Here is a 226006-nt window from a genome sequence, read left to right as displayed (position 1 = left end):
CGCGCCGGCGCCACCGCCGCCGGAGCCGTCGCCGCTGGAGCCGCACCCGGCCAGGACGACGGCGAGGGCCGCCGCGGCCAGCGCGGCGGGGATGGTTCGGTTTCGGGCGGACACGCCGGCACCTCCTCTTCGGTCCGCGCGGGTGGCGCGGTCGTCGGGATGCTGCCACCTGGCTGCCGGAAGGACATCCCGGAACGATCGTCCGTTACCCGACGGACACATGGTTGGCCGCCGCGGATCGCGGGAACCAGGACATATCACCGGGCGTTGACGGTGTGGAACGGACGGTGGACGACACCGGACACGACGGGAGGAAGCGCATGGCGGGCTTGTTCAAGAAGCTCGGCGCGCTGGCGGGTGCCGCGGAGGCGGCGCGCCGCTACGCGAAGAAGAACCCGGACAAGGCCGGGAAGTTCGTCGACCAGGCCGCCCAGTTCGTCGACAAGCAGACGAAGGGCAAGTACTCGGGCCAGATCCACGGCGCCGCGCAGAAGGCCAAGGGTGCCGCCGGCATCCACGGCCAGCAGGGCCGGGGCCCTCAGCAGGGCTACGGCCAGCAGGGGCAGCCGGGCTACGGCCAGCAGGGCCACGGGCAGCAGGGTCCGACCGACCCGCCCACCGCCCCCTACCGCGGCTGACACCCGCGACGCGCACGCGCGGCCCGGTCACCTCGTCGAGGTGGCCGGGCCGTCGTCGTTCCCGGCGGTGATCGTTCCGAGGCCCGAGGATCGGACGCCGAACGGAGCCGTGGCCCCACGCACGCCCCGCCGCCCGATCCTGTGGGATCTCGCGGTCCCCCTGCCGGCGCGAGCCGTGCCACTATCACCTCAGAGGACGTCCGGCGCGGGGCGGCCCACACACCCGAGTGGTCCGCCGCCGGCCGTCCGTCGGCCCGCGGGCGGTGTGCCACAGCACGGACCCCGCGTGTCGTGAGCACGAGGAGGAACGCGTGTCCCGTCCACAGAGCTGGGTCCCGACCGATCCCCGATCCGCACCGACCCGCGAGCACGTCCTGTCCGGACTGCACGGCACCGACGAGGGCGGCGCCGAGCTCGTCCAGCTGCTGACCCCCGAGGGGCAGCGGGTGTCCGACGACCGGTTCGGTTCCTGGGCCGACGACGTCGGCGCCGAGGAGCTCAAGGGCTACTACCGCGACATGGTCCTGGTCCGCCGCGTCGACCGCGAGGGCAACGCCCTGCAGCGCCAGGGCCAGCTGGGCATCTGGGTGCCGCTGCTCGGCCAGGAGGCCGCCCAGGTGGGCGCCGGCCGCGCCGCCACCCCGCGCGACATGATCTTCCCCAGTTACCGCGAGCACGGCGTGGCGTGGTGTCGTGGGATCGACCCGACGGACCTGCTGGGCATCTTCCGCGGCACCGACCACGGCTCGTGGGACCCCATCGAGGCCCGGTTCCACCTGTACACGATCGTCATCGGCAACCAGTGCCTCAACGCCACCGGCTACGCCATGGGCCAGAAGTTCGAGGGCAAGGTCGGCGACGGGCCGGACGCCGAGGCCACGATGTGCTTCTTCGGCGACGGCGCCACCAGCCAGGGGGACGTCCACGAGGGGTTCGTGTGGGCGGCCGCCTACGACGCCCCGGTCGTCTTCTACTGCCAGAACAACCAGTGGGCGATCTCGGTGCCGCTCGAACGCCAGACCCGGGTGCCGCTCTTCCAGCGGGCGCGGGGCTACGGCTTCCCGGGCGTGCGGGTCGACGGCAACGACGTCCTCGCCTGCCTTGCCGTCACCCGCTGGGCCCTGGAGGAGTGCCGCACCGGCAACGGGCCCGTCCTGATCGAGGCGTTCACCTACCGCATGGACGCGCACACGACGTCGGACGATCCCTCGCGCTACCGGCTCGCCGACGAGCTCGAGCTGTGGAAGCTCAAGGACCCGATCGAGCGGGTGCGGGTGAACCTGGTGCGCGAGCACGGCGTGGGGCAGGACTTCTTCGACGAGGTGCAGGCCGAGTCGGACGAGCTCGCCGTCCGCTTCCGTGCCTTCTGCGTCGCCATGCCGGACCCCGGTCCGGACCGGATGTTCTCCGAGGTCTACGCCGAGCTGTCGCCGCAGCTGGCGGCGGAGAAGGCGGCGTACCTGGAGTACCACGCGTCGTTCGAGGGGGCGTGAGACGGATGACCACGATGACGCTCGCCAAGGCGCTCAACTCCGGGCTGCGCGCGGCGATGGAACTCGACCCGAAGGTCCTGGTGATGGGCGAGGACGTCGGCAAGCTCGGCGGCGTCTTCCGGGTGACGGACGGGCTGGCCAAGGACTTCGGCGAGCAGCGCGTGCTCGACACCCCGCTGTCGGAGAGCGGGATCATCGGCACCGCGGTGGGCCTCGCGATCCGCGGCTTCCGCCCGGTGTGCGAGATCCAGTTCGACGGGTTCGTGTTCCCCGGCTTCGACCAGATCGTCTCCCAGCTTGCCAAGGTGCGGTTCCGGTCGCAGGGCAAGGTGCCGATGCCCGTCGTCGTGCGGATCCCGTTCGGCGGCGGGATCGGCGCCGTGGAGCACCACAGCGAGTCGCCCGAGTCGCTGTTCGCGCACGTCGCGGGGCTCAAGGTGGTCGCCTGCTCGAACCCGGACGACGCCCACTGGATGATCCGCCAGGCCATCGCCAGCGACGACCCGGTGATCTTCTTCGAGCCCAAGCGGCGGTACTGGGAGAAGGGCGAGGTCTCGGAGACCGAGCCCGCCCCGCTGTTCTCCTCGAGGGTCGTCCGGTCCGGCGCCGACGTGACGGTCGCCTGCTACGGCCCGCTGGTGAAGACCTGCCTGGAGGCCGCGGCGGCCGCGGAGGCGGAGGGCACGGACATCGAGGTGATCGACCTGCGCTCGCTGTCCCCGCTGGACCTCGGGCCGGTGTTCGCGTCAGTACGCCGTACCGGCCGGCTCGTGGTGGTGTCCGAGGCGCCGTCGGAGGCGTCGGTGACCTCGGAGGTCGCGGCCCGGGTGCAGGAGGAGTGCTTCCACTCGCTGGAGGCGCCCGTGCTGCGGGTGACCGGCTTCGACACCCCCTACCCGCCCTCCAAGTGCGAGGACGACTACCTGCCCGATCTCGACCGCGTGCTCGACGGCGTCGACCGCGCGCTGGGGTGGTGAGCGTGCCCGAGATCTTCCGGATGCCCGACGTCGGCGAGGGGCTGACCGAGGCCGAGATCGTGGCCTGGCAGGTCGCCCCCGGCGATCCGGTGGCGGTCAACCAGATCCTGGTCGAGATCGAGACGGCCAAGGCCGTGGTCGAGCTGCCGTCGCCGTTCGCGGGGACGGTCCACGAGCTGCTGGCCGAGCCCGGCGCGACCGTGCAGGTCGGCGAGCCGATCATCGCCATCCGGACGTCCGCGGGCGGCACACCCGAGCCGGCTCCCGCCGTCGAGAGCCCGGCGGAGAGCAAGGGTGCGCTGATCGGCGAGGCCGGCGCCGACGGCCGGATCGCCACGCTCGTCGGCTACGGCCCCCGGCAGGGCACCGCGCGGCGGCGCCCGCGGAAGGGCGTGCCCGGCGCGGCGGCCGCGGTGGCGGAGCCCGAGGTCGCCCCGGTCGTCGCCGGGGAGGAGGCGGCCGCGCAGGTCGGTCCGGCCGCCGCGGCGGCGGCCGCACCGGACCTCGACGACGGGCGGCCGGCGGGCCCGGAGTCCCTGGTCCCGCTGGCCAAGCCGCCGGTGCGCAAGCTGGCGAAGGACCTCGGCGTCGACCTGCGGGCGCTGGCCGGGTCCGGCCCGGGCGGGGTCATCACGCGGGACGACGTCCGCGCGGCGGCCTCGGCGCAGGCCACCGGTGCCACCGGTGCCACCGGTGCCACCGCGGCCCCGGCGACCCAACCCGTGACCGCACCGGCCGCAGCTGCACCCGAGTCCGTCGGCGGGGTGCGGCGCGAGCCGATCCGCGGGGTGCGCAAGGCGACGGCGGCGGCCATGGTGCAGTCCGCGTTCACGGCCCCGCACGTCACCGAGTTCCTGTCGGTCGACGTCACGGAGACCATGGCGCTGCGGGACCGGCTGCGGGCGTCGCGGCGGTTCGCCGACGTCAAGCTCACGCCGCTCGCGTTCGTCGCCAAGGCGGTGTGCCTGGCCGCGCGCCGGACCCCGGCGGTCAACGCGAGCTGGGACGAGCCGGCCGGCGAGATCGTGTACTACGACCACGTCCAGCTCGGGATCGCCGCTGCGACCCCGCGCGGCCTGCTCGTGCCGAAGATCCGGGACGCCGACCGGCTCGACCTGCACGACCTGGCCGTCGCGCTCGGCGAGCTCACCGAGACCGCGCGGGCGGGGAAGACGGCCCCGTCGGACCTGGTCGGTGGCACGATCACGATCACGAACGTCGGGGTGTTCGGCGTCGACACCGGCACGCCGATCCTCAACCCGGGCGAGGCGGCGATCCTGGCCGTCGGGTCGATCAAGCCCGCGCCGTGGGTCGTCGACGGTGAGCTCACGGTGCGGACGGTGTGCCAGCTGGCGCTGTCCTTCGACCACCGGCTGGTCGACGGCGAGCAGGGCTCCCGCTTCCTCGCCGACGTCGGCGCCCTGCTCGAGGACCCCGCGACGGCGATGCTCTGGTGATGACCCGGTGAACGGCGCTCTCGCTCGGTAGGTGTGAACGAGAGCGCCGTTCACTCCATGATCGGGAGAAAAACGCCGGTCCCGTGCGTTGCAGGGGTATGCCGTTCGTGCTGCTGTACCTGGTGGTCGAGATCGTCGCCGTGGTCGCGCTGGGCTCCTGGATCGGCGCCCTGCCGACCCTGCTGGTGCTGCTCGCGGGCTCCGTGCTGGGCCTGTGGCTCGCCCGCCGGGAGGGGCTGCGGGCCGCGCAGGCCCTCGCCGAGGCGGCCCGGAACCGGCGCGTCGCCACCTCGGAGACCACGGACGGGATGCTCGTCGCCGTCGGCGGCCTGCTGCTGTTCGTGCCCGGCCTGGTCACGGACGTGCTGGGGCTGCTGCTGGTGCTGCCGCCCACCCGGGCGCTGGTGCGGCGCCGGCTCGTCGCGTCGACCGAGCGCCGGCACCCCGGCCTGCGCACCGCGCGGATCCGCAGCGAGGGTCAGGTGATCGACGCCGAGGTCGTCGACGTCCAGCCCGGGGCGCGCACGGAGTCGCCGCACCGCCCCGGCGGTCCTATGGTGATCGAGGGGACCGTGGTCGACGAGCGCTGAGCGCTCGCCGGCGCGCCCCCGGTGTTCGTGGCTACTCGGCCTCGGAGGTCAGGAAGGCGACCGTCACGGGGCCGCCGTGGTTGTGCAGCACGGCCGCGCTGCTGCCGGTGAGCAGCAGGCCGACGGCCGCGGTGAGCATGGCCCGGGCGGTCGCCCGCAGCCCGATCCGGCGCTGTCGTCCGGGGCGCATCCGCAATTCCTGCCGGGTGCGTCGCGTCAGGCGGTGCCGTCCCCCTCGAGAACCCACGCTGTCCTCCCGTCACGAACCGAGTGACTACTCCGAACGAGTGTCGGACCCACGGCAGGAACTGCGCTACCCGGACGCTCCGATTCACCCGATGGAACAGCAATTCGGCGGGAAAAGCGCCGATATCACGAGCCGATCAACGTCCACGTCGTCGTGCATCGCGCGGTGACGCGCACCGGCTCCGGTTCGAGCCCCAGATCGGCGACGTCCGGCCCGCCCTCGGCCCGGGCCGCCCGCATCGCCATCATCGGCGCGGCCCCGTGCTCCGGCCCCTCGCTCAGCCGCACCAGCCGGCCCAGGCTGCCGCCCAGCGCCGCCGCGTAGCCCTCGGCCCGGCGGCGGGCGTCGGCCACCGCGCGTCGCTGCGCCTCCGCCAGCACCGCGTCCGGGTCGGCGAGCGACCAGGCCGGCCCGGACAGCGCCGCCGGTTCCGCCCCGAGCAGCAGCGACAACGCCTCCTCGAGCACGCCCGGGTCGTCGACGCGCACCTGGATCGCCTCGCTCGCCCGGCAGCCCGACGGCTTCGACCCCTTGTACTCGGTGTGCACCGACACCCGCCGGCCGCGGACCGTGAGCCCGGGCAGCCCGAGCGCCTTCTCGGCGCCGGCGACGCGACGACCCAGCTCCTCGACGGCGGCGGTGCGGCTGCGCCCACGCGCGTCGAACACCACGGAGAGCTCGGCGCGGTCGGCCGTGTGCTCGACCCACCCGTTGCCCTCGGTCACGATCTCCGGTGCGTTCTCGGTCACGCCCCGAGCCTCCCAGATCCCGGCCGATCGCGGCGTATCCCCGAGTATCGGTCGGGCGCTAGACGGGCGCAGACGCGGCGATGGTTACCGTGATGAGGTGCTCGCCCCCCTCCGGCGTCTGCGCCGGTCGGTCCGCCGCGGTCGCTCCGACGCGCCCGGCCGTGTCATCGACCTCCTCGGCCGCGGCGGCCTCGTCGCCTACGGCGTCGTCCATCTCGTGGTGGCCTGGCTCGCCGTGCGGATCGCGATCGGCCTGCCGAAGGGCTCGGCAGACGCCCAGGGCGCGGTCGCGGAGATCGCGACCGGTGCCGGGGCGGTCGGCCTGGTGGTGGCGGTCGTCGGGCTCGTCGCGTTCGCGGTCTGGCAGCTCACCGCCGCCGCGCTCGGCTTCCGCTGGGTCTCGGGCGGCGAGCGGGTGCGCAAGCGGGCGGGCGCCGTCGCCAAGGCGGTGACGATGCTCGGGCTGGCCGTGATCGCCGTCGCGTTCCTGCGGTCGGGCCCCCGGTCCGGCGACGCGGGCGCACGCGACGTCGTCGCGGACCTCCTGCTGCTGCCCGGCGGCCGGCTGCTGGTGGCGGCGGTGGCCGTGACGATCGGGGTGATGGGCGTGACCATGACCTACACCGGGGTCAAGCGGACGTTCATGGGCGATCTCGACGTCCGGCGGCTGACCCCCGCGATCCGGCGCACGATCGAGGCGGTCGGCGTGGTGGGGCACCTCGCCCGGGCGCTCGCGCTCGGCGTGGTCGGGGTGCTGGTCCTCACCGCGGCCGTGGCCTCGGACGCGCGACGGGCCGGCGGGCTCGACGCCGCGCTGCGGGCCCTCGGCGAGACGCCGCTGGGGATGTCCCTGCTCGTCGTCGTCGCGCTGGGGTTCGGGGCCTTCGGGCTGTACTGCCTGGCCGACGCGGCCTTCCGTCGAGCCTGAGCTACCGCTGTCTAGTCACTGCGCTAGACGAGTGCAGACGGACCGATCGACGACACGCCATCGCCCCGGATAGCGAAATCTAGGGTCGGCGCGAGACGCGCGGATACCGTGCGATCCATGGATCCGGTGCGCAACCCGTTCGCTCCCGGCGCAGGTCAGCGACCCCCGGAGCTGGCGGGCCGGGACCGCGAGGTCGACGCGTTCGAGATCGTGCTGGAACGGGTCGCGCGCGGCCGCCCGGAGCGCAGCCTCGTGCTCACCGGGCTGCGCGGCGTCGGGAAGACGGTGCTGCTCGGCGAGCTGCGGTCGATGGCCGTCCGGGCCGGCTGGGGGTCCGGGAAGATCGAGGCCCGGCCCGACGCCGACCTCCGCCGCCCGCTCTCGGCGGCCTTGCACCGGGCGATCCGGGACCTGGCGGTGCAACACCCGCGGCAGGAGCGCGTCGACGAGGTGCTGGGCGTGCTCAAGGCCTTCGCCCTGCGTGCCTCGCCCGACGGCGCGCGGATGCGGGAGCGCTGGCAGCCCGGTATCGACGTGCCCGTGCGCAACGGCCGCGCCGACTCCGGCGACATCGAGATCGACCTGGTCGAGCTGTTCACCGAGGTCGCGGAGCTGGCCAGCGAGGTCGCCACCGGGATCGCGATCCTCATCGACGAGATGCAGGACCTGCGGCCCGACGACGTCTCCGCCCTCTGCGCCGCCTGCCACGAGCTCTCGCAGTCCCGGATGCCCCTGGTGGTGGTCGGCGCCGGCCTGCCGCACCTGCCGGCCGTGCTGTCGGCGTCGAAGTCCTACTCGGAGCGGCTGTTCAAGTACGCCCGGATCGACAAGCTGGACCGCAAGGACGCCGACTTCGCCCTCATCGCGCCGGCCGAGCGCGAGGAGGCGGCCTTCGACGCCGAGGCCCTCGACCAGCTCTACGAGCGCTCCGGCGGCTACCCCTACTTCGTGCAGGCCTACGGTAAGGCCGCCTGGGACGCCGCGCCGACCAGCCCGATCCGGGCCGACGACGTCGCCCTGGCCGCGCCGGAGGCGGAGGCCGAGCTGGCGGTCGGGTTCTTCGGGTCGCGGTACGAACGGGCCACGCCGGCGGAGCGCGAGTACCTGCGCGCGATGGCCGAGCTGGCGGAGGGGACGGACGAGCCCGTCGTCACCTCGACGATCGCGCAGCACCTCGAGCGCAAGCCCTCGTCGCTGTCACCGGCACGGGACAGCCTGCTGAAGAAGGGCCTCGTCTTCTCGGCCCAACGCGGCCAGATCGCCTTCACCGTGCCGCACTTCGGCCGGTACCTGCTCGCTTCCACCTGACCCAACCACTGCCCCGAACGAGTGAAGAACGTATTTCGGGGACGCAGGCGTAACGACCCGGCCGGACCGGACGAATCCTGGGGTAGCCCCGTGGCGCTGTCGGACCCCCGACCTGGCAGCTCCGCGGGGCATCTTCGTTCCCGGCGGCGCCGTCCGGTCCGTCCGCGCCGTCCGTCACCTGCCCGAGGCGACACCGCCGGGTGACGGTGTCCGCGCTGCCCGTAGCATCACCCCGGTGCCGGACCCGAAGTTCGAGATCCAGATGCTGCACGACCGCGTCATGATCAAGATCGTGGAGTCGGCGGGCGAGCGGCGGAGCTCCTCGGGGATCGTCATCCCGGCCACGGCCCAGGTCGCCAAGCGGCTGATCTGGGGCGAGGTCTTCGGCATCGGCCAGCACGTGCGCAGTGTCAAGGTGGGCGACCGGGTCCTCTTCGCTCCCGAGGACCAGTACGAGGTGGAGGTCCAGGGCTCCAGCTACATCGTGATGCGCGAGCGCGACCTGCACGCCGTCGCGACGGAGCGCACCGAGCACGGGACCGGCCTGTACCTGTAGGGCGCGCGGCGCAGCACGGAACCGCCCCGGGGCACGCGGGACGGGTGGACATCGGTGGGGAAGGAACACGGCCTGATGCCCGAGCGGCAGCCCTCGCCCGGCGAGGTGGACGAGCAGCGCACCGGCGGCGGGGGGAACGGCGCCGGCCCGACCACGGACGGCCCACGGCCGGCACCGGGCCCGCGCACGGACAGCCCGCGCGGCGACGCGCTGTTCTCCCCGTCCCCGCGGCCCACGCCGCAGCCCCGTGAGCAGGGCGCGAACGGGAACGGTACGAACGGCACGGCTGCCGCGAACGGCGCTGCCGCGACGAACGGCGAGGCCGCCACCCGGCCCTCCCCGACCACCCGGCCCTCACCGGGCCCGCGGCCGGCGGCCGCGGCTCCGGGGGCCGGTACGAACGGCGCCGCTCCCGGGACCAACGGTGCCGCTGCCGAGGTCGTGACCGGGAAGGATGCCGCCGAGAGCGGTGCCGCCCCGGGATCCGGTAAGGACGCGGCCGCGCCGACAGTGGACGTCCCAGGCGCAGGATCGGACGGATCCGCCGCGCCCGAGGCCGGGAACACCTCGGGCGAGACCACGCCCACCCCGGCCAGGTCGCAGGCTCCCGGCGTGAGCGCTCCCGCCGCTCCGATCGCCACGGCCGACGGGTCGACCGCGAACGCTCCGGCCGAGGCGCCGGGCGCGGACGGTGCTGCCGCTGTGTGCGCGAACGGTCCCGCCGATGCGGCGGGCCCGAATGCCGCCGCCGCATCGGCCCGGCCGGCGGGCGAGCAACAGCCCTCCGCCCCCGACACCGCCGTGGCCGACACACCCGCAGCCGGCACCCCGGTCGCCGGCACGGCCGAGCCCGGCACCTCCACCCCGGGTGCTCCGGCAGCCGGCGCCTCGCCCGCCGGCAACCCGGCCGCGGGCAACCCGACCGCCGGCGCCCCGAACCCAGGCTCGGCCGCCGGCACCTCGGCCACCGGCACGGCCGCCGGGACCCCGACCACCGGCACGCCGGCAGGCACCCCGGCTGCCGGAACCGCCGCCGTCGGCACCCCCGCGTCGTCCTCTCCCTCCGACGAGACCGACGACCGCCCCACCGCAGTGCATTCCGCCGCGCCCGTCTGGGGCTCGGAGGACACCCAGGTCCTCCCGCGAACCGGTGCGGCGTCGGCGAGCGTCGACCAGCCGACCCAGCGCCTCGGCGCCCCGGCCCGCCCGGTCGACCCGCCGACCGAGCAGTTCCGCATGCCCACGGGTGGCGCGGTCCCGCCGGCGCAGAGCTCCGGCACCCCGCCGACCGGGGACCGCCCCGGCGGCTCCGGCACCGGCGGCGGCCGCAAGAAGCCGCTGCTGATCGTCGCCGGCGTGGTGGCGGTGCTCGGCCTGCTCTACGTCGCCGACCTCGTCGTGTCCGCGGGCAACGTGCCCCGCGGCGTCACCGTCGCCGGGCTGGAGCTCGGCGGGCTCTCCAAGGCCGACGCCCGGCAGCGCCTGCAGGAGGCGATCGAGCCCCGGTCGTCGCTCCCGGTCCAGATCACCGCGGGCCCGGTGCAGAGCCAGATCGACCCGAAGGCCGCCGGCCTCGAGGTGGACTACCAGGCCACCATCGACCAGGCCGGCGCGCAGCCGCTGAACCCGGTCACCCGGATCACGTCGTTCTTCTCCGAGCGCGAGGTCGGCGTGATCAACAAGGCCGACGAGCGGTCGGTCACCACCGCGCTGGAGCAGCTCAAGCCGGTCGTCGACCAGGCCCCCGTCGAGGGCAACGTCCGGTTCGAGGGCACCACCCCGGTCGCCGTCCCGCCGGTCCCGGGCCAGACGCTCGACCTGTCCGCCGCCGTCGGCGTGCTGGAGCGGGAGTGGGCGTCGGGTGCCCCGGTCGCGCTGCCGCTGATCCCGCAACCGACCGCCACCACGAACGACGACGTGCAGGAGGCCATCGAGAAGGTCGCGACGCCGGCCGTCTCCGCGCCCCTGACGATCAAGGGCGAGGGCGCCGACGCCGTCCTGCAGCCCGCGGACATCGCGAGCGCCCTGACCTTCCGCGCCGACGCCGCGGCGAGCCCCAAGCTCGTCCCGGAGATCAACAACGAGGCGCTGAAGGAGGTCGCGTCGCCGCAGCTCGCCGCGACCGAGAAGCCCGCCCGGGACGCGAGCCTGGACTTCTCCTCCGGCACCCCGACCGTCGTCCCCTCGCAGGACGGCCGCGGGATCGACTACGACAAGACCTTCGAGAACGTCGTCGCGGTGCTGACCGGGACCGGCGAGCGCAGCGTGGTCGCGGTGTACGCCGACCAGAAGGCCGAGCTGACCACCGAGAAGCTGTCGTCGCTCGGCATCACCGGCGAGATCAGCTCGTTCACCACCGGCGGGTTCGCGGCCGACTCGGGCCAGAACATCAAGCGGGCGGCCCAGCAGGTCAACGGCACGATCGTGCAGCCCGGCGAGACCTTCAGCCTCAACGCGCTGACCAACCCGCGGAACGCGGCGAACGGCTACGTCGAGGCCGGCATCATCGAGAACGGCCACTCGGCGCGCGGCGTCGGCGGCGGCGTCTCGCAGGTCGCGACCACGCTCTACAACGCGGCGTACTTCGCCGGCATGGTCGACGTGGCGCACAAGGAGCACAGCTTCTACATCAGCCGCTACCCGGTGGCCCGCGAGGCCACGGTGTTCGACGACATCATCGACCTGAAGTTCCGCAACGACGGGCCCACGGGCGTGCTCATCCAGACGTTCTGGACGCCGTCGAACCTCACGGTCAAGATGTTCGGCACCAAGCGCTACGAGGTCACCTCGGAGACCGGGCCGCGGACCAACCCGACCGAGCCGCAGACGATCACCATCCCGCCGGGCCAGGCGTGCACCCCGTCGAAGGGGTCGCAGGGCTTCACGGCCACGGACACGCGGGTGATGCGCAACCTGGAGACCGGCGAGGTCACCCGGAAGACCCGCACGGTGAAGTACAACCCGTCACCCAACGTGATCTGCGGCTGATCCGCCGTCGGACGATCGGGGCGAGCCGCCGTTCAGCCCTCGCGTGACACCTGTCACGGTTCGTACCCTCCTCCTCGGACAACGACGTCGAGGATCGGGGGCACGGATGCGCATCGCGGACATCCTGCGGAGCAAGGGGCACGCCGTCGCGACGATCGAGCCCGAGGCCACGGTGTCGGCCCTGCTCGCCCGTCTGGCCGAGGGGAACTACGGCGCGCTGCCGGTCGTGCAGGACGGCCGGCTCGTGGGAATGGTGTCCGAGCGCGACGTCGTCCGGAAGCTGCACGAGCGAGGCGCGGACCTGCTCGGGATCGCCGTCTCGGAGATCATGACGACCGTGGTGGCCACCTGCACGCCCGACGACGGCGTGAGCCACCTCGCCCAGGTCATGACCAACCGCCGGGTCCGGCACCTCCCGGTGGTGGTCGACGAGGAGCTGCTCGGCATCGTGTCGATCGGCGACCTCGTCAAGGCCCGGATCGACTCCCTGGAGCGCGAGCGCCAGCAGCTGGAGTCCTACATCGCCCAGTGAGCGAACGGCGCTCCCGCTCACAAGGAACGAGCGGGAGCGCCGTTCGAGCTGACTAGAACGAGGCCTCGTCCAGCTCCATCAGCGAGTTGTCCGCCGCCTCGACGATCGCCCTCTCGGCGGTGAGCTTCGGCAGGGCGGTCCGGGCGAAGAACCGGGCGACGCCGATCTTGCCCTCGTAGAACGCCTTGTCCTTGGCGCTGACGTCACCGGCCAGCGCGTTCTGTGCGACGTCCGCCTGGCGCAGCAGCAGCCACCCGACGAGCAGGTCGCCGACGGCCATCAGGAACCGCACGCTGTGCTGGCCGACCTTGTACAGCTCGGCGACGTCCTTCTGCGAGGCGAACAGGTAGCCGGTCAGCGAGCCGAGCATGCCCTGCACGTCGGCCAGCGCGGTGGCCAGCAGCGCCCGCTCCTCCTTGAGCCGGCCGTTGCCGGTCTCGTTCTCGAGGAACGCCTGGATCTCGCCGGCGACGTGCAGCAGCGCGGCGCCGTTGTTCTTGACGATCTTGCGGAAGAGGAGGTCGAGCGACTGGATCGCCGTCGTGCCCTCGTACAGCGAGTCGATCTTCGCGTCGCGGATGTACTGCTCGAGCGGGTAGTCCTGCAGGAAGCCCGAGCCGCCCAGCGTCTGCAGGGACTGCAGCAGCTGCTCCGACGCCCGCTCCGAGCCGACGCCCTTGACGATCGGCAGCAGCAGGTCGTTGACCTTCTCGGCGAGGTCGACATCGCCGCCCTGGCGGATCGTGTCCTGGAAGGTGCCGGTGTAGAGGTAGAGCGCCCGCAGGCCCTCGGCGTACGCCTTCTGCGTCATCAGTGAGCGGCGCACGTCCGGGTGGTGCGTGATCGTGACGCGCGGGGCGGTCTTGTCGGTCTGCCGGGTGAGGTCCGGGCCCTGCACGCGCTCCCTGGCGTACTCCAGCGCGTTGAGGTAACCGGTCGACAGGGTCGCGATGGCCTTGGTGCCGACCATCATCCGGGCGTACTCGATGACCTGGAACATCTGCGCGATGCCGTCGTGCACCTCGCCGAGCAGCCAGCCCTTGGCGGGGACGCCGTGCTGGCCGAACGTGAGCTCGCAGGTCGTGGAGACCTTGAGGCCCATCTTGTGCTCGACGTTCGTGACGAAGGCGCCGTTGCGCTCGCCCAGCTCGCCGGTCTGCGAGTCGAAGTGGAACTTCGGCACGAGGAACAGCGAGAGACCCTTAGTGCCGGGCTTCGGGTCGAGGCCGGGCGCCTCGGGACGAGCCAGCACCAGGTGCATGATGTTCTCGGTCATGTCCTGGTCGCCGGACGTGATGAACCGCTTCACGCCGTCGAGGTGCCACGAGCCGTCCTCCTGCAGCACGGCCCTGGTGCGGCCGGCGCCCACGTCGGACCCGGCGTCGGGCTCGGTGAGCACCATGGTGGCGCCCCAGCCCTTCTCGATCATGATCTCGGCCCAGTGCTGCTGCTCCCCGGTGCCGTTGGCGTGCACCACGGAGGCGAAGTTCGGGCCGGCCATGTACATGTACAGCGCCGGGTTGGCGCCGAGGATCAGCTCCGAGGCCGCCCACTGCACCGACGGGGGCACGCCGAAGCCGCCCAGCTCGACGGGCAGCGACAGCCGGTACCACTCGCCGTCCCACAAGGCCTTGTAGGAGTCCTTGAAGGACTGCGGCAGCCTCGCGGTGTGGGTCTTCGGGTCGAAGACCGGCGGGTTGCGGTCCGCGTCGGCGAAGGACGCGGCGAGCGGGCCGGTGGCCAGCGTGTTCAGCTCGCTCAGGATGCCCTTGGCGGTGTCGGTGTCGACGCCCTCGAACGCGCCCGTGCCGAGCTGCTCCTGAACCCGGAACACCTCGAACAGGTTGAACTCGAGATCGCGCACGTTGCTCTTGTAGTGGCCCATCGCGGTGCTCCTTCCTACCGACGGGTAACCCCCGCCGCCCAGCTTATTACCGACGAGTAACCAAGGCAACCGTCGTCCGGGCCGGCAGTGGTCGTCACACCTTCGGGTCGACCGGTTGTGCACGGAGCGTGCGTGATCCAAGGTTCTCGCGGGGCGGATGTGACTCGTGTGACCACACGAGTCATCCGGACGGGCAGGGGGCCACGATGGGTCGTCAGCGTGGGGTGACGGGAACGGGGCGCGGGGATCTGACCCGCCGCGGTTTCGTCCTGGGTGGACTCGCGGCCGGGGCGCTTGTCGCCGCGCCGGGGCCGGCGCAGGCCGGCGAGCGACCGCCCGGGAGCGCCCTGACCGACGGCGCGGCCTCACCGGACATCGTGGACTGTGCGGGCTGGGGGGCCCGGCCGAACAGCGCGATCGTGCCGATCTGGAACCAGCGCCCGGTGAAGATCCTCGTGCACCACACGGCGTCGGCCAACGTCGCCGACATGAGCCGCGGGGCCGCGGACCGGGTCGCCCGCGCGATCCAGAACTTCCACATGGACAGCCGCGGCTGGCTCGACACCGGCCAGCACTTCACGATCAGCCGCGGCGGCTTCGTGCTCGAGGGCCGGCACCGCTCGCTCGAGGTGCTGCGGATCGGCCAGCGCCAGGTCGAGGGCGCGCACTGCACGGGGCAGAACGTCGTGGCGGTCGGGATCGAGAACGAGGGCACCTACATCGACCAGGACCCGCCCGGCGCGCTCTGGGACTCGCTGCGCACCACCTGCGCGTACATCTGCAGCCAGTACGGCATCGCCCCGACCGAGCTGTACGGGCACCGCGACTTCAAGAACACGATCTGCCCCGGCGACCGGCTCTACGGCATGCTCCCGCGGCTGCGCAGCGAGGTGGCCGAGGTGCTGGGCCGGCGCGTCGAGGAGGCGGACACGCAGAAGGCGAGCTGGCCGCTGCTGCGCGTGGGCGACGTCGGCGACACCGTCCTGGCCGCCCAGTACCTCCTGCGCGACGCCGGCGTCCGCACCAACGTCGACGGCCGCTACACCCCGGTCACCGTCGCCGCCGTCACGGAGTTCCAGCAGGCCACGCGCGCCGAGGAGCCCAACGGGATCCTCGGCGGCGAGTCCTGGCCGGTGCTCGCCCGCACGATGGACCGCGCGACGGAGTCGGGCTCGGACGCCGCGCGGGCGGTCGAAATCCTCGCCGACGGGCGCTCCTCCGAGGCCGTCCCGGACACGGTCGACCGGCCGGTCTGGCAGGACCTCCTCGGCACCTCCGGCGCCCCCACGGACGCCTCCGTGGACCCGGCCGGGCCGCCGCAGTAGCGGCTCCCGCGAGTCTGAGAACCGCCCTCACCCGATCGGGGGTTCGTGGCTACGCCGATGCGGCGGCGGAGCGCTGCACCGCCCCGGATCGATACGCTCGGTCGTCGCACGGTCGGGGGGCCGTTAGGGGGTGGAACGGTGTCCGAACCGGACCCGGGAGAAGCGCTGGCCGGGGCGCCCGCGGCGCGCCGGCTCGTCCGCGCCGTCGCCGCGGATCCCGGCGCGGCCCTGGTGTGCGACGTCGTCGGGCCGGCCGGGGCCGGCAAGACCACGACCCTGCGCGCCGTCGCGGCGGCGTGGTCCACATCGGTCACCGACACGGTCGAGGGCGCGGAGGAGGGTCCCCTCGTCGTCGACGACGCCCACGACCTGGCCGCGCAGGCACTCGACCTGCTGTGCGAGCGCGCGGCCCTGCCCGGGGCGCGGCTCGTCGTCGCCCGCCGGACGTGGCCCCGCACCCCTCAGCTGGCCGCCCTCGGCGCCGCGCTCAGCACCCACCGGCCCCCGCTGGTCCTCGGCACCCTCGACCGCACCGGCGTCGCGGCCCGGGCCGCGCGCCTGCTCGGCGGCCCGGCCGCGGACCCGCTGGTGGAGCACGTCCACACGAAGACCGCGGGCCTGCCCGCGCTGGTGGACCGCATGCTCGCCGAGATCGTCGAGCGGATCGGGCCGCAGAACCGCTCCCGGCTGCTGCGCGACGCCCCGCCCGGATCGCTGCGGGTGCCCGTGCCGACCGGGTTGCTCGACCAGCTCGGGCACCGGCTCTGGGCGCTCGACGCCCGGGTCCGGGAGCTGGCCGTCGCCGTCGCCCTGGGCGCCCCGCTCGACGCCGAGGTGCTGGTCCCCCTGCTCGGCCTGCTCGACTCCGCGGGCGGCGGGATCGACGAGGTCGACGAGCTCGTCGAGGAGGCGCGCGCAGCGGCCGTCCTCACGCCGTCCGGCGGACCCGCTCCCCTCGTGGCCGGCGCGATCCTGCGCGCCGTCCCCGAGGCGCGGCGGCTGGAGATCCGCCGCACGCTCGCCGAGATCGAGCTCGACCGCGGCGGCAGCGTGCTCACCGCGGCCCGCGGGATGCTCGGCACCGGCGCCACCGGCACCCGGTCGGCGGAGGTCTTCACCGCCGCGGGGGACGAGCTCACCCGCACCGACGCGGACGAGGACGCCGGACCCTTCTACGCCGCCGCCGTCGCCGCCGGGGCGCCCGCCCTGCCGCTGGCCGCGCGCCGCGCCGAAGCCGCGATCCGCGCCGGGCGGCTGGACGACGCCCTCGCCGAGGCCGACCAGGTCCTGTCCTCATTGGACCGGGTCGACGTCGACGACGCCCTGCGCGCGGGAACCGTCGCCGCCGCGGTCCTCGCCCACCGCGGGATGCTCGCCCGCAGCGCCGAGCTCTACCGCTGGATGGCCGGGGCCGGGGCGCCGACGGCGCTGGCGATCCCCGCGCTCGTCGGCACGGGGGCCCTCGACGAGGCCCAGGCCGCCCTCCACGTCCCGGCACCGCCGCCGGTCCCCAGCGGCACCGCGACGTCGGCCGGTGCCGTGCTCGGTGCCCCGCCCGGCTTCGGCGGCGGCCCGGCCACCGGCGGCCCCGCGCGGCCGCCGACGCTGCTCGCCGGCGCCGAGGAGCTCACCGCGCAGGGCGTGCTCGACTCGGTCACCGGCTCGCCGACCCGCGCGCTGTCCCAGCTCGCCCGGGCCGCCGCGCTGCTCGAGTCCTCCACCCGCGCCGCCCTGTTGCCGGACACCCCGGCCGCCCTCGCCGCCCTCGTCGCGGTCCAGACCGGGGAGCTCGACGTCGCGAAGTCGCTGCTGGAGCGGGCGGTCACCGTCCGGCTCGGCGGGCCCGCCGCCGCGGCCCGGCACCGGCTCCTGCTCGGTTGGATCGCGCTGAACCGCGGCGCGTTCGGGTCCGCCCGGGCGCACCTCGACGCCATCGGCCGGGACGCCCTCGAACCCCGTGACGAGCTGCTCGCCTCCGCACTGGAGGTCGCGCTCGCCCGCCGCGCCGGCGACCTCGCCTCCCTGATGCCGCTCTGGGGCCGCGCGCGCGAGGCGATCGTGCGCCACCCCGTCGACCTGTTCGTGCTGCAGCCGCTGGGCGAGCTGGCCATCGCGGCGACCCGGCTGCGCGAGCCGAGCTGGGTCCGCCCGCACCTCGACGAGGCCGAGGCCCTGCTCGACCGCCTCGGCAGCCCGCCGCTCTGGGCCGCGCCGCTGCACTGGGCGCGGCTGCACGCGGCGATCCTGGCCGAGGACCGCGAGGAGGCCACCGGGCACGCCGCGGCCCTGCAGGGCGCGGCGGGCGGCAGCCGGTTCGCCGAGGCCATGGCGGTCGCGGCGCCGCACTGGGTGGCGCTGCTCGACTCGCACGTGGACGCCGGCGCGGTCGAGGCGGCCGCGCGCGGCCTGCACGCCGTCGGCCTGTCGTGGGACGGGGGCAAGCTGGCCGGTCAGGCCGCGATCCGCACGGACGACCGCCGGGCGATGAGCGCGCTGCTGACCTGCGCCCGCGCGCTGCAGGGCCAGCAGTCGCCGCCGGCCCCGGCCCGGCCGCAGGAACCCGCTCCGGAAGCGGCCGGCCTGCCCGCCGAGGAGGAGCCCGCCGACGGCCAGCTCTCCGACCGCGAGCGCGAGGTCGCCGCGCTGGTGCTGGAGGGCCTGACCTACAAGCAGATCGGCGAGAAGCTGTTCATCTCGGCCAAGACCGTGGAGCACCACGTGGCCCGGATGCGCCAGCGGCTCGGGTCGACGAGCCGAGGCGAGCTGTTCGCGCAGCTCAAGCGGATCGTCGGCTGAGCGTCGCCGGTCACCGGAGCCGGGCGAGCATTCCCTCGCAGCTGCGCACCACGACCCGCGCGGCGTCCGCGGTCGCCCGGCTCGCCAGCGGGCTCTCCGCCCGCCGCTGCCACCGGACGACGGCGTCGAGCGCGGCGGCGCGCAGCTCGTCCGGCCCGGAGGCGGGGTCGACGCCGAGCCGGGCGGCCACGCCGCTGCCGTCGCCGCCGAGGAGGCGTTCGGCGTCGTCGAGCGCGTCGGCCGGGAAGGTGACGGCCCCGGCCCGCAGCGCGGACAGCATCCGCAGCTCGACGAACTCGTGGGCGCCGGCGAGGATCCGCTCCATCTCCGCGGCGATCGGCTGCGCAGTCGGCCGCGGCTCGCGCTGCAGGACGAGCTCGACGGCGAGCAGCGCCGACCGTGCCTTGAGCAGCTCGCGGCGCTCGGCGAACTGCGTGGCGAGCACCGTGCGCAGCTCCTCCAGCCCGCTGCGCCGCACCAGCTCGGAGGCCAGCGCGGACGGGTCGGTCACGCCCTGGCGGATGAGCGTGGTGCCGAGCCGGACGCCGAAGAGCCCGAACCGCTCCACCAGGCGCGCGCGCACCTCGGGCGCGGGCGCGCCCTCCAGCTCGCGGGTGGCGAACCGGTCCGCGGAGAGGAGCAGGGCGTCGAGCTCGGCGCGCGGCATCCCGGCGAGGGTCGCGAGCGCCCCGTACTCGTCCTGCCGCATGGTGCGCCCGGTCTGGGCGAGCAGCCCGGCCACCGCGACGACGGTCTGGCAGAGCCCTCGGATCTTCGCGTCCGCCCGGTACCGGCGGGCGATGCGGCGGGCCGACGTGAGCGCGTCGAGCCGCCCGACGCCGATCTCGTCCGCCCGGGACAGCACCGCGATCGTGTTCACCGGGGTGGCCCGGGCGACCCCGCGGTCCAGGAAGGACTCGAGGAACCGCACGTCCGTGCTGTGCAGGTGCCGCATCAGGTAGACGACGGCGTCGGCCTGGGAGGGCGAGTCGTCCGGCGCGAGGAAGGCCCCGGCCCGCGCCGCGGCGTCGGCCGACAGCGAGGCGATGCCCGGCGTGTCGACGAGCGTGGTGGACCGCAGGTACTGCGACGGCCAGTCGACGACGAGCCGGTCCACCTGCTCGGCCGGGAGCCCGCCGAGGTCGAGCTGCAGGGCGCCCTGCGACCGGGCGATCGTGAGCTGCCGCGGCGCCCCCGCACGCGGGAACATCTGCACCCGCGGGGCCGGCGCGTCCTGGTACCAGGTGACGACCCTGGTGCACTCCCCGGCGTCCGTCGGCGCGATCTCCTCGCCGACCAGGGCGTTGAGCAGCGTCGACTTGCCCGCCTTGACCTTGCCGGCGATGGCCACGCGCAGCGGCTCCTCGAACCGGGCGAGGTGGTGGCGCAGCCAGCCGACGGCCTGCGGGCTGTCGGCGTAGACGTCGATCGTGCGGCGGAGCAGGGTGCGGACCTCGGCACCCAGGCCGACCGGCTGCGCCGGGGGCCGGAGGGTGGAGTGCTCGGTCACTTCTCGTCCACCAGCGCCCGGGCCCGCTTCGCCAGGGACTCGACCCGGGCGATCTCGGCCTTCAGGTCCTCGATCCGCTTCTGCCGCTTCGAGACGTCCGTGTTCACCGCGCTCTGTGCCGCGGACACCGATGTCGCCAGCGACACCGACAGCTCCTCGGCCAGCACGGTGAAGTGGTCGCGGAGCTGGCGCTGGGCGCGGCGCAGGGTGTCCCGGGAGTCCTTGCCGACCTGGAAGGTCACCTCGTCGATGTGCCGGCGGACGGCCGTCTTCGCCTCGGCCCGGCGCCGCTCGCGCAGCCGTTTGCGCTCGTCCCGCACGGTCTTGCCGCCGAACAGCAGGCCGGCGGCGATGGAGAACGGGTTGAGCAGGGCGAGGCCGGCGAAGCTCGTGGCGAGCCCGATCATCAGCAGGCCGCCGTAGCCGCCGCGCATGCCGACGAACAGCTTCTGGCCCATCCCGAACTTCTCGCCCTCCGGCTGCTCGAGGGCCTGGACCGCGCCGCCCAGCCGGCTTCCGTCGATGTGGATCTCGGGGAGGGCGGCGTCGGCACCCTCGGCGAAATGCTCGGAGACCTGCTCGGCCAGCCAGCGGGCGCGCTGCGCGGTCCACACGTAGTTGGCCGAGGTCGCCTGGCTCACCTGCTGGTGGAACCACTGGGCGAACTGGTCCCAGATGTCGGCCGGGTCGGCGTCGTCGAGCAGCTGCTCGGCCTCGCGGGTGACCGAGCGGAGCCGGTCCCGCAGGTCGTACTCGATGTCCGAGATCAGGTCGGCGACGCCGTCGTTCAGGGTGATCTGCCAACGCGCCGAGCGCTGCCGCAGGTCGTCCGCCCGCGCCTTGGCCCGGGTCAGCTCCTCGACCAGCGCCTCGGCCCTGCCCGGGTCCTCCAGGGCGGCGAGCTCGGCGGTGAACTGCGCGGACAGCTGCTCGGCGACGGCCCGGACGTCCTGGCTGGTCGAGCGGCGGTCCAGGTCGTCCGCCCGGGCGACGACCTTGCGCAGCAGGAAGCCGACCAGCGGCGCGAACCCGGACTCGCTCATCAGCTCGGCGTCGCCGGTCTCGGCGCCCGCGAGCCGCAGCGCCGACGAGACGGGGTAGATCTCCGCCTCGACGCCGGCCTTCCGCAGGTGCCCCTTGTCGAGCTCGACGATCTTGCGCCAGTGCGGGTACAGGTCGGTCTTGGTGACCACGCACCCGACGTTGGGGCACAGGCCCATCGCCGAGCGCAGGAAGTCGATCTCCGGCGCGGTGTACTCCTGCGCGGCGTCGGACACGAGGACGACGGCGTCGGCGGTCGGCAGCGCGGCCATGGTTGCGGCGCCGTGCGCGGAGCCGAGCCCGCCGACGCCGGGGGTGTCGACGAGCACCAGGCCGCTCTGCAGCAGCTTGCGCGGCAGGGTGACCTCGGCGTGGTGCAGGCCGGCGCGGTTCTCCGGGTTGCCGGCCTCGGAGACGAAGTCGGCCAGCCGGGAGGTCTCGACGACGGTCCGCTCCTCGACGGGCTCGGCGTCCTCCGTCGCGCCCGGCGGCACCTTCACCAGGGTCACCGTGGTGGTCTCGGCGAACCGGACCTCGGTGGGCACGGCGGTGGAGATGTCGTCGTCGACGGGGCAGACCGGGGCGTTGACCAGCGCGTTCACCAGCTGACTCTTGCCCTGCTTGAACTCCCCGACGATCAGCACCCGGACGTTCGGGTCGGCCAGCCGGGCCCGGGTCGCCTGCAGCCGGACGGCGAGGTCCGGACGCTCGTAGGCCGACGTGGCCTTGAGCGCCAGGTCGACCAGCTGGACCGCTGCCGGTACCGCCACCGAATCGTCGTCCTCCCCGGTCCCGACCGTCGGGACACCTGTCCGTCACATTCTGCCTACACGAGGACCGCGTCCACGACGAAGGCCCCGACACCCTCGGGTGAGGGTGCCGGGGCGTTCGTCACGCGGGAGGCGTGTCAGGCGTCGACGGTCACGTCGTTACCGCTGCCGATGTTCGTCTCGGTGTCGACGTCGGTGTTGCTGATCGTGGTGTCCTCGTCCGAGACGCTCGACTCGAAGTCGTTGTCCTGGTTGTACGAGTCGTCGATCGAGGTCGAGTTGTTGGTCTCGGTCGAGTACTCGTTGCCCGAGTTGTCGACGTCGTAGTTGCCGGAGGCCGTGCCGCCGACGGAGAGCGCGCCGCCGTCGTCCACCGAGACGTCCTCGAAGGACGCGCTGTTGGCGTCGCCGGAGCCGAAGGCGGTGGTGTTGTCGTCGCCGTCGACCACGTTGTTGCCGTCGCCCACGACGTTGCCGTTGCCGGTCGTGATTGTGGAGTCCTCGATGTCGCCGCCGGCGGCCACGGCACCGTCACCGGACGCCGTGACGGCGTCGATGTCGATCTCCTGGTCGAAGTCGCCGCCGCCGGTGTCGATGTCCTGGTTGATCGAGTTGTCCACGATGGTGTCGCGGTCGTCGATCCAGTTGTTGGTGACGTACGTGTTGAGGTACTTGACCGCGTGCTCGTGGTCGGACTCGTGCGGCTCCTTGTGCGGGGGCGGCGGCGGGGTGTGGTGGTGGTTGCCGCCGGTGTTGTGGTTCCGCTCGAAGTCCGAGTCGTCGTTGTCCTGGATGAGGAGCGCGGCGTCGTGCACGTCCTCGGCGGTGAACTCGGTGAGGCCGCAGCCCTCGATGTAGGCGGCCGGGTCGGCCTTGAAGGCCTCGGCGGCCTCCGGGTCGTTGAGCAGGCTCAGCAGCAGCTCGATCAGGGTCTGGGGGGAAGCCATGTCGTTCGTCTCCGTGAAGGTCGTGAAGTCGTGAGGGAGGGCGGAGCGGAGGTCAGCTGACCTCGACGTCGACCTCGTTGCCGCTCAGCACGTTGGTCTCGCTGTCGACGGTGCTGTTGGTCTCCGAGTAGGAGTCCGACTCCTGCGAGAAGGAGACGTCGTTGTCCTGGTTGTAGGAGTCCTCGACCTCGACGCTGGTGTTGGTCTCGTTGCTGACCGAGTTGTACGAGTCCGAGACGTCGTAGTCGCCGGTCGCGGAGCCGCCGACGGAGAGCGCGCCGCCCTCGTCCACCGACACGTCCTCGAAGGAGGCGCTGTTGGCGTTGCCCGTGCCGAAGGCGGTGGTGTTGCCGTCGCCCTCGACCACGTTGTTGTTGTCCCCCACGATGTTGTCGTCGCCGGTGGTGACGACCGAGTCCTCGATGTCGCCGCCGGCGGCCACGGCGCCGTCGCCCGAGGCGGTCACGGCGTCGATGTCGATGTCCTGGCGGAAGTCGCCGCCGTCCGTGTCGATCTTCTGGTTCACGGAGTTGTCGACGATGGTGTCGCGGTCGTCGACGTGGTTGTTGGTGACGTACTTGTTGATGTACTCGACCGCGCCCTTGTGGCCGTCGTGGTCACCCTCGTGGTGCCCGCCGCCGTGGTGCGGGGCCGCCGCGGCCGCGACCAGGTGGTTGCTGCCGGTGTCGTAGTTGCGGTCGAAGGACGCGGTGTCGTTGTCCTGGATCAGGACCAGCGCGTCGTGGACGTCCTCGGCGGTCAGGTCCTCGAGGCCGGCGTCGCGGAGCGTCTCGTACGGGTTGTCGCGGAAGTCCTGCTGGAGCTCAAGGGACTCCTCGTCGTTGCCGATGAGCTTGAGGAGGAACTCGAGAAGCGTCATGGGGATCGTCTCCAGGTGCGGATCGTGTGTGTCGGCGTCGCGCCGGGCGACCCCGGCTGGCGTTGATCCGAAAGGTAGGAGCGTGGGGCGGCCCCGCCATCGGGGATCGGGCACGGTTCCCCACCGGGTGGCATAGGGGATCGGGGCGGGGCCGTTAGGGGCTTCCGGGGCCCGGCACCCCCGGCGTCACCCGATCGTGTCAGGAGGGGGTCGGGGACGATAACGGCGCAGCTCCGCCACGCGATGGCGACACAGGGCGCGGGGGCGCGCCGGGGGCAGAGCTGCCGGTTCGGCGGGGGGAACGACGATGGGCTACCAGCTCGGCATCGACCTGGGGACGACGTACAGCGCGGCGGCCGTGTGCCGGCCCGCGGGCGAGCACTGGGTCGCCCCGGAGATGGTCGCGCTCTCGGGCCGCCGCACGGACGTCCCCTCGGTGCTGTTCGTGGGGCCGGACGGCGAGGTGCTGGTCGGCGACGCCGCCGAGCGCCGCGCGGTCACCGACCCGGACCGGGTGGTCCGCGAGTTCAAGCGGCGCGTGGGGGACTCGACGCCGATCGTCGTCGCCGGGCGGGCCTGGGCGCCGGAGGAGCTGTGCGCCCGGCTGGTCCGCTGGATCGTCGACCAGGTCGCCGACCGCGAGGGCGGCCCCGCCGAGCGGATCGCCGTCACCCACCCCGCCTCGTGGGGCGGGCACAAGCTGGAGCTGATGGCCGAGGCGCTCGACGAGCAGGGCCTCACCGTGACCTTCCTGGCCGAGCCGCAGGCCGCCGCCCTGCACTACGCCGCGGGCGAGCGGGTGGCCGCGGGCTCGACCATCGCCGTCTACGACCTGGGCGGCGGCACCTTCGACGCCGCCGTCGTGCGCAAGACCGACCGCTCCCACTTCGCGCTGCAGGGCCGGCCCGAGGGGATCGAGCGGCTGGGCGGGGTCGACTTCGACCAGGTGGTGTTCGACCACGTCGTCACCGGGCTGCCCGAGGCCTTCGAAGGGCTCGACGAGGCCGATCCGGCCGTGCTCGCGGCCGTCGCCCGGCTGCGGCGCGAGTGCACCGAGGCCAAGGAGGCGCTGTCGGCCGACACCGAGGCGGCGATCCCCGTCCTGCTGCCCGGCCACCGCGGCTCGGTCCGGCTGCACCGCAGCGAGTTCGAGGACGCCATCCGGGACCGGGTCGAGGAGACCGTCGAGGCGCTGCGCCGGGCCGTCGCCTCCGCCGGGCTGCAGCCCGCGGCGCTCGACGCCGTGCTGCTGGTCGGCGGGTCCTCGCGGGTGCCGCTGGTCGGGCAGCTGGTGTCGCAGGAGCTCGGGCGGCCCGTCGCCGTCGACACCGACCCGAAGAACGCGATCGCGAAGGGCGCGGCGCTCGCCGTCTCCCCGCGCCCCACGGCGTCCTGGCCCGCGGTGGCGCTGGCCCCCATCCCCGGGGGGCCCGCGACCCCCACCGGCGGGACGGCCTTCGTGGCCCCTCCACCGAACCCGCTCACGGACTCCGGCCCGGGCTCGCTGCCCGCGCTCATCGGTGCGACGGTGGCGATCGGCACGCCGCCCGCCGGCGCGACCGGCCCGATCGGCGTCGTCGGATCCACCGGTGGCTGGGCGCCCGCCGGCCCGCCGCCCCGTCCCGGGCTGCCCGCCGCCGCACCCGCGGGCCCGGACTGGGAGTACGACCCCGAGCCCGACGGCCGTCGACGCATGCCGGTCGGCCTGCTGGTCGGCCTCGGCGGGGCGCTGGCGGCCGCGGGCATCGTGGCCGCGGCGGTCTTCTGGCCGTCGGCCGCGCCGGCCGTGAGCACGGGCGTCGGCGGGATGAGCGTGCCCACCTCGGGTGCGCCGGCCGCGGACCCCACGACCGCTCCCGTCGACCCGACGACTGTGAACCAGGCTCCCGCCGGGCAGGCCGGCTCATCCGGATCGGCCGGGAGCGCGAACACCGGCCGGGCCACCACGCCTGCCACGGGCGGGGCACGCACCCCGGCCGCGGGAGGTGCGGCCCCGGCCGCTCCTGCGGCCCCCGCTCCCGGCCCTGTCGCCCCGGGCCCCGCGGCGCCCGCCCCCGGCTCGTCCGCGCCGCCGCCGGCGGGCCCGTCGAACCCCCCGCCGTCCTCGGGTACCGACCCCGGCACCGGGACCGGGACCGGCACGGGCAACGACACGGGCAGCGGGTCCGGATCGGGCACCGGTACGGGCTCGGGCAGCGGGACGGGTACCGGCACGGGAACGGGTACCGGGACCGGCACCGGAGCGGCCCCCGGCCCCTCCACGCCCCCCGCGACCGACGGCGCCCAGACCAGCAGTGCCGCCCCCGCCCCGCCGAGCAGCGCCACCCCGGTCGAGCCCCCGGTCTGACCCTTCCGAGGACAGCCCCACAGCAGCGTCATGGCTCCATAACGCTCCCACCTCGCGCCCCTGCTCCTGCCGGTCCGCGTCGGTGTCCTCCGAGTGGCCGGGAGGAGGCCTCCGGGTGTCCCGTCACCCGTTCCGGGTCTCGGTTGCGTCTCGGCTCCCGTACTCGGCGTGACGTCCCCGGCTCCCCGGCCGATAGTCGGGTGCGGCGCCGCACGAGGGCGCCGGGTGGAGATCGAGTTGTGGGGAGGGACCCGCGGTGGGTCGGCTGGCAGGAGTGGTGATCGGTCTCGAGGCCGCGGCGGTCGTCGTCGCGTATCTCGCCTTCGGGTGGCCGGTGCTGCTGATCGGGATCCCCGCGCTGATCGGTACGGCGTTCGTGCTGCTGTTCGTGCACCTCTCCGAGAAGCCCCGGGCCCGGCTGCAGGAGGCCCGCGCCGCCCGCTACGAGGACGCGCCGGTCCCCGGCGGGCTCATGAGCGGGTTCTTCGAGGTCCCGGCCCCGCGAGCGGTCGTCGAGGTGGATCACACCCGGGCGTGAGCTGCCGGCGGGCCGCCGCCGTGCCACGGTGGTGAGGTGGCCCGAGGCGTGCACCCGTGCTGACCGGCCTGCTGTTCGCCCTCTGCGCGACCGTGCTCAACAGCGGGGCGGGGCTGCTGCAGTCGGCGGCGGCGCAGCAGACCTCGTCGCGCACGCACCTGGCCCTGCGCCCGATGTACCTGGCCGGCCTGCTGGTGGACGGCCTCGGCTGGATCTGCACCGTGGTCGCGCTGCGGCACCTGCCGGTGTTCGCAGTGCAGGCGGCGCTCGGCCTGTCGATCGCCCTGACGGCCGTCGCGACGTGGGGGCTCTATGGCGTCCGGCTGCGGGTGGTGGACCGGGTGGGCGTCGGGGCCTGCGTCCTCGGGCTCGGGGTGGTCGCGGGGAGTGCGGGCGGTGAGGCCCCGGCGGACTTCTCCGGCACCGCGATCGTCGTGCTGGCCTCGGGGGTGGCGGCGCTCGCCGTCGCCGCGATCGCGGTCTGGCGGCTCTCCGCCGCGTGGCCGCTGTCGTTCATCGCGGGCCTGGGCTTCGGCGGGACCTCGCTCGCGGTCCGCGCCGTGCACGTCGCGCCCGACGCCGGGTTCGACGTCGGCCAGCTCGCCGGCCAGCCGGCGACGTACCTGATCGGGCTGTACTGGGTCATCGGGATCACCTGCTACTCGCGGGCGCTGGCGATCGGCAGCCTCGCCGGCGTCACGGCGGTGTTCTCGGTGACCGAGGTGATCGCGCCCGGCCTCGTGGGCATCGTGCTGCTCGGCGACCCGATCCGGAGCGGGTGGATCGTCCCGTTCGCGGCGGGCCTCGTCGTGGCGGTCGCGGGTGTGGTGGCCCTCGCGAATGCGCCGACGCCCCCGACCGTGCATCGTCGGCGCCGGCACGTCCGCTGAGAGCCGAGGGAGCACGGAGGAGCATCGATGCCGACCTTCACCCGCGACGGGGTGACCCTGCACTACGAGGAGCACGGTTCCGGGTTCCCGGTCCTCCTGCTGGCCCCCGGCGGGCTGCGGTCCACGATCGACGCCTGGCAGCGCGCCCCGTGGAACCCGATCGACGAGCTCGCCCCGCTCTACCGCGTGATCGCGATGGACCAGCGCAACGCCGGCGGCGGCTCCGCCGGCCCGGTCTCCGCCGCGGACGGCTGGGACACCTACACCGCCGACCAGCTCGCGGTGCTCGACCACGCGGGCGTCGAGCGGGCGCACGTGCTGGGGATGTGCATCGGCGGCGCGTTCATCGCCAACCTGCTGCGCACGGCGCCGGAGCGGATCACGGCGGCCGTGGCGCTGCAGCCCATCGGCCTGTCCGACAACCGCGGGCGGTTCCACGAGATGGTGCAGGGCTGGGGCGAGGAGCGCGGGATCCCCGCCGAGGACCTCGCCGGCTTCCGGGACAACCTCTACGGGGGCGACGACGTGCTGTGGAGCGTCTCCGACGCCGACGTCGAGCGCTTCGACACCCCGATCCTCGTGCTCATGGGCAACGACGAGTTCCACCCGCCGGCCGCCTCGCGCACCCTGGCGCGGCTGGCGCCGAACGCGTCGCTCCTGGAGACCTGGAAGGACCCGGACAGCATCCCGATGGCGCAGAAGGCCGTCGCGGAGTTCCTGGCCGCGAACACCCCGGCCTGAGATCCGTTTTCTCCACGACGGCAGGTGCCCCGGTCCGTCAGGATCGCCCCATGACCTGGGACGACGTCGTGGCGATCGCGACCGCCTTGCCGGAGGTCGAGGTGTCGACCTCCTACCGCACACCCGCGCTGAGGGTCCGCGGCAAGGGGTTCGCCCGGCTGCGCACCGAGGCCGAGGGCGGGTTGATGCTGGTCTGCGGGTTGGACGAGAAGGAGGCCCTGCTCGGCTCGGGCGACCCGGCCTTCTTCACCACCCCGCACTACGACGGGTACGGCTCGATCCTCGTCGACCTGACGACGGTCGAGCCGGCCCAGCTCGCCGACCTCGTCGAGGAGGCGTGGCGGCGGAAGGCGCCCGCCCGGCTGGTGCGCGACCGCGACGGTCAGGCGCGGTAGGTCTGGGCCACGACGTCGCCGAAGCAGGTGACGTCGGCCAGGTGCAGCGACACCTTGACCCGGTCCTCGGGCCAGAACCGCAGCCCGCCGCCGATCGCGACCGGGAAGACCTGCAGCCGCAGCTCGTCGACCAGCCCGGCCTCGAGCAGGGTCCGGACCAGCGTGGCGCTGCCGTTGACCAGCAGCGGTTCGCCGTCGCCCTTCCTCAGCTCGGTCACCGCGTCGACGACGTCGCCCACCAGCGGCCGCGCGTTCCACGTCAGCTCCTCCGGGCGCGAGGTGGCCACGTACTTGGGGAGCACCGTCATCCGCTCGGCGAACTCACCCTCGCGCTGCGGCCACGCGCCCACGAAGCTCTCGTAGGTGGTGCGGCCGAGCAGCAGCCCGCCCGCCTCGACGACCTCCCGGTACTTGAACTCGAAGAGCTCGGGCGTGGCGTACCCGGGGACCCAGTTGGTGTGCGGGTGCGTCGGCTCGCCGCCGGGCGCCTCCATCACGGCATCGAGCGTCATGAACTCGCTCACCACGATCTCGCGCATGGGTGCCGTCCTCTCCTGCCTCGGATGTCCCCCTGTCGACCGCCCGACGCCCGGGAACTCATCGGCCTACCGTGGCGGCATGACGAGCTGGGTCCCCGACGCGTGCACGCTCCCCACCGAGGAGCGTCCGCTGCGGGTCGCGGAGTTCGACACGCTCCTGTCCACCGGGGTCACCGAGATGGTCCGCGTCGACGCCGGGCACGTTCGGCTCACGCTGCGCCCCGAGCGGGTCGCCGAGGCCGCGGACCTGGTCGCGCGGGAGAGCGCCTGTTGCTCGTTCTTCGACTTCACCCTCGCCGGGACGGTGCTCGACGTCCGGGTGCCCACGGGGCACGTCGCCGTGCTCGACGGGCTGGTCGCGCGGGTGAGCTGATCACGGCTCCAGGAACGCGTGGAGCAGGGCTGCCGCGCGGAGCATGGCGCGGGCCCGGGTGTCGTGGGCGGCCCGGCGCTCCGCCACGGCAGCCCGCAGCGCCTCGGGACTCCCCGTGCGATGCAGCCCGTCGAGCACCGGGCGGATCCGCGCGAAGGGGTAGTGACCCTGCCGGAGGAGGAGGACGATCTGGGCGTCCCGGATGTCGGCGGCCCCGTACCGGCGGGCGCGGCCGATCCGCTCGCGCTGCGGCGCGAGCAGCCCCGCGGCCTCCCACACCCGCAGCGCCGACGGCCGCACCCCGAGCCGCCGGGCGAGCTCGCCGACGGACAGGGGCGGGCCGGGTGGCGCCTGCGGCTCGGCCCCGGCGAGCACCTCGAGCGCGGCGGCGGCCTCGTCGGTGGCCAGGCGTTGGGCGTGCAGGCCGGCGTGGCTCTCGTCGAGCAGTCGGAAGGCCCGGGCGGTGTCGCCCGCGTGCACGGCGTGCATCACCGCCGTCGCGGTGGGACAGCCGTGGCCGACGGCCAGTGCGCGGTACGCCAGCAGCGCGCGCAGGTGCGCCGCGTCGTAGGCCCGGTAGCCCGACGGCGTCCGCGGGACCGGCGGCAGCACGCCGGCGTCCTCGTGGTTGCGGACCTGCTGCGTCGAGATGCCCGCGGCGCGCGCCAGGTCCACGGGACGCATGCGGGTGGGGGTCGACTGCCTCACAGGGTGCGGAAGTACCGCACCGAGGGCAGCGCCGTGTAGCCGCAGTGCTCGTACAGCCCCCGGGCCGCCGCGTGCCCCGGGTCCCCACCGGTCTCGACCATCGCGACCGTGCTGCCGCGCTCGCGCAGCCGGGCCGTCGCGTGCTCGGTGAGGGCCCGCCCGACCCCGAGCCGGTGGTGGGCCGGGTCCACGGCGACCATGTGGATCTCCCCGGTCGTGTCGTCGAGCGAGTGCAGGGCGACGAACCCGGCCACCCGCCCGTCGACCTCGGCCACCCAGGCCTCCATGTCGGCGCAGGCCTGCGCGGCCGCCCCGGCCTGCGCCGTCCGCCAGTCCGGGTAGTAGGCCTCGTACACCCCCGACCCGGCCAGCACCCGCTCCATCGAGGCGAACACGGGTTCCCACGCCCGCAACGACAGCGCGACCACGGCCTCGCGGTCCCCGGCGGTGAACGGACGCAGCTGCACCATCCGGGCATCGTGCCCGGGCGCGTGCCGGCCGCAAAGCGACTTCAGGCGGCGCGGTCCGGCGCGACCGGCAGGGTGAGCCAGGCGCGGCGCTCGAGCAACCGGTCGAGGTCGGCCTGCCACGTCGCGACGGCGGCGGGGTCCCGGCCGGCGTCGCGGGCGATGCGGCCGCGCAGCCGGGCGAGATGCCGGTCGAGGCTGACGAGGTCGGGGCAGTGGTAGCGGTCCCTCGAGCCCTGCACGCTGAGCAGCGGGTCGAGGTGCCGGGCGGGGGCGAACGGGGCGGCGGTGAGCACGGTGTCCTCCGGGTGTCGGTGCTGACCGTGCGAGGGTCGCGAACAGCGAGGGGCGCCGGCGTCGGCGAGCGCTGCCCACACCGGACCGCGAGGTGCCCAGCCGACCGCGGCGACGATGCCCACGCGGGGGGTGCCGAGTGCGTGGAACCCCCGAGAACGACGAAAGCCCAGGCCTGTGACCTGGGCTTTCGGGGTGAGAGCGGATGACGGGAATCGAACCCGCGTATTCAGCTTGGGAAGCTGATGTTCTACCATTGAACTACATCCGCAGTGCGTGAGAGCGACTCTAGCATCCCCGCTGCGGCCCTCGATCCACCTCCCCGGATAGGCTGCGGGCGTGTTGCTCTCGGACCGCGACCTGCGCAAGGAGCTCGAGTCCGGGCGCCTCGGGCTCGACCCGTGGGACGAGGCGATGCTGCAGCCGTCGAGCATCGACGTGCGGCTGGACCGCTTCTTCCGGGTCTTCCAGAACTCCCGCTACACCCACATCGACCCGTCGATCCAGCAGGACGAGCTCACCACGCCGGTCGAGACCGCCGACGGGGACAACTTCGTGCTGCACCCCGGGGAGTTCGTCCTCGGGTCGACGTTCGAGCAGGTCAGCCTGCCGGACGACCTGGCGGGGCGGCTCGAGGGCAAGTCCAGCCTCGGCCGGCTGGGCCTGCTCACCCACTCCACGGCGGGGTTCATCGACCCGGGCTTCACCGGCCACATCACGCTCGAGCTGTCCAACGTCGCGAACCTGCCGATCACGCTGTGGCCGGGCATGAAGATCGGGCAGCTGTGCCTGTTCCGGCTCTCCAGCCCGGCCGAGCGGCCCTACGGCAGCGAGGGCGTCGGCTCCCGCTACCAGGGGCAGCGGGGCCCGACGCCCTCGCGCGCGTGGCGGAACTTCCACAAGGTCGACACCCGGCGCTGAGTCGACCCGCAGGATCAGACCGCGGCCACCCGCGCGTCCCAGCGGAAGTTCCGTGTGGCCAGCCAGCCGAACAGCACCGGCCACGCGACCAGCGAGACCAGGGCGTACGGCGTCCACGGCGCGCCGTAGGCCACCCGGCTCAGCGCGCCGATCGCCCCGCCCGGCAGCAGCGCGAGGATGTCGGGCCAGCCGCCCGCCGGGATCACGGCGATGATCACCGCGGAACCGACCACCACGAAGAACAGCGGCAGCGTGGTGATCTGCGCCCGCTCCGCCGAGGGCGTCACGATCGCGGTGGCGAGCGCCGCCGTCGTCACCAGCGCGAGCCCGCCCAGCACGGCGAGCAGCAGCGCGAGCGGCGCGCTCGGTGCCGGCAGGCCGGCCACGACGTCGAACACCCCGAACAGGATCAGCTGCGCCAGGGCGAGCACGGCCGCGGGCCCGACGGTCCCGACCAGCAGCCCGCCGTCGGAGATCCCGCTGGTCCGGAAGCGCTTCAGCACGCGGGACTGCCGGCGCGCGACCAGCGTCTGCGTCCCGCCGACGTACACTCCCATGCCGAGCGCGAACACGATCTGCATGGCGACGACGTAGGTCGGCGCGTCGATCTGGCTGAAGGTCAGGAAGACGCCGAGGGCGAGCGGCACGACCAGCACGGACGTCAGCATCGTCCGGTTGCGCAGGATCAGCTTCAGCTCGGACCAGACCAGTGCGGTGATGCGGTCCATCACGCCTCCTCGGGTGCCGACACGGTGTCCGAGTCGGTGCGGATCGAGTGGTAGATGTCGGCGAGCGACGCCGGGGCGGCCCGCAGGTCGGACAGCCGGACCCCGTGGTCGGCCGCCCAGGCCAGGAACGCGGTGAGGTCGCGCTGCAGGTCCGTGGTGCTGACCCGGACCGTCCGGCCCTCCAGCACCGCGCCGTCGGGCGGCGTGACGCCCTCGGGGAGCGTCGCCGAGAACCCGGCCGGGCGGCTCGCGAGGATCTGCTCGAGCGTACCGGACACGGCCAGCCGCCCCTCGTGCATGATCGCGACCCGGTCGGCCAGCGCCTCCGCCTCCTCCAGGTAGTGCGTGGTGAGGACGACCGTGCGGCCGGCCTCCTGCAGCTCCTGGATCGCGTCCCAGGTGCGGCGCCGGGACCCCGGGTCGAGGCCGGTCGTCGGCTCGTCGAGGACGACCAGCTCGGGCGATCCCCACACCGCCGTCGCCAGGTCGAGGCGCCGCTTTTCCCCGCCGGACAGGGCGCCGACGCGCACGTCGCGGCGGTGCACCAGGTCGAAGCGCTCCAGCAGCCGGTCCGGCCGGTCCGGCCGGACCGCCAGCTTCCCCCACAGCTCGAGCGTCTCCCCGACCGTCAGCTCCTCGACGAACCCGCCCTCCTGCAGCTGGATCCCCATCCGCGCCCGCAGCTCGTCGCGCTGGGTGCCCGGGTCGAAGCCGAGCACCGAGACCTCGCCCCCGCTGCGCCGCTGGAACCCCTCGAGCACCTCCAGCGTGGTCGTCTTCCCCGCGCCGTTGGTGCCCAGCAGCGAGAACACCTCTCCGCGCAGGACCTCGAGGTCGACCCCCCGGACGGCCTCGAACGTCCCGTACCGCACCTGCAGCCCCCGTACCCGGATGGCCGTGTCGCGTCCCCCCGCACCGGCCACCGCCGGCTCGCTCACCGTCTCCGTCATGACCACCACGGTGCCCGGCGGCCGGGGTGCCGCGGTAGGTGCGCGCATCACACGTCCTGCTGACGCCGTGCACGGCTGGCGATGACAGCTGTCATCGGTCCCGTCGCAGGTCGGGACCGGGCCGGACGGCTCGGATACCGTCGTCGGCGTGACGACCGACCGCCCGCCGACCGCCGAGCCGAAGGGGCGGCTCGCCGCCGAGGAGCGGCAGGTCCGCGCGGCGCGCCGGTTCAGCCGGATCGGGCTGCTCATGACCGTCGGCTGGCTGCTGCTCGTGCCTGCGTTCGTGCTGTGGACGGGGCTGCCGGAGCCCGTCTGGCTGGCCGCGCTCGTGCCGCTCTACCTGGCGGCGATGGTGCTGCACCTGATCCGGATCCGGCGCTACGTCCGGTCCCTCGGCACTCCCGCCCCGCCCGTGTTCGTGGTCGCCGCGTGCGCGGTGGGCCTGGCGATCACGCTCGTCGGGGTCGCCTCGTCGTGGGCCGGGTGGACCTGGGCGCTGGTGGCCGGGATCCTCCTGGGCGACGTCGTCGCGGGCCGGCGGGCGCGGGTGATCGCCCTGTGGGTGGTCGCGTCGGCCGCGGTGGTGGTCGCGCTGACCTACGTCCTCGGCGCGCTCGTGCGGCCCACCGTCGAGGGAGTCCCGATCTCGCCGTGGTTCGCGGCGGGGATCGCCGGGTTCTACGTGGCGAGCATGTGGTGCCTCGACGTCGAGCGGCTGTGGTGGTTCAAGGCCGTCACCGACCTCGACGACTCGCGCCGTACCGCCGCCGAGCTCGCCACCGCACGCGAACGGCTGCGGCTCGCCGACGACCTGCACGACATCCTCGGGCACGCGCTCGAGGTCGTCGCCTTCAAGAGCGAGCTCGCCGCCCGCCTGCTGGAGGCCGACCCCGACCGGGCGCGAGCCGAGATGGACGAGGTGCAACGGGTGGCGCGCGAGTCGTTGACCGAGGTCCGGGCCCTGGTCCGGAGCACCCGGGACACCGATCTCGCCGTCGAGCTCGCGGGGGCGCGGGCGGTCCTCGGCTCCGCAGGGGTGGCGCTGGAGGTGCGCGGCGACCCCGGGGCCGTCGCGCCGGCCGCCCGCAACGTCCTCGGTCGCGTGCTGCGCGAGGCCATGACCAACGTCCTGCGGCACGCCGAACCGAGCCGCTGCACCATCGAGATCGGCGCGGACCGGCTGGTCGTGTGCAACGACGGCGTGTCCGGTCCCGGCGACGGCGCCGGTACCGGGCTCGCGGGGCTGGAGCGCTACCTGGAGGACCACGCCGGGCGGCTCGCCGCCGGCTGCGACGGGCGGGGCGGGTACCGGCTCGAGGCGGTTCTCGGGAGCGGCCGGTGATCCGGCTGGTCCTCGCGGACGACGAGTCGCTCACCCGCGGAGCCGTCGGCGCCCTGCTGAACCTCGAAGCCGACCTGACCGTGGTCGCCGAGGCGTCCTCGGGCGACGAGGCGGTGGCGGCGATCGCCGCGCAGGAGCCGGACGTCGCGGTCCTCGACGTCGAGATGCCCGGCCTCGACGGCGCCGAGGTCGCCCAGTGGGTGCAGGCCAACGCGCCGGGGGTCCGGTGCATCGTGCTGACCCGGCACGCCCGGCCCGGGGTGCTGCGGCGCGCGCTGGCGGCCGGGGCGGCGGGCTTCGTGACGAAGAGTGCGCCCGCCTCGCTGCTCGCCGACGTGATCCGACGGGTGCACGGCGGCGGCCGCTACGTCGACCCCGACCTGGCCATGACCGCCCTGACCACGGAGGACTGCCCGCTCACCGAGCGGGAGCTGCAGGTTCTGCGCAGCGTCGGGCAGGTGGGGCCGGCGGGCACGGCGGGCGACATCGCCGCGCGCGTGCACCTCTCCGCCGGCACCGTCCGCAACTACCTGTCCTCGGCGATGCAGAAGCTCGGCGTCGCGACGCGGGTGGAGGCGCTGGAGCGGGCCCGCGACCACGGCTGGTTGTGAGGCCGCTACCGGGCGCTGCGGGTCGCTAGGCTGGGCGTCGATGGAGCGCCGCGACCCTGCATCCCGCCCCGACCCCTCCACCGGGACGGGGGCGTGGCGCAGTGGGCGGCACGCCCCGGCGCGACGCCCGGCCGAGGAGCCGAGCGACGCCGCCGCTCCGGAGGCGGCGGAGGAGCGTCGAGCTCGCGAGGCCCAGGTCGTCCGGGGGGACGTGGGCGGCTTCGTTGCGCCGCGGGACGGGGCCGAGCGGGACCGGGGCGAGCTGGTCCCGATCGAGCGGGTCCGGGGTGAGCGCGCCCAGGCCGGACGGGACCGGGCCGGTTCGGAGCGGGACGAGCGCGGCGCTCCGCGGGGCCGGGGCGGGCCGGGGCGTTCGTCGGACTCCGCCGGAGGATCCGACCCGAGCGGGCGGGAGCCGCGCGGGGACCGGGCGCCTGCGGCGCAGGCGTTGCGGAGGTTCCGCCCTCGGAGCTGGCGCGGGGCGATCGGGCTCGGGATCCTGGGCGCGGCGGCGCTGCTGTTCCTCTTCGTGGCGTTCGACGACCAGGCCCGCTGGTGGGTGCCGGTCGCGGCCGGGCTCGTGGTGCTCGTGCTCCTGTCGCTGCTGCGGCTGGACCGGCTGCTCAAGGGCTGGACCTGGCACGTCGCCGGGCTCGCGATGCTGGCCGGGCTCGTGCACGAGACCGCCGGGAACCCGTGGTCCTGGGCCTTCGCCGCGAGCATCGGCGTGCTGATCGCGGGGTTGCTGCGGTTGCCGCGGTGGCAGCTGGCAGCCGTCGGGGCGGCATTGTGTCTGGTGTCGTTCGTGGGCTACCAGTTCCGCGCCGCCGAGGTCCGCGACCAGGAGGCGCAGATCGCGCAGCAGGCCGGGACGCAGATGCGGGCGGGCTTCGGCTACGACCGCCCCGACCTCGTGGTGACCAAGCTCGGCGAGGGCCTGACCCCGGCCGATTCGGAGGCGGTGTGCCGGCTCCTCGACCCCGCCGCGCAGACCCAGCTGGCGCAGGCCACCGGCACCGCCGACTGCACCGCCGGGGTCGGCGTGGCCGCGAGCCGGGTGCCTGCGGGCAGCCCGACCTCCGCGCCCCGCACCTCCACCTCACCCACCCCGGTCCCGCCGCCGGGCACCGTCCTCACCCTCGACGGCTGCTCCACCGCCTGGGGCCTCGCCGTCCCCGCGCTGGGCACCGTCGACGTGGTGCGCACGGAGAACACCGCCAAGGCCACCTGGCGGGTCGCGAGCTTCCGCCCCTGCCCCTGACACCGCGACCGGTCAGCAGCACTCCCGCGAGTCGCGCCGTCGCCTCCGCGAGTCGCGCCTCGACCCGGTGTCGGCGGCGCCACCGAGCGCCGCCCCCCGAGCCGTGGACGACCCTCCGAGCTGTCGGAGCGCGACTCGCGGGAGCGCCCAGCCCGCGTCCCACCCACGCGCCATCCCCGAGAACGCCACCGGCCCCGCGATCCGGGGACCGCGGGGCCGGTGAGTGGACTGCGTCAGGAGGTGGAGTCGCCCTTGTCGCCGGTGCCCGAGGAGGCGTCGGTGCGGGCGTGGCCGTTGGTCTCCGGCTTGGGGCCGGAGCCGTTGCTGCCCGTGGACTCCTCCGACGCCTCGGTCGACCCGGTCGGGGGCTCCGACGGCCCGGCCGTCTCGGCCTCGGTCTCCGCGGTCGGCTCCTTGCCCGAGCCTTCGACCGCGGCGTCGTTCATCCCGGTGGTGACCTCGGACCTGTCCGCGTCAGGCCCCGTGGTGTCCGCGGCCGCCGCCTTCTCCGCGACCGCGTCCCCGGGCGCCCCGGCCGGCTTGACCGTCTCCGCCGCGGCGTCGGCGGAGGTCGAGGCAGTGGCGGCGCCGGAGTCGGCGGCACCGGCCGGGGTGTTCTCGGTGAGCGGGGCCGAGGTGGTCTGCTCGACGTCGCCCTCGGTCGCCTCGACGTCGGCCGGGGTCGCGACGGCGGAGTCGCCGCGCTGGACCGACGCGAGCAGCATCTGCGCGACGTCCTGGACCTGGACCTGCTCGCCCTCGCCGCCGGCCTGCTTCTGGGTCAGGCCGTCGCCGATCATCGTGCGGCAGAACGGACAGCCGACGGCGATCGTGCCGGCCGCGGCGGCCGCGCCGTCGCCCCCGGCGGGGGAGAGGGTCTCGAGCGCCTCGGTGGTGCGGGTGACGTTGATCCGCTGCCCGATCCGCTCCTCCATCCACATCCGGGCACCACCTGCGCCGCAGCACATGGAGCGGTCGCCGTGGCGGGGCATCTCGGTCAGCGTGCCGACGGCGGAGACCAGCTCGCGCGGCTCGGAGTAGACCTCGTTGTGCCGGCCGAGGTAGCACGGGTCGTGGTAGGTGACCTTCTTCGAGGCGTCCGGGTCGGCGACCGGGACGAGCTTGCCGGTGCGGACCAGCTTGTTGAGCAGCTGGGTGTGGTGGATGACCTCGTAGTGCCCGTCGAGCTGCGGGTACTCCCGCGAGAGCGAGTTGAGGCAGTGCGGGCAGGTGGTGACCATCTTCCGGGTGCCCGGCTCGCGGCCCTCGAACACGGCGTTGAGCATCTCGGCGGTCTGCTGGGCCATCATCTGGAACAGGAACTCGTTGCCCGCGCGTCGCGCCGGGTCGCCGGTGCAGGTCTCCTCGGTGCCCAGGACCACGTAGTTCACCCCGGCCCGGTGCAGCAGCTCGGCGGTGGCGCGGGTGGTCTTCTTGGCGTTGTCGTCGAAGGCGCCGGCGCAGCCGACCCAGAAGATGTACTCGGTGTCGGCGGAGAGCTCGCCGTCGAACACCGGCACCTCGAAGGGCAGGTCCTGGGTCCAGGCCAGGCGGTCCTTCTGGTTGGAGCCCCAGGGGTTGCCCTTGTTCTCCAGGTTCTTGAACAGCCCGGACAGCTCCGTGGGGAACTCGGTCTCGATCATGACCTGGTAGCGGCGCATGTCGACGATGTGGTCGACGTGCTCGATGTCGACCGGGCACTGCTCCACACACGCCCCGCAGGTGGTGCAGGACCACAGGATGTCCGGGTCGATGACGCCGAGGACGTCCTCGCCGCCGACCAGCGGGCGCTCGGCCTCCTTCACCGCGGCCTCCGGGATGGCGGCCAGGCGGGCCTCGGCGTCGTCGCCGGTGAGCCCGACCTCGTCGCCGGTCATGTCCTTGCGGCCGCCGGCGAGCAGGTACGGGGCCTTGGCGTAGGCGTGGTCGCGCAGCGCGTTGACCAGCAGCTTCGGCGAGAGCGGCTTCTCGGTGTTCCACGCCGGGCACTGCGACTGGCAGCGGCCGCACTCGGTGCAGGTGGTGAAGTCGAGCAGGCCCTTCCAGGTGAAGTCCTCGACCCGCCCGGCGCCGAAGGTGTCGGTGTCCGGGTCGGCCTCCTCCAGGTCGAGCACCTTGCCCTGGCTGGTCATCGGCTTGACGTTGCCGAGCGCCTTGCGCCCGTCGTCCTCGCGCTTGAAGTAGATGTTCGGGAACGCGGTGAACCGGTGCCAGGCCACGCCCATCGTGGGCTTGGCGGCGATCACGATCAGCCACAGCGTGGCCGAGAGCACCTTCACCGCGGCGAACACCGAGACCAGGGTCGCGCTGCCGGGCAGGATCGTGGACAGCGGGCCGGAGACGAAGGTCGACCAGTCCGGGGCGTCGAACGCGCCCATCGCCATCTTCCCGGCCCGCACGACCAGGATGCCCACGCCCTCGAGGAACACGATGGCCTCGACGAAGTAGGCCCGCCCCATGTACGAGCCGTAGAACCGCGACGCCCGCCCGAGCCGGCGCGGGTTCTTCACCTGCCGGTAGACGATCAGCGGGAGGATGCCGACCACGGTGCCGACGCCGAGGATCTCCACCCACAGCGAGTACGGGCCCCACTCGCCGATGATCGGCAGGTGGAAGGTCGGGTTCCACACCTCGACGAACGCCTCGATCAGCGCCAGGAACAGCCCGCCGAAGCCGACCATCACCAGCCAGTGGAACACCCCGACGTGGCTCCACTTCAGCATCCGGGTGTGGCCGAGGGTCTCCTTGAGCATGGTGGCGAACCGCGGCCCGAACGGGCCGTTGCGCGTGGCGTCGGCCTGGCCCAGGCGGATGATGCTCACCATGCTCGCCACCGTGCGCCACACCAGCGCCACGGCCACCACGGCGGACAACACCGTGACGATGCCGAGCACGTACTGCACCCAGGTCATGTGGACGAACCTCCCTGTCGTGGTCCCGGCAAGAAGGCTATACGCGTGGTTACTGACGAGTAGCAACACGAAACGGCCTCGTTGCGGTTCGCGACGACAATCGCGTGAGCGGGAGAATAGGTCACCGGGGCGTCCCCGTGCCCTGTGACGGGCGCGGCACGCTGCGCAGACGGGGGGTGCCGGACGCGCTCCGCAGCCGCTGCTCCCCCGGTCAGGGCGACGAGGTCAGGGTACCCTTCTGAGAGCGGAATCACCAATGTCCGGGTCGTGCGGCCCACCGGGCGGGACGACCGGTCACCGGAGCCGCGCGCCTCTAGCCCGATCGGCGGGCCCCGCTTCACGGTCGGTGGGAGATCTGGGACGAACGGGTGCCACCGGGAGCCGGGAACGCGTGCGAACGGGTGGCTCTGGCATGGTCACACCAGGTCTTCAAGTCGTCGTGGCTACCCTGGTCCGCTGGCGGCCCGTGCTCCCCCCTTTCCCGCAGGGTGCCCGCCCGACCACGGCAGGAGAACACCGATGACCGGACCAGGGGCCCGCACCCTCTGGTACGCCCAGAACCTCACGACGAACGGCCTGCAGGGGTGGATCCAGGACAACATCGTCCCGCTCATCCTGCTGGGCATCGCCATCATCCTGCTGTGGATCGGCGGCAAGGGTGACAACGCCGGCGTCGCCCGCCGGAGCGTCGGACTCCTCGTCGGCCTGGTCGCGCTGGGTATCGCGGTGTCGGGCAACGGGCCGCAGGTCGGTGCCTTCCTCGCCAGCCTGATCACCGGTTAGCCCGTGCTGGTCCGCACCGACGACGAGGTGTACCGGGTCGACTCCGTCTGGCTGGGTCCGCCGCGCGCGACCTTCCCCTGGCGCGCGCGGTACGTCTCCTACGGTGTCGGCCTGCTCGTCATGATCGTGATCATGTTCCTGCAGCGCCGGATCGGCATCGGGCTGGACTTCTTCTCCGTGGCCTGGGCGCTGGTGCTGACCGTGGTCGCCACCCGGTTCCTGGGCAAGAAGATCGACTACGAGCGCCCGCTGAGCCAGGTCGCGGAGCACTTCCGGCACGAGGTCACGGGCCCGCGGCGCCGCCGGCGCGGAGCGGGCGGGCCGGTGCGGTTCGCGCACGTCCGGACCCGACGGGCCCTCCCGCGCCCGGGCCGCCCGGCCGTCCCGGAGCCGCGGCCGGCCGAGCGGACCGCACCGGAACCCGAGCTCGAGCCCGTCCCGCAGGTCGTCGAGGCCGCCCCCGTGCTGCGGGACGTCACCCCGGTCGAGGCCGCCCCGGACGCAGCACCGGACACCGCGCCGAGGACCGCTCCGGAGCCCGCTCCGAGAGCCGCCCCGCGTCGCGTCGGGCGCAGGCCCGCCGCGCCGCAGCCCTGGGCGACCTCGGCGCAGCGCCGCGAGACCGCCGCGAACAATGGGTGGAAGGGGTCCGGCCGTGGCCGCGCGTGAGAAGCGCGATCCCTTCCGCGACGGCCGCCGCCCCGCCGGTCGCTCCCTGCAGGGCGATGCCAAGCTCCCCAAGTTCAGCCCCACGATCGCATTGCGCAGCATCGACGGGCACGTCACCCGCACATCCAGCCAGGTCATGGCCTGGTACCGGCTGTCCCCCCAGGCGTGGAGCTTCCGCAGCGACAGCCAGCGCGAGATCCTCATCCGCCAGATCGCGGCGCAGCTCGGCGAGCTGCAGGGCCGGTGGCTGCACCTGCGCGTGACCACCCGCCCGTACCCGGTGCACATGTGGGCGGAGTCGTTCGACAAGAACGCCCTCGGCCGGATGCCCGACGTCCCGGGCGCCCTGGGCTGGGACGGCTTCCTGGAGGGCGAGCAGCGCCACCTCATGGGACTGTCCATGAGCGACAAGGAGGTCTTCCTCGGCGTCGAGGTGTCCGGCCGCAGCATGCTCGACCGCTGGGTCGAGCGGGCGGCGCCGGTGCTGGGCCGGGTCGTGCCGGCGGCGGTGCGGGCCGAGCTGTCCGCGCTGGAGTCCGAGCTCAACCACCTCGACGCGCTCGTGGCGGGCTCGGGGCTCGACGGCGTGCCCGCCTCGGCGTCGGACATGGCCTGGCTGATGCACCGCTCGGTCGCGCTCGGCCTGCCCGCGCCGCGCAGCCTGTCGTCGGTCCCGGTGGGCGTGACCCGCTGGGAGGAGGAGGACCTCGCGGCCTTCACGGACGGCGTCGAGCTGCACCAGGAGCCCTACGCCCCCACGGTGAAGGTGACCGGCCGGGTCCGCGGCCAGGCCGTCACCCGGGACGTCGCGGTCCTCTCCCTCGGCCTGATGGAGGGCCTGCGCATCCCCGAGGTCGACGACCCGTGGATGCAGCACTCCGACCGGCTCCCCTTCCCGGTGGAGTGGTCGGCGCGGATGTACATCCGCAAGCCGGAGGAGGTGACCGGGGAGCTGCAGCGCCAGATGGGCAAGGTGCGCAGCCAGATCCGGCACTACACCCACGACCACGACCTCGAGCCGCCGATGTCGCTGGCCCGGCAGGCCGACCGCGTGCTCGAGGTCGAGGACGAGCTCACCAGCGGGCTGACCCGGCTCAACACGCGGCTCTACGGCTGGTGGCGGATCGCCGTCTCCGGGCCGGACGAGGGCGAGGCCATCCAGCGCGCCCAGCAGGTGCTGGACCTGTACTCGCCGAAGGTGCAGATCGAGCACCCGGAGGCGCAGTACCGCTACGCCCGCGAGTTCATCCCCGGCGAGGCGATGGCCTCCACCGCGTACCGCCGGCGCGGGTCGGTGACCTGGGCGGCGGCCGCGGTCCCGGCCGCCACGGCCAGCGTGGGCGACCGGCGCGGGATCATGCTCGGCGAGACCTGCACCGCGACCCGACGACCGGTGGCCTGGGACCCCTGGCTCGCGCAGGAGGTCCGGCGGGCCTCCGGCCTCACCGCCGTCGTCGGCGGGCTGGGGTCCGGCAAGTCCTTCCTCACCGGCCTGATCGTCTACAAGACACTCCGGGCGGGTGCACGGTGGACGGTGCTCGACCCGTCGGGCCCGCTGGCCGAGCTGACCCGGCTGCCGGAGCTGGCCTCCTTCTCGCGGCACATCAACCTGCTGCGCGCCGACCCGGGCATCCTCAACCCGTACCGGGTGGTCGCCGAGCCGCGGCCCGAGCACTTCGCCGACGACGAGGACCCCGAGCGGTCCTGGCGCCGCGAGCGGTCCCTGGCCGCCGCCACCCGCCGCCGCCTGGTGCTCGACGTGCTCACCGGCCTGCTGCCCTACGACGTCGCCCGGCTCCCGCACACCCGGATCGTGCTGCTCCGCGCGGTGCGCGAGGTCGGCGGCGCCCCGGACCGGCACCCCGGCCTGGTCATCGACGCGCTGCGCCGGCACCAGCGCGAGGGCGAGGAGCACGCCGGGGTGGTCGCGGACTTCCTCGAGGAGCGCCGCGAGCTCCCGCAGGCCGCGCTGCTGTTCCCGGACACCAGCCGGGACGACCCGTGGGCCGCCGACCGGGACTACCGGCTGACCGTGCTCACCATGCAGGGCATGACGCTGCCGCGTCCGGGCAGCCCGCGCGAGGAGTGGACGGACAACGAGGCGCTGGCCGTCGAGCTGCTCAACCTGGCGTCCTGGCTGACCCAGCGCACGATCTACGACGCCGACCGCAACCTGCGCAAGGGCGTCGCGCTCGACGAGACGCACTTCCTGTCCCAGGTGCCCACCGGCAAGGTGCTGATCGACCGGCTCGCCCGCGACTCCCGCAAGTTCAACGTCCGGGCGCTGTTCGCCTCCCAGCTGGCCGGCGACCTGCTGCGGGTCTCCGGGTTCGCGTCGCTGGTCAACGCCGTGTTCGTCGGGCGCACGGACGACGAGGAGGCCCAGACGGACGCGCTGCGCCTGCTCCGGGTCCCCACCGGCGTCGGCTACGAGCAGATGCTGAGCACGCTCTCCCCGCGTCCGCGGCACGACGACCGGCCGGACGACACCCCGCGCCAGTTCGTGTTCGCCGACGGGCACGGCGGCGTCGAGAAGATCCGGATCGACCTCGAGGCGCCGCACCTCGACCACGTCCGAGAGGCCCTCGACACCAACCCCGACGCCAGCCGGGTCGCCGTCAGCGGCGCTCCGGTCCTCGCGGCGGACTCCGGAAGGGCGCCCGACGAGCCGCGCCCGGTCGGCGTGCGGCAGGTCGTCGTGCCACCGGGCGGGATCGACCTCGACGAGGACCTCGACCCCGTCGACCTGTCCGCGCCCGAGATCCGCACCGGCGAGGCCACCCGCGTCGGACCGGGCCGGCCGGGCTGGGACGACGGGGTGCGGGTGGTCCCGGGCTCGCCGGAGCCGGACCTGGACGACCTCGACGACGAGCAGCTCGACCTCCTGGACGATCTGGAGGAGGGCTGGGCGGACCTGGACGACGACCTCGCCGCGCCGACGTCGGTCGGTGAGGACCGCCCGGTCCACGACGGGCACGGGAGTGACGGCCGTCCCGCCTCCGAGGAAGCCGGCGACGCCGCCGCCGAGCGCGCCCGCTCCGGCGCCCCCGGCGAGGGCGGGCGGTGAGCGCCGCGGCGTCCGTCACGGCGTCGCCCGGCGGGACCACCGGGCTCCTGGCGGTACTGCTCGTCCTGGCCGCCGCCGTGGTGGTCGCCGTACGCAAGGAGCGCGCCCGCCGGCACGCCGGGGCCCCGCGCCGTCGTCGCCGCGCCGCCCTCCTGCTGGTCCTCGCCGTGGTCGCGGGCAGCGGGCTGGTCGGCAGCCCGGCCGTCGCGCAGGGCTTCGACTGCAAGCAGAGCCCCGAGCCGGACCGCCCAGGCACCGGGCTCGTCGGCTCGCTGGACCCGCCCCGGCCCGACGGCGGCGAGCCCGGCTCGGTGTACCGCGAGGTCGGCTACGCCGGGATGACCTGGCACAACTACGACCTGGGCTGCGCCGGCGGCGTCCTCAACCCGGCGACGACCACGGACACGTGGCTCGGCAACCAGACGTTCAACGTCGCGAAGTTCGCCGTGGGCGGGGTGAACTGGGCGCACTACCTGATCGCGGACGGCGGGGCCCTGCTCGACCCGCTGGACAACGTGATCACCGCGGCCACCCGGGCCATGTACGACTCGGTGTTCACGCTCTGGATCGGCGTGGCACTGGTGATCCTCGCGGTGATCCTGCTGGTCCTGGCGCTGCGCGGCGACCTGGCCAGGCAGACGCAGCGGGCGGCGTTCGCGCTCGGCGCCCTGGTGCTCGCCGGCGCGGCCTACCTGGCCCCGGTGAACTGGGCGCGGGCGGCGGACACGCTGCTGCTCGACGGCGTCACGCAGATGCAGGAGGGCTTCCTCTCCCAGGTCGGCCTGGGTGACCGGGACACCTTGCCGACGGTGCTGGTCGACCAGGTCGTCTACACGAACTGGCTGCGCGGCAACTTCGGCTCGCCGGACGTCCCGCAGGCCACGGACCTCGGCCGGCCGCTGCTGCGGGCGTCGACCTTCACGATCAACGAGGTCGCCGAGGGGCAGGACACCCCGCAGCTGGCCGAGCAGAAGAAGAACGACTTCGCCACGCTCGCCGGGCAGATGGGCGACCGGTACAGCTACTTCCAGGGCGAGTCCGGCAGCCGCGTCGGCGTCGGCGTGCTGTCGGTGGTGCAGGCGGTGTGCATCGCGCTGTTCCAGCTGCTGTCGAAGGTGCTGGTGCTGGTCGCGATGCTGCTGCTGCGGCTGATGGTGATGACGGCGCCGGCGATCGCCGTGGTGGCGGTGCTGAAGCCGGACGTGCTGCCCGCGCTGCTGCGCGTGGCCGGCGCCGGGATCGTCAACACGATCATCGTGGGCGCGCTGGCCGGGCTGCACGCGCTGCTCGTGGTGTCGCTGTTCCGGCCCGGTGCGGGCATCGACCTCTGGCTGTCGTTGCTGGTCACCGGTGTGGTCACGGTGGTGCTGTGGGCGGTCGCGCGGCCCTTCCGGCGGCTGGTGTCGATGGTGTCGCTGACCCGGGACCAGTTCGGCGGGATCGTGCCGTCGGTCGGCGGCGGCCCCATGTCCCGGGTGTGGCAGCGGGTCCGCGGCGCGGACCCCGAGGACCGGCAGGGCCGCTGGTGGAACGAGCGCCGGGGGTCCGGCGCCGGCGACGATCCCGACGCCGTGCGCCCCGAGGCCGAGTACTCCCGCGTCCCTCCCGTGCACGCCACGGTCAGCCCGGCCGGACCCGGTGCGCGCACCCCGCGGCGGCACGCCGAGGTCACCGGCGCGGACGCCGCCGCCATCTCGGCCGCGCGCCGTCCGGCCCTGCCCGCGGGCGGGTCCCCGACGCCCGCGGCGACCGGCTCGTACCCCTCGCGCACCGACCCCGGCGAGGTCGACGAGCGCGTGATCTACCGCAGGTCGGATGCGGCGGCGGCCCGCGCCGTCCAGGCCCGACCGGTCGACGCCGAGCTCGTCGACGGCGTCCCGGTCTACCGCATCTACCGCCCCGCCCGGACGGGCCGCGATGCCGATTAGGTCCCCGCGCGGGCGCGCGGCCGCCTACCGGGCGGTGTGGGCGTGGCCCCTGCGCACCCCGCTGCGGCTCGCGGTCACCGTCGTCGTCGTGCTGGGCCTGGCCGTGCTGGTCAGCCTGGCCGTGGGCGCGCTCCGTCCGCCCGCGCAGACGCCGGCGGTGACCAAGCCCGGCGCCACGACGACCACGACCGGCGCCCGGGCGCCCGCCTCGCCCACCCCGACGGCCCTCCCGCCCGTGGCGGCGCTGACCCCGACCACGCTGCCGCTCTCCGCCGCCCCGGCCGAGGCGCTGCAGGTGGCGCAGAACTGGGCCACCGCCTGGGCCACCCACCCCGCGGGCACCACGAACCAGCAGTGGGTGGACTCGCTCGTCCCGTACACGACGCCGGAGTACGTCGGCACGCTCACCGGCGTCGACCCCGCCAACATCCCCGCCACCCGGGTGACCGGATCGGCGACGGCCACGCAGGTCTCCCCCGCCTCCGTCGTCGTCGACGTGCCGACGGACGCGCTGACCCTGCAGGTCACGGTCGTCGACACCGAGGCGGGCTGGCGCGTCTCCGGCTACGACCGGGCCTGACGAGGTGCGCCTGCTCCGGCCGCTGCGGCTGCTGCTGCCCTTCGTGGCGATCGGCGTCGCGCTCGTCGTCTTCCTGACGCTCGGTTTCCTCGCCTTCGCGCCCAACACCGGCCAGCCGCGGGTCACCAGCGGCTGCGACGCCGGTATCGGGCCGATCGGGACCGTCGGGCGCGGGGGCTCGGCGGGGGCGACCATCGACACGCTGACGGACGAGCAGCGGCAGAACGCCGCGACGATCATCGGCGTGGGCAAGGAGCTGCAGGCTCCGCCGCGGGCGTGGCTCGTCGCGCTGGCCACGGCGATGCAGGAGTCGACCCTCCGCAACATCGACTACGGCGACCGGGACTCGCTCGGGCTGTTCCAGCAGCGGCCTTCCCAGGGCTGGGGCTCGCCGGCGCAGGTCACCGACCCGAACTACAGCGCGCGGATCTTCTACGACCGGCTGCTGCAGGTGCCGGACTGGGAGGACCAGCCGGTCACGGTCGCCGCCCAGACCGTGCAGCGGTCGGCCTTCCCCAGCGCCTACGCGAAGTGGGAGGGGCTGGCGGCGGACCTCGTCGAGCAGCTCGGCGACGTCACCGACCCCACCGGCTGCGGGAGCGGCTCGGCCGAGCTCCCGGCCGGGGTCGCCCGGACGGCCATCGAGTTCGCTCTCGGCGAGGTCGGCAAGCCGTACGTCTGGGGCGCCACCGGCCCGAACACCTACGACTGCTCGGGGCTGATGCTGCGGGCGTTCGAGAGGGCCGGGATCAAGCTCCCCCGGGTGTCCCGGGACCAGTACCGGGCCGGCGGGCACCTCCCCGTCCGCCAGGCCCAGGCCGGCGACCTGATGTTCTACGCCTACGACCGCACCGACCCGACGACGATCCACCACGTGTTCCTCTACCTGGGCAACGACCAGATGGTCGAGGCGCCCTACAGCGGGCAGAACGTCCGGGTGCAGCCCGTAAACTGGGACTACAAGGAGCTCGTGCCCCTCGCGACCCGCCCGGGCACCCCTTCCAACACCGCCTGAACCCCATTCGGGAGCACGTACGATGGCCCGCCCGGACGCGTCCCGTCCGTCCCGCCCGCGCTCGACCACGCCGCTGGCCGACTACCTCGACCGCCCCGCCCCGGGCGCCGGCCCGGACTACCTGGTGGTGCCCCGCGGGCTCGCCGAGGCGATGCCGCTGCGCTGGCAGCAGGCGTTCGCCGGGCTGCTGGCCGACCTGCACGACGCCTACGGCCACCTGGACTGGCCGGACTACCGCGTGGTGCCGAGCCGCTGGGAGCTGCTGCGCGACCTCGACGAGGAGCAGCTGGCCGCGGCCGGGTACGTCGCCGACCTGGACCCCGAGGGCGGGCTGGAGTACCGGGACGCCACCGGCGAGGCGGTCGCCGACCCGGAGCACCACCGGGCCCTGGCGCCGGTCGAGGAGACGCTCCCGCGGCCGGGGGACGAGGTGCCGCCGCCGCGGCCCGCTCCCGCGTTGTAAGGAGCTCTACGGCTTTCTCGTTCCTCCGCTAGACGACGGCAGCCTTCGCGATCCGCGGAAAAGTTGAGTCGGGTGGGAACAAGTCGGGTACGCCGCCCGTTGGACCGGGCAGCAAGTTGAGTGAACTGGGCTCAAGGCCGGGTTGACGGCAAGCGCCTCGATCGCGAAACTTGAGCCGGATCCGCTCAACGGCGGTACGGAACCCGACAGTTCTACACAGCACTACGACACACAGTTCGACACGGAGGCACACACCATGGCTCGTGCGGTCGGTATCGACCTCGGGACCACCAACTCCGTCGTCTCCGTCCTGGAGGGCGGGGAGCCGACGGTGATCGCCAACTCCGAGGGCAGCCGCACCACGCCCTCGGTCGTGGCATTCGCGCGCAACGGCGAGGTCCTCGTCGGCCAGTCCGCGAAGAACCAGGCCGTCACCAACGCGGACCGGACGTTCCGCTCGGTGAAGCGGTTCATCGGCTCGGACTGGAAGACCCCCGAGATCGACGGGAAGACCTACGCCGCGCAGGAGATCAGCGCGCGGGTGCTGCAGAAGCTCAAGCGGGACGCGGAGGCGTACCTGGGCGAGCCCGTCACCGACGCGGTCGTCACGGTGCCGGCGTACTTCGAGGACGCGCAGCGCCAGGCCACCAAGGAGGCCGGCCAGATCGCGGGCCTCAACGTCCTGCGCATCGTCAACGAGCCCACCGCGGCCGCGCTGGCCTACGGGCTCGACAAGGGCGAGAGCGAGCAGACGATCCTCGTCTTCGACCTCGGCGGCGGCACCTTCGACGTCTCGCTGCTCGAGATCGGCGACGGCGTCGTGGAGGTCAAGGCCACCAACGGCGACAACCACCTCGGTGGTGACGACTGGGACGAGCGGATCGTGACCTGGCTCGTCGACAAGTTCAAGGGCAGCCACGGCATCGACCTGACCAAGGACAAGATGGCGATGCAGCGGCTCCGCGAGGCTGCGGAGAAGGCCAAGATCGAGCTCTCGAGCTCCTCGAGCGCCACGATCAACCTGCCCTACATCACCGTCGACGCCGACAAGAACCCGCTGTTCCTCGACGAGACGCTGTCCCGCGCCGAGTTCCAGCGCATCACCTCGGACCTGCTCGACCGCACCCGTGCGCCGTTCAACCAGGTGATCAAGGACGCCGGCATCTCGGTCGGCGACATCGACCACGTGGTCCTCGTCGGCGGCTCGACCCGCATGCCGGCCGTCACGGAGCTCGTCAAGGAGCTGACCGGCGGCAAGGAGCCGAACAAGGGCGTCAACCCGGACGAGGTCGTCGCCGTAGGCGCCGCGCTGCAGGCCGGTGTCCTGCGCGGTGAGGTCAAGGACGTCCTGCTGCTCGACGTCACCCCGCTGTCCCTGGGCATCGAGACCAAGGGCGGCGTGATGACCAGGCTGATCGAGCGCAACACCACGATCCCGACCAAGAAGTCCGAGATCTTCACGACGGCGGACGACAACCAGCCGTCGGTGCAGATCCAGGTCTACCAGGGCGAGCGCGAGATCGCGGCCTACAACAAGAAGCTCGGCATGTTCGAGCTGACCGGGCTGCCGCCTGCCCCGCGCGGCGTGCCGCAGATCGAGGTCTCCTTCGACATCGACGCCAACGGCATCGTGAAGGTCTCCGCGGTCGACAAGGGCACCGGCAAGAGCCAGGACATGACGATCACCGGCGGGTCCGCCCTGGGCAAGGACGAGATCGACCGGATGATGCGCGAGGCCGAGCAGCACGCCGAGGAGGACAAGAAGCGGCGTGAGGAGGCCGAGGTCCGCAACCAGGCCGAGACCCTCGTGTACCAGACGGAGAAGTTCGTCAAGGACAACGAGGACAAGGTCCCGGCGGACGTCAAGGACTCGGTGAACTCCGCCGTCGGCGAGGTGCAGGAGGCCCTCAAGGGCACCGACACCGACGCGATCAAGTCCGCGATGGAGAAGCTCGCCACCGAGTCGCAGAAGCTCGGCCAGGCCCTCTACCAGCAGCCGGGCGCCGAGGGCGCCCCGGGCGGCGCGGCCGGGGACAACCCGGGCGCCGGCGCCACGGGCCAGCAGGCCGGTGCGGACGACGTGGTGGACGCCGAGATCGTCGACGACGAGGAGAAGAAGGACAAGTGAGCACCCCGTACGGATCCGACCGCAGGCCGGGCCCGGAGGGGGAGCAGGAGGAGCCGGTCCGCGTGCGCGACCGGCGCCGGATCGACCCCCTGACGGGGGAGGTCCGGTCCTCGGCCGACGTCGGCAGCCAGCAGGCTGCCGGCGCCCCGGCCGGGGCCGCCCCCGGTGGTGAGCCCGAGCCCGGGATCGAGCTCGACGACCCCCGGATCGCCGACCTGGAGAAGCAGCTCGAGGAGCGCACCGCGGACCTCCAGCGGGTCACCGCGGAGTACGCCAACTACCGGCGCCGGGTGGACCGGGACCGGGAGGGCGTGGTCGTGGCCGCGCGCGTCTCGTTCGTGTCCGACCTGCTCACGGTGCTCGACGACCTCGAGCGCGCCGAGCAGCACGGCGACCTCAACGGCCCGTTCAAGTCGGTGGCGGACAAGATCGTCGGTGTGGCGACCCGCCTCGGGCTCGAGGCCTTCGGGGCGGACGGCGAGCTGTTCGACCCGGCGCTGCACGAGGCCGTCCAGCACGAGCCGGCCGAGGCCCCCGGGCCCACGGTCACCGTGCTGACCGCGGTGCTGCGGCGCGGCTACCGCATGGCGGACCGCGTGCTGCGGCCCGCGATGGTCACCGTCGCCGACCGGCCCGAGTCCGAGGTGCCGGCCGCCGCCGAGGTGCCCGACGCCCCGGCCGGTGAGCCGGGCCCGGCGCCCTCGCCGGACGAGCCCACCAACCCGGCCTGAGCCGGGCACTCGGACACCCCAGAGGGACACACGGAAGGAGGCGGGATGACCCAGCGGGACTGGATCGAGAAGGATTTCTACCGTGAGCTGGGCGTCTCGTCCTCGGCGTCGGACTCGGAGATCAAGAAGGCGTACCGCAAGCTCGCCCGCGAGCTGCACCCCGACGCCAACCCGGGCGACGCCGTGGCCGAGACCCGGTTCAAGGCCGTCTCCGAGGCCTACGGCGTGCTCTCCGACCCGGAGAAGCGCGCGGAGTACGACGAGACCCGCAAGCTGTTCGCCGGCGGCGGGTTCTCCGGCGGCTTCCCGGGCGGCCAGGGCTTCCCGGGCGGATTCCCCGGCCAGGGCGGCGCCCAGGGCTTCGACCTGGGCGACCTGTTCGGCCAGGGGGCCGGCTCGGGGGGCGCCGGTGGCCTCGGCGACCTCTTCGGCAACCTGTTCGGCAACCGCGGCGGCGGCACCGCCGCCGGGGGGTACTCCGGCGGGCAGCGCCCGCAGCAGGGTGCGGACGTCGAGAGCAGGCTGACGATCCCGTTCGAGGACGCGGTGCGCGGCGCCACCATGACGCTGAACATCTCCTCGCCCGGGACCTGCGACACCTGCCACGGCTCCGGGGCCAGGCCCGGCACCGGCTCGCACACCTGCCCGATCTGCGGCGGCGCGGGCGTGGTCAGCCGCAGTCAGGGGGCGTTCGCCTTCTCCGAGCCGTGCCGGGACTGCCGCGGCACCGGCCGGGTCGTCGACGAGCCCTGCCCGGAGTGCGGTGGCGACGGCGTGAGCACCAAGGTGCGCACGCTGACCGTCCGCGTGCCGCCGGGGGTCGACGACGGGCAGCGCATCCGGCTGCCCGGCAAGGGTGAGCCGGGCCGCTACGGCGGTCCGCCCGGCGACCTCTACGTGCGGATGAGCGTCACGCCGCACCGGGTCTTCGGGCGCTCGGCGAAGAACCCGAACGACCTCACCCTGAAGGTGCCGGTGACCTTCCCCGAGCTCGTCCAGGGTGCGACGCTGACCGTGCCGACGCTCGACTCCACGGTGTCGCTCAAGATCCCCGCGGGGACCCAGAGCGGCCGGACCTTCCGGGTCCGCGGGCGCGGCGTGCAGGCGAAGAAGGGCGCCGGCGACCTCCTCGTCACCGTCGAGGTCGCGATCCCGCAACGGCTCGACGAGGCCGCGGCGGCGGCGCTGCAGGAGTACGCGGACGCGACGAAGGCGTCCGACCCGCGGGCGGACCTGCTCGCGGGCGAACGCTGAGCACGAGGGACGAGGTGAGGGGACATGTCGGACCGTGACGGCCGTGGCCCCGAGGGCGCCCTCCCGCCCGGCGCGGGCCAGGACACCCCGGTCTTCGTGATCTCCATCGCCGCCGAGCTGTCGGGGCTGCACGCGCAGACCCTGCGCAGCTACGACCGGCTGGGGCTGGTGAGCCCCGGCCGGTCACCCGGTGGCGGCCGGCGCTACTCGGCCCGTGACATCGCGTTGCTCCGCGAGGTCCAGCGGCTCTCCCAGGAGGAGGGCGTGAACCTCGCCGGGGTGAAGCGGATCATCGAGCTGGAGCAGCTGGTAGACCAGCTGCGCTCCCGGGTCGAGGAGCTGACCGAGGAGCTGGCGGCCGCGCACGCGGCGGCCGAGCAGGCCGCCGCGATGGTGCACCAGAGCTACCGCCGCGACCTGGTCCCGACCGAACGGGGCTCGCAGGTCGTGGTGTGGAAGCCGCGGGCCCCGCGCCGCCGTTCCGACCCGCAGGACTGAGACGGATGTGCCGGACCCCGTACCCAGCGGTGCGGGGTTCAGCCGTTCTCGACGGAGCCCTCGCGGGTCGCGTCGATCTCCCGCTCCACGTCCTCGTACGGGCGCCGGGCCAGGGTCGCGCCGGGCAGCTTCGCGTCGAGCAGGCCGGGGTCCGGCTCGTCGACGTCGGCGATCACGGCCGTGCCGCCCGCCGGGACCGTCCGGGCCAGGTGCCCGATCGCCAGCTCCTCCGGGCTCTGCTCGGCGGCGCCGTAGAGGGACACCAGCTGGTTGCCGAACAGCAGGGTGTCGATCGGCCCGAGCAGCAGGGTGACCACCGCGCCGAGGCGCGGGTGCCGCTCTGTGAAGGAGACCGCGTCGCCGGTCTCGTGGTCGAGGGAGAGCGCGCCGTCGGCGTCCCGGTGCACGATCGCCGCGGCCCGCAGCTCCAGCGAGCCCGCGCCGTCGAGCGCGCCGAGCACGTCGAGCACCTCCCGGGGCTCGGCACCGGTCACCACCACGACGTTCTCTGCCATGCGGTGCACGCTAGCGCGCCGATCATGCTCCCGCCGCGACCGCGGCAGGTCGCCCGCCGGGCACCGCGGGGGCGCCGTGCGTAGACTTTCTCCGCGTTGAGCGGAACAGACTCAACTTTCCTGCCGTTGAGGAGTACGAGAGGGCACACCACGTGCCCGGAGACCGCACGATCCGAGGAGACACGGGGATGGATTCCTTCAACCCCACCACCAAGACCCAGCAGGCGATCTCGGCTGCCGCGCAGGCCGCCGCGCTGGCCGGCAACCCGGACGTCGGTCCCACCCACCTGCTCGGCGCCTTGCTGGCCCAGGGGGACGGGATCGCCGCTCCGCTGCTCGCCGCCGTCGGCGCCGACGCCGCGGCCGTGCGCGCCGAGCTGACCCAGCTCGGCAACCGGCTGCCGTCGGCCTCCGGCTCCACCGTGGCCGCGCCCCAGCTGAACCGGGACGCGCTGGCCGCGATCAAGTCCGCCCAGCAGCTCGCCACGGAGATGGGGGACGAGTACGTCTCGACCGAGCACCTCCTCGTCGGCCTGGCCGACAAGGGCGGCCCGGTGAGCCAGCTGCTGCGCCGGCACGGCGCCACCCCGGAGGCGCTGCGCGAGGCGTTCGGCAAGGTCCGCGGGTCGTCCCGCGTGACCAGCCCCGACCCCGAGGGCACCTACCAGGCGCTGGAGAAGTACGGCCAGGACCTGACGGCGCGCGCTCGGGAGGGCAAGCTCGACCCCGTCATCGGACGGGACACCGAGATCCGGCGCGTGGTGCAGGTGCTGTCCCGGCGCACCAAGAACAACCCGGTGCTGATCGGCGAGCCCGGCGTCGGCAAGACCGCGATCGTGGAGGGCCTGGCCCAGCGGATCGTGGCGGGCGACGTCCCGGAGTCGCTGCGCGGCAAGCGCGTCGTGGCCCTGGACCTGGGCTCGATGGTCGCCGGCGCGAAGTACCGCGGTGAGTTCGAGGAGCGGCTCAAGGCCGTCCTGAAGGAGATCACGGACTCGGCCGGCGAGATCATCACGTTCATCGACGAGCTGCACACCATCGTCGGCGCGGGCGCGACCGGCGAGGGCGCGATGGACGCCGGCAACATGATCAAGCCGATGCTCGCCCGCGGCGAGCTGCGGATGGTCGGCGCCACCACGCTCGACGAGTACCGCCAGCACATCGAGAAGGACCCGGCCCTCGAGCGCCGCTTCCAGCAGGTGCTGGTCGGCGAGCCGAGCGTCGAGGACACCGTCGGCATCCTGCGCGGGCTCAAGGAGCGCTACGAGGTGCACCACGGCGTGCGGATCACCGACGCCGCGCTGGTCGCCGCGGCCACGCTGTCGGACCGCTACATCACCGCCCGGTTCCTCCCGGACAAGGCCATCGACCTGGTCGACGAGGCCGCGTCCCGGCTCCGGATGGAGATCGACTCCCGGCCCGTCGAGATCGACACCGTCGAGCGCTCCGTGCGCCGGCTGGAGATCGAGGAGATGGCGCTGGCCAAGGAGTCCGACGAGGCGTCGAAGGAGCGGCTGTCGGCCCTGCGCGCCGAGCTCGCCGAGAAGCGCGAGGAGCTCTCGGCGCTGACCGCGCGCTGGCAGAACGAGAAGACGGCCATCGAGGCGACCCGTGAGCTCAAGGAGCAGCTGGAGCAGCTGAAGGGCGAGTCGGAGCGCGCCGAGCGCGACGGCGACCTCGGCCGCGCCGCCGAGCTGCGCTACGGCCGCATCCCGCAGCTGGAGAAGGAGCTCGCCGAGAAGACCGCCGTCGTGGAGCGCCACGAGGAGGTCATGCTCAAAGAGGAGGTCGGCCCGGACGACGTCGCGGACGTCGTGAGCGCCTGGACCGGCATCCCCGCCGGCCGGATGCTCGAGGGCGAGACCGCGAAGCTCCTGCGCATGGAGGACGAGCTGGGCCGGCGCGTGGTCGGCCAGACCGAGGCCGTGCGCGCGGTGTCCGACGCCGTCCGTCGGGCGCGCGCGGGCATCGCGGACGAGAACCGGCCCACCGGCTCGTTCCTGTTCCTCGGCCCCACCGGCGTCGGCAAGACCGAGCTGGCCAAGGCGCTCGCCGAGTTCCTGTTCGACGACGAGCGGGCCATGGTCCGCATCGACATGAGCGAGTACTCGGAGAAGCACTCGGTGGCCCGGCTCGTCGGGGCGCCCCCCGGCTACGTCGGCTACGACCAGGGCGGCCAGCTCACCGAGGCCGTGCGGCGCCGCCCCTACACGGTGGTGCTGCTCGACGAGGTGGAGAAGGCCCACCCGGACGTCTTCGACACGCTCCTGCAGGTGCTCGACGACGGGCGGCTGACGGACGGCCAGGGCCGGACCGTCGACTTCCGGAACACGATCCTGGTGCTGACCTCCAACCTGGGCAGCCAGGCGATCGCGAACCCGGTGCTCGACGACCAGGGCCGCAGGGACGCCGTCATGTCGGTGGTGCGCGGGCACTTCAAGCCCGAGTTCCTCAACCGGCTCGACGACGTGGTGGTGTTCCACGCGTTGTCGACCGAGGAGCTCACGCACATCGTCGACATCCAGCTCGACGTGCTGCGGCAGCGACTGGCGAGGCGCCGGCTCACCCTCGAGGTGTCCGACGGCGCCCGCGAGTGGCTGGCGATGAACGGGTTCGACCCGGTCTTCGGTGCCCGCCCGCTGCGCCGGCTGGTGCAGTCCGCGATCGGCGACCAGCTCGCGAAGGAGCTGCTCTCCGGCGCGGTGCGCGAGGGCGACACCGTGCGCGTCGACCTCGACCCCACCGCCGAGGGCGGCACCGGCGGCCTGATCGTCGGGCGGGGCGTGCCGGCGGCCGTCTGAGCACGCCGTTGACGATCGTGAAGTGATCGTCCGAAGCGCCATGGGCGCGGACCGTGATCCCTACGGTCCGCGCCCATGAGTGTTCCCAGCAGCAGTGTTCTCGGCGACGGGCAGGCCTGGCTCGCCGACTACCGGCGCCGGATCGAGGAGCTGCGGGGCCGCGCCGAACTGGCGCAGGCCGAGATCGCGGCGTTGACCGGCACCGCCGCCAGTCCCGACGGCGCCGTCCGGGCCACGGTGGACAGCACCGGCGCGTTGAGCGGGCTGGCCTTCGGGCCGGCCGCCGACGGGCTGGACCGCGGAGCCCTGGCCGACCTCGTCGTCGCGACGACGGCGAGCGCCGCCGCCGAGGTGTCCCGCCGGGCGACCGTGGCGCTGGGCCCGCTGCTGGAGCACCGGTGAGCGTGTCCGACGGGTTCGCGGTGGACCCGGCGGTGCTGGAGGCCCACGCCGCCACGCTCGAGGCGGCCGAGCGGCGGCTCGCCGGCCGGGCGCCCGGCCCGGCCGCCCTGTCGCCCGACGCGTTCGGGCTGGTCGGCCGGCTGTTCGCGGGGGCGGCGAGCGAGGCGGCCGGAGCCGGGGTGGCCGCGCTGGAGGCCGCGCAGCGGGGCCTGGTCGCCGCCGCGGGGTCGGCGCGGGAGGCGGCCGCGACCTACCGGGAGGCGGACCTGGCGGCAGCCCTCGCGCTGGAACGCGCGGCCGGGCCGGGCTCGCCGTGACCGCGCCATCCACGCCCACGCCGGCTGCGGAGCCCGGGACGTTCGACGGCGCGGGTCCGGCGTCGAGCGTCGCCGACCTCGCCGACGCGGCCACGGCGGACCGGCCCGACCCGGTCGCGCTGGCGTGGACCGCCGCGGGCGTCGGGCTCGACGCGCTCGGGTTCGTCGCGGACCCCTTCGGCGAGCTCGCGACGGCCGGCATCGGCTGGCTGATCGAGCACGTCGGGTTCCTCCGCGAGCCCCTCGACCGGCTCGCCGGGAACCCGGCCGAGGTCGTCGCGCGGGCCACGGACTGGCACCGCGGGGCGCGGGCCGCGGCCGCCGAGGCGGCGGAGCGGGGCCGCCCGGACCTCGAGGGGTGGACCGGCTCGGCGGCCGACGCCGCGCGCGCCGCGGCCGCCCGGGACGCGGAGTCGCTGACCGGCCTCGCCGCCGGCTGTGCGGCCGTGGCCGACCGGCTGCTGGAGGTCGGGGCGACGATCGGGGCCGAGCGGGCGCTGATCCGCGACACGGTCGCCGGGTTCCTCTGGGACCTCGCCCGCTGGGCGGTGGCCTCGATCGCGAGCGCCGGCACCCTCACCCCGCTCGCCGTCGCCTCCGCGGTCGGCGAGGCCGCGATCCTCGCCGCGCGGATCGCCGACGGGATCCGGACGCTGCTCTCCCGGCTCGACGAGGCGCGGGCGGGCCTCGGTGCCCTCCTCGCCTCACTCTCGCAGGTCACGGGCCGGTTCGCCGTGCCCGGCGCGGCCCGGATCCTCGAACCCCTCGGCGGCTCCGGCGACGCGCTGCTCGGCCTCGGCCGGGACGCCGTCGTCGAGACGGGGAAGGAGGGCGCGAAGGCCGGCGGCGTGCGCGCGGGCTGGGCGGCCGAGCCCGTGCGGCCGCCCGCGTGAGGACGGTCCGATGTGCCGTTCGGCGCCCGTCCGGCCGCGTTCGGCCGTCTTCCCCGGACGGGTGATCGTGGCGTTCCCGCACGTTCCGGGCCTGCGGCGCTAGGGTCGCCGCGTGGGTGTTCCGTCGTGGGTCTGGTTCGTGATCGCCGTGGTCGCGCTGTTCGCCGGCGCCGCGCTGCTCCTCGCCGACCGCCGGCGCGGCGGGGCCGGGGAGCCCGGGGTGCGTGACCGCAGGCGATGGGCCGCGCTGCACGACTGGGAGTACCTCGACGGCGACCCGGTGCTGCCCAGCCGCTGGCGCTACGGGACCGTGCAGAACGGCGGCCCGGGCATCGCCCGCAACCTGGCCAGCGGCACCGTCCCCACCCCGGAGGGCGGCCGGCACGGCTTCATCTTCGACCACGAGCAGCAGGGCACGGTCAACGCCGTGGTCGTGGCCGTGCAGCTGCGCGAGGGCCTGCCGGCGGCCGTCGAGCTGCGGCTGCCGTCGGCCCCGCTGCCCGAGACGGACGGGGCCGGACTGGACCTGCTCGAGCCGGTGGGCGAGCGGTACTCGTTCGTCTCCGACGCCGAGGCCATCCGCCCGCTGCTCACCGCGCGCGTGGCCGACGCCGCCGACGCGGTCGGGGACGACATCGAGCTGCTCTGGGCCGAGGACACCTGGGTGCTCGCCGCGGCGCCGGTCGACGTCACCCCGGAGCGCGGCCAGGACCTGCTCGCCGACCTCGCCGAGGTCGCGACCGCCCTCGAGCACGCGCTCGACGGCACACGCCACACCACGGGCAGCTGAGCGCGGCCCCCGGGCCGACTAGTGTCGCCCGCGTGCCCTCCGTCCTGATCACCGGCGCCACCTCCGGCATCGGTGCCGCCTTCGCCGACCGGCTCGCCGCCGAGGGGCGCGACCTCGTGCTCGTGGCCCGCACCGTCGAGCGCCTCGAGGAGGCGGCCGCGCGGTACCGCGAGGCGGGTGTCTCGGTGGAGGTCCTGCCCGCCGACCTGACCGCTCCGGACGAGCGCGCCCGCGTGGTCCGCCGGCTCGCCGACCCCGACCGCTCACCGGTGGACCTGCTGGTCAACAACGCCGGCATGGGCCAGCGGGGCGGCTTCCTCGCCACGTCCGCCGAGGACCTGCAGGCGCAGCACGACCTCAACGTCACCGCGGTGCTGCAGCTGACCCGGGCGGTCGTGCCGGGGATGGTCGACCGCGGCCGCGGCTCGATAGTCAACGTCTCGAGCGTGGCGGGGTTCCTGCCGGGCAGCGGCTCGACCTACACCGCCGACAAGGCGTGGGTCACCGCCTTCACCGAGGGGGTCGCCGCCTCGCTGGCCGGTACCGGGGTGCGGGCGCTGGCCCTCTGTCCCGGGTTCGTCCGCACGGAGTTCCACGAGCGCGCCGGCATCGACGTCGGCGCGCGCACCGGGCCGCTGTGGCTCGACGCCGCCCGGGTGGTCGACGACTGCCTCGCCGACCTCGCCGACGGGCGCGTCGTGTCCGTCCCGAGCCTGCAGTACAAGGCGATCTCGTCGGTGGTGGGCGTGCTGCCGCGCCGCGTGGTCCGCCGGCTGGTCGCCACCTTCGACCGGGAGCGCTGAAGCATGAGCACCGCCACCGACCCCAGCGACGACACCGACCGGCTGCGGCTGGCCGAGCTCGTGCGCGAGCACGGGGTCGTGCACGGGAAGGTCACGCTGTCCTCCGGCCGCGAGGCCGACTACTACGTCGACCTGCGCCGGGTCACGCTGCACCACGAGGCCGCGCCGCTGGTCGGCCGGCTGCTGCGCACGCTGACCGCGGACTGGGGGTACTCCGCCGTCGGCGGGCTGACCCTGGGCGCGGACCCGGTCGCCGACGCCGTGCTGCACGCCGCCGCGGCCGAGCGGGCCGCCGACCCGGGGGTCCCGCCCGTCGACGCGTTCGTGGTCCGCAAGTCGACCAAGGAGCACGGGCTGCAGCGGCTGATCGAGGGCCCGGACATCACGGGCCGGCCGGTGCTCGTCGTCGAGGACACCTCCACGACGGGCGGGTCGGTGCTGCAGGCGGTCCGCGCCGTGCGTGAGGCCGGGGCCACCGTCGTCGGCGTGGCGACCGTGGTCGACCGCGCCACCGGGGCCCGGGAAGCGATCGAGGCCGAGGGCGCGCAGTACCGCGCGCTCCTCGGCCTCGCCGACCTGGGGCTGTAGAAGAGGTCCCGACCCCCGCCCGGCCCGCCCCATTCCCGGCCGTCGTACCGGGTCATCGGGCAGGACGGGGGCCGGATCCGGCCCCCGCCGGGGTCAGACGACCCGGATGCGGACCGAGTCGAAGGCCGGGGTCTGGTCGGCCCGCTCCATCATCGGGATGCGGTGCGAGCCGTCACCGGCCCACGAGCTGCACTGGGCGGTGCCCTTCGGCAGCCCCGTGACGTCGATGGTCACGGTGCTCTCGCCGGCGCCGCCCTGGTTGTCCTGGGTGGCCACGAAGAAGGCCGGCTTGTCGCCCGCGGCGGGGGCCTCGTCGAGCGAGATCATCCGGCAGGCCGTGTGGAAGTGGCCGCGCTGGATGCCGTTCTCGTCGAGCAGCGAGCTCTCCAGGTAGTAGCCGCCGGCCGCGGCACCGAGGAACCGGTCGCGCTTGAGGTTGCTCGTGGTCACGTCGATGCTGAAGGGCTGGTTCGCCTGTACCTGCTGCGGGAACTTCGTGATCAGCAGGGACGGGTTCTGGGCGGCGTCACCGACCTCGCCGAACTCGGTGGAGACGCAGCGGTCGCCCTTCTGGAACCCGTCGTGCGGGGGCAGGTTGCTCTTCGAGCAGTCGCGGGCGAGGACGTCGAGACCGTTGATCTTCTCGCCGCCCCCCTGGTCGGCGGCCTGCGCGTCCTCCCCGGCGGCCTGCTCGTCGCCCTGGGCGTCCTCCGCGGCGGCCTGGCCCCCGTTCTGCTGGCCGTTGCGCGCGTTCGCGTCCGCCTGGTCGGCGCGGTTCTGCCCGCCGCGGGCCTGCTGCTGCGCGTCGGCGGCGGCGTCGTCGGTGCCGGCGGCGTCCTCCGCGCCACCGGCGGCGTCCTCGGTCCCGGCCGCGTCCTGGTCCTCCTGGTCGGCGACCGGCGCGGCGGCCTGGGCGGCCTGCCCGCTGCCGCCGGTCGGGATCCGGTCGGCGGCGGCGGCGTACCCGCAGGCCGTCGGGACGGCGAGCATGGCGGCGGCCGCGGTGGTCAGCAGGACGCGCCGAAGGCGGGCGGACCGGGCGGTGCGCCCGACGCGGGGGGTCTCGGGGGTGTCTGGGGTGTCGGTCCGGGTTGCCATCAGCGGGTCATTCCTCGGGTAGCGGATCGGGGGGAGCGGGCGGCCGGGTCGGACTCGTCGAGCCGGTGGCCGCCGGTGTCGGTGGGGCGCGGCACGCGGTGGCCGCCGGTCTGGCCGGCCCGGTCGGAACCGAGCAGGTCGTCGAAGCGGAACCCGCCCGAGTCGGCGCCGCGGCGCCGCCGGTGCGAGCCCGTGTCGGACACGGAGGGGAAGCCGCCGGAGTCGCTGACGGCCGTCGCGGTGCGGGCGGTGGGGAAGCCGCCGGAGTCGGCCGCGTTCCGGGCGCGGTGGCCGCCGGTGTCCGAGGCAGCCCGGGTCGGCCGGTGGCCGCCGGTGTCGGCGCGGCGGAAGCCGCCCGAGTCGTCGACGCGGAAGCCGCCGGAGTCGTCGACCCGCAGGCCGCCGCTGTGCGAACCACCCTGCGACCCGCGCCGCCGCGCGCGGTGGCCGCCGGTCGAGGTCGCGCCCGAGGGCTGGGCGGCACCGCCCACCGGGAGCGGGGCGCGCCTGCCGCGTCTGCCCGACGACTCCTCCCGCGGGGCCGGGATCGTGAGCACCGGTGCGGAGTGCAGGGCCGCGAGCTGGCTGCCGGTGGCCGGGGCCGCGGCGGTCGGGGCCTTCTTCTTCCCGCGGCGCAGGGTGACCAGCAGACCGATCGCGGCACCGGCGCAGGCCAGGAAGACGATCGCGGGGACGATCATGTCGGCGGGCGTGGTGGCCCCGCTGAGCAGGCCGGGTGAGGGCGACTCGGGCAGGGCCGAGTAGTCGACGAGGCCGGTGGCCTCGAGCATCGCGATGTGCCCGGTCACGTACTGGAACGAGGTGTCGGCGAACTGCCGGACGAGCTCGTTGCGGGTCCCGACCCGGACCTGGGCGATGACCGGCAGCACGTTGCCGTGCGCCTCGCGCACGATCTGCACGGCGGTCTTGTCGTAGTCCGTGCCGGTCGTGTTCGTGATCTGGTTCATCCAGCCGATCTGCTGGTCCGTCGGCCGGCTCGGCAGCTGCACGCCCAGCTTGTCCGCGACCTCGCGGTCGATCTGGTCGAGCACGGCGTGCTGCTCGGCGAGGTGCTGACCGGTCTCGCGCACCTGCTGGTTGGTGGCCTGCTGGGACATCTGCTGACCGGTCGGCGCCTCCCACAGGCCGGCCTGCCGGACCTTGATCAGCAGATCGCGGTCGGCGGGTCCGAGCGGACCCCACTGGGTCTGCTGCCAGCCGCCGGTGCCGGGCGCGCCGGACGTCCAGGACTGCAGGACGGACACCGTGACGGCGCCGAGGACGGCGACGAGCAGGGCCCAGCGCACGGAACGCGGGATGCGGTGCAACATCGATGGACCTTTCGGGGAGCGGCCCGTGGGGAGCGGGTGCGTGCCGGCCGCGAGGGGGAGCGTGGCCGGGTGGAGCGGAGCGTGCGGAGCGACCGTCGGCACGGGTGCGGGGTCGTCGGGATCGGTTCCCCCGCCGGGCGGCACCGGCCGGCGGAGGGGGTCGGGGATCAGGCCATGTCGAACTGCTCGGTGTGGATGTGGTCGTCGGCCACGCCCATGACGGTCAGTGCGCCGTGCACGTCGGAGACCATCGAGGGCGGACCGCAGAGGAAGTAGTCGTTGCGCGCGCCCACGTCGAGGGTGCGCAGGACGCTGGTCAGCAGCGCGACGTCGATCTCGCCCGTCGCGCCCGTCCAGGCCGCGGACGGCCGGCGGAGGACCTCGGTGACCTCCAGGTCGAGGTAGCTGCGCAGCATCGCGAGCTCGTCGCGGAACAGCAGGTCGCCGGTGTCCCGGGCGACGTAGATCAGCCGGTGCGGCCGCTGGTCGCCGCGGTCCGCCGCGGTGCGCAGCATGCTCATCATCGGGGTGATGCCCACGCCGCCGGCGATCAGGACCAGCCCGGCCGCCGGGACGTCGTCGCAGGTGAAGGAGCCGTACGGGCCGTCGACCCACACCGACTCGCCGGGGCGCAGGTCGCGCACGCCGGTCGCGAAGTCGCCCGTGCCGCGGATGGTGAACTCGGTGTACCGCGGATCGTGTGCGCTGCTGGCGATGGTGAAGGGGTGCTCCTCCACCGCCGAGCGCTGCAGCCGCACCCAGGCGAACTGGCCGGGCGAGAAGTGCAGGCCCTCGCCGCCGTCGCGCGGGGACAGCACCAGCGTGGTCACGGTCGGGTTCTCGGCCCGCACCGCCTGCACGGCGAACTCACCGCCGTGCTCGAGGACCGACCGGCCCCACCAGCGCATCGTGAACACGACCACGACGAGCATGCCGAGCGCGGTGAGGATCGGGCCCATCACGGCGTCGTTCACCAGGTGCTGCAGCCACAGGACGTGCAGCGCGGAGCCGCCCAGCACGAACACGGCCAGCATCACGTGCAGCCAGCGCCAGACCTCGTAGCGCAGGTTGAACCTGCGCCGGTAGAGCGCCAGCACGACCAGCAGCGCGATCGACACCGTGGCGGCGACGGCCGCGCGGGCCCGGTTCGGCGCGGTGGACACCATCAGCAGCGAGACCTGGGTGGGGTTGGCCGCGACGACGGCCGCCAGGTGCACCGCGATGAGGACCGCGGAGAGGATGCCGAGCTGGCGGTGCAGCCCGACGACCGTCTCGATGCCGAAGGCCCGGGTCAGCCCGCGCAGCCGGGACGGCAGCGCGGCGGTGCAGACGAGCGCGGACAGGGCCACGAGCCCGGTGACGGACGACAGCTGCCGCCACATGCCCATGGGCTCGGAGGTCAGCAGGTGCACCAGCGCGGGGCCGGCCAGCACCGCGAGCAGTGCCGTCACCCATGCCGTGCGGGCGCCCGCCGCCGGGGCCGCCGAGACCGTCGTCCTGTCCACGGCGAAGGACGGTAGGCAAGGCCCGCCCGAGGGGTACGGAAGCTTAAGGGCCCGCCGGGCGACGGCGCCCGGGGCGGGCCCGGCGGTCGACGACGGGCGCGAAAATGGTCCGAACGCCCGGGCAATTGCTCCGAACGCCGAGCAACCCCCTCAGATTCGGGCCGCGAATGCGCCGGACGGTCGCCCACCGCCGCCGCTCGCAGACCGACCGTGTCCACACGGCGCAGGGCGCGCGGCGGGGCCCGGGAGATCACCCCCTCACCGGCCGTTGACCCCTCCGCCCCTAGCGTGGCCCACGACGGCCGCAGAGGTCACACTTCGGGCAGTGGGAACGCCTTCGCAACCTGAACGGTGCAGTGTCGGGGACGTTTCGTGCCGCATACTCGAAGGTCACGGAAGAGTCACGGTGGGGGAGGGCTCCATGGCAGGACGAGCGGGGCGCCGGGCACGGCGTGGACCCGCGCTGCTCGCGCCGATGCTGCTGGCGACGGGGATGGTGGTCGCGCTCCTCGCCGGCTGCGGGGCGCCGTCCTGGACCTACGTCACCAACTCCGCCGACCGTACCTATCTGAAGGTGCCCACGTCGTGGAAGCAGGTCCCGCCGAACGAGGTGGAGAGCCAGCTCGGCGTCGAGCCCGCGAAGGACTCCAGCGAGGGCGTGTGGATCCAGGCGTACGACTCCGACGCGCGGCCGTCGCTCAACCACATCATCGGTGAGTCCGCCGAGTCGCCGGCCATCCTGGTGACCGTCCAGCCCATCCCGGTGAAGTCGCGCGGGCAGATCTCCCTCGACACGATCAGGGACTTCATCTACCCGGTGTCCGACACCGCGCGCCAGACGATGCAGCTGGGCGGCCAGCAGAGCGGGCTGACCGGCTTCACCCTGCTCGGGGACGAGGTGCTGACCCCGGGCGAGGGGATCCGCGGCGTGCACACGGTGTTCTCGTACCGGGTCAACGGCGGTGCCCCGCAGATCTTCGACCAGACCGGCTACCTCAACGACGACGCCAGCAAGCTCTACCTCGCGCTGGCCCGCTGCTCGGCGGACTGCTTCGAGAAGCGGCAGTCCGAGATCGACGGCGTCGTCTCCTCGTTCACGGTTCGGGAGGGCCCATGACCATCACCGACGACCCGGCCGACCCCGGGAAGCCGGGGCAGCCGGAGGGTCCGCCGTCCGAGCAGCAGGCGCACCACGAGCCGCCGCCGGAGAAGTTCGAGCCTCGGCGCAGGAAGGCGTCCCTGTGGGACCGCGGCAAGCTGCTGCTGCTGTTCGTCGTCGCGTTCCTGGTGATCGTATGGTCGCAGGTCGCCGACAACCCGCTGATCACCTTCACGGACGCGTTCCGCATCGAGACCGTCGAGTCGCAGTGGCTGCTGTGGCTCGCCGGGCTGGAGCTGCTGCGGCAGATCCACTACTTCGTGTCGGAACGCTGGTCGGCCTACCACGTCTTCTGGACGCGGAAGGTCTTCGGCGGCACCGACCGGGCGCTGAAGAAACGGTTCTCGGACTGGACCCGGTTCCGGCTCGCCCGCGTGATCAAGATCGTGCTGCTGCTGGTGCTGGTCGCCCTGGTCGCCGGCGCGGCCCTGGGCACCTCGCCCTTCCTGGCGATCTTCCAGGCCCCGGCGTTGATCTGGCAGGCGCTGCCGTTCATCTTCCAGCTGGCCTTCGCGTTCTTCTTCATCGCCTTCCAGTTCATCGGCCTGTTCTGGCTGCTCTCGCGCGGCGGCGTGGACACCTACTACCCGGACGACATCAAGACCCGGTTCGCCGACGTCTGGGGTCAGGACCACGTGGTCCAGCGGATCCGCGAGAACATCATGTTCCTGGAGAAGCCGGACGAGATCGAGGCCAAGGGCGGCTACGTCCCCGGCGGCCTCCTGCTCTGGGGTCCGCCCGGCACCGGCAAGACGCTGATGGCCGAGGCCGTCGCGGGCGAGACCGGCAAGCCCTACGTCTTCGTCGACCCGGGCGCCTTCATCAACATGTTCATGGGCGTCGGCATCCTCAAGGTGAAGTCGCTGTTCCGGAAGCTGCGCAAGCTCTCGCTGCGCTACGGCGGCGTCATCGTCTTCTTCGACGAGGCGGACGCGCTGGGCAACCGCGGCTCGCTCGCGGTCACCGGGCCCGGCGGCGGCCCCCGCGGCTTCGGCCCGGCGCCCTTCCACGGGACCGGGTGCCACGGCTTCTCCTACCTGTCCCGGGACACGCAGTCGATGCTGTTCCGCGAGTCCATGGTGCCGGCGCCGCCGGTCGAGGAGCCGCGCAGCCGCTTCGTGATGGGCGGCGCGATGAACGGCGGCGGCGGGGGCGGCATGGGCACGCTGCAGGCGCTGCTCACCGAGCTCTCCGGCCTGAAGAAGCCGCGTGGCCTGCTCAACCGCTGGGGCCGGCGGGCGCTGGGCATGCGGCCGAAGCCGCCGCCCAAGTACCGGATCCTCGTCATGATGGCCACGAACATGCCGGAGTCGCTCGACGAGGCGCTGCTGCGGCCGGGCCGCATCGACCGGATCTACCGCGTCGGCTACCCCTCGAAGGCCGGCCGGATCCGCACCTACCAGGGCTACCTGGACAGGGTGCCGCACGAGATCACGGACGAGCACCTCGACAAGCTCGCGACGATCACCCCGTACGCCACCGGCGCGACGATCAAGGACCTGGTCAACGAGGCCCTGATCACCGCGATCCGGGACGGCCGCGAGGTCATCACCTACCGCGACCTGATGAAGGCCAAGCAGCTCAAGGAGCTCGGCCCGCCCGAGGACGTGGAGTACATCGAGCGCGAGCGGCACGCCGTCGCCGTGCACGAGGGCTGCCACGCCGTCGTCGCCTTCCGGGTGCGCGAGCACATGGAGATCGACCTGGCGACGATCGAGAAGGGCTCGGACTACCTGGGCATGGTCGCGAGCATTCCGCCCGAGGACCAGTTCACCCGGTGGCGCTCCGAGTACGAGGCGGACATCCTCGTCTCCCTCGCCTCGCTGGCGGGTGAGCGGATGTTCTTCGACGGCGACAGCTCGTCCGGCGTGTCCGGCGACCTCGAGTCGGCGACCACGGTGGCCTCGTTCATGGAGGGCTTCTGGGGCATGGGGTCGACGGTGTCGTCGTACTCGTCGGCCCGGCGGCTCGAGGTCGGCGCCCCCGGCGGCGGCAGGGGCGCGCCGGGCAAGGACGGCAGCGCCGAGGAGGTGCTCCGCCGGGCGCTCGCCGACCGGATCGAGGACCACCTCGACGGGCTGCTGGACAAGGCCGCGGAGATCCTCCGGGAGAACCGCTCGTCGGTGCTGGCCATCGCGCACGCGCTGGAGACGCACAAGACGCTGACCGGCGAGGACGTCGAGGCGGTGCTCACCGGGCGGGAGGGCCCGACGATCGACGGCCGCATCTACGCCGACCCGGACTTCCTGGCCCAGCTGGAGGAGTACCACGCCGCGGCGGCCGGGGCGCACCGCGCCCACGCGCCCGTCCGGCTGGCGCTGCCCGCCGTCCGGGAGCGGGAGGAGGGCAGCTCGGCCGCGGCCACGCCGCCGCCGGCGACCCCGTAACCGAGCACGCGTCGAACGCCGGCCCGCCGACCATCCGCGGGCCGGCGTTTTTCTCGCGTGCAACTCCGTACGGTGTACTGATGGAGTTCTTTCCGTACGCCGTACCGAGAGTGGGGGCGCGATGACGATCCTGGTGACGGGCGCGACGGGGAACATCGGGCGGAAGGTCGTCGACCACCTGGTGGCGGGCGGGGTGCCCGAGGTCCGCGCGCTCACCACGAACCCGGACAGGGCCGCGCTGCCGGAGGGTGTGGAGGTGGCGGTCGGCTACCTGCGCAGGGTCGAGACCCTGCCTGCGGCGTTCGAGGGGGTCGAGGCGGTCTACCTGGCGCCCACGCCGGAGACGGTCGACGAGGTGCTCCGGATCGCCCGCGAGGCCGGGGTGCGGCGGGTCGTGGACCTCTCCGGCGAGCACGAGAGCTGGTGGGGCGGGGTCGCGAAGGCGGTGGAGGCGAGCGGCCTTGCCTGGACGCATCTCAGTCCCGGCGACTTCATGGAGAACACGCTGAGCTGGGCGCCGCAGATCGTCGCGACGGACGCCGTGCGCGAGCCGTACCCGCACGGCCGCAGCACCCCGATCGCGATGGACGACATCGCCCGGGTGGCCGCGGTGGCCCTGACGACGCCCGGGCACGAGGGCCGGTCGTACCCGCTCACCGGACCGGAGGTGCTCACCCGCGTCGACCTGGTCGAGCGGATCGGCGCGGCCCGCGGGAAGCCGGTGGAGTTCGTGCAGGTCACCCGGGACGAGGCCGTCGAGGTGCTGCGGCCGGAGATGGGCGGGACCGCGGAGTGGTACGTGGACACGATCCTGAAGGGCGGCGTCGACTGGCCCGCTCAGGTGCAGCCCGCCGTCGAGGAGGTCACGGGCGCACCCGCGACCACCTTCGCCGAGTGGGCTGTGCGGCACGCCGATGCCTTTCGCGGCTAGCGCCCGGCGCGCGGTAACTCCCGACTCGCGCTGCCAGAGCTCCCGACTCGCGGAGTCCTGTCCGCGAGTCGGGAGATCCGGACGCGCGAGTCGGGATCCGTCAGGGGACGAGGATCGCCCGGCCGCGGACCCGGCCGGCGTCGAGGTCGTCGATCGCCTGCTGGAAGTCGTCCAGCTCGTAGCGCTGGGTGTGCAGCGTGACCAGGCCGCGCGCGGCCAGCTCCATCAGGTCGCACAGGTCGTTGTAGCTGCCGACCAGGTTGCCCACGATGTTCTTCTCGGCGGAGATCAGGTCGATGGTCGGCACGTCGACGTTCTCGCCGTACCCGACCACGTGGTAGTCCCCGGCCTGCTTCGTCATCCGCAGGCCCTCGGACGTGCTGCCGCCCTCGCCCACGAAGTCCACGACGACCTCGGCGCCCTCGCCGCGGGTGAGCTCCAGGACGTGGTCCACGTGCCCGCCGTCCGCCACCACTCCGAGGTCCGCACCGATGGACTCGGCGAGCTTCACGGCCTCCGGGTTCCGGTCCACCACGACGATCTTCGCCGGCGTCGACGCCTTCAGCACCTGGATCCCGATGTGCCCCAGCCCGCCGGCGCCGATCACCACGCAGGTGTCGCGCGGGCCGAGCCGCCGGGCCGCCTTGGCCGCCGCGTGGTACGCGGTCAGACCCGCGTCGGCGAGCGCGGCGACGTCGGCCGGCTCCAGCGCGTCGTCCAGCTTGACGACGCTGCGGGCCGAGGTCCGCAGGTACTCGGCGTACCCGCCGTCGGTGTCGATGCCCGGGAACCGGGACCGGTTGCAGTGCACGTCGTCGCCGGTGCGGCAGGCCCGGCAGAGCCCGCAGGTGATCAGCGGGTGCACGATCACCTTGTCGCCCTCGGCCACGTTGGTCACCGCGGAGCCGACCGCCGCCACCCAGCCCGCGTTCTCGTGGCCGATCGTGTACGGCAGCGTGACCTGCGACTTCTCGGCCCACTGCCCCTCGAGGATGTGCAGGTCGGTCCGGCACACACCCGCGCCGCCGATCTTCACGACGACGTCGTACGGCTCGACGACGGTCGGCTCCGGGACCTCGGTCATCTCGAGGCTGCGGTGGTACCCCACCACCTGGACCGCTCTCATGAAGCGCTCTCCTGAAGGTCGTAGCGGGTGGCCAGCAGGCCACGGCAGAAGTGGGCGTTGCCCTCGATCGAGATCCGGGTGGACCGCGCCAGGCGCAGCTGCAGCGGCAGCTCGACCTCCGGGTACGGCGTGCCGCTGTGGTCGACGAACACCGGCAGGTCGTCGCCGGTCCGCAGCCCGATCGCGGCGCGGCGGCGCAGCAGGGCGCGGGTGGCGTCGTCGAGCGGCAGGTCGCCGATCGTGACGCGGCCCAGGTCCTCGACCGCGTGCCCGCCCCGGACCATCCGGGTCAGCACCCGTTCCATGGCGGCGGTGTGGGCCTTGCGCCGGAACGTGGTCCGCAGCTCCTCCAGGTCCTGCTCGGCCTCGTGGGCGAACGTGCCCTTGTAACCGGCGTCGACGGCCAGCCCGGTGTTGATGAGGTCGGAGTCGTGGTGGTCGTCGAGCTCCACGACCACGCGGCGGGTCCAGGGCAGCGCCGTGAGCACGTCCTTCGCGTCGCTCGCCATCAGGTACGCGAAGTTCGGGGCGCAGAAGCTGGTGGGCAGGCGCAGGTGCACCACGACGTCGGCGCCGGTGACGTCGAGCGACCGGACGAAGTTGAGGTCGGTGATCGGCTCGTCGAGCTCGGGGTCGACGACGGCGTCGAGCGCCCGCCAGGCGTCCTCCTGGCGGGAGAGGGAGACGGGGGCCATCACGCCACCGCCACGGCCTGCGGCTCCTCGCGCGGGAGCTGCAGCTCGGCGGGGACCGGGATGTCGTACATCGCGGCGGCGTTGAGCCCGAGGATCTTCTTCTTCTGCGCGGTGGTCAGCGGCGCGTACTCGGAGAGCTCCTCGGGGATCTGGAAGTCCACGAACATCTCGACGAGCCAGCGCGGGGTCCACAGCGCGTAGTCGCTGGAGAACTGGATGCGGTCCTCGTCGAGCCAGTAGAGCAGCTCGCCGATGATCTGCGCGAAGTACTTGGGCCGGGTGTGCATGAACGGGATCGCGACGGCGAGGCCGGCGTGCACGTTCGGCTCCTGGGTGGCGATCCAGCAGAAGTCCTCGAGCCGGGGCAGCCCGCAGTGCTCGACCACGAAGTTCATCTCGGTGAAGTCCGAGGCGACCTTGTCGACGTCGGCGACGTCGAACGCGTCGCGGTCCAGGGGCCGGATGGTCGGGCCCTTGTGGATGTGGATGTTCTTGATCCCCAGCTCCTGGGCGGTCTCCAGGTAGCGGTAGGACCACGGGTCGTCGAGCTTCCAGCCACGGGAGTCCCCGTGCCACTCCGCCGTGTAGAGCTTGCAGCCCTTGAGGTTGAACCGCTTCGCGTCCTCGCGCAGCTGCGTGAGCCCGGTCTCGCCGAACCGCGGGTCCCAGAAGTGGTTGTAGGTCAGCTTGTCCGGGTTGGCCTCGGTGAGCGTGAAGGCCTCCTCGGTCTGCCCGAACCCGTTGTCGTAGAACTCGCCGAGCCGCGCGGGCTGGAAGATCGCGTGGTCGACGTGGCCGACCTCGAACAGGTCGTGCATCAGCCGGTCGCCACCCTGGTAGAGGTACTCCTCGTAGGGCCAGACCTCGGACTCCGGGCTGAGGTTGCGGTGGTAGTCGTAGAAGCAGTCGATGAACTGCTTCCCGTGGATGTTCCGCTGGTTCTCCGGTCGGGCGTCCCACAGGGCGACGTGGGCGTCGACGATGAAGTAGTTCTCCCCGTCCTTCGAGTACATCGTTGTCCTCCTGGCTGTTCGGCGTCGTCAGCGTGTTCGGGTTGGCGGCGACGCTAGGCAGCCGGACGGCCCGGGTGGGCCGATCCGAGTCTCAACCTGAGACGCGGCTCGCACCGGGTCCCGCACCCGCTGTGTCACAGTCGAGGGGCAGGTGGCGCTCGAGGAGGTGCGCGTGGAGGAGATCCGACGGACCGGCGGGGTCACGGCCCCCCGGTTGTCCGCGTCGTGGCGGCGCAGCGAGAGCTACGGGATCCCGCTCGACGCGGTGAACCCGGCGTTCACCGGCGCGGTCGACGACCAGTCGTTGTTCTACGAGTGCGGCAACGAGGTGCTCCACGGGCTGCGCGACACCCTCGCCGGCGAGCCGGTCAGCCTCATGCTCACCGACGCCGCCGGCCTCGTGCTCAGCCGGATGTGCGACGAGAAGGCGCTGGTCGACGCGCTCGACAAGACCTACCTCGCCCCCGGCTTCGCCTTCTCGGAGCGGGAGGCGGGCACCACCGGGCTCGGCCTCGCGCTGGCCGACCGCGCGCCGTCGCTCGTCCGCGGCGACGAGCACTACTGCACCGGCCTCTGGGGCTACACCTGCGCGGCCGTCCCCGTGATGGACCCGGTGTTCGGCCGGCTCGTCGGCAGCGTCAACCTCACCACCTGGTCGGAGAAGTCCGAGGGGCTCCTCCTAGCCCTGGCCCAGATGGCCGCCGGGCACACCAGCGCGCTCATGCTCGCCCGCGGGCGCGGCGCCGAGCCCCGGCCGACGCCCCGCGGCGAGGTCTTCCGCGTCTACTCCGCGCACCGCGGTGTCGAGGCGCCGCCCGAGCTCGGCCGGGCGTGGCGCGCCGCCCTCGACGAGGTGGTCGCGGCGCTGCGTTTTGGGCAGGTCGTCGCCGTGGTCGGCGAGGCCGGCGCCGGCAAGACCGCGCTGCTCGGCACGGCGCTGCGGATGGTGCACCGCGACCACCGCATCCTCAACGCCCGGCCGCCGAACCCGCGCGACGCCGAGGCCTGGCTCGCGCTCTGGACCCCCGAGCTGGCCAAGGAGACGACGAGCGTCATCGCCGGCGGGGTCGACGCGCTCCCGCAGTGGGCCGCCACCGAGCTGGCGGGGATCGTGGCGGCCGCGCCACAGGCGTCGCTCGCCGTGACGGCGTCGGAGGCCGCGGCGATCCCGGCCCCGCTCGCCCGGCTCGTCGACGTCGTGGTCGAGGTGCCGCCGCTGCGCCGCCGACCCGACGACGTCCTCCCCCTCGCCGAGCACCTCGGCGCCCGGGCCCGCGGGCGGGAGGTCCGGTTCACCCCGGCGGCGGTCAGGGCGATGCGGACCTTCTCCTGGCCCGGCAACGTCGAGCAGCTGCGGCGGGTGGTCCGCGAGGCCGTGACCCGCAGCGACGTCGTCGACGCCCGGCACCTCGCGCCCGAGGTCCTCTGCGGCTCCAGCCGGACGCTCACCCGCATCGAGACCCTCGAGCGCGACGAGATCGCCCGCTGCCTCGCCGAACCCGGCGTCACGGTCACCCAGGCCGCCGAGATGCTGGGGATGAGCCGCGCCACGGTCTACCGCAAGATCGCCCAGTACGGCATCCGCACCTCCGACTGACCGCTCCTCGACGCCGTGGCGTCGGCAGCAAGATCCGCGGTTCGGCAAGGGAACGTCCGGAATTCGAACGTTCCGCTCCCCGGACGTGGATCACGGTCGGTGGCGGCCCGGTGCCTTCGACCGGTGGCGTGGCTCTGCGGGCGCTCGCACACAGAGTGGTGGTGCCGCACACGTGGTGCGGCGGTGTGCGGGCGGGTGTGGCCGGGCGGGATCATGGGGTGGTGGAGGAGGACAGTCGCGGGGCGACCGAGTGGGCCGTGCCCGGCCAGGTGGGCGTCGGTCCGTGGGAGGGGCCGTGGCCCGACGACCCGCGCTACGACCCCGAGCTCCTCGTGCACGGTGACCGGCGCAACGTCGTCGACGCCTACCGGTACTGGCGCCGCGAGGCCGTGGTCGCCGACCTCGCGACCCGCGCCCACCCGTTCCACGTCGCGATCGAGAACTTCGGCCACGACCACAACATCGGGACCGTCGTCCGCACGGCCAACGCGTTCGCAGCGGCCGCGGTCCACGTGGTCGGGCGACGGCGCTGGAACCGGCGCGGCGCGATGGTCACCGACCGCTACCAGACGTTGCACCACCACCCGGACATCGCCGGGCTGCTCGCCTTCGCCCGCGAGGACGGGCTGGCGGTGGTCGCCGTCGACAACACCGCGGGCTCGGTGCCGCTGGAGACCGCCGAGCTGCCGCGCGAGACCGTGCTGCTCTTCGGCCAGGAAGGCCCGGGCCTGACGGACGAGGCCCGGGCCGGCGCCGACCTCCTGGTCTCGATCGCCCAGTTCGGCTCCACCCGCTCGATCAACGCCGGCGTCGCCGCGGGCATCACGATGCACGCCTGGATCCGCCGGCACGCCGACCTCTCCCGCGCCTGGTAGTGGAGCCACCCAAGATCGCCGCGAGTGTGTCGCTGCGGCGGTGCGGACAGCCCTCACGTCACGCTGACGACGATCATTGCCCGGCCAGCAGCGCCGTGATCGATGCGAGAGGGACGGCACGGTGCTTCCGACAGCGCTCCTGTCCCGCACGCGGATCTTCCGGAAGGTGCCGTCAAGATCTCGCGAGTGCGTGACGGTGGTAGCGCCAGCCGCACTCCTGACGCTACGACGATCATCCTCGTGGCGGCGTAGTGATCGCCGCGAGTCTGTCGCTGCGGCGGTGCGGACAGCCCTCACGTCACGCTCACGCGATCTTCGGGTGTGTGCCGCCCGGGCCTCTGCGGGCGTGACAGAACTGCGCCGCTCGTCGCGATCGTCGGTCCCGTCACTGCCCGGTGGTCAGCGGGACGGGGCGAGGGCGGTGGGTGGGCCGCTGAGCAGCTGCTTGGCTCCACGGGTGATGTCGTCCGCCAGGACCTCCTCCTCACCTGCGGCGACGGCGTCGAGGATCTGCGCGGCGACCTGCGCCGGCGGGATCTTCGGGACGTCGAGGCGGGCGGTCATGTCGGTGTCCATGTAGCCCATGTGCGCCCCGACGACGAGTGTGCCCTGCCCGCGCAGTTCGGCGCGGACCGAGTTCGTGAGCGACCACGCCGCCGCCTTCGACGCCGAGTACGAGCCGGAGGCCGGGAGGGCGAACCAGGACAGCACGGACAGGACGTCGACGACCGCGCCGCCGCCGTTGCGCGCGAGCACCGGTGCGAACGCCCGGACCACGTGCAGCGGGCCGAGATAGTTCGTCTCCAGCTCGGCCCGCACTGCGTCGAGGTCGGCGTTGAGCAGCGACCCGGCTCCGGCCCGACCGGCGTTGTTCACGACGAGCGTGACGTCGCCGCACGCCTCGGCGGCCCGCCGGACGGACTCGGGGTCCGTGACGTCGAGGGCCACGGGGACGAGCCGCTCGTCGGTGACCGACTGCGGGTCGCGGACGGCCGCGTAGACGGTCTTGGCGCCGCGCTCGAGCAGCTGCGCGGCGAGCTCCCGGCCGAGCCCGCGGTTCGCACCGGTCACCAGCGCGACGCTCCCGGAGATGTCCATGGTCAGAGCCTCTCGATGACGGTGGCGTTGGCGGTGCCGCCCGCCTCGCACATGGTCTGCAGGCCGTAGCGCCCGCCGGTCCGCTCGAGCACGCCGAGCAGGGTGGTCGCGAGCCGGGCCCCGCTGGCGCCGAGCGGGTGGCCGATGGCGATGGCGCCGCCGTCGACGTTGACCTTCGCCGGGTCCGCGCCGGTCTCGGCGAGCCAGGCGAGGACGACCGAGGAGAAGGCCTCGTTGACCTCGAAGGCGTCGATGTCCGCGATCGTCAGTCCGGCCCTGGCCAGCACCTTCGCCGTCGCGGGGATGATCCCGGTGAGCATGTACACCGGGTCGTCGCCGGTGACGGTGGTGGTGTGGATCCGGGCGCGCGGCCGCCAGCCGCGCTGCGCGGCGATCTCGCTCGTGGTCACGACGAGGGCGGCGGAGCCGTCGTTGATCGGCGACGAGTTGCCCGCGGTGACCTTCCAGTCGAGGTCGCCGAAGCGGTCGGTCCAGCGGGGGTCGGCGAAAGCGGGCCGCAGCCCGGCGAGCGCCTCGAGGGTGGTGCCGGGACGGACCGTCTCGTCCCGCTCGAGCTGCGTGACGGTGCCGTCGGCGTGCGTGACCTTGAGCGGCGCGACCTGCGAGGCGAAGAACCCCTGGTCCCACGCCGCTGCGGCACGCTGGTGGCTGGTCAGCGCGAACTCGTCGAGCTGCGTGCGGGACAGGCCCCACTTTCGGGCGATCAGCTCCGCGCTCGCGCCCTGCGGGATCAGCCCGCCGGGGTAGATCCGGGCGATCGACGGGCCGTGCACGTCCGCCCGCATGCCGTCGACGTTCGCCGAGCTGCCGATCGGCACGTGCGACATCGACTCGACGCCGGAGGCGACGACCACGTCGTACGCCCCGGCGAGCACGCCCTGCGCCGCGAAGGACAGGGCCTGCTGGCTGCTGCCGCACTGGCGGTCGACGGTGGTGGCCGGCACGGATTCCGGCAGGCCCGCGGCCAGCGCGGCGAACCGGGTGGTGTTGCCGCTCTGCTCGCCGACCTGCCCGACGACCCCGCCGATGACGTCGTCGACCTCGCCCGGGCGCAACCCCGGCACCCGCTCCACCGCGCTCCGGATGGCGTGCGCGTGCAGCTCGACCGGGTGCACCTCGGCGTAGGCGCCGCCCGGCTTGCCCTTGCCGACCGGCGTCCGGACGGCCTCGACGATCACCGCGTCCCGCATCGGATCCTCCTCCATCTGAGTTCCTCGATGCAACCCAGTCTGCGTTGCAAACAGGAACTCAGCAAGGGTGCGCCGCGTCACGTCCGGTCGAGGTGCACGGCCGCCTTACCCCCGACGTCATCGACCGGCGCCCGCCCGGCGGCGACGCTCGGCGACGACACCGGAACGAGGAGGAGCGGACATGACCGCCTACGCGATCGCCCACCTGCGCAGCGTGACCCCGAACGCCGAGATCGTGGAGTACCTGCAGCGGATCGACGCCACGCTCGCGCCCTACGGCGGCACCTTCGTGGTCCACGGCGACCTGCCCGAGGTGCTCGAGGGCGAGTTCCCCGGCAACCTCGTGGTGATCGCCTTCCCCGGGCTCGAGGAGGCCCGGGCCTGGTACCACTCGCCCGGGTACCAGGCGATCCTGCCGCTGCGGACCCGCAACTCGGACGGCGCGGCGATCATCGTGCAGGGCGTGGGGCCGGAGCACCTCGCCACCGACGTCCTGGCCGGTCTCCCGGTCGAGGCCGCCCGGTGACGAGGTGACCTGCGGGTGGCGCGGCCCGCAGCTGGTGGTGGTGGCCGACGTACTCGGCGGGCCGGCGCAGCATCGCCAGCAGCATGGCCGGGAGCATCAGGACGTGCCCGGCCATCATCACGCCGTGCCCGTCGAGGACCCCGGCCCAGAACGGCACGAAGAGCACCACGAACGGCAGGTACATCGCGGCCGCCATCTCGCCGATCGCCGCCCGGGAGTGCCGGCGCGCCAGCATCCACGCGCTCATCCCGACGGTCATCGAGGTGGCCATGAGCAGCGAGTGCAGCTCGACGGAGCCGCTCACGTCGGGCAGACCGGCGAGCCGCCAGAGCGGGAGCAGCACGACCATGCCGAGGACCATCGCGACGACCATCTCGACGTAGTGCCGGACGAACCGGCGGTCCGTGACGACGGCGCGCAGCTCGGCACGGGTGCGGGGACGGGTGGTGGCGGGCAGGATGGAACGGACCGACATGACGTCTCCTTCGACGGTGACCGGGGCCCGGGGTCGCGGCCCCTGGGGAGGGGGCGGAACAGGAATCAGGAGCGGGCGGCGCGGTACTCCGCGATCCGCGCCATGACCTCCTCGCCGACGTGGTCCGGGTGGCCGGCCTTGTACGGCGGCTCCGGGTCGTACTCGACGTAGACCTGGGCGGCCTGCGCGGCGACCTCGTCGACCAGGTGAGCGACCAGCCGGATCGCCATGTCGATCCCGGACGAGACGCCCGCGGCGGTGATGATCCGCTGCTCCGGCAGCTCGACGACGCGCTGCCGCACGGGCTCGGCGCCGAAGCGCGCCAGGATGTCGACCGCGCCCCAGTGCGTGGTCGCGGGCAGGCCCCGGAGCAGCCCGGCCGCGCCGAGGATCAGGGACCCGGTGCAGACCGACGTGGTCGCGCGGGTGCCGGGGTGCACGGCGCGCACCCAGTCGACGAGCGGGCTGCCGTCGAGGTGGTCGCGGCTGCCGATCCCGCCGGGCACGACCACGACCGCCGGGTCGGTTACCTCGGCGAACGTGGCGTCGACCGTGAGGCCGAGCATCCCGTTCTCGGTGCGGACCTCGCCGCGCTCGGCGCCGACGAACACCACCTCGAGGTCCGGGACGCGCTGCAGCACCTCGTAGGGGCCGATCGCGTCGAGCGCGGTCAGGCGGGGGAAGAGCGGGATGGCGACCTGCATGGCGGGCTCCTTCGGGCAGGGCGGGGCAGGACCAGGTGACCGGCCGCCGGCGACGGTCGGTCGGTAAGCGGGTCAGCTCCCGGCAATACCGGGACGGCCGGCGAACCGGCGGCGGTAGTGGTCGGGCGCCACCCCGAGGCGGCGCAGGAAGGCGCGGCGCATGGTCTCGGCCGAGCCGAACCCGGCCCGCGAGGCCACCGCGGTGACGGTGAGCCCACCCGACTCGAGCAGACCGCGGGCCGCCTCGACCCGCACCCGTTCGACGTACACGCCGGGCGGGGTGCCCACGAGTCGGGTGAACTCGCGGGCGAAGTGCCGCTCGCTCATCCCGACCCGCGCCGCGAGCACCGGGACCCGCAGGTCCGCGGCCGGCTCGGCGTGCACGATGTCCTGGGCCGCGCGCACCGACGGCCGCGGGGCCGGCGGCGCCCAGACCGGGCTGGCGTACTGGCTCTGCCCGCCTGCGCGGCGGACCGGCAGCACAAGCTCGCGCGCCACGCTCTGCGCCACGTCCGGCCCGAGGTCCTCCTCGACCAGCGCCAGGGCGAGGTCCATCCCCGCGGTGACCCCGGCCGAGCTCCAGATCCGGCCGCTGCGCACGTAGATCGGGTCCGGCAGGACGTCGACCTCCGGGTGCTCCTCGGACAGCCGCTCGGCCCACCGCCAGTGGGTGGTCGCGGGCTCGCCGCGGAGCAACCCGGCCGCCGCCAGCAGGAACGCCCCGGTGCACACCGACACCAGCCGCCGGGTCTGCGGCGCGACGTGCCGGATCCAGCTCACCAGCTCGGTCTCGTTGCCGCGGCTGCCCGGCGGCCCCTGCCGCCGCGCACCGCCGCCGCCCGGGACGAGCAGGGTGTCGATCGGCCCGGCCGGCAGGGCGCTGCGGGCGACCAGGTCCAGTCCGGTCTCCGAGCGCACCGGGCCCGGCCGGACGCCGACCAGCTCGACGTCGTACCCCCGGCCGCCCGCCACGTAGGTCGCGATGCGCAGCACCTCGTGCGGCCCCACGACGTCGAGCGGCTGGATGCCGTCGAAGAGGGGGACCACCACGCGGTGGCGGCCGGATCGATGGGTCATGACTCCAACGGTCGCGGACCCCGGGTATGGCGTCAACGACGGGGAGCCCACGGATCCGGCCACGGATTCCGCCGCCGCACCCCGCGGATCCCGCCCCCTCACCCGCAGAACCGGCAGGGCAGGTCCTCCCCGGCCTCCTCGGCGTAGCCCTCCTCGGGGACCACCAGCAGCGCCTCGACCGGCGGCCCGCCGGGGACCCGGTACAGCCGGTTCGCCCCCAGGAGCCAGTCCGCGGAGTCGGGGAAGGCGAGCAGGCTGACCAGGCCCTCGGGCAGGCCCACGGTGTCCCCGGGGCCGAGCCGGCCGCCGAGCCGCACGTACTCCCCCAGCCGGTTGAGCGCCCGCGCCGCCGTGGCCTGGTCGACCGCGAACACGATCAGCTCGGGATGGTCGAAGCCGGACAGCCCCACCGTGTAGACGAACGGCGGACCGTCGGCGTCGCCCAGCACCGCCTGCAGCGCCCAGCCGTGCCGGCGGATGGTCTCGCGCTGCCAGGCCTCGTACTGGTCGATGCGATGGACGAGCTCGGAGGGGATCTCGGGGTTCATACCGCGGACGGTAGGCCCGACCCCCGACAGAAAATCTCTGCGATGATCGCCGTGATGACCAGCCCGTGGACGGACCGGGCGGCCGCCGCGGAACGCGCGGTCACCCGTCGCTACCTGCACCGCGTCGGCGGCGTGCTGCCGGCCACCCGGATCGGCCGGATCCGCAGCCCGCGGCCCGCTGCGCTGCGCGAGCGCGCCCGGGCGCTCGTCGGGCCGTGGCACTACTGGTGGCAGGCCCACCTGCTCGACTGCCTGGTCGACGCCCAGGTCCGGGCGCCGGACCGGCGTCGCGCGGCCGCGATCGCCGGGATGGTGCGCGGCGTGCGGGTCCGCAACCTCGGCCGCTGGACCAACGACTACTACGACGACATCGCCTGGTTCGGGCTGGCCGTCCAGCGGGCGGGGGTGCGGGTGCGCAGCCGCCGCGGGGCCCTCGACGCGATCACGGCGCGGATCCGTGCCGCGCACACCCCGGCGGGCGGCGGCGGGATCTGGTGGCGCCGCGGCGACGACTTCAAGAACGCCCCCGCCAACGGCCCGGCCGCGATCCTGCTGGCCCGCACCGGCTCTACGGACGACCTGGGGACCGCCGCGGCGCTCACGGACTGGATGGCCGCCACCCTCGTCGACCCGGCCTCGGGCCTGGTCCGCGACGGCGTCCGGCTCGACGCCGAGGGCGCGGTCCGGGAGGTCGCCGGCACCACCTACACGTACTGTCAGGGCGTCTACCTCGGCGCCTGCCTCGAGCTCGCGCAGCGGGAGGGGGACGCCCGCTGGCACGACCGGGCCGCCGCGGTGCTGGCGGCGACGGCGCGCGGCCTGGCCGAGCCGAGCGGAGTGATCGGCGGCTATGACGACGGCGGCGACGGTGGCCTGTTCAACGGCATCCTCGCCCGCTACCTGGCCGACGCCGCGGTCCGGCGGCCGAGGCTGCCGCACGCCCGCGACCTCGTCCTCGCCAGCGCGGAGTCGGTGTGGGAGAACCGGGCGGACACGGCGGCGGGGCCGGCGTTCGCACACGACTGGCGCAGGCCCGCCCGCCGGCCCGCCGCCGGCGCCCCGGAGGGCGACCTGTCGGTGCAGCTCTCGGGCTGGATGCTGCTGGAGGCCGCCGCCCGGCTGGAGCGCACGGGCGTGGCCTGAGGATCGGGCCGCTCAGGACCGGTCGACCGGCGCGGGGTCGACGCCCGGGTCGGCCCCGGAGGAGGCGGGGCCGGACCCGACCCGCGCCTCGTCGTCGACCGGCCGCCGCACCTCCATGACGTACCGGACGACCCCGACGGCCGTGCCGACGACGAAGAAGGCGATCGCCGCGACCACCGCCACGTGCCGCACCCACGGGATGCGGTCGAGCAGGCCGGCGGCGTAGTAGCCGAGCATCATGAGCGTGGGCACCCAGGCGAGGGCGCCGACCAGGTTGGCCAGCAGGAACTTGCGGTTGTCCATCCGCGCGGCCCCGGCGATGGCCGGGGCGAGCGTGCGGACCCACGGCACCCAGCGGGCCACGACGACCGACCAGAACCCCCACCGGTCGAGGAAGCGCCCCGCCCGGTCGAGGTTCTCCCGGGTCAGGAGCTTCCCGCCCTTGCGGACCTTGATCCGGTTCCCGGTGTAGCGCCCGACGAGGTAGCCGACCTGGTTGCCGGCGACGGCGACGATCACCGCGGCGGCCGAGAGCAGCCAGGCCGAGAGCTCGTGCTGGTGGGCGGCGAGCACCACGCCCGCCGCGACGAGCAGCGAGTCGCCCGGCAGGAACAGCCCGATGACGAACGCGCACTCGAGGAACACGAACGCGAGCACGACGACCCAGACCGTGACCGGCCCGGCCGAGCCGAGCGGGTCGAAGGCCAGGACCGTCTGTCGCACGTGCTCCTCCGGGTCAGCGGTGGTGGCCGGGCGGGCGCTCGTCCGGCCGGACGACCGGGATGCGGGTGGTCGCGTCGGGGTCGTAGCCCCCGGCCGCGGCCGCCCCGTGGGACTGCCGACGCGCCCGCAGGAACTCGACCGCGATCGGCACCACCGACAGCACCACGATCAGGATGAGCATCAGCTCGATGTTGTCCCGCACGAACTCGATCTGGCCGAGGAAGTAGCCGAGCACCGTGACGCCGGCGGCCCAGGCCACGCCCCCGATCAGCGAGTACGTGAGGTAACGCTTGGCCTCCATCTTCCCGACGCCGGCCATCACGGTGATGAACGTGCGGACGATCGGCACGAAACGGCCGAGGACGATCGCGCGGTTGCCGTACCTGTCGAAGAACTCCTGCGTCTTCACGACGTGTTGCGGCTTGAACAGCCTGCTCTTCGGCTTGTCGAAGATCGCGGGTCCGGCCTTGCGCCCGATGCCGTAGCCGCACGCGTTGCCGACGAAGGCCGCGACCACGAGCAGCAGGCAGACCACCCACAGCGGGGTGCGGATCGCGCCCGACGCCACGAACAGTCCGGCGGTGAACAGCAGGGAGTCACCCGGCAGGAAGAAGCCCAGCAGCAGGCCGCACTCGGCGAACACGATGAGCGCCAGGCCCAGCAGCGCCCAGGGGCCGAGCCAGCCGATGATGACGTCGGGCTTCAACCATTCGGGGCCCAGGGCAAGCGTGTGGGTCACGCGGAGGACGGTACCGGGCGCACCTGTGCGTCCCGTCAGCCGACCGTGGGAAGGACCCCGGGGAACAACAGCGAGACGAGCCCGATCCCCGCGCCCAGCACCAGGCCCGCGAGCAGGGCGATCACCAGCGCCCACATGATCTGCCGGCGCAGTGCGGCGTCGGCGCGCGGCTCCGGGGACCGCCGCGGGGCGGTGTGCGCGAGCGGGTGCCCGGCCGGCGCGGACGCGGACGAAACCGCCTGCGCGTGCAGCGCCTCGGCCAGCCGGCGACCGGGGTCGACCGACGGGTTCGGGTTCGCGTGGGCGTGCGGGTTCGTCATGGTTGGTGTGTCCTCCCGGGGACTATCTTCCCCCGGACCGTTCGGCCATGACACGGGCCACCGCGTCGAGCGCCCGGCTGGCCGTCGACTTGACCGTCCCGCGGGTGATCCCGGCGGCCTCGGCGATCTCGGCCTCGGACAGCCCGCCGTAGTAGCGCAGCACCAGGACCTCCCGCTGCCGCGGCGGCAGCGTGCCCAGCGCGTCGACGACGGCCTGGTGCTCGGCCGAGAGCATCGCCAGCGACTCGGCGGACCGGGCGTTGACCTGGTGCGGGGCCACGTACTCGCGGGCCGTGCGGCGCCGGCGCAGCACCGACCGGGACCCGTTGACGACGGCGGTGCGCAGGTAGCCGACGGCCGCCGCCTCGTCGCGCAGCCCGGCCCAGTGCCGGTGCAGCCCGGCGAAGGCCTCCTGCACGACGTCCTCGGCGGTGGCTGGCTCGTCGACGAGCAGCACGGCCAGCCGGACCAGCCGCATCCGGTGGTCGCGGTAGAGGTCGGCGAGGGTGAGCGGGGCACCCGGGGCCTGCGGGGGCGGGGCGGCCACCGCGGGGTCCGGCCGCGAGTCGATCCGGCGCAGCCTGCTCAGCGTGCGCTCGACCGTGCTCTCGTAGCCGCCGGTGTCCACCGGGTTCGCTCCAGCCCCCACGGGGGCCACCTTATCGAGCGTGCGATCCGCGCAGACGGAGCTCGGGGAGTCCGTGCGGGACGGGGCCCGCCGGAGTCGACCATCACGTCATTCGGCACGTCGGCGCTGGTGGGTGATACTGGCGGGCGAACGACGCGGACCCGAGGAGGGCACTTCAGATGCCGATCGCCAGCCCCGAGATCTACAACGAGATGCTGGACAAGGCCAAGAGCGGGGAGTATGCGTACCCGGCCATCAATGTGACCAGCTCCGAGACGCTGCACGCGGCCCTGCGCGGCTTCGCCGAGGCGGGCAGCGACGGCATCGTGCAGGTCTCGACGGGCGGTGCCGAGTTCCTCTCCGGAACCCGGGTGAAGAACATGGTCACCGGTGCGACCGCGCTCGCCGAGTTCGCCCACGTGGTCGCGGACTCGTACCCGGTCAACGTGGCGCTGCACACGGACCACTGCCCGAAGGACAAGCTCGACGGCTTCGTCCGCCCGCTGATCGCGATCAGCCAGGAGCGCGTGGCCAAGGGCGGGAACCCGCTCTTCCAGTCGCACATGTGGGACGGCTCCGCGGTCGAGCTCGAGGAGAACCTCAAGATCGCGGCCGAGCTGCTCGACGAGGCGGCCAAGGCCAAGATCATCCTGGAGATCGAGATCGGGGTGGTCGGCGGCGAGGAGGACGGCGTCGCCAACGACATCAACGAGAAGCTCTACACCGCGCCCGGCGACTACGAGCGCACCGTGGAGGCCCTCGGCGCCGGCGACAAGGGCCGCTACCTGCTGGCCGCGACCTTCGGCAACGTGCACGGCGTCTACAAGCCGGGCAACGTGAAGCTGCGCCCGGAGATCCTCAAGGAGGGCCAGCAGGTCGCCACGCAGAAGCTGGGCCTGGCGGAGGGCTCCAAGCCGTTCGACCTGGTGTTCCACGGCGGCTCCGGCTCGCTGCTGGAGGAGATCCACGAGGCGCTGTCCTACGGCGTCGTGAAGATGAACGTGGACACCGACACCCAGTACGCCTACACCCGCCCGATCGCGGCGCACATGTTCGAGAACTACGACGGGGTGCTGAAGGTCGACGGCGAGGTCGGCAACAAGAAGACCTACGACCCGCGCTCCTACGGCAAGAAGGCCGAGGTCGCGATGTCCGAGCGCGTCGTCGAGGCCTGCGAGTCGCTGAAGTCCGCCGGCAAGTCCCTGGCGGGCTGAGCCCGGCCGGATCGCACGAGGGGTCGACGGGGCAGGATGGAGGCATGAGTCTGCACGGCAACCTGCTGGGCCCCGAGCCCACGCGCCTGCCCGTCGACCCCGCCGCGGCCGCGCTGGCCGCGGGCGAGGACCCGGCCGACGTCGCGGCGGCCAACCCCGCGTCGTCGATCGCCTGGGCCGCCCTCGCCGAGAACGCCCTGGCCGAGAAGCACACCGTGGCGGCGTACGCGTACGCCCGCACCGGCTACCACCGCGGCCTGGACCAGCTGCGCCGCAACGGGTGGAAGGGCTTCGGCCCGATCCCGTGGTCGCACGAGCCGAACCAGGGCTTCCTGCGCGCGCTGGGTGCGCTGATGCGCTCCGCCGAGGCGATCGGCGAGACGGACGAGGTCGAGCGGATCCGCGGCTTCCTCGCCGACTCCGACCCCGCGGCGGCCGCGGCGCTGGGCGTGTCCTGATCCCCCTCGTCGGATGAACGCTGTGCGATGAGCGTGGCCGCGCGGGCGCGCGCCCGGCTGCACCTGGGCGCGCGCCGCCTGCGGATGTCGGCGGTGCCGATCGTCCAGTGCGGGCTGGCGGCGGGCCTGGCGTGGTTCGTCGCGGCCGACCTCGTCGGGCACCCACGCCCCTTCTTCGCCCCGATCGCCGCGGTGATCAGCCTCGGCGTCTCCCTCGGGTCCCGGTTGCGCCGGACCGCCGAGCTGGTGGTGGGCGTGAGCCTCGGGGTGCTGGTCGGTGACCTGCTGGTCGCCGCGATCGGCTCCGGGCCGTGGCAGATCGCCCTGGTGGTGATGCTCGCCGTGGCGGCCGCGGTGTTCACCGACGGCGGCACCCTGATCGTCGCGCAGGCCGGCTCGTCGGCCGTGCTGGTCGCGACCCTGCTCCCCCCGGGGCAGACGGGCGGGATCGACCGCTGGGTCGACTCCCTGATCGGCGGCACGGTCGGGCTGCTCGTGGCCGCGCTGCTGCCGTCGCACCCGCTCGGCCCGGTGCGGCGGCAGGCGCGCCGGGCCCTCGACGAGCTCGCCGCCGTGCTGTTCGGCGTGGCCGAGGCGCTCCGGCAGCGGGACGAGGCTGCGGCGGCCGACGCGCTGCAGCGCGCCCGGCGCAGCCAGCCCCTGGTCGACGAGCTGCTCGCGTCGGTGAAGTCCGGGCGCGAGGTCACCGCGGTGGCCCCGCTGCGGCGTCCGCACCGCGCCGAGCTGACCCGGTTCGGCGAGCTGGCCCGACGCACCGACTACGCCTTCCGCAACACCCGGGTCCTCGCCCGCCGCGCGCTCACCGCGTTGCAGGACGACGAGCCCACCGTCGAGGCCCTGCCCGACGCCGTCGCCCAGCTCGCAGCCGCGGTGCAGAAGCTGACCGCGCAGGTCGGCGAGGGCGATCGCGAGGCGGCCCGGGAGCCGATCCTCGACCTCGTACACGACTCGCCGATCCTGGGCGCCGCCGCCGGCGACCTCGGCATGTCCGAGCAGGTGATGATCGCCCAGCTGCGCTCGATCGCGATCGACCTGCTGCAGGCCACCGGCCTCAGCCGGCCCGATGCCCAGCAGGCCCTGCGCGCCGAGCTGTAGGCCCGCACCGCCGACGGCTCACGGGGCGCGCAGCGCCAGCTCCCGGCCCGCCCAGCGGCGGCGCAGCCAGCGGTCGTGCGAGGCGACGACGACGGCGCCGGGCCCGGTACCCAGGGCCTCCTCCAGCTCGTCGGAGAGCCGGGGCGAGAGGTGGTTGGTGGGCTCGTCGAGCAGCAGGAGCTGCGGCGGGTCGGCGATCAGCAGGGCCAGCGCGAGCCGCCTGCGCTGCCCGACGGACAGCTCGCCGACCCGGGCGCCCAGGTCCCGGGGCGCGACCAGGCCGAGCGAGACCAGCGGCACCGCCTCGGCGCGCTCCGGGCCGAGCGTGCGCTCCCAGGTCTCGCGCACCGTGCGGTCCGGCCGGGCGAACACGGTGTCCTGGGCGAGCATCCCGACGCGCAGCCGGCGGCGGCGCCGGACCTCGCCCTCCGCGGCGAGCGTCCCGGCCAGGACGGCGAGCAGCGTGGACTTGCCCGCCCCGTTCGGCCCGGTGACGAGCAGCCGGTCGTCCGCGGTCACGTCGAGCCGCTCCAGCGCGAGCCGGCCGGGCACCCGGATCCCGCGGAGGGCGACCAGGATCCCGTCCGACGACGCGGCCGCCAGCGCGGGCGCGCGGAACCGCAGCGGCGCGGGCGGCCGACGCACCTGGTCCCGCTCCAGCTCCTCGAGCCGCCGGGTCGCGGCCCGGACCCGGCTCGACACCTGCCGCTCGATGCGCTGCGAGCGCCGGCCGTAGCCCATCTTGTCCCGGTCGGGCATCGGCCGGTCGTGCGCGACGCGCCGCGAGGTCACCGCCACCGAGTGCCGCAGCTCCGCGAGCTCCTCCTGCTCCTCGGCGAACCGACGCTCCCAGCGCTCCCGCTCGGCCCGCTTCGCCGCGAGGTAGTCGGTGTAGGTGCCGCCGTAGCGGGTCGGCCCGTCGAGCGCGGGGTCGAGGTCCACGACGTCCGTGCACACGGCGTCGAGGAACGCGCGGTCGTGGCTCGCCACCACGACCGCGCCCGGCATGCCCCGCAGCTCCTCCTCGAGGAACGTGGCCGCGGCGTCGTCGAGGTGGTTGGTGGGCTCGTCGAGCAGCAGCGCCGCGGGCCGGCGGAGCAGCAGTGCGCCCAGCGCGAGCCGCCCGCGCTGCCCGCCGGAGAGGGTGCCGAGCGCGCGGTCGTGCCCGACCGCGCCGAGTCCCAGCCCGGCGAGCACCAGCTCGGCGCGGCGGTCGGCGTCCCACGCGGCGTGCCGCTCGGCCGACTCCAGGCGTTCGCCGTAGGCGGTGAGGAGGTCGGCGTCGTCCGGCGCCTCGGTGAGCGCACGTCCGATCCGGTCCAGCTCGGCGAGGTCGGTGCGGGCCTCGCGCAGGGCGTCGTCGACGACGTCGGCGACGGTGCGGGCTGGGTCGTACGGCATCTCCTGGTGGAGGAACCCCAGGTCCGCGGGCCGTGTCACGGTGCCGCCGTCCGGCTCGTCCGCGCCGGCCAGCAGCCGTAGCAGGGTCGACTTGCCGGCCCCGTTCTCGCCGATCAGGCCGATCCGCCGGCCGGGGGCGGCGGTGAGGGACACGCCGTCGAGCACCCGGCGCGTGCCGAGGGTGCGGACGAGGTCCTGGGCGAGCAGAGCAGCGGGAGCGGACATGGCGACACCACCGGGGAAGATCGGGATCTCGCGCCCGCCGGGCTCGTGCCGCGGCCGCGGGCGCAGGGTGGTGTCAGAGCTCCATGATGCGATCACCTTCGCCCACGGCGGCCCGGCCCCGCAACCGATTAACCGCCGAAGAGCATCCTCCAGGCGGATCGGCGCAGGCCACGGGGCAGGCGCGGGGCCCTGCGCCGGGCCGGGTCCGGCTCGTCGAGCCGGGCCCGCAGGTGCTCGGGGACCCACGGCCCGTCGTCGCGGAGCAGCCCGCCCGCGACCGCCTCCGCGCGGACGTGCCGGCGCACGAGCGGGACATAGGCCGGGCCGAACCAGCACCACAGCGGAGGCTCCGGCGGCAGGCCCACCCAGTCCCCCAGCGCAGCGAGGTAGGGCTCCTCGCCGCCGGGCCGGTCGTGGACGAGGGTGCCGCGGTCGAGGAGAACGTCGCGGCACACCGAGGCCGACACGTAGAGCGTGTGCCGGCCGGCGAGGGCGAGCGCGAACGCCCGCACCCGGTCGTCGGCCGCGCCGCGCTCGGCGTGCAGGGTGTGCGCCGCGACCGGCCCCCAGCTCGTGGTCGGCCGGGCCGCGAGCGCAGCGGCGTGCACCGGCGGGGCGCCGGCGAGGAAGAGCAGCTGCTCGGCGTGGTCGTGCGCGGCGGCGAGGCCGGCGTCGCCCTCGCGGTCGAACCGCCCGCGGAGGGGTTCGCTGTCGCCGAAGCGGCGCGGAACGGCCTCCGGCAGGTGCGCCCGGGCCGCCGCGAGCCAGCGGGGCACGATCGGGTCCGAGCCCTCCCGGCGCTCGTACCAGCGCACGGTGAGCACGTCGAGGCGGCGTCCGGCCATGATCCGCGACGGTAGCGGGTGGGGGCCGCCCCACCGCGGGCTCGGGGGCCGACCGGGCGGACCATGGCGCGCCGGACGGGAAGCCTTGCCGAGCATGACCACCACCACCACCGGGACGGCGCCCACCGCCGTCAGCACCTCCGTCGCGCTGTGGTTCACCGCGATCGGCTGCGGGGTCGCGGAGACCCTCGTGCGGTTCGCGACGCCCGAACCGCCCGGCCCCGTCGCCCTCGCCGCCGTCCGGTTCGCGATCTACCTCGGGCTCGCCGGCCTCGTTCTCGCGCTGTACTCAGGCCGTGACGCGGTGCGGTGGGCGGTCGCGCTGCTGATGGGGCTGCTCGGGACCGCCTCGCTCGTCGTCGAGCCGCTGCGGTGGCTGGCCGCGGGCGGTGCGGTGCCGGACTTCCTCGCCGCGGCCGACGGGCCGACGATCGTGGTCGTCGTGCTGCGCGTGGTGCACGTGCTGGCCGTCCTCGCGGCGCTCGTCGCGCTGTTCCGGCCGGCGGCGGACCACTGGTTCCGGCGTTAACGGAGCGCACAAATCTGCACCGTCTCCCTCACGTGGCGGAACCGCCGACGTCACGTCGTCGGTACGTTCCAGAGCGGTGACCCGGGCGTCACAATGGGTGCGCGACACTGGTCCGGACGACGTCGGGGTGCGTCCGGCCGGGTCCCGGGGGAGGATCACGAGTCATGCAGTTCCTGATCAGGTGGGTGCTGGCGCCGCTGGTGCGGATGATCTGGCGGCCGCGGGTGCAGGGGGTGCAGCACGTTCCGGCGCAGGGGCCGGTGATCTTCGCCGCGAACCATCGTGCGGCCGTCGACACGGCCGTGATCCCCTTGGTCACGCCGCGGCCGGTGGCCTTCCTCGCCAAGGCCGAGTACTTCACCGCGCGCAGCCTCAAGACCCGGCTGATCGGGCGCTTCCTCGGCGCGCTGGGCTACGTCCCGGTCGACCGCGCCAACGCCAAGGCCGGGCTCGCCGCGCTGGAGGCGGGGCGCACGGTCCTGGAGGCCGGCGGCGCCTTCGGCATCTACCCGGAGGGCACTCGCTCGCTCGACGGGCGGCTGCACCGCGGCCACACCGGCGTCGCGTCGCTCGCGCTGTCCACCGGTGCCGTCGTGGTGCCCGTCGGGCTGGTGGGCACCGAGAAGGTGCAGCCCGTGGGGAAGAAGCTGCCGCGCGTGGCCCGGGTCGAGGTCCGCTTCGGACGGCCGCTGGACTTCAGCCGCTACGACGGCCTGGAGGGCTCCGCCGCCATCCGCCGTGCCGTCACGGACGAGGTCATGGACGCCATCGCCGACCTCAGCGGCCAGGTGTACGTCGACCGCTACCACCGCCGCCCCGGCGAGGCCGCGGCCGCCTGAGGCGCGGGAGGGATCACGCTGCTCCGTCCGGTGAGACCGGCCCCCGGTGGGGCAGGATCCGTCCATGACGGATCTCGCCGAGGAACTGGCGACCGCGGTCGACCGCGACCTCGCCCCGGTCGACGCCGTGCTCGCGACCGCGTACCCCGGCGACGTCGGGACCCGCCAGCCCGTGCACACGGTGTACGTGCCGGCGGACCGCTTCGACCGGTCCATGTCCGCCGCGTGGGGCGCCACCGCCTGCGAGGTGTTCGACTCGCACGCCCCCGGCCAGGCCGAGCTGGCCGCGTGCTGGGGGATCCCGGCCGGCGCGGCCGACGCCCTGCGTGCCCGGGTGCGGGACAAGCTCGTCACCGAGCCGATCGAGGACCTGCGGATCGACTTCGAGGACGGCTACGGCGTGCGGCCCGACGCCGAGGAGGACGCCGAGGTCCGCCGCGCGGCCGCGGAGCTCGTCGCCGCCGTCGACGCCGGGACCGCGCCGCCCTTCACGGGGATCCGGTTCCGCGGCCTGGAGTCGGCCACCCGCCGTCGCGGGATCCGCACGCTGACCGCGTTCGTGGCCGAGCTGGCGGCGCGCGGCGGAGTGCCGGCGGGATTCGTCGTCACGCTGCCGAAGGTCACCGCGCCGGCCCAGGTCACCGCGCTCGTCGCGGTCCTCGACGCGCTCGAGGAGGCGCACGGCCTGCCCGTCGGCACGCTCCGCTTCGAGATCCAGGTCGAGACCCCGCAGACCGTGATCGGGCTCGACGGCGCCTCCCCGCTGCCCGGCATGATCGCCGCCGCGGAGGGCCGCTGCTCGGGCCTGCACTACGGCACCTACGACTACTCCGCCTCGCTCGGCATCGCCGCGGAGCACCAGAGCATGGAGCACCCGGCGGCCGACCACGCCAAGGCCGTGATGCAGGTGGCGGCGGCGGGGACGGGCGTGCGGCTCTCCGACGGCTCCACCAACGTCATGCCGGTCGGGAGCCCGGAGGCGGTGCGCGCGGCCTGGGCCCTGCACGGCCGGCTCGTCCGGCGCTCCCTCGAACGAGGCTTCTACCAGGGCTGGGACCTGCACCCGGCCCAGCTGCCCAGCCGGTTCACCGCGGTGTTCGCCTTCTTCCGCGGCTCGGCCGACTCGGCCGCCACCCGGCTGCGGGCCTACCGCGAGCGTGCCGACTCCGGCTTCCTCGACGAGCCCGCCACGGCCACCGCGCTCTCCGGGTTCCTGCTGCGCGGCATCGACTGCGGCGCACTCGACGGCGCGTGGGTCGAGAAGGCCACCGGCGCCGGTCTCGCCGAGCTGTCCCGGCTCGCCCGCCGCACCACGCGTTCCCCGCGCTGACCGGCTCGGACGGGGCCGGCCCCACGCCGGCCGTCGGGTCCGCCCCCGCCGGTTCGGGTGTGCGCTCCCTCGTCCGGGTGACCCCCGCACCCCCATCCTCCGCTGAACCCGCCGCGGACCCGTGGCCGGGTCCGCGGAGGATCGGGGAGGAAGGCCTGTGGGGACCAGGAGAACCAGGCGGGCGGCGGTCGCCGTGCTCGCCGCGGCCGGGGCGGCGATGCTCTCGTCGTGTGCGGTACCGGGAATACTGCTGACGGCACCGACGCCGGCACCGGCACCCGTCGCGGCGACACCGGTCGAGCCGCCGCCGGCGCTCGCGCCCTATTACTCGCAGGTGCTGGCCTGGGGCCCGTGCCTCCCGCTCGCCGACGACGACCGCGAACGCGAGCTGTTCGGCGCGCCGGGGGTGGAGTGCGCGCGCCTCACCGTGCCGCTCGACTACGCGAAGCCGGAGGGCCGGACCGCGGAGATCGCCGTCCTGCGTGCGGCGGGTGAGAGCGTGAACCACATCGGCTCGCTCGTCCTGAACCCCGGTGGTCCGGGCGGTTCGGGCGTGGAGATGGCGGCGGCCTTCGCGGCGCAGGGGGCGGCCGGCGTGTTCGACATCGTCGGCTTCGACCCGCGGGGGGTCGGGAAGAGCACGCCGACCATCGACTGCACCACCGACGCGGAGTGGGACGCCGCCCGGGCCGAGTCCCTCCGCGGCCTCGTCGCCGAGGGGACCGCGGCCATCGAGGCGCGGGCGCGGCAGGACGCCGAGAACTGCGTGCAGCGCTCCGGCGGCGCCGACGTGCTGGCCAACTCCGGCACCCGCGACGTGGCCCGCGACATGGACGTCCTGCGCGCGGCGCTCGGCGACGAGAAGCTGACCTACCTCGGCTACTCCTACGGCACCCGGATCGGCGCGACGTACGCGGAGATGTTCCCGCAGAACGTCCGCGCCATGGTGCTCGACGGTGCCGTGGACCCGACGCAGACGGCGGCCGAGGGCGCGATCGCGCAGATGGCCGGCTTCCAGGGCGCCTTCGACGCCTACGCCGCGGACTGTGCGCAGCGGGCCGACTGCCCGCTCGGGGCGGACCCGTCGCGGACGACCGCGGAGTTCCAGGCCCTGACCCGGCCGCTGCTCGACCGCCCCGCGCCCGTGTCCGACGGGCGCACCCTCTCCTACTCCGACGCCGTGACCGCCGTGATCGCCTCGCTCTACAACCCGGCGGCCTGGCCGGGCCTGACGCAGGGCCTGCAGGCCCTACGCGCCGGTGACGGGACCCCGCTGATGACGGAGGCCGACGGGTACTACGGCCGCCGCCCGGACGGCAGCTACGGCAACGACCAGGAGGCGCTCATGGTCGTGAACTGCGTCGACGGCGGGCCGATGGCGGGCGCGGCGGAGCGCGCGGACCTGCAGCGGCGGGCCGCCGAGGCGGCCCCGTTCGCGGACCCGGGCCTGCCGGCCGGCGACGGCGCCCTCGACACCTGCGCGATGCTGCCGGTCACGCCGACCTCCCAGCCGCACCTGCCGCACGCCGAGGGCCTGCCACCCACCCTGGTGGTCTCGACGACGGGTGACCCGGCCACGCCCTACCAGGCAGGTGTCGACCTGGCTGCGGCGCTGGGCTCGCAGTTGATCACGGTCGAGGGGACCCGGCACACCGCCGTGCTGCAGGGGAACTCCTGCGTGGACTCGGCGGTGGGCGCCTACCTCGTGAAGCTGAAGGTGCCGACCGAGGACCCGCACTGCCGCTTCGCCGACAGCTGATCGACCGGGGCCCGGCGGCAGTTGTGCCGCCGGGCCCTCGCGCGTGGTCAGTGATCCACCGCGGGCTCGTCCGTGCGCGAGAAGTAGACCTCGGGCACGGTGATCGGGACGAGCCCGACGCCGATCGACGTCGCCACGATCAGCACGGTGGCCGTTCGTGCACTCCACCCGCGACAGCGTTGCGGCCTCTGCGCGGGGGCAGGGGCGGTCGTAGCGGACGCGTGGGTCTCGGGCGTCGACTCGGCGGGGGCCGCAGCCATCAGATGAAGCCCTTGACCCCTTCCCACGCCCCCTGGGCCGGGGGCGCGTCGTCGCGGACGATCGACGCCTCGATCAGCCCGTAGGGCCGGTCGGCGGCGAACCAGACCTCGTTGGGGTTGTCGAGGCCCCACTTCTCGAGGTCGACCAGGAAGTGGTGCTTGTTGGGACATGGAGAACCGGATCTCCGCGACCTCCGGGTGGCGCCAGCGTCGCCTCGCCCATCGTCTACAGCGTCTGCTGCAGCGACAGGCTGTGGGTCTGCGCGAAGCGGTCGAGCAGGATCTGCCGGATCGACGTGAAGGACTTGTCCCAGTCGACGTCCGTGCCGACGTATCGCCACCGGGCGGTGACGGCCGTGGCGAGGATCCGGTCGTCCGTCTCGACGAGCGAGGTGTACGGCACGTCCGGTAACCCGTGGAACTCGCTGCCGGTGCTCGTGAGCACCGTCAGCCCGGTGAGCCCGGAGATGACCGTCTCCTCGGCCCCCTGCTTGGTCACCACGCACGTCCTGACCTCGGATCCGGTCCTGGTGAACGCGTGGTCGTGGGGCCCGCCCTCGGTGGTCGAGATCCGCTCCCAGTGGTCCAGGTTCACCTCCTGCCGGGCACCCGTGACCTGGGCGAAGCCCTCGACGAAGTACCGGGCCAGGAGCAGCCCGAACGCCTCCGGCGACCCGACGCCGTGCACGTGCACCAGGTGGCACTCCGCCTTGCCGTACTGGTTGTAGCCGAGCGAGATGCCCATTCGTCCTCCGGTGGTCGTGCGTGGTGTGCACCGATTCCGTCATCTCCCGCTCCGCCGCCGACCAGAAGTCCAGTGCGGACGACGCTAGGTGGCCGCTGTACCGAAAGAGGGATGCGGCCGCGCAATTCACGAGACCGATGCGTGGGTCAACGCAGTCTCGACATATATCCGCAACCACGATCTCGAAGTCGCGCAGTAGCCCGGTGAAGGGCTTCGCCGGGAGCCGCGCGAACTCGCCGCGGTCCCCGGTGCGCAGGCCCAGCGCGACGAGCGACTCGATGGTCCGGGTGGCGGCCGCGACGCCGTCGACCACCGGCACCCCGACCGCCGCCGAGACGTGCGCTCAGAGATCCGCCATGCCCGCGCAGCCGAGGACGATCGCGTCCGACCCGTCCTCGGCGACGGCCCGGCGGGCACTCCTCGGTGATCCGCTCGCATGCGCCCGAGGCGGGGTCCTCGAGCTCCGGGACGGGGATCTCGCAGGCGCGCACGCCGCGGCAGAAATGGGCGGCGCCGTAGTGTTCCGCCAGGTCCTGGGCTCGCCCGACGGTTCGGCCGAGCGTCGTCACCACGCTGAACCCGCGGCCCAGGTAGCTCGCGGTGCGTATGCCGGCCTCCGCGATCCCGACGACCGGGCCGCGGGCGAGCTCGCGCGACGCGTCGAGGCCGGGGTCTCCGAAGCAGGCGATGACGTAGCCGTCGAGCCCGCCTCCTCGCCGGTCGCGATCTCGGCCAGCAGCCCGGGGACGGCCAGCGCCTCGTCGGAGTGGCTCTCGATCGACGCCGGACCGGTGGCGGGGGTGACCGCCCGGACCGTCGTGCCGGGCGACACGACGGCGGCGGCGGCCTTCCCGATGGTCGCCGTCATCGATTCCGTGGTGTTGGGGTACCGCGGCCCGCCCTTTCCCGTGCGCCGGACTCGGTGGCGACGCCAGCCGCTCGGGCACAATTCCAGGCCGCGGGCGAATATGTAACGACGACGTGAACGATTTCCCCGAGTCATTCCGGACTATTGCGCGTGGCTCCTGCGATGCTCTACGGCATGGCAGGCATCAGCACGCACGTCCTCGACGCCGCCCTCGGCCGCCCGGCGGCCGACGTCGCGGTGACCCTGACCGCGCCGGACGGCACGGTGCACACGGGCACGACCGACCCGGACGGGCGGGTCGGCGACCTGTACACCGGCCCACTCACCCCGGGGACCTGGACCGCGGTGTTCGCGACGGGCGCCTACCACGCCGCGACGGGGCAGGAGGCCTTCTTCCCCGAGGTCACGATCGCCTTCACCGCCGACCCCGAGCGCGGCCACTACCACGTCCCGCTCCTGCTCGCCCCGTACTCGTACACGACCTACCGCGGCTCCTGACCCCGTGAGTGACAACTGCCCCTAGAGCGGCAGTAGGCACTCACGACCCCGCCTGACCTGCGACGACTCAGCGGGCGGCGTTCTTCTTCACGAAGCCCGTCTCGGTGTCGCGCAGGCCCGGGTCGCCGCCCTGCCAGCCGCCGCGGACCTGCCGGCGGACGGTGGCGTCGTCGGTCGCGCCAGATGTCCAGATGCGGCACGGCCTGCCAGTCGGCGTGGGCGCGGTGAGCGGCGAGTCGTACGGCTCGATCGCGACGATCTCACCGTCCCGGACGCCGACGCAGCGGTTCACCTCGCCTGACGCGGTGATCACCCGATGGGCGCGGAACACCAGGTCGAGCTCGGTCACGGCGCCTCCGGACGAGCGGATCCGGATGAGCGAACGGCGCTCTCGCTCATACCTACTGAACGAGGGGCCCGTTCGCTCCGGGGGTGAGGAGCGGCGAGCACCTCGGCGGTCCAGCCGGGGTGGGCCGCGACGGCCTCGGCGAGGGCCCGCTGCGTGCGTACCGCATCGGGTCCGACGGCGGTGGCGAGGCTTCCGCGCACGGCGAGCGGGGTGAGCGACCACCAGCTCCCGGCCGCGGCCTCCCCGTCCTCGCCCCAGAGCAGCACCTCGGTGCCCAGCACGCGACGCCCGGCGAGGTGCGCGGCCGAGCCCGGCAGTACGGCGTCGCCCGGTTCCTGGGTCTGGTGCAGCAGGGGTGTCGAACGAACGGCGCCCTCGCTCGAACCTCATGAGCGAGAGGGCCGTTCACCGCCTGGATGTTTCCGCACCGTTTCGCGTGACATGTATCCGCGCGGCCCCGCCCCGGATCACCGCAGGTCAGGCCGCACGAGCAGCCAGTCCGCGGTGTGCCGGTACCAGGTCCAGCGGGGCGCGGGCCGCGGGTGCGGCACGCCCTCGACCTCGATCCGGGCGCCCGTCGAGCCGATCTGCAGCGCCCGCCCGGTGGCCGCCCGCACCCCCTTGCCGGGCAGCGCCGACACCCCGCCGGGTCCGGGCACCGCGACGAGCCGGCGCACCCGTCCGCGCAGCACCAGTGTGTTGTCGCAGTAGGCCTCGCCCTCGACGTCCCGGACCACCCCGCGGCCGACGAGCACGCCGCCGGCGTCGTCCCGGATCAGGGGCGTGGGGCGGGCGGGGCCGTCCAGGGCGAGGGCCGCCGCGTCGCGCGGCAGCTCCCACGCCATCGCGACGGCCGAGCGCCGCACAGCGGGCACGAACGCCACCTCGACGTGGAGCAGGTCCCGCCGCAGGAGCCTGACCAGCACGGACGCCAGGTCGGCGTCGTCCCCGCGGACGATCACCCGGCGCGGTTCGCGCTCCTCGAGCACCGGGTCCACGTCGTCCTTGCCGGGCCGCGCCGGCAGCGCGACGGCCGGGACGTGGGCCAGCACGCCGGGCACCCGTCCGAGCCGTGCCGCCGGGCGGCTACCGTGGAACGGGAAACGGCGCACCGGCCTGTCGCCACAGGTCAGCAGCACCAGTTCCTGATCGATCGTAGCCACCTGATCGGTTACCCTCCCGCCGCAAGCCAGGACTGGAGTTTCACATGCCGGCGATCGTGCTGATCGGTGCCCAGTGGGGCGACGAGGGCAAGGGCAAGGCCACGGACCTGCTCGGCGGGTCCGTGCAGTGGGTGGTGCGCTACCAGGGCGGCAACAACGCCGGCCACACCGTCGTGCTGCCCGACGGGCAGGACTTCGCGCTGCACCTGATCCCCTCGGGGATCCTCACCCCGGGCGCCAAGAACGTGATCGGCAACGGCGTGGTGGTCGACCCGGGCGTGCTGCTCGAGGAGCTGAAGGGCCTGGAGAACCGCGGGGTGGACACCACGGGCCTGATGATCAGCGCAGACGCGCACTTGATCATGCCGTACCACGTGGCCATCGACAAGGTCACCGAGCGCTTCCTGGGCAAGTCCAAGATCGGCACCACGGGCCGCGGCATCGGCCCCGCGTACCAGGACAAGGTGGCGCGCGTCGGCGTCCGGGTGGCGGACGTGCTGGACGAGAAGATCCTGCACCAGAAGGTCGAGGCGGCCCTCGACTTCAAGAACCAGGTGCTGGTCAAGGTCTACAACCGGCGGGCGATGGACCCGGCCGAGGTCGTCGACGGCGTGCTCGCGCAGGCCGAGGGCTTCAAGCACCGGATCGCGGACACCCGGCTCCTGCTCAACCAGGCGCTCGAGGCGGGCGAGACGATCCTGCTCGAGGGCTCCCAGGGCACCCTGCTCGACGTCGACCACGGCACCTACCCCTTCGTGACCAGCTCGAACCCCACCGCCGGCGGCGCCGCGGTCGGCTCGGGCATCGGCCCGAACAAGATCGACCGGGTCATCGGGATCCTCAAGGCGTACACCACGCGCGTCGGCTCCGGCCCGTTCCCGAGCGAGCTGTTCGACGCCTCGGGCGAGTACCTGCGCAAGACCGGCGGCGAGGTCGGCGTGACCACCGGCCGCCCGCGTCGCTGCGGCTGGTTCGACGCCGTGATCGGCCGCTACGCCCAGCGCGTCAACGGCATCACGGACTTCTTCCTCACCAAGCTCGACGTGCTCTCCTCGCTCGAGCGGGTGCCGATCTGCGTGGCCTACGACGTCGACGGCAAGCGCGTCGACGACATGCCGATGACCCAGACGGACATCCACCACGCCGTGCCGGTGTACGAGGAGATGCCGGGCTGGTTCGAGGACATCTCGGGCGTTCGCGAGTTCGACGACCTGCCGGCCGCCGCGCGGGACTACGTGCACCGCATCGAGGAGCTCACCGGCGCCGCGGTCTCGGCCATCGGCGTCGGACCGGGCCGGGACCAGACGATCACGCGCGAGGTCTGATCCGCGCCAGCACCACGGAGCCGCGGGCGACCAGCCGGTCGCCCGCGGTGACCCGGCACGTGGCGAACACGGTCCGCCCGCCGACCCGGTCCACCGTCGTGACCAGCTGGATCCACTCGCCCACGTCGACCGGCGCGAGGTAGTCCATCGTCATCGTGACGGTGCTGACCCCGGAGCCGTCGCCCATCGCGGCGCGGGCGCCGCGCGAGGTGGCCACGTCGACCGCGGTCGCCAGGAAGCCGCCGTGCGCCCGGCCGCGGACGTTCGCGTGCTCCGGCCCGACCCGCATGCCGAACGTGTGCTCCCGCGCCTCGGGAGCGTGGTAGAGCCCGCCGAGGTGTTCGACGAACGCCGACGTCGGCAGGGGCACGAACCCCTCGGGCACCCCGTTCGCGTCGGTCATGCGGCGCAGGAGCCGGTGTCGACGGAGCGGGTGAGCCCCGGCGCGTTCCCGAGCGCCCGCGCCACCTGCTGCGTCGTGAGCACGAAGCCGGTCTCCGAGTCGTCGAGCGCCGCGCCGAAGACCACGCCCAGGACCTGCCCGTCCGGCGCGATCATCGGGCCGCCGGAGTTCCCGGACTGGACCTTGGCGCGCACGGTGTAGACGTCCCGCGTCACGGTGTTGGCGTCGTAGATGTCCGGGCCGCGCAGCTGGATGCGGTCGCGCACCTTGCCGGCTGAGATCGTGTACGGGCCGTCGAGCGGGTAGCCGAGGATGATCGCGTCGTCCCCCGGGGTGGCCGGCGCCTGCGCGAAGCTCAGCGGGTCCGCCTCGAGGTCCGGCACGGCCAGCACCGCGACGTCGATCTCCGGGTCGTAGCTGACCACCCGGGCGTCGAGCTGGCGGATGCGGTTCGACGACGTCGTGACCTCGACCGTGGTGTCCGTGGTCCCGGCCACGACGTGCGCGTTCGTCATGACCCGCTGCGGGGCGACCACGAACCCGGTGCCCTCTAGCTGGCGCTGGCAGGACGGCGCCCGGCCGTGCACCTTGAGCACGCTGCCGCGCACCTCGGACACGATCGGCAGGTTGAGCAGCGCCGGGTCCGGCGGGCCGACCTGCTGGATCGGGGTGGCCTGGAAGGGGCTCAGCACGTCCGGGAAGCCGGAGCGGTCCAGCAGCGTGCGCAGCTCGGCGGGCAGCGAGCGGGCCTGGTCCGGCATCACTGCGTCGACGCCCTTGAGTACCTCGGACTGGCGCACGCTGGCGGCCAGTCCCGGGAAGCTCGCCGAGGCCAGCGGCAGCGCCACCAGCCACGCGGCGATCACTACGGTGACGGCCTGGACGATCGCGCCCAGCGTGGAGTCGACCGCGAGGAAGCGCTCGCCGCGGATCCGGTCGCGGATCTTGCGGCCCAGGTAGACGCCGAGGGTCTCGCCGAGCGCGACCAGGAGCACGACGACCACGATGCTCACGATGATCCGCGTGGTCTGCGCCTGGATGTCCGCGACCAGCAGCGGGGCCACCCGGACGCCGATGATCGCGCCGCCGAGCACGCCGACGAAGGACAGCAGCGCGACCGCCATCCCGTGCCGCCACCCGGACACCGCCGCGATCAGGGCCAGGACGACGACCGCGACGTCCACCCAGCTCATCGCTGGTCCTCGTGGTGGGTCCGCCTCACGTGCCCGCAGCCTCCTGCCCGTCCTGTCGGCGTCCGTTCCGGTCGCCATCGCGTGCCGAGCGAGCTGCCGACCACGCCGCGCCCAGGTCCACGACCCGGGACTCGTCCCAGGGATGCGCCCATCCCGCGCGATCCAACAGGCCGGACAATAGGCCCCCGGTGAAGCCCCACACGAGCACCCCCGCCACCAGGAAGGCCGGGCCGCGGTGCCCGCTGGGATGGTGCACGGTGATGCGGTTCGCGGGGTCGACGAGGTCGGCCACCGGCACCCGCACGACGGCCGCGGTCTCGGCCGGGTCCACGGCGTGCACCGCGCTCGGCTCGGCCCAGTAGCCCAGCACCGGGGTCACCACGAAGCCCGACGGCGGGATGAACAGCTCGGGCAGCAGCGCCAGCGGGACGACGCCCGCGGGGTCCAGCCCGGTCTCCTCCTCGGCCTCGCGCAGCGCGGCGCCGAGCGGGCCGGCGTCGCCGGGGTCGATCCGGCCGCCGGGGAAGGCCACCTGGCCGGCGTGGTTGCGCAGCGTGGAGGCGCGCTCGACGAGCAGCACGTCCGGCCCCTGCGGGCTCTCGCCGAAGAGCATCAGCACGGCCGCCCTCGGGCCGCCCGCGGGCGGCGGGACGCGGTGGGGGGCGAGGTCGTAGGCCTCGACGCTGTCGAGCGAGCCCAGCAGCGGCTCCAGGAAGGCGGGCGCCGCCTCCGGGTGCACGTCGGTCATGGGGACAGCTTGCCCACCGCGGCCGCCACCTCGTCGGCCGACCCGAAGGGGACCGGCGGGTCGACACGTGCCGCCGAGCCGTCCGCCCGCACGACGTAGCTGGCCGGGATGGCCGGCGGCACCTCCAGCGCGGCCCGCAGCGCGCCCTCGGGATCGGTGACCGACGGGAGCCGGACGCCGATCTCGGCGAGCAGCGCGAGCGCCGCCTCGTCCGTGTCCTGGATGTCGACGAGCAGCACGGGCACCGCGCCGGGGCGGGCGGCGTACTCGGCCAGCGCGGGCAGCTCCTCGCGGCACGGGGCGCACCACGACGCCCACACGTTGACCAGCGCCGGACGGCCGGCGAGCGCGCCCCCGACGTTCACCGGAGTGCCGTCGGCCAGGCAGGGGGCGACGACCCCGGCGAGCGGGCCGGCCCCGCCGGTGCCCGACGGGCAGGGCGACAGGTCCGCCTGCGCACGCAGACCGGCGAGCCGGGCGGGATCGGGCGCGGCCGTGGTGGTCGCGTCGCCTGCCGTGCCCCCGGACGGGGCGGGGTCGCGCGGCCAGAGCGCGACGACCCCGATCACCACCAGCACCACCACGACCAGCGTGCTGACCAGCTCGGACCGGTGCCGCCGCAGGACGGCCCGGGGTCCGGTGCTCATCGGGGGCTCATTCCCCGCCCAGCCCCGCCAGCTGCAGCAGGTGGGGCGCCTCCGGCCCCTTGATCAGCTTCGCGGCCGCGACCGGGTCGGTGGGACCGAGGCCGAACGACGGGCAGTCCATCGCCAGCGTGCACGCGCCGCAGGCCGGCTTCTTGGCGTGGCAGACCCGGCGCCCGTGGAAGATCACGTAGTGCGACGCCATGGTCCAGTCCTTCTTCGGGACCAGGTCGCCGACCTCGTGCTCGACCTTGACCGGGTCCTCCTCGCTCGTCCAGCCCCAGCGGCGCACCAGTCGGCCGAAGTGCGTGTCCACGGTGATGCCGGGGACACCGAACGCGTTGCCCAGGATGACGTTCGCGGTCTTCCGACCGATCCCCGGCAGGGTGACGAGATCGTCCAGGTTCCCGGGGACCTCGCCGTCGAACCGCTCGACCAGGGCGGCGCCCAGACCCATCAGCGCGTTCGCCTTGTTGCGGTAGAAGCCGGTCTGCCGGACGTACTCCTCCAGCTCGGTGCGGTCGGCGCCCGCGTAGTCCGCCGCGGTGCGGTAGCGCGCGAACAGCGCCGGGCTGATCTCGTTGACCTTCTTGTCGGTCGACTGCGCGGACAGGATCGTGGCGACGGCGAGCTCGAGCGGGTTCGTGAAGTCCAGCTCGCAGTGCGCGTCGGGATACGCGACGGCGAGCGCCCGCAGGATCCGCCCGACCCGCCGGGCGCGGCCGATCCCGCTCTCGCCGGCGGCGATCCGCGCGGACAGCTTCGCGACCTCGCGGCTGGTGGGACGCCGGAGTGTGGTGGTCACACGGCGAGACTACGGCGAGCCACCGACAACCTCGGGCGCGGTACGCAGGGTGACGGCCCGTTGCTGCAGGTGACGGGTCTCGATCGCGCATCGATCCCGACACGCGGGGACCCCGGTGGGGCCGGGGTGCCGGGGGTAGGCCATCATCGACCGTGACATGACTGCCTGGTTAGCCGTCCTCGTGCCGCTCCTGGTGATGTTCTTCGCGCTCGGTATGGAGCGTGTCGAGTCCCGGATGCGGGAGTCCAGCGTGCGGCAGGACGAGCTCGACGAGTTGCTCGAGCGTCCCCGCCCCGACGAGGTGCGCGCGTTGTTCCGCCAGGGCACCGTCCGCGCCCTGGAGCTCTTCCGCCTGCGCAACCGGGGCGGGAGGCGCGGGACCCGCCGGAGTAAAGTCTCCTCGTAGCCCGTTCGGCCCGTGAGGGTCGGCCGGGAAGGGGGGCCGAACGGGTCGGTCCGCGGTGCCCGGGTACCCCAATCCGGGCATGGTGTTCACACGTCGTCTCGTCACACTGTGCGGAGCGACCCCCTAGACTGGCGCGCCGATGATCCGCCGCGTGGCTGCGGTGGATGTGGACGAGGAGCAGGTGTTGTGGACGATGTTCTGATCCGGGCAGGGATCTTCCAGGGTGTGGAGCCGCACGCCGCCGAGGTGCTGGCCCAGACCCTGGAGCCCGTGGAGTTCCCGCGTGGGCACGTCATCTTCAGCGAGGGCGAGCCGGGCGACCGGCTCTACATCATCGCCAGCGGCAAGGTGAAGATCGGCCGGAAGTCCCCCGACGGCCGGGAGAACCTGTTGATGGTCGCGGGCCCGTCGGACATGTTCGGCGAGCTGTCGATCTTCGACCCGGGGCCGCGCACGTCGTCGGCCACCTCGGTGACCGAGGTCCGTGCCTTCACGATGGACCGCGCCGCGCTGCGCGAGTGGATCGGCAAGCGCCCGGAGATCGCCGAGCAGCTGCTGCGGGTGCTGGCCCGCCGGCTGCGCCGCACCAACAACATGCTCGCGGACCTGATCTTCACGGACGTGCCCGGCCGCGTGGCCAAGTCGCTGCTGCAGCTGGCCCGTCAGTTCGGGTCGCAGGAGTCCGGCCTGCTCCGCGTCACGCACGACCTGACGCAGGAGGAGATCGCCCAGCTCGTCGGCGCCTCCCGCGAGACGGTCAACAAGGCGCTGGCGGACTTCGCGCACCGCGGCTGGCTGCGGCTCGAGGGCAAGAGCGTGCTGATCCTGGAGCCCGAGCGGCTCGCGCGCCGCGCCCGCTAGAACCGTGTGCGCCACCCTCGTGGTGGCGTGCGGCAAATTACTGGTACGGCCGTACCAGATCGTGCGATCCTCGACGGCGTGTCCGTCTCGCTCGCCGACTACCGCGCCGCCGTCACCGCCCCCGGTGCGGCGGTGCCCGTCCTCACCTCCGCGGTGGGGCGGTTCCCGGTCGCCATGTTCAGCTTCGCCACGCTGCTCTACGTGCAGCGCGAGTCGGGGTCGTTCGCGGTGGCCGGTGCCGTCTCGGCGGGCTCGCTGGTCGGCGTCGCGCTCGGCTCGGTGCTGCAGGGCCGGCTGATGGACCGGCGCGGGCCGTCGGGCGTGCTGCTGGCCGTCGCGACGCTGTTCGCACTGGGCGCGGGCGGGCTCGTCGCGGCCGTCGAGACGCGGGTCGCGCTGCCCGTCGTCGTCGCGGTCGCGCTGTTCACCGGGCTCGTCATGCCCGCCATGCCCGGCGCCTCCCGGGCGCTGTGGGAGCGGCTGGTGCCGTCCGGGCCGCGGCGCGAGGCGGCGTACAGCTACGAGGCGATCAGCCTCGAGGTCTTCTTCATCCTCGGACCCGGGGTGGCCGCGCTGCTGGCCTCCACGCCCTGGCCCGGGACCGGCACGGCGGTGGCCGTGGCCGCGACCGTCGTCGGGACGGTGGGGTTCGCGCTGAGCGGGCCCGTGCGCGGCAGCCGGCCGCTCCCGTCGACCGGGGCGACGATGTGGGGCGCGATCGCGAGTCCCGGCATGCGGACGATCGCGCTGGCGGGGCTGGGCTTCGGGCTCGTCGTCGGCGCCGTCGAGGTCGGGGTGCCCGCGGTCGCCACGGGTCTCGGCGAGCCGTGGCTGGGCGGTGCGCTGCTGTCGGCCTGGTCGGTCACGTCCGTGCTGGTCGGCGTCCTCTACGGGACGCGGCCGTGGCCCCGCGCGCTGCACCTGCGGATGCCGGTGCTGGTCGCCGGGTTCGGCGTGCTGGTGCTCGCCATGTGGCTCGCGGGCGTGGCAGGCTCGCTCGTGCTGCTCGTGATCGCCATGCTGGCCGCCGGCGGGCTCATCACGCCGCAGACCACGGGACACTCGCTCATCGTGGAGGTCGTGGCGCCGCGCGGCGCGGCCACCGAGGCGTTCGGCTGGGTGGTCACGGCGATCACCGTGGGCGCCGCCGCCGGCCAGTCCCTGGCCGGGGTCGTGGTCGAGGCGGCCGGGGCGTCCGGGGCGTTCCTCACCGGCGGCGCGGCCGGCCTGCTCGTCGGCGCCGTGCTCTGGGCCCGGCGCCGGACGATCGAGGGCACGCCCTCAGCCGCGTAGGTAGTCCAGCTGCGCCTTCACCGAGAGCTCCGCGGCGTCCCACAGCCGTTGGTCGACGTCGGCGTACACCACCTCGACCACCTGCCGGGGCGTCGCGTCCTCGGGCAGCGTGCGCAGGGCATCGCGGACCTGGTCGAGCCGCTGGTGGCGGTGCTCGCGGTAGTACGTCGCGACGGCCGCGGCGTCGGGGAGCTCCGGGCCGTGGCCGGTCAGCACGGTGGTGCCGGGCGGTAGGTCGGCGTACCAGTCCAGTGAGGAGAGGTACGGGGCGAGCGCGCCGTCCGGATGCGCGATCACGGTGGTGCCGTGGCCGAGGATCATGTCGCCGGCCAGCAGCGGCGGGGGGCCGTCACCCGGGCCGTTCACCAGGAACGACGTCGAGTCCGACGTGTGCCCGGGCGTTGCGACCACCCGCAGCTCCAGCCCCGCCGCGGCCACCACGTCGCCGTCGGCCAGGGCCTCGGAGCCGAGCACGAGGCTCGGGTCCAGGGCCTGCACCGGTGCCTTGGTGAGCTCGGCGAGCCGACGGGCCGCCCCGCAGTGGTCGTGGTGCCGGTGGGTCAGCAGGATCCGGGCCACGGGCCCGTGCGCCGTGAGCCGATCGAGGTGCTCCTCGTCGTCGGCCTCGCCGGGGTCGACGACGATGCACTCCTCCGCCCCGGGCGCCCGCAGCACCCAGGTGTTGGTGCCCTCCAGCGTCATCGGGCCGGGGTTGTGCTGTAGCAGCACCGAGACGAGCGGCGTGACCTCGCGCAGGACGCCGTAGGCCGGAGCGGTCACGCCGACCGCGCGGGCGCGAAGCGGTGCTCGGAGCCGTCCGGGAGGATGACGTACCGGACGCCCGCGTCGTCCCTGCGGAACTTCGGGTGCACCGGGGTCATGTCCCGGCCCGCGCACCCGGCCAGCGCCTCGGCCGTCGTCGAGAAGACGGAGAGGTCCCGTAGCGAGAGCAGGGTCGGCGGCATCAGCGTCATCTCGCCGGTGTCGAACGCCGCCAGCGCGTCCTCGGGGTACCACCAGGTCGCCTCGACGGCCTCGGTCGTGTGCGCGTCGGCCTCCTGACCGGCCGGCATGCCCGCGACGAAGAAGATCGTGTCGTAGCGCCGGCCCTCCTGGGGCGGCGTGACCCAGTGCGCCCAGGTCCGCAGCAGGTCCGAGCGCAGCACGTAGCCGGAGTCCACCAGGACCTGGGCCAGCGAGAGCGTGTGCTCGGTGAGCTGCTTGCGCCACAGCGGGGCCTGCGCGGTGAGGGAGCCGGGCTCGCCGCCGGGTGGGCCCGCGAGCAGCACGCCGGTCTCCTCGAACACCTCGCGCACGGCCGCGGACACGGCCTGCCCCGCGACCTCCGGCGTCACACCGATCAGCTCGGCCCACTCGGTGGGGTCGGGGCCCGCCCAACGCTCGGCGTCGGGCACGTCGGAGGGGTCGACGCTGCCACCCGGGAACACGGTCATGCCACCCGCGAAGGCCATCTGCTTCACCCTGCGCTGCAGGAAGACCTGCAGGGGCGCGCGACCGGGCGGGGGCGCCGGGTCGTCGCGAAGCAGCAGCACCGTCGCGGCCGGCTTCGGCTGCGCGGCGCTCTCGGTCGTGTTGTCACCGGCGACGCTCACGTCCGGACCTTAACCCGCCGCCCGGCGGGGGTCGGCCGTGAAGATGGCCACGCCGCCCTGACCACGGACGGATCGGCGGGACCCGCTCGGAGTGGTGTCCTGCTCGCGTTGTGGATCCCATAACGCGCCCGGAGAGGCGCCTCCTTCGGCTGCGTTGTGGATCCATAACGCGACGTGGGTGGTGTTCTGATCGCGTGATGGTGCGCCGGGGCCTGCCGGTGGCCTGACGCGCGCGGGGTCGGCCGCGTGGGGTGCGTGACGTGGGTCCGCAGGGGCGAGCGGGCAGGATGGGGCCGTGGATCAGCTGCGCGTCGGACTCGTCGGGGGTGGGCCGTGGGCTCGCTCCGTGCACGCCCCCGCCCTCGCCGCCCATCCCGGGGTGGAGCTGGCGGGCGTCTGGACCCGGCGGCCCGAGCCGGCCCGGGAGATCACCGCGCTGCACGGCGGCACACCCTTTGCCGAGGTCGAGGAGCTGTTCGAGGCCGTCGACGCCGTCGCCTTCGCCGTGCCGCCCGCGGTGCAGGGCGCGCTGGCCCCCTCGGCCGCGGCCCGGGGGAAGCACCTGATCCTGGACAAGCCGCTCGCCGACACGCTGCCCGCCGCCGAACGCGTCGCGGCCGCGATCGCCGAGGCCGGGGTCTGCTCGACGACCGTGTTCACCCTGCGCTTCCACCCGCCGGTCCGTGCCTGGCTCGCCGGGCTCCCGGCCGGTCCCGCCGACGCCGACACCACCGCCACCGCCCGCTGGCTCTCCGGGGCGCTGCTCGGCGGGCCGTACTCGGCGTCGGCCTGGCGGGCCGAGCGGGGCGCGCTGCTCGACATCGGCCCGCACATGGTCGACCTGCTCGACGCCGCGCTCGGCGAGGTCGTCGACGTCGAGTTCGCCCACGCGAGCGCGCCGGACCTCTGGCAGGTCGGCCTGCGGCACGTCGGCGGCGCCCGCAGCACCCTGACGCTCTCGCTCGCGCTGCCGATCGACCCCACCGAGATGGAGGTGACGGCCTTCGGCTCGGTCGGTCGGCATGTGCTCACCGACCGCCCCGCCGACGCCACCGCCTCTTACGCCGTCCTCCTCGACGAGCTGCTCGACGCGGTCACCGGTCGTCTCGTCGACGGCCCGCACTCCGCCGCCCGCAGCCTTCACGTGCAGCGGGTGCTGGCGCGGGCGGAGGAGTTGGCGCGGGGGTAGTGGGACGGCAGCGCTGCCCACGTTCGAGCGGGATGTGAGGGCTGTTCTCGGGTTCGAGAACAGCCCTGGTGTCCCGTTCGACGCCTGCGCGGCCGGCGTTGATCAGCCCACGAGGTCCGGCGGGCCGTAGGGGCCGGAGCCGTTGCGACGCTCGGGCGAGGACTCCCGCACCGCCAGCTCCTGCTGGAGCAGGCGCAGCAGGTCCTGCTCGCGGCTGGAGAGCGAGGAGTACGACTCTGAAGCGGTCTCCTGCCCGGCAGGCTCGTCGGACGTCGGGGTGTCGTCGCCGTGCGGCTCGTCGCCGGCGCGTGCCGGGCCCGGACCGGTGCCGAAGGGGTCGTCCGGACGGCTGGGGGGCACCTCCCCGGGACCGAAGAGTCCGCTGACGGGCTGCTCGGACGTGCGCCGGATGCGCGGGATCGTCCGCGGCACCGGCCGGGGCGGGGGCAGCCCGTCCGAGCGGTCCTGCGGCCCTTCGTCGGGCTGCGGTGCGGGCTCCGCATCGGCGGCGGGCGCCGCGGGTCCGGCGTCGGTCGCGAAACCCCACGGGTCGGGCTCCGCGTCGTCCGGGCGATGCCGGGCGCGACGACGGCCACCCGGCACCGGACGGATCGTCGGCACCCCGTCCCTGGCCGCGCGGCGCCCGGTGGGGGCGTCGTCCTCGGCCTCATCCGGGGTGTCACCGTGTGCAGCGGCGGCAGGTCCCGACCGGTTCGCGGGCGCGAGGTCCGGGGCGTTGTCGCTCTGTGGCGAGCCGGCGCTGTCGCCGGACGAGCCGGGCGCGGCCGAGCCGAGGGTGTCGCCCGAATGGAAGTCGCGCGCATCCGGACGGGGGCCGGAGGCGCCGCCGCTCAGGCCCGCGGCGGGAGCGCCTGCGCGCGAGCCGGAGGTGGCACCGCCCAACTGTGAGTCAGACGGGTCCCCCGGGCCGGTGGCGTCGGTCGAGCGCGGTGCCACCGTGTTGCTCGAGTGCGAGGCGGTGGGGGCGCCACCAGGACCCGGGGCGGGGTCGGTGTGCGAGCCGGCGATGTGGCGGTCCGCAGAGGACCCCTCGCGGAGCGAGTCGAAGATGCCGGCCGGGCGAGCGCCGGAGGTGTCCCCGCCCCGGTCCGGGCCCGGGTTCTCGCTACTCAGGGCCGAACCGGCGATGCCGGTCGGCTGGGAGCCGAAGGTGTCTCCGCCCCGCTCTCGGTCTGAGGTCTCTGCGGCGAGGGGCGAGTCGAGAGCGCCGGTCGGGCGGGCTCCGAAGGCGTCCCCGCCCCGATTCGGGCCGCGGACCTCGCCGTTGCGGGGCGAGTCGGAGATGCCGGTTGGACGCGCGCCGGAGGTGTCTCCGCTCCGGTTCGGGCCGGTCTGGCTGCCGAGGTGCGGGCCCGAGGTGTCGCTCGGCTTTGAGGCGGAGGTGTTCCCACCCCGATTCGGCCCGGTTGCGCTTCCGGGATGCGGGTCCGAGGTTTCGCTGGGGCTGGAGGTGTTCCCGCCGCGGCTCGGGCCGGGGGTCTCGCCGGCGAGGGCCATGCCGAAGGCGCCGGCGGGGCGAGAGCCGGGGGTGTTCCCGCCCCGGCCGAGGTCGGGGGTCTCGCCGGCGAGCGGCGAACCGACGACGCCGGTCGCGCGCAAGCCGGAGGCGTCCCCGTCCGGGTGCGTGCCAGGGGCGTCACCCTCGAGGAGCGAGCCGGAGAGGCCGTCGCTCGCGGACGAGTCGGAAGTGGCCTCGCGCGGGGACGAGGCGTCTGCTGGCCGCAGCGCCTCCTCGACGCGCTCCGCCGAACCGCGCGAGTCGCCGGTCTCGGACGGGGCGCCCGAGTGGTCGGCGGCGTCGCGTCCCACAGGCGACGGGTCGGTCTCGCTGCGGTCGTCCCGGCCGAAGACGCTGCTCGCCGCGCCGAGCGGGTCGAGCGGGTCGATCCGCAGCGGGCTGTCGTGCTCGCCCCCGTCCGAGGAGTCCGCCGCGCTGTTCGTGCGCTCGGCACGTCGGCGTCCCCCGTAGCCCGTCGGCGCGCCGAACGGTGTGCCCGTGCGGTCCGGCGCATCGGCACGGCGCCGGCCTCCGCCGTTCGCCGAGCCGCCCGAGGGCGAGTCGGTGTCGCGCGCGTCGAGCCGGGTTCCGTCGGGGCGTGCGGTCGCGTCGCTCGTGCGGTGCTCGCCCTGGGAGCCGACGGTCCCGGCGGCGCCATCTCCGCTGCGGCGCGACCCGGACAGAGGCGAGTGCTCACCGAACTCAGGTGCATCGACCGTGTGGTCGTGCCGGTCGGTACTGCTCGCCGCGGAGGCGAGGGCGTTCGCGCCATCGCGCGAGCCGGGCAGGTCCACGTCCGAGGGGCCCTGTGCCGGGCCCGTCGGGTCGGTGGTGTCCTCCTGTGCGGACCCGTGCGAGGTCGCCCCGGGCGGCGCGGTGCGGCCCGCGTCGTCGCCCGCGGCGGCCCGGCCGGCAGCCGGGAGGTCGGACGCGGGGCGGCGCTCGGTCGTCGGCATGGCCCAGGCACCGGACGTCCAGTCGCGCGTCCACTCCGCCGCGGGCTCCCGCCGGGGCTCCTCGGCGCGACGGCGCCGCCCCGTCGTCGGAGCGGAGGCGGGAGCGTCCGACGGCTCGGCGGCGTCGGGCTCCGCGTCGGCGGTGCCCTCCTCGACCGGCGAGACCTGCGGCGGGGTGAGGCCGACGATCGGCACGGGGCCGGTCTCGGCGCGGTCGAGCTGGGCGTCGAGCAGCGGCTCGCGCAGCGGACCGCTCAGCGGGTCCCGCATCGACGCGAGGACGGGCGGGTCCGCCTCCTCGGTCTCCTCGCCGCTGGACGCCGGCCAGGGCTCGACCGGGGTCGGGAGCGACTCCTCGGCACGCACGACCGGCGTCGGACGCGTGACGGGCGCCTGGCGCGGCCCGCTCGGCGGCTCGTGTCCCGGCGCGGGGGGCACCACGCTGAGCGTGGGGCCGGACCGGCGGGACCCGGGCGCCCGGGTGCGCTCGAAGGGCGTGGTCCGCGGCTCGTGGTGCGGGCCGTCCGGCTCGACGGCACCGGGTCGGGGGCCGTGGGGCCGGGGGCCGGGGCTCGGCACCGGGCGCGACCCGGGGCGGTCCGCCGGGGTGTCGGGGACCTGGGCCTGCCCGTCGGCGACCGCGCCTTCGGCGGCTTCCGGACGTGGGCGCAGCGGCTGGAACGCGGCCGGCGGCTGCGAGGTCGTCATCGGCTGACCGAGGACCGGGCGCGGCACGGGCGGGAGGGTGCCCGGACCCGCGGACACGGGCCGGGGCGACGGCGAGGGCCGCGATCCCGGCGCCGCCGGACCGGGCGTCGGCCGGGCCTCGTCGGGACGGCTCGCCGCCTCCTCGCCGGTCACAGGGCCGGCGTTCGGGACCTCGTCCGATGCCGCGAATTCGGCAGCCGCATCGCCATGGGCAGCCGCACCTCCGCGGGTCGCGGCCTCGCCGTGAGTGGTTGTGACGCCGGGAGCAGCAGCTTCGGGGGCAGCCGCCCCGCCGTGAGCAGCCGCCCCGCTGTGAGCAGTCGTCTCGGTAGGAACAGCCGCCCCGCCCGGAGCGGCCGCGACGCCGTGAACAGCCCCACCGCCGTGACGAGCAGCGGACTCACCGAAGGGCACCGGGCCGCGGTGTACAGCCGCCCCACTGCGGCCGGCCCCGCCGACCGCCGCCCCGTGAGCCGCCGCGCCGTGACCGACCCCGCCCTGAGCCGCGGCACCGCCGAAGGGAGCCGGCCCACCGACCCGCTCGATCTCCCGCGCCCGCTCCAGCGCCGCACGCTGGTACGCCGGGAGCGCGTCGGCGGGCGTGTACGCCTCCACCGACGCCGGCAGGCCGGACCGCGTCAGGTGCGCCCCCAGCCGGTACGACACGACCTCGGGCGCGATCCCCGGCCCGGACAGCTCCACCAGCACCACCGGGTGCGGCACCGGCCCCGGCGCGGCACCCGCGGGCGTCAACCGCCACGTCACCCGCACCGTCGAGCCGGGCGGCGGGGAGGTGATCAGTTCGGCGAGCCGCTCGTCCGCGCCGGCCGGGCCCGCACCGAAGACGTGCCGGGTGCCGTCGAGCGACCCGGCGGCGGGAGCGAGGAGATTGTCGACGTCGAACTCGACCGCGCGCCGGCGGGACAGCTCCACGACCTCGGACCGCAGCGGGGCGGGGAGCGCGGTGCGGTCGGCCACCAGGGTCGCGACCAGGATCTCCAGCGCCTGCGGCTCCTCGCCGATCGCGACGAGCTCGCGGGCGGTGGCCAGCAGGTCGTCGTCGACGCGGCCGGCCAGGGCCAGCAGCAGGTGGTGCGTGCTCGGGGCAGGTGGGGCCGTCATCGGGCCCTCCTTCTTTCGGTCAGCTCGCGCCGGAGGTCGCCGGCGTCGCGGACTCGGTCTCGGCGCCGGGCCGCACCCACACGGGGCGGGACCCGACGATGGCGGCCTGGTGGTAGGCGGGCGGCTCCAGCCCGTCGGGGAGCACCTCGACGCACGGCGTCCGGTCGCCGTGGACGCGCAGCAGCCGCTGCAGGGTGCCGGTCAGCTCCCAGGCGCGCTCGGCGCCCAGGACGAGGAGCACCCGTTGTTCGCCGTGCCGGCCGCGCCGCGCGTGCCGCAGCTCCTGCGTGCCGGGGTGCCCGGCGACGACGACCAGCGCGCCCAGCACGGCGAGATCGGGCAGCTCCGGGCCCGCCGCGAACGCCGGATGGGGAGCGTCCGGCGTGTGCAGCGGGAGGACGGCGTCGACCAGGCGGTTCTCGCCCGCCGTGGCGGCGAGCAGGGTGCGTTCGGCGTCGGTGATCCCGACGCGGTTGCGCAACAGGGCGCGTGGCAGCAGCGCACCGACCGGCGCCGCGGCACCGGCGGCCAGCCAGTCCCGCAGCCGCCAGAGGACGTCGTCGGGCAGCCGCCCGGCCAGCCGGACGAGCAGCTCGTGGGCCGCTGCCGCCTCCACTACGCGACCTCGACGATCAGCTCGACCTCCACCGGGGCGTCGATCGGCAGCTCGGCGACGCCGACGGCGGAGCGGGCGTGCGCACCCGAGTCGCCGAAGACCTCGGCGAGCAGGTCCGACGCGCCGTTGATCACGCCCGGCTGCCCGCCGAACCCGGGGGCGGACGCCACGAACCCGACGACCTTGACCACGCCCTTGACGTTGTCCAGCCCGACGAGCGCGTCGACCGCGGCGAGCGCGTTGAGCGCGCAGATCCGGGCGAGGTCCTTCGCCTCCTCGGCGGTGACCTCGGCGCCGACCTTGCCCGTCTTCGGCAGCTTGCCGTCGACGAACGGCACCTGACCGGCGGTGAAGACGAGCGAGCCCGACGCCTTGGCCGGGATGTACGAGCCCGCGGGAGCCGCCACGGTGGGCAGCTCGAGGCCGAGCTCGGCCAGCCGCTGCGTGGGCGACGTCACGACTGCTGCACCGGGCGCTTGAAGAACGCGATGAGGTTCTCCGGCGTGGCACCGGGGACGACTGAGACCAGCTCCCAGCCGTCCCGGCCGAAGTTGTCGAGGATCGCCTTGGTGTTGTGGATCAGCAGTGGGGCGTTCAGGTATTCCCACCTGGTGACGGCCGGGGAGGTCATGGGCCGGGACTGTAGCCCGGCGCCGTCACCCGGTAGCGGGTCGGACGGCCCGGCCTGCGACGAGCGGGCGTCCCCGGACGGATCGGCGGGAAGCGGGCACGGAGACCGGTCCGGTCGAACGGGCCGCTCGCCGCACCGCTCCGTACGCTGGTGGCGTGACGTCATCCGCCGGGGCCGCCGATCCGTGGGCGGCCCGACTGCACGTGGTCTCGGGCAAGGGCGGGACGGGGAAGACGACGGTCGCGGCGGCGCTCGCCCTGGCGCTCGCCTCGCGCGGCCGCCGGACCCTGCTCGTGGAGGTCGAGGGCCGGCAGGGCATCGCCCAGGTCTTCGACACCGCCCCGCTGCCCTACGAGGAGCGCCGCATCGCCGTCGCGCCGGGCGGCGGCGAGGTCCGAGCGCTCGCCGTCGACGCCGAGGCCGCGCTGCTCGAGTACTTCGAGATGTTCTACAAGCTGGGCGTGGCCGGCCGGACGCTGCGCAAGATGGGGGCGATCGAGTTCGCCACCACGCTCGCGCCCGGTCTGCGGGACGTGCTGCTCACCGGCAAGGTCAAGGAGACGGTCTCGCGCCGGGAGAACGGGAAGCCGGTCTACGACGCCGTCGTGCTCGACGCCCCGCCCACCGGTCGCCTGGTGACGTTCCTCGACGTCACCCGTGCGATGGCCGAGCTCGCCCGCACCGGCCCCATCCACAGCCAGGCCGAGGGCGTGGTCGAGCTGCTGCACTCGGACCGCACGATGGTGCACCTGGTCACGCTGCTGGAGGACCTGCCGGTGACCGAGACGCTCGACGCCGTGCGCGAGCTGCAGGCCGCCGATCTGCGGGTCGGCTCGATCGTCGTCAACCGGGTGCGGGAGCAGTGGCTGCCGGACCGGTCGGTGGCCTCGGCCGCGCACGGCCGGGTCGACGCCGGGCGCATCCACACCGGGCTCGCCACCGCCGGCCTCGACCTGCCGCCCGAGGTGATCGACGGGCTGGTGGCCGAGACCGTCGAGCACGCCGTCCGGGTCGCCGCCGAGGCGGCCGCCGGGGACCGGCTGACCCGGGAGAGCGGGGACATCGCGCGCCTGGAGCTGCCGCAACTGCTGGGCGGGGTCGATCTCGGCGCGCTCTACGAGCTGGCCGAACACCTGTGCGAGCAGGGGGTGCGCCGATGAGCCCGGCCGCCCCGCCCGTGCTCGACGCCGACGCCCTGATCGACGACCCGGACACCCGGATCCTCGTCTGCTGCGGCTCCGGCGGCGTCGGCAAGACCACCACGGCCGCCGCCCTCGCCCTGCGCGCGGCCGAGCGTGGCCGCACCGTCGTGGTGCTCACGATCGACCCGGCCAAACGGCTGGCCCAGGCCCTCGGGCTGGACGAGCTGAGCAACGATCCGGGCACCGTCCCGGGCCTCGACGGCCCCGCGAAGGGCGGCTCGCTGCAGGCGATGATGCTGGACATGCACCGCACCTTCGACGAGATGGTGTACGCGCACTCGACCCCGGACCGGGCCGAGAAGATCATCGCGAACCCCTTCTACCAGACGATCTCCAATTCGTTCTCCGGCACGCAGGAGTACATGGCGATGGAGAAGCTGGGGCAGCTCTGCGCCCGCGGCGAGTGGGACCTGATCGTGGTCGACACCCCGCCGTCGCGATCGGCGCTGGACTTCCTCGACGCCCCGCAGCGCATGTCGACCTTCCTCGACGGCCGCATGATCCGGCTGCTCAGCTCGCCGGCGCGGGCCGGCGGCCGGGGCCTGCGGAAGATCGTCGGGGCCGGGTTCGGGCTGTTCGCGAAGGCCGTCTCGACGATCCTGGGCGGCCAGCTGCTGGCCGACGCCTCGGCGTTCGTCCAGGCCTTCGACACCATGTTCGGCGGGTTCCGCGAGCGTGCGACGAAGACCTACGAGCTGCTGCGCTCGCCCGGCACGTCGTTCGTGGTCGTCGCCGCCCCGGAGCCCGACGCCCTGCGCGAGGCCGCGTACTTCGTCGACCGTCTGGCGGGCGAGGAGATGCCGCTGGCCGGGCTCGTCCTCAACCGGACGCACCCGGTGCTCGCGCCGTTGTCGGCCGCCCGTGCGCGCACGGCCGCGGAGAACGCCGGCTCGTCCCGCCTGGCCGGCGCGGTGCTGCGGCTGCACGCGGACCGGGTGGACCTCGCCGAGCGCGAGGAGCGCCTGCTCGCCCGCTTCTCCGGCGCCCACCCGACCGTCCCGGTCGTGCGGGTGCCCGCGGTCGCCGGCGACATCGGCGACCTCGACGGCCTGCGCGAGGTCGGCGAACGGTTGGCCGCCGAGGACGAGCTCCCGCCCACCTCCGCCGGCACGGTGCACCAGCTCCGGTGACCCGTGAGTGGCGATGGTCGCGGGCGACCATCGCCACTCACGAGCGGGCTTTCAGCGGCGGCGGCGCGTGGGGGCGTTGCGGCGGGCCTTGAGCAGCATCACCAGCCCCGTGACCAGGGCCGCGGCACCTGCGGCGCCTGCCCAGGCGACCGGCGGAACCGAACGCAGGCGGGCCTTGGCGCGGGAGGGGACGTCGAGGCGTTCCGCCAGCTCGTGCACGGTCGCGCCGATGTCCTCACGCAGCTCGTCGGCCTCCTGCCGGCGCTCGTCGGTCAGGCGCTCGACCTCCGCGCGCAGCTCCTCCGGCGTCGCACGGGTGCCGTCGACGACCGGACGGTCGTCCTCCTGCGGATCGGCCATGGCACACCCCTTCCGTCTGCGGAGGGAATGACCGGTTGCGGGACGGCCACACCTGCCCCCACTCGCCACCCACCGATCGGCCTACGGCATCTCGAACCAGATCATCGGGTTGACGCTCGTGCCGCGCGCCCCCTCGACGCCCAGCTCGCGGCGCAGGTCGAGGAGTGCGGCGAAGGTCTGCGGCACCCGGCGCGGGGCCACCGTGAAGTGCGGGACGTCCCGCTCGGCGAGCCAGTCGAGCACCACGCCGCCCTCGTGCCGCACCCACGCCGACCGGCCCCGGTACACCTCGTGCACCCCGACGGGCGTGCCCGACGCCAGCCGCGGGAACACCGTCCGTACGTACCAGCGCCCGAACCGGGCGGTGTGCGTCGCGTCGAGCAGGAGGAAGTCGGTCGTCTCCGGCAGCGCCTCCAGCCGGGCCCGGACGTCGCCCGTGTGGACGGTCCACCGGTCCTCGGCCAGCTCCGGCGGCACGGCCGACGGGCGGCGGGTCCGCCGGAAGGAGACCAGGCGCCCGCAGCCGTTGTCCCGCAGGGCGCTGAGCAGCCAGGACGTGGTCCAACCGCGGGAGGTGCCGATCTCCACCACGTGCTCCGGACGCAGCTGCCGCAGGAGCAGGTAGGTGATCTCGGCCTCGAGGTCGTCGAGTCCCGGACGGACCCGGCCGTCGGCCGCCAGCGCCCGCTGTTGTGCGACGACCTCGACGAGGTCGGCGGCGTAGCGGCGGTACAGGCCCGCGACGAAGTCCACCCCACCGGTCGAGATCACGGTCGTCCTCCGGGCTGGGTGGTGCGGGCCCGACCACGGTACTTCGCGCGGTCAGCAGGCCGTCCTCCGGTCGGGTGACGGCAGCAGGTCCGCCATGGCCATCGCCGACTCCTCCGCGGCCGACACAGCGGACACAGCCGACGCCGCCGACTCGGCCGACCCGATCGACCCCGCGGGCCCGCCCGCGGCGTAGTGCTCCGCCCGCGCCGCCCGCAGCAGCTCCGCCCACGACCGCACCCCGGGCCGCGAGCGCAGCAGGGCACGCCGCTCCCGCTCGGTGGTCCCGCCCCACACCCCGAACTCCACCCGCTCGTCGAGCGCGTGGGCGAGGCACTCCGTCCGGACCGGGCAGGTCGCGCAGAACTGCCGCGCCCGCCGCTGCTCGGCGCCCCGCACGAACAGCTCCTCGGCGTCGGCGGTGCGGCAACGGGCGGCGATCCGCCAGTTCCACCTGCTCGCGGCACGTGCGTCCACCATCGTCTCCTCCGCCCCGGGCGGGCCCGCTCGGCCCGCGTTCGGCAACTGGGACGGATTCTGCGAGCGTCCGGTTCCGCCCGACACCACGCAGAACTACTCAACCTGACAGAAGGGTGACGCCGGGCCGGTTACGCTTCCCGACCGTGGCTCCTCCCCGTCACCTGGCCCGGCCGATCGGCCTGCTGCTGGGCCTCTGCGTGCTCGCCGGCGTCGTCACGGCGGGGATGGCGTTCCCGTTCGTCGCGGGTGTCGGACTGGTCAGCAACGACGCGGGGGACAGCGTCAACTCCACGTCGAGCAGCCTGGTCGAGGGCGGCCTGCCGCTGGCCACCACGCTGACCGACAACGCCGGCCAGCCGATCGCCTACATCTTCGACCAGAACCGCACGCAGGTCAGCGCGGACGAGATCTCGCCCGCGATGAAGGCCGCGATGGTCGCGATCGAGGACCGCCGCTTCTACGAGCACCAGGGCGTCGACTGGCAGGGCACCATCCGCGCGGTGATCGCGAACTCGGCGTCGGGCGACGTCGTGCAGGGCGCATCCACGCTGACCCAGCAGTACGTCAAGAACTACACGCTCTACGTCGAGGCGCAGACCGAGGCGGAGCGGCTCAAGGCCACCGAGCAGACGCCGGCGCGCAAGCTCAAGGAGGCGCGGATCGCCCTGCAGCTGGAGCGCCAGCTGAGCAAGGAGGAGATCCTCACCCGCTACCTGAACATCGTGTTCTGGGGCAACGGGGCCTACGGCATCGAGAGCGCCGCCCGCACGTACTTCAACACCAGTGCGAAGAACCTCACCGTCGCCCAGTCCGCGCTGCTCGCAGGAATGGTGCGCAGCACCGCGGCGACCGACCCGGTGCAGAACCCGCAGGCGGCGCTCGACCGACGCAACGTCGTCATCGCCCAGATGCGTGACCAGGGGATGATCGACGAGTCGCAGGCCCGCTCGGCCGCGGCCGAGGGGCTCGGGATCGTCAGCCCGCTCAACACGCGGCCCAACGGCTGCATCGGCGCCGGCGACGCCGGGTTCTTCTGCAAGTACGTCACCCAGTACCTCACCGAGGCCGGCTTCTCCGCGGAGCAGATCGGTCGCGGCGGCTACACGATCAAGACCACGCTGGACCGGGACAAGCTCGCCAAGGTCAAGGCCTCGCTCGACGCCGAGGTCCCGCCGTCCCAGCCCAACGTCGCCAACGTGATGTCCCTGGTCGAGCCCGGGCAGGACAAGCACAAGGTCCTCGCGATGGCCTCCAGCCGGACCTTCGGGCTCGACGCCGACGCGCTGCAGACCAGCTACGGCCTGCCCTACGAGCCGGTCAACCTGGGCGCCGGCTCGGTCTACAAGATCTTCACCGCGGCCACCGCACTGGAGAAGGGCCTCGGCATCAACTACCAGATGTCGGTCCCGCCGAGCGGCTACGCGTCGCCGATCTACCTCGACGGCGGCGGCCGGCCCATCCCCGTCGCCAACGCGGGCAACTACCCGGAGCGGATGTCCCTGCAGGACGCCCTGGCCACCTCGCCGAACACTGCGTTCATCAAGCTCGAGGAGTTCACCGGGGTCCCGGACGTCGTCGACATGGCGGTCCGGATGGGCATGAAGTCCCTGGCCACGACCCCCTTCGTCGACCCGGCCACCGGCCGCCGCACGGACCGCTCGATCGCCGAGGTGACCAAGGCGCAGCGGCAGGCGTCGTTCACCCTGGGCGTCACGCCGACGAGCGTGCTCGAGCTCGCCAACGTCGGGGCCACCATCGCCAGCTCCGGCACGTGGTGCCCGCCCAGCCCGATCGACTCGGTCACCGACGCCGCCGGCAACCCGGTGGCGATCACCGAGGCGCCGTGCGAGCAGGTCATCGAGCCGGGCCTGGCCAACACCCTGTTCACCGGCCTGAGCCACGACGACCTCAACGGCACCTCGGCCGCCGCCGCCCGCCAGGTCGGCTGGAACCGGCCGATGGGCGGCAAGACCGGCACCACGCAGCAGCACAAGTCCGCGGCGTTCGTCGGGGTCCTGCCCAACCTGTCCGGCGCGGTGATCACCTTCGACAACTCGAACGCGCCCCGGCCGCTGTGCGACGGCGCCGGCTCCCCCTTCGCCTGCCGCAGCGGCAACATCTTCGGCGGCAAGACGCCGGCGGAGACCTGGTTCGGCGCGGTCAAGCCGATGGTCGACGGCACGCCGGTGATCCCGCTGCCGCCCACGGACGACCGGTACCTGACCGGCGGCGCGGAGAGCCGGCTGCCCGACGTCGTGGGCCGCGGCCAGAACGACGCGCGCGCGATCCTCGAGCGGGCGGGCTGGACGGTCACGACGCGGACCGTCGACAACCTCGCCACCCGCGGCACGGTCGTCGGGCAGAGCCCGCGCGGCACCGCACTGCCGGGAGAGCAGATCACGCTGCAGGTCAGCAGCGGGACCGTGCCGGCCCCGCCGCCCGCACCCGAGAGCCAGGCTCCGGGTCAGCCCGGACCGCCGAGCCAGGAGGGCCAGCCGCCGCAGGAGGGCGACCGGCCCGACGACGGCGGGGACGATCGCGGCGACGGCGGATAGCGAGCCGCCCGCAGGAGGGATTCCACTACGCGCGCTGGACGGACTGGATTGCGCGTTGTGGAACCATCGTGCGTTTCAGGCCTTCGAGATCCGCACCGTGGTTCCACAAAGCGTGGTGACGCGCCGTCGCGGCAGCGGGTGTGATCGCGCGATCGGCTCTACGATCGGCGCCCATGGCCGACGTCCACCGCGCCGACGTGCTCGTCCGGTGGGTCGGCCTGCTCCCTTTCCTCCGCGGGCCGGCCGCACCCGACCAGCGCGAGGCGCCGGATACGCCCTGGCAGACGGGCCGTCGCCGCCCCACCCGCACGGCCTCCGCCGACACGGTCGTCGATGAGCCCGAGGCCGGCGAGCGGTCGGAGCCGGCCACAGCCGTCGAGCACTCCGAGCCCCTGACGCCGGCTGACGGGCCCGAGCCCGAAGCGCCCGTCGACGAGTCCGAGCCCGTCGAGCATCCCGGGTCCGCGGAGCATCCCGAGCCCCGTGAACAGCCCGAACCCTCCGAGCGCGCCGAGCAGCAACCACCCCCGCTCCGCCTCCCCGTCCCCGGCCCACCTCCCGTCCCGGCCGAAGCCCACGCCCTCGACCTGGGCCGGGCCACCCCGGACCCCGAGCCGGTGCCGCTGGTCGACCCGCTCCTGTTCCGCGCGTTCGCCCGCTCCCCGACGGCCCCGCCCGCCCCACCCCGGGACCGCCGCCGCGGCGCCGTGATCGACGGGATCGAGCACCGCCCGCCCGTCCGCCCCGATCCGCAGATCGTCGGGCTGTCGCGGCGGCTGCGCGGGCGCGTCGGATCCCGCGCTTTCGCCCTCGTCTTCGTGGGTATCTACCTGCTCATCCTGGTCCAGTTGATCGTCGCGCTGATGAACTCCTGAGACCGGCCGCGCGGAGCCCGCGCCGTCCTGTCGGTGCGCCCGTCTACCCTGAGGGCGACGACAGGGGCCGGCCCGGCTCGCGCGCGGCCCGCCGTCGACCATGCCCGGTCGAGCAGGGATCGGTCGGCGTCGCACGCGAGGGAGGTGACCCGCGATCGGCTCGGAGAGCGTTCCCGGCGGTCTGACGGGTACGGCCAACCCGGCGCCCACGGCGCACCGCGTGCGCAGCGTCCTGGCCATCCCCGCGTTCCGCAGGCTCTGGACCGTCACGGCCTTCACCGCCACCGGCGAGTGGTTGAGCCTGCTGGCGCTGACGTCCCTGGCCACCCAGCTGACCAGCGGCTACGCGGCGCAGAGCTTCGCGCTCGGCGGTGTGGTCGCCACGAAGCTGTTGCCCGCGCTGCTGCTCGGCCCGATCGCCGGCGCCCTGGCGGACCGCTTCGACCGGCGCCGCGTGATGGTCACGTGCGACGTGCTGCGGTTCTGTCTGTTCGTCTCGATCCCGATCGTCGGCTCGCTGTGGTGGCTGTTCGCGGCCACCTTCCTGATCGAGCTGTGTGCGATGTTCTGGATCCCGGCGAAGGACGCGTCGGTCCCGAACCTGCTCCGCCGCAAGGACCAGGTGGAGACGGCGAACCAGCTCGGCCTCGTCCTCACCTACGGCATCTCGGTGCTGATCGCGTCCGGCCTGTTCACCGTGATCTCCAGCATCGGGCACCTGCTCCCGGGCCAGGACGGGCTGACCACGGTCTACATCGCCCTGGTGCTCGACGGCTGTGCGTTCCTGCTCTCCGCCACCGTCGTGTGGTTCGGGATCAAGGAGATCTCCGGCCGCTCCGGGCCGCGGGAGGGCGAGGAGCAGCCGGGCCTGATGGCCCTCCTCCGCGAGGGCTTCGCCTACGTCGCCACCACGCCGCTGATCCGCGGCCTGGTGCTCGGCATCATCGGCGCCTTCGCCGCCGGCGGTGCGGTCATCGCGTCGGCCAAGCTCTACGCTGCCAGCCTGGGCGGTGGCGACGCGGCGTACTCGGTCCTGTTCACCGCGGTGTTCGTCGGCCTCGCGCTCGGCATGGCGGTGGCGCCGCGGCTCGCGCACCGGCTCCCGCACAACCGGCTGTTCGGCACGGCGATCGTCGGCGCGGGCGTCGCGCTGATCGTCGTCGCGGTGTCCGGGCACCTGTTCATGGCGATCCTCGCCGTCGCGCTCGTCGGCGGCTTCGCGGGCATCGCCTTCCTCACCGGGCTCACGATCATCGGCTCCCAGGTGTCGGACGACATCCGCGGCCGGATCGTCGCGTTCGTCCAGTCCCTGGTCCGCCTGGTGCTGCTCGGCTCGATGTCGCTGGTCCCGGTCCTGGTCGGGCTGGTCAGCACGCAGTCGGTCGACCTCTTCGGCACGCACTTCACGGTCGACGGCACACGGTTCGTGCTGGCCGGCGGCGGTCTGGTCGCCGCGGTCGTCGGCACCCTGGCCTACCGGCAGATGGACGAGCGCCGGCTCGAGCCGCTGCTGGGTGATCTCGTCTCGGCGCTGCGGCAGGGCGAGGTCCGCCGCGGCTCCGGCACGTTGGTCGCGGTCGAGGGCGCCACCCCCGAGGAGGCCGCCGACCAGGCCGAACGGCTGGCGCGGGCCCTGCGCGAGCGGGGCCACGTCGTCGTGGAGCCGGACGACGGGGAGCGGGACGAGCTGCGCTGGGCCGCCGCCACCCGCGAGGCCCACCTGTCCGGGGCGCGGGCGAAGGCCCTCGCCGCGGCCGCGATCCGGGCCGACCTGGTCGAACGGGTGATCCGCCCGGCGCTCGACGAGGGCGCGGTCGTCGTCATGGACCGGTTCATGGTCAGCCCCATCGCGCAGTTCGGTGTCGCGGCCGACCGGATGGACGCCGAGCTCGAGCGCGGCGAGCTGGAGCGCCTCGCCACCTGGTCCACCGGCGGTCTCCGGCCGGACATCACCGTGCTGCTCGACCGCGAGGGCGCGAGCGCCGGGTCCGGCGGGGTCGCCGGCGAGGAGCACGTCCGCGTGCAACGGCTGCTGGCCGGACTGGTCGCGGCCGAGCCCCAGCGGTACGTCGTGGTCGACGCCGACGGAGCGCCGGACGAGGTCGCCGAGCGGATCCTGACCGGCGTCGGCCCGTCGCTGCCGGAGGCCCCCGAGCAGCCCGAGGACATCCCCCGGCCCGCGGTCGAGCCGTGAGCTCGCGGGTCTGGCGGGACGTCGTCGGGCAGCCCGCCGCGGTCGAGGAGTTGAGCACCGCCGCGTCCACGCCGTCGGCGATGACCCACGCCTGGCTGTTCACCGGCCCGCCCGGGTCCGGCCGCTCCAACGCCGCGCGTGCCTTCGCCGCCGCGCTGCAGTGCCCCACTGGCGGCTGCGGCGAGTGCCAGGCCTGCCACACCGTGCTGGCGGCGACCCATGCGGACGTCCGGGAGGTCGTCCCCGAGGGGCTGTCGATCTCGGTCGCGGAGATGCGCAACCTCGTGCAGCTCGCCGCCCGCCGCCCCTCCACCGGCTCCTGGCAGATCCTGATCATCACGGACGCGGACCGGCTCACCGAGGGCGCGGCGAACGCGCTGCTCAAGGCCGTGGAGGAGCCCGCGCCCCGGACCGTGTTCCTGCTCTGCGCGCCGTCGGACCACCCCGAGGACGTGCCGATCACGATCCGCTCCCGGTGCCGCGTCGTCGCGCTGCGGACGCCGGTGCCGGAGGCGATCGCCGAGGTGCTCGTGGAGCGGGACGGGATCGAGCCCGAGCAGGCGCGGTGGGCCGCGTCGGTCTCCGGCGGGCACGTCGGCCGGGCCCGGCGGCTCGCCCGGGACGCGGAGGCGCGGGAACGGCGCGAGCGGATCCTCGGCGTCCCGCTGCGGCTGCGGCACCTGGGGGACGCGTTCGCCTTCGCCGACGCGCTCGTCCGCTCCGCCGAGGCCGAGGCGGCGGACATGAGCGGCGCCCGGGACGCGGCCGAGCGCGAGGAGCTCGCCGTCGCGATGGGCGCCGGCGGCACCGGCAAGGGCGTGGCCGCGGCCGCCCGCGGCGCCAAGGCCGCGGAGCGCGAGCTGGAGCGCCGGCAGAAGTCCCGCAACACCCGCACCCAGCGGGACGCACTGGACCGCGCGCTCGTCGACCTGGCCGGCTTCTACCGGGACGTGCTGGTCGCCGGCACGGCGGCCGCCGTTGCGCTCGGCAATCCGGACCGCGAGGCGGACATCTGCCAGGCCGCCCGCGAGTGGAGCCCCGAGTCCACGCTGCGCCGGCTGGAGGCCGTGCTCGCCTGCCGCGAGGCCCTCGAGCTCAACGTGAAGCCACGGATCGCCGTCGAGGCGATGATGACCGCGCTCCAGCAGGGCTGAACCGGGCGTATCACCCGCCCTCCCCGGCTGCTCTGCCCCTCCGGACCGGAGGAGGAGCCGTGGACCGACCGCTCGCCGTCGGCACGACGCCGCCGGAGACCCGCCGCGAGGTGCTGCGGCACGTGGCGACCCGCGCCGAGGAGCTGGGGTCCTCGCGGGTCTCGCTCGCGGGGTCGCCGCCTGGTGGGTCGGCTGCTACCTGACCTCGATGGGCCCGCTGTACGCGTCCACGCTGCGCCGGCTCGGCCTCGGCGGTCTCGTCGACGACGTCCTGGCCGCGAACCCGTCGCCCGGCACGACCGTCGTCCCCGACTCCGCCGGTGCGCTGCTCGACGAGCTGGTGCTGTGGGGCGAGCCCGCGGCTCCCCGGGTCCTGCTCGCGCAGTGCTTCGAGGCCGGCGTCGACGAGCCCACCATCGTCCTCCCGCCCGGCCGCCCGCTCGACGAGCTCGACCTGATCCCGGAGACGACGAGCCCGCTGATTGGGGCGGGGCCGCGCGGGTAGCTGGGGGGCATGGAGGACAACCACATCCGCCACGACCTGACCCGGCAGTTCGTCGCCGCCCTGCGCAAGTCCGAGCAGGACAACGACGTCGACGACCTCACTGCCCTCTTCGCCGACGACGCCGAGCTCTTCCGGCTCGACGGCGAGGGTCCGCGCCGCGGCGAGGCGCGCACGTTCTGGGAGCAGTACCGCGCCCAGTTCGGCGAGGTCCGGACCCAGTTCACCAACGTCGTCGAGAGCGACGACGAGGCCGCGCTGGAGTGGCAGAGCACCGGCACCCGGCCGAACGGCCACGATTTCCGCTACGAGGGCTCGACCTTCGTGACCTTCGACGGCGACAAGATCACCAGTCTGCGCACGTACTACGACACGGCCGCGTTCGTCGACGTCCCGGCCGGCAGCGCTTAACGCACGGGCCGCAGCCTGACCACGGCGATCTGCCTGCGGACGGCGGCCTGGTAGCCGTCGTAGTAGGCCCCGACCTCGCGGAACCGCCCCCATGCCTCGTCGCGCTGGGCGTCGGGGAGCGCCTCGGCGCGCACGGCCTTGCGCACGCCGTCGACCTCGATCTCCGCGAACGGCGAGGCCTGCAGGTTGAGCCACCAGCACGTCCCCGATTCGCATGTCCGTGCCGACCGTCGTCATGATCCGAGCAATCGTGGGAGCGACGACGCGGGACATGCCTGAGCTGCGAAGACGACCCGACCGAGTGACGGGGTGGGGGCCGGGTCGCCGGTCCGGGGGCGGTAGGTAGACTGACGTCGCACCACGCCGCCTTAGCTCAGTCGGTTAGAGCGACGCACTCGTAATGCGTAGGTCTGGGGTTCGACTCCCCAAGGCGGCTCCACGTAAGACCGCAGGTCAGACGGCATGTTGACCTCCGGCGAAGCGATCTCCGGCGAAGATCATTGGGCGGCTAGTCCGCATTTGGTCCGCACTTGCCCGAGCGCGGGCCTCGTGGAGGCGGTCCGCGACCGTGTCGAGGTCGTCCGCGAACAGGTGGGCGTAGACGTCGAGCGTGACCTTCGCCGAGCTGTGTCCGAGCATCCGCGAGACCACCACGACGGTTGCGCCGGCCTGGATCGCCAGTGAAGCTGCCGTGTGCCGCAGCCCGTGCGGGGTGATTCCTTCGAGACCGGCTCTTTCCGCGGCGGCGTCGAAGACATTGCGCCGGAAATTTCCGTTCCGGAGAATGCTGCCTTTCGGTGATGGAAAGACGAGCTCTCCCAGAGAACGCCCGGCTACCAGCTCGGCCAGGTCGTCTACGAGGAACGCGGGAATCGGCACGTCGCGGCGCTCGTGATCTTTCGGGGTACCGATGACAGCCTTGCCGCGGACCTCAGCCATGGCGCGCGTGACTCGGATCCGTCGGCGGAGGAGGTCGAGGTCCTCGACCTGGAGTGCGACCGCCTCTCCCCAGCGCAGGCCTGTGTAGCCCAGGGAGTTGATCAAAGGGCTGTAGTCGCCGCACTCGTCGGCAAGTCGGGCGAGCTCGCCGTGGGAGAGGAACCGCTTCGGCTTGGCCTTCGCCCGGGGCAGGGGCACCCCGGCGGCCGGGTTGCGAGTGAGACGTCCGTCGAGAACCGCGTAGGCCAAGGCGAGGGACAGGATGCGGTGGATGTACCGCACCGAGCCGGCTGCCAGCCCTGAGGAGACGAGGCGTTGCAGCCATGCCGCCACGTCGGCGGGCGTGACGTCCGCGATGGCGACCGGTCCCCAGGCTGCAGCGATGTGCTTGTCGATGATGCCGCCGTAACGCGTGATGGTGGTCGGCTTCAACTGAGACTGAGCAGCCAACCAGAGTCGGGCCCACTCGCCGACGGTCACGCGGGAGTGGTTGGGGTCGATCCACTCGCCGCGGGACTTCGACACCTCGACACCGGCGAGCCAGCGCTCCGCGTCGCTCTTCCGGGTGAAGTGTTTCGAGCGCTCGCGCTTGTCCGGGCCGCGGTAGCGGGCGCGCCAGGTGCCGTCAGGTCTCCTCGCGATGCTCCCGAGCAGGAGCGTCAAGAACAGGACCAGTAGGCGCGTCATCGAAGTCACCCCCCTGGCGCCCGAACCATCGGTCGTTCGGGTCGATGGCCGGCGTCCCGAAGGCGGGCACGTCCTCGTCGGACTCCACCTGATCGATCGAGGGCTCGGGACTGACTTCCACCAGCCTGCGCATGTGCTCGAGCTCTTCGGCCCGCTCCCTCAGCATCTGGGCGACGACGTCGAGCTCATGACGCCGCGCCCGCAAGTCGCGGGAACGCCTGTCCCGTGCCTCAGGGCTGTCGGGATCTTCGAGCATCTCGTCGATGGTCAGGCCGAACAAGTCGGCGCATGCGAGTGCTTCACCAAGTCGCACCGGACGGCTTCCGCTCTCGACCTTGCCGACTGTCGTCTGGTGCCAGTTGGTGACGCCACGGGCATGTAGGAGATTGACGACGTGCTGCTGGGACATGCCGCGCTCCTCCCGCAGAGCTCTGAGGCGTCGTCCGAACTGACTGTCGGCGTTCCAGATCAGGTCGGGGTTGTAACCCGTCACGCGCTGACGGTACAGAGCGAGTCGGGTTGACAACACACTACACCTAAGTAAGTCTCGTTGCGGTTGGTTGCTGAACCCAAGAGAGGTTGGCCATGAACCGACGCATTCTCGGGATCCCGGAAGCCGCGACGCTGCTGAGCCGAAGCCCGGACACGCTCAGGTGGTGGCGGAAGCGCAATGAAGGCCCGCCGTCTTTCAAGATCGGCCGGCGGGTCGTCTACTTCGAGGACGAGCTCTTGGCCTGGGTCGAGGAGCAGCGGCGTGAGAGCCTTCCTCCAGGTGCGGCGTGATCAGCGCCAATCTCCATCGACGATCGGCCCCCGCCCGGCAAACGAGCGCGACCACGGGAGCTGAAGGTGGCGGCTGAAGCAGCATCGAGCGACGCAGCTCCGGAGCGACTGCCCCCTGCCGATCTTCGCGCAGAACGGGCCGTCATCGGCTCGGTGCTTCACCATCCAGATGTCCTCGAGCAGGCCGTGGCCGCTGTCGACACTCATGACTTCTACAAGCCGGCGCATGCCGAGCTCTTCGAGGAGATGCTCGCGATGCGTGCAGAGGGGCGGCCCGTCGACGCCATCGCCCTCGCAAACCGCCTCGGAGAACGGCTGCACAGGCTCGGAGGGGCTCCGTACCTCATCGATTGCATGAGCGGCGTGCCTACGCCAGCCAACGTGGCCTACTACGCCGAGATCGTCGCGGACAAAGCGGTTCGTCGCCGTCTGATCGAGGCGGCGGCCCGTATGTCGCAGCTGGCGTACGCCCTACCCGGGGATTCGGACGACGACCTGGTGGAGCGGGCGCGGGAGGTTCTCGACGGAGTCGCCGGTGGTGGGCGATCCCGTCGGCATCGCCGCCTTCGGCGTACCCCTGCCTCAGCGGTCACGATGCGGCGCTTGCGATGGCTGTGGTCGAACCGAATCGTGTTGGGTGGGTTGACGCTGCTGGCCGGGCGCGAGGGGCTGGGGAAGTCGACGGTCGCGGTCGACCTAGCCGCCCAGGTGACTCGTGGCGAGCTGGCCGGCGAGTTCCTGGGGGAGCCGCGGCACGTCATCTACGTCAACTCGGAAGACGCCCGGGACAGCACGATCGTCCCGCGGCTTGTCGCGGCCGGTGCCGACCTCGACCGGGTCGTCTTCCTTGACGCGATCAGCCCGACCGACGACGAGTCACCGCTGGTCCTGCCGCACGACACCCAGTTGTTGGCGGATGAGATCGAGGAGCTCGGGGCGGCGCTGGTGGTGCTCGATGCGGCGACGTCGGTCATCGACAGCGCGCTGGACGGCGACCGCGACCGCCAGATGCGGCGGGGCCTGGAGCCGATCTCCAAGCTGGCGGCCGACACCAAGGCTGCGGTGGTGGGGATCGTGCACTTCGGGAAACGGGAGTCGGCCGACACGGGCAAGTTGATTCTTGGCTCGATCGCCTGGTCGCAGGTGGCGCGGTCGGTGTTGGCGGTGGCCCGGGACGAGGACACCCACCAACTCGTCATCTCGTCGACGAAGGCAAACTTAGCGCCGGGCGACGCCCCGTCGCTTGCGGTCAGCCTCGTGCCCGCGGCCGTGGAAACCCCGGACGGCGTCACCCAGGTTGCGCGCGTGGAGTGGCACGGTGAGACGACACAGCGGGCGGAGGAGCTCCTCGCGGCAGGCCCGGAGGGGGAGGACCGCACGCTCATCGCGGAGGCGGTGACGTGGCTGCTCGGCTACCTAGCCGACGAGAAGCGGGCCGGTTCGGCCGGCGCCGGCGAGATCCTCCGGGCGGCCAAGGCAGATGGGTTCAACGAGCGGTTGCTGCAGCGCGCCCGCAAGCGCGCGCAGGTGTCCACTCACAGAACCGCGACCGGATGGACCTGGACGCTGGACACGCCCAGGCGACAAGGCGACAACTCGACGTGGAGATGAGCAGGGAAGACGTCAAGTCGACATGAGCAACTGCGCGCACGTCGTCATGTCGTGTTGTCGCCTTGGTCGTCATGCTGGCCAGCACGCACCGGTCAGATGCGGAGGGCCATTCACTGTGCGACGTTGGTGGCGATGCTGGTCAGTGCGAGCCCCGCCCACCCTCGCGCGACGGGTTCGGCCTGGGCGTTGATGACGACAGGACCGTCACGCCTTGAGGCGTAGGCGTCGCCTGTGTAGCGAACCGTGCGGTACTTGCCGCGCTCCCGGGACAGCTCGGTCACGTTGCCCGTTCCGCTGCTGTCCATCAGCTGCTTGAGCGCACGGGCGCTGGACTCGTCGGGCATCTCGACCCAGGACACCGCAACGATGGCGGCGTCGCCCTTCTGGTCGCGCAGCTCGAAGTAGGCGCGATGAAGCGCCGTGCAGGGAGTCCGGCGGAAGAAGTCCCGGACCTGGCCGTAGGAGTTGGCCACACAATCCGCCGAGTCGTCAGTGACCTTGGCGCTGAGGTGCACACCTTGTCGGACGATGCGCGCCTCCGCCGCGGTCGAGTTTCTGCTGCTGACCCGAGACCCACTCCGCGCGCCGGAACTGCCCCCGGCTGAGACTGATACACCACCGGAGGATGTGGCGCTCCCGATCGCGGTCGCGCCGCCGGCGCTGGCCAGGAGGGCTATGCCGAGGGCGATGGCGACCGAGGTACCTCCACCACTGCCCTTGTCGCTACCGCCACCCTTGCCACCGATCCGTCGTGTCAACGCGGAGTCCTCCGGCTCTCACTCACTGTCACCGGAAGCTCGTGGCGGTTGATCTTCGCGTTACTGCGACCGGGCGAGCGCTTCGGTGTGAACACGGTTCCCGTCTGCCGACAGGAACCAGTGAGGACTGTTCTCGCTGGTCGACGTGCCGACTGGCGCTCACCCGTAGTGGGTCGCGGCAGGGCTCGTGATGCTTTCTTGATGCCTCGCGCAGCACTCCCCTGCCCGCTGAGTGCCATCCCGTCGACAGCCCGACCACGCGGGTGCCCGTCGGCGGCCCTCGACGCAACCACCGGCCGAGCTAAGCCAGCTCCGCCCACGTGCGGCCGCGTGGTAGCCCTCCGGGAGGTCGTCGGGATGGCACGACCGCCCATCCTGTTGATCTGCCCGCCCGGCGAGGGCTCATCAGGCGTCTCGTCTATTCGCCTGACCGTCGAGTGCCTGGAGCAATACCATGGTTCCGGTCACGTACCACCCGCACGACTCCGACGCCCCAGCCGGGTCAATCATACTCAGGAATTCGTTTGACTATCGACCTGCCTGACGCTCTGGGCACACCCGAGGGCGACCCGCCAGCCAAATCCTCCATACCGAAATGGGCAAATTCAAGCGAGCTTGACGAAAGCGGGGGCGAGCCGCCTGCCGTTAATTCCAAGCCGCCGAATCGACGGAATTTTGAGAATGCGGTCGAGTATTTCTCAACACTCAGGCTTTCTCCGACCTTCACGAGGAGGCTGGGGAGTGCCGGGCGAATAGTTTCGGAGGCCGAAGACCTAGTCACTCTCGCTGGCAATACCCTTCGATCCATTCATGAATTAGGGCTCCCCCGGGCCGGAACGAAACCGTCGCCCAGCCGGCTGGCATTCTACCAAGCTGCGAGCGATCTAGTTGATCCGACAAGTGCAATCTCGGTAGCTCTAAAGATGATGGGTTCCGGCACCCCGAGTGAAGGTGCCATAGCAGCGATAAGGTCGGCGACAGATCTGCTGAGCAGTGCACTCAGCGGCATGATTGAGATATTTCGCTCCGAGGTACTCCCTTCTCTTCCGGAGAGTCGACTCTCTGAGGCCCAAATAATTGCTGACATCGCGTCTGAACGACTGCGCACCCGGCAGTTAGTCAGCGAGACTGAGGCCGCTCGCGATGCAGCTGTGAACGCAAGCACTTCTGCGAGAAAAGCGGCCGGCGCAACGGCGGCGGGATCACTCGCCTCTCACTTCGCCGACCATGCGACCGAGCAGAAGGCAAGCGCTGATCGCCTTCGCATAGGAGCTTCCGCACTACTTATTGTAATATCAATTTTTGCTGGCGTTGTAGTATTTAGAGCGGAGTTGACAAACCGCGCCGACATTACGGAGCTAGCAAAGGTAGCGATTACACTCCCGCTTGCAGCGCTAGCTGCATACCTCGGACGCGAAGCATCGCGGCATCGACGTGCAGCCGACTGGTCAAGGCAGTTAGAAATTCAACTACGGACACTTGACGCGTTCATTGCTCCAATGTCTGATCAAGAGCAGAATCGTCAGCGGGTGGAGCTAGGGCGCCGCGTCTTTGGAGCTTCAGATGTAAAAGAAGCCGAGAAGGACAACTCCCCGGCCTTGATTTCTGATGCCGCGACGCTGTTGAGTTCTGTGGCGAACATGATGAGACCATCTGCGAAGTAGATCAGTCCTTGATGTAGCGCCGCTGGGAGAACGTCAGCCCTGGCGATCGCCGCCGACCGGCACTCTGCCTGTGGGCGGACCTGCCGACGCCCGCCATCGTCGGTCAGCCTCGGTCAGGCTGGCTTGTACCTTGATCCGTACCGCACCCGCGAGCACCGCCCTCTTCGGGACCCACGATCACCAGCCCGCCCGCTGCCACGCCATGCCAGCGGGTGTCGGGCTGTCCCGGCCCTCATGTGCCCAGGACCTGGTCTTCCTGCTCGAGTCGATGGGCCTGCGCACCGGCGTGGACATCGAGGCCCTGATCGAGGCCCGGGCGATCCTCGCCGAGGGCCTGCCCGGCGAGGAGCTCTACGGCCAGGTCCCGGCCGCCGGGCTGACCAAGGGCTTCCACTATGCGAACGTGGGGGTGGCCGCGTGACCGCCGCGGACGGCGCCGGCCTGCCCCTGGCCGGAGTGCGGGTAGTCGAGTTCTCGCACATGGTGATGGGCCCCAGCTGCGGGCTGGTGCTCGCCGACCTGGGCGCGGACGTGATCAAGGTCGAGCCGGTCGGCGCCGGGGACAAGACTCGTGCGCTGCCAGGCTCGGGCGCCGGGTTCTTCCCGATGTACAACCGCAACAAGCGCTCCGTCGCCGTCGACCTCAAGTCCGAGGCGGGCATCGAGTTCGTCAGGCGGCTCATCACGTCGGCCGACGTGGTCACCGAGAACTTCCGGCCCGGCGGCTTGGAGGCGATGGGCCTGGGCTACGAGGCGCTGAGTGCGGACAATCCCGGGCTGGTCTACCGCAGCCTCAAGGGCTTCCTTGCCGGGCCCTACGAGCAGCGCGCTGCGCTCGACGAGGTCGTGCAGATGATGGGCGGCCTGGCCTACATGACCGGGCCGCCCGGGCGCCCGCTGCGCGCGGGGGCCTCGGTCAACGACGTCATGGGCGGCATGTTCGCCGCTATGGGGATCATGGCCGCGCTCTACGAGCGGCGGGCCACCGGGCGCGGGCGGCTGGTGCGCAGCTCGCTCTTCGAGAACAACGTGTTCCTCGTCGGCCAGCACATGGCGCAGTTCGCCGTGACCGGGCAGGCCGCGGCGCCGATGCCCTCGCGGCTGTCCGCATGGGCGGTCTACGACGTGTTCGACACCGCTGACGACGAGAAGATCTTCGTCGGCGTCGTGTCGGACACCAACTGGCGGGCCTTCTGCTCCGCGTTCGACCTGCCCGATCTGGCCGCCGACCCGGACCTGGCCACCAACGGCGAGCGGGTCGCGGCCCGGGACCGGCTGCTGCCCCGGCTGCGGGAGACCTTCGCCGGGCTCACCCGCGCCGAGGCCGTCCGGCTGTGCGAGGCCGCGCGGCTGCCGTTCGCCCCGATCCAGCGGCCGGAGGACCTCTTCGAGGACCCGCAGCTGAACGAGCCGGGCGCGCTGACCGAGCTGACCCTCGACGACGGGCGCACCGTGCGGCTGCCCTCTTTGCCGCTGGAGATCGGCGGCCGCAGGCTGCCGCTGCGGCTCGACCTGCCCAAGGTCGGCGAGCACACCGCGGACCTCGCCCGCGAGCTCGGCTACACCGCCGCGGAGCTCGCCGCCGCCGAGGAGTCGGGCGCACTCGGCGCCGCACCCACCCCCGTCCACTGACCCGACCGCACCGTCGCGAGAGCAGGTCCCATGTACCTCGACACCCCACCCGTGGTGGTGGACGCGTCGCCGCGGTTCGTCCTGCCGCCCGAGCTGCGTCGCAAGGACGAGCCCAGCGCGTGGGCCGACGCCCATAAGGCCGGTCGGCGCATCGACTCGTTCCTCGAGGGGCCGGTGTTCGACGCCGACGGGAACCTGCACCTGGTCGACATCCCGTTCGGCCGGGCGTTCCGGGTCAGCCCGGCGGGGGAGTGGACCCAGCTCACCGAGTACGAGGGCCAGCCCAACGGCTGCCGCATCGACGCCGACGGACGGATCCTGCTCGCCGACCAGCAGCGCGGACTGCTGCACCTCGACCCGGCCGGTCAGGTGCACACCGTCCTCGGCCCGGGTGACCTGCCCGGCTTCAAGGGCTTCAACGACCTCGTCGTCGCGTCCAACGGCGATGTCTTCATCACCGACCAAGGCTTGACCGGCCTGCACGACCCCACGGGTCGGGTGCTCCGCCTGCGGGGCGGCGTCCGGGGCGGGCGGGTCGACGTCCTGCTCGACACCGTACCGAGCCCCAACGGGCTCGTCCTCGACGCTGTCGAGCGGGTGCTGTTCGTGGCGGCCACCCGCGACAACGCGGTCTGGCGGGCTCCGCTGGACCCCGATCGGGCGGGCGTGTTGAAGGTCGGCCGGTTCGTGAGTCTGTTCGGCACGAGCGGCCCCGATGGGCTCGCGCTGGACCCGTCCGGACGGCTGATCGTCGCGCACGCTTCGCTGGGCTCGGTGTTCGTGTTCGCCCCGAACGGCGAGCTCGTCGCGCGCGTCCGATCCGGGGCCGGGACGGCCTGCACAAACGTCGCCCTGCGCGGCACCGAGCTGTTCATCACCGAATCCGAGACCGGCACGGTGCTGGTCGCCGACCTGCGGCAGCTCACCGGCGCCGCGGTCCCCTAGACACCGTCCCCGGCAGCCGAGTCCACGCCGATGATCAGGCTGCCGGGGACGGAGCCAATCCCGAACGACTGTCTGGCCGCACGAGGCCGATCCCTTCAGCACTGCGATGCCTTCAGCACTGCGCCCTTCTCGGGCCCCGAGCACGATGACGTGACCGTCCAAGGAGACAGAAGATGACCGCACCGACCGCGCAGAACCGCCCCGCGCAGCAGCCGAGCGCCGCCGAGCCCGACACCCTCGTGTCGTTGCGTGGTGTGAACAAGTACTTCGGCGACCTGCACGTGTTGCGCGAGGTCGACCTCGACATCGCCCGCGGCGAGGTCGTCGTGATCATCGGACCGTCCGGGTCGGGCAAGTCCACGCTGTGTCGCACGATCAACCGGCTCGAGCAGATCGACTCCGGTGAGATCCTGCTCGACCGGGTCCCGCTGCCCGCCGAGGGTAAGGAGCTCGCTGCGCTGCGCTCCGAGGTCGGCATGGTGTTCCAGTCGTTCAATCTGTTCGCGCACATGACGATCCTGGACAACGTCACCCTCGGCCCGATCCGCGTCCGCGGGCAGAAGAAGGCCGACGCCGAGAAGGCCGCGCGCCGGCTGCTGGACCGCGTCGGGGTCGGCAGCCAGGCCGACAAGATGCCCGCCCAGCTCTCCGGTGGCCAGCAGCAGCGGGCCGCGATCGCCCGTGCCCTGGCCATGGAACCCAAGGTTCTGCTCTTCGACGAGCCGACCTCCGCCCTCGACCCGGAGATGGTCACCGAGGTCCTGGAGACCATGAAGGAACTCGCCGCCACCGGCATGACCATGGTCGTGGTCACCCACGAGATGGGCTTCGCCCGCTCCGCGGCGAACCGGGTGATCTTCATGGACGCCGGCCAGATCGTCGAACAGGCCCCGCCGGAGGAGTTCTTCGCCCGCCCCACCAGCGAGCGGGCCCGCGACTTCCTCTCCAAGATCCTCAGCCACTGAGCCGGCCCACCCGCAGAAAGGGCACGACGACGTGCGCATCCCGAAAAGCCTCATCCCACCGGCAGTCCTGATCATCGCTATCGCGCTCGTGGCGACCCTGGGCGCGACCAGCACCACCAACCCGGGGATCACCCCGCCGGTCGCCCAGGATCCGCAGTTCCCCGCCGGGTCGACCATGCAGGAGATCCACGACCGCGGCTACCTGCGCATCGGCAGCCGCTACGACCACCCCGGCCTGTCCGCAGCCAACCTGCAGGGGCAGCAGGAGGGCTTCGAGATCGACCTCGGCGAGTACGTCGCCGGCCGGCTCGGACTGCGCGCCGACCAGATCCAGTACGTCGAGGCCTCGTCGGCCAACCGCGAGCAGTTCCTCGCTCAGGACAAGGTCGACATGGTCATGGCTACCTACTCGATCACCGACAAGCGCAGGAAGGTCATTTCCTTCGCCGGCCCCTACGCCGACATCCAGCTGGACCTGGTGACACTCAAGGGCAACCCCAAGGGCATCGTCGACCCGCAGACCCCCGCCGGGGTGCGGATCTGTTCCACGGCCGGCGGCGCCGTCTCGGCCGCAATCCGCGAGCACTACCCGCACACCAACCTGATCGAGTTCGACGTCTCCAGCAAGTGCATCGACGCGCTGAAGAACGGCACGGTGGACGCGCTGTCCACGCACGGGCCGATCGGTGCCGGATACGTCAGCAAGGACCCCGAGGACCTGGAGATGCTCGGCCGCCCCTTCGAGGCCGACAACTGGGCCGTCGGCATCCCCAAGGGCGACGTCCAGTTCTGCCAGTGGCTCGACCAGACCCTGCGCGCCGCGTCCGACGACGGCTCCTACGCCGCCGCCTGGGACGCCAGCCTCGGCCGCTTCTCCAAGCAGCCGATGACGCTGCCGGAGCCGCAGCCGTGCTCCTGACCAGCCCAGACCTCCTGTCGCCCGCCACAACCACCAGGACTCACCGATGAGCGCCGTCCTCGACAACCTGCCCCTGCTGCTCGCCGGATTCGGCACCTCGCTGGCTCTGATCTTCCTTTCCGCCGCGATCGCGCTGTTCCTCGGCGTCGTCCTCGCAGGGCTGCGGGTATCACCGATCCCGCTGTTCCGCACCCTCGCGACCGGCTACGTCGAGTGCCTACGCAACGTCCCGACTGCCGTCGTCTTCTTCTTCGCCCTGTTTGCGCTGCCCCAGATGGGCATCCGGATCGGGTTCTTCCCCGCCGCGGTCACCGCGCTGTCGGTCTACTACGCCGCGTTCTTCTGCGAGGCCGTCCGCTCCGGGATCAACGCCGTACCCACCGGCCAGGCCGAGGCCGCCCGCTCCATCGGGCTGACCTTCAGCCGCTCGCTGCGGTTCGTGATCCTCCCACAAGCTCTCCGCTCGGTCATTCCGCCGCTGCTCAACGTCTTCGTCGCCCTGACCAAGAGCTCCGCGATCGCGAGCGCCTTCGGCGTCGCCGAACTCCTCGCCTCCACCACCGCCCTGGTGTCCGTGGAATCCGACGCCGTCATCGCCGTCCTGCTGGCGTGTTGCGCCTTCTACCTGATCATCACCATCCCCGCCGGTCTGCTGGCCGAGCGGCTCGAGAAGAAGGTCGCGGTGGCCCGATGAGCGCAACCCTCACGACACCCCGCCCCACCAGGCCCGCGAAGCCGGCCCAGCAGACCTCCGTCCTCTACGACGCCGCCGGACCCCGCGGCCGCCGCCGCATCCGCAACGGCGCCCTCGCCGGCGGCGCCGTCGTCGCAGCCCTGGCAGTGGTCGTCCTCATCCAACTCGGCCGCAACGGCGTCCTCGACCCGAATCGCTGGGAAGTCCTGCTCAACCGCGACCTCGCCCGCCTGCTGCTCCGCGGCGTGTGGTCCACCCTCCAGGTCGCCCTCGTCGCTATCGGGATCTCCATCGTCGGCGGGCTGCTGCTCGCCGCGGCCCGGCTCTCCGACCGGGCCTGGCTCCGCGGAGCCGCTCGCGTGTGGATCGAGCTCTTCCGCGGACTGCCCCTGCTCGTGCTGATCTTCCTGATCTTCCTCGGCGCGCCCGCGTTCGGAATCGACGTCCCCACCTTCTGGGCGTTGACCATCGGGATCAGCCTCTACAACAGCGCCGTCCTCTGCGAGATCTTCAGAGCCGGCATCCGGTCCTTGCCCCGTGGGCAGACCGAGGCCGCGTACGCCATCGGACTGCGCAAGATCGAAGCGCTGCGGGTCATCCTGCTCCCGCAGGCAGTCAAGGCCATGCTCCCGGCTCTCGTCGCTCAGGTCGTGATCATCCTCAAGGAGACCTCGCTGGGGTTCGTCATCGGCTACACCGAGTTGTTGCGTGAGGGCCGAGTTGCCGTCGAGTACCTCGGCGGCACCTACGCCATCCCCGTCTACACCGCTGTCGCGCTGGTCTACCTGCTGGTCAACTACGGTCTCTCTCGACTCGCCAAGCAACTCGAGAGTCGGCGGGTCAGCCGCTGACACAGGCCAACTCAGCTTCCTCCCGGGAGGTGCCGGGCATCGACACCTCACGGGAGGAAGCACGAGCACGTCGGTCTCTCTGCACTCCGCCGACGAACCAGGGTGAACGTGCACGGTCCGCCGCGCCGAACCAGTAGCCGAGGACTGTCCCGGCCCCGAAGCCTGGAGGCCGCCATGTCCCAGACCCTCGACCACAAGGAGACGCCCCACGACAACATGCTTCGGCAGGTGCTCGGGCCTGGTGTGCTCGTCGAGGTCGGTGACGATGATCGTGTCGCCAGGCTGGTCACCGTCCCTGACGACGAGGACCTGTGTGAACTTGTGGGGGCCACCGATCTTGTAGATGACCATGTCGACGCCGATGTCGCCGCTGGCGCTCACCGTTCGCGGGCGGGTGCCGGCAGGTACCCCCGCAGGCGGGGTCGGCCGGGGCCGCCGAACCGGGACCGGTGGCCTGTAGACGGGCCGGTCCGGTTTCGGGCGGGGTGGATCGGCCTTCGGGGTCGCCTCCCACGCGGCCAGCGGTGTGATCCGCCCGGGTAGTCCTTGGTGAGGGCGCTCGGTGTTGTAGATGTGGTCGAACGCGTCGATCTGGGCCTGGAGCTCGCCGAGCGTAGCGGCCAGCGGCTGCTTGTCGAGGTAGCGGAACAGGGTCTGGTGGAAGCGTTCGTTCTTGCCCTGGGTGGTCGGCTTGTGCGGCTTGCCGGTGATCGCCTCGGTGCCCAGTGCGGCGACGTGTGCGACGAGCCGGCCGACCAGGCCCCGTCGCGACGGGTTGAGCGCGTGCCCGTTGTCCGACAGCAGCCGTTGCGGCACGCCGTGGGCGGCCACGGCCTTGTCGAAGACCGCGATCGCGTCGCGGGCGGTCTCAGCGGCCGCGGCGTGGGAGGCGAGCGCGTAGCGGGAGTGGTCGTCGATGAGCTGGAAGATCACGCACTTGCGTCCACCGGTCAGCACGTACTCGGTGGCGTCGAGCTGCCAGCAGGCGTTCGGCGCCGGGTAGACGAACCGCCGCCACGCCGAGCGGGGCTTCTTGCGCGGCTCGCGACGGGCGACACCGGCCTCGCGGAAGATCCGTGCCAGCGACGCCGTCGAGGGCACCGAGGCCAGGCCATCGCGCATCTTGTCGTGAACGCTGATCGGGCCGTGATCCAGCCCGGACGCCTCGAGCGCGGCCCGCACCGCGATGGCCTGGGCCTTGACCTGCTCGGTCAGCTTCGACGGGCTCGACCGCGGCTGTCGGGACCTGGGCTCGAGCACCGCCGCGGGGCCTTCCGCGCGAGCGCGCTTGCGCAGCTCGTAGAACGACTTGCGCGAGATGCCGTGCTCGGTGCAGAACGTCGAGACCGCCCCGCGCGGCGCGTCGTCAGGCCACTGCGAGATCGCAAGGCGGACACGGGGATCGATGGGTTCCTGGGCGACCACCGCCGCAGCCTCGCCGTCGAAGTGTCACCACCAAGAGCACCCCCAGTGTCACCGATGTCCTGACACAGAACTGTCACCCATGTCCTGAGACATAGCATCTAAGGTCGATGGGTCGTGCGGCGCTGTTCTGCGGATTCCGCGGATTCCGCGGACCTGGCTCTGCGCGGGCCGGCATCGGTGGCCGGCCTGCTGGGCCCCGAGGTCCCGCGCAGCGTCCTTCATCGATCGCGACGACGCCTACCGGCCTCGGTCCATAGAGCCCGAGAGCAGGCCGACGAGCCGGGCGCGCCGATGGCCGGCTCAGCACCGCGGCGCCGGTTGCGCAGAACTGCAACCGGGCGGCGACGCGGGCCGGCGCGACCTGCAACGGCCTCATCGGGTCGAGGTGAGCCCACCGTTGATCGGGATGAGCTGCGAAGTGATGAACCGGGCGGCGTGGAGAAGGAAGGAGAGGACGGGTGCACGTCTTCCTTCGCACCGCTGAGCTTGCCGCCCAGCGGAACGCTGCTGTGCACCTACGCTTCGTAGGCAGTGCGCTCCTCGGGCGGGAGTGGAGCGAGGGCCTCCTCCGTCAGCGGGGGTCCAGACGACGGGGTTGATCGCGTTGACCCGGATGCCGTGTGCGCCCACTCGCGGGCGATCGAGCGCGAGTAGCTGACCACGGCCCCCTTCTGTCGAGCCGAGGACTGTTGGCGAGGCGCATCGCGACCATCCGCGGCATCCTGCCAAGCCTGACGGACCGTCGGGTCGGTCGATCGTCGCCTGCCTTGGACCTTGTTCTCTTGTCCAATGCCGAACCCCGCGACCTGCCCGACCTGACCACGGGGCCGGTGCCCACAAGGAGGGTTGGGGTTCGTCTCCGGAAGCGCAGACAGCGCATCCTGGGGATCGGTGCGGCCGGTGCGGGGTCCCATCCTCGCCCTTGGCGCAAGGGCCGCCAGGCTGCCCGGCGGACGCCGACGAGCGGATGCCGGCGTTGACCTGAACCGGGCAACCAGCCAAGTCCGAGTGCCGTGAGCGGCGATATGACCCGCTCATGCCGTGGCCAGGTTCGGAATCCTCTGTAGGGCGCTACAACAGGGTGGACTATGGGAGCCGGGCTGAACTGTGTCGTTCCTTACCGTGCGGGTTCCTCGCTGTCGACGTCGGTCGACTCCGAACCACCACGAGTCAGGAGCAACGATGACCACTGACACCTTGCCCACCATCGACTGGATGGCAGCGGACTTCCAGACCGATATCGAGCGTGCCGCCGCGGCGATCGCTCCGTTCCAGGAGAAGGGCGGCCCGGGCTTCGTTCGCAGCCAGCGTGGAATCGAGGTCGTCAACTACGACACCGCGGTGGCTCTGACACGCGACCCGCGGTTCAGCCTGGCGATGCCCCACAAGCTCAAGATCATCGGAATCACCGAGGGAGCGGCCGCGCGATCGGCGCTGAACTTCCTGTTCAGCCGGGAGGGTGTGGACCACGTGCGGGCCCGGAAGGCCTGTGCACCCTGGTTCACCGCCTCGGGGGCGGAGAAGCTTCGGGCTCAGACCAGGCAGTGGGTCGGCGAGTGGCTCGACGCGGCTGCGGGCAAGGAGGACGACTTCGAGTTCCTCGGTGAGATCTCCAACCGGCTCCCGTCGACGCTGTTCTGCGCGATCATCGGTGCTCCCGTCAGCGATGCGCCGTTCATCCAGCACATGTCCGAGGAGATGATGCTGCTGACGGCCCCGCCGATGCCGGGCAACGCCGAGCGCATCGAGGCGGCAGCCGGGAAGACCGAGGCGTACCTTCTCGGCGAGGCGGAGAAGCGGCGGAGCAACCCGGGTGAGGACCTGCTCTCCCACCTGGTCAAGGTGCAGCAGGAGGGCACGATCGACGACAATGACATCCTCGCCGTCGTCTTCAACGCCCTGGTCGGCAGCACGGACACCACCAGCGCTCAGATCTGCCTGAGCCTTCAGTCGCTCGCGGCGCACCCGGACCAGTGGGAGCTGCTCAAGAACGACCCGTCCCTGGCTCCGAAGGCCGTGATGGAGCTGCTGCGCTACAACCCGGGTGCCTGGTCGGTGCAGCGCTCCCCCTACGAGACGCTCGAGTACGAGGGCCTGGAGATCAAGCCGGAGGACACCCTCTTCCCATGCGTGTTCGCCGCGAACAACGACGAGTCGGTCTTCCCCGACCCGCGTCGCCTGGACATCACCCGTGACCAGCCCGCGTCCCCCCTCAACTTCGGCATGGGGCGACACGGCTGCCTGGGCCGGATGATCACCCTGATGGAGCAGGAGGAGGTGCTCGTCGCTGTCACGCAGAAGTGGAGCAACCTGACGGTGCTGGAGTCGAACTTCACCGGTCAGATGTTCGCCCTGGCGCCGCACGCCTTCCGGGTGTCCTTCTCCGTCGCGCAGTAGAACCGACTCGACCAGAGGGGCCCCTGGTGCCAGAGGCACCGGGGGCCCTTTTCGTCGCCGAGGCCGGCTGGGGGCGAACACACGAAGCGGCCTGCGGCGCCGGTCGGGCGGACGCCGCAGGCCGCGGGGGAGCGGGCTTCTCAGGCCTGCTGGAGGGCTCCGGTCTCGACGCCTAGGATCTGCAGGGCCACGTACTTCGAGTGGGCACGGACCATCCCGATGGCACCCGCCACGTACCAGAGCTTCGGGTGCCCGGACTGACGGAAGGTGCCGCGCAGCTCCCCGAACTCGTCGAGGCCCCAGACGGGGGTGACCTTGTCGGCGGCCTCGTCGCCGATGATGGGACGGGTCATCTCGCGCATGTTCGACCAGCCGGTCGCGAAGACGACGACGTCGGCGGCCTCCTTGGTGCCGTCGGAGTAGATCACGCCGGTCTCCGTGAACTCGGCGATCTCGCCGCGCTGCAGGCGCACATCGCCGTCGATGATGAGCTGCGAGCAGCCCTTGTCGATGTAGTAGCCCCCGCCCCGCTCGAGCGCGAAACCGAGCATGCCCTCGGTGCCGCGGCCGAGGTCCACCTCGAAGCCGGCTTTCTCGAGCCCGGCGAGCATCTCGGCGTCCATCTCGGCGATGGCGGAGGTCGCGGGCGGGCAGACCTGCTCGAGCATCAGCGTGTACGGCATCGAGTTCGACAGCAGGTCGGCATCTTCGAGCGCGGGCCCGTTCTCGGTCCAGTACGCGCCGTGGAAGACCGGGATCCCGTTCTTGCCCGACATGACGTAGCTGCCGCCGCGCTGGACCATCGTCGTGCTCGCCGCGCCGCACTCGTAGAAGCTCTGCGCGACGTCGTGCCCGCTCGAGCCGGTCCCGACGACGATGGCCTTCTTGCCGACGAAGTCCCGGCCGCCGGTGAAGGCGCTGGAGTGGACGATCTCGCCACGGAACTTGTCCGCGCCCGGTACGTCGGGGGTGTGGGGCAGACCCGAGAGACCGGTCGCGAAGACCAGGTGGGTCGGGTGCAGGGTCCGCTCGGTCCCATCCTGTCGGAGCTGAACCGTCCAGCGGCCCTCGGCCTCGTCGTAGGTGGCCTTCTCGACCTCCGTTCGGGTCCACGCGTTGAGCCGCAGCAGGTTGACGTAGGACTCGATCCAGTCGCCCATCAGCTCGGCAGGGGTGTATAGCGGCCAGTTGCTCGGGTACTCGAGGTAGGGGAACCGCGCGTACCACATCGTGTCGTGCAGCGACAGGCCCGAGTAGCGGCGGCGCCAGTTGTCCCCAAGTCGCTCCTCCTTGTCCACGACGAGGTGGGAGACGCCGAGGTGGCGAAGGCGCGCAGCCAGCATCAGCCCGGAGTGACCGGCCCCGACGATGAGCACCGTCGGGTCGCTGTCGGCGAACGTACGCTCCTCGTCGCGGGTCTCGTAGAAGGTCTTCCGGTCGCGGATGGCGGTGTTGTACTCGGGCATCGCGACGTCCTGGATGGAGGTCCGCCGCTCCTCGTGCCCGACGAGGTCCTCCATGCTGGTGGTCACGGTCCACGCCTTCCAGGCATCGCCCGCCTGAAGGAGACGGATGACCCCGCGTCCGTGGGCCTGGCGGGTCCGGAAGGTGATGAACGCTTCGATGACGGGGAAGCCGGTGGCCTCGCTGACTGCCGGGGTCTTGCCCTCCTCGATGGCGAAGCCGGACGGCGCCGTGCCGGGACCGAACTCCGACACCATGGCCTCGATCGCGCTGAGACCGCGATACGTGCGAATGTCCCAGGTCAGCGCGAGGAGGTCTCGCCACCAGCTGTCGTCGACGAACAGCTCACCGAGCGCTGGCCGATCCCGCTGGAGCTGGGACTCCAGGTCCTGCAGCCAGCGCGTGACCTCGGCGGCCGCGTCGATGGACGCCGCCGCGTCCCGTTCCGTTGTCTGTGCAGTCATGATCTGACCCTCTTCGGTCGGTTGCATGGGGACGGACGCCGTCCACTTCCGGGCGCGTGTGGTGATCGCCACGCTGAGCGGACGGTAAGCCCCGGTGCGGACGGCCCTCTCGTCCCGGACCGCCTGCGTTGGGCAAAACGACAGCGGGTCGGCACCGGACGGGGACACCCGGAGGGCAGGGCCGCGAGAACGCCCGCGGTGAGTGCGCATCGACGAGGACGCTGGGCGGTCCGATCCGTCCACCACCGCGTGTGGCAGAACTCAGCGATGGCCCCATGACCTGCGGGTTCTGTCGAGCAACTGCGCGGTCGGCCCGGTGCGGCCCCTGCCCTCAAGCGGCGGCCGAGATTAACAGCGCCCGACCGCGGCGGAGCGCCCGCGGGGTGAGGCGTTGGGGAACATTCCGAGCGGCCCCTCAACGACCGTCCCCGCTCCGCTCACACGACGTTAGCGTCCTCGCGTCGGAGCGGTCGCGAACGTCGGCCGAACCGGCCCCCCAACAACGGAGTAGAGGAGGAGCGCATGTCGCTCAAGGGTCTGCAGGGCAAGGTCGCCATCGTCACCGGCGGCGCACAGGGCATCGGCGCGGCCTCTGCGAAGCGGCTCGTCGAGGAGGGAGCGAAGGTCGCCATTGTCGACCTGGACGAGGCTCAGCTGAAGGCGTACACCGACTCGCTCGGCGGTGAGAGCCTCGCGATCGCCGCCGACGCGGCCAGCCCCGAGGGGGTCGACGCCTACGTGGCACAGACGGTGGAGGCGTTCGGTCGAATCGACATCGCCCACCTGAACGTCGGGATCGGGAACAAGCCGGCCTTCATCGCCGACACCGAGACCGACGACTACGACCGGGTCATGAACGTCAACATGCGGGGCGCCTACCTGAGCCTGAAGGCGGTGCTGAAGCAGTTCGCCGCGCAGGGCGGTGGCGGTGCGATCGCCATGACCTCGTCGATCAACGGCATCGGTGGCACGCCGGGGATGACGATCTACACGATGAGCAAGCACGGCATCGTGGGACTCGTCCGAAGCGCCGCCCGTGAGTACGGCCCGCAGGGCATCCGCATCAACGCTGTCCTGCCCGGCAACGTCGAGACGAAGGCCCTCGTCGAGACGATGGCGCAGATGGGCAACGGCGACGAGCTGCGCACGATGATGGAGAGCACGATCCCGCTGGGCCGGTGGGCCAAGCCCGACGAGATCGGTGGCGCGGTCGCCTGGCTGCTCAGCGACGAGTCGAGCTACGTGACCGGCTCCGCGATGGTGATCGACGGTGGGGCGACTGTGGGCGCGACGTCTTTTGAGCGGTTCACCGAGCAGTGAGCGAGCCGGGGCGCGGTCCCACCGCGACCTCGACGCCACGACGCCGTTCGGGCCTCCGCGGAAGCGGAGGCCCGAACGGCGTCTCTGTGTCGGGGGGACCGACCGGTCAAGACCCGTTGGGGGCGTCGTCCTTGGTCCGGTAGTCCCCGAAGGCGGCGTCGCGGTCCTGCAGCGCACTCGTCACGCCCGCGCGGAACGCCTGCTTGCGCTCCTGGACCGAGGGCAGCATGCCGCCGATCGTCTGGCTGTCGGTCGTGACCCGCAGCGAGGTCCGGATCCCCATGATGTCCATCGCGCGGTGCACCGACCGCTTGTTGAGGGCCAGGATGTCCGGCGGCACCTTGGCGACCCGCTCCGCCACGGCGAGGACACCGTCCTCGAGTTCGTCGAGCGGGAACGAACGGTTGGCGAAGCCGAGCTCCACGGCCTCCTTGCCCGACACCGAGTCGCCGGTCAGCACCGCCTCCATCCCGCGCCGCAGGCCGTAGATCCACGGCTGCCAGCACATGTCCGGAGGGCTGATGTCGCGGACCGGGGGGTACCCGATGACCGCGTCGTCGGCGACGTAGACGAGGTCGCACGCCATCGCCAACTCGGTGCCGCCCGCGAGGCAGTAGCCGTGCACCTGCCCGATCACCGGCGTGTCGTAGTCCCACACGTCGATCCAGCCGTCGACGAGGTGCCGTGGCCAGTGCCCGTTGCGCCGGTTGGAATGCCGAGATAGCGGCTGCGAGTGGTCCTGCGCCAGGTCGTAGCCCGCAGACCAGCACTTCCCGGCACCTCGGATGACGATGACCGACACGTCGTCGTCCAGGTCGGCATCGCGCAGGGCGTCGAACAGCCTGTTCCGAAGGTCGTTGGACATCGCATTGCGCTTCTCGGGCCGGTTGAGCGTGATCCGCCTGACACGCGGGCGTGGATCATCGGTCAGGACCAGCTCTTTGTCGGTCATGAGGACCTCCTTGTCGAGGGATCGGGGAAGTTCAGGACGTCGCGGGTGCCGTCGCCGCACGGGCGATCTCGGCTGCGCCGGCCACGTCCGGCTTGCCGTTCGGGAAGCGCGGCACGGTCGGGACGAACACGACGTCCTTGGGCACCTTGTAGCCGGCCAAGCGGGCACGGACCGCGTCTCGCACGAGGTCCGCGGTCACGGCCTCCGACGACCGTGCGGCGACCGCGGCCAGCCGTTGCCCCCATGTGGGGTCCGGGACGCCGACGACCAGGCAGTCCGTGATGCCCTCCAGCCCGCGGACGATGTCCTCGACCTCAGCGGGGTAGACCTTCTCGCCGCCGGTGTTGACGACCTGCGAGCCCCGGCCGAGCGGCTCCAGGGTGCCGTCGGGGAGCCGGCGTCCCAGGTCGCCGAGGATCGCGTAGCGGCGGCCGTCGACGATCCGGAACGTCGACGCGGTCTTCTCGGGGTCGCCGCGGTAGTGCACCGCGTCGCCGACAGGGAAGGCGATCCGCCCGGACTCACCGTCAGGGGCCTCGGTGTCGTCGTCGCGCAGGATTCGCAGCCCGGGGACGGGGGTGAAACGGGGGGTGGAGGTGACCGGGGTGTCCTTGGTCCAGCGGTTGTTGCCCATCAACCCCTCGGTGGCTCCGAAGACCTCGACGAGCTGCACCTGCGGCAGGTGCGCGAGCAGGCCGGTCTTGGTCGTCGCATTCCACGCCATCCCGGAGGACGTGATCGTGGTGAGACTCGGGGCAGCGTGTCCGGTCGGCAGCCCGCGCTCCTCCAGTGCCTGCAACAGCGGGCGTCCCATGGCGTCGCCGACGATGCTCATCGACGTCACCCCCCACCGCTCGACCTCGACCCAGACCCGGCTCGGCTCGAAGCGAGGGGTCGGCACGGTCACGACGAACCCGCCGAACAGCAACGACGGCAGCGCGCACGTCACGAGCGCGGTGTTGTGCATGAGCGGGGAGGCCGGCAGACCGACGGGGCGCTGACCCCGTTCGGCGAACAGCCTCGCCGCGTCGACGAAGGTCGGCACCCCGGGGTCGGGAAGCCCGACGAGCCCGGCGAACTCGGGGACCCGGCCCTGGACACGGGAGGCGACCGGATAGGTCAGGGCCTTCGGCAGCCCGGTGGTGCCGCCGGTGTACGCGACGAGCGGGTCGCTGCCGGAACGCTCGATGGGCGCCGCGGGGGCCGCGGCCCGCAGCTCCTCCTCGTAGTCGCGGGCTCCTGGCGGCAGTGGTGCGGCGCCGCCGTCCGTCCCGTCCTGCACCATGAGCAGCAGCCGCAGGCTCGGCACCCGGTCCCGGACGGCCTCGACCCTGTCGGCGAAGGCGGCTCCGAAGACCAGCACCTCGCACGCGCAGTCGACGAGGAGCGCGACGAGCTCGTCCTCGGCGTAGCGGTAGTTGATGCTGGTGGGGACGCCGCGAACCTTGAGCGCGGCGAAGTACGTCTCGAGGTACTCGTTCGCATTCCGCATGCAGATGCCGACGGAGCCGTGCAGTGTCAGGGGTGCCTGCTGCAGCAGCGTGGCCAGCCGGGCAGCGCGGTCGTCGAACTCGCTCCACGTGCGCACGACGTCACCGCATACCAGCGCCGTCTGCTCGGGCTGCGACTGTGCGACCGCCTCGAGCACCGTCGCGAGGTGCGGTTCGGACCCGTCGCTCGACGGGGCCTCCGGATGATGGCTGGCGTGCGGTGCGGCCATGACGAGAATGTCCTTCCTTGCTGCCCGACGGGCGAGCTCCGCTGCGCGCTCAGACGGTGAGGAGCGCGGACGCGAGGGCGTCGTGATGGGTCGACGGTGTGCCGAAGAGCGCCTTCGTGGCGAGGGCGCGCTTCAGGTACCAGTGCGCGTCGTGCTCCCAGGTGATGCCGATGCCACCGTGGATCTGGATGCTGGAGGACGCCGCGAACTGCAAGGCGTTCGCGGCGTGGCTCCACGCCGCCCGTGCCGAGCGGGGCTCGGCCTCCTCCTGGAGCTCCCAGGCGGCGAGCCAGGTGATCCGGCGGGCGTAGGACACCTCGATGAACATGTCGGCGAGGAGGTGCTTAATGGCCTGGAACGAGCCGATCGCCCGCCCGAACTGCCTGCGTTCCTTCGCATAGGCCTGCGCCATGTCGAGGCACTTCTGCGCGGCACCGGTCTGCTCCGCGGCGAGCGCGGTCGCGGCGTGCTTCGTCGCGCGGGCGTGCGCCGCGGCGACGACCGCGCCCTGCGCGAGCCACACGCCGGGGGCCGCGGTCAGGCTTGTCATCCCGAACCGCTGGGCGGGGTCGACGGACTCCGACGTGTCGACGGTGGGCGCGTCCGAAAGAGGAACGGCGAGCAACTCGTCGTCGGAGGTGACGAGGAGGAGGAGATCGGCCTCGTCGAGGAAGGGCGCCGGCCCGACCGTGCCGGTGACCCGAGCCGTCTCGGCGTGTCCCTCGACGTGCACCGCGGCGCGATCGAGCGGGACGGACACGACGAGCTCTCCCGCGGCGAGGCGGGTCGACCACTCCTGGGTCTGCGGCAGGTCTGGAGCAGCGCGCAACAGGATCGGCGCCTGCACGGCCGAGGCGAGGTAGGGGCCGGCGAGCAACGACCGACCGAGCTCCTCGAACGCCGCGACGATGTCGAGCAGGTCGCCGTCGGAGCCGCCGACGGACTCGGGCAGCAGGATGCCGTGGAGGCCGATCTCCGTGGCCAGTCGAGCCCACAGCTTGCGATCGAAGGGACTGTCGGACGCCGCCGTGTCCCGCAGGACCGCTGTCGGCTCGGCACTCTCCAGGAACTCCCGCAGGACGGCTGCGAGGGCCCGCTGCTCCTCGGTGGGATTCAGGTCCATGGCGTCCGCTCACGCTCCCTGTGGTGTCGGAGCCGGTTCGCGGGGCAACCCCAGCACCTGCTCGCCGAGTGTGTTCTTCTGAATCTGTTCCGAGCCGCCGTAGATCGTCCCCGCTCGCGTGAACAGGAAGTCCCGCGCCCAGACCCGTGAGGACAGGGGATCGGTACCGAGGGGCTCCGCGCGGAGGTTCTCGGTCCCCGCCGCCCCGCGCAGGTCGTTCATGCGCGTCCCCAGCACGTCGAGCGCGAGTTCGTGCACCCGCTGCCGGTGCTGGGAGCCACGCAGTTTGACGATCGACGAGAGGGGGCCCACCTCCGACCCGCCCGCGGTCTCGCCCAGGAGCCACAGCGCGAAGGCTCGCTGGAGCTCGACGTCGGCGGCGAGCTTGCCCAGCCTGCGCCGGATCTCGTCGTCGTCGGCCAGACCAGACTCGCGGATGAGCGTCGCCAGCCGCTGCAGCTCGATCCGGTTGGCGAGGGCGAGGGAGAGGCCGTTCGCGCCGCGCTCGTGTCCGAGCAGGGTGAGCGCGACCTTGGCGCCGTTGTCCACGCCGCCGATGACGTTCTCGGCCGACGTCCTCGCGTCGGTGAAGAAGACCTCGCAGAACTCCGGCTCGCCGTTCAGGTTGCGGATCCCTCGGACCTCGACCCCGGGCTGATCCAATTCGACGACGAAGAACGTGATGCCGCGCGACTTCCGGGCCTGGGGGTCGGTCCGGGCGAGGACGAAGATCCAGTTCGCGGTGAGGCCCACGGTCTGCCAGATCTTCTGCCCGTTGAGGACGAACTCGTCCCCGAACCGGTCGGCGCGCGTCTTGAGCGCGAAGAGGTCGGACCCGGCCTCGGGTTCGGAGTAGCCCTGGGCCCACCGGATGTCCCCACGGAGCGTGGCCGGGAGGAACCGCTGCTTCTGTTCCTCGGTGCCCCAGGCCAGCACAGCGGGTCCGAGCAGGCTGATTCCCATCCCGTCGTTCGTCGCGGGGAACTGCGGCACGCCCGCGGCGACGAACTCCTCGACGACGACCGCGTACTCCAGGGCGTCGAGGCCACGCCCGCCGTACTCGGTGGGCCAATGCGGTGCGAGCAGGTGCGCCTCCACCAGCGCCGCCCGCCAGTCCTGCCGGAACCGGGGCACGTCTGCCGGGTCCAGGGCTCCCTCACCCGCCCAGCCCTGCGGAACGTGCGTGGCGATGAACTGGCGAACCTCCGTCCGCAGCCGCTCGGCCTGCTCTGACAGCGTGAGATCCATCTTCACCTCTCGGGGCTCGTGAGCGAGCCCATCGCGAATCGACCCTGAACGCGGCCTGCGGCGGGTCAGCCGATACGGAAGGGGTCGCGCGACTCGTCGGCCAGCTCGATCCACACGGACTTCGTCTCCAGGTACGAGTCCAGGGCCTCCTGACCGTTCTCGCGACCGAGCCCGCTCGCCTTCATGCCGCCGAAGGGGACCCCCGGCGAGTTGGTGCGGTAGGCGTTGACCCACACGGTGCCTGCCTGCAGGCGGTCCGCGACCCGATGCGACCGGCGCACGTCCCGGGTCCAGATGCCCGCGGCGAGGCCGTAGGGCGTGTCGTTGGCCATCGCGACCGCTTCGTCCTCGGTGTCGAACGGGATCAGGCCCACGACCGGGCCGAAGATCTCCTCGCGCATGACCTGCATGGACAGGGTGACGTCCGTCAGGACGGTCGGGCGGACGAAGTAGCGGCCCACCTCCGGGGCGACGCCGCCACTCTTCGGTACCCCCGCACCCTCGGCGGCGGCCGAGTTCAGCAGCTCGGCGACTCGAGCGTACTGGGGGCCGGTGGAAATCGGCCCGAGGTCGATCTCCGGGTCGCGGGGGTCCCCGATTCGGATCTGTTCCGCCCGCGACCTCAGGCGCTGTGCCAGCTCGTCGTGGACGTCACGGTGCACGAGGATGCGTGAACCCGCGGTGCAGAACTGGCCGGACGCCGCGAACACCCCTGCGATCAGGCCGTTCGTGGCCTGGTCGAGGTCGGCGTCGGCGAACACGAGCTGCGGCGACTTGCCGCCGAGCTCCAGCGTGACGGCGGCGAGGTGACCGAGGGCGGCCTGGGCGACGGCGATACCGGTCGCCGTCGAGCCCGTGAAGGCGACCTTGTCGACGCCGTGGTGGGCGACCAGGTGCGCACCGACCGCGCGCGAGGACCCCGCCACGACGTTGAAGACGCCGGGCGGGAAGCCCGCCTCCTCGACACAGGCGGCCAGGGCGAGGGCGGATGCCGGGGTGAACTCGGAGGGCTTGGCCACGAACGTGCAGCCCGCCGCGAGCGCAGGGGCGAGCTTGAAGGCCAGCAGGATCAGCGGGGCGTTCCAGGGGAGGATGGCCCCGACGACCCCGACCGGCTGCCGCACGGTGTAGGCGAAGAAGTTCGGGTGCGCGTCCGAAAACGCGCGGCCTTCGATCTTGTCGGCGTGGCCGGCGAAGTAGCGCAGCCAGTCGGCGACGTAGGCGACCTGGGCGTTCGCGTCGCGGAAAGGCTTGCCGTTGTCCCGGGTCTCGACGTCGGCCAGGGCGCCGGATTCGCGCTCGACGATGTCGGCGAGCCGACGCATCAGGCGTGCCCGCTCCTTGCCCGGCATCCGGCCCCACTCACCGGACAGCGCCCGGCGCGCCGCATCGACGGCGCGGTCGACGTCGGCGGTGGTCCCGTCGGCGATCCGCGCCCAGCTCGCGCAAGTGTACGGGTCCTCCGACTCGTACGTCGAGCCGTCCGACGACGGGACGAACCGGCCGTCGATGAAGAGCTGGTACTCGGTGAGGGTCTCGGGGGCGGTCGTGGTCATCTGCTCACCTCTCGAAGTGCGATCGGCAGGTGGACGAGGGGCGACAGCGTGCCGTCGACCCTCGTCCACGAGCCGTCAGGCCGACTGCCGGCCGGCCTCGTCCTGCGGGGCACCTTGTGCCGGGTCGGCGGGGGAGGCAACCGCGCGCAGGTGGGGACGACGGATGCGGCGCTCGAAGGACCCGACCCGGCGGCCGAGTCGCGTCAGCGCCCAGTACACGACCATCGCCGTGGGGAACGGCACGACGAGCTTGCCCGACGGAGTCTTGTAGTAGCTCGGCGTCGTGGTCCAGACCGTCTTGCGCAAGGCGTTCTGCAACCACCGGTTGTAGGCCTTGTGGAAGACCTCGCGGGTCTCGATGGCGGTGACGCCCGTGCGGCGCATCCGCTTGATGTCCCGGACCGCGTAGTCGGCCTGCGTCTCCAGGTTGAAGACGATCGTGCCCATGTTCGTGTTGGGGCCGTACAGCATGTAGAAGTTGGGGAACTCGGGGACGGTGATGCCGACGAACGCGTCCGGTGTGCCGTTCCACCGCTCGTGGATGGTCCGGCCCTTGCGCCCCCGCAGCTCGATCTCGCCCAGGTACTCGGCGGCGCGGAAGCCGGTGGCCAGCACGATCGCGTCGAACTCGTGCTCCTGGCCCTCCACGTCGACGAGACCGCGCGGCGTCACCCGGTCGACGGCCCGGGGGAGGAAGGTGACGTTGTCCCGCAGGAGCGTCTCGTAGAAGCCGGTGGCGCGCACCGGACGCTTGCCGAAGAAGGGGTGGTTCGGGGTGACCACCGCGCGCAGGTCCTCGCGGTCCTTGAAGGTCGTCGCGATGTAGTTCTCTCCCACGGCCTGGCCTGCGGCGTTCTGCTTGGTACCCGCTTGCATCTGCTTGCCGCCCCAGAACCGCGCCTGTTCCATGAGGAAGCTGCGACGGCGCTCGCGGCGATAGTGCCGCGGGTCGCGGAGCTTCTCGCGTTCGGAGTCGCTGAGGTCCCGCTCGCCCTTGGGGGTGATCCAGCCCGGGTCGCGCTGGAAAATCGTGAGGTGCTTGACGGTGGGGGCGAGCGCCGTCGCCAGCTGAGCCCCCGTGCTCCCGGTCCCCACGATCGCGACGTGGGCGTTCGACAGATCGTGCTGGTGCTCCCACCGCGCGGTGTGGAAGAGCGGGCCCTCGAAGCTGTCGAGACCGGGCCAGTCCGGATACCGCGGGACGTTGAAGAGACCGACAGCGGAGATCACCACGTCGAACTCCTCGACCGACCCGTCCTCGAGCTCCACGTCGTACCCGTGTCGGTCCTCGACCCAAGTCAGCGAGCGGACCGCCGTGTTGAAGCGGATGTGCGGGCGGACCCCGAACTCATCGGTGACCTGGTTGAGGTAGCGCGACAGGTCGGCCTGCCTACCGTGCGTCCGCGGCCAGTCGAAGTAGCGGAACGAGAACGAGTACCAGTGCGACGGGGTGTCGACCTCGGCGCCCGGGTAGGTGTTGTCCCGCCAGACACCGCCCACCCCGTCGGACTTCTCGAATACGGTGAAGGAGCCGATTCCTGCGGTACTCAACTTCACGGCCGCCGCGATGCCGGCGAATCCGGCTCCGATGATGGCGACGCGCGGGGTGCGGTTGGCCGGGTTGCCCGAGTCCAGATTCAGCATGATGTGTCCTTCGGTCCGAGGTCGGCGTGACGCTAGCCCGAGCCAGACCATCGAATCGGTGGTCTGCGTCGCGCTGTTGTTCTGCGCTCTAAGGGCGGCGTCGCGGCTACTGAGCCACCAGGCCGCCGTCGACCGGTAGCGCTACTCCGGTCGTGAAGGAGGCGGACTCCCCTGCCAGCCACGAGACCGCGGCGGCGACCTCGTCGGGGTCGCCCATCCGGTCCATCGGCTGCCAGGCCTCCAGCGCTCGGCGGTTGTCGCCGTTCACATCGAGGGCCAGCCGCGCTTCGACGCCGGGGGTGTTGATCGTCGCCGGGCAGACGGCGTTGACCCGGATTCCCGACGTGGCGTAGTGCAGCGCGGCCGCCTTCGTCAGCCCGACCACACCGTGCTTCGCGGCGACATAGGCCGGCGAGGTCTTGGTGGAGGCGACGAGTCCGAAGATCGAGGCGATGTTGACGATCGACCCGCCACCCGCGGAGTGCAGGTGGGGGATCTCGTACTTCATGGAGAGCCAGACGCCCTTGAGATCGATCCCGATCAGCCGGTCCCAGCCCTCCTCCTCGAGGTCGACAAGGTCGGTGGCCGGCAGGCCGATGCCCGCGTTGTTGACCGCGACGTCGAGTCGTCCGAACCGGTCGACGACCTCCGAGACGGCCCGCGCGACCTCGGCCGAGGACGACACGTCGCAGCGATGGGCCGACGCGGTACAATCCGCCTCCGCGATCTCCGCCGCCGTCTTCTCCGCGCCTTCGAGGGCGACGTCGAGGACGCCGACGTGCAGCCCGTCCGCGGCCAGTCGCTTCGCGACGGCGCGGCCGATCCCACTCCCCGCGCCCGTGACCAGGGCGACCCGCTGCTGTTCTCCGGACATGTGACCATCTCCCTCGTAGTCGGTGGTGCCGCGTCGGGCGGCGGATGAAGCGGCGTCGTGACGCCGTGGATCAGGAGACGTGCGACCGGATGAAGGCGCCGATGCGCTCATGGGCCTCCCGGCTGCGGCTGACCGCAGCCGACCACTCGAGGAACCCGTGCGGCAGGTCGGCGTGGTCTGCGACCTCGACCGCGACGTCCGCGGCTCGCAGCGCGTCTGCGTAGGCCAGGCCGTCGTCGTGCAGGATGTCCAGTCCGGCGAGTACCAGCAGGGTCGGCGGCAGACCGGCGAGTTCGCCGTCCACCGGGGAGAAGTCAGGATGCGGGGTGTGGTCGGCGGCGTCGCCGAGATAGAGCTTCCAGCAGGTCGCCATGGCCTCTGCGGACAGCACCGGCGAGGGGCCCGCGTACGAGGCGCGCTCCATGCGGCGGTCGGTCACCGGGTACGCGAGGACCTGGCCTGCGAGCGCGACGGAACAGGTCCTCGCGGCCACGGTCACCAGGTTCCCGCCGGCGCTGTCCCCCCCGACCACCACGCGGGCCGGATCGTGTCCGATGGCCTGGGCTCCCTCGGCGGAGCCCACCCAGTCGAGGACGGCGCGGACCTCCTCGAGTGCGCGCGGAAACGGGTTCTCCGGCGCGAGCGAGTAGTCGATCGAGAGGGCCCTCGTGGCGCTCGAGGTGGCCAAGGCCGCGGCGGTGCCGTCAAAGCCGGCCGCGGACCCGGTGATCCAGCCGCCTCCGTGCGCCCAGACCAGCAGCCCGTCGGTCACGGTCATCCCCGCCGGGGCGTAGGTGCGGACGGCGACCTCGTCACCACCGGGGACGGGTACGGCCAGGTCCCGGACGGCGACGTCGTCCGGGACCGCGGGGGCGAACCGCTCCCCGCAGATCGCGTACTTGCCCCGCATCTCGACCAGGTCGGCCGCGGGGATGGCAGCCCGGGCGGTGATGACCGCCTCGGCCTCGGCATCGAGCGTGTGTGTCGTCGGCGCAGGTTGCCCGGTCACGACGTCCTCCCCAGGTTTTGAGGCCGGGGCGGAGTGGGTCACGGGATGTGACCCGCCGCGGTCGTCCATGCCCGGCGGTCACCGCGAACCTAGACGTCGTGAGGTCGCTTCTCCCGAGGTCCGGCAGCCTGCCTGTCGGAATCTCCAACAGGCCGGCGTCGCTGTCTGGCGTCGCCGCAGCGCAGGTCAGGCGCCAGCTGCAGCGATCTCCCACGGCAGGTCTCCGACGAGGCGGAGAGCGGAGACGGACAGCTCGGCCCGGAGCTGGTCGCCGGCGTCGTTCAGCAGGTCGAGGCCGGTAAGTTTCTCGATGCGGGCGAGCCGGTAGCGGACGGTGTTCTCGTGTACGCCGAGAGCGCGGGCACATCTGCGCACGTTCAGCGACTCGTTGAAGACCCGCAGCGTGGTCATCAACTCGTCCTCGCCGGTGGAACCCGTGAGGCCGTGCAGGTGCTTGCGCGCGTAGCTCCGCGCTTCGGCGACGTCCACCGACGCCATGAAAGGCAGCGCCGTTCCGAACTCGGAGACCCGTACTGCGCGGGGAAGGCCGGGATGCCGGAACCTGTGCGCGCACCGCATCGCCTGGCGGCACTCCACGTAGGCGTCGTCGGCGTCGGTCGGGTGCTGGAAGGGTCTGGACACGATGGCCGTGATGTCCGCCAAGCCGGCGTCCTCGCCGAGTCTGCGGTTCATGATGCGAGCCGGATCGGAGGCCGAGCCGGCAGGAGCGGCGCCGAAGACGACGAGGGCGCCGTCGTCCTCGACCAGGGGGACGACGCAGCCCGCGCCCAGCGCCGACCCGGCCAGGGCGATGAGCCTCTCCTGAACCTGCGGAGACATCGCGGTGGGAGACGGTGTGTCGAAGTGGATGACGGTGTGCGCGGTGTCGGTGGCGATCCCCGCGGCTTGCGCCCGGCCGGACAGCTCTGCGACGTCGCCCTCGCCGCGGAGGAGATCCCGGACTACGGAGCTGCGGAGAGCGGCCACGGTGGTCGCCTCGTCGTTGGCGGCGTTGAGTGCCGCGCCGAAGCGGGCACCGACCCTGGCGGACGCCTCGGACTCGAACGCCTGGAAGGAGCGCCCGGCTTCGTGGACGACCAGCACTCCCCAGTTCTCGGCGCCGAGCGCAACCGGTGCCACGATGCAGCGGGAATGCACCCCCAGCGCCGGCAACGGTGCGATCAATCGCGTCCTGCCGCGACGGACCTGCTCGAGTTCGGCGCGGATGCGCTGATGCGAGCGGACGGCCTTGTCCGTCAAGTCGACGGGCCGGATCGGCTCCGAACCACCGGGGCTCGCATCGGCGACCCGACGCCAGTAGCGGTCGTACACGCTCACCGGCCTGCCCAGCAGACGGGCCGCGTTCCCGGCGAAGACCTCCGGCGAGACTCCGTCCGCGGTCAGGTTCTCGAGCAGGTTGTCGAGGCGGAACAGCCGCCGCAACGCCTCGTTCTCCTCGTGGGCGCGCCGCAGCGACGCCTGCCGGTCCGCGAGCACGGAGGCCGTGACCAACGAGGCCCCGCACAGCGCACCCAGCTGTTCCGCGGCGTCGATCTGCCAGGGCGAGTAGGCCGCGTGCTGGAACTCGCTGTCGAGGAACGCGAGCGCGACGACGTCGTCGTCGAAGGTCAGCGGAACACCGATCATGGAGTACGCGCCGAGTGCCGTCGAGGCGCTCACCCACGGGGCGAGCCGGGGATCGGCGGGCAGGTCCCTGATGATGACCGGCGCGCGGCGCTCGAGGACCTCCAGCGAGAGGGCATCAGTGCCGTCCACCATCGCCTGAGCGCGCGAGGTGTAGTCCGCCTTCCCGAGCGAGACCGCGAGCCGGTAGCCCGACGTCGTGGTGTCGGGGATCGAGAGCGAGCAACGGCTCACTCCGACCGACGCGGTGAAGGCACGGGCGACGGATCGCAGGACCTCGTCGAGGTCGTCCGCCTTGGTGATCGCGCGCGCGACGGAGGCCGCAGCCTCGATGACGGACGGGATGACGGCCTTGGCGTGGTCCGGGACGTGGAAGGAGGACGCGAGCGCGGTCATGTGTGGTGGCCTCCTGCGTTCAACGGCACTGTGTGAACTGGTGCGCACTATGACCTGCGAGGGAAAAGAATGTCAACCTGTTGACGTAGTTCGCGGCGACCGCACGAGGGGTGCGGTGTCTCACTCGTTGGAGCTTGGGACAGCGTCGCACAGGGAGAGGCTCGCTCTGTCGGTGCCTCGGATGCAGGGTGCGTGCCATGGGAACCGTGAGCGAACGCGAGTCGGCGGGGATCGCGTGGGAACCGGACGCCGCGGCCGTCGAGAAGGCGTCGATGACGGACTTCGCTCGATGGGCCGGAGCGCGTGTCGACCACGACGTCACCGCCTACCACGATCTGTGGGCCTGGTCGATCGAGGACGTGGACGGGTTCTGGACGGCCGTGTGGGACTACTTCCGCGTCGAGGCGTCGATCCCGCCTCGTGCCGTGCTGGGGTCCCGGAACATGCCGGGCGCCGAGTGGTTCCCGGGGGCGGAGCTGAGCTACGCACGCCACGTGTTCCGGGATCGTGCCGACGACGACGTCGCCCTGCACCACGCCTCGGAGACCCGCCCGCTCGGCACCTGGACGTGGGGGCGACTGAAGGCCGAGACGGCCGGTATCGCCGCGACGCTCCGAGCGATAGGGGTCGGACGAGGCGACGTCGTGGCGGCCTACATGCCCAACATCCCCGAAACGGTCGCCTCGTTCCTGGCCTGTGCCTCGACCGGGGCCGTCTGGTCCAGCGCGGCCCCGGAGTTCGGCACCCGTGCCGTCCTGGACCGCTTCACCCAGATCGAGCCGAAGGTCCTGCTCACCGTCGACGGCTACCGCTACGGCGGCAGGGACTTCGACCGACGGGAGTCGGTGGCCGAGCTGCTCGAGGGGCTGCCGACGGTCGAGGTGGCGTTCGGACTCGGCTACCTCGATGAGGAGCCCGTGGCGGGCACCCGCCCCTGGAGCGAGCTCGTCGCGCCGGCGGCACCCGCCGATCTCGACTTCGAGGACCTGCCCTTCGACCATCCACTGTGGGTGCTCTACAGCAGCGGCACGACGGGCCTGCCCAAGGCGATCGTGCACAGCCAGGGCGGGATCCTGCTCGAGCACCTCAAGATGATGGCCCTGCACGTCGATGCCCAGCGCGGTGACCGGATCTTCTGGTTCACCACGACCGGCTGGACGATGTGGAACTTCCTGGTCGGCTGTCTGCTGACCCCGGCGTCGATCGTGCTGTTCGACGGCAGCCCGACACACCCCGGGCCCGAGGTGCTGTGGGAGCTCGCGGACCGGGCCGGGGTGACCTGCCTGGGCACCAGTGCGAGTTTCCTGTCGGCCTGCGCGAAGGCCGATCTCGCGCCCCGGGAGAAGTACGCGCTCACCTCGCTGCGAGCAGTCGGGTCGACGGGCTCGCCGCTGAGTCCCGAGGGCTTCGACTGGGTCTTCGACCGCGTCGGTTCGGACATCTGGCTCTTCTCCACGAGTGGCGGCACGGACGTCTGCACGTCCTTCCTCGCCGGCGTCCCGACGCTCCCCGTCCGCCGCGGCGAACTACAGGCACCAGCCCTCGGAGTTGCGGTCGCCGCCTGGGATCCGCACGGCAGGCCGCTGCGCGGGCAGGTCGGAGAGCTGGTGGTCACGGAGCCGATGCCGTCCATGCCGATCAAGCTGTGGGGGGACGAGTCGGGCGAGCGGCTGCGCTCCTCCTACTTCGACATGTTCCCGGGGGTGTGGCGGCACGGGGACTGGGTGGAGATGACCCCGAGCGGCGGTGCGGTCATCCACGGCCGGTCGGACTCGACCATCAACCGTGGTGGCGTCCGCATCGGCACGGCGGAGATCTACCGGGCTCTGTTGAGCCTGGACGAGGTCGTGGACGCCCTGGTGGTCGACGTGCCCAGGGAGGGCACCCAGGGTTGGATGCCGCTGTTCGTGGTGCTTCGTGAGGGCGTCGAGCTCGACGACGCGCTGACGGCGTCGATCCGCGACCGGATCCGACGGGACTGCTCGCCCCGCCACGTCCCGAACGAGGTGCATGCGGTCCCCGAGGTCCCGCGGACGCTGTCGGGCAAGCTCCTGGAGGTACCCGTCAAGCGCATCCTCATGGGGGTAAAGGCCGAGGAGGTCGTCAGCCCCGGCGCCCTCGCGAACCCGGAAGCGCTGAGCTACTTCGGCGGACTCGCACAGTCGGCGTGGTGGACCGGGCGGGCGGCAGGGAAGGACGGGTCCGATGCCTGACCGGAATCCGAGTCCGGGTCCGCTCGCGGGTCTTCGGGTGATCGAGCTCGGCACCATCCTGGCCGCCTCCACCACCGCTCGGATTCTGGGGGACTTCGGGGCCGAGGTGATCAAGGTCGAGGCCCCCGACCGTCCGGACCCGATGCGCTACTGGGGCCGCGGCACCTACGAGGGCCGCGCGCTGTGGTGGCCGGTGCAGTCTCGGAACAAGAAGCTGGTCACCGCCAACCTGCGGACCCCCGAGGGGGCGGAACTGTTCGTGCGGTTGTGCGACACCGCAGACGTCGTCGTCGAGAACTTCCGCCCAGGGACACTGGAACGCTGGGGACTCGGGTACGACCGGCTCTCCCGTGACAACCCGGGGCTCGTGCTGGCCCGGATCTCCGGCTACGGGCAGACGGGTCCCTACGCCGCCCGGCCCGGGTACGCCGCCGTCGGCGAGGCGATGGGCGGGATCCGCTACATCAACGGCTACCCGGACATGCCCCCTCCGCGCAGCGGTCTCTCCCTCGGCGACACCCTTGCCGGCATGTTCACCTCGCAGGGGGTCATGGCTGCGCTGCACGAGCGGCAGCGCAGCGGCCGGGGACAGGTCGTCGACACGTCGTTGGTCGAGGCGTGCATGGCGGTCATGGAGAGCTCGTTTGCCGAGTACGACAAGCTCGGTGTGGTCCGCGGGCCGTCCGGGACCGGGCTGCCGGGCGTGTCGCCATCGAACCTTTTCCGGTCCCGAGACGGCAAGTGGGTCGTCATCGCCGCGAACCAGGACCAGATCTTCGTGCGTCTGTGCTCGGCGATGGGGTGTCCGGAGCTCGCGACGGACCCCCGCTACGACACGCATGTGGGACGGGCGGCCAACCAGGTCGAGCTCGAGCAGACGGTCGCCGATTGGGTGGCCGAGCACGACGCCGCAGAGTTGGACACGATCCTCACGAAACACGAGGTCGTCGCCGGGCCGGTGTACAGCGTCGCGGACATCGTCGCGGATCCGCACGTCCGCGACCGAGGCTCGCTCGTGGTCCATCACGACGACGACCTCGGGGACTTCCTGTCCCAGGAGGTCGTGCCGCGTCTGGATCGCACCCCGGGCAGCGTCCGCTGGACGGGCCCGTGGGAGCTGGGTGCGCACAACGCGGAGGTCTACGGCGGCCTCGGACTCGACGACGCCCAGCTCGCCGACCTGCAGGAGGGCGGGCACATCTGACCGGGAGACCCGGTGTCGGGGATGATGCCCCGACACCGGGCTACCGGACGGCGATGGGGTTCAGTGGGGAACCGACCGCACCCGTGATCGTCAGCGGTGGCGCGGACAGGAAGAAGTCATAGCGCCCGTCGGCGGCGCAGTCGGCGGCGAGGACCTCGAGGTCCCACATCTCTCCGATGTGGATCCCGGCGTTCACCAGCAGGACCACGTGCAACGGTGCCACCAGCCCGGACTCGTGCGGACGCACGTCCAGACCCCAGGTGTCGCAGGCGACCGCGGCGACATCGCGTCCGCACAAGAAGTGGGCGGCGTCGACCGACAGGCCGGGGGCGTCGCCGCCCGCGTAGTCCTCCCACGCCCCGCGCGCGCGGACCTGGGCGAGCTGCCCCGTCCGGATCAGCACGAAGTCTCCCGGGCCGACCTCGACGCCGTGTGCGGCCGCGCAGCGCTCCAGGTCGTCGGTGTCGATCGCGTGACCGGGCTCGAGCCAGTCGACGCCCGACCAGCGGGCCACGTCGAGCAGCACCCCGCGACCGACCGCCCGGTCGGCGAGCCCGGTGACGGCGTTGTGTGCGGCTCCCGCGCTCGTGACGTCCGCGGTCGTGCGCGCGTTGTACATCTCAGTGCCCCAGAAGACATGGGCCAGGGCGTCCCACTGCGTGCCCGCCTGCAGGTAGAGCTGAACCAGGTCATCGGTTCCGTCGAAGTGTGGCAGGTCGCCGGCGTCCGCGGCGATGTCGCCGCCGTCGCGGGCCATGTAGTGCTGGATGTTGACCCGGCCCGTCCGGCCGCGGCCCGTCTGGGGGCCGTTTCGGTCGAACGGCAGTGCGAGTGAGTAGACCTTGCCCGTGCGGACCAGCGCCGCCGCCCGGGCCACCGAGGCTGCGTCGACGAGGTTCGCGGTGCCGATCTCGTCCTCGGGGCCCCACCGTCCCCAGTTGCGGTACCTCAGCAGGAGTGCCTCGTACTGCTCCCGGGTGAACTCGTGCCTCATAGTGTCCTGCCTTCGGGTTCACGCGTCTCGTACGGGGGAAACGTGGCTGCGTGGCGACGTCGAGTGGTGGGGGCGTCGGCGATTCCGGACCGCAGCGGCACCACAGAGCGGGCCACTCCGTGCCCGGTCCCTCGCGACCGATATCGCGCCGAGGGGGCGGAGGTCCGCTCCCCGTCCCCACCACGCAGGATCAGGCACGAGCCTTCGAACGCCGCGCTGTAGATCATGTCGAGCCCGGCGAGTCGGAACAGCGGGTGGACGACCGGGCGGCCACCCGCCGCGGGCCCCCCGTCCGTCCGCCGGGTGTGGGACTGCACCAGCGTCGTCACGTGCTCGCCATGGGTGCGGACCACGCCGTTCGGACGACCCTTCGCCCCGCACGTGAACAGCAGGGTGGCAGGCGAGTCCGGGGCGACCCACTCCTCGGGGAACCGGGCGAGGTCGACCGGCGTGCGCAGCAGGTGCGCAAAGGAGGGCAGATCGGGCATACCGCCGGCCCCGACGAGCGGCACGCCGCCGGCGGTGCCGAGAGCACACGCCGCCGGGCGGTCGACGACGATGACCCGCAGCGAGCTCTCGCGAACGAGTGATTCCAGGTCCTCGGGCCCCGCCGACACGTCGAGGGCGACCACGACGCCGCCGGCGAGCATCGTCCCCCAGAACGCCAGGAGCCATTCGGGGCGGTTCCGCATCGCGATGCCGACCTGGTCCCCGACGCGGACGTCGTAGTCGTCCCGAAGGGCCGCAGCAACGGCGCTCGCGGCGGCCCAGAGCTTGGAGTACGTCCACTCGTCCCCCGCGAACCGGATCGCAGGACGGCTCGCGAAGAGCCGGGCGGCCTGCACCACCTCGACCAGCGACCGCGGCCCGCTGTCGACGACCACGCGGAGCCGGCTCGCCGCCACTGCGCTCCTTTCCGACGGTTCGCAGCCCTGGCCGGCCAGGCACTCGATGGTCATGGTGTCGTCTCCTCCGTCCGGGCTCTCACCGTCTCGGCTGGCCGCGCGCTACTCGGCGGTGAACGCGCTCAGGCCCTCCTTGGCCTCCTCGGCCCGGGCGCGGTAGTTCACGAACCCACCCCCGTAGGCCAGTGCCTGTCGTGGCTTGCCGGGGATGTTCGCGCCGACCCACCAGCTGTCGGTCTTCCAGATCATCGTCGAGGCGTAGATCGAGTTGACGTGCTCGGACCACTCGCTCTCGGCCTCGGGGCGCGGCTCGATGCGCGTCAGGCCCTTGTCCGCGAGCTCGGCCACGAGGTCGGCCACGTACCCGTTCTGGTAGGCGCCCAGCAGCGGTGGGGAGAAGTGCAACGCGGGGGATTGTGGGCCGTTGATGAAGTAGAGGTTCGGGAACCCGGAGCTCATCAGCCCCAACAGCGTGCGTGCTCCGTCCGCCCAGTGCTCCGCGAGGCGGAGACCGTCCCGACCGTGGATGTCGATGCGCATCGCGGCCCCGGTGCCGCCGTCGAAGCCGGTGGCGAAGATCAGTACGTCGAGCTCGTGCATGGCGCCGCTCGCCAGCCGAACGCCCTCGGGGATGATCTCGGCGATCGGGTCCTCGTGCACGTCGACGAGCTGTACGTCCTCACGGTTGAAGGCCGTGTAGTAGCCGCTCTCGCCCGGCGGGCGCCGGGACAGCGGCGGATGCTTCGGGATCAGCTTCTCGGCCGTGGCGGGGTCGTCGACGAGCTCGCGGATCTTCGTCTCCAGGAAGCTCCGCAGCGCTGCGTTCGACTCCTCGTTGCGGATGAGGTCGGCGAAGCTGCGGCCCATGTGCACACCGCCCGCCTGCCAGCGCCACTCGAAGTCGGAGAGGCGCTCGGCGTACCCGACGTCGCTGGCGTTCCGGCTCTCCGGACGGACGATTCGGCCGTCCATGAGGACCATCCCGGAGCCCCGGCACTCGAGCTCCAGCCGACGGATCTCGGCGTAGTTCTCCTTGACGAACCGCTCGTAGTCAGGGTCCATCGGCCGGTTGCGCAGGGGAAAGCACCAGTTCGCGGTGCGTTGGAAGACCGCGAGGTGGCCGGCCTTCCCGGCGAGCTCCTGGACGACCTGCACCCCGCTCGCCGCAGTGCCGACGACCCCGACGCGGCGGCCCTCCGTCCGAGGTCCGGGCTCAGGCCACGCCCCGGTGTGCACCAGCTCGCCCTGGAAGGACTGCAGTCCGGGGATGTCCGGGAAGGCGGGGACGGAGAGGAAGCCGGTCGCGAGGACGACATGGGCGGACCGGAAGGTCTCGGTGGTCCCGTCTGGATCGGCCGTGGCGACCGTGTGCCAGCTGCCTGCGGCGTCGTCGAACTCCATCTCGACCACGCGGCGCCGGAAGCGGATGGACGAGCGCAGCTCGAGCCGGTCGGCCACCCAGTTGAGGTAGCGCTCCACCTCGGGCTGCCCCGCGTACTTCTCCGACCAGCTCCACTCCTGTTGGAGGTCGTCGCGGAAGCCGTAGGAGTACTCGAGCGACTCGATGTCGACCCGCGCGCCGGGGTAACGGTTCCAGTACCACGTGCCGCCGACCGAGTCGCCCGCCTCGAGCACCACGACCGAGTGGCCTCGCTCGCGCAGCGTGTAGAGCGCGTTCAACCCGGCGAACCCGGCGCCGACGACGACCACGTCGACCGTGGTCGGGATGTCGTTGCTGGACATGCTGTCTCCTGTTCCGGGCTAGTCGCGAGCGAGCTCGAACGACGTGACGGCAAACCCGTCGATCTCGGCGGGGCGGAAACGAACCGGCGCGTCGATCGCCGGGGCGTCACCGACCAACGAGCTGATCAGACGCGGGCCCTCGGCGAGCTCGATGACGGCGACGGTGTAGGGCACCTTGTCGGCGAAGTACTCGTGCACGGCCTGGTGGTAGACCACCCAACTGATCACTCGGCCCTCGCCGGAGGAGTCGACCCATCGTGGTGCGGCGGCCAGGCAGTGGGGGCACTCCTCGCGAGCGGGCAACCAGGCGTTCCCGCAGCCGACGCAGCGCTGGTGCATCAGCCTGCCCTCCGCCAGCGCCGTCCAGTAGGGCTCGCTCAGCGGGGTGACCTCGGGCAACGGCGCGGTGCTCATCGGTCGCCCAGGATGAGGGTCGAATGGGTCGTCATGATTCCTCCCTGGTTGCTGACCACACACGTGGTGGCTCCGTCCACCTGCGCCGTGGACGTCCCGCGGATCTGGCGCACTCCCTCGATCACCAGCTGCATGCCGGGCATGCCGGTCTCCGCGAGCAGGCCTCCGCTCGTGTTCACCGGCAACGTGCCGCCGAGCTCGATCGCCCCGTCGCGCACGAACTTCCCGCCCTCGCCCTTCGCGCAGAACCCGTAGTCCTCCAGGGTCATCAGCGGCGCGATGGTGAAGCAGTCGTAGAGCTGTGCCACGTCGATGTCGGCGGGTGTGAGCCCTGCCATCTCGAACGCGGTGCGACCCGACGCCACGGCGGCGGTGCTGGTCAGCACGGGGCGCTGGGCCACTTCCCAGGAGGTCTGCCCCTGGCCGAAGCCGAGGATGGGCACGCCCGTGGCCCCGACGGCCTGCGCACGCGCCCGGCTCATGACGATCACCGCGGCCCCGCCGTCGGAGATGAGACAGCAGTCGTCCCGGCGCAGCGGGTCCACGATCGGCCGCGACTGCTCGTAGTCGGCCAGGGAGAGCGGCCGGTGCTGTTGGGCGTGCGGGTTGCGGGCCGCGTGCGCGCGAGCGGCGACCGCGATCGCACCGAGGTCGTTCTGCGCGGTGCCGTACTCCTCCATGTGCCTTCGGGCGATCATGGCGTAGCCGGCGGGGGTGCCGAACCAGCCGTAGACGGCGTCGTCGCCCCAGCCCTTCTCGTATGCCTGCCGGGTCCCGGTGCGGGGGTTGTCCGCGATGGTGACGAGGGCGACCTCGCACTGACCGTGCTCGATCGCCATGGCCGCGTATGAGATCATGGAGATGTTCGTGGCGCCGCCCTGGTCCCAGACGCCCCCGATCCGGGGCTGCAGGCCGAGTGCCTCGGCGACTGTCTGGCCGTACATCATCCGGTAGCCCGACGTCGGGTATTTGACGAAGACGGCGTCGATCTCGTCCTTGTCGATCCCGGCGTCGGCGATGGCCTTGCGAGAGGCCTCGACGTTGAGCGAGGTGGTCGAGCGGCCGGGCAGCTTCCCGAAGGCGGTGTATCCGATGCCCGCGATGACGATTTTTCCGCGCATGTCCCAGCTCCTCGTCAGCGCCCGACGAAGGCCGGGGGCCGCTTCTCGGCGAAGGCGCGGGGTCCCTCGATGGCATCGGAGGAGTGGCGCAGCAGCTTCAGGAGGGACTCCTCGAGCCGCAGCCCCGTTGCCCGGTCCACGTCCCGGGAGCGCAGAGCGAGCTCCTTGGTGGCCTGGACCGCCAGCGGAGCGTTCTCACTGATGCGTCGCGCGGCGTCGAAGGCGGCCTCGAGGAGCACGTCGTGGTCCACGATCCGATTGATGAGGCCCCACCGCAGGGCCGTCTCGGCATCGAACCGGTCGCCGACGAGCAGCACCTCCATGGCCACGGCATGGGGGAGCTGCTCGATGAGGCGCTGGGTCCCGCCGTTGCCGGGCAGAACGCCTCGCCTGACCTCGCTGAGCGCGAAGGTGGCGGACGGCGTCGCGAAGCGGAGGTCGGTCGCGAGCATGAGCGTGAGCCCGCCGCCGAGGCAGTAGCCGTTGACCGCGGCGATGACCGGCTTCCACATCTCGATGCCGCGGTTGAGAAGCTGCCCCTGTTGGGTCAGCCAGAAGTCCGACAGGTCCGTCGGGCTGCCCAGGAACGACTTGAGGTCGGCCCCCGCACTGAATGCCTTGTCGCCCGCCCCGGTGACCACGGCCACCCGGATGTCCGGGTTGTCGCGCACCTCGGTCCACGCGTCCGACAGGTCCTGATACGCCTCGGCGTCCATCGCGTTCATCCGCTCCGGGCGGTTGAGCGTGATGAGGGCGATGTGGTCCTTGACCTCGAAATCGATTGCCATGTCCTCCAGCTCCTGGCTCGGGGTTGTCGCGACCGTACGCAGCTGTGCCCTGCCGGGACCGGTTCCTGGAGTGGACCTTGTGCGGATCTCCATCCGCCCTCCGCCGCCCCGACGCCGTGTGTCCCAGTGGGGCCGGCGGCCGCGTGGGCGGTCCCGGTCTCGCGTTCCCATGCGTCGGCGCCGTGGCATGGGCCGCTTGTAGTGCGCTACAAGCTGCCCGGCAGACGGCGGGAAGTCGACCGGACACCGCCTCTACGGTCTGCGGGCCGACACCGGCGACGACCCCTCGGAGGTGGAGTCACATGGGTACCCGGATCAGTGCGGATAGAGACGTGTGCATCGGGGCAGGACTCTGCACCGTTGCCGCGGAGCATTTCGACATCGACCGCGCGGGGAAGGTCGTCCTGCTCCAGACAGGCGACGTGCAGGACAGTGATCTTCCGCTGGTCGAGGACGCCGTGTCGATGTGCCCGGCGGAGGCGCTCCGCCTGCACGCGGAGTAGCCGTCCGGCTGGATCGTTCGGCTCATCCACGCCGGACATTCCTCGGCCTCGGACCTCGGTCCGAGGCCGAGGCTCTGTGAGTCTGGTGCGCCACCCGGACGTCTCACGATCGGCGCACCGGTGCTTTCAGGCAGGCCCCGGCGAGCCCGTCGTCTCGGCGAGCGGGACCGAGGGGTCCGCCAGACGCTCGAGGTCCGGATGGAACCGGGGAACGGACCCGAGTAGCCTGCGCGCGGCCACGTGATCCCGGGGTGCGTCGAGTGATTCCACGGCCGTGAGCGCACCCGTGGAGTCCACTCGACAGACGGAGAATCCTTCAGCGCCCGGGGCCCCCCGAACGACCGCGGTGTCCGACGGGTCGGAGCAACCGGCGATCATCACCTTCCGACCGTACTGCTCCGTCCAGAACCACGGCACCGCGGAGTAGGGAGCGGTGTGGCCGGAGACCAGCTTGCGGGCCACGTAGCGCGCCTGGTCGGTGCCGTTCTGCACAGACTCGAGGCGTACGATGCGGCCGGTCACGGTGCACGGGAACTGCGCACAGTCGCCGATCGCGGAGACGTCGGGCACCGTCGTCGCGAGATACTCGTCGACCGCTACCCCGTTGGAGACCTTCAGTCCTGATCGTGCCGCGAGATCGTCGTTGGGCACGACCCCGATGCCGACCACGGTGAGGTCGACATCGATCCTCTCGTCCCCGGACAGGACGACGTGGTCGGACGACACCGCCGTGGTCGGCCTGCCGAGCACGACCCGAACCCCGTTGCGCTCGTGGTCCTCGCGAAGCGTCGAGGCCATCGGAATCGAGAGCGCACGGGCCAGGAGGCGGTCTGCAGCCTCGACGAGGGTGACGGCCGCGCCCTGAGCCGCCGCGGCACAGGCGAGTTCGAGCCCGATGAATCCACCACCGACGATGCACACACGGGCACCCGCGTGCAGGCGCCTGCGCACCGCGACCGCATCGTCCCAGGTGCGGAGGACCTCGTAGGGCGCATCGGCGTCGATCAGCCGGGGACGCGCACCGGTGGCGAGGATGAGATGGCGGTACGGCAAGACCGTGTCGTCCGCCAACACCAGTCGCCGCGCCTGGGCGTCGACGGTGACGGCCGCTCGACCGAGTTCGAGCCGGATGCGTTCGTCCGCCCAGTAGGACGGCGCTCGCACAGCCACCGTCTCCAGGTCTCCGCCGCCCTTGAGGTAGCTCTTGGACAGGGGCGGGCGGTTGTACGGTGGATGCGGTTCGTCGCCCACCAGCACGATCTCGCCGTCGTAACCCTCACTGCGGAGGGCTATCGCCGCCGAGGCGCCGGCGTGCCCGGCCCCGACGATCACGATGGGCGCGCTCATGTCGCTGTCTCTCTCCAGGTCGCTGATCAGGTCATCGGCCCCACGGGGGAGCGGAGACTGCACGCTAGAGGACGTATGCCCGAGACGAGGGGCATCGGAACCGGCCGTTGTTCGTCCCGACAGTCGGCGCGGCCGCCGCAGCGCCGATCCGCATAGAGTGAAGGCGTCCCTAACGCGCCGTGGTGTGGAGGCGAAGGTATGCCCGAGTCGGTGGTGCAGCCTGTCCGTCCCGACCCCGCGATGGTCACGGCTCACGAGATGGCTGACATGATCGACGCCGTGTTGGCGGAGCGGTACGCAGGGCTGGACAGCCGGGCGTTGCGCCTGTCGACCAACCTCAAGCGCCTGCTGACCCTGCTGGGACACCGGGAGACGGAGGCGGTGCACGAACCGTACGCCTGTCCTGCGGCGGGGTTCCGGGTGCTCGCGATGCTCTGGATCTTCGGAGACATGTCGACCCGCGACATCTGCAAGCTCTCGGCGGTGTCCCGTCAGGCCCTGGCCGGTGTGCTGGCAACGTTGGAGAAGCGTGGGCTCGTCGAGCGGGACCGGGCGACCAGTGCTGACCGCAGGCAGTATACGGTGCGGATCACCGACCGAGGTGTCGATCTCATCGGGCCCGGGTTGCTGGCGCAGAACGAGGTGCACAGCCGGTTCTTCAGCGTGCTGGACGCCGACGAGCAACGCCAGCTCTCAACGTTGCTCGCCAAGGTGGTCGGAGGACAGGCCCAGCCGGTCGCGGGCTTCTAGCCCACACGACGAGCAGCCCCGGCCTCACCGACCGGGGCTGCTCGGTCGTCACGTCAGCTGTGGATCAGCCGCTCACGTGGTCGCCCACAGGCGCGCATACTGCTCGCGCATGTCGGCCACGAACGGGAAACGCTCGGTGGTGCTGACGACGGTGTCCTTGCGGATCACCCAGTTCTGGATCTCCACCGGGCCGAGCTGGGGGACCCCGGCGAAGGAGCGGGCGAGGGCGTCGGTCATCGCGTAGAAGTAGCCGAAGCTGTCGAAGGACACCGTGGCCTCCAGCTCGCCCTTCGTGATCATGTCCATCACCACCGGGTCGGAGCTCGGGGTCAGCAGACGCTTGCCGGTGATGCCGACCGAGCGCAGCGCCGCGGGCAGCCCGGGAGCGAGTGCCCCGGCGGTGAGGAAGACGAACTCGACGTCCGGGTGCGACCGCAAGTAGGAGGTGATGCGGTCGGCGGCGTCCTTCCCGAGCGAGGCCACTGGAATGTCGACGACCTCGACCTCACAGCCCGGGCAGTGCTGAGCCGTGGACTCGGTGAAGGCCTTGGTGATCGGACCGATGATCGGGTAGCCGGGGATGTTGAACGAGACAGCGCGGGCGGTGCCGCCACTCTCCGCGATCGTGTAGGCGGCGGCCGCCTCGCCGAAGGACTGTGCCGCGGCTGCGTCGCCCGCCACGAACGTGATGCCGTCGGTCGGCGGGTCGATCACGTTGAGTGCCGCCACCGGGATGCCGCGACTCGCCGCCTCGCGAAGCTCGTTGTCGATCACGCTCCGCTCCGTGGCCGAGTACATGATCCCGTCGAAGTTCTGCCGTAGGATGCTGGCCCAGGCGTTCTTCACGCTGCCCGGCGTCCCGTCGGTCGACACGCTCTCTAGGGTCCACCCGAAGCTCGAGACGGCGTCGCGGATGACGGGGATGTAGGAGGTGCAGCTCGCGGCACCGCAGTCGATGTAGGCGATCCGCTTGCCCGCCGGCACCGGTGCGCCGATCGGTGCGGTGAGGGGGATGGTCGTCGGGCGCTGCAGCGCCGCGTTCGTCCGCTCGGTCGCCCACTGCACACCTGCGGGGTCGACCTCGGCCGTCCCCGCCGTCGTCGCGGCATCACCCCCGCCGCATGCCGTGAGGCCGAGGGCGACGATCGCCATCGTCGCCGCCAGCATCCGGAGTCGTACGCCTCGTGTGCGTCTCATGGTCGCCTCCTCGCCCGCTCGCACGGACCGCCTTGGTCCGCGCCACCGGCCACGAGGGACCGGGTGCGCGGACGGTAGAGAACCGTCGACCGCGTCCGGTGCGCGTGTTCTCGCCCGTTGTGCGTCCCCCCAAAGGGTGATGAACGGGGAGTCGGGCCCTCCGGGTCGCTCCCTACTCTCTCGACACTCCTGCTTCTCGGACCGACGGGGTGATCCGATGTCGACTGTTGCTGTGGAGCCTCTACTCCGCTTCCGGGGGCTCGTGAAGGCGTTCGGCGGCGCACGGGCGTTGAACGGTGTCGACCTCGACCTGCGTCGCGGCGAGGTGCATGCCCTGGTGGGCCACAACGGGTCGGGCAAGTCGACCTTGATCAAGGTCCTCGCCGGGATCCATGCAGCGGACCCGCCGTCGGAGGCCTGGTACGGCGGGCGGCCGATCGACGTCCTGCACCCGGGGGTGCGGCCCGACCTCCGGGTCGTGCACCAGGACCCCGGCCTCGTCCTCGAGCTGAGCACAGTGGACAACCTCGGGCTCGCGACCGGCTACCCGCGCCGGGCGGGAGGAGCCGTGGACTGGCCGGCCCTCGCAGACCGTGCCCGCCGGGCCCTCGCCCGTTTCGACGTGGAGCTCGACCTGCGTCGGCCGCTCGCCGAGGCCACGCCGATCGAGCGCGCCGTCGTGGCGATCGCCTTCGCCGTCGACGGGTTCCGCGGGAGGGACTCGCTCCTCGTGCTGGACGAGCCGACCGCCGTGCTCCCGCACCACGAGGTGGTCCAGCTCCTCTCCATCGTCCGGCGCCTGCGTGACGAGGGGATCACCGTCCTCTACGTGTCCCACCGGCTCGAGGAGATCTTCGAGATCGCGGACCGGGTCACGGTCTTGCGCGACGGGCAGGTGGTGACGACAAGCGATGCGGCAGGCCTGACGACGGACGCCCTGGCAGAGCTCATGGTCGGGTCTGCGGTCGAGACCGGGAGGCGCATCGACGACGGTCCCGCGCCGGATGCCCCGCCGGTGCTGGAGATTGCCGAGCTGGGTCTGCGCAGCGGTGTCGCGTTCGACCTGAGGGTGCGGGCGGGGGAGATCGTGGGCCTCGCCGGCCTCCCCGGGTCCGGGGTCGAGGAGGTGTTCGACGTCCTGTCGGGACGCCGTGTACCGAGCACCGGGCGGGTGCGTCGCGGCGGCCCGGCGGGGCACTGGGTGAGTGGCCGCGACATCGCGCGGCGACGCCCTCCGATCGTCCCGGCGGACCGCCTGCGTGACGGGGTGCTCGACGGGTTCACGGTGCGCGAGAACCTGTCCCTCGGCATCCTCGGGCGCCTCGGACGGTCGCGGCTCGATCGACGGCGTGAGCGGGAGGAGGCCCGGCTCTGGGAGGAGCGGCTGAGTATCACCGCCCCGTCCATGGAGGCGCCCGTTCTCACCTTGTCCGGTGGCAACCAGCAGAAGGTCGTGCTCGGCCGCTGCCTCGCGGCCGACCCGGACGTGCTCCTCCTCGCCGAGCCGACGGCCGGGGTGGACGTCGGAACCCGACGGGCCATCCACGATCTGCTCGTAGGACTCTCCAAGGACGGTCTGGCCGCGGTGGTGAGCTCGACGGACACCGGAGACCTCGTGGCGATGTGCACCCGGGTGATCGTGCTCCGACGCTGGGGCCCGCCCGTCGAGCTGACGACGCCTGAGATCACCGACAGGAACCTGATCGCTCGTATGGAGGACGGCTCGAGATGACAGTCGACGACGACACCACCGCCGACGCCCAGGAGGTGCGCCGCCAGTCGGTCCCGGCCGCCCGGCGGTCCTGGACGCAGACCCTCTCGCTACGCCGGATCAGCGCCGTCTACCTGCTGATCGCCATCATCGTCCTGTTCAGTGTGCTGGCGCCCGAGACCTTCCCGCGGTTGGACACCATCCGGCAGGTTCTCAACGCCAACGCCGTCATCGGACTGGCCGCGCTGGCGATCTGCGTTCCGCTGGCCACGAGGGTCTTCGACCTCTCGTTCGCCTTCACGATGACCTTGTCGGGGGTGACCGCCACAGCGCTGGTGGTCGGCGGTGCCCCCGTGTGGCTCGCCGTGCTCGCCGCGCTCGGAGCCGCGCTCCTCGTCGGTTTGCTCAACGCCCTCGTCGTGATCGTGCTCCGCGTCGAGTCGCTCATCGCGACGCTCGGTACAGGATCGATCATCCAAGCGCTCATCACCTTCGTCACCGACGAGGAGAGCATCCAGGGCAACGAGCTCGGCGGAGCGTTCGCCGCCATCGGCCAGCACCAGGTCCTCGGCGTGACCCTGCCGGTCCTCTACGTGCTGATCGCCGCTCTCGCACTGTGGTACGTCCTTGAGCACACGCCACTGGGACGACGGATGTACGCCACCGGGTTCAACGCCGGAGCAGCGGAGCTTTCGGGTGTCCGGACGAAGCGCCTGCAGTTCGGCGCCCTGATCGTCTCGGCGGTGGCCTCGGGGTGGGCGGGCGTCGTGCTGGCGTCCATGCTCTCGTCGGGCTCGCCCTCGGCGGGAGAGCCCTACCTGCTTCCCGCTTTCGCCGCGGCCTTCCTCGGCGCGACTCAGTTCAAGGACGGCCGGTTCAACGCCTGGGGGACCGTCGTCGCGGTGATCACCCTGGGCACCGGGACGACCGGTCTCGCGCTGGCGGCCGCCCCGCCCTGGGCCGCGGACGTCTTCACCGGCGTCGTGTTGATCACCGCTCTTGCAATGACCGCGGCGCAGCACAGGCGCAGTCGCGCCTGAACCGCCTGCTCAACGGAGCCGGGGCAGCTGTTCCGTCGGCTGGTCCTCGATGCGCGGCACCCGGGTCGTGTCCTCCCACCGCCGGTCCCCGGCCTGGGACCGGCGGATGGCCTCCTGCGCGGCCGGTGGCAGGGTGTGCAGCACCTCGCGGACCCGTGCCTGCCTGCGCGCGACGGCTTTGCGTTCGGGCATGCCCTTGCTCGCCTCGAGCTGGGGCTTGATCGGGGGCAGCCCGGACAGCTCGTCGATCTCGGCCATCTCGCGCTGGGCCTGGGCGGTGTCCTTCTCCTCGGACATGCCGATGGGGCCCTGGCGGCGGCCGTTGAGGAACTGGGAGACGACGGGGTCCTCGCTGGTCAGCAGCACCTCGCGGGGGCCGAACATGGCGAGGTGCTTGCGGTAGAGCATGCCGATGTTGTCCGGCACGGTCTGGGCGGTGTTGATGTCGTGGGTGACGATCAGGAACGTCGAGTCGGTCTGGGCGTTCAGGTCGATGATGAGCTGGTTCAGGTAGGCCGTGCGGACAGGGTCCAGCCCGGAGTCCGGCTCGTCGAACAGGATGATCTCCGGGTCGAGCACCAGGGCGCGCGCGAGCCCAGCGCGCTTGCGCATCCCGCCCGAGATCTCACCGGGGAGCTTGGACTCGTCGCCCTGGAGGCCGACCATGTCCATCTTCGCCATGACGATGTCGCGGATCTGCGCCTCGGACTTCTTGGTGTGCTCGCGCAGCGGGAAGGCGATGTTGTCGTAGAGGTTCATCGACCCGAACAGGGCGCCGTCCTGGAACAGGACGCCGAAGAGCTTGCGCAGCTCGTACAGCTTCGACTCGTTGCACCGCACCAGGTCGGTGTCGTGGATGACGATCGAGCCCTTCTCCGGCTTGAGCAGCCCGATCAGCGACTTCAGGAACACCGACTTGCCGGTGCCCGACGGCCCGAGCAGGACGGAGACCTCCCCCGGGGGCAGGGTCAGCGTCACGTCCGACCAGATGTTCGCGCGCCCGAAGGACTTGCGGAGCCCCTCTACCTGGACCTCGACACCAGTCATGTGTACCTCCATGGAAGCGGGTGTGTGGGCACGGTGCGTCTGTCGCACGACCGCCCGCATCGATCTAAACGTGAGTGAACAGCTCGGGGGTCGGCGACTCATCCCTGTTCACTCGAAAGTAGGAGAACTGCTCGTAATCCCAGCTAGAAGCTTCGCCTGAAGGTGTTCTGATCGAAGAAACGAGACACCACGGCGAAACCTGTAGCGTCCCGCGTCGTTGGTCGACCGACGGCGCTCGCCAACCCCCGTGTCGGGCCCCGCCGCTTCCGAGTCCCCTCGATGCAGAGGCGTCAGATGCAGCAGCTTCCCACCGTGCGTCGAGTCCGCCGTGCGCTTAGCCGTCGGACAGGCCCGTGATGGCCGGGTCCGCGCTGACGCGTGTCGCGAAGCCGATCGGCGGCTTCTTCGCGTTCACGCTCGACACGTTCGTGGCGATGGTCAAGCCGCCCTTCCAGTGGCGCGAGTTCATCCAGCAGACCTGGTTCGTCGCGAGCGTCTCGCTCGGCCCCGCGATCCTGCTGGGCATCCCCTTCGTCGCCCTGGTGACCTTCCAGTTCAACCTGATCCTGGTCGAGATCGGCGCGATCGACCTGTCCGGCTCCGGCTCGGGCTTCGCCACGGTCACCCAGATCGGCCCCGTCGCGACGACGTTCATCATCGCCGGCGCCAGCTCGACGGCGATCTGCGCGGACATCGGCGCCCGCAAGATCCGCGAGGAGCTCGACGCGATGGAGGTGCTCGGCATCGACACCGTCCAGCGCCTCGTCGTCCCACGCGTGCTGGCCACGGCGGTAAACGCCTTCCTGCTCAACGGCGTGATGATCCTGATCGGGCTGTCCGGCGGGTTCGTCTTCGGCGTGTTCCTGCAGGGCGCCTCGCCGGGCCAGTACGTCGACTCGATGAAGCTGCTGGTCGGCTTCCCCGACCTGGTCCACGGCGAGATCCGCGCCGTGGTCTTCGGCGTGGTCGGCGCGCTCATCGGCTGCTACCGCGGCATGACGTGTGCCGCCGGGCCGCGCGGCGTGGGCAACGCGGTGAACGAGACGGTCGTCTACACGTTCCTCGCGCTGTTCCCGATCAACATCCTGCTCACGCAGATCCCCTACTCGCTCGGCATCGTGGGAGGCCACTGATGAGCATCGGGAGTGGCTTGGCGAAGGCGGTGAAGGCGCCGCTGAACCTGCTCGACGACCTGGGGCGCCAGGCCGAGTTCTACGGCAAGTCCATCGCCTGGACCCCCAAGGCGGTCAAGAGCTACAAGACCGAGCAGATCCGGCTCATCGCCGAGGTCGGCATGTCCTCCGGCGCGCTCGCGGTGATCGGCGGCTCGTCGGTGATCACGCTGTTCATCACCATGTTCGCGGGGGTCACCGGCGGGGTCCAGTCGTTCGACGCACTGTCCGACCTGCAACTGGAGGCTCTCGGCGGGTTCTCCTCGGCGATCATCAACCCCCGCTTGCTGACGCCTATCGTGGCCGGCGCCGCCCTGGCGGCGACGGTGGGCTCCGGCTTCACCGCCCAGCTCGGCGCGATGCGCGTCTCGGAGGAGATCGACGCCCTCGAAGTCATCGGCGTGCGGTCGCTGCCCTACCTGGTCACCACGCGTCTGGTCGCAGGGATGATCACGATCATCCCGATCTTCGCGATGGCGATGTGCGGCTCCTGGATCGGCTGGAAGCTGACCCAGGTCAACTTCTTCGGGCTCTCCGAGGGCACCTACGACCACTACATGAGCACGTTCATGCAGTGGCAGGACGTGCTCTACTCCTTCGCCCAGGCAATCGGAATCGCCGTGGTGGTCATTCTGATCCACACCTACTACGGCTACACCGCCTCCGGCGGCCCCGCGGGTGTCGGGCGTGCGGTCGGCAAGGCCGTGCGCACCTCCCTGATCGCGGTACTCGCGGTGGAGCTGGCCATCTCCATGGCCCTCTACGCCGACTCCGACGCCTTCCGGATCTCGGGGTAGGCGCGCGATGACGCAGTCGATCAAGCTCAAGGTCTACGCCTTGGCCCTGCTGGCCATCATCGTCGCCTTCGTCGCGCTCTGCGCGGCCGTCTATGCCCGGGCCTTCACACCGTCGGCGCCCGTCACCCTCCGCGCCGACCGCTCCGGCCTCCAGATGTACCCCGGCAACCGTGTCCAGCTGCGTGGTGTCGACGTCGGGCGGGTCGGCTCCGTCTCGGCGGACGAGAGCGGAAGCGTCGAGATCACCTTGGACATGGATCCGGACTCGCTCGACATGATCCCCGCCAACGTCGGGATGGAGCTCAACCAGCTCACCGCGTTCGGACTCAAGACGGTGGCGCTGACGGTCCCCGAGCAGCCCTCCACTGCGCGGCTCGCTGCGGGTGCCACGGTGCTGTCCGACCGGGTGACCGTCGAGGTCAACACGCTGTTCGACCATCTCGACGGGGTCCTGACCACGCTGGAGCCGGACAAGGTCAGCGCGTTCCTCGGCAACATGGCCCAGGCGCTGAACGGCCGGGGCGAGCAGATCGGCGAAACGGCCACCGACCTGGAGGCCTACTTGCGCCGGTTCAACGAGAACCTCCCGGACTTGCAGCGGAGCCTGGCGCGGGGTGCGGACCTCACCAACCTGTACGCGGACGTCGCCCCAGACCTGACCGACCTCCTGGACAACGCGGCGTTCACCAGCCGCACGATCGTGGACCAGCAGGCCCAGCTCGACAGCTTCCTGTTCAGCGTCAGCAGGCTCTCCGGGGTCGGCGCGGACTTCTTCCGGCAGAACGGCGACAACCTCGAGGAGGTCGTCCGCACCGGACTGCCCACCACGGACCTGCTGCGCGAGTACTCGCCCGAGTTCGCCTGCTTCTTCCAGGGCATGGACGAGGCCCGCAAGCGGCTGGAGACGACCCAGGGCAACACCGTCCCCGGCCTGGTCGGCAACACCGCCTTCGAGCCCGGTGACAACCTGTACGACGGCCCGCCCGTCGTGGCCGCCACGGGCGGCCCGAACTGCAACGGCCTGCCCGTCATCGACGGCCTGTCGACGCCGCCGGAGTTGCTGCGCAACGTCGACGAGGGCGGCGAACCCAACCCTTACCCCGGGGACAACACCCTTCGGATCGGTGATCCGCCGCTGGTGGCCCAGCTCTTCGGGCCGCTGGCCGCCCAGGGGGCTCGGGACGCGACGCCCGGAGGTGGACGGTGAGTACGGGTAACGCGCAGGCCATTGGTGGCCCGCTCACGAAGAGCATCGTCTTCACGATCGTCACCCTGCTGGTGCTTGGGCTCATCGGGTTCGAGCTGTCGGGCGGAGGCTGGTTCACCTCGACCAAGGAGTACTCCGCGGTCTTCCGGGACACCTCCGGGCTGCAGCCCGGGGACTCCGTCCGGATCGCCGGGGTCAAGGTCGGCAAGGTCTCCGAGGTCGAGGTCCACGAGAACACCCAGGGCAAGGTCAGCTTCCAGGTGGAGGCCGACCGCACCCTGCCGGAGGGGATGCAGGCCGCGGCCCGCTACCTCAACCTCACCGGCGACCGATACCTCGCACTGAGCGAGGGCGCGGGCAGCACCGCACCGCTGGCCGAGGGGGCGACGCTGCCGATCGCGCAGACCAAACCCGCCCTGGACCTGGACGTGCTGCTCGCCGGGTTCAACCCGCTGTTCGAGGGGCTGGCCCCGGAGCGAATCAACTCACTGACCCAGAACGTCATCTCGGTGTTCCAGGGCGAGGGCGGGACGATCGAGTCCCTGCTGGCCCGGGCGGCGTCGCTGACCAACACCCTGGCCGAGCGGGACCAGGTCATCGGGCAGGTCGTCACCAACCTGAACACGGTGCTCGACACCCTGGACCGGCGTGCGCCCGATGTGGACCGCACGATCGACCAGCTCCAGCAGCTGATCTCCGGGCTGAACGACGACCGTGGGCCGCTGGGGCAATCCTTCGCGGACATCGACCGGCTGGTCGGTGGAACCGACGAGCTCCTCGGCAAGCTGCGGGGCCCGTTGCAGGGCACGGTCGACCAGGTGGACCGAGTGGCGACGCTGGTCAACCAGGGCCAGGAGGCAGTCGACGAGAACCTGTCCCTGCTGCCCGGGGCCTACCTGCGGATCAGCAGGCTCGGCTCGCGGGGAAGCACCTACGGCCTGTTCATCTGCTCGCTCCGGCTCCGGTTGACCGGGCCGGACGGACAGCCGATGTACACGCCGTGGGTCGGGCCGTCCGACAACGTCGAACGCTGTCAGCCGGACGCCGCCCCTCTCGAGACGCCTGAGCAGCGCGAGGCCTACGACCCTGTCCAGGCCGACCGGGCCGCGAACCCGCCTGGCCGTGGGCCGGGGGAGAACCCCTACCCGGTCGATGAGCGGGACACGCCCGACCAGACGAACGAGGTGGAGGGACGATGAAGCTGCGCTTCCGGGAGAAGAACCCGGTCGTCATCGCGATCGCCGGCATCGTAGGCCTTCTGGTGGTGCTGTTCGGCTCCTTCCAGCTGGCCGCCCTGCCGGTGTTCGCCGGTACGAGCTACGAGGCTCGGTTCGCCGAGGGGGGCGGGCTCAAGGCCGGCGACATCGTCACCGTGGCCGGCACGGAGGTCGGCAAGGTGTCGTCGGTGGACCTGGACGGTGCGGACGTCGTCGTGACCTTCACGGCCAAGGGGGTCACCCTCGGCGACGCCACCCGCGCCACGATCCGCACCCAGACGCTGCTGGGGGAGCGCCGGCTCGGGATCGAGCCTGCGGGCGATGGCGCACTGTCCTCGGGCGACTCGATCCCGCGGCACCGGACGACGTCGCCGTACAGCGTCACCCAGGGCATCGAGGACCTCACGCGTCGCACGGGCGAGGTGGACATGGACCAGCTCGGCGAGGCCATGAACACCTTCTCCGACGCCTTCTCCGACACCCCGGACGACATCGGTGCGGCGTTCGCGGGCATCACCCGGATCTCGCAGACCATCGCCTCCCGGGACCAGGCGCTGCGCGAGCTGTTCGGGCACGCCGAGAAGGTCACCGAGGTGCTGAAGACCAACACCGGCAAGCTCTCCACCCTGCTGGTCAACGGCAACAGCCTGCTTCAGGAACTGGAGCGGCGACGCGAGTCGATCCACAGCCTGCTCGTCAACACCAAGGCGGTCGCAGACCAGATCGTCGGGCTCACCGAGGAGCAGCGGAACCGGCTCAAGCCGGCACTGGACCAGCTCAACGCCGCGATGGAGGTGCTGCAGCGCAACGAGGGCAACATCGTCTCCTCGGTGCAGCGCGTGTCCAGCTTCATCACCGGCCTCGGTGAGGGCCTCGCGACCGGCCCGTACTTCACCGGGCACGGCGACCTGACCGGCGTGGCCCCGGTCGTCTTCCCGTTGTCCGACTACATCCCGAGCCTGACCGTGCCGAACAACCCGGTCGCCGGCGCGGTGCCCGAGCTGCCCGCGCCGTCGAGCCTCATCGGACTGGGGGGCAACTGACATGCGTGCCACCGGAATGGTCACCAAGGTGCTCGGGGTGCTCGTGGTGGCGATGGTCGTCGCGGCCGCCGTCGTGCTGGTGGTCAACAACAGCACGAAGAGCGGCGTCGCGTACTTCGCCTCGGTCAAGAACGTCTACCCGAAGGACCGGGTCCGCATCCAGGGCGTGGACGTCGGTGAGATCACCGCGATCGAGCCCCTGGGCGACACGGTCAAGGTCAGCTTCGAGTACGACGCGAAGTACGACCTCCCGGCCGACGCCAAGGCCGCGATCATCTCGCCGACGCTCGTCGCGACCCGGTTCCTGCAGATCGCACCCGCCTACGTCGACGGCCCGGTGCTGGAGGACGGCGGGGTCATCCCGGCCGACCGCACTGCATCGCCGCTGGAGTTCGACGACTTGAAGAAGGAGTTGGGCAACCTCTCCCGGGCGCTCGGACCGGACGGCATCGACAAGGACGGGGCGTTGAGGCGCTTTGCCGACACCGTGGCCGCCAACGCGGCAGGGGGCCAGGGTGCCCGCTTCAACGAGATGGTGCGTCAAGCCTCGGCCGCGGTGCAGACGCTGAGCGACGGCCGGGAGGACCTGTTCGGCACTGTCCGCAACCTGCAGGCCTTCGTCACCGCACTGTCGGCGATGGATGACCAGATCGTGGAATTCAACGGCAGGCTGTCGACGGTCTCGTCGTTCCTCAACGACAACACCGACGAACTGGCGCAGGCCCTGCAGGGCGTCGACGCCGCAGCACGTGCGGTCGACGAGTTCGTCGCGACCAACGGGGCACCGCTGAACACGGCGGTGGACAAGCTCGGGCGGTTCACCCGCACCCTCGCCAACAGCCGTGACGATCTGGCGACGCTCCTCCACGTCGGGCCCAGCACGTTGATGAACACCTTCAACATCTTCTCGCCGCGTAGCGGGGCGCTGACCGGCGTCCTGGAGGTGGACAACCTCAACACCCCGGCGGACTTCGTCTGCTCTGCGTTCTCCGTGGCCTACCAGAGCGTCGATGAGGGCGTGAAGTCCTGCAAGAGCTACCTGGGCCCCCTGCTCAACGTGCTCCGCGTGCAGCCGATACCGGTCGGCGTGAATCCCCTGCTCGTGCCGGGCGGTGGCGGCAACCAGCCCGACCCCGGGCCGGTGGACCCGGCGCCGGGTGACGCCGAAGGTCCGTCGCAGCTGCCTCCGCCCGCGAACATTCCCGGCCTGGGAGGCCTGCTCGTCCCGAACGGGGGCAACTGATGCGAGGAATGCGCAGAGCGAGCGCGGTAGCGGCTCTCGCGGCGGCGACGATGGCCCTGTCCGCGTGTGACTACAAGGGTCTCAACGACTTCACGCTCCCCGGCGCCGCCGGGACGAAGGAGGGATCGTACTCGGTTCAGGTCGAGATGAACGACGTCGCCGACCTCGTGCCCAACAACCCGGTGCGGCTCGGGGACGTCACCGTCGGCAACATCGAGAAGATCGAACTCGACGGCTGGAATGCCGTCGTGACGATCACCCTCGAGCCGGACGTGAAGCTGCCCACCAACGTCACCGCGACGGTGGGCCAGGTCTCGCTGCTGGGCGCCAAGTACATCGAGCTCGGTCAACCGGTCGACCCCGCTCCCCAGCTCGTGGCGGCGAACTCGCGGATCCCGCTCTCCCAGTCCGGGAAGTACCCCGAGACCGAGCAGGTCCTCGCCTCCGTCGCGGCGCTTCTCAACGGAGGCGGACTGAACCAGCTCAAGACCATCACCACCGAGCTGGACAAGACGCTGGACGGCAGGGAACAGACCTTCCGCGGGCTGCTCGAGCAGCTCGACACCTTCGTCACCGGGCTCGACGACCAGAAAGCGGACATCGTCCGGGCCATCGACGGGCTCGATCGACTGTCCGCTCGACTCGCCGAGCAGAACTCGAAGATCGACGGCGCGCTCGACAGCCTGCCCAGCGGACTCGAGGTGCTCAACCGGGAGCGGGCGAAGTTGACGTCGACCCTGACCGCACTCGGCGACTTCGGTGTGGCCTCGGACGAGGTCATCGAGCGGACCTCGGACGATCTCACCACAAACGTGGCGAACCTGGAGCCTGCGCTGCGCGGCCTCGCAGACTCCGGTCACTCACTCACGGACTCGCTCGGGCTGCTGGGCACCCTGGTGTTCCCGCTCAAGGGCTTCGGAAAGATCTACCGCGGGGACTACGTGAACTTCTGGCTCACCCTGGACCTCACGTTGTCCACGCTGGACCGGAACTTCCTCACCGGAACCCCGTTCGCAGGCAGCCTCGGCAACTTCGAGCAGGTGCTGGCGGGGACGGGGGGCGCGGCGCTGCAGAACGCGAACCCTCTCCTCGCCCCGATCCAGCCCGGCCCCGATGGCCGGCCGCCCGCGGTTCCGCTACCGGATGCCGTCGGCGACCTACTGCCACGCGGTGGCGGGGTGGCAGGCTCCCAGCCCGCGACCCGGCCCACCGACGCGCCACCGCCTCCCACAGGCGACCCCATTCCACCCGATGAGCGTCCGCCGGGCGGCGAGGCCCCGGGCCCGATCGGGGACCTCGTCGGCGGGCTGACGGGAGGGAACTGACATGCTCATCTCCCGGTTCGTCAAGGTCCAGCTCGTCCTGTTCACCATCCTGACGCTCATCGCCGCCATCCTGATCGTGTTCGTCTACGTCCGGGTGCCGAGCCTGCTCGGTGTGGGACGCATCGCAGTCACGGCCGAGCTGCCGGTCGCAGGCGGGCTCTACCCGAACGCCAACGTCACCTTCCGCGGTGTGACCGTCGGCAAGGTGACCGACATCGAGCTCGAGGACGACCACGTCGTCGCCACCTTGTCGATCGACTCCGAGCGGGTCCCCTCCGAGGCGAGCACGGCAGAGGTGCACAGCGTCTCGGCGATCGGGGAGCAGTACCTCGACCTGATCCCGCCGCCGGGAGACGGCGGGCGGCCCCTCAACGACGGCGACGTGATCCCGTTGTCTCGCACGTCGGTCCCGCCCGCGACCGCCGACGTCCTGCAACAGGCCGACTCCCTGCTCGCGTCCGTTCCCCCCGATCAGATGCGCAGCACACTGAACGAGTTCGCGGCGGCGTTCGACGGCATCGGCCCCGATCTCGGGCGTCTGTTGGACAACACGCAGAGGCTGGTGGGAACGGCACGGGAGAACCTGGACAGCACCGAACAGCTGCTCCGCGACTTTCAGCCGTTCGCCGACTCCCAGCTGGTCAGCAGCGATGCGATTCGCGGATGGAGCCGCGATCTCGCCGGCTTCTCACGGACTCTGCGTGATCAGGATCCGCCGCTTCGCGCCGTGCTGACCGAGGGGGCCGAGGCCGCCGTCCAGGCCACCTCCCTGTTGAAGGACCTGAGCAGGACGACTCCGACCCTGCTTTCGACCACAGGCGTCCTCACCCGGCTGGCCGAGGCCTACCACGCTCCGATCGAGCAGGTCCTCGTCGTCTACCCGATGCTGGCGGCGGCCAACCAGATGATCGTGCCGAAGGACCAGCCCGGTGCGCTGCGGTTCAACCTCGAGACCAACATCAACCCACCCGGCTGTACGGAGGGGTGGACGCCGCCCGGACAGCCGGGCGGCCCGCGCAACTCCGCTGAGCTCGCGGACCTGCCGCTACCCCAGAACAGCTACTGCAAGCTCCCCCAGTCCGATCCCACACTGGCCCGGAGCGCCCGGAACCTGCCGTGCTTCGAACCCGGGTCACCCCCCGGGCGCCGCGCAGCGACCATCTTCCAGTGCCGCGGCACCGGCTACGAACCGGAGGCCGCCGGGCGGGTCACCATCGAGCCAGACCTCGGGCTCAACGGCCAACCCGCCTTCGCCGAACCGCTCGCCGCGCTGGGAGCGAACAGCGTCCCTGCACCTACCACCGAGGAGCTGACATGGCACTCGCTTCTGCTGCCCCCCGCAGGGGGGTGAACGGCCACGACATGGCCTCGCAACCCTCGACGAACCCGAAGGGTGCCGTCGACGAGACCGACGACGCCACCGTCGAGGAGCCCTCCGACTCCGACGAGACGGCCACCACCGACTCCGACGAGACGGCCACCACCGACTCCGACGAGACGGTCACCGCCGAGGGCCGCCCGGGCGACGAGGCCGCCGACCGAGCGCCTCTCCTGGCAGGGCGTCGCCTCACGGGCCTCGTGTCCTTGCTCGTCGTAAGCGTCCTCCTGCTCGCGGCCGCGATCACGGCGGCCGTCTTCTGGACGCACGGTCAGGCGATGATCGACGATCGGGAGAACGCCCTCTCGGCAGCTCGCCAGTCAGCGGTCAACTTGACGACGATCGACTACAACCAGGCCGAGCAGGACGTCCGACGGGTGCTCGAGGGATCCACGGGCGACTTCGGTGGCCTGTTCACCCAGAACCTGGACTCTTACGTGGGCGTGGTGAAGGACGGCGAGGTCGTCACCGCAGGCGAGGTGACGGCGGCAGGCCTCGAGACCTTCGACGGTGAGACGGCCGGCGCACTCGTCGCCGTCCGGACCACGGTGAAGAACAAGACCGTGCCGGAGGGCGAGCAGCGCTTCTACCGATTGGTGCAGCAGATGGAGAAACATGACGGCCGATGGCTCGTCGCACGGGTGGAGTTCGTGCCGTGAGCGGGGTCGGTACCGCGCTGACCGTTGTGGGTGCCGGTGCACGGTGGGCCGCCCACCTGCCCGTGACAGCCTGGACGGATGCCCGACGCAGACCGCGACGGACGTTCTGGCTTCTGGGCACGACGGCCGTCGTGCTCCTGCTCGTCACCGGACTCTTCGCGTTTCTGGCGCTGCAACAGACCCAGGTCGAGCGCGCGCGGGGCGAGGCCCGGGCCGCCGCGGACCAGAAGGTCGTCGAGCTGCTCTCCTATGACCACCGGACGATCGCGACCGATATCGGCGCGCGCATGGCTCTGCTGACCGGCCAGTTCAAGGAGGACTACGGCGCGCTGCTGCGGGACGTCGTCATTCCGGCCGCGACCCAACAGCAGCTGACGACGCGGTCGTCGGTCGTGTCCTCCTCGGTGGCGGGTGATGACGGCATCGACCAGGTCCAGGTCGTCATGTTCCTGAACCAGACCACACAGTCCTCCGCGAGCCCGGACCCGACTCTGTCCGGCAGCCGCCTCCACGTGACCATGGAGAAGAAGGACGGAGACTGGCTGGTCGCGGAACTGACGCCCGTCTGAAGGCCGCAGGCCGCGGGTGCCTGAGCGCCCGCGGCCTCGATGACGGCTCCCGCTGTCGGCTCGACCGACCACCGGATGATCACGCGGTACTGTGAGGGCCGTCGGCGCTACCGGGAGAGTCGTGGATCAGGGCGAGAGGTCGTTTCCCCGACATCGGCGTAGTACCCGGGTTCGTCTGCTGGCGGCGGCCGAGGAGTGTTTCCTCGCCGACGGCATTCCGCATACCTCGATGGAGGACGTCGCACGGCGCGCCAGGATCTCGAGGCCCACCATCTACCGTCATTTCTCCGACCGCGACGGACTGATCAGGGCAGCCCTGGAATGGCGGGCACAGGCGTTCGGCGAGCGCCTGCACGCCCATGTCGCGCGCTTCCCCACCTTCCAAGAACGCATTCTCGAAGGCCTCGTCTTCTTCGTCCTCTGGGGTCGGCGAGATCCGATCCTGCGCGGAATGCTCCAGCCTGAGGACCACGAGGACGCGTCGGGCTTGACGTTGGTCACCGAACTCGCCCCGGAGCTCGTCCATAAGATGTGGCATCCCCTCCTACACGAGGCTCAGCAGGCCGGGGCCCTCTCCGGCGATCTGGACCTTCGTCAGGTGAGCGGGCTGTTCTCGGATCTCGAGTTGATGCTGGTCGCCCGTCAGGAGATCATCGACTTCTCCGGCAGCTCCGTGCGGGACATGCTGCGCGCCTACCTGCTTCCCGTGCTCACCGCGTGACGACGAGGCCTCAGGAGTGCGCTCACTGACGGAGTGAGCTGTGCAGCAGCGGAACGACGAACCGTCGCAGCAGTTGCTTGTGCGATGGATCGGCGGCTCCGAGCCGCTCCACACGCGCGACCATCATAAGCGAGATCGCGACCAGCCATGAGGCGAACTCGGGGATGTCGAGGTCGGGCCGGATCCGTGAGGCCTTCTGGGCTTCGCTCAGCAGCGGAACCCAGAACGCCGTGGCCAAGCCGGTGGCCAGGCGGCGGGCGTCCACGGCGGCGTCCTTCGTCTGTGGTGTGGTCAGGCTGAACAGGTGCATGACCATGGGGTCGCGGGATCCGTGGTCGACGAGGTAGATCATGCCGTCGACGAGGCGGTCGTCGATGCGGTGACGCGTCGCCATGAAGCGCCGTGCCCGCTCGAACAGGTCGTTGGCGCGGTACTCGACGACGCTGGAGATGAGGGTTTGTCGAGTGGGGTAGTAGCGGTACACGGTCGGCCTGGACAGCCCGGCCTCCTGTGCGACGTGATCCATGGTCGTCGCCTCGATGCCGAAGCGCGCGTAGCACGTCTCGGCCGCAAGGAGGATCGCGGTGGACGGTGCGGCGATCCGGCTTCGCGTTCCGCGATTCTCGACCATGAAACCCCCTCCACCCGCACTTATATCAGTCGCCGCGACGGCGTTGGAGAGGACTACAGCGCCGTGTTCCGGTGCGGTGCGTGCGACAGGGATCGCTTGAGAGGGTCAGGTCATGGCGACGTGGTTCGTGACGGGGAGCTCGCGCGGGCTCGGACTCGAGATGGTGCAACAGCTTGCGGAGCGTGGCGAGGATGTGATCGCGACAGCCCGTCGGCTCGATTCGATCCCGGACCACCTCCGCGCCGACGATCACGTCCTCGCCGTCGAGGCCGATGTGACGTCTCCGAAGGCGGTGCAGGAAGCGGTCACCGAGGGCCTCGAGTGCTTCGGTGGGATCGACGTCGTTGTGAACAACGCGGGCTACGGAATCACCGGTGCCGTCGAGGAGACGACGGATGCCGAGGTCCGGGCGGTCTTCGACACCAACTTCTTCGGCGTGCTGAACGTCGTCCGCGCAGTGTTGCCGCACATGCGGAGCCGTCGTGCGGGCCGCATCCTGACCATCGGCTCGGTCGCCGGCCTGAGAGGACTCGCCGGCGTCGGGGTCTATAGCGCGACCAAGCACGCACTCGAGGGGCTGACCGAGGCCATGGCTCAGGAGCTGGCGCCGCTGGGCATCTCGGTCGGTGTCGCCGAGCTCGGCGCGGTGCGTACCGGCTTCCTCAACCCGGATGCCATGCAGATCACCGGAGGCCGGATCGCGGACTACGGGGAAGGCCCCACCCGCTTCGCCACGGACTTCGCCACCACGGGCCATGGCCGTCAGCTCAACGACGTCGGTGCTGTGGCCTCCCTCTTGATCGACGCGGCGACCGCTCCGAGCCTGCCGGTTCACCTGCCGGTAGGGCCTGACGTGCTCACGGCGGTCGAGGCGAGGAGACGAGTCTTCGACGGCGTCCTCGAGACCTGGGGGGCCAGGGCTGCGGCGACCGCTCATGCCGACGGCGGTGCTGGTTCACCTGCGCGTTGAGGTCGGCCTGGTGACAGGCGTCCACCCCTCCCGCGACCTGCTCGAGCCAGAACGTCGACGGGACGCCACGGAGGAGGTGGCCGACAGTAAGGAATAGAAGTGCGGAACAAGTCCCTTCCATCAGCCGCGAACCTTTGATCACAATGTCGGATACCCTACTTGACGCACCTGCAGCGCTGCCCTCGACTATGCCGCGGACTCTCGCGGTCGCGTCGTACGAGCTCGGTCTGAGCCTTCTTCAGGACGGCAACACAGACGATGCAGCGATCGCCTTCGCCGACGCTATCCAGGCCGAGGTCGGTGCATTACGTCCCGGAATTCTGCAACCTGCAGTCGAAGCGACCGTGGCGTTGCTACTGTCCAGGTTGTTGTACGCCGAGGGCGGCGGGAACGCCGCAGCTGAGCTGGCGTTGAACTCGGTGAGCACCGAGATGTTCGGTGCACATGTGGCCTCTACAGCTCATCTCGGGCTGGCGATCGCGAGCCTCGGCCGTCTTGGCGCAGCGGCATGGCACCTCGGTGAGGCTGCGCGCCTGCGGAAGGTCGGGATGCCCACGCTCGGTGAGAGGCTGGTGCACGTCGCTTTTCGTCGGCAGGCAGACATGCCGGCGCCGGACGCTAAGCAGTTGGCGCTCGCGTTGCGACGCGAGGGGCGACCTGCCGAGTTGGCTTGGACGCTCACCATTCTCGCTTCCGACCGTCTCGCGGAGGGGAATCTCCTCGAAGCCCTTGCTATCGCTGTCGAGGCCGTCGGTACCGCTTCGACCGTCAATGACCCGCATGGAGGCAAGCTCCTGGCTCGCGCGCAGTATTTGCTCGACATGGTGAACCGCGTACTCGACAAGTGACTCGCCCTGGGTCTGACGGGCCCCTGACCTTGGAAACGAGGATGGAGCCATGCCGAGAGAGCAGTCGCCGGGCAAGCCGACCACGCGCTCCGCCGCGGCGGATGTCCACGTGTTCACCGTGCTCACCACGCTGCGCTCCTTGGCCCGGCGGATCCGGGCACCACAGGGCGAGGCTGCCCACTAGCTGTAGTGACCCGGGACGTTGTTGACGGTCAGGCGGCGAGTCGGGTGGCCGGGGGTCGGCCTCCGAGGGCGGAGTGGGCGCGTCGAGTGTTGTAGTCGTGCACCCAGCTGTCCAGGGCGGCGAGGCGTTCGGTGTTGGAGTGCCAGGGGCGGGCGTAGGCGAACTCGGTGAGCAGGGTTCGGTTGGACCGTTCGGGACTGCCCAGGGTTCGGTTGACTCCTGATCTGTGAGGACGAGCTCCCTCCTCGTTCCTGGCGGGACCGAGCTCGTGACACGTCCGGGCGACCCCTTGGAGATGCGCGCGCTCCGCGTGCCGAACCGGCTGTGGATGTCGCCGATGTGCCAGTACTCCGCGGCGGCGACCGGCGCGAATGCGGGCCATGTGACCGACTGGCACGGCTTCACCTCGAGGCGCGGGCCGTCGGTGGCGTCGGTTTGGTGATGACGGAGGCCACGGCCATCCACCCCGATGGGCGGGTCAGCCCGACGGATCTCGGCATCTGGTCCGACGATCAGGTGGAGGGCCTAAGCCGCATCGTCGCAGCGGTGCGGCGGCATGGCGCGGTGCCCGCACTGCAACTGGGCCACGCGGGCCCGAAGGCCTCCACCTACCAACCCTGGATCGACCGGCGACGCCGGGTGGAGCCCGCCGACGGCGGATGGCTGCCCTGGGCGGCGTCAGCGACACCGGCCGGGCCGGAGGTCCGCGAGCTCGCCACCGAGGAAGCGGACGCGGTGCCCGGCCTCTTCGCCGCTGCGGCTGGCCGCGCCCTGCGGGCCGGCTTCCAGGCCGCCGAGATCCATGCCGCGCATGGCTACCTGCTGCACGCCTTCCCCTCCCCGTTGGGCAACCGACGCGAGGACGTCTACGGGAAGGACCGATCCCGGCTGACCCGTGACGTAGTAGGAGCAATCCGCGAGGTGTGGCCCGCCGACCTGCCGCTCCTGCTGCGAATCTCGGCCACGGACTGGCTCGACGGAGGACTCACCGTCGCCGACGCTGTGGCGCTCACCGAGGAGGTCGTCCCACTCGGAGTCGATCTCGTCGACGTCTCGAGCGGTGGGCTCCACCCCGCCGATTGAGCTCTACCCCGCTACCAGGTACCTCTCGCCGCCGAGATCAGGCGGGCGACCGGAGCCGTGGTGGGCGCGGTCGGCCTGATCGAGGAGCCCGAGCACGTCATACGCATTCTCGCCGACGGCGACGCGGACGTCGTCTTTGCTGTTCGAGCGACGCTGCGCGACCCGAATTGGGCGCGGAAGGTGTTGAAGGCCTCCGGCTCGCCTGCCCGCTGGCCGGACCAGTACGCCTGGGCGATCGGCGCCGAGGGCTGATGGCTGGCCTGGCCGAAGGACGCTGTTGACATCGAGCTGACATCGAGCTGGCGGTAGGCGACGGAGCACCTGTCGGCTCTTCTCGCAGTACCGTCTGCGGAGATAGGGCCCCAGTTATGGCACTGTCGTTTCGGAAAGGGTTCACGGCCTCGACGCACCTCTCGCCGCGAAAGGCAGGTCCCCGACGATGACTCGCTGCTCTCGCTCGAATTGGTGCGCGGCGACGTCGGCGCAACTGGAGGACCTGCTGTGGCTGGCTCACCGGAGTGCCTCGTCCGGCTCCCGCAAGTATTCCGGCGTGGCGGCGACCGGTGCGTGGGTCCTCGGGCACGGGCCTGGTCCGGTGACGCGGCGATCGGAGCAGCCGGTGACAGAGGCCCTGGCGACGGCGGAGATGTGGGCGGCGAGCACGGCGGGCGGCCCCGCCGAGGTCCTGCAGACGGTATGTCGACAGCTCGAGGTGCCGTATGTTGAGCCACAGGTCGTCGAGCCGCAGTGGGCCGAGGGTGTGTACCGCACCCTGCGGTGGTTGACCCGTGTCGGCGATGAGCCGTGCCCGCTGGAGTTGCCGGTGCGGGGTAGGGACGGGCACGTGCTGTCGGTGGACGAGCTGGTGAACTGGGCCATCAGCGCGGCACCGCACAGAGCGTGGGAGCCCGAGGACCGGGCGGCGCTGCGCCGCCGCGCCGAAGTGAAGGCGCAGCGGTCGCAGGAGCTCGCAGCTGTGGTCAAGGACCTCCGGCGCCGGGCGGCGTCCTAGCGACCAAAGGCCAAGTCAGCGTCCTGGGTCTGCTCGGTCTCGCGGTCCTGTGCCCAGAGCGCGAGCTGCGCGGCGCGTTCGGCGTGTTCCTCCGACTCATGACAGGTATCGATGGCGTCTCGACCGTGGATCTTCGCTAGTGCGAGCTGTGCTCGTCGGATCGCGTCCGTCGTGCTGTCAGATGTCATATCCGAGCTGAGCTGCCGTGCGCTGGTGGCCGTCGGAGCAGCGGAGCGAGCCATGTCGACGTCCTCGGCGAGGTCGAGCTCGGTGATCTGGCGGTGCTGGTCTTCCTGCGTCTGCTCGTTTTGGTGTGCCTGTAGCCATTCCTCGGCGGTGACGGTGGGTTCGGCGTCGAGGCTGACGCCGCGCGCGGAGAGTTCGGCGCGAGCGCGTTCGGCGCGGTCGCGGGTGGTGGCGGTGTGGGCGTACCAGCGGGCGCGGGCGGCGTCGATGATCTCCAGTTCGGCTGCGCGTTGGGTGAGTGCAGCGGCTTCGTCGCGGGCGCGTTGGGCGGCGTCGCGGAGTTGTTGCTGCTCGTCGGGGTCGGTGGCTGCGTTGGCGTGGGCGGTCCAGATCTCGGCGTCGGTGTGGTGGGCGTGGATGCGGCGGTGGGTGTCGGCGAGTTCGTCGGCGACGTAGTCGGGGGCCCAGTCGAGTTCGCGCTGGTAGGCGGCGACGCGGACGCGCAGTTGCCCGTCGGTGGCTTCGGCTTCTTCGGCGCCATGGTCGGGCAGGTCGAGGGCCTGGTGGGCGGTGCGCCAGAGCGCGGCTTTCTCCGCGAGCCCGGCGGGTGGGGCGGCGCCGAGGGGGTCGGTGGGGTGGTCGTGGTCGGCGAGTTCGCGGTAGGCGGCGGCCCAACCGGCCCGCTCGATCCACGCCGCGCGGGCGGGCTCGTCGTCGGGGACGGGGCCGAGGGCGTCGATGGCCCAGGCGGGTTGGGTTTCGGCGGTTTCGGTGCCGAGGGTGTGGCGGCGGTGGTCGGCGGCGTGGGCGTGGTGTTCGAGCTGGTCGCGCCACTGCACAGAGATATTGCGCGGGACGAGTTGGGTGGCGGTGTCGAGGGTGGGGGCGAGGTGGCCGTCGAGGCTGGTGTGGATGCGGTGGTGCAGGACCTGGGCGGGGGAGCGGGCGGTGTCGAGGGTCTGCAGCCGCACGGCTTTCTCCAGAGTCTCGTCGGGGTTGTGGCCGGCGAGTTCGACCCGGCGTAGGAGCTGGTCGAGGGCGTCCATGGAGGGGTCGGCGGCCAGAGCGAGCCGCTGGTCGGGGGTGAGGGCGCCGGTGTGGGTGAGCTGGTCGAGGTGGGCGGCGGTGCGGCCGGCGAGGACGCGGGTGACGCCGTCGGCGAGCCGGTCGATGTGGTGTTGCATCGAGGCGGCCTGGTCGAGGGAGTGTTCGTGTTCGGCGAGTGCGGAGAGGTTGCGTAGGTCCTGGTCGCAGATGTCGGCGAGTACGGCGCGTCCGGTGCGGGGTTGGACGGTGGTGATGTCCCCGATCGGGGAGTCGTCGGGGCGGTGGGTGGTGATGGCGTAGGCGGTGTTGCGGTCGCGGCCGCGGGTGAGCGCGACGTAGGTGGCGGCGAGGTCGCTGCCGGGGCCGATGACGGCGTGGGCGGTGTCGACGGTGCGGCCTTGGGCGGCGTGCACGGTGCAGGCGTACCCGAGGGCGAGATCGGCCCGGACGTACTCGGATGGCAGGGTCAGCACCGCCCCGCTCGGCGTGGCGACCCGGAGGGAGCCGTTGTCGAGCACGTCGGTGATGCGGTAGGTCTCGCGGTTGATCGGGGCGCGGGTGTTGCCGTGGCTGCCGAGGAGTTCCCAGCCGTTGCGGCGGGCCTGGACGAGGTCGCCGACCCCGGCGGTGGTGCCTTGCGCGGTGAGCTCGACCCCGGCCTCGGCGATGTGGCCGAGGGTGACGAGCTGGGCGCGCAGCTGGGCGGACAGGCGGGCGGCGGCTTCGTTGGAGCCGACGAGCAGGATCGCCTCTTTGCCGGCGAGGGTGTCGGCCAGCCAGGCCCGGGCCGCCGCAGTTTCGGCGTGTTCGCGGGCGCCGGCGTCGATGATGCGGCCGTGGCGGTCGTAGTCGGTGATCGCGGACTGGTCCCCGGCCCGGAGGCGCAGTGAGGCGGCGCGTTCCCAGGGGTGGGTGAAGCGGCGGACCTCGGCGAGTTGGTAGCGCAGGCCGTGTTCGGCGAGGTCGGCCAGCGCGCCGCCGGGCCCGACGGCGGCCAGCTGTCTCGGGTCGCCGACGAGCAGCAGTTTGGCCCCGGCCTGGGTGACCGTGGTGTGGATGGCGGTGAGGTCGGTGGTGGAGGCCATGCCGGCCTCGTCGACCACGACCAGGGTGTCGCTGCTCAGCTGTGGGTTGGTGGCCAGCCAGCGGGCGGTGTTGACCGAGGGCAGGCCCTCGGCGGTGAGCACGTTCGCGGCGGCCTGGGACGGGGCGAGGCCGATGGCCTCGCGGCCGGAGGCGGTCCAGGCTTCGGCGATCGCGGCGACGGTGAACGATTTGCCCGTGCCCGCCGCGGCGGACAGGACCTCGACCCGCGCGCCAGAGGACAGGATCCCGGTGACGGCGGCGGCTTGGTCGGCGCCGAGTCCGTGGCCGGATTCGGCGAATCGGGCGACGACCGCTTGGGCTTGTTCGGCAGTGAGGGCGGGGGCGCCGCGTTCGACCGCGGCCAGGCGCAGGTGCCGCTCGGCGGCCATCTGCCCGACGGTCGTGTACTTGACCCCACCAGGGCGTTGGTAGACCGAGCGACCGTCGGCCAGGCGAAGCTCGGCTGGAAGGTGGTCGCTGTCCTCGTCCGGGGCGGAGAGCCGGACCGCCCTGTCGAGGGCCTGGTCGGTGAGCTGGTCGAGCAGTACGCGGATGACGCCAGGGTCGAGGTCGAGCCCAGCGGGCAGCGCGTCGGAGATCGCCCGGGTCAAATCCGAGCGGGTCCAGGACTGGCGACGGTCGGCCGCGGTGGTGAGTGCGCGCTCGATGACGTCCTCCGGGGACCACCGCTCCGGGTCCGGCTGCTGCTGGGCCAGGTCGAGGACGGTGTGGGCGACTTTGCCGAGGCCACCGGTGACGGCGCTGCGGGTCTCGGCCTCCCACCGGTCCAACCGCTGCTCGAGGGTTTCGGCGTTGTGGGCCTTCGCGGCACGGGTGGCCAGGGTGGCCTGCTGGGACAGCCGGGTGCGTTCCAGGGGTGAGGGTTCGCGGCCGAACCGCTCGGTGAAGGCGTCGATGTAGGTCTGGGTCTTCGCGGTGATCGCGCGGCGGCGGGAGGAGAACAGGTCCAGCACCTCCTGGCGGATCCCGGTGATCTCCCGGCCGTGCCCGTCCGGGCGGGCGGCGAACCGCACCCCGAGCGCCCGCGTGAGGTGGGCTTCCATCACCCGTTCTCCCACGGCTCCCGCCGCGCCACGGTGGTCATGGATCGCTCGCCCGTCCAGCGCCCGCCAGCTCCCGTCCGCGCACGGCGCGCGGTTGAGGATGGCTTGGTGGACGTGCAGTTGCGGGTCGCGGTCGCGGGAGTCGTGCTGCAGGAACTGGGCGACCACCCACTCGTGGGCGTCGGTCCATCTCCCGGCGCCCCCGCCGTGATGCCCGACCCGGGCGTAGCCGGCCACGTCGGCCAGGTAGTCGATCGAGGCGCGGGCACCGGCCAGCACCGCGTCCTCCACCGCGCGACGGTGCTGCCCCCACGCCGCGGCGGCCACTGCGTCGCCGGCTGCGCGGGCGTTGTTCTCGGCGCGCTCGAACGCGACCCCCAACACCGTCACCGACTTCGGCGCGGAGAAGGTGACGTCGATGAAACTCACCGCCTGGCGCGCCGACCGCTCGGCCTGACCGCGCAGCGCCGCCCGCTCCTCCGGACCCGCACCGGGCTGGGTGGCGAGTAGGTCGGCGAACAGCTCGTCGGGGGTGCGGTACTTGCGGTGCGCCGGCGCGAACGTCTCGGCCTGCCCCCACGTCGCCCGCGACCGCGTGGCCGGGTCTCGAGGGTCGAGGAGATGGCTGTAGACGGCCTCCATCAGATCCGCGTCCACCTCCCCGCGCAGCCCGAGCAACTCCGCGCCCGCGCCGTACCACAGCCCCGCCGGCTCCCCTGCTGCGACCGCGCCGGTGTAGTAGCCCTCCCGGCCGCCCGCGACCGGCCCGGTCAGATACGCCACGTCGTGCCCGGTGGAGATGCTCAGCACGACGACACCAACCCCTGCCGCAGCGCCGCGGGGGTGGCGGCGCAGAGCGGGACCGGGCGGCCCGCGGGCCGCCCCTGGTGATCGTGATGCATAGGTGTGCGTCGGTTTGTGATCTTGAGTAGTTGATGTTGTGAGTGGGGCTGTGGAGGCGGTTGGAGGGTCATGGTTGGTGGCTCCGGAGGTGGAGTTGTTGTTCGTGGCGGGCTTGGGCGATGAGGTCGTCGGTGACGGTCGGGGGTGAGCCGGTGGTGGTCCAGGCGGCGCCGATGGCGCGCAGCTGAGTGGCCAGTGGTGCAGTGGCCTGGCGCTGCGGCAGGTACTCGCCGGGGGCGTGGCGGGACAGCTCGCAGGAGCCCGCGGCGGTCTTGATCCGGCGCACGACGCCGGGGCGGAGGCGGTCGTGCCAGTCCCCGACCTTCTGCCACGAGGGCCCCGAACGCGCCGCTGAGCCTGCGCCGGGCGGGGTGAGGCCGTAGGCGTCGTTGTAGGCCCCGCGCAGCCAGCGCAGTTCCTCGACGATGTCGGCGTGCCAGGCCCAGCAGGACGGCAGCAAGGCGTCCGAGTAGCGCAAATACACCGCGCCGAGCCAGTCGGCGAGGTCCCCCAGATCTGCGACGGCTGCGTCGACGTCCGGGGTGCCCAGCCACGGCCGGACCGGACTCGCTGGCGCCTGCGGCCCGCCGCCGGCCGGCGCGGCAGCCAGCTCGGCGAGGGTGCCCGCCAGCTCGCGCACCAGGGCGTCGAGTTCGCCGAGGCGGCGCGTGGTGCGCTCCAGCTCGCGGGACAGCGCGACCACCCGCGCCTCGGCATCAGCCGCCACCGCGCACCTCCCATACCCGCCCGTTGCGCACCCGGCTCGCGGCCTCGGCGGACCGGCCCACGGGCTCGTCGCCGGCTGCCTGCTCGGGAGTGGAGGGGCTGATGGGAGGCGCAACGGGAGACGGGAGATCCGGGTGGGAGACCTCCCGCCCGGCGGGAGAACCTCCGGCGTCCGTCTCCCATCCCTCCCACGTGGCTGTCCGCTGCGTGCGGGTGTGGGTGCGGACGTCGCGACGCTTCCACGCCATGCGCACCCGCCCGATGACCGGTGCCATCCCGCGGCGGATGAGCAGCACCCGTCCGAACGGGAGGTTCGCCAGCTGCGCAGGCGCGATCACCGGGACTCGGCGCACCGTCCGCGACAGCACCGCCCCGTGCGCGTCGGTCGTGATGACGGGCTCGTCGCGCTCCCCGGCCAGGGCGGCCCAGTAGGCGAGGTCGTCGCGATCGCGGGTCCCGCCGAACACCATCACCGAGGCGGAGTTGTTCATGATGATCGCCGCACCGGTGTCGCCCCACCGCGAGATCAGCTGGGCGCGGGACTGGAAGGCGGCCACGATCGCCACGCCGCGTCCGCCCATGTCCGCGGTCCATGAGGCAAGCGGTACCGGCGAGATCAGCGCCGCCTCGTCGAGGGCGAGCAGCAGCGGCGGGTCCAGCCGGCCACCGGGCTTCCGAGCGGCCAGTCGACGAGCCTCACGGGCGATATGCCCGGTCAGCGCACACACCAGCGGTGCGGCCTGGGTTTCCTCCGCCCCGAGCAGATAGACCGTCGCGCGGCTACGCAGTAGTTCCGCCAGGTCGAGCGCCGGCAGTCCGTTGCGTCGCGATGCCGCCGCTGACGCGGCGGGAGAGGAGAGCCAGCCCAGCGCGGGCATGACAGTGGAGGTGATCGAGGAGCGGGTCCGCTCGTTGGTGGTGAGGAACTGGGTTGCGTCCTGCACGAACGAGGGCACCGGCGACAGCCGCAGCAGCGAGGTCACCTCGTGCTCGTGCTCGTCCGGATCGGCCACCCACGCCAGCACCGCGTGCATGTCCCGCCCGCCCAGCGCGGCCGCGTGCACGAACGCGGCCAGGACCCGGCGGGCCTGGGCCTCCCAGTACTCCCGATCCCCACCACGACCAGCCGAGCCGACGGCAAGCAGATCGGTAGCGCGCTCGGCGGCAGTGACGGGGTCCTTGCACCCCTCTATAGGGTCGAAGCAGACGGTCGAGGCGATCCCGCCCAGCCCGACGGCGTTGAACACGTGTACAGGGCCCCGCCAGGCGCGCAGCCCCCGGGTGAGCTCGTAGAGGTCGGTGCGGGTCGAGGTCACCACCGCCGCGCCCGGCGCGTCGACGAGGCGCCCGGCCAGCCAACCGGTCTTGCCCGTGCGCGGGCCTCCGAAGACGCACACGACGTCCTCGAGCAGTGACCACACCCGCAGCAGCCCGACGCGACACAACGAAAACGCGATCTCGGTGGTCGGAGTGCTCGCCCGCTCGACGCGGGAGCGCACCGTCAGCGACGGCCGCACCACCGCGGCCCGACGGCGCACAGCCGACGCGCTGGCGGTGCGGACGATGTCGAGGGTCGAAGCGACGCCCGCCTTGCGACGCGCCCGCTCGCCCCAGCGGCTCACCGTCGCCGCCGAGCGGGCCCGGCGCTGCAGCACCACCGAAGCACCGATGACCACCATCCCGACGAGGCAGCCCACCGCAGCGAGGCCGCCTGAAAGTGCCGCCCACGCCTTGGATGCCAGCCCGATCGTCAGCAGCGCGAGAACGAGCGCAACCAGCCACCGATGCCGGCGCCAGGCCCGGACCCCGACGAGAACCACCAGGCAGACTGCCGTCACGAACACGAGGACGCTCATAAGGTCCTCCGCTCCTGTGCCACCGACCCGCGGTGAGCGCGAATGAGCTGCTTGGCCACGTGCTCGGTGACCCCGAGCTCGCGCTCGAGCCGCACTCGACCCGCTCCGCGGGCGATCAGCTCGATCGCCCGCTGCTCCGTCTCACGGTCGCGGCCGCCGGCGTGCGCCCCGGCAGACTCCTTCTGGTCAGGGGCGTCCTGCCACCAGCCGCCCGGATCGACGACCTGCAGCGGCCGAGTCATGTCGGCCTCGGGCTCGAACGCGCCATCGGAGACCGGCGCGACTTCGGCTGGCGCGTCCGCGGGCTCGTTCTGGCGGGTCACCAGGATCAGCAGCTCGAAAGACAGGGCCAGCGCCAGAGGCGGCCATCCCGACACGATCCACGACAGCGGTGTCGGGGCCGCGGCGGCGACGTTCGCACCCAGCGACGCGGCCAGGCCCAGAATCAGGCCGATCCACGGCAGCAGGCCCGCGCGCAGACCCGCACGTCGGCGCACGAGCATCACCATCGACGCGGCCACGAGCAGGCCGTCGACAGACAGTGGGATGAGGTGGGCACGCCACCCTTCCCCTGCTTCCGTCGCGAGCTCGTGCATGTGGACGTAGGAGGCGACGGCAGCGACCGCGGCCACCACCGACACCGAGGCGACGGTGACCACCCGAACCCAACGCGGAGTAGGCCTGGTCATCGCCCACCACCGCTGACGTCAGGACGGCCTCGTTCCGCGCTGCCGCCCGAGGCAGAGAGGTACTTGGTGTGCTTGGCCATCCGCTCAGCTGTGATCATTACGCCCCGCGGGGCGCACATCGCGCAGAGCGTCGCGCAGCCGACGCCATCAGGCGTCTGAATGGTGTCGACCATTAGCCCGCCGCTGCGTTCGCAGCCCGCGCATCGGGCAGCTCGGGGGCAGAAAGTGATTTCGTGGGCGAAGGCCGGTTGCGACCTGTCGAATTGACGATCCGGGTCAAGGTTGCGCTCGGCACAGGCGCCGGCGTCGGACAAGATGTGCACGGGTCAGCTCCAGGGGCTGATCAAGTCCCCGGGCCGGTGTTGCCTCACCGCGTCCCGGGGGCGTCCTACATCGGGGCTTGGGGTTAGTCCGATGTGGGCGGTCCGCGCCTAGTCCGCACGAGGTCCGCCAACTGCCACCAAGAGCAGTCGGCCTCAACTCGTAGACCTGCAGGTAAAGACCGGTTTCCGTCGATCTCCACCAAGGTCCACCAAGGACTGGAAACTACTCGTAATGCGTAGGTCTGGGGTTCGACTCCCCAAGGCGGCTCCATTTTCGCAGGTCAGAAGCCTGTATGAAGGATCATTCCTCCGCCGCGTCATCGGCGGGGCCTCCTTTACTGACATCGTCCCTGGTCAGCGCGTCATGGCGTGGCTTCCCTCGGTGCGCGTTAGTCATCGTGTGCATCAGAAGCGTGAGCGGCATGAGAGGCCGGGGCTGGGTCGCAGCCAATCAGTGATCTGGACTGATGCCGGTGATTCAGATAGCCGCAGTGAGCACATGGGCCGCGTCACCGCCGGCCCCGAGCGGTCCGGGCGCCGCGAATCGTCGGTACCGTGCCGACCCATGCGGACCGTCCGGCTGCGGATCACCATGCGGGACGTCGAACCGCGGGTCATCCGGGTGATCGATGTGCCTGCCGCCGTCACGCTGGCCGAGCTGCACCAGCTCCTCCAGGTGGCGCTCGGCTGGACTGACAGCCACCTGCATCTGTTCATGGCCGACGGGGTCCGGTACGGCGTGCCGGATCCGGATTGGGAGGACGACCTCCGGCCGCGCGACGAGGCGAGGGTCCCATTCCATGAGCTGCCGGCGCGGTTCGAGTACCTCTACGACTTCGGCGACAGCTGGGAGCACGAGGTCGAGGTCGTCGGCGCGGGTGGTGAGGGTCCGGGCTGTGTGGAGGGCGAGGGTGCCTGCCCGCCGGAGGACTGCGGCGGTGTGCCGGGGTACGAGCACCTGCTCGAGGTGCTCGCCGACCCGAGTCACGGGGAGTATGAGCACCTGCGTGAGTGGGCGGGTGAGCTTCTGGTCTTCGACCGGGAGGCGACGGACGTGCTCGTCCGGCAGACGGTCGGCCAGGTGCCGGAGAGTGTGCGGATCGTGCTGGATCTGCTCGCGGGCGGGGTGAAGCTGACGCCGGGCGGACGGCTGCCGCGTTCGGTCGTGCGGGCGGTGCAGGAGCGGCGGCCCGACTGGTACCCGCTGGACCGGCCGGCGTCGATCGAGGAGGACCTGCCTCCGCTGGCGGTGCTGCACGACATCCTGCGCAAGGTCGGGCTGGCCCGGCTCGCCCGCGGGGTGCTGAGCCGCACTCGGGTGGCGGGCGACGATGTCGAGGTCGTCCGGCGGTTGCGCCGCTGGTTCGAGCCGGGCGGGTACGAGGAGATGCTGGCGACGACGGCGGTGGCGGTCCTCGCCGCGTCCGGTCCGCTCGCACGTGAGGATCTGCTTCGCCGGGTCGTGCCGCTGATGGGCGTCGGGTGGGGCGTCGACGGCCGGGCGTTGACCGACGAGGAGCACGAGTCGTCGTTGAGCCGGATGTCCGCGGAGCTCCGCGCGCTCGACCTCCTCAGCGGCGCGTGGCGCACCTGGGAGGCGGGGCCGTCCGCGCGCACCCTGCTGCCGCACGCCACGATGTTGGCCTCGTTGTTCGCCGGCGAGCCGCCATGGTGACCCGGGAGGACCGTCGGGACTGGCTCCGGCAGCTGCGCGGGGCCGTGTACCGCGGGGACGGGGCGGCGATCGTCGGTCTCCTCGCTGCGGGCGAGCCGCTCCCGGTGTGGCAGCTCATCGGGGACGGGGTGGCGACGGCACTCGCTCACCGGGTCGACGGCGCGGCCGAGCTTGCCGCCGACTGTGCCACTGCCCTGCGCGGCCGGGACTGGATCGGCGACGTCGAGCTGGCCGAGCAGCTCGACGGGCTCGCGGGCACCGGTCCGATGCCGCTGCTGCGGCCGCTCAGCGTGGATCTCGAGCTGCTGACCGAGATCCTCGAGGGCGATCCGCTGACGACCGGGGGCGCGCTCGACCTGCAGACCGGCGAGGTATGGCCCCGGTCGGCGATCGAGTATCCGGAGGAGGACGGTGTGGACGTGGAGGCACCAGACTTCGAGGACGGGGATCGCTTTCGCTGGGTGGACGGCGACTCCCGCGACGGCTACCGCGACATGGTCGACTTCATCGACACCGTCGCCGACGCGCGGCTCGGGGAACGCCTCCGGGATGCCATCCGCGGCCGCGGCGCCTTCCGGCGGTTCGCCGACACGCTCGGCCGGAGCTCGCAGGACGAGCTGAGCCGCTGGTTCGAGTGGAGTGGCGAGCGCAAGCGCGGCCGGGCTCGGGCCTGGCTGGCCGACGTCGGGTGTCGGGTGGCGAGCCGCTGACGCGCCTCGACATCGCGGACGTCGAGCGGCTGGCCGATCCGGTCACCTTCGGGCGCGGCCGCGATTACGCGGAGGGAGGTGCGGTCGGGCGGGTCAGGCATGTCGCCGACGGGGTGCGGGCCACGGTGATCGGCTCGGAGCCGTACGCCGTCGAGCTGGACTTCGGGCCGGACGGCTTCGGGTTCCGCTGTTCCTGCCCGGTCGGAGTGTCGGGGTCCTTTTGCAAGCACTGCGTGGCGCTCGCGCTCGTGGCAGCGGGATCGCCGAACGACGCCCCCGATCCGCGGGCCTACCTGGAGACCCTGAGCCACGACGAGCTGATCGACATGATCCTCGACGCCGCGGGCCGCGACGAGGTCCTGCATACCCGGCTCGCGGCGGCCGCGGCGGACCCCGATGCACCGGAGTCCCTGCGGCGCCTCCTGCTCGACGCGATCGTCCCGCGCGGATACGTGCGCTACGACGAGGCGTACGGCTACCTGCAGGCCGTGGACGCCGTCGTCGACCGGGTGGAGGCCTTGTTGGCCGTGGGCCGGGCGGACCTGGTCCTCGAGCTCACCGAGTACGCCGCGGACTGTGCCGAGCGGGCTGTCGAGTATGTCGACGACTCGGACGACCTGCTCGGCGGAGTCTCCGACCGCCGCGCCGATCTCCATCTGGCGGCCTGCGAGGCGATCCGTCCCGATCCTCGCGAGCTTGCCCAGCGGCTCCATGCCCGCGAGTCGAGCGGTGGCGATCTCGCCATGTTCGACGACGCGGTGACGCGCTAGGCCGACCTCCTCGGCGAGCCAGGGCTCGCCCGCTATCACGAGCTCGCCGAGCAGGAGTGGGCTGCGCTCGCCGAGCATGCCGACCTCTACGAGCCGGCCCGCCTCCGCGTCCGGAGCACCCTGGAGGCGCTCGCCGCCCTCACCGGTGACGTCGATGCCGAGGTGGAGGCGATGGCCCGCGACCTCACGTCCGCCTACCAGTTCCTGCGGATCGCGGAGCGCCTCCTGCGCGAGGACCGCCACGACGACGCGGTGCAGTGGGCGGAACGCGGCCTGGAGATCCACGGTCTCACCGACGCGCGGCTGGTCGACCTCGCGGCTGCGGAGTACCACCGGGCAGGCCGCGGGGCGGCTGCGGTCGATCTGCTCCGGAGGGTGCTCGATCGCGCGCCGAATATGCCTACCTACCAACGGCTCGCGGAGTTACGCCCGGCGGGCCGGGATGTGGGCGGATCGGCGTGACGAGGCGTTCGCCCGCCTCCGCGCCGAGGTCGACCGTCGCGAACCGCCCCGGTACCGGTGGCAGCCGGCTGCCGACGCCTCGCTGCTCGTGGAGGTGCTGCTCTGGGAGGGCGACCCTGACGCCGCCTGGGCGGAGGCGCAGCGAGGTGGCTGCTCGGGCCCGACGGTGATGCGGCTGGCCCGAGCCTGCCGGGAGCTGCGGCCGGGTGAGGTGATCCCGCTCTACCAGCGCGAGATCGAGGCCGCGATCGGACACAAGAACAACTCCGCCTACGCCGAGGCCGTCGAGCTGCTCGGCGAGGTCGAGCCCCTGTTCGAGGCGGACGTGTTCGCCGACCACCTCGCCGCGCTGCGCCGTACGCACCGGGCCAAACGCAATCTCATGGCCCTCCTCGCCGCGCGGGGCTGGTGACGTCGCGGGGGCGACGGCCGCCTCCCGGTCGCGTTCTGCCCAGCAGTCGTCGAGCCGCCTCGATCGCGATGGTCGAGCGGTGGCATACAGGCACAATGAGCACCACGCCCGAGACCGCGGACTCGTTCGAGGTCGTCGTCAGCAGTGACGGGAGCCTGACGGTTGCGGCCGCCGAGCTGGCGCGCCATGGTGTGCGTCCCGGAGCCCACCTGCGGCTGTCGAAGCCCGAGGTAGTCAGTCGTCGAGGTGGTCGTTCGGCGGGCAAGCTCGCTGGTCTGGTGCCGGACGAGGTGATCGAGGCGTGGTCACAGGCGTTCGGTGACGACCGGGCCGAGCGTCGTTCCGCACTCGGGCCCGTCGCCGGGTGAGAGTCGTCGCGGACTCACATTCGCTGCTCTGCTACCTGTTCACTCCGGATCGGCTCTCGGAGCCGGCGTTCGACGCTCTGGGTAACGCCGAGGACAGCGACGGGCTCGTTCGGGCACGTCTACGACTCAGGGCGCCACCCCGAGCACGGGCAGGCCTCCACTGATCACGACCTGAGATGTCGTCTGTATGACAGGCAGGTCACCGCCTCGTGTGGCGGCCGCACCTGTTCCGATGAGCGGTCCGGGCGACTCGTCCCGCCGCGTCGGAGCTACCTATCGTCGAGCCCTCCGAGATCCGCATCGCGTTCTCCCCTGAAAGGTCCGCGTGGTTGTTGTGACAGTGATCGAGCGTGACACCGAGTCCGAGGCCTTCGCCCCGGCTGCGAGCGCGAAGACGGCCCAGGAGCTCTGGACGGAGCTGAACTCGTTCTACATCGCCGAGGCGTGGTTGCTCGACGACCGCAAGATGCACGAGTGGCTGGACCTGTTCACCGAGGACCTCCTCTACTTCATGCCGCGCCGCAAGAACGTGCCGAGCCGCGAGGCGCACCGCGAGGTCCCGCCCTACGGCACCGACCTGCCGTTCTTCGACGAGGACCGCAACATGATGCTGGTGCGCATCCAGCGCATGGACAGCGGCATGGCCTGGGCGGAGGAGCCGCCGTCGCGGACGCGCCACCTGGTCGGCAACCTCGTGATCGAGGGCGTCGACGAGGACGGCACGGTGCACGCCAAGACCGCGTTCATCTGCCACCGCTCGCACGCCGAGTACGACACCGCGCTGTACTCCGGGTACCGCGAGGACGTCCTGCACCCCGTCGACGGCTCGTGGAAGATCTCGCGCCGCACGATCGTGCTGGACGTCAACGTCGTCCTCGACAAGAACATGGCGATCTTCTTCTAGGAGAGAGACCTTCTCTGATGAGCGACCAGGACGACGAGCGGTGGACGACCGCCGGCCGGGTCGGCGACCTGGCCGAGGGCGACGCCGTGGTCATCACGAGCCCCGGCTGCCCGGTCCGGGCGCTGTTCCTGGCCGGGGGCGACTACTACGCCCTCGACGACGTGTGCTCGCACGGGAAGTCCTCCCTCTCGGAGGGGTTCGTCGAGGGCACCTCGGTGGAGTGCGTCCTGCACGGCGCGCTGTTCGATCTGAGGACGGGCAAGGCGCTCACGATGCCGGCCACGGTCCCGATGACCACCTACCCGGTGCGGGTGAGCGACGGCGAGATCCTCGTCCGCGACCGTCCCCACGAGAACTGAGCACGCCGAAATTCCCCGAACTTGCGAGAGGTGACTGCGGTGGCAGGAACGAAGTACGAGATCCTCGACCCCGAGACCGGCTGGCTCGACCCGTCGATCTACACCGACCCCGACATCTACCGCCAGGAGATGACCAACATCTTCGGTCGGGCGTGGCTGTTGATCGGTCACGAGAGCCTGATCCCGAACCCCGGTGACTTCTTCCACACCTACATGGGTGAGGACCCGGTCATCCTGTCCCGCGGGAGCGACGGCTCGATCAACGCCCTGCTCAACATGTGCCGCCACCGCGGGGCTCGGCTCGTGCGGGCCGACGACGGCAACTGCAACAACTTCGTCTGCAGCTACCACGCCTGGACCTACGACCTGGACGGCAAGCTCGAGTACGTGCCGGGCGAGCAGGAGGTCTACTACGGCGAGCTCGACCGGTCCAAGCTGGGTCTCAAGCGCGCCCGGGTGGCCACCTACGCCGGCCTCATCTTCGCCACGTGGGCCGAGGACGCCCCCAGCCTCGAGGACTACCTGGGCGACGCCCGGTGGTACCTGGACATGGAGTTCAACCGCAGCGGCAAGGGCACCTACGCGGTGGGCCCGCACAAGTGGATCCAGCCGATCAACTGGAAGACAGCGGTCGACAACTGCTCCGACTGGTACCACGTACCCGTGTCGCACGCCTCGGCGGCCAACGCCATGTTCCGGGTGCTGGGCACCCCTCGGTTCACCCAGGACCGGCTCTTCAACATGCACGGCCGGGCGGCGTTCGTGAACGGGCACCAGGTCCAGTACTTCAAGATGCCCGAGGACAACCTGTCCGGCGAGTCGATCCCGACGGCCACCGCCGAGGAGCAGACGGCCGAGGCGGTCGAGCGGCTCGGCGAGTTCCGGGCGAAGTCCGTCGTGCTGGGCACCCACAGCCTGTTCCCCAACACGGTCCTGGGCTTCCGGCTGGCGATCCCGCGCGGCCCGCTCAAGACCGAGTTCTGGCACTTCGCCCTGGCCAGCCACGCCGACACGCCGGAGCAGCAGCGGGAGGTCCTGCGCGTCCACACCGCGCGCAACGGCGTCACCGGGCACTTCGAGGCCGACGACGTCGACAACTGGCGGCAGGTCTCGGAGTCGGGCCTCTCGGGGACCTACCGCGAGATGGGACAGCGGGTGAACCTCGGCATCGGCCACAGCCACACCGACGACGTCTTCCCCGGCCAGCTCTCGGACAAGTTCGTGTCCGAGAACAACCACCGGTTCTTCTACCAGCGCTGGCAGGAGTTCATGAACGCCGATTCGTGGGCCGACATCTCCCTCGACCCGCAGAAGGCCCAGTACGAGGGCACCGCGGGGATGAACGAGTAGCGCGAGCACCGGCCCACGACGCCGGCGGTTCGGGGGTGGACCCCGAACCGCCGGCGTCATCGTGTCGGGCCGGGAGTTACGACGCGAGGGGGCGGGCCGGCCGGGGCAGCTTGCGCAGGTCGGTGGTCGGGTCCGCCAGTGCCGCGGGGTCGACGACGACGCCTGCTGCGATGAGCCGCATCGCGGCCCGCACCTCGCGCCCGCGATTGACGGCGAACACCCCGCGGACCACGCCGTCGCGCACGTGGAACGCGCTGAAGTCCCAGCCGTCCCGGTCGCCGCGGACGACGACGTCGACGCTCGCGTCGAGCATCCCGGCGATCTGGATGTTGTGCTCGAACTGGTCGGACCAGAACCAGGGCACGTCGCGCGCCGGCACCTCCTGTCCCAGGATCGCCGCCGCCGCGACGTCGGCCTGCTCCTGTGCGTTCTGGAACGACTCGAGGCGGACCATGCCCTGGCCGTGCCACCCCGGCTGCAGCGTGACGTCGCCCACCGCGAAGACGCCCGGATTGCTCGTCGCGGCCCGCTCGTCCACGTGGACGCCCCCGGCCACGGCGAGGCCGGCCGCCTCGGCAAGCTCGGTGGCGGGCTCGATCCCGACGCCGACCACGACGACGTCGGCCGGGATCCGGTCGCCGCCGCCGATCTCGACCTCGCGCACCCGGTCGTCGCCCAGGAAGCGGTGCACGCCGGTGCCGAGGCGCACGTGGGCACCGCGCCGGGCGTGCTCCTCGAGCACGAACGGGCCCCAGACCGGCCCGAGGGAGCGGGCGAGGGGAACCGGAGCGTGCTCCAGTACGGTCACCTCGCAGCCCACGCCCAGCGCGGTGGCGGCGACCTCGGCCCCGATGAAGCCGGCGCCCACCACCACGACCCGGGCGCCGGCGACGAGTTCGCCGCGCAGCGCCAACGAGTCCTCGATGGTGCGCACCTCGTGAATGCCGCCGAGCTCTTCGCCCTCGACGCCCAGCCTGCGGCCGCGACCACCCGTGCAGAGGACGACGGCGTCGGCCCCGAGGCGCGTCCCCGCCGACAGGGCGACCGCCGACTCGGCCGGCACGATCTCGTCGACCCGCTGACCGAGGCGCAGGTCCACGTCGATACCGGCCCAGTCGATCGGGAGGACGAGGTCGTCGGGTTCCTGCGCGCCGCTGAGCACCTGCTTGGACAACGCCGGACGCTCGTACGGCGGCGTCGCCTCGGCCCCCACCAGGGTGATGCGCCCCTCGAACCCGCGCGAGCGCAGCGACCGGGCAACGGTCCCGCCCGCCAGGTTCGCCCCGGCGATCACCACCGACTTCGGCGTCATGAACGCGCGCCCGGGGTCGTGCGGATGGCGGCCCGGAAGATCGTGCTCATCATGCACTCACGCTACGGACGAGTGTCGCCGTGACCCACCGTCCCGGTCCGGTGGCCGGACCCGGTCCGGCGATCGCCGACGGTCCGTCGAGCGGATCACCGTCGTTGACCGCGCGACGATGCCGGGGGACAGTCGCGCTCGCCGATCTCTCTGGAGGTGCCACGTGGGTCTGCTCGACGCCCCGCCGCAGTTCGCCCGCTCGACCACGGGTCCGGACGGGCCGGTGCACTACGTCGCCGTCGGCGACGGTCCACCGCTGGTGCTCGTCGCGGCGTGGGGCCCACAACCCGGCACCACGGCCTGGCTGACCTACGCCGGCGTCCTCGAGCGGCTGGGCGCCGGCCGCCGGTGCATCGCGGTGGACCTGCCCAACTTCGGGCGGACCGGGCCGCTGACCTTCCACGAGCCGGCGCACGATCCCGCCGCCCGCGCGGTGGCGGCGGCCATGGACGCCGAGGGGATCGCCGCGGCACCCGTCGTCGGGACGTCGATGGGGGCGACCACCGGGATCGTCCTCGCGCTGAGCTCGCCCGAGCGCGTCACCGGCCTGGTCGTCGGTGCCTGCCACGCCTCGACGGGCGGTGACCCCTACCTGCTCGCACCGTTCCCGTCCGAGTCGGGGGTCGCCGCCGCCGACCTCGCGGAGGCACCCGACGACGAGGGCGCCCTGCGGCGGTTCCTGCGCACGCTGTTCCACGACCCTGCCATGGTGACCGACGAGCTGGTGGCCGACACGATGGCCTTCCGCAAGGAGCACCCCGAGCACCTGCACGCCGGGGCGGCGTCGGTGAGCGTGGCCCACAGCAACATGGCGCTCCTGCCGGAGATCACGGTCCCGATGCTGGTGATCCACGGCCGGTTCGACCGCATGGTGCCGTTCGAGCAGGGCCTGATGATCAGCAGCTACGTGCCGCAGGCCGACCTGGTGGCCCTCAACCGCTGCGGCCACTGGCCCCCGGTCGAGCGGCCCGCCGAGTTCGCCGACCAGGTCGAGCTCTTCCTTCGGCGCAACGGGCTCTGAGGACCGGTCAGCGCCGGCGACCGGCCAGCAGGCTCAGCGCCGCGAGCGTCGTCGCCGTGGCGCACACCCCGGCCAGCGCGCCGACCCCGGACCCGAGCAGCCCGATGACCGGGGTGGCGAGCGCGGCGATCCCGAACTGAGCACCGCCGAACAGCGCGGAGGCGGCGCCGGCGGAGTCGCCCCCCTCACGCTGCACCGAAGTGATCACCGCCGGGGTCACAATCCCCATGCCGATCATGAAGACGGCGAAGGAGATCCACGCGACGGCGAGCCCGTCGGCCCCGCACAGCCAGGTCACCAGGAGCAGGAGCGTCCCGCCGAGGGCGACGAGCACGCCCGCCCGCAGCAGGTGGTCGACCCCGAACCGCCGGGCCAGCCTGCCGAAGGCGAACCCCGCACCGACCATCCCGACGCAGCTGCTGCCGAACATGACGCCGTAGCCGGTGGGCGACAGGCCGTAGATCTCCTGGAACACGAACGCCGCACCGGAGATGAAGGCGAACAGCGCGCACGCGGTGAAGGTGCCGGCTGCGAGGTAGCGGAGGAACGACGGCCGCAGCGCGAGCCGCCACATCGCCGCCAAGCTGTGGTGGATCCCCCCGGACGTCCTGCGCTCCCGCGGGAGGGACTCCGGGACGAACGCGAGGATGCCGACGAGTAGCACGGCACCGATGCCCGCGAGCACACCGAAGACGGTCCGCCACCCGGCCAGCCCGACGATCACGCCCCCCACGAAGGGGGCGAGGACCGGGGCGACGCCGGACACCATCGCCATGTAGCTGAAGTAGCGCGGGACCTCCTGCAGCGAGAACCGGTCCGCGAGCACCGCCCGCGACAGGACGACGCCCGCGGCACCGAGCAGGCCCTGGAAGAAGCGTGCCGCGACCAGCACGCCGACCGATGGGGCCACCGCGCACAGTAGTGAGAACGCGATGTACCCGACCGTGCCCACCAGGAGCAGGGTCCGCCGACCGCGCGAGTCGCTGAGCGGCCCGATCACCAGCTGACCGGCTCCGAGGCCGATGAGGAACGCCGTGAGGGTGAGCTGGACCTCGACGTCGCCGACCCCGAACCCCTGCGCCATCTCGGGCAGGCCGGGGATGTACATGTCGATCGACAGCGGTGCCGTTCCGGCCATCAGGCCCAGGACCGCGATCAGCACCCAGCGGTGGCGCCGGCGGTGCGGGGGATCAGCGGTGGGTGCCGGGGTGGACGACGTGGTGGGGACGGCGCCGATCGTGCCGTCGGACATGGGGATCTCCTGCTCTCGGACGCACGAACGCCCCTCGGTGCCGGAGCACCGAGGGGCGTCCGCGTGGATCGGGCGCGCTCAGTTCGACGTCGTGTAGTCCAGCGTGTCGAAGGTGATCTGCCGGTCGGCCGGGGGCACGTACTGGCCGATCGTCTCCTTGGTGACGAACGTCGACTTGAGGACCGTGTTCTTCGGCGCCGTACCGTTGAGGACCTCGTTGGCCAGCTTCACGAACAGCCACCCCGCCTCCGGGTTGTTCGGGTCCCATGTGCCGGTGAGGCGACCTTCCTGGACCGCCTTCACGGCGTCGGCGTCACCGTTGGAACCGGTGACGACCACCCCGTCGTTGCTCATGTCGTAGACGGTCTTGCCTGCCGCGATCACGGCGGCCGAGGCCCCGAGCGCCGAGGCGTCGTTGTACGCCCACACACCGCCGACGTCCGGGTAGCGGGTGAGCAGGTCGGCGACGAGCTTCTGCGCGCCGGCCGCCTGGTCGGTGGTGTTCGACACGTGGCTGACGATATTCAGCCCGGCCGCCTTCGCCGCCTCGGTGAAGCACTTCACCACGGCGTCGATCGACGGAACGCCGTCGAGACCCACCGTGATGATGTCACCACCCGGGTGCGCCTTGGCGTACAGCGCGGCGGACTGTTCCATGGGTCCGCCGGGCGCGCAGGTCGAGGACTCCTGCCAGAGGGTCGCCGAGATCCCCTCGCCCTCGGAGTTGACGCCGACGATCGGGATGCCCGCGTTCTCCGCCTGCTTGTAGATGCCGACCGTCGCGCCCGGGTCGAGCGTCCACGAGCCGACCACGTCCATCTGCCGCTGGATCATCGTGGTGATGTTGGAGATCTGCGTGCTGGGGTTGATGTTCGAGTCGTACATCGTGTACTCCCAGCCGACCGACGCCGACGCGGCCTTCGCGCCCGAGTCGAACTGCTGCTGGCCCGGCTGGGCGGCGACCGGGGCCGCGTAGCCGAACTTGGTCCCGGCTTTGAAGCTGCCGTCGCCGGTGCCCGAGGCGGCCGAGCCGCTCCCGGAGGTGGTGGGTGCGGTCGACGAGCTGCAGCCCGTCAGGGCCAGCACCAGGGCGGCACCCGCTGCGGCCGCTGCGGCCAGTGTCTTTCTCACGCGAATCTCCAAGATGTGGTTCGGGGACCGGGCGGTGGGAGCGCTTCGGATCGATCTGGTCGTGCAGTCGGCCCGGTGCGCGGCGCAGGATCGCCACGGGCCGAGGTAGGAGGTCCGCTCAGCCGACCTTGCTCGTGATGGCCTTGCGTCGCAGCCGGATCCCACGATCGCGCAGGACACCGATGCCGACCGCGAGGATGAGGATGGCGCCGTTCACCGTGCCCTGCCAGAACGCCGGGATCTCGCTCAGCGTCATGCCGTTCTGGATCACGCCGAGGAACAGGACACCGATCATCGTGCCGAGCACCCCGCCCTCGCCACCGGTGAAGGCGGTGCCGCCGATCAGCACCGCGGCGATCGCCGTCATCAGCAGGGTGGGGTCGGATGCCGCGGCGGCGCCGGTGAGCCGCCCCACGGAGACCATCCCCGCGAGCCCGGCGGCGAGGCCGGCGATGAGGAAGACGAACAGCACCATCATCGCGGTGTTGATGCCGTTCAGCCGCGCGGCCTCGGGGTTGGAGCCCATGGCGAACAGCGAGCGGCCGAAGGCGGTGTAGCGCAGCACGAACGCCGCCACGAGGAGCACGACCGCGTCGAAGATCATGAGCAGCGGGATCGGCCCGACGGTGCCGTTGACGAACTGGTAGATCGGGTCGAAGCCGGGGGTGTCGTAGACGCTGATCGTCGCGCCCTTGTTCACGATCAGCGCGAAGCTGGCGAGGATCGACATGAACCCGAGCGTGACGACGATCATGGAGATCTTCACGTAGCTGATCAGGACGCCCTGGACCAGGCCGATCACCAGGCCCGCAAGGATCGGCGACGCGATCGCGACCCAGGCCGGGAGCCCGGCCTGCAGCGCGAGCCCGAGCACCATGCCGGTCGCGCTCAGCGCCGAGGCGGCGGACAGGTCGAAGCCACCACCGATGATCACGAAGGTGGCACCCAGCGCCAGCAGCAGGATCACGCTGTTGGACGCGACGATGTTGGTGATGTTGCCCCAGCTGAGAAACACCGGCTGGGTCAGCGCGAGGTACACGCAGACCACCACCAGCGCGATGACGACTCCGGTGAAGCGACCGAGCGACAGGCGCGGGCGGCGCCTGGCGGGCGCGACGTCCGCCGGCGAGGTCTCCGCGGAGAGGACGGGATCCTTGTCCAAAAGAGTCATGACGATCCTTCTCGAGAGCGGTGCGACTAAGCGGCGGCGGGCTGCGGGCGCCCGGACACGGCAACTGCGGCAACGGTCTCCTCGTCGAGACCCTCGGCGGCGAACTCGGCGTGGACGCTGCCGCGGTGGAACACGATGACGCGATCGGCGAGGCCGAGGATCTCGGGGAGCTCCGAGGAGATCAAGACGACGGCGGCGCCCTCGCTGACCTGCTCCTGCAGCAGTGCGTACACCTGGCTCTTCGAGCCGACGTCGATGCCGCGGGTGGGCTCGCTGAGGACGAAGACGGTGCAGCCCCGCGCGAACGTGCGCCCCAGCACCACCTTCTGCTGGTTACCGCCGGACAGCGTCGAGATCCTGACGTTCTCGTTGGCGGCGGCCACGCCGTAGCGCGTCATGCCGTCCCGCACGAGCTTGGCCTCCTGACGGACCCGCAGCACGCCGAGCTTGGACAGCGTGCCCCGCCACGCGAGCGCGAAGTTCTCGGCCACGCTGCGGTTCGGCAGGATCGCCTGACCCTTCCGGTCGTCGGGGACGTAGCCGACCCCGTTGCTCACGGCCTGACGCGGGTTGGTGATGGAGACCTCCCGGCCTCCGACCTCAACGGAGCCCTCGGAGGGGATCGCGCCGCCCAGGGCCATCCCGAGTTCCGCCTTGCCCGACCCCACGAGGCCGGCCACGCCGAGGATCTCTCCGCGGCGGACCTCGAACGAGGTGGGAAGCAGCGCGCCGTCCAGGGTGTGCAGGTCGGTGACCTTCAGCGCGACGGCGTCCGGGATGACGTCGCGGGAGCCGAAGTAGTCGTCGAGGTCGCGGCCGACCATGAGGCGCACCAGGGCGTCCTCCGGGGTCTCCGGCAGTGGCACGGTCCCCATCAGCCTGCCGTCCCGCAGCACCGACGCGACCGAGCAGGAGCGGTACAGCTCCGGCATCCGGTGCGAGATCATCAGCACCCCGACGCCGCGGTCGCGCTGCTCCTCGACGATCTCCAGCAGGCGGTCGGTCGCGGCCTCGGAGAGCGAGCTCGTGGCCTCGTCGAGGATGAGCAGGCGTGCGTTGCTGGAGATCGCCCGCGCGATCTCGATCTCCTGCTGCAGCTCGAGGCTGAGGTCGCGCACCGCAGTGCGCGGGTCCACGTGTACCCGCAGGTCGTCGAGGACGGCCTGAGCGTCCCGCACGCACCGGTCCCAGTCCACCGTCCCCCAGCGGGTCCGCGGCATGCGCCCGAGGAAGATGTTTTCCGCCACCGACAACGACGACGCCAGGGTCAGTTCCTGGCTGATCGACACGATCCCCAGCGCGAGGGCCTTGGCCGGTTTCGTGACCACCGTGGGCACACCGTCGATCTCTATCGTGCCCGCGTCGGGCTGGTGGGTGCCGTTCACGATCTTCGCCAGCGTCGACTTCCCAGACCCGTTCTCCCCGGTGAGCGAGTGCACCTCGCCGGCGTTGATGTCCAGTGACACGTCGTCGAGCGCTCGCACGCCGGGGAAGGACTTGGAGATCCCGGTGAGCCGGATGAAAGGCGCCGTGCTGTCGGTCATCTCGTGTCCCCTCTCGTTCGGCGGCCAGGGCGTGTCTCCGAAGTGGAAGGACCTGCCCTCGGGGGACATCCTGAGTCGGCCCGCCTCGAGCGCGTGCCGGACGCGTTCCGCTAGCCGGACCTCCGACGTGAGGGTTTGCGTGCCGGAAACAGCATGTCGGTGTTGTTTCCGCGCGGCTCAGGGGAGCTGGGCCGCCAGCCGCGCCGCCTGTTGCTTGATGCTGCGCTGCAGCTCGACGGCCTGCTCGGGGCGTGCCGGGAGCGGCATCGCGAACGCACCGACGACCGTCCCGTGCCGGTCGATCACCGGCACCCCGATGGAGCTCGCCCCGACGTGGACCTCCCGGCGCACCACGGAGTAGCCGGCGCGGCGGACGTCGCGCAGCTGCAGCGCGAGCTTGGTGGGCGCGACGGTGCTGAACGGCGTCACCCCGCGCATGGGGCGTGCCACGACCGCGCGGAACAGCTCGGGCGGGCTGAACGCGAGGATGGCCTTGCCCGCCGCCGTGCAGTGCAGGGGCGCGCGAGTGCCGACGCCCATCCAGCCCGTCGCCTCGTCGACCGTGCCGGAGATCTTGGCTACGCAGCGGACGTCGAGACCCTGCCGCACGGACACGGTCACGGGCAGGCGGAACTGGGCGAACAGCTCGACGGCGAAGGGATGACCGATCTCCCGGAGCGACTCCCGGGGCGTCACCAGCTGGCCCAGCTCGGCCATGCGCCGGCCCACGACGAACCGGCCCTCGACCCGTTCGATCACGCCCCAGGCGAGTAGCTCGCCCGACAGCCGGTGCACCGTGGTCTTCGACACGCCGGCCTCGCGCGCGAGGGCCGAGAGCCCGATCGGACCGTGGTGGGCGATCGTCTCGACGACTTTGCGGATCTTGTCCACCACGGTCTCCGCGCCAGCGCGCGGAGGCTCGTCATGTCCTGCCGCGGGCTGCGGTTCGGTCAAGGCACGCGCCTCGGCGATCGAAATCATGTCGTCGGGCCGTGCGATGGGGGGAGTCACAGCCCGTGATCACCTCCGGAGAGAGTCTCACCCGTTCAGATGTCATCGACGTGACCCGCTCGGGTCCGCAGGTTTCGTCAGGAGGGGCGAGTCACGGCCTCGTCACTCCCCGTCGACGGGCATGTCCAGCCACGCCTTCACCAGTCCGGCGAAGTCCCGGGGCCGCTCCTCCTCCATGTGGTGGCCGGCGTTGTCCATCAGGTAGAAGTCACCGTGCGGCACGGTGTCTGCGATGGACTTCGCGTACTCGTGAGTGGCGAACACGTCCTGCCGGCCCCAGAAGACGAGGACCGGCGCCTGCACGGTCCGCATCAGCTCCTCGAGGTCCTCGGGCGTGCCGCTCATCATGTTCTCGGCCGTACCCCACGTGGAGTGCGGGCCGGGCTGCTGCATGTAGTGCCAGCGCAGCTCGAGGTTGTTCTCGTCGACGGCGGCCGGGTCCCAGTACTCCAGCCTGATCATGATCTCGCGGATCTTCTCCTTGGTGGGCCCCTCGCCCTGGGTGAAGCCGCCGACGAGCTCGCGGGTCAGCGCGCCGAGCTCCGGGGTGAGCGGGCCCGCGCCGCGGTGCATCGGCTCGCTGCCGGTGAGCACGAGCCGGCGCACGAGCTCCGGGTGTCGCGCCGCGAGCGCGAGCGCGGCAGAGCCGCCGACGGAGTTGCAGACGAAGTCCGCCGACCCGATGCCGAGGTCCTGCAGGGCCAGTGCGACGTGGTCGCCCTGGAAGGTCCAGCTCTTCGCCATCGACGGCACCGCGTCGGAGTAGCCGTAGTTGAGCATGTCGACCAGGACGCAGCGCCGGTCGGCCGCGAAGTACGGGATGGTCGGCCAGTAGTCGGTCCACGAGGTGCACCCCGGGCCGCCGCCGTGCAGGAAGACGGTGGGGCGACCGCCCTCGCCGACCTCGGCCACGTGCAGCTTGTGCTCGCCGGCGGCGACCAGCCGTCCGGCGGGCGCACCCAGGGACTCGGCGATCGTCGTGGTCGTCATGGAGGCGCTCCTCGGGGCCGGGCGGGCAGTGTGTCGCGGGCGTGACGCTAGGGAAGGCGGCCCTTCCCGTCCGCCGGGCCGGTCCGCTCAGCGGTCTGCGCCGCCGTCCGGATCGCTGGTTCCGGTGAGCGAACCGGGCGCGTTGACCCTCTCGGACGAGGTCCGAAATCTACGGGGGTGGTGATCGCCAGGACCATCGACGCTCTCCGGCGACGCCGGGCCTCCGCCCGGGCGGCGGTCGCCGTCGCCTACGTGGCAAGCCTGCTCATGGCCGCGCTGGACACGCACGTCGTCAACGTCATGCTTCCGACGCTGACGGTCGAGCTGGACAGCCGGCTCTCCGCGGTGCAGTGGACCGTGCTCGCCTACGTGCTGGCGTTGGCGATCACTATGCCGGCGTCGGGGTGGCTCGCGACGCGGTACGGCGACCGGCGGGTGTTCCAGGTGTCCCTCGGGGCGTTCACCGTGGCGAGCGGGCTGTGCGGGGTTGCCCAGAACCTGCCCGAGCTCATCGGCCTGCGCGTCGTCCAGGGCGCGTCGGGTGGGCTGGTCATGACCGTCGCGACCTCGATGCTGTACCGCATCTACCCACCCGAGCAGCGTGCGCGGCTCGTCCGGACGCTGCTGCTGCCCATAGCGGTCGGGCCGGCCCTCGCCCCGCCGCTGGGCGGGTTCCTGGTCGAGCACCTCTCGTGGCGTTGGGCGTTCCTGGTCAACCTCCCCGTCGGCCTGGCCACGATGGCGCTGATCGCCCTCGGTCTGCCGCGCGACCCGCCGGGCAACCCGGGTCGCTTCGAGCTGCGGGGCTACCTGCTCGCCGGGGTCGGGCTCGCGGCGGTGCTGCTGACCCTGACGCAGGGACCCGAGTGGGGCTGGGCCTCGCCCGCCGTCCTCGTGCTCGCCGTCCTCGGTCCTGCGGCCCTGGCCGTGTCGGTGGTGGTGCAGCTGCGGAGCAGCGCACCGCTGCTCGACCTGCGGCTGCTCAGCGGCCGGCTGTTCCGGCAGACCAACATCGCCACCGCGTTCCAGACGGCGACCTTCCTCGGCGGCATCCTGTTCATCACGCCGATCTTCCTGCAGGAGACGGCTGGTTCCTCCCCGTTGCAGGCCGGTCTGGTGATGTCGCTGGTCCCCTTCGGTGTGGTCATCTCGTCCCAGACGGTAGGACGGCGCTATCACGTGTTCGGTCCGCGTCTGATGTCCGTCGTCGGCCTCGGCCTGCTGGGGGCGATCTGCCTCTGCCTGGCGCTGTTCGGGGGCTCGACCCCGATGTGGGTGCTGTGCGGGCTGATGTTCCTCGCCGGTCTCACCAACGGCAGCGCGATGGTCGCCCTGCAGGCATCGATGTTCGCCCAGGTCGGTCCGGAGCACATGGGATCGGCGTCCACCATTCTCAACGTCAACCGGCAGGTCGCCACCGCGATCGGCGTCGCCGCCGCGACGATCCTCTTGACGTCGCTCGCGAGCGGCGGCTTCCGCCTGGCCTACCTCGCCACCGCGGTGTTCGCGCTCCTCGGGGCGCTCGCCGCCGCCCGCATCCTCGACTCCGAGGCCGCCGACACCATGAGGTCCCCGACGGGCTGAGATCGCCGGCTCGTGACGCCGGTGCGGAAACGAAACGTCCCGCCGGCACCGGGACTCGGTGCCGGCGGGACGGTGTCGTCGAGCTGCCGGTGTTGGACTACTGGTTGGTGTCGGCCGGGAGGTCGAGCCAGGTCTTTACGATGGCGGCGAAGTCCTGCGGGCGCTCCTCCTCCATGTGATGGCCGGCCTGGTCCATGAGGAACACGTCGCCGTAGGGGACGGCGTCGGCGATGGACAGCGCATAGGCCGGCGTGCCGAAGACGTCGTAACGACCCCACAGCACGAGCACGCGGCGCTTCACCTCGGCGAGAAGCGCTTCCAGATCCTCGGGGTCACCGGCACGGACGCTGCCGCTGCCCCAGGTCGACGCCGGGCCGGGCTGCTGCAGATAGTGCCAGCGCAGGTCGAGCGTCGTCTCGTTCACCGCGGCCGGGTCCCAGTACTCGAGCTTGATCATGATCTCGCGGATCTTCTCCCGGGTCGGGCCCTCACCTTCGGTGAAGTCGGTGACCAGCTGCCCGATGAGGTCGCCGAGTTCCGCAGTGAGCGCTCCGCGCCCCCGGAACAGCGGCTCGCTGCCGCTCAGCACGACCTTGCGCACGAGGTGGGAGTAGTCGGCTGCCAGCACGAGGGCCACCGAACCGCCCTGGGAGTTGCAGACGAAGTCCGCGTTCTCGATCCCGAGGTTCTCCAGGGCGGCGGCCACGTGCTTCGCGTGGAACGCCCACTTGTCGGCCGGGTACTCCGCGGCGCTCGAGTAGCCGAAGTTCAGCAGATCGACCAGCACGCACCGGCGGTCGTCGAAGTAGGGGACGGCGACCCCGAAGTCGGTCCACGACGTGCAGCCGGGACCGCCGCCGTGCAGGAAGACGGTGGGGCGACCGCCCTCGCCGACCTCGGAGACGAACAGCTCGTAGTCTCCGGCGGGCACGAACCTGCCGGGAGGTGCGCCGAGCTCCTCGGCGCCGGTGGTCGTCGCAGTCATCGAACTCCTTGTGCTCGCAGGGGTGGAACGGCAGGGGAGAGGCGGTCAGCCGGCGGCCGGCTTCTGCAGGTAGCCGTCGAGGAACGACAGCACGTGCGCCGCGTACTCGGCCGGCTTCTCGAACGGGACCCAGTGCCCGGTGTCGCGCAGGACGACGAGGCGCGAGTTGCGTGTCAGGTTGAGCGCGTTGATCCCGATCTCGAACGTGCACATACGGTCGTTGCGGCCCCAGATGATCAGGGTCTCGGCCTCGAGCTCGGCCATCTCCGGGGCATGGTCGTGCGGCGTCGAGAAGCTCTTGCCGGACGCCTCCAGAATGTCCGGGCGTGACAGGTAGGTGTCCCGCACGTACTCGACGAGCTCCGGGGTCACCAGGGCCGGGTCGTCGATGTGCACCTTGAGGTAGCGCTCGAAGTTCTTCGCGCTCGGGTCCTCGATCACCTCGAGGGTGGCGCGAAGGCCCTCCTCGGGCTCGATCGCCATCAGGTACTCGTTGCGGTAGCCGCGGTTGGTGCCGACGTGACCCGCGCCCCATACGAGCTTCTTCGTCCGCTCGGGATAGGTGTAGGCGAAGGCGAACGCCGTCTGACCGCCCTGGGAGTTGCCGACGACGTCGACGCGGTCGATCCCGATCGCGTCGAGCAGCCCCTTGGCCTGCCGGGCGTGCAGCCCATGGATCTGCTCCTGGAAGACGCGCGGCCCGCTCTCCCCGTAGTTCACCAGGTCCATGAGGATGCAGCGGTAGCGCGCGGCGAAGTACGGGACGACCTTGTGCCACGTGATCCAGGCGTTCGACCCCGGACCGTAGCTGTGCAGGAACAGGATCGGCTCGCCCTCACCGATGTCGTGGTAGTGCATCGGCGTGCCGTCGACTACCACGGACCGGCCGGCCGACTGGTCGGTCAGGCCGTTGCTGGTGACGAACGGCGATGGCGAACTCATGTACTGCGCCTCCTCGGAACTCGTGGTGCGAGCGTAGGAAGGCGCCCGGCCCCGGTGACGCGCGTCGGTCCGCTCAGGGGAACGCGCGGCGAACTTCTGCGCCTTCGGTTTGCTGGGCAGAACAGCGGGCTGGGCCGCGGCCGCCCGATGGTCGAGCCTGAGGAGCCCGGACGTGGCTGCGGCCGCGAGGTGCGGTGTGTCGTCCGTCCGTAGACCAGAGAGGGACCAGTCGTGGAATACGCCACCGTGGGCGCTTCGGGGGTCGAGGTGTCCCGCGTCGCGCTCGGGACAGCCACATTCGGGCTCTCACCACGCGAGGACGACGTGGCAGGTTTGGTGGGGTTGGCGAGGGACCTCGGAGTGACCTACTTCGACACTGCCAACTCCTACGGGAACCAGCCGGGGTATGCCTGGCCCGGGGTCCCGCGCTGGCAGGACCGGGCCTCGTCGGAGGAGCTCCTGGGCCGCGCCCTGCGCGGAGCAGGCGACGAGGTCGTCGTGGCGAGCAAGGTCGGGGAGCCGCTCGGGGAGGCCCGTCCGACGAGTGAGTGGCGGGGCCTGCTGACGCGCGAGCACGTCGAGGAGCAGCTGGCCGTCAGCCGCCGGCGCCTGGGCCGCGAGCGGATCGACGTCTACTACGCCCACCTGCCGGACCCGCAGACGCCGCTCGAGGAGACCGTGTCGGTGTTCAGCGACCTCGTCGATCGGGGTGACATCGGAAGCTGGGGCGTCTCGAACTACACCGGGGCGCAGACGGCCGAGGTGGTGGCGACGGCGGCGGCCCTCGGGGCGCACGCGCCGATCGTCCACCAACCGCGCTACAACCTCGCGGACCGCTCCGTCGAGCACGATCTCGTCCCCGTGCTGGAACGGGCGAGGATGGGGCTGGCGGCGTACAGCCCGCTGGGCATGGGACTGCTCGCCGGCCGCGCGGCAGCCGAGCGAAGCTGGAGCGGGCACGCCCGGTGGGGCGGGAGCGGCTTCTCCGACGACGAGATCGAGGCCGCCGGACGCTTTGAGGCCGCCGCGGCGTCCGTCGGCCTGCCCGCGTCCCAGGCGGCGATCGTGTGGCTGCTCGGTCGACCGGGAGTGACGACCGTCGTCGTCGGCGCGACCTCGGAGAAGCACCTGCGGCTCGCCTGCGGTGCCCCGGCGGTCGAGCTGGACGACACCGGACGGGCGGTCCTGGACGCCGTCGACATCGGTCAGGAGCGGGCCGACGCCCTGGGTGGATGACGCCCGAGCCCGGTCGTGAGACGAACGGCGTGACCCAGCCGGATGGTTGCTCAACCGGACGACGGGAGCTCCTCGAGGGCGACGCGCAGCGCGTCCGCGAACGTGGGCACGTGGCCCTCGCCGAGGGCGATCGGCGGCCGGACCTTGAGGACGTTGTCATGCGGCCGGGTGGAGCTGACGAGGACGTTGTGACGGCGCACGGCTTCTTGACCGCGACGGCAACGAGTCGGGCCGCCGCGACGCCCGGCATCGCGAGCGAGGCCGCCGAAGGTCGATGGGCTCCGAGAGACCGGAGGACATCGTCTGAACCGCGTTCAGTTGATGGCATGGCTCGTGGCATGGGTGAGGAGTTCACCGTGGTCGATCAGAGCGTCGGGTGCCGTGAGCCGCGCGATCGGTGCTGGTAGAGCGCTGAGCGACGCACACCGGTTGCCTCGTAATGCGTAGGTCTGGGGTTCGACTCCCCAAGGCGGCTCCATTTTCGCAGGTCAGCGGCTTGTCGAGCGATCTTCGACTTCGCCCGTACCTGCGTCGCCTCCTTCTGATCCATTTGCGCTGGTCAGCGCCATGCAGCGTGGCCTCCCTCACTGTGCGTACGTCATCCCGAGCGACAGAGGCAGTATTGGGCATAAGTGGCGGGCCCAGGCCGTGATCGACCCCCTATGCGCTCACATTCCGGTGATGCCAGCTGTCGTGGCGAGCATTCGACTTGCGGGGTACTTCTTCGGTGATGCCACGAAGACTCCCTTCACAGCCTCTCAGTCATGATCGTCGATCTCCGTGCAAGCGGGAAGTTCCTCGCCGCCGCTCAGCGCGGGTGTGTCGTGACATCAGACGTGACCCCCGCCGCCGCAACCACCTGACCGAGATCATTCCGGCTAGGCCGCATGCCGAGGCTGCCGAACCCGGGTGCGCGACGTCCCGGCAGTGGCAGGACGTCGCCTGCCGGGCGAGAACGACGCCGGCGCCGGCACGCTCGATGATGCAGGTTCGTCTCAAGTATGACCGGGCGGCAGCGCGCTGCGCGGGTATGCCGCGGATCGGTCCGAGTTGCCTCGCCGGTACAGGTGTGCAACGGCGTGCGGGTGGTAGTTGCTGCGTTTGTTGCAGTCCCTCTTGTCTGCAACGGCCGTGTCGACCGGACCTGAACGCCCAAGGAGGCTCGATAGATCTGACAGCGACGACGACGGTGCGCAGACCTCTATCAGAGGTGTACCGGTACTGACCCTGCGGACGGGACAGTGCCACGTGCAGCGGTACATGACGCCGCTGCTGCGGCGGATCGAGCGCGGCGAGCTCGACCCGACGCGGGTCATCACCCACCGGCTGCCCCTAGGAGGCACCGCGCGGCTACGACATCTTCAAGAACAAGCAGGAGGACTGCGAGAAGGTCGTCCTCACACCCTGATGGGGCTACCGCCCGGGGAGGGTGGCGGGCGGGTCCGCCCTGCCACCAACCAAGTCGCCGTTGCCCCGGAAGCGACGCGTGCATCAGGGGGCGCGCGCGCATCGGAGGCGCCAGCGCTTCGACGAGCCAAGGAGGGGCGCCATGGACGACCGAGCACGTGACCGTTCGCCCGACTGGGCGGGCGGCGGCGGGTCCACCCGAGAGGGGCAGCCAGGCGGCCGCCGGGTCCGGGTCGGCCTGTTGGCCGATCCCGGTGTGCCTACCGATCTCGCCGCCGCCCTCGTACCCGACCTGTCCGGGGTGCTGGCCGCGCAGGTCGACGACGCGACCGAGTGGGTCGTGAGCAGCGAGACCCGCGAGATCCCGCTCGACGAGCAGGGCCTGGTCCCGCTGGAGTCGCTCGCGCGGGAGCACCGCGAGCGCCAGGAGTGGGACGTCATGATCGTGGTGACCGACCTGCCCCGCCGGGTCGGGACTCGCCCCGTCGCCACCGTCCTGGTCGGGCGCGCGCGCAGCGGGATGGTCTCGCTGCCCGGGCTCGGCGCGCTGCGCGTGCGCCGGCGGGCGCGGCGGGCCATCGTCCACCTCGTGCGGGCCCTCACCGGGAACGAACACCGCTCCGACGGCGAACGCCCCCCGGAGATCCCGCGGTTGAGCCCGCTGCGCCACATCAGCGCCGAGGAGGACACCGACGCACATCTCGCCCTGGTCGGTCCGCGCGGCAGGCTGCGGCTGCTCGCCGGGATGGTGCGCGACAACCGCCCGTGGCGGCTGGTCCCGCACCTGTCCAGCGCCACCGCTGCGGCCGCCGCGACCGGCGCCTACGCCATCGTGACCACGAGCTTCTGGATGATGGCGGCCTCGCTGTCGCCGCTGCGGCTGCTGCTCATCTCCGTGGTCGCGATCCTGGCCATGGCGACCTGGCTGATCGCTTACAACCACCTCTGGGACCGCCCGGACGACCGGGACGCCCGGGCCAAGGCGGTGCTCTACAACGCCGCCACCGCGATCACGATGATCTTCGGCGTCACCTGCATGTACGTGCTCCTCTACCTCGCCGGGCTGCTCGCGGCGCTCGCCTTGATCGATCCCGGCTACTTCTCCTCGCAGCTGCACCGACCCCCCTCGTTCGGCGCCTACCTCAAGCTGGTGTGGCTGGCGAGCTCGGTCGGCATCGTGGCCGGGGCACTCGGCTCCAGCCTCGAGAGCGAGGAGGCCGTCCGGAAGGCGACCTACGGCAGACGGGAGCTCGAGCGGCAGCGCGGCAGTAAGGCGAGACCAAAGTAGCTGCAGCGATCACGCCGATTGCCGGCCGGACTGCGGCGACGGCGATGTCTCGTTCCGGGTGGAACCTACAGGGGCTCACGCAGACGAGCGCGACCGCGTGGCCTCCTTCGTGGTCTCCAACTGGATCCCGTCATGCTCCTGATGCCTCATCGCGTGCCGCTGAGCTGCGCTGATGTGACTGGTTCCTGTCCTGGCCCCGCAGAGGAGAATTCTCGTAATGCGTAGGTCTGGGGTTCGACTCCCCAAGGCGGCTCCATTTACGCAGGTCAGAGGCTTGTGAAGAGCCCCGGTTCACCGCCGTGACGACTGTGTGGCCTCTAGTCGACCCATCGTCGCTGGTCAGGGCGCTACGGCGTGGCCTCCCCGAGTGTGCGTGGGTCATTGCGTGCACCAGTGGCATGAGTGGGCCAATGCCGTCCGCCCAGGCTGTGACGGCCATTGGTCCACTCGGTGTCTGGGATGCCGGTTCCGGCGGCGGGAAGGAGTGAACGGTGGCCGCTCGCGCGTGGCGACCTTCTCCATTCAAGCGGTCCGGAGATTCGTGCGCTCCAGGAGCGCGATCACCCCGTCCGGGTGACGCCACGCCGTCGGAGGGTTTGCGACGGTCCGTCCGCATCCGGACTCGTGACGCGGAGGGGCAGCGTGCCTGCTGATCTGACCGACCTGGCCGATTTCGATAATGCGAACAGGGGTCTGGTCGCGCGTCTGGAGCCCGGGGTGATCACCGCCGCGGACGGCAGGGTCGTGTACGACGCCGACGCGTACACCCGGGCGACGGCCGGCGACTGTCCCGACACGGTTCATCCGAGCCTGTGGCGGCAGAGCAAGCTCACCGCTATCCAAGGATTGTTCGAGGTCACCGAGGGCATCTACCAGCTCCGTGGCATCGAGCTGTCGAACATGACCCTGGTCGAGGGCGACACGGGAGTGATCGTGATCGACCCCGCGGTGTCGGCCGAGGTGGCCGCGGGCGGGCTCGCGCTGTACCGCACGCACCGCGGTGACCGGCCGGTGACGGCGGTGATCTACACCCACTCCCACATCGACCACTTCGGCGGCGTGCTCGGTGTGGTCAACGCCGACACCGACGTCCCGATCGTGGCGCCGGCCGGCTTCCTGGAGCATGCGGTCTCGGAGAACGTCTACGCCGGCGCCGCGATGCTGCGCCGCGGCATGTACCACACCGGGATGGGCCTGCCGGTCGGTGCCGCCGGCACGATCGGGGTCGGGCTGGGGCCGGGCACGTCCACGGGTTCCGTGGGTCTGCTCGCGCCCACGCTGGACATCACCTACACCGGCCAGCAGGAGACGCTCGACGGGGTCCGGATCGACTTCCAGATCACCCCCGGCACCGAGGCGCCGTCGGAGATGAACTTCCACTTCCCCGACAAGCGCGCGTTGTGCCTGGCCGAGAACGTCACCCACAACCTGCACAACCTGCTGACGCTGCGGGGCGCCGAGGTCCGCGACGCGCGCAGCTGGTCGCGATACATCAGCGAGGCCATCGACCTGTTCGCCGACCACACCGACGTCGCGTTCGCCTCGCACCACTGGCCGACCTGGGGTGCGGACGCGGTCGTCACGCTGATGACCGAGCAGCGCGACCTCTACGCGTTCCTGCACGACCAGACCCTGCGCCTGATGAACCAGGGCCTTGTCGGCAGCGAGATCGCCGAGGTGATCGAGATGCCCCCGGCCCTCGACGCCGCGTGGCACACCACGGCTACTACGGCTCGGTCAGCCACAACGTCAAGGCGATCTACCAGCGCTACCTCGGGTGGTACGACGGCAACCCGGCGCACTTGTGGCAGCACCCGCCCGAGGCCGCCGCCGACCGGTACGTCCGGATCATCGGCGGGATCGACGCCACGGTCGCCCGGGCGCGCGAGTTCGCCGACGCCGGGGACCTGCGTTTCGCCGCCGAGCTGGCGAGTCACGCCGTGTTCGCCGAGCCCTCCCACGACGCCGCTCGGGCCCTGCTCGCCGACGTGTTCACCCGGCTCGGCCACGGGGCCGAGTGCGGCACCTGGCGCAACAACTACCTGACCGGCGCGCAGGAGCTGCGGGGCATGGTCGTGACCGCCGGGGTCAGCTCGGCCGGCATGGTCTCGGCACTGACCATCACCCAGCTGTTCGACAGCCTCGCCATCCGCATCGACGGGAAGCGCGCGTGGGATGCCACCGCGTCGGTCCGCTGGCACTTCACCGACACCGGCGAGACCTACCGGATGGACCTGTCCAACGGGGTGCTCACCCATCATCCGACGACGCGGACGGCACCCGCCGACCTCGTCGTCACCCTGACCAGGGCTCAGCTGCTGGGCATGCTCGCCGGAGCCGGGCCCAACGGCGTGCAGTTCGACGGAGACCCGAAGACCTTCGCCATGATCGTCGGGTTCGCCGACGATCCCGACCCGAGCTTCGCGATCGTCACGCCTTGAGCGGCCGGGATCGACGATGGGCGCGGTGATCGGCGAGGTCCTGCCGCTGGCGTTCGGTGTCGCGGTGTCCCCGATCCCGATCATCGCCGCGATCCTGATGCTGTTCTCGGCACGGGCGGGGAGCACCAGTACGGGGTTTCTGCTCGGCTGGGTGCTGGGGGTCGTGGTCGCCACGTCCGTCTTCACGGTGCTGGCGGGCACGCTGCAGACAGGGGGCGAGCCGTCGGCCCTGGCGTCGTGGATCAAGATCGGTCTCGGTGTGCTGCTGGTCCTGGTCGGGATCCGCCAGTGGCGCGGCCGGGGCGGGCACCACGAGGCCCCGAAGTGGATGGCCGCCATCGACGACTTCACCTTCGCCAAGGCTCTCGGTCTCGGCTTCCTGCTGTCCGCCGTGAACCCGAAGAACCTGATCATGGCCGCGGGTGCAGGGGTGATCATCGGCTCCACCGCGGTGGGCGTGGGCGGCGACGTTGCCGCGGTCGCGGTGTTCACCGTGATCGCGTCGTCGACCGTGGCCATCCCGGTGATCGCCCACCTCGTCGCGGCCGAGCGGATGAGCGGGCCTCTGGAGTCGGCCAGGAAGTGGCTGCAGGACAACAACGCGGCAGTGATGGCCACGTTGATCCTGGTGATCGGTGCGGTGCTGGTGGGCAAGGGTGTCAGCGGGCTCTGACGGCGGGACCTGGCCGGTGTTCGGGTCCTTGCGCGGCTACCGGAAGGCCTGGTTCAGACCCGACGTGGTGGCGGGGCTGACGGTCTGGGCCGTCCTGGTCCCGGAGGCGCTGGCGTACGCGACGATCGCCGGGGTGCCGCCGGTGGTGGGCCTGTACGCGGCGGTGCCAGCGCTCGTCCTGTACGCGGCGGTGGGCAGCTCCCGGCACCTCGTGGTCGGGCCGATGTCGGCCACGGCCGCGCTGTCCGCCGCGATCGTCGCCCCACTGGCCGCGGGCGACCCGGCTCGGCTGGTGGCGCTGACCGCAGCGCTCGGGCTCGTCGTCGGGGTCCTCGGAGTGCTCGCGGGCCTCATCCGGCTCGGGTTCATCGCCTCGCTCATCTCCGAGCCGGTGCTGAAGGGGTTCATCGTCGGGCTGGCGTTGACGATCGTGATCGGCCAGGTCCCGACACTGCTGGGCGTGCCGAAGACCGGCGGCGACTTCTTCGAGCAGCTCTGGGACACGATCTCCCACCTCGGCGACGTCGACGGGCTGACGGTGCTGGTCGGCGGGGCGAGCCTGGCCGCCGTCCTCGTCCTCCGGCGGTGGCTGCCGGTGGTGCCGGGCTCGCTCGTCGTGGTGGTGCTGGCCATCGCCGTGACCGCGGCGTTCCACCTCGACACCCGGGGTGTCGACATCGTCGGGCCGATCGAGCCGGGCCTCCCTACGGTCGGGCTGCCCACCGGAATCGGTCCGGACGGCTATCTGGGTCTCGTCGGGCCGGCGGTGGGCGTCCTGCTGGTCGGGTTCGCCGAGGGACTCGGCGCGGCGAAGACGTACGCGGTCAAGGCGGGCTACGAGGTGTCCGCGAACCACGAGCTGGCCGGCCTGGGGGCGGCCAACCTCGGCGCCGGACTGTGCTCGGGGATGGTCGTCAACGGCAGCCTGTCCAAGACCGCGGTCAACGGTGCCGCGGGCGCGCGGACCCAGGTCAGCGGTCTGGTGGTGGCCGTACTGACGGTGCTCACCCTGCTGCTCCTGACCGGACTGTTCGAACGACTCCCCGAGGCGACCCTGTCCGCGGTCGTCATCGCAGCCGTGGTCGAGCTCGTCGACGTCGCGTCGCTGCGACGGCTGTACCGCGTGTGGACCGTGCGGTTGGGCAGCATCTACGGCCTCGCCGCTCGGGCCGACTTCGCCGCCGCGATCGCCACGCTGCTCGGCGTCCTGGTGTTCGACACCCTGCCCGGGCTGTTCATCGGCATCGCGGCGTCGATGACGTTGCTGCTGTACCGGGTGTCTCGCCCGCACGTCGCACGGTTGGCGAAATTGGGAGACGTCTGGCTCGATGTCGACCGTCAGGACGGGCACCATCCGGACCCACGCAACGTCGTCGTCCGGGTCGAGGCCGGACTGTTCTTCGCCAACAGCGACCACGTCCGGGCTCGGATAGAGCGCCTGTGCGAGCCCGAGACCCGGGTCGTCGTCCTGGACGCGGAGACCAGCCCGTTCATCGACATCACTGCCGCGCAGATGCTCGCCCAGCTGGCGGGCTCGCTGCGCCGGAACGGAATCGACCTACGCATCGCCCGCGACATCGGCCAGGTCCGCGACGTCATGCGTACCGCCGTCCCCGAAGCCTTCCGGCACGGCGTGTTTCACACCGTCGACGACGCCGTCGGTGCGGACGGGGCACCGGGCGAACAGGCGGCACCGCCCTGACCCGCTCGACCGCAGGGTTCGCCACTCGTGAAGGACACCCTCGCGACGGCCACGCCTTCGCATCCACGGGTCATGACTGTGACCCTCGGTCCGGACGACCCGGCTCCTCAGCCCTTCGCCTTCTCAAGTCGATGCACGATGGAGCGGCTGACTTCGGGGCCTCCTTCGTGGCCTCCATCTGATTCCTGTGATGCCACTGGTGCGTCGTACGATCCTCTGAGCTGCACTGATGCGACTGTGTCCCGTTGTCCCCGCCGGACCTCGACTGCTCCGAACTCGCCGGGCCGTACACGATCACCGGCTCCGACCCGCACCGCCCAGACGCCGACGGGGCGGGAAGGGTTGCGATGAACGTCGCCGGGTAGGGCATCTGCCGACGAGCGCCGCGAGCGCCCGTCGAACGAGCGTCCACTGCCGGCGCCAACAGATCGTGATCCGGGAGAGAAGCCGGGGTTCTCCCGGCCCAGCGCGCGGCGACCGGAAGCGTCGTGACCCGGGAACCCGCGCTCTGCCCAGATCCTCACGCTAGGTGGTGCGGCCCCGGACCAGGCTCTGGCCGGAGTGGCCGGGGTCGCCGTCGAAGTGCTCGACCGACACGTCGACCGTGTCCAGGACGTCGAGC

The 226006-nt window shown here is 72.3% G+C and carries 208 protein-coding genes, 2 tRNA genes and 6 pseudogenes (2 of these 216 cut by a window edge); 122 read left to right on the top strand and 94 right to left on the bottom strand.

From position 1 onward, the window contains the following. Positions 1-114 carry the 5' portion of an ABC transporter substrate-binding protein gene (locus ACQP04_RS36560; protein WP_433504986.1) on the bottom strand. It extends 801 nt beyond the left edge of the window, so the window shows 114 of its 915 coding nt (coding positions 1-114); its start codon is at positions 112-114; its stop codon lies beyond the left edge, outside the window. Positions 115-320: 206 nt separating this feature from the next. On the opposite strand from ACQP04_RS36560, the gene ACQP04_RS36555 reads away from it, so the two are divergent. The 5 genes from ACQP04_RS36555 (at position 321) to ACQP04_RS36535 (ending at position 5155) form a co-directional block, all read left to right on the top strand. Next, positions 321-638, top strand: coding sequence for an antitoxin (locus ACQP04_RS36555; protein WP_433504985.1), 318 nt, complete (start codon positions 321-323; stop codon positions 636-638). A gap of 311 nt (positions 639-949) precedes the next feature. Continuing rightward, positions 950-2131, top strand: a complete 1182-nt coding sequence (locus ACQP04_RS36550; RefSeq protein ID WP_433504984.1) for a thiamine pyrophosphate-dependent dehydrogenase E1 component subunit alpha — start codon at positions 950-952, stop codon at positions 2129-2131. 5 nt (positions 2132-2136) lie between these two features. Then, on the top strand, positions 2137-3108 hold the full coding sequence (locus tag ACQP04_RS36545) for an alpha-ketoacid dehydrogenase subunit beta (RefSeq protein WP_433504983.1): 972 nt from the start codon (positions 2137-2139) through the stop codon (positions 3106-3108). A gap of 2 nt (positions 3109-3110) precedes the next feature. Beyond that, positions 3111-4565 carry a dihydrolipoamide acetyltransferase family protein gene (locus tag ACQP04_RS36540; protein WP_433504982.1) on the top strand — a complete coding sequence of 485 codons (1455 nt, stop codon included), beginning with the start codon at positions 3111-3113 and terminating at the stop codon, positions 4563-4565. A gap of 98 nt (positions 4566-4663) precedes the next feature. Beyond that, positions 4664-5155, top strand: coding sequence for an FxsA family protein (locus ACQP04_RS36535; RefSeq protein WP_433504981.1), 492 nt, complete (start codon positions 4664-4666; stop codon positions 5153-5155). Between the two features lie 31 nt (positions 5156-5186). Here the strand turns inward: ACQP04_RS36535 and ACQP04_RS36530 are convergent, their stop codons facing one another. Both ACQP04_RS36530 and ACQP04_RS36525 read right to left on the bottom strand, forming a co-directional pair. Further along, positions 5187-5345 (bottom strand): hypothetical protein, encoded by a 159-nt coding sequence (locus ACQP04_RS36530; protein WP_156067290.1) that lies wholly within the window; start codon positions 5343-5345, stop codon positions 5187-5189. A gap of 182 nt (positions 5346-5527) precedes the next feature. Continuing rightward, positions 5528-6151, bottom strand: a complete 624-nt coding sequence (locus ACQP04_RS36525) for an SIMPL domain-containing protein (RefSeq protein WP_433504980.1) — start codon at positions 6149-6151, stop codon at positions 5528-5530. Positions 6152-6248: 97 nt separating this feature from the next. On the opposite strand from ACQP04_RS36525, the gene ACQP04_RS36520 reads away from it, so the two are divergent. The 5 genes from ACQP04_RS36520 (at position 6249) to ACQP04_RS36500 (ending at position 12463) form a co-directional block, all read left to right on the top strand. Further along, positions 6249-7079 carry a DUF1206 domain-containing protein gene (locus ACQP04_RS36520; protein WP_433504979.1) on the top strand — a complete coding sequence of 277 codons (831 nt, stop codon included), beginning with the start codon at positions 6249-6251 and terminating at the stop codon, positions 7077-7079. Positions 7080-7196: 117 nt separating this feature from the next. Beyond that, entirely contained in the window at positions 7197-8387 is a 1191-nt protein-coding gene (locus tag ACQP04_RS36515; RefSeq protein ID WP_433504978.1) for an AAA family ATPase, read from the top strand. Positions 8388-8622: 235 nt separating this feature from the next. Further along, the gene (locus ACQP04_RS36510) at positions 8623-8943 is read left to right on the top strand and encodes a GroES family chaperonin (RefSeq protein WP_037042002.1); all 321 of its coding nucleotides are present in this window, start codon (positions 8623-8625) and stop codon (positions 8941-8943) included. Positions 8944-9555: 612 nt separating this feature from the next. Beyond that, positions 9556-11931: a VanW family protein gene (locus tag ACQP04_RS36505; RefSeq protein WP_433504977.1), complete on the top strand. Its 2376-nt coding sequence runs from the start codon at positions 9556-9558 to the stop codon at positions 11929-11931. Positions 11932-12037: 106 nt separating this feature from the next. Beyond that, positions 12038-12463: a CBS domain-containing protein gene (locus ACQP04_RS36500; protein ID WP_037041995.1), complete on the top strand. Its 426-nt coding sequence runs from the start codon at positions 12038-12040 to the stop codon at positions 12461-12463. Positions 12464-12515: 52 nt separating this feature from the next. Here ACQP04_RS36500 and ACQP04_RS36495 read toward each other — a convergent pair whose 3' ends face one another. Next, entirely contained in the window at positions 12516-14348 is a 1833-nt protein-coding gene (locus tag ACQP04_RS36495; protein ID WP_433504976.1) for an acyl-CoA dehydrogenase, read from the bottom strand. 206 nt (positions 14349-14554) lie between these two features. On the opposite strand from ACQP04_RS36495, the gene ACQP04_RS36490 reads away from it, so the two are divergent. Together ACQP04_RS36490 and ACQP04_RS36485 are read left to right on the top strand one after the other, a co-directional pair. Further along, positions 14555-15673 carry a peptidoglycan recognition protein family protein gene (locus ACQP04_RS36490; protein WP_433504975.1) on the top strand — a complete coding sequence of 373 codons (1119 nt, stop codon included), beginning with the start codon at positions 14555-14557 and terminating at the stop codon, positions 15671-15673. A 138-nt stretch (positions 15674-15811) separates the two neighbouring features. After that, complete coding sequence (locus tag ACQP04_RS36485) at positions 15812-18469, top strand: LuxR C-terminal-related transcriptional regulator (protein WP_433504974.1); 2658 nt, start codon at positions 15812-15814, stop codon at positions 18467-18469. A gap of 10 nt (positions 18470-18479) precedes the next feature. Here the strand turns inward: ACQP04_RS36485 and ACQP04_RS36480 are convergent, their stop codons facing one another. The 4 genes from ACQP04_RS36480 to ACQP04_RS36465 all read right to left on the bottom strand — a co-directional run bounded on the left by ACQP04_RS36480 (position 18480) and on the right by ACQP04_RS36465 (position 23617). Next, entirely contained in the window at positions 18480-19979 is a 1500-nt protein-coding gene (locus tag ACQP04_RS36480; RefSeq protein WP_433504973.1) for a dynamin family protein, read from the bottom strand. Continuing rightward, positions 19976-21790, bottom strand: coding sequence for a dynamin family protein (locus ACQP04_RS36475; RefSeq protein ID WP_433504972.1), 1815 nt, complete (start codon positions 21788-21790; stop codon positions 19976-19978). Before ACQP04_RS36475 ends, ACQP04_RS36480 begins: the two co-directional genes overlap by 4 nt. 137 nt (positions 21791-21927) lie before the next feature. Then, positions 21928-22737: an IniB N-terminal domain-containing protein gene (locus ACQP04_RS36470; RefSeq protein WP_433504971.1), complete on the bottom strand. Its 810-nt coding sequence runs from the start codon at positions 22735-22737 to the stop codon at positions 21928-21930. 52 nt (positions 22738-22789) lie between these two features. After that, positions 22790-23617: an IniB N-terminal domain-containing protein gene (locus ACQP04_RS36465; protein ID WP_433504970.1), complete on the bottom strand. Its 828-nt coding sequence runs from the start codon at positions 23615-23617 to the stop codon at positions 22790-22792. Between the two features lie 307 nt (positions 23618-23924). Here ACQP04_RS36465 and ACQP04_RS36460 point away from each other — a divergent pair, with 307 nt between their 5' ends. The 5 genes from ACQP04_RS36460 to ACQP04_RS36440 all read left to right on the top strand — a co-directional run bounded on the left by ACQP04_RS36460 (position 23925) and on the right by ACQP04_RS36440 (position 28528). Beyond that, positions 23925-25964, top strand: a complete 2040-nt coding sequence (locus tag ACQP04_RS36460) for an Hsp70 family protein (protein WP_433504969.1) — start codon at positions 23925-23927, stop codon at positions 25962-25964. Between the two features lie 256 nt (positions 25965-26220). Continuing rightward, positions 26221-26502 (top strand): hypothetical protein, encoded by a 282-nt coding sequence (locus ACQP04_RS36455; protein ID WP_433504968.1) that lies wholly within the window; start codon positions 26221-26223, stop codon positions 26500-26502. Between the two features lie 56 nt (positions 26503-26558). Next, the gene (locus ACQP04_RS36450) at positions 26559-27392 is read left to right on the top strand and encodes a hypothetical protein (protein WP_433504967.1); all 834 of its coding nucleotides are present in this window, start codon (positions 26559-26561) and stop codon (positions 27390-27392) included. A 27-nt stretch (positions 27393-27419) separates the two neighbouring features. Beyond that, a complete protein-coding gene (locus tag ACQP04_RS36445; RefSeq protein WP_433504966.1) occupies positions 27420-28133 on the top strand; it encodes an alpha/beta fold hydrolase in 714 nt (237 codons plus the stop codon). A 50-nt stretch (positions 28134-28183) separates the two neighbouring features. Then, the gene (locus ACQP04_RS36440) at positions 28184-28528 is read left to right on the top strand and encodes an MmcQ/YjbR family DNA-binding protein (RefSeq protein ID WP_433504965.1); all 345 of its coding nucleotides are present in this window, start codon (positions 28184-28186) and stop codon (positions 28526-28528) included. Here ACQP04_RS36440 and ACQP04_RS36435 read toward each other — a convergent pair. Further along, the gene (locus tag ACQP04_RS36435; protein ID WP_433504964.1) at positions 28516-29067 is read right to left on the bottom strand and encodes a dihydrofolate reductase family protein; all 552 of its coding nucleotides are present in this window, start codon (positions 29065-29067) and stop codon (positions 28516-28518) included. The two genes, ACQP04_RS36440 and ACQP04_RS36435, sit on opposite strands and share 13 nt — an antisense overlap. A 79-nt stretch (positions 29068-29146) precedes the next feature. On the opposite strand from ACQP04_RS36435, the gene ACQP04_RS36430 reads away from it, so the two are divergent. Beyond that, positions 29147-29440, top strand: a complete 294-nt coding sequence (locus tag ACQP04_RS36430) for a hypothetical protein (RefSeq protein WP_433504963.1) — start codon at positions 29147-29149, stop codon at positions 29438-29440. On the opposite strand, the gene ACQP04_RS36425 is transcribed toward ACQP04_RS36430, so the two are convergent. The 4 genes from ACQP04_RS36425 to ACQP04_RS36410 all read right to left on the bottom strand — a co-directional run bounded on the left by ACQP04_RS36425 (position 29441) and on the right by ACQP04_RS36410 (position 31180). Continuing rightward, positions 29441-30124 carry a MerR family transcriptional regulator gene (locus tag ACQP04_RS36425; protein ID WP_433504962.1) on the bottom strand — a complete coding sequence of 228 codons (684 nt, stop codon included), beginning with the start codon at positions 30122-30124 and terminating at the stop codon, positions 29441-29443. 20 nt (positions 30125-30144) lie between these two features. Beyond that, complete coding sequence (locus tag ACQP04_RS36420) at positions 30145-30618, bottom strand: GNAT family N-acetyltransferase (protein WP_433504961.1); 474 nt, start codon at positions 30616-30618, stop codon at positions 30145-30147. A gap of 41 nt (positions 30619-30659) precedes the next feature. After that, positions 30660-30911 (bottom strand): hypothetical protein, encoded by a 252-nt coding sequence (locus ACQP04_RS36415; protein WP_433504960.1) that lies wholly within the window; start codon positions 30909-30911, stop codon positions 30660-30662. 198 nt (positions 30912-31109) lie between these two features. Next, positions 31110-31180, bottom strand: a tRNA-Gly gene (locus tag ACQP04_RS36410). A gap of 68 nt (positions 31181-31248) precedes the next feature. Here ACQP04_RS36410 and dcd point away from each other — a divergent pair. Continuing rightward, a complete protein-coding gene (gene dcd, locus ACQP04_RS36405; RefSeq protein WP_433504959.1) occupies positions 31249-31830 on the top strand; it encodes a dCTP deaminase in 582 nt (193 codons plus the stop codon). Positions 31831-31844: 14 nt separating this feature from the next. On the opposite strand, the gene ACQP04_RS36400 is transcribed toward dcd, so the two are convergent. Together ACQP04_RS36400 and ACQP04_RS36395 are read right to left on the bottom strand one after the other, a co-directional pair. Beyond that, positions 31845-32558, bottom strand: coding sequence for an ABC transporter permease (locus ACQP04_RS36400; protein WP_433504958.1), 714 nt, complete (start codon positions 32556-32558; stop codon positions 31845-31847). Beyond that, a complete protein-coding gene (locus ACQP04_RS36395; RefSeq protein ID WP_433504957.1) occupies positions 32558-33508 on the bottom strand; it encodes an ABC transporter ATP-binding protein in 951 nt (316 codons plus the stop codon). Before ACQP04_RS36395 ends, ACQP04_RS36400 begins: the two co-directional genes overlap by 1 nt. 148 nt (positions 33509-33656) lie before the next feature. On the opposite strand from ACQP04_RS36395, the gene ACQP04_RS36390 reads away from it, so the two are divergent. The 3 genes from ACQP04_RS36390 to ACQP04_RS36380 are packed head-to-tail and all read left to right on the top strand — an operon-like array spanning position 33657 to position 36725. Then, entirely contained in the window at positions 33657-34853 is a 1197-nt protein-coding gene (locus ACQP04_RS36390; RefSeq protein WP_433504956.1) for a sensor histidine kinase, read from the top strand. Beyond that, complete coding sequence (locus tag ACQP04_RS36385) at positions 34850-35464, top strand: response regulator transcription factor (protein WP_037041964.1); 615 nt, start codon at positions 34850-34852, stop codon at positions 35462-35464. The genes ACQP04_RS36390 and ACQP04_RS36385 overlap by 4 nt, the downstream gene beginning before the upstream one ends. Before the next feature lie 40 nt (positions 35465-35504). After that, positions 35505-36725: a hypothetical protein gene (locus tag ACQP04_RS36380; RefSeq protein WP_433504955.1), complete on the top strand. Its 1221-nt coding sequence runs from the start codon at positions 35505-35507 to the stop codon at positions 36723-36725. Positions 36726-36958: 233 nt separating this feature from the next. Here ACQP04_RS36380 and ACQP04_RS36375 read toward each other — a convergent pair whose 3' ends face one another. After that, complete coding sequence (locus tag ACQP04_RS36375) at positions 36959-39637, bottom strand: (Fe-S)-binding protein (protein ID WP_433504954.1); 2679 nt, start codon at positions 39635-39637, stop codon at positions 36959-36961. A 519-nt stretch (positions 39638-40156) separates the two neighbouring features. Between ACQP04_RS36375 and ACQP04_RS36370 the strand changes: the two genes are divergently transcribed. The 11 genes from ACQP04_RS36370 to ACQP04_RS36320 all read left to right on the top strand — a co-directional run bounded on the left by ACQP04_RS36370 (position 40157) and on the right by ACQP04_RS36320 (position 52753). Then, the gene (locus ACQP04_RS36370) at positions 40157-40420 is read left to right on the top strand and encodes a hypothetical protein (RefSeq protein WP_037041961.1); all 264 of its coding nucleotides are present in this window, start codon (positions 40157-40159) and stop codon (positions 40418-40420) included. A 3-nt stretch (positions 40421-40423) separates the two neighbouring features. Further along, the gene (locus tag ACQP04_RS36365; RefSeq protein WP_433504953.1) at positions 40424-41089 is read left to right on the top strand and encodes a hypothetical protein; all 666 of its coding nucleotides are present in this window, start codon (positions 40424-40426) and stop codon (positions 41087-41089) included. Further along, positions 41055-44156 (top strand): ATP-binding protein, encoded by a 3102-nt coding sequence (locus ACQP04_RS36360; RefSeq protein WP_433504952.1) that lies wholly within the window; start codon positions 41055-41057, stop codon positions 44154-44156. Before ACQP04_RS36365 ends, ACQP04_RS36360 begins: the two co-directional genes overlap by 35 nt. Next, complete coding sequence (locus ACQP04_RS36355) at positions 44153-46084, top strand: hypothetical protein (RefSeq protein ID WP_433504951.1); 1932 nt, start codon at positions 44153-44155, stop codon at positions 46082-46084. Before ACQP04_RS36360 ends, ACQP04_RS36355 begins: the two co-directional genes overlap by 4 nt. Continuing rightward, complete coding sequence (locus ACQP04_RS36350; protein ID WP_433504950.1) at positions 46074-46664, top strand: hypothetical protein; 591 nt, start codon at positions 46074-46076, stop codon at positions 46662-46664. Before ACQP04_RS36355 ends, ACQP04_RS36350 begins: the two co-directional genes overlap by 11 nt. Before the next feature lie 4 nt (positions 46665-46668). After that, positions 46669-47679, top strand: coding sequence for a C40 family peptidase (locus ACQP04_RS36345; protein ID WP_433504949.1), 1011 nt, complete (start codon positions 46669-46671; stop codon positions 47677-47679). A 22-nt stretch (positions 47680-47701) separates the two neighbouring features. Then, the gene (locus ACQP04_RS36340) at positions 47702-48142 is read left to right on the top strand and encodes a hypothetical protein (protein ID WP_433504948.1); all 441 of its coding nucleotides are present in this window, start codon (positions 47702-47704) and stop codon (positions 48140-48142) included. Between the two features lie 256 nt (positions 48143-48398). Further along, positions 48399-50270 carry a molecular chaperone DnaK gene (gene dnaK, locus ACQP04_RS36335; RefSeq protein ID WP_433504947.1) on the top strand — a complete coding sequence of 624 codons (1872 nt, stop codon included), beginning with the start codon at positions 48399-48401 and terminating at the stop codon, positions 50268-50270. Beyond that, a complete protein-coding gene (grpE, locus tag ACQP04_RS36330) occupies positions 50267-51001 on the top strand; it encodes a nucleotide exchange factor GrpE (protein ID WP_433504946.1) in 735 nt (244 codons plus the stop codon). The genes dnaK and grpE overlap by 4 nt, the downstream gene beginning before the upstream one ends. A 45-nt stretch (positions 51002-51046) precedes the next feature. Next, on the top strand, positions 51047-52255 hold the full coding sequence (gene dnaJ / locus ACQP04_RS36325) for a molecular chaperone DnaJ (RefSeq protein ID WP_433504945.1): 1209 nt from the start codon (positions 51047-51049) through the stop codon (positions 52253-52255). A gap of 24 nt (positions 52256-52279) precedes the next feature. After that, complete coding sequence (locus ACQP04_RS36320; RefSeq protein ID WP_358198600.1) at positions 52280-52753, top strand: heat shock protein transcriptional repressor HspR; 474 nt, start codon at positions 52280-52282, stop codon at positions 52751-52753. A 38-nt stretch (positions 52754-52791) separates the two neighbouring features. On the opposite strand, the gene ACQP04_RS36315 is transcribed toward ACQP04_RS36320, so the two are convergent. Further along, on the bottom strand, positions 52792-53268 hold the full coding sequence (locus tag ACQP04_RS36315) for a hypothetical protein (RefSeq protein WP_433504944.1): 477 nt from the start codon (positions 53266-53268) through the stop codon (positions 52792-52794). 188 nt (positions 53269-53456) lie between these two features. Here ACQP04_RS36315 and clpB point away from each other — a divergent pair, with 188 nt between their 5' ends. From clpB to pyrE, 7 genes are all read left to right on the top strand, one after another. Then, on the top strand, positions 53457-56069 hold the full coding sequence (gene clpB / locus ACQP04_RS36310) for an ATP-dependent chaperone ClpB (RefSeq protein WP_433504943.1): 2613 nt from the start codon (positions 53457-53459) through the stop codon (positions 56067-56069). A 75-nt stretch (positions 56070-56144) separates the two neighbouring features. Beyond that, on the top strand, positions 56145-56471 hold the full coding sequence (locus ACQP04_RS36305) for a YbaB/EbfC family nucleoid-associated protein (RefSeq protein ID WP_433504942.1): 327 nt from the start codon (positions 56145-56147) through the stop codon (positions 56469-56471). Beyond that, positions 56468-56788 carry a hypothetical protein gene (locus ACQP04_RS36300; RefSeq protein WP_433504941.1) on the top strand — a complete coding sequence of 107 codons (321 nt, stop codon included), beginning with the start codon at positions 56468-56470 and terminating at the stop codon, positions 56786-56788. Before ACQP04_RS36305 ends, ACQP04_RS36300 begins: the two co-directional genes overlap by 4 nt. Further along, positions 56785-57681, top strand: a complete 897-nt coding sequence (locus ACQP04_RS36295) for a hypothetical protein (protein WP_433504940.1) — start codon at positions 56785-56787, stop codon at positions 57679-57681. The genes ACQP04_RS36300 and ACQP04_RS36295 overlap by 4 nt, the downstream gene beginning before the upstream one ends. A 112-nt stretch (positions 57682-57793) precedes the next feature. Then, positions 57794-58471, top strand: coding sequence for a hypothetical protein (locus ACQP04_RS36290; RefSeq protein ID WP_433504939.1), 678 nt, complete (start codon positions 57794-57796; stop codon positions 58469-58471). Between the two features lie 32 nt (positions 58472-58503). Continuing rightward, positions 58504-59274: an SDR family NAD(P)-dependent oxidoreductase gene (locus ACQP04_RS36285; protein ID WP_433504938.1), complete on the top strand. Its 771-nt coding sequence runs from the start codon at positions 58504-58506 to the stop codon at positions 59272-59274. Between the two features lie 3 nt (positions 59275-59277). Beyond that, positions 59278-59862: an orotate phosphoribosyltransferase gene (gene pyrE / locus ACQP04_RS36280; RefSeq protein WP_433504937.1), complete on the top strand. Its 585-nt coding sequence runs from the start codon at positions 59278-59280 to the stop codon at positions 59860-59862. Positions 59863-59955: 93 nt separating this feature from the next. On the opposite strand, the gene ACQP04_RS36275 is transcribed toward pyrE, so the two are convergent. From ACQP04_RS36275 to ACQP04_RS36265, 3 genes are all read right to left on the bottom strand, one after another. Beyond that, complete coding sequence (locus tag ACQP04_RS36275; RefSeq protein ID WP_433504936.1) at positions 59956-60960, bottom strand: hypothetical protein; 1005 nt, start codon at positions 60958-60960, stop codon at positions 59956-59958. Continuing rightward, positions 60960-62291, bottom strand: a complete 1332-nt coding sequence (locus tag ACQP04_RS36270; protein ID WP_433504935.1) for a DUF4142 domain-containing protein — start codon at positions 62289-62291, stop codon at positions 60960-60962. Before ACQP04_RS36270 ends, ACQP04_RS36275 begins: the two co-directional genes overlap by 1 nt. 167 nt (positions 62292-62458) lie before the next feature. Continuing rightward, positions 62459-63796 carry a ferredoxin reductase family protein gene (locus tag ACQP04_RS36265; protein WP_433504934.1) on the bottom strand — a complete coding sequence of 446 codons (1338 nt, stop codon included), beginning with the start codon at positions 63794-63796 and terminating at the stop codon, positions 62459-62461. 421 nt (positions 63797-64217) lie between these two features. Between ACQP04_RS36265 and ACQP04_RS36260 the strand changes: the two genes are divergently transcribed. The 3 genes from ACQP04_RS36260 to ACQP04_RS36250 all read left to right on the top strand — a co-directional run bounded on the left by ACQP04_RS36260 (position 64218) and on the right by ACQP04_RS36250 (position 68273). After that, positions 64218-64913: a hypothetical protein gene (locus tag ACQP04_RS36260; RefSeq protein ID WP_433504933.1), complete on the top strand. Its 696-nt coding sequence runs from the start codon at positions 64218-64220 to the stop codon at positions 64911-64913. Beyond that, the gene (locus tag ACQP04_RS36255) at positions 64910-67342 is read left to right on the top strand and encodes an AAA family ATPase (RefSeq protein ID WP_433504932.1); all 2433 of its coding nucleotides are present in this window, start codon (positions 64910-64912) and stop codon (positions 67340-67342) included. Before ACQP04_RS36260 ends, ACQP04_RS36255 begins: the two co-directional genes overlap by 4 nt. Positions 67343-67463: 121 nt before the next feature. Further along, on the top strand, positions 67464-68273 hold the full coding sequence (locus tag ACQP04_RS36250) for an NAD(P)H-binding protein (protein WP_433504931.1): 810 nt from the start codon (positions 67464-67466) through the stop codon (positions 68271-68273). Positions 68274-68373: 100 nt separating this feature from the next. Here ACQP04_RS36250 and ACQP04_RS36245 read toward each other — a convergent pair whose 3' ends face one another. From ACQP04_RS36245 to ACQP04_RS36235, 3 genes are read right to left on the bottom strand one after another with little or no spacing between them, the layout of a single operon-like run. Continuing rightward, the gene (locus tag ACQP04_RS36245; protein WP_433504930.1) at positions 68374-69399 is read right to left on the bottom strand and encodes an NAD(P)-dependent alcohol dehydrogenase; all 1026 of its coding nucleotides are present in this window, start codon (positions 69397-69399) and stop codon (positions 68374-68376) included. Next, positions 69396-70094 carry an iron-sulfur cluster assembly protein gene (locus ACQP04_RS36240; RefSeq protein WP_433504929.1) on the bottom strand — a complete coding sequence of 233 codons (699 nt, stop codon included), beginning with the start codon at positions 70092-70094 and terminating at the stop codon, positions 69396-69398. Before ACQP04_RS36240 ends, ACQP04_RS36245 begins: the two co-directional genes overlap by 4 nt. Beyond that, positions 70094-71107, bottom strand: a complete 1014-nt coding sequence (locus tag ACQP04_RS36235; protein ID WP_433504928.1) for an amidohydrolase family protein — start codon at positions 71105-71107, stop codon at positions 70094-70096. Before ACQP04_RS36235 ends, ACQP04_RS36240 begins: the two co-directional genes overlap by 1 nt. A 172-nt stretch (positions 71108-71279) precedes the next feature. On the opposite strand from ACQP04_RS36235, the gene ACQP04_RS36230 reads away from it, so the two are divergent. After that, on the top strand, positions 71280-72704 hold the full coding sequence (locus tag ACQP04_RS36230; RefSeq protein WP_433504927.1) for a GAF domain-containing protein: 1425 nt from the start codon (positions 71280-71282) through the stop codon (positions 72702-72704). A 221-nt stretch (positions 72705-72925) separates the two neighbouring features. Further along, positions 72926-73579 (top strand): TrmH family RNA methyltransferase, encoded by a 654-nt coding sequence (locus tag ACQP04_RS36225; protein ID WP_433504926.1) that lies wholly within the window; start codon positions 72926-72928, stop codon positions 73577-73579. A 399-nt stretch (positions 73580-73978) separates the two neighbouring features. Here ACQP04_RS36225 and ACQP04_RS36220 read toward each other — a convergent pair whose 3' ends face one another. After that, positions 73979-74677 (bottom strand): SDR family oxidoreductase, encoded by a 699-nt coding sequence (locus ACQP04_RS36220; protein ID WP_433504925.1) that lies wholly within the window; start codon positions 74675-74677, stop codon positions 73979-73981. Between the two features lie 2 nt (positions 74678-74679). Then, the gene (locus ACQP04_RS36215; RefSeq protein ID WP_433508505.1) at positions 74680-75888 is read right to left on the bottom strand and encodes a thiolase family protein; all 1209 of its coding nucleotides are present in this window, start codon (positions 75886-75888) and stop codon (positions 74680-74682) included. Positions 75889-76069: 181 nt separating this feature from the next. Between ACQP04_RS36215 and ACQP04_RS36210 the strand changes: the two genes are divergently transcribed. Then, positions 76070-76414 (top strand): DUF1330 domain-containing protein, encoded by a 345-nt coding sequence (locus ACQP04_RS36210; RefSeq protein WP_433504924.1) that lies wholly within the window; start codon positions 76070-76072, stop codon positions 76412-76414. Here the strand turns inward: ACQP04_RS36210 and ACQP04_RS36205 are convergent. The 4 genes from ACQP04_RS36205 to ACQP04_RS36190 all read right to left on the bottom strand — a co-directional run bounded on the left by ACQP04_RS36205 (position 76338) and on the right by ACQP04_RS36190 (position 79218). Beyond that, positions 76338-76889 (bottom strand): hypothetical protein, encoded by a 552-nt coding sequence (locus ACQP04_RS36205; RefSeq protein ID WP_433504923.1) that lies wholly within the window; start codon positions 76887-76889, stop codon positions 76338-76340. The two genes, ACQP04_RS36210 and ACQP04_RS36205, sit on opposite strands and share 77 nt — an antisense overlap. Positions 76890-76954: 65 nt before the next feature. After that, on the bottom strand, positions 76955-77593 hold the full coding sequence (locus tag ACQP04_RS36200; RefSeq protein WP_433504922.1) for a DJ-1/PfpI family protein: 639 nt from the start codon (positions 77591-77593) through the stop codon (positions 76955-76957). Positions 77594-77665: 72 nt separating this feature from the next. Next, complete coding sequence (locus tag ACQP04_RS36195) at positions 77666-78670, bottom strand: GlxA family transcriptional regulator (protein WP_433504921.1); 1005 nt, start codon at positions 78668-78670, stop codon at positions 77666-77668. A 98-nt stretch (positions 78671-78768) separates the two neighbouring features. Next, the gene (locus ACQP04_RS36190; protein ID WP_433504920.1) at positions 78769-79218 is read right to left on the bottom strand and encodes a DUF4262 domain-containing protein; all 450 of its coding nucleotides are present in this window, start codon (positions 79216-79218) and stop codon (positions 78769-78771) included. Between the two features lie 54 nt (positions 79219-79272). Here ACQP04_RS36190 and ACQP04_RS36185 point away from each other — a divergent pair, with 54 nt between their 5' ends. Continuing rightward, positions 79273-80361, top strand: a complete 1089-nt coding sequence (locus ACQP04_RS36185) for a glycoside hydrolase family 76 protein (RefSeq protein ID WP_433504919.1) — start codon at positions 79273-79275, stop codon at positions 80359-80361. Positions 80362-80373: 12 nt separating this feature from the next. On the opposite strand, the gene ACQP04_RS36180 is transcribed toward ACQP04_RS36185, so the two are convergent. The 4 genes from ACQP04_RS36180 to ACQP04_RS36165 are packed head-to-tail and all read right to left on the bottom strand — an operon-like array spanning position 80374 to position 82792. After that, on the bottom strand, positions 80374-81084 hold the full coding sequence (locus ACQP04_RS36180) for a DedA family protein (protein WP_433504918.1): 711 nt from the start codon (positions 81082-81084) through the stop codon (positions 80374-80376). Between the two features lie 13 nt (positions 81085-81097). Then, positions 81098-81823: a DedA family protein gene (locus tag ACQP04_RS36175; protein ID WP_433504917.1), complete on the bottom strand. Its 726-nt coding sequence runs from the start codon at positions 81821-81823 to the stop codon at positions 81098-81100. A 35-nt stretch (positions 81824-81858) separates the two neighbouring features. Next, on the bottom strand, positions 81859-82143 hold the full coding sequence (locus ACQP04_RS36170; RefSeq protein ID WP_433504916.1) for a hypothetical protein: 285 nt from the start codon (positions 82141-82143) through the stop codon (positions 81859-81861). Between the two features lie 22 nt (positions 82144-82165). Then, positions 82166-82792, bottom strand: coding sequence for a SigE family RNA polymerase sigma factor (locus ACQP04_RS36165; protein WP_358198662.1), 627 nt, complete (start codon positions 82790-82792; stop codon positions 82166-82168). A 158-nt stretch (positions 82793-82950) separates the two neighbouring features. Here ACQP04_RS36165 and fbaA point away from each other — a divergent pair, with 158 nt between their 5' ends. Genes fbaA through ACQP04_RS36150 form a run of 3 tightly spaced genes read left to right on the top strand, consistent with a single transcriptional unit; the run spans position 82951 to position 85559 of the window. Continuing rightward, positions 82951-83985, top strand: a complete 1035-nt coding sequence (fbaA, locus tag ACQP04_RS36160) for a class II fructose-bisphosphate aldolase (RefSeq protein WP_037041922.1) — start codon at positions 82951-82953, stop codon at positions 83983-83985. Positions 83986-84029: 44 nt separating this feature from the next. Beyond that, a complete protein-coding gene (locus ACQP04_RS36155; RefSeq protein ID WP_433504915.1) occupies positions 84030-84443 on the top strand; it encodes a DUF3151 domain-containing protein in 414 nt (137 codons plus the stop codon). Between the two features lie 27 nt (positions 84444-84470). Next, a complete protein-coding gene (locus tag ACQP04_RS36150) occupies positions 84471-85559 on the top strand; it encodes an FUSC family protein (protein ID WP_433504914.1) in 1089 nt (362 codons plus the stop codon). Between the two features lie 18 nt (positions 85560-85577). On the opposite strand, the gene ACQP04_RS36145 is transcribed toward ACQP04_RS36150, so the two are convergent. Then, a complete protein-coding gene (locus ACQP04_RS36145) occupies positions 85578-87185 on the bottom strand; it encodes an ABC-F family ATP-binding cassette domain-containing protein (protein ID WP_433504913.1) in 1608 nt (535 codons plus the stop codon). Positions 87186-87313: 128 nt separating this feature from the next. Further along, positions 87314-88030: a hypothetical protein gene (locus ACQP04_RS36140; protein WP_433504912.1), complete on the bottom strand. Its 717-nt coding sequence runs from the start codon at positions 88028-88030 to the stop codon at positions 87314-87316. A 94-nt stretch (positions 88031-88124) separates the two neighbouring features. Between ACQP04_RS36140 and ACQP04_RS36135 the strand changes: the two genes are divergently transcribed. The 4 genes from ACQP04_RS36135 to ACQP04_RS36120 all read left to right on the top strand — a co-directional run bounded on the left by ACQP04_RS36135 (position 88125) and on the right by ACQP04_RS36120 (position 92487). Next, positions 88125-88559 carry a hypothetical protein gene (locus tag ACQP04_RS36135; protein WP_433504911.1) on the top strand — a complete coding sequence of 145 codons (435 nt, stop codon included), beginning with the start codon at positions 88125-88127 and terminating at the stop codon, positions 88557-88559. A 164-nt stretch (positions 88560-88723) separates the two neighbouring features. Then, a complete protein-coding gene (locus ACQP04_RS36130) occupies positions 88724-89398 on the top strand; it encodes a lysophospholipid acyltransferase family protein (protein WP_433504910.1) in 675 nt (224 codons plus the stop codon). A 64-nt stretch (positions 89399-89462) separates the two neighbouring features. Further along, positions 89463-90728 (top strand): DUF6986 family protein, encoded by a 1266-nt coding sequence (locus ACQP04_RS36125; RefSeq protein WP_433504909.1) that lies wholly within the window; start codon positions 89463-89465, stop codon positions 90726-90728. 157 nt (positions 90729-90885) lie between these two features. Next, positions 90886-92487, top strand: a complete 1602-nt coding sequence (locus tag ACQP04_RS36120) for an alpha/beta hydrolase (RefSeq protein ID WP_433504908.1) — start codon at positions 90886-90888, stop codon at positions 92485-92487. Between the two features lie 259 nt (positions 92488-92746). Here the strand turns inward: ACQP04_RS36120 and pucL are convergent. Both pucL and ACQP04_RS36110 read right to left on the bottom strand, forming a co-directional pair. Next, positions 92747-93492: pseudogene (gene pucL / locus ACQP04_RS36115) on the bottom strand (factor-independent urate hydroxylase). Between the two features lie 146 nt (positions 93493-93638). After that, positions 93639-94360: pseudogene (locus tag ACQP04_RS36110) on the bottom strand (aspartate/glutamate racemase family protein). Between the two features lie 174 nt (positions 94361-94534). Between ACQP04_RS36110 and uraH the strand changes: the two are divergent. Beyond that, positions 94535-94858, top strand: a complete 324-nt coding sequence (gene uraH / locus ACQP04_RS36105; RefSeq protein WP_433504907.1) for a hydroxyisourate hydrolase — start codon at positions 94535-94537, stop codon at positions 94856-94858. 67 nt (positions 94859-94925) lie between these two features. On the opposite strand, the gene ACQP04_RS36100 is transcribed toward uraH, so the two are convergent. Then, complete coding sequence (locus tag ACQP04_RS36100; protein WP_433504906.1) at positions 94926-95207, bottom strand: hypothetical protein; 282 nt, start codon at positions 95205-95207, stop codon at positions 94926-94928. A 467-nt stretch (positions 95208-95674) separates the two neighbouring features. Further along, the gene (locus tag ACQP04_RS36095) at positions 95675-96370 is read right to left on the bottom strand and encodes a hypothetical protein (protein ID WP_433504905.1); all 696 of its coding nucleotides are present in this window, start codon (positions 96368-96370) and stop codon (positions 95675-95677) included. A 44-nt stretch (positions 96371-96414) separates the two neighbouring features. Between ACQP04_RS36095 and ACQP04_RS36090 the strand changes: the two genes are divergently transcribed. Beyond that, complete coding sequence (locus ACQP04_RS36090; RefSeq protein WP_433504904.1) at positions 96415-97695, top strand: adenylosuccinate synthase; 1281 nt, start codon at positions 96415-96417, stop codon at positions 97693-97695. Here the strand turns inward: ACQP04_RS36090 and ACQP04_RS36085 are convergent. From ACQP04_RS36085 to nth, 5 genes are read right to left on the bottom strand one after another with little or no spacing between them, the layout of a single operon-like run. Then, the gene (locus tag ACQP04_RS36085; protein WP_433504903.1) at positions 97679-98098 is read right to left on the bottom strand and encodes a PaaI family thioesterase; all 420 of its coding nucleotides are present in this window, start codon (positions 98096-98098) and stop codon (positions 97679-97681) included. The two genes, ACQP04_RS36090 and ACQP04_RS36085, sit on opposite strands and share 17 nt — an antisense overlap. After that, complete coding sequence (locus tag ACQP04_RS36080) at positions 98095-99291, bottom strand: MarP family serine protease (RefSeq protein WP_433504902.1); 1197 nt, start codon at positions 99289-99291, stop codon at positions 98095-98097. The genes ACQP04_RS36085 and ACQP04_RS36080 overlap by 4 nt, the downstream gene beginning before the upstream one ends. Positions 99292-99316: 25 nt before the next feature. After that, a complete protein-coding gene (locus ACQP04_RS36075) occupies positions 99317-100039 on the bottom strand; it encodes an NUDIX hydrolase (protein WP_037041897.1) in 723 nt (240 codons plus the stop codon). Further along, complete coding sequence (locus ACQP04_RS36070; protein WP_433504901.1) at positions 100036-100686, bottom strand: TlpA family protein disulfide reductase; 651 nt, start codon at positions 100684-100686, stop codon at positions 100036-100038. Before ACQP04_RS36070 ends, ACQP04_RS36075 begins: the two co-directional genes overlap by 4 nt. A gap of 7 nt (positions 100687-100693) precedes the next feature. Next, on the bottom strand, positions 100694-101443 hold the full coding sequence (gene nth, locus ACQP04_RS36065; protein ID WP_433508504.1) for an endonuclease III: 750 nt from the start codon (positions 101441-101443) through the stop codon (positions 100694-100696). Between the two features lie 202 nt (positions 101444-101645). On the opposite strand from nth, the gene ACQP04_RS36060 reads away from it, so the two are divergent. From ACQP04_RS36060 to ACQP04_RS36050, 3 genes are all read left to right on the top strand, one after another. Then, positions 101646-101894, top strand: coding sequence for a hypothetical protein (locus tag ACQP04_RS36060; protein ID WP_433504900.1), 249 nt, complete (start codon positions 101646-101648; stop codon positions 101892-101894). A 186-nt stretch (positions 101895-102080) separates the two neighbouring features. Next, complete coding sequence (locus ACQP04_RS36055) at positions 102081-102755, top strand: Crp/Fnr family transcriptional regulator (protein WP_037041895.1); 675 nt, start codon at positions 102081-102083, stop codon at positions 102753-102755. 78 nt (positions 102756-102833) lie between these two features. Beyond that, positions 102834-104048 (top strand): MFS transporter, encoded by a 1215-nt coding sequence (locus ACQP04_RS36050; RefSeq protein ID WP_433504899.1) that lies wholly within the window; start codon positions 102834-102836, stop codon positions 104046-104048. Here ACQP04_RS36050 and ACQP04_RS36045 read toward each other — a convergent pair. Together ACQP04_RS36045 and ACQP04_RS36040 are read right to left on the bottom strand one after the other, a co-directional pair. Continuing rightward, on the bottom strand, positions 104037-104828 hold the full coding sequence (locus ACQP04_RS36045; RefSeq protein ID WP_433504898.1) for an MBL fold metallo-hydrolase: 792 nt from the start codon (positions 104826-104828) through the stop codon (positions 104037-104039). The genes ACQP04_RS36050 and ACQP04_RS36045 overlap by 12 nt on opposite strands. Beyond that, positions 104825-105661, bottom strand: coding sequence for an NUDIX hydrolase (locus ACQP04_RS36040; RefSeq protein WP_433504897.1), 837 nt, complete (start codon positions 105659-105661; stop codon positions 104825-104827). The genes ACQP04_RS36045 and ACQP04_RS36040 overlap by 4 nt, the downstream gene beginning before the upstream one ends. Positions 105662-105956: 295 nt before the next feature. On the opposite strand from ACQP04_RS36040, the gene ACQP04_RS36035 reads away from it, so the two are divergent. Then, positions 105957-106850, top strand: a complete 894-nt coding sequence (locus tag ACQP04_RS36035) for a Gfo/Idh/MocA family protein (protein ID WP_433504896.1) — start codon at positions 105957-105959, stop codon at positions 106848-106850. Between the two features lie 102 nt (positions 106851-106952). On the opposite strand, the gene ACQP04_RS36030 is transcribed toward ACQP04_RS36035, so the two are convergent. The 4 genes from ACQP04_RS36030 to ACQP04_RS36015 are packed head-to-tail and all read right to left on the bottom strand — an operon-like array spanning position 106953 to position 112402. Next, the gene (locus ACQP04_RS36030; protein WP_433504895.1) at positions 106953-111155 is read right to left on the bottom strand and encodes a hypothetical protein; all 4203 of its coding nucleotides are present in this window, start codon (positions 111153-111155) and stop codon (positions 106953-106955) included. A gap of 19 nt (positions 111156-111174) precedes the next feature. Further along, positions 111175-111771 carry a hypothetical protein gene (locus ACQP04_RS36025; RefSeq protein ID WP_433504894.1) on the bottom strand — a complete coding sequence of 199 codons (597 nt, stop codon included), beginning with the start codon at positions 111769-111771 and terminating at the stop codon, positions 111175-111177. Further along, positions 111771-112229 (bottom strand): RidA family protein, encoded by a 459-nt coding sequence (locus ACQP04_RS36020; RefSeq protein WP_433504893.1) that lies wholly within the window; start codon positions 112227-112229, stop codon positions 111771-111773. The genes ACQP04_RS36025 and ACQP04_RS36020 overlap by 1 nt, the downstream gene beginning before the upstream one ends. Further along, the gene (locus ACQP04_RS36015) at positions 112226-112402 is read right to left on the bottom strand and encodes a DUF4177 domain-containing protein (RefSeq protein WP_197040498.1); all 177 of its coding nucleotides are present in this window, start codon (positions 112400-112402) and stop codon (positions 112226-112228) included. Before ACQP04_RS36015 ends, ACQP04_RS36020 begins: the two co-directional genes overlap by 4 nt. Before the next feature lie 155 nt (positions 112403-112557). On the opposite strand from ACQP04_RS36015, the gene ACQP04_RS36010 reads away from it, so the two are divergent. Beyond that, positions 112558-113562: an ArsA-related P-loop ATPase gene (locus ACQP04_RS36010; protein ID WP_433504892.1), complete on the top strand. Its 1005-nt coding sequence runs from the start codon at positions 112558-112560 to the stop codon at positions 113560-113562. Continuing rightward, the gene (locus ACQP04_RS36005) at positions 113559-114734 is read left to right on the top strand and encodes an ArsA family ATPase (RefSeq protein WP_433504891.1); all 1176 of its coding nucleotides are present in this window, start codon (positions 113559-113561) and stop codon (positions 114732-114734) included. Before ACQP04_RS36010 ends, ACQP04_RS36005 begins: the two co-directional genes overlap by 4 nt. 51 nt (positions 114735-114785) lie before the next feature. Here ACQP04_RS36005 and ACQP04_RS36000 read toward each other — a convergent pair whose 3' ends face one another. The 3 genes and pseudogenes from ACQP04_RS36000 to ACQP04_RS35990 form a co-directional block, all read right to left on the bottom strand. After that, entirely contained in the window at positions 114786-115094 is a 309-nt protein-coding gene (locus tag ACQP04_RS36000) for a hypothetical protein (protein WP_433504890.1), read from the bottom strand. Positions 115095-115175: 81 nt separating this feature from the next. Beyond that, the gene (locus ACQP04_RS35995; RefSeq protein ID WP_433504889.1) at positions 115176-115865 is read right to left on the bottom strand and encodes a class I SAM-dependent methyltransferase; all 690 of its coding nucleotides are present in this window, start codon (positions 115863-115865) and stop codon (positions 115176-115178) included. A 189-nt stretch (positions 115866-116054) separates the two neighbouring features. Beyond that, positions 116055-116342: pseudogene (locus tag ACQP04_RS35990) on the bottom strand (WhiB family transcriptional regulator); the annotation flags it as partial. A 143-nt stretch (positions 116343-116485) separates the two neighbouring features. Here ACQP04_RS35990 and ACQP04_RS35985 point away from each other — a divergent pair. The 7 genes from ACQP04_RS35985 to ACQP04_RS35955 all read left to right on the top strand — a co-directional run bounded on the left by ACQP04_RS35985 (position 116486) and on the right by ACQP04_RS35955 (position 124033). After that, positions 116486-118897 carry a transglycosylase domain-containing protein gene (locus tag ACQP04_RS35985; RefSeq protein ID WP_433504888.1) on the top strand — a complete coding sequence of 804 codons (2412 nt, stop codon included), beginning with the start codon at positions 116486-116488 and terminating at the stop codon, positions 118895-118897. A 173-nt stretch (positions 118898-119070) separates the two neighbouring features. Continuing rightward, complete coding sequence (locus ACQP04_RS35980; RefSeq protein WP_433504887.1) at positions 119071-119772, top strand: hypothetical protein; 702 nt, start codon at positions 119071-119073, stop codon at positions 119770-119772. Between the two features lie 220 nt (positions 119773-119992). Beyond that, positions 119993-121966, top strand: coding sequence for an MFS transporter (locus tag ACQP04_RS35975; RefSeq protein ID WP_433504886.1), 1974 nt, complete (start codon positions 119993-119995; stop codon positions 121964-121966). Further along, positions 121963-123120: a DNA polymerase III subunit delta' gene (locus ACQP04_RS35970; protein WP_433504885.1), complete on the top strand. Its 1158-nt coding sequence runs from the start codon at positions 121963-121965 to the stop codon at positions 123118-123120. The genes ACQP04_RS35975 and ACQP04_RS35970 overlap by 4 nt, the downstream gene beginning before the upstream one ends. A 59-nt stretch (positions 123121-123179) precedes the next feature. Then, positions 123180-123323, top strand: a complete 144-nt coding sequence (locus ACQP04_RS35965; protein WP_433504884.1) for a hypothetical protein — start codon at positions 123180-123182, stop codon at positions 123321-123323. Between the two features lie 5 nt (positions 123324-123328). Continuing rightward, on the top strand, positions 123329-123625 hold the full coding sequence (locus ACQP04_RS35960; protein ID WP_433504883.1) for a hypothetical protein: 297 nt from the start codon (positions 123329-123331) through the stop codon (positions 123623-123625). A 9-nt stretch (positions 123626-123634) separates the two neighbouring features. Next, on the top strand, positions 123635-124033 hold the full coding sequence (locus tag ACQP04_RS35955) for a nuclear transport factor 2 family protein (RefSeq protein WP_433504882.1): 399 nt from the start codon (positions 123635-123637) through the stop codon (positions 124031-124033). On the opposite strand, the pseudogene ACQP04_RS35950 reads toward ACQP04_RS35955, so the two are convergent. Then, positions 124030-124221: pseudogene (locus ACQP04_RS35950) on the bottom strand (nitroreductase/quinone reductase family protein); the annotation flags it as partial. The gene ACQP04_RS35955 and the pseudogene ACQP04_RS35950 overlap by 4 nt on opposite strands. Before the next feature lie 174 nt (positions 124222-124395). Between ACQP04_RS35950 and ACQP04_RS35945 the strand changes: the two are divergent. Further along, positions 124396-124472 (top strand) — tRNA-Thr (locus ACQP04_RS35945). Positions 124473-124486: 14 nt separating this feature from the next. On the opposite strand, the gene ACQP04_RS35940 is transcribed toward ACQP04_RS35945, so the two are convergent. Further along, positions 124487-125659 (bottom strand): tyrosine-type recombinase/integrase, encoded by a 1173-nt coding sequence (locus tag ACQP04_RS35940; protein WP_433504881.1) that lies wholly within the window; start codon positions 125657-125659, stop codon positions 124487-124489. Then, a complete protein-coding gene (locus tag ACQP04_RS35935; protein ID WP_433504880.1) occupies positions 125598-126152 on the bottom strand; it encodes a helix-turn-helix transcriptional regulator in 555 nt (184 codons plus the stop codon). The genes ACQP04_RS35940 and ACQP04_RS35935 overlap by 62 nt, the downstream gene beginning before the upstream one ends. Positions 126153-126244: 92 nt before the next feature. On the opposite strand from ACQP04_RS35935, the gene ACQP04_RS35930 reads away from it, so the two are divergent. Together ACQP04_RS35930 and ACQP04_RS35925 are read left to right on the top strand one after the other, a co-directional pair. Continuing rightward, entirely contained in the window at positions 126245-126442 is a 198-nt protein-coding gene (locus tag ACQP04_RS35930; RefSeq protein WP_433504879.1) for a helix-turn-helix transcriptional regulator, read from the top strand. A 66-nt stretch (positions 126443-126508) separates the two neighbouring features. Beyond that, positions 126509-128053: an AAA family ATPase gene (locus ACQP04_RS35925; protein WP_433504878.1), complete on the top strand. Its 1545-nt coding sequence runs from the start codon at positions 126509-126511 to the stop codon at positions 128051-128053. Between the two features lie 110 nt (positions 128054-128163). On the opposite strand, the gene ACQP04_RS35920 is transcribed toward ACQP04_RS35925, so the two are convergent. Next, complete coding sequence (locus ACQP04_RS35920) at positions 128164-128568, bottom strand: hypothetical protein (protein ID WP_433504877.1); 405 nt, start codon at positions 128566-128568, stop codon at positions 128164-128166. Between the two features lie 767 nt (positions 128569-129335). Here ACQP04_RS35920 and ACQP04_RS35915 point away from each other — a divergent pair. From ACQP04_RS35915 to ACQP04_RS35880, 8 genes are all read left to right on the top strand, one after another. Continuing rightward, positions 129336-130475: a hypothetical protein gene (locus tag ACQP04_RS35915; protein ID WP_433504876.1), complete on the top strand. Its 1140-nt coding sequence runs from the start codon at positions 129336-129338 to the stop codon at positions 130473-130475. 268 nt (positions 130476-130743) lie between these two features. Continuing rightward, complete coding sequence (locus ACQP04_RS35910) at positions 130744-130896, top strand: hypothetical protein (RefSeq protein WP_433504875.1); 153 nt, start codon at positions 130744-130746, stop codon at positions 130894-130896. Next, on the top strand, positions 130893-132107 hold the full coding sequence (locus ACQP04_RS35905; RefSeq protein ID WP_433504874.1) for a CaiB/BaiF CoA transferase family protein: 1215 nt from the start codon (positions 130893-130895) through the stop codon (positions 132105-132107). Before ACQP04_RS35910 ends, ACQP04_RS35905 begins: the two co-directional genes overlap by 4 nt. 30 nt (positions 132108-132137) lie before the next feature. Further along, entirely contained in the window at positions 132138-133052 is a 915-nt protein-coding gene (locus ACQP04_RS35900; RefSeq protein ID WP_433504873.1) for an SMP-30/gluconolactonase/LRE family protein, read from the top strand. Positions 133053-133225: 173 nt separating this feature from the next. Then, on the top strand, positions 133226-134017 hold the full coding sequence (locus ACQP04_RS35895; RefSeq protein WP_433504872.1) for an amino acid ABC transporter ATP-binding protein: 792 nt from the start codon (positions 133226-133228) through the stop codon (positions 134015-134017). A gap of 88 nt (positions 134018-134105) precedes the next feature. Next, entirely contained in the window at positions 134106-134936 is an 831-nt protein-coding gene (locus ACQP04_RS35890) for a glutamate ABC transporter substrate-binding protein (RefSeq protein ID WP_433504871.1), read from the top strand. 46 nt (positions 134937-134982) lie between these two features. Further along, positions 134983-135630, top strand: a complete 648-nt coding sequence (locus ACQP04_RS35885; RefSeq protein ID WP_433504870.1) for an amino acid ABC transporter permease — start codon at positions 134983-134985, stop codon at positions 135628-135630. Continuing rightward, positions 135627-136481 carry an amino acid ABC transporter permease gene (locus ACQP04_RS35880; protein ID WP_433508503.1) on the top strand — a complete coding sequence of 285 codons (855 nt, stop codon included), beginning with the start codon at positions 135627-135629 and terminating at the stop codon, positions 136479-136481. Before ACQP04_RS35885 ends, ACQP04_RS35880 begins: the two co-directional genes overlap by 4 nt. A gap of 486 nt (positions 136482-136967) precedes the next feature. On the opposite strand, the pseudogene ACQP04_RS35875 reads toward ACQP04_RS35880, so the two are convergent. Beyond that, a pseudogene (locus ACQP04_RS35875) lies at positions 136968-137906 on the bottom strand (integrase core domain-containing protein); the annotation flags it as partial. A 1182-nt stretch (positions 137907-139088) separates the two neighbouring features. On the opposite strand from ACQP04_RS35875, the gene ACQP04_RS35870 reads away from it, so the two are divergent. Continuing rightward, positions 139089-140303 (top strand): cytochrome P450, encoded by a 1215-nt coding sequence (locus tag ACQP04_RS35870; RefSeq protein WP_433504869.1) that lies wholly within the window; start codon positions 139089-139091, stop codon positions 140301-140303. Between the two features lie 140 nt (positions 140304-140443). Here ACQP04_RS35870 and ACQP04_RS35865 read toward each other — a convergent pair whose 3' ends face one another. Beyond that, complete coding sequence (locus ACQP04_RS35865) at positions 140444-142231, bottom strand: flavin-containing monooxygenase (RefSeq protein ID WP_433504868.1); 1788 nt, start codon at positions 142229-142231, stop codon at positions 140444-140446. Between the two features lie 522 nt (positions 142232-142753). On the opposite strand from ACQP04_RS35865, the gene ACQP04_RS35860 reads away from it, so the two are divergent. Then, positions 142754-143551, top strand: a complete 798-nt coding sequence (locus ACQP04_RS35860) for an SDR family NAD(P)-dependent oxidoreductase (protein ID WP_433504867.1) — start codon at positions 142754-142756, stop codon at positions 143549-143551. Positions 143552-143657: 106 nt separating this feature from the next. Here the strand turns inward: ACQP04_RS35860 and ACQP04_RS35855 are convergent, their stop codons facing one another. The 9 genes from ACQP04_RS35855 to ACQP04_RS35815 all read right to left on the bottom strand — a co-directional run bounded on the left by ACQP04_RS35855 (position 143658) and on the right by ACQP04_RS35815 (position 155717). Further along, positions 143658-144503 (bottom strand): enoyl-CoA hydratase-related protein, encoded by an 846-nt coding sequence (locus ACQP04_RS35855; protein WP_433504866.1) that lies wholly within the window; start codon positions 144501-144503, stop codon positions 143658-143660. A gap of 31 nt (positions 144504-144534) precedes the next feature. Further along, positions 144535-146223 carry an AMP-binding protein gene (locus tag ACQP04_RS35850; protein WP_433504865.1) on the bottom strand — a complete coding sequence of 563 codons (1689 nt, stop codon included), beginning with the start codon at positions 146221-146223 and terminating at the stop codon, positions 144535-144537. 49 nt (positions 146224-146272) lie between these two features. Further along, entirely contained in the window at positions 146273-147346 is a 1074-nt protein-coding gene (locus ACQP04_RS35845; RefSeq protein ID WP_433504864.1) for an acyl-CoA dehydrogenase family protein, read from the bottom strand. Positions 147347-147355: 9 nt separating this feature from the next. Continuing rightward, positions 147356-148594, bottom strand: coding sequence for an acyl-CoA dehydrogenase family protein (locus ACQP04_RS35840; protein WP_433504863.1), 1239 nt, complete (start codon positions 148592-148594; stop codon positions 147356-147358). 65 nt (positions 148595-148659) lie between these two features. Continuing rightward, entirely contained in the window at positions 148660-150150 is a 1491-nt protein-coding gene (locus tag ACQP04_RS35835; RefSeq protein ID WP_433504862.1) for an aldehyde dehydrogenase, read from the bottom strand. Between the two features lie 75 nt (positions 150151-150225). Then, complete coding sequence (locus tag ACQP04_RS35830) at positions 150226-151794, bottom strand: flavin-containing monooxygenase (RefSeq protein ID WP_433504861.1); 1569 nt, start codon at positions 151792-151794, stop codon at positions 150226-150228. A 106-nt stretch (positions 151795-151900) separates the two neighbouring features. Then, positions 151901-152668 carry an SDR family NAD(P)-dependent oxidoreductase gene (locus tag ACQP04_RS35825; protein ID WP_433504860.1) on the bottom strand — a complete coding sequence of 256 codons (768 nt, stop codon included), beginning with the start codon at positions 152666-152668 and terminating at the stop codon, positions 151901-151903. A gap of 70 nt (positions 152669-152738) precedes the next feature. Then, on the bottom strand, positions 152739-153677 hold the full coding sequence (locus ACQP04_RS35820) for an alpha/beta hydrolase (protein ID WP_433504859.1): 939 nt from the start codon (positions 153675-153677) through the stop codon (positions 152739-152741). A gap of 186 nt (positions 153678-153863) precedes the next feature. Further along, complete coding sequence (locus ACQP04_RS35815; protein WP_433504858.1) at positions 153864-155717, bottom strand: helix-turn-helix domain-containing protein; 1854 nt, start codon at positions 155715-155717, stop codon at positions 153864-153866. Between the two features lie 197 nt (positions 155718-155914). On the opposite strand from ACQP04_RS35815, the gene ACQP04_RS35810 reads away from it, so the two are divergent. Then, positions 155915-157930: an acetoacetate--CoA ligase gene (locus ACQP04_RS35810; protein ID WP_433504857.1), complete on the top strand. Its 2016-nt coding sequence runs from the start codon at positions 155915-155917 to the stop codon at positions 157928-157930. Beyond that, on the top strand, positions 157923-159134 hold the full coding sequence (locus ACQP04_RS35805; RefSeq protein ID WP_433504856.1) for a CaiB/BaiF CoA transferase family protein: 1212 nt from the start codon (positions 157923-157925) through the stop codon (positions 159132-159134). Before ACQP04_RS35810 ends, ACQP04_RS35805 begins: the two co-directional genes overlap by 8 nt. 40 nt (positions 159135-159174) lie before the next feature. Here ACQP04_RS35805 and ACQP04_RS35800 read toward each other — a convergent pair whose 3' ends face one another. The 6 genes from ACQP04_RS35800 to ACQP04_RS35775 are packed head-to-tail and all read right to left on the bottom strand — an operon-like array spanning position 159175 to position 165099. After that, a complete protein-coding gene (locus tag ACQP04_RS35800) occupies positions 159175-160128 on the bottom strand; it encodes a cyclase family protein (protein WP_433504855.1) in 954 nt (317 codons plus the stop codon). Beyond that, a complete protein-coding gene (locus ACQP04_RS35795) occupies positions 160125-161087 on the bottom strand; it encodes an AMP-binding protein (protein WP_433504854.1) in 963 nt (320 codons plus the stop codon). The genes ACQP04_RS35800 and ACQP04_RS35795 overlap by 4 nt, the downstream gene beginning before the upstream one ends. A 48-nt stretch (positions 161088-161135) precedes the next feature. Then, positions 161136-162776 (bottom strand): flavin-containing monooxygenase, encoded by a 1641-nt coding sequence (locus ACQP04_RS35790; RefSeq protein WP_433504853.1) that lies wholly within the window; start codon positions 162774-162776, stop codon positions 161136-161138. An 18-nt stretch (positions 162777-162794) separates the two neighbouring features. After that, the gene (locus ACQP04_RS35785; RefSeq protein ID WP_433504852.1) at positions 162795-163190 is read right to left on the bottom strand and encodes a Zn-ribbon domain-containing OB-fold protein; all 396 of its coding nucleotides are present in this window, start codon (positions 163188-163190) and stop codon (positions 162795-162797) included. Beyond that, positions 163187-164311, bottom strand: a complete 1125-nt coding sequence (locus tag ACQP04_RS35780; RefSeq protein WP_433504851.1) for a thiolase C-terminal domain-containing protein — start codon at positions 164309-164311, stop codon at positions 163187-163189. Before ACQP04_RS35780 ends, ACQP04_RS35785 begins: the two co-directional genes overlap by 4 nt. A 14-nt stretch (positions 164312-164325) precedes the next feature. After that, positions 164326-165099 (bottom strand): enoyl-CoA hydratase/isomerase family protein, encoded by a 774-nt coding sequence (locus ACQP04_RS35775; RefSeq protein ID WP_433504850.1) that lies wholly within the window; start codon positions 165097-165099, stop codon positions 164326-164328. 302 nt (positions 165100-165401) lie between these two features. Here ACQP04_RS35775 and ACQP04_RS35770 point away from each other — a divergent pair, with 302 nt between their 5' ends. Continuing rightward, a complete protein-coding gene (locus ACQP04_RS35770; RefSeq protein WP_433504849.1) occupies positions 165402-165602 on the top strand; it encodes a ferredoxin in 201 nt (66 codons plus the stop codon). Between the two features lie 126 nt (positions 165603-165728). Here the strand turns inward: ACQP04_RS35770 and ACQP04_RS35765 are convergent, their stop codons facing one another. After that, on the bottom strand, positions 165729-166934 hold the full coding sequence (locus ACQP04_RS35765) for an NAD(P)/FAD-dependent oxidoreductase (protein WP_433504848.1): 1206 nt from the start codon (positions 166932-166934) through the stop codon (positions 165729-165731). Positions 166935-167147: 213 nt separating this feature from the next. Here ACQP04_RS35765 and ACQP04_RS35760 point away from each other — a divergent pair, with 213 nt between their 5' ends. Continuing rightward, on the top strand, positions 167148-167699 hold the full coding sequence (locus ACQP04_RS35760; protein ID WP_433504847.1) for a MarR family winged helix-turn-helix transcriptional regulator: 552 nt from the start codon (positions 167148-167150) through the stop codon (positions 167697-167699). 72 nt (positions 167700-167771) lie between these two features. Here ACQP04_RS35760 and ACQP04_RS35755 read toward each other — a convergent pair whose 3' ends face one another. Continuing rightward, positions 167772-168896 (bottom strand): sugar ABC transporter substrate-binding protein, encoded by a 1125-nt coding sequence (locus ACQP04_RS35755; RefSeq protein ID WP_433504846.1) that lies wholly within the window; start codon positions 168894-168896, stop codon positions 167772-167774. Between the two features lie 232 nt (positions 168897-169128). Between ACQP04_RS35755 and ACQP04_RS35750 the strand changes: the two genes are divergently transcribed. Both ACQP04_RS35750 and ACQP04_RS35745 read left to right on the top strand, forming a co-directional pair. Continuing rightward, positions 169129-170628: a sugar ABC transporter ATP-binding protein gene (locus tag ACQP04_RS35750; RefSeq protein WP_433504845.1), complete on the top strand. Its 1500-nt coding sequence runs from the start codon at positions 169129-169131 to the stop codon at positions 170626-170628. Then, positions 170625-171647 (top strand): ABC transporter permease, encoded by a 1023-nt coding sequence (locus ACQP04_RS35745; protein WP_433504844.1) that lies wholly within the window; start codon positions 170625-170627, stop codon positions 171645-171647. Before ACQP04_RS35750 ends, ACQP04_RS35745 begins: the two co-directional genes overlap by 4 nt. A gap of 9 nt (positions 171648-171656) precedes the next feature. On the opposite strand, the gene ACQP04_RS35740 is transcribed toward ACQP04_RS35745, so the two are convergent. Continuing rightward, positions 171657-172694: an ABC transporter ATP-binding protein gene (locus ACQP04_RS35740; protein ID WP_433504843.1), complete on the bottom strand. Its 1038-nt coding sequence runs from the start codon at positions 172692-172694 to the stop codon at positions 171657-171659. 356 nt (positions 172695-173050) lie between these two features. Between ACQP04_RS35740 and ACQP04_RS35735 the strand changes: the two genes are divergently transcribed. The 11 genes from ACQP04_RS35735 to ACQP04_RS35685 all read left to right on the top strand — a co-directional run bounded on the left by ACQP04_RS35735 (position 173051) and on the right by ACQP04_RS35685 (position 184025). Further along, complete coding sequence (locus ACQP04_RS35735) at positions 173051-173827, top strand: MlaE family ABC transporter permease (protein WP_433504842.1); 777 nt, start codon at positions 173051-173053, stop codon at positions 173825-173827. Then, positions 173827-174663, top strand: coding sequence for an MlaE family ABC transporter permease (locus tag ACQP04_RS35730; protein ID WP_433504841.1), 837 nt, complete (start codon positions 173827-173829; stop codon positions 174661-174663). Before ACQP04_RS35735 ends, ACQP04_RS35730 begins: the two co-directional genes overlap by 1 nt. 7 nt (positions 174664-174670) lie before the next feature. Continuing rightward, on the top strand, positions 174671-175870 hold the full coding sequence (locus ACQP04_RS35725) for an MCE family protein (protein WP_433504840.1): 1200 nt from the start codon (positions 174671-174673) through the stop codon (positions 175868-175870). Then, positions 175867-177069: an MCE family protein gene (locus tag ACQP04_RS35720; RefSeq protein ID WP_433504839.1), complete on the top strand. Its 1203-nt coding sequence runs from the start codon at positions 175867-175869 to the stop codon at positions 177067-177069. The genes ACQP04_RS35725 and ACQP04_RS35720 overlap by 4 nt, the downstream gene beginning before the upstream one ends. Next, positions 177066-178130 carry an MCE family protein gene (locus tag ACQP04_RS35715; protein ID WP_433504838.1) on the top strand — a complete coding sequence of 355 codons (1065 nt, stop codon included), beginning with the start codon at positions 177066-177068 and terminating at the stop codon, positions 178128-178130. The genes ACQP04_RS35720 and ACQP04_RS35715 overlap by 4 nt, the downstream gene beginning before the upstream one ends. Before the next feature lies 1 nt (position 178131). Next, positions 178132-179373, top strand: coding sequence for an MCE family protein (locus ACQP04_RS35710; protein WP_433504837.1), 1242 nt, complete (start codon positions 178132-178134; stop codon positions 179371-179373). A gap of 50 nt (positions 179374-179423) precedes the next feature. Next, positions 179424-180698: an MCE family protein gene (locus tag ACQP04_RS35705; RefSeq protein WP_433504836.1), complete on the top strand. Its 1275-nt coding sequence runs from the start codon at positions 179424-179426 to the stop codon at positions 180696-180698. A 1-nt stretch (position 180699) separates the two neighbouring features. Next, positions 180700-182049: an MCE family protein gene (locus ACQP04_RS35700; RefSeq protein ID WP_433504835.1), complete on the top strand. Its 1350-nt coding sequence runs from the start codon at positions 180700-180702 to the stop codon at positions 182047-182049. Positions 182050-182060: 11 nt separating this feature from the next. Then, the gene (locus ACQP04_RS35695; RefSeq protein WP_433504834.1) at positions 182061-182735 is read left to right on the top strand and encodes a hypothetical protein; all 675 of its coding nucleotides are present in this window, start codon (positions 182061-182063) and stop codon (positions 182733-182735) included. A 131-nt stretch (positions 182736-182866) separates the two neighbouring features. Next, positions 182867-183304, top strand: coding sequence for a hypothetical protein (locus ACQP04_RS35690; protein ID WP_433504833.1), 438 nt, complete (start codon positions 182867-182869; stop codon positions 183302-183304). A 121-nt stretch (positions 183305-183425) separates the two neighbouring features. Continuing rightward, the gene (locus ACQP04_RS35685) at positions 183426-184025 is read left to right on the top strand and encodes a TetR/AcrR family transcriptional regulator (protein ID WP_433504832.1); all 600 of its coding nucleotides are present in this window, start codon (positions 183426-183428) and stop codon (positions 184023-184025) included. Positions 184026-184047: 22 nt separating this feature from the next. Here ACQP04_RS35685 and ACQP04_RS35680 read toward each other — a convergent pair whose 3' ends face one another. Next, positions 184048-184656, bottom strand: coding sequence for a TetR/AcrR family transcriptional regulator (locus tag ACQP04_RS35680; RefSeq protein WP_433504831.1), 609 nt, complete (start codon positions 184654-184656; stop codon positions 184048-184050). Positions 184657-184768: 112 nt separating this feature from the next. On the opposite strand from ACQP04_RS35680, the gene ACQP04_RS35675 reads away from it, so the two are divergent. The 3 genes from ACQP04_RS35675 (at position 184769) to ACQP04_RS35665 (ending at position 186658) form a co-directional block, all read left to right on the top strand. Next, positions 184769-185626 (top strand): SDR family oxidoreductase, encoded by an 858-nt coding sequence (locus ACQP04_RS35675; RefSeq protein ID WP_433504830.1) that lies wholly within the window; start codon positions 184769-184771, stop codon positions 185624-185626. 188 nt (positions 185627-185814) lie between these two features. Beyond that, positions 185815-186474, top strand: coding sequence for a hypothetical protein (locus ACQP04_RS35670; protein WP_433504829.1), 660 nt, complete (start codon positions 185815-185817; stop codon positions 186472-186474). A gap of 49 nt (positions 186475-186523) precedes the next feature. Continuing rightward, positions 186524-186658: a hypothetical protein gene (locus tag ACQP04_RS35665; RefSeq protein ID WP_433504828.1), complete on the top strand. Its 135-nt coding sequence runs from the start codon at positions 186524-186526 to the stop codon at positions 186656-186658. Between the two features lie 28 nt (positions 186659-186686). Here ACQP04_RS35665 and ACQP04_RS35660 read toward each other — a convergent pair whose 3' ends face one another. Next, a complete protein-coding gene (locus tag ACQP04_RS35660) occupies positions 186687-187040 on the bottom strand; it encodes an integrase core domain-containing protein (RefSeq protein ID WP_433508502.1) in 354 nt (117 codons plus the stop codon). A 59-nt stretch (positions 187041-187099) separates the two neighbouring features. Here ACQP04_RS35660 and ACQP04_RS35655 point away from each other — a divergent pair, with 59 nt between their 5' ends. The 3 genes from ACQP04_RS35655 to ACQP04_RS35645 all read left to right on the top strand — a co-directional run bounded on the left by ACQP04_RS35655 (position 187100) and on the right by ACQP04_RS35645 (position 188753). After that, positions 187100-187741 (top strand): hypothetical protein, encoded by a 642-nt coding sequence (locus tag ACQP04_RS35655; protein WP_433504827.1) that lies wholly within the window; start codon positions 187100-187102, stop codon positions 187739-187741. 60 nt (positions 187742-187801) lie between these two features. Then, positions 187802-187993 carry a hypothetical protein gene (locus tag ACQP04_RS35650; RefSeq protein WP_433504826.1) on the top strand — a complete coding sequence of 64 codons (192 nt, stop codon included), beginning with the start codon at positions 187802-187804 and terminating at the stop codon, positions 187991-187993. Positions 187994-188360: 367 nt separating this feature from the next. Beyond that, the gene (locus ACQP04_RS35645; RefSeq protein ID WP_433504825.1) at positions 188361-188753 is read left to right on the top strand and encodes a hypothetical protein; all 393 of its coding nucleotides are present in this window, start codon (positions 188361-188363) and stop codon (positions 188751-188753) included. Here ACQP04_RS35645 and mobF read toward each other — a convergent pair. The 4 genes from mobF to ACQP04_RS35625 all read right to left on the bottom strand — a co-directional run bounded on the left by mobF (position 188750) and on the right by ACQP04_RS35625 (position 196310). Beyond that, positions 188750-192946, bottom strand: coding sequence for a MobF family relaxase (gene mobF, locus ACQP04_RS35640; RefSeq protein ID WP_433504824.1), 4197 nt, complete (start codon positions 192944-192946; stop codon positions 188750-188752). The genes ACQP04_RS35645 and mobF overlap by 4 nt on opposite strands. A gap of 160 nt (positions 192947-193106) precedes the next feature. Beyond that, the gene (locus tag ACQP04_RS35635; protein WP_433504823.1) at positions 193107-193766 is read right to left on the bottom strand and encodes a hypothetical protein; all 660 of its coding nucleotides are present in this window, start codon (positions 193764-193766) and stop codon (positions 193107-193109) included. Then, positions 193756-195621, bottom strand: a complete 1866-nt coding sequence (locus ACQP04_RS35630; RefSeq protein WP_433504822.1) for a type IV secretory system conjugative DNA transfer family protein — start codon at positions 195619-195621, stop codon at positions 193756-193758. Before ACQP04_RS35630 ends, ACQP04_RS35635 begins: the two co-directional genes overlap by 11 nt. Continuing rightward, positions 195618-196310 carry a DUF2637 domain-containing protein gene (locus ACQP04_RS35625; RefSeq protein ID WP_433504821.1) on the bottom strand — a complete coding sequence of 231 codons (693 nt, stop codon included), beginning with the start codon at positions 196308-196310 and terminating at the stop codon, positions 195618-195620. Before ACQP04_RS35625 ends, ACQP04_RS35630 begins: the two co-directional genes overlap by 4 nt. 888 nt (positions 196311-197198) lie before the next feature. Between ACQP04_RS35625 and ACQP04_RS35620 the strand changes: the two genes are divergently transcribed. The 9 genes from ACQP04_RS35620 to ACQP04_RS35580 all read left to right on the top strand — a co-directional run bounded on the left by ACQP04_RS35620 (position 197199) and on the right by ACQP04_RS35580 (position 203643). After that, on the top strand, positions 197199-198308 hold the full coding sequence (locus ACQP04_RS35620) for a plasmid pRiA4b ORF-3 family protein (protein ID WP_433504820.1): 1110 nt from the start codon (positions 197199-197201) through the stop codon (positions 198306-198308). Next, on the top strand, positions 198302-199018 hold the full coding sequence (locus ACQP04_RS35615) for a UPF0158 family protein (protein ID WP_433504819.1): 717 nt from the start codon (positions 198302-198304) through the stop codon (positions 199016-199018). Before ACQP04_RS35620 ends, ACQP04_RS35615 begins: the two co-directional genes overlap by 7 nt. Next, on the top strand, positions 198997-199788 hold the full coding sequence (locus tag ACQP04_RS35610) for an SWIM zinc finger family protein (protein WP_433504818.1): 792 nt from the start codon (positions 198997-198999) through the stop codon (positions 199786-199788). Before ACQP04_RS35615 ends, ACQP04_RS35610 begins: the two co-directional genes overlap by 22 nt. Before the next feature lie 171 nt (positions 199789-199959). Continuing rightward, positions 199960-200250: a hypothetical protein gene (locus ACQP04_RS35605; protein WP_433504817.1), complete on the top strand. Its 291-nt coding sequence runs from the start codon at positions 199960-199962 to the stop codon at positions 200248-200250. Continuing rightward, on the top strand, positions 200231-200662 hold the full coding sequence (locus ACQP04_RS35600; protein ID WP_433504816.1) for a hypothetical protein: 432 nt from the start codon (positions 200231-200233) through the stop codon (positions 200660-200662). Before ACQP04_RS35605 ends, ACQP04_RS35600 begins: the two co-directional genes overlap by 20 nt. A gap of 95 nt (positions 200663-200757) precedes the next feature. After that, positions 200758-201030, top strand: a complete 273-nt coding sequence (locus tag ACQP04_RS35595) for a hypothetical protein (protein ID WP_433504815.1) — start codon at positions 200758-200760, stop codon at positions 201028-201030. A gap of 340 nt (positions 201031-201370) precedes the next feature. Further along, complete coding sequence (locus ACQP04_RS35590) at positions 201371-201934, top strand: aromatic-ring-hydroxylating dioxygenase subunit beta (protein WP_433504814.1); 564 nt, start codon at positions 201371-201373, stop codon at positions 201932-201934. Positions 201935-201951: 17 nt separating this feature from the next. Next, positions 201952-202293, top strand: coding sequence for a bifunctional 3-phenylpropionate/cinnamic acid dioxygenase ferredoxin subunit (locus ACQP04_RS35585; RefSeq protein ID WP_412831624.1), 342 nt, complete (start codon positions 201952-201954; stop codon positions 202291-202293). Between the two features lie 39 nt (positions 202294-202332). Further along, positions 202333-203643 carry an aromatic ring-hydroxylating oxygenase subunit alpha gene (locus tag ACQP04_RS35580; protein WP_433504813.1) on the top strand — a complete coding sequence of 437 codons (1311 nt, stop codon included), beginning with the start codon at positions 202333-202335 and terminating at the stop codon, positions 203641-203643. Between the two features lie 76 nt (positions 203644-203719). Here the strand turns inward: ACQP04_RS35580 and ACQP04_RS35575 are convergent, their stop codons facing one another. Continuing rightward, positions 203720-204955, bottom strand: a complete 1236-nt coding sequence (locus ACQP04_RS35575; RefSeq protein WP_433504812.1) for an NAD(P)/FAD-dependent oxidoreductase — start codon at positions 204953-204955, stop codon at positions 203720-203722. Between the two features lie 214 nt (positions 204956-205169). Between ACQP04_RS35575 and ACQP04_RS35570 the strand changes: the two genes are divergently transcribed. Next, on the top strand, positions 205170-206027 hold the full coding sequence (locus ACQP04_RS35570) for an alpha/beta fold hydrolase (protein WP_433504811.1): 858 nt from the start codon (positions 205170-205172) through the stop codon (positions 206025-206027). A gap of 7 nt (positions 206028-206034) precedes the next feature. On the opposite strand, the gene ACQP04_RS35565 is transcribed toward ACQP04_RS35570, so the two are convergent. The 6 genes from ACQP04_RS35565 to ACQP04_RS35540 all read right to left on the bottom strand — a co-directional run bounded on the left by ACQP04_RS35565 (position 206035) and on the right by ACQP04_RS35540 (position 213126). Next, positions 206035-207279 carry a multidrug effflux MFS transporter gene (locus ACQP04_RS35565; RefSeq protein ID WP_433504810.1) on the bottom strand — a complete coding sequence of 415 codons (1245 nt, stop codon included), beginning with the start codon at positions 207277-207279 and terminating at the stop codon, positions 206035-206037. 78 nt (positions 207280-207357) lie between these two features. Further along, on the bottom strand, positions 207358-208410 hold the full coding sequence (locus tag ACQP04_RS35560; protein WP_412831631.1) for a sugar ABC transporter substrate-binding protein: 1053 nt from the start codon (positions 208408-208410) through the stop codon (positions 207358-207360). Between the two features lie 118 nt (positions 208411-208528). After that, a complete protein-coding gene (locus tag ACQP04_RS35555; protein ID WP_433504809.1) occupies positions 208529-209581 on the bottom strand; it encodes an ABC transporter permease in 1053 nt (350 codons plus the stop codon). 26 nt (positions 209582-209607) lie between these two features. Further along, positions 209608-211125, bottom strand: a complete 1518-nt coding sequence (locus tag ACQP04_RS35550; RefSeq protein ID WP_433504808.1) for a sugar ABC transporter ATP-binding protein — start codon at positions 211123-211125, stop codon at positions 209608-209610. Positions 211126-211302: 177 nt separating this feature from the next. Beyond that, positions 211303-212016, bottom strand: a complete 714-nt coding sequence (locus tag ACQP04_RS35545) for an IclR family transcriptional regulator (protein ID WP_433504807.1) — start codon at positions 212014-212016, stop codon at positions 211303-211305. Between the two features lie 222 nt (positions 212017-212238). Continuing rightward, entirely contained in the window at positions 212239-213126 is an 888-nt protein-coding gene (locus tag ACQP04_RS35540; RefSeq protein WP_433504806.1) for an alpha/beta fold hydrolase, read from the bottom strand. A 180-nt stretch (positions 213127-213306) separates the two neighbouring features. Between ACQP04_RS35540 and ACQP04_RS35535 the strand changes: the two genes are divergently transcribed. Continuing rightward, positions 213307-214710, top strand: a complete 1404-nt coding sequence (locus tag ACQP04_RS35535; RefSeq protein WP_433504805.1) for a DHA2 family efflux MFS transporter permease subunit — start codon at positions 213307-213309, stop codon at positions 214708-214710. Between the two features lie 97 nt (positions 214711-214807). On the opposite strand, the gene ACQP04_RS35530 is transcribed toward ACQP04_RS35535, so the two are convergent. Both ACQP04_RS35530 and ACQP04_RS35525 read right to left on the bottom strand, forming a co-directional pair. Next, the gene (locus ACQP04_RS35530; RefSeq protein WP_433504804.1) at positions 214808-215695 is read right to left on the bottom strand and encodes an alpha/beta fold hydrolase; all 888 of its coding nucleotides are present in this window, start codon (positions 215693-215695) and stop codon (positions 214808-214810) included. A 45-nt stretch (positions 215696-215740) separates the two neighbouring features. After that, positions 215741-216637, bottom strand: a complete 897-nt coding sequence (locus tag ACQP04_RS35525; RefSeq protein WP_433504803.1) for an alpha/beta fold hydrolase — start codon at positions 216635-216637, stop codon at positions 215741-215743. 231 nt (positions 216638-216868) lie between these two features. Here ACQP04_RS35525 and ACQP04_RS35520 point away from each other — a divergent pair, with 231 nt between their 5' ends. Continuing rightward, complete coding sequence (locus ACQP04_RS35520; RefSeq protein ID WP_433504802.1) at positions 216869-217873, top strand: aldo/keto reductase; 1005 nt, start codon at positions 216869-216871, stop codon at positions 217871-217873. A 50-nt stretch (positions 217874-217923) separates the two neighbouring features. On the opposite strand, the gene ACQP04_RS35515 is transcribed toward ACQP04_RS35520, so the two are convergent. Further along, positions 217924-218073, bottom strand: a complete 150-nt coding sequence (locus ACQP04_RS35515; protein ID WP_433504801.1) for a hypothetical protein — start codon at positions 218071-218073, stop codon at positions 217924-217926. A 1349-nt stretch (positions 218074-219422) separates the two neighbouring features. On the opposite strand from ACQP04_RS35515, the gene ACQP04_RS35510 reads away from it, so the two are divergent. The 5 genes and pseudogenes from ACQP04_RS35510 to ACQP04_RS35490 all read left to right on the top strand — a co-directional run bounded on the left by ACQP04_RS35510 (position 219423) and on the right by ACQP04_RS35490 (position 225384). Further along, positions 219423-220568 carry a hypothetical protein gene (locus ACQP04_RS35510; protein WP_433504800.1) on the top strand — a complete coding sequence of 382 codons (1146 nt, stop codon included), beginning with the start codon at positions 219423-219425 and terminating at the stop codon, positions 220566-220568. A gap of 459 nt (positions 220569-221027) precedes the next feature. Next, a pseudogene (locus ACQP04_RS35505) lies at positions 221028-222056 on the top strand (MBL fold metallo-hydrolase); the annotation flags it as partial. Next, positions 221969-223009: an alkyl sulfatase dimerization domain-containing protein gene (locus ACQP04_RS35500; protein WP_433508501.1), complete on the top strand. Its 1041-nt coding sequence runs from the start codon at positions 221969-221971 to the stop codon at positions 223007-223009. The pseudogene ACQP04_RS35505 and the gene ACQP04_RS35500, both read left to right, overlap by 88 nt. Positions 223010-223025: 16 nt before the next feature. After that, positions 223026-223682, top strand: coding sequence for a GAP family protein (locus ACQP04_RS35495; protein WP_433504799.1), 657 nt, complete (start codon positions 223026-223028; stop codon positions 223680-223682). After that, positions 223666-225384 carry a SulP family inorganic anion transporter gene (locus ACQP04_RS35490; RefSeq protein WP_433504798.1) on the top strand — a complete coding sequence of 573 codons (1719 nt, stop codon included), beginning with the start codon at positions 223666-223668 and terminating at the stop codon, positions 225382-225384. Before ACQP04_RS35495 ends, ACQP04_RS35490 begins: the two co-directional genes overlap by 17 nt. Before the next feature lie 525 nt (positions 225385-225909). On the opposite strand, the gene ACQP04_RS35485 is transcribed toward ACQP04_RS35490, so the two are convergent. After that, positions 225910-226006 carry the end of an anti-sigma factor domain-containing protein gene (locus tag ACQP04_RS35485; protein ID WP_433504797.1) on the bottom strand. Its footprint extends 635 nt past the window's final position, so 97 of the gene's 732 nt are visible here — the last part of the coding sequence; its start codon lies off the right edge, out of view — the gene reads right to left on this strand; its stop codon occupies positions 225910-225912.

This window comes from Pseudonocardia halophobica (genome assembly GCF_050948485.1).
GTDB lineage: Bacteria > Actinomycetota > Actinomycetes > Mycobacteriales > Pseudonocardiaceae > Pseudonocardia > Pseudonocardia halophobica.
The sequence above is the reverse complement of the archived record's forward strand: the minus strand, read 5'-3'. Positions and strand labels throughout refer to the sequence as shown.

What these genes read in the sequence shown, in the direction of transcription:
- ACQP04_RS36555 (WP_433504985.1), top strand. Translation starts at nt 321, where the DNA reads ATGGCGGGCTTGTTCAAGAAGCTCGGCGCGCTGGCGGGTGCCGCGGAG.
- ACQP04_RS36545 (WP_433504983.1), top strand. Translation starts at nt 2,137, where the DNA reads ATGACCACGATGACGCTCGCCAAGGCGCTCAACTCCGGGCTGCGCGCG.
- ACQP04_RS36535 (WP_433504981.1), top strand. Translation starts at nt 4,664, where the DNA reads ATGCCGTTCGTGCTGCTGTACCTGGTGGTCGAGATCGTCGCCGTGGTC.
- ACQP04_RS36530 (WP_156067290.1), bottom strand. Translation starts at nt 5,345, where the DNA reads ATGCGCCCCGGACGACAGCGCCGGATCGGGCTGCGGGCGACCGCCCGG.
- ACQP04_RS36515 (WP_433504978.1), top strand. Translation starts at nt 7,197, where the DNA reads ATGGATCCGGTGCGCAACCCGTTCGCTCCCGGCGCAGGTCAGCGACCC.
- ACQP04_RS36500 (WP_037041995.1), top strand. Translation starts at nt 12,038, where the DNA reads ATGCGCATCGCGGACATCCTGCGGAGCAAGGGGCACGCCGTCGCGACG.
- ACQP04_RS36495 (WP_433504976.1), bottom strand. Translation starts at nt 14,348, where the DNA reads ATGGGCCACTACAAGAGCAACGTGCGCGATCTCGAGTTCAACCTGTTC.
- ACQP04_RS36490 (WP_433504975.1), top strand. Translation starts at nt 14,555, where the DNA reads ATGGGTCGTCAGCGTGGGGTGACGGGAACGGGGCGCGGGGATCTGACC.
- ACQP04_RS36470 (WP_433504971.1), bottom strand. Translation starts at nt 22,737, where the DNA reads ATGGCTTCCCCCCAGACCCTGATCGAGCTGCTGCTGAGCCTGCTCAAC.
- ACQP04_RS36465 (WP_433504970.1), bottom strand. Translation starts at nt 23,617, where the DNA reads ATGACGCTTCTCGAGTTCCTCCTCAAGCTCATCGGCAACGACGAGGAG.
- ACQP04_RS36460 (WP_433504969.1), top strand. Translation starts at nt 23,925, where the DNA reads ATGGGCTACCAGCTCGGCATCGACCTGGGGACGACGTACAGCGCGGCG.
- ACQP04_RS36445 (WP_433504966.1), top strand. Translation starts at nt 27,420, where the DNA reads ATGCCGACCTTCACCCGCGACGGGGTGACCCTGCACTACGAGGAGCAC.
- ACQP04_RS36440 (WP_433504965.1), top strand. Translation starts at nt 28,184, where the DNA reads ATGACCTGGGACGACGTCGTGGCGATCGCGACCGCCTTGCCGGAGGTC.
- ACQP04_RS36435 (WP_433504964.1), bottom strand. Translation starts at nt 29,067, where the DNA reads ATGCGCGAGATCGTGGTGAGCGAGTTCATGACGCTCGATGCCGTGATG.
- ACQP04_RS36430 (WP_433504963.1), top strand. Translation starts at nt 29,147, where the DNA reads ATGACGAGCTGGGTCCCCGACGCGTGCACGCTCCCCACCGAGGAGCGT.
- ACQP04_RS36425 (WP_433504962.1), bottom strand. Translation starts at nt 30,124, where the DNA reads ATGCGTCCCGTGGACCTGGCGCGCGCCGCGGGCATCTCGACGCAGCAG.
- ACQP04_RS36420 (WP_433504961.1), bottom strand. Translation starts at nt 30,618, where the DNA reads ATGGTGCAGCTGCGTCCGTTCACCGCCGGGGACCGCGAGGCCGTGGTC.
- ACQP04_RS36400 (WP_433504958.1), bottom strand. Translation starts at nt 32,558, where the DNA reads ATGGACCGCATCACCGCACTGGTCTGGTCCGAGCTGAAGCTGATCCTG.
- ACQP04_RS36395 (WP_433504957.1), bottom strand. Translation starts at nt 33,508, where the DNA reads ATGACGGAGACGGTGAGCGAGCCGGCGGTGGCCGGTGCGGGGGGACGC.
- ACQP04_RS36380 (WP_433504955.1), top strand. Translation starts at nt 35,505, where the DNA reads ATGGAGCGCCGCGACCCTGCATCCCGCCCCGACCCCTCCACCGGGACG.
- ACQP04_RS36375 (WP_433504954.1), bottom strand. Translation starts at nt 39,637, where the DNA reads ATGACCTGGGTGCAGTACGTGCTCGGCATCGTCACGGTGTTGTCCGCC.
- ACQP04_RS36370 (WP_037041961.1), top strand. Translation starts at nt 40,157, where the DNA reads ATGACCGGACCAGGGGCCCGCACCCTCTGGTACGCCCAGAACCTCACG.
- ACQP04_RS36360 (WP_433504952.1), top strand. Translation starts at nt 41,055, where the DNA reads ATGGGTGGAAGGGGTCCGGCCGTGGCCGCGCGTGAGAAGCGCGATCCC.
- ACQP04_RS36350 (WP_433504950.1), top strand. Translation starts at nt 46,074, where the DNA reads ATGCCGATTAGGTCCCCGCGCGGGCGCGCGGCCGCCTACCGGGCGGTG.
- ACQP04_RS36340 (WP_433504948.1), top strand. Translation starts at nt 47,702, where the DNA reads ATGGCCCGCCCGGACGCGTCCCGTCCGTCCCGCCCGCGCTCGACCACG.
- dnaK (WP_433504947.1), top strand. Translation starts at nt 48,399, where the DNA reads ATGGCTCGTGCGGTCGGTATCGACCTCGGGACCACCAACTCCGTCGTC.
- dnaJ (WP_433504945.1), top strand. Translation starts at nt 51,047, where the DNA reads ATGACCCAGCGGGACTGGATCGAGAAGGATTTCTACCGTGAGCTGGGC.
- ACQP04_RS36320 (WP_358198600.1), top strand. Translation starts at nt 52,280, where the DNA reads ATGTCGGACCGTGACGGCCGTGGCCCCGAGGGCGCCCTCCCGCCCGGC.
- ACQP04_RS36315 (WP_433504944.1), bottom strand. Translation starts at nt 53,268, where the DNA reads ATGGCAGAGAACGTCGTGGTGGTGACCGGTGCCGAGCCCCGGGAGGTG.
- clpB (WP_433504943.1), top strand. Translation starts at nt 53,457, where the DNA reads ATGGATTCCTTCAACCCCACCACCAAGACCCAGCAGGCGATCTCGGCT.
- ACQP04_RS36305 (WP_433504942.1), top strand. Translation starts at nt 56,145, where the DNA reads ATGAGTGTTCCCAGCAGCAGTGTTCTCGGCGACGGGCAGGCCTGGCTC.
- pyrE (WP_433504937.1), top strand. Translation starts at nt 59,278, where the DNA reads ATGAGCACCGCCACCGACCCCAGCGACGACACCGACCGGCTGCGGCTG.
- ACQP04_RS36275 (WP_433504936.1), bottom strand. Translation starts at nt 60,960, where the DNA reads ATGGCAACCCGGACCGACACCCCAGACACCCCCGAGACCCCCCGCGTC.
- ACQP04_RS36270 (WP_433504935.1), bottom strand. Translation starts at nt 62,291, where the DNA reads ATGTTGCACCGCATCCCGCGTTCCGTGCGCTGGGCCCTGCTCGTCGCC.
- ACQP04_RS36260 (WP_433504933.1), top strand. Translation starts at nt 64,218, where the DNA reads ATGGCAGGACGAGCGGGGCGCCGGGCACGGCGTGGACCCGCGCTGCTC.
- ACQP04_RS36255 (WP_433504932.1), top strand. Translation starts at nt 64,910, where the DNA reads ATGACCATCACCGACGACCCGGCCGACCCCGGGAAGCCGGGGCAGCCG.
- ACQP04_RS36250 (WP_433504931.1), top strand. Translation starts at nt 67,464, where the DNA reads ATGACGATCCTGGTGACGGGCGCGACGGGGAACATCGGGCGGAAGGTC.
- ACQP04_RS36245 (WP_433504930.1), bottom strand. Translation starts at nt 69,399, where the DNA reads ATGAGAGCGGTCCAGGTGGTGGGGTACCACCGCAGCCTCGAGATGACC.
- ACQP04_RS36240 (WP_433504929.1), bottom strand. Translation starts at nt 70,094, where the DNA reads ATGGCCCCCGTCTCCCTCTCCCGCCAGGAGGACGCCTGGCGGGCGCTC.
- ACQP04_RS36235 (WP_433504928.1), bottom strand. Translation starts at nt 71,107, where the DNA reads ATGTACTCGAAGGACGGGGAGAACTACTTCATCGTCGACGCCCACGTC.
- ACQP04_RS36220 (WP_433504925.1), bottom strand. Translation starts at nt 74,677, where the DNA reads ATGGACATCTCCGGGAGCGTCGCGCTGGTGACCGGTGCGAACCGCGGG.
- ACQP04_RS36215 (WP_433508505.1), bottom strand. Translation starts at nt 75,888, where the DNA reads ATGCGGGACGCGGTGATCGTCGAGGCCGTCCGGACGCCGGTCGGCAAG.
- ACQP04_RS36210 (WP_433504924.1), top strand. Translation starts at nt 76,070, where the DNA reads ATGACCGCCTACGCGATCGCCCACCTGCGCAGCGTGACCCCGAACGCC.
- ACQP04_RS36205 (WP_433504923.1), bottom strand. Translation starts at nt 76,889, where the DNA reads ATGTCGGTCCGTTCCATCCTGCCCGCCACCACCCGTCCCCGCACCCGT.
- ACQP04_RS36200 (WP_433504922.1), bottom strand. Translation starts at nt 77,593, where the DNA reads ATGCAGGTCGCCATCCCGCTCTTCCCCCGCCTGACCGCGCTCGACGCG.
- ACQP04_RS36195 (WP_433504921.1), bottom strand. Translation starts at nt 78,670, where the DNA reads ATGACCCATCGATCCGGCCGCCACCGCGTGGTGGTCCCCCTCTTCGAC.
- ACQP04_RS36190 (WP_433504920.1), bottom strand. Translation starts at nt 79,218, where the DNA reads ATGAACCCCGAGATCCCCTCCGAGCTCGTCCATCGCATCGACCAGTAC.
- ACQP04_RS36185 (WP_433504919.1), top strand. Translation starts at nt 79,273, where the DNA reads ATGACCAGCCCGTGGACGGACCGGGCGGCCGCCGCGGAACGCGCGGTC.
- ACQP04_RS36170 (WP_433504916.1), bottom strand. Translation starts at nt 82,143, where the DNA reads ATGACGAACCCGCACGCCCACGCGAACCCGAACCCGTCGGTCGACCCC.
- fbaA (WP_037041922.1), top strand. Translation starts at nt 82,951, where the DNA reads ATGCCGATCGCCAGCCCCGAGATCTACAACGAGATGCTGGACAAGGCC.
- ACQP04_RS36155 (WP_433504915.1), top strand. Translation starts at nt 84,030, where the DNA reads ATGAGTCTGCACGGCAACCTGCTGGGCCCCGAGCCCACGCGCCTGCCC.
- ACQP04_RS36150 (WP_433504914.1), top strand. Translation starts at nt 84,471, where the DNA reads ATGAGCGTGGCCGCGCGGGCGCGCGCCCGGCTGCACCTGGGCGCGCGC.
- ACQP04_RS36145 (WP_433504913.1), bottom strand. Translation starts at nt 87,185, where the DNA reads ATGTCCGCTCCCGCTGCTCTGCTCGCCCAGGACCTCGTCCGCACCCTC.
- ACQP04_RS36140 (WP_433504912.1), bottom strand. Translation starts at nt 88,030, where the DNA reads ATGGCCGGACGCCGCCTCGACGTGCTCACCGTGCGCTGGTACGAGCGC.
- ACQP04_RS36135 (WP_433504911.1), top strand. Translation starts at nt 88,125, where the DNA reads ATGACCACCACCACCACCGGGACGGCGCCCACCGCCGTCAGCACCTCC.
- ACQP04_RS36130 (WP_433504910.1), top strand. Translation starts at nt 88,724, where the DNA reads ATGCAGTTCCTGATCAGGTGGGTGCTGGCGCCGCTGGTGCGGATGATC.
- ACQP04_RS36125 (WP_433504909.1), top strand. Translation starts at nt 89,463, where the DNA reads ATGACGGATCTCGCCGAGGAACTGGCGACCGCGGTCGACCGCGACCTC.
- uraH (WP_433504907.1), top strand. Translation starts at nt 94,535, where the DNA reads ATGGCAGGCATCAGCACGCACGTCCTCGACGCCGCCCTCGGCCGCCCG.
- ACQP04_RS36090 (WP_433504904.1), top strand. Translation starts at nt 96,415, where the DNA reads ATGCCGGCGATCGTGCTGATCGGTGCCCAGTGGGGCGACGAGGGCAAG.
- ACQP04_RS36085 (WP_433504903.1), bottom strand. Translation starts at nt 98,098, where the DNA reads ATGACCGACGCGAACGGGGTGCCCGAGGGGTTCGTGCCCCTGCCGACG.
- ACQP04_RS36080 (WP_433504902.1), bottom strand. Translation starts at nt 99,291, where the DNA reads ATGAGCTGGGTGGACGTCGCGGTCGTCGTCCTGGCCCTGATCGCGGCG.
- ACQP04_RS36075 (WP_037041897.1), bottom strand. Translation starts at nt 100,039, where the DNA reads ATGACCGACGTGCACCCGGAGGCGGCGCCCGCCTTCCTGGAGCCGCTG.
- ACQP04_RS36070 (WP_433504901.1), bottom strand. Translation starts at nt 100,686, where the DNA reads ATGAGCACCGGACCCCGGGCCGTCCTGCGGCGGCACCGGTCCGAGCTG.
- ACQP04_RS36060 (WP_433504900.1), top strand. Translation starts at nt 101,646, where the DNA reads ATGACTGCCTGGTTAGCCGTCCTCGTGCCGCTCCTGGTGATGTTCTTC.
- ACQP04_RS36030 (WP_433504895.1), bottom strand. Translation starts at nt 111,155, where the DNA reads ATGACGGCCCCACCTGCCCCGAGCACGCACCACCTGCTGCTGGCCCTG.
- ACQP04_RS36015 (WP_197040498.1), bottom strand. Translation starts at nt 112,402, where the DNA reads ATGACCTCCCCGGCCGTCACCAGGTGGGAATACCTGAACGCCCCACTG.
- ACQP04_RS36005 (WP_433504891.1), top strand. Translation starts at nt 113,559, where the DNA reads ATGAGCCCGGCCGCCCCGCCCGTGCTCGACGCCGACGCCCTGATCGAC.
- ACQP04_RS36000 (WP_433504890.1), bottom strand. Translation starts at nt 115,094, where the DNA reads ATGGCCGATCCGCAGGAGGACGACCGTCCGGTCGTCGACGGCACCCGT.
- ACQP04_RS35980 (WP_433504887.1), top strand. Translation starts at nt 119,071, where the DNA reads ATGGCCGACGTCCACCGCGCCGACGTGCTCGTCCGGTGGGTCGGCCTG.
- ACQP04_RS35960 (WP_433504883.1), top strand. Translation starts at nt 123,329, where the DNA reads ATGGGCCCGCTGTACGCGTCCACGCTGCGCCGGCTCGGCCTCGGCGGT.
- ACQP04_RS35955 (WP_433504882.1), top strand. Translation starts at nt 123,635, where the DNA reads ATGGAGGACAACCACATCCGCCACGACCTGACCCGGCAGTTCGTCGCC.
- ACQP04_RS35940 (WP_433504881.1), bottom strand. Translation starts at nt 125,659, where the DNA reads ATGACGCGCCTACTGGTCCTGTTCTTGACGCTCCTGCTCGGGAGCATC.
- ACQP04_RS35930 (WP_433504879.1), top strand. Translation starts at nt 126,245, where the DNA reads ATGAACCGACGCATTCTCGGGATCCCGGAAGCCGCGACGCTGCTGAGC.
- ACQP04_RS35910 (WP_433504875.1), top strand. Translation starts at nt 130,744, where the DNA reads ATGGGCCTGCGCACCGGCGTGGACATCGAGGCCCTGATCGAGGCCCGG.
- ACQP04_RS35900 (WP_433504873.1), top strand. Translation starts at nt 132,138, where the DNA reads ATGTACCTCGACACCCCACCCGTGGTGGTGGACGCGTCGCCGCGGTTC.
- ACQP04_RS35895 (WP_433504872.1), top strand. Translation starts at nt 133,226, where the DNA reads ATGACCGCACCGACCGCGCAGAACCGCCCCGCGCAGCAGCCGAGCGCC.
- ACQP04_RS35885 (WP_433504870.1), top strand. Translation starts at nt 134,983, where the DNA reads ATGAGCGCCGTCCTCGACAACCTGCCCCTGCTGCTCGCCGGATTCGGC.
- ACQP04_RS35880 (WP_433508503.1), top strand. Translation starts at nt 135,627, where the DNA reads ATGAGCGCAACCCTCACGACACCCCGCCCCACCAGGCCCGCGAAGCCG.
- ACQP04_RS35870 (WP_433504869.1), top strand. Translation starts at nt 139,089, where the DNA reads ATGACCACTGACACCTTGCCCACCATCGACTGGATGGCAGCGGACTTC.
- ACQP04_RS35865 (WP_433504868.1), bottom strand. Translation starts at nt 142,231, where the DNA reads ATGACTGCACAGACAACGGAACGGGACGCGGCGGCGTCCATCGACGCG.
- ACQP04_RS35860 (WP_433504867.1), top strand. Translation starts at nt 142,754, where the DNA reads ATGTCGCTCAAGGGTCTGCAGGGCAAGGTCGCCATCGTCACCGGCGGC.
- ACQP04_RS35855 (WP_433504866.1), bottom strand. Translation starts at nt 144,503, where the DNA reads ATGACCGACAAAGAGCTGGTCCTGACCGATGATCCACGCCCGCGTGTC.
- ACQP04_RS35850 (WP_433504865.1), bottom strand. Translation starts at nt 146,223, where the DNA reads ATGGCCGCACCGCACGCCAGCCATCATCCGGAGGCCCCGTCGAGCGAC.
- ACQP04_RS35845 (WP_433504864.1), bottom strand. Translation starts at nt 147,346, where the DNA reads ATGGACCTGAATCCCACCGAGGAGCAGCGGGCCCTCGCAGCCGTCCTG.
- ACQP04_RS35840 (WP_433504863.1), bottom strand. Translation starts at nt 148,594, where the DNA reads ATGGATCTCACGCTGTCAGAGCAGGCCGAGCGGCTGCGGACGGAGGTT.
- ACQP04_RS35835 (WP_433504862.1), bottom strand. Translation starts at nt 150,150, where the DNA reads ATGACCACGACCGCCCCCGAGACCCTCACCGAGTACCAGCTCTTCATC.
- ACQP04_RS35830 (WP_433504861.1), bottom strand. Translation starts at nt 151,794, where the DNA reads ATGCTGAATCTGGACTCGGGCAACCCGGCCAACCGCACCCCGCGCGTC.
- ACQP04_RS35825 (WP_433504860.1), bottom strand. Translation starts at nt 152,668, where the DNA reads ATGTCCGGAGAACAGCAGCGGGTCGCCCTGGTCACGGGCGCGGGGAGT.
- ACQP04_RS35815 (WP_433504858.1), bottom strand. Translation starts at nt 155,717, where the DNA reads ATGACCGCGCTCGCGTCCTCCTTCCACGTCCCGGACCACGCCAAGGCC.
- ACQP04_RS35810 (WP_433504857.1), top strand. Translation starts at nt 155,915, where the DNA reads ATGGGAACCGTGAGCGAACGCGAGTCGGCGGGGATCGCGTGGGAACCG.
- ACQP04_RS35805 (WP_433504856.1), top strand. Translation starts at nt 157,923, where the DNA reads ATGCCTGACCGGAATCCGAGTCCGGGTCCGCTCGCGGGTCTTCGGGTG.
- ACQP04_RS35800 (WP_433504855.1), bottom strand. Translation starts at nt 160,128, where the DNA reads ATGAGGCACGAGTTCACCCGGGAGCAGTACGAGGCACTCCTGCTGAGG.
- ACQP04_RS35795 (WP_433504854.1), bottom strand. Translation starts at nt 161,087, where the DNA reads ATGACCATCGAGTGCCTGGCCGGCCAGGGCTGCGAACCGTCGGAAAGG.
- ACQP04_RS35790 (WP_433504853.1), bottom strand. Translation starts at nt 162,776, where the DNA reads ATGTCCAGCAACGACATCCCGACCACGGTCGACGTGGTCGTCGTCGGC.
- ACQP04_RS35785 (WP_433504852.1), bottom strand. Translation starts at nt 163,190, where the DNA reads ATGAGCACCGCGCCGTTGCCCGAGGTCACCCCGCTGAGCGAGCCCTAC.
- ACQP04_RS35780 (WP_433504851.1), bottom strand. Translation starts at nt 164,311, where the DNA reads ATGCGCGGAAAAATCGTCATCGCGGGCATCGGATACACCGCCTTCGGG.
- ACQP04_RS35775 (WP_433504850.1), bottom strand. Translation starts at nt 165,099, where the DNA reads ATGGCAATCGATTTCGAGGTCAAGGACCACATCGCCCTCATCACGCTC.
- ACQP04_RS35770 (WP_433504849.1), top strand. Translation starts at nt 165,402, where the DNA reads ATGGGTACCCGGATCAGTGCGGATAGAGACGTGTGCATCGGGGCAGGA.
- ACQP04_RS35760 (WP_433504847.1), top strand. Translation starts at nt 167,148, where the DNA reads ATGCCCGAGTCGGTGGTGCAGCCTGTCCGTCCCGACCCCGCGATGGTC.
- ACQP04_RS35755 (WP_433504846.1), bottom strand. Translation starts at nt 168,896, where the DNA reads ATGAGACGCACACGAGGCGTACGACTCCGGATGCTGGCGGCGACGATG.
- ACQP04_RS35745 (WP_433504844.1), top strand. Translation starts at nt 170,625, where the DNA reads ATGACAGTCGACGACGACACCACCGCCGACGCCCAGGAGGTGCGCCGC.
- ACQP04_RS35740 (WP_433504843.1), bottom strand. Translation starts at nt 172,694, where the DNA reads ATGACTGGTGTCGAGGTCCAGGTAGAGGGGCTCCGCAAGTCCTTCGGG.
- ACQP04_RS35735 (WP_433504842.1), top strand. Translation starts at nt 173,051, where the DNA reads ATGGCCGGGTCCGCGCTGACGCGTGTCGCGAAGCCGATCGGCGGCTTC.
- ACQP04_RS35730 (WP_433504841.1), top strand. Translation starts at nt 173,827, where the DNA reads ATGAGCATCGGGAGTGGCTTGGCGAAGGCGGTGAAGGCGCCGCTGAAC.
- ACQP04_RS35725 (WP_433504840.1), top strand. Translation starts at nt 174,671, where the DNA reads ATGACGCAGTCGATCAAGCTCAAGGTCTACGCCTTGGCCCTGCTGGCC.
- ACQP04_RS35715 (WP_433504838.1), top strand. Translation starts at nt 177,066, where the DNA reads ATGAAGCTGCGCTTCCGGGAGAAGAACCCGGTCGTCATCGCGATCGCC.
- ACQP04_RS35710 (WP_433504837.1), top strand. Translation starts at nt 178,132, where the DNA reads ATGCGTGCCACCGGAATGGTCACCAAGGTGCTCGGGGTGCTCGTGGTG.
- ACQP04_RS35705 (WP_433504836.1), top strand. Translation starts at nt 179,424, where the DNA reads ATGGCCCTGTCCGCGTGTGACTACAAGGGTCTCAACGACTTCACGCTC.
- ACQP04_RS35700 (WP_433504835.1), top strand. Translation starts at nt 180,700, where the DNA reads ATGCTCATCTCCCGGTTCGTCAAGGTCCAGCTCGTCCTGTTCACCATC.
- ACQP04_RS35695 (WP_433504834.1), top strand. Translation starts at nt 182,061, where the DNA reads ATGGCCTCGCAACCCTCGACGAACCCGAAGGGTGCCGTCGACGAGACC.
- ACQP04_RS35680 (WP_433504831.1), bottom strand. Translation starts at nt 184,656, where the DNA reads ATGGTCGAGAATCGCGGAACGCGAAGCCGGATCGCCGCACCGTCCACC.
- ACQP04_RS35675 (WP_433504830.1), top strand. Translation starts at nt 184,769, where the DNA reads ATGGCGACGTGGTTCGTGACGGGGAGCTCGCGCGGGCTCGGACTCGAG.
- ACQP04_RS35670 (WP_433504829.1), top strand. Translation starts at nt 185,815, where the DNA reads ATGCCGCGGACTCTCGCGGTCGCGTCGTACGAGCTCGGTCTGAGCCTT.
- ACQP04_RS35665 (WP_433504828.1), top strand. Translation starts at nt 186,524, where the DNA reads ATGCCGAGAGAGCAGTCGCCGGGCAAGCCGACCACGCGCTCCGCCGCG.
- ACQP04_RS35660 (WP_433508502.1), bottom strand. Translation starts at nt 187,040, where the DNA reads ATGGCCCGCATTCGCGCCGGTCGCCGCCGCGGAGTACTGGCACATCGG.
- ACQP04_RS35655 (WP_433504827.1), top strand. Translation starts at nt 187,100, where the DNA reads ATGACGGAGGCCACGGCCATCCACCCCGATGGGCGGGTCAGCCCGACG.
- ACQP04_RS35630 (WP_433504822.1), bottom strand. Translation starts at nt 195,621, where the DNA reads ATGAGCGTCCTCGTGTTCGTGACGGCAGTCTGCCTGGTGGTTCTCGTC.
- ACQP04_RS35625 (WP_433504821.1), bottom strand. Translation starts at nt 196,310, where the DNA reads ATGACCAGGCCTACTCCGCGTTGGGTTCGGGTGGTCACCGTCGCCTCG.
- ACQP04_RS35620 (WP_433504820.1), top strand. Translation starts at nt 197,199, where the DNA reads ATGCGGACCGTCCGGCTGCGGATCACCATGCGGGACGTCGAACCGCGG.
- ACQP04_RS35615 (WP_433504819.1), top strand. Translation starts at nt 198,302, where the DNA reads ATGGTGACCCGGGAGGACCGTCGGGACTGGCTCCGGCAGCTGCGCGGG.
- ACQP04_RS35605 (WP_433504817.1), top strand. Translation starts at nt 199,960, where the DNA reads ATGGCCCGCGACCTCACGTCCGCCTACCAGTTCCTGCGGATCGCGGAG.
- ACQP04_RS35600 (WP_433504816.1), top strand. Translation starts at nt 200,231, where the DNA reads ATGTGGGCGGATCGGCGTGACGAGGCGTTCGCCCGCCTCCGCGCCGAG.
- ACQP04_RS35595 (WP_433504815.1), top strand. Translation starts at nt 200,758, where the DNA reads ATGAGCACCACGCCCGAGACCGCGGACTCGTTCGAGGTCGTCGTCAGC.
- ACQP04_RS35585 (WP_412831624.1), top strand. Translation starts at nt 201,952, where the DNA reads ATGAGCGACCAGGACGACGAGCGGTGGACGACCGCCGGCCGGGTCGGC.
- ACQP04_RS35575 (WP_433504812.1), bottom strand. Translation starts at nt 204,955, where the DNA reads ATGACGCCGAAGTCGGTGGTGATCGCCGGGGCGAACCTGGCGGGCGGG.
- ACQP04_RS35565 (WP_433504810.1), bottom strand. Translation starts at nt 207,279, where the DNA reads ATGTCCGACGGCACGATCGGCGCCGTCCCCACCACGTCGTCCACCCCG.
- ACQP04_RS35555 (WP_433504809.1), bottom strand. Translation starts at nt 209,581, where the DNA reads ATGACTCTTTTGGACAAGGATCCCGTCCTCTCCGCGGAGACCTCGCCG.
- ACQP04_RS35550 (WP_433504808.1), bottom strand. Translation starts at nt 211,125, where the DNA reads ATGACCGACAGCACGGCGCCTTTCATCCGGCTCACCGGGATCTCCAAG.
- ACQP04_RS35540 (WP_433504806.1), bottom strand. Translation starts at nt 213,126, where the DNA reads ATGACGACCACGACGATCGCCGAGTCCCTGGGTGCGCCCGCCGGACGG.
- ACQP04_RS35530 (WP_433504804.1), bottom strand. Translation starts at nt 215,695, where the DNA reads ATGACTGCGACGACCACCGGCGCCGAGGAGCTCGGCGCACCTCCCGGC.
- ACQP04_RS35525 (WP_433504803.1), bottom strand. Translation starts at nt 216,637, where the DNA reads ATGAGTTCGCCATCGCCGTTCGTCACCAGCAACGGCCTGACCGACCAG.
- ACQP04_RS35510 (WP_433504800.1), top strand. Translation starts at nt 219,423, where the DNA reads ATGGACGACCGAGCACGTGACCGTTCGCCCGACTGGGCGGGCGGCGGC.
- ACQP04_RS35495 (WP_433504799.1), top strand. Translation starts at nt 223,026, where the DNA reads ATGGGCGCGGTGATCGGCGAGGTCCTGCCGCTGGCGTTCGGTGTCGCG.